Source organism: Paenibacillus vortex V453 (genome assembly GCF_000193415.1).
GTDB lineage: Bacteria > Bacillota > Bacilli > Paenibacillales > Paenibacillaceae > Paenibacillus_AQ > Paenibacillus_AQ glucanolyticus.
The window spans coordinates 1-230686 of sequence record NZ_ADHJ01000020.1 but is presented as its reverse complement, the minus strand read 5'-3'; the positions used below and the strand labels follow the sequence as shown (position 1 = coordinate 230686).

At 49.1% G+C, this 230686-nt stretch carries 228 protein-coding genes, 16 pseudogenes, 1 riboswitch and 1 other annotated feature (1 of these 246 cut by a window edge); of the genes and pseudogenes, 40 read left to right on the top strand and 204 right to left on the bottom strand.

All coding sequences use genetic code 11. From position 1 onward, the window contains the following. The 4 genes from PVOR_RS12945 to PVOR_RS12930 form a co-directional block, all read right to left on the bottom strand. Positions 1–20 carry the 5' portion of an HAD family hydrolase gene (locus PVOR_RS12945; protein ID WP_006209662.1) on the bottom strand. Its footprint begins 772 nt before the window's first position, so 20 of the gene's 792 nt are visible here — the first part of the coding sequence; its start codon is at positions 18–20; its stop codon lies off the left edge, out of view. A gap of 42 nt (positions 21–62) precedes the next feature. Continuing rightward, entirely contained in the window at positions 63–587 is a 525-nt protein-coding gene (locus PVOR_RS12940) for a hypothetical protein (protein WP_006209661.1), read from the bottom strand. A 160-nt stretch (positions 588–747) separates the two neighbouring features. Beyond that, positions 748–954, bottom strand: a complete 207-nt coding sequence (locus PVOR_RS12935) for a DUF896 domain-containing protein (protein ID WP_006209660.1) — start codon at positions 952–954, stop codon at positions 748–750. 199 nt (positions 955–1153) lie between these two features. Beyond that, on the bottom strand, positions 1154–1525 hold the full coding sequence (locus PVOR_RS12930; protein WP_006209659.1) for a LysM peptidoglycan-binding domain-containing protein: 372 nt from the start codon (positions 1523–1525) through the stop codon (positions 1154–1156). Positions 1526–1699: 174 nt separating this feature from the next. Between PVOR_RS12930 and lexA the strand changes: the two genes are divergently transcribed. Further along, positions 1700–2326 (top strand): transcriptional repressor LexA, encoded by a 627-nt coding sequence (lexA, locus tag PVOR_RS12925; RefSeq protein WP_006209658.1) that lies wholly within the window; start codon positions 1700–1702, stop codon positions 2324–2326. Between the two features lie 73 nt (positions 2327–2399). On the opposite strand, the gene PVOR_RS12920 is transcribed toward lexA, so the two are convergent. The 24 genes and pseudogenes from PVOR_RS12920 to PVOR_RS12810 all read right to left on the bottom strand — a co-directional run bounded on the left by PVOR_RS12920 (position 2400) and on the right by PVOR_RS12810 (position 28689). Next, positions 2400–3218, bottom strand: a complete 819-nt coding sequence (locus PVOR_RS12920) for a hypothetical protein (protein WP_006209657.1) — start codon at positions 3216–3218, stop codon at positions 2400–2402. Next, on the bottom strand, positions 3211–3750 hold the full coding sequence (locus PVOR_RS12915; protein WP_006209656.1) for an RNA polymerase sigma factor: 540 nt from the start codon (positions 3748–3750) through the stop codon (positions 3211–3213). Before PVOR_RS12915 ends, PVOR_RS12920 begins: the two co-directional genes overlap by 8 nt. A gap of 138 nt (positions 3751–3888) precedes the next feature. Then, positions 3889–4305 (bottom strand): hypothetical protein, encoded by a 417-nt coding sequence (locus PVOR_RS12910; protein ID WP_006209654.1) that lies wholly within the window; start codon positions 4303–4305, stop codon positions 3889–3891. Between the two features lie 146 nt (positions 4306–4451). After that, the gene (glnA, locus tag PVOR_RS12905) at positions 4452–5780 is read right to left on the bottom strand and encodes a type I glutamate--ammonia ligase (protein WP_006209653.1); all 1329 of its coding nucleotides are present in this window, start codon (positions 5778–5780) and stop codon (positions 4452–4454) included. 63 nt (positions 5781–5843) lie between these two features. After that, positions 5844–6254: a MerR family transcriptional regulator gene (locus PVOR_RS12900; RefSeq protein WP_006209652.1), complete on the bottom strand. Its 411-nt coding sequence runs from the start codon at positions 6252–6254 to the stop codon at positions 5844–5846. 82 nt (positions 6255–6336) lie between these two features. Further along, on the bottom strand, positions 6337–7590 hold the full coding sequence (locus PVOR_RS12895) for a methionine gamma-lyase family protein (protein WP_006209649.1): 1254 nt from the start codon (positions 7588–7590) through the stop codon (positions 6337–6339). An 80-nt stretch (positions 7591–7670) separates the two neighbouring features. Then, positions 7671–8960 (bottom strand): GTPase HflX, encoded by a 1290-nt coding sequence (gene hflX / locus PVOR_RS12890; RefSeq protein ID WP_006209648.1) that lies wholly within the window; start codon positions 8958–8960, stop codon positions 7671–7673. A 122-nt stretch (positions 8961–9082) separates the two neighbouring features. Further along, a complete protein-coding gene (locus PVOR_RS12885; RefSeq protein WP_006209647.1) occupies positions 9083–10066 on the bottom strand; it encodes an AAA family ATPase in 984 nt (327 codons plus the stop codon). A gap of 82 nt (positions 10067–10148) precedes the next feature. Next, on the bottom strand, positions 10149–10802 hold the full coding sequence (locus PVOR_RS12880) for a YdcF family protein (protein ID WP_006209646.1): 654 nt from the start codon (positions 10800–10802) through the stop codon (positions 10149–10151). Then, positions 10802–11359, bottom strand: coding sequence for a DUF402 domain-containing protein (locus PVOR_RS12875; protein ID WP_006209645.1), 558 nt, complete (start codon positions 11357–11359; stop codon positions 10802–10804). The genes PVOR_RS12880 and PVOR_RS12875 overlap by 1 nt, the downstream gene beginning before the upstream one ends. A 102-nt stretch (positions 11360–11461) precedes the next feature. Then, a complete protein-coding gene (locus PVOR_RS12870; protein WP_006209644.1) occupies positions 11462–14122 on the bottom strand; it encodes a PBP1A family penicillin-binding protein in 2661 nt (886 codons plus the stop codon). Positions 14123–14302: 180 nt separating this feature from the next. Next, positions 14303–14542: an RNA chaperone Hfq gene (gene hfq, locus PVOR_RS12865; RefSeq protein ID WP_006209643.1), complete on the bottom strand. Its 240-nt coding sequence runs from the start codon at positions 14540–14542 to the stop codon at positions 14303–14305. Positions 14543–14594: 52 nt separating this feature from the next. Continuing rightward, positions 14595–15542 carry a tRNA (adenosine(37)-N6)-dimethylallyltransferase MiaA gene (gene miaA, locus PVOR_RS12860; protein ID WP_006209642.1) on the bottom strand — a complete coding sequence of 316 codons (948 nt, stop codon included), beginning with the start codon at positions 15540–15542 and terminating at the stop codon, positions 14595–14597. Continuing rightward, positions 15532–16312: pseudogene (locus tag PVOR_RS12855) on the bottom strand (class I SAM-dependent methyltransferase). Before PVOR_RS12855 ends, miaA begins: the two are co-directional and overlap by 11 nt. Before the next feature lie 17 nt (positions 16313–16329). After that, positions 16330–18312, bottom strand: coding sequence for a DNA mismatch repair endonuclease MutL (mutL, locus tag PVOR_RS12850; protein WP_006209641.1), 1983 nt, complete (start codon positions 18310–18312; stop codon positions 16330–16332). Positions 18313–18350: 38 nt separating this feature from the next. After that, a complete protein-coding gene (gene mutS, locus PVOR_RS12845) occupies positions 18351–21125 on the bottom strand; it encodes a DNA mismatch repair protein MutS (protein ID WP_006209639.1) in 2775 nt (924 codons plus the stop codon). Between the two features lie 61 nt (positions 21126–21186). Further along, on the bottom strand, positions 21187–21861 hold the full coding sequence (locus tag PVOR_RS31695; RefSeq protein ID WP_268741790.1) for a putative amidoligase domain-containing protein: 675 nt from the start codon (positions 21859–21861) through the stop codon (positions 21187–21189). Then, positions 21788–22444 carry a putative amidoligase domain-containing protein gene (locus PVOR_RS32520; RefSeq protein WP_006209637.1) on the bottom strand — a complete coding sequence of 219 codons (657 nt, stop codon included), beginning with the start codon at positions 22442–22444 and terminating at the stop codon, positions 21788–21790. Before PVOR_RS32520 ends, PVOR_RS31695 begins: the two co-directional genes overlap by 74 nt. A gap of 107 nt (positions 22445–22551) precedes the next feature. Continuing rightward, on the bottom strand, positions 22552–23118 hold the full coding sequence (locus tag PVOR_RS12835) for an outer spore coat protein CotE (RefSeq protein ID WP_006209636.1): 567 nt from the start codon (positions 23116–23118) through the stop codon (positions 22552–22554). A gap of 129 nt (positions 23119–23247) precedes the next feature. Further along, a complete protein-coding gene (locus PVOR_RS12830; RefSeq protein WP_006209635.1) occupies positions 23248–24228 on the bottom strand; it encodes an aromatic acid exporter family protein in 981 nt (326 codons plus the stop codon). 101 nt (positions 24229–24329) lie between these two features. Beyond that, a complete protein-coding gene (locus PVOR_RS12825) occupies positions 24330–25163 on the bottom strand; it encodes an ABC transporter permease (RefSeq protein ID WP_006209634.1) in 834 nt (277 codons plus the stop codon). Between the two features lie 5 nt (positions 25164–25168). Beyond that, positions 25169–25943, bottom strand: a pseudogene (locus PVOR_RS12820) (ABC transporter ATP-binding protein). 40 nt (positions 25944–25983) lie between these two features. Beyond that, complete coding sequence (locus tag PVOR_RS12815; protein WP_006209632.1) at positions 25984–26988, bottom strand: ABC transporter substrate-binding protein; 1005 nt, start codon at positions 26986–26988, stop codon at positions 25984–25986. Between the two features lie 183 nt (positions 26989–27171). Further along, positions 27172–28689, bottom strand: a complete 1518-nt coding sequence (locus PVOR_RS12810) for a carboxypeptidase M32 (protein ID WP_006209631.1) — start codon at positions 28687–28689, stop codon at positions 27172–27174. Positions 28690–28817: 128 nt separating this feature from the next. Here PVOR_RS12810 and PVOR_RS31690 point away from each other — a divergent pair, with 128 nt between their 5' ends. The 6 genes from PVOR_RS31690 (at position 28818) to PVOR_RS12785 (ending at position 31328) form a co-directional block, all read left to right on the top strand. Next, entirely contained in the window at positions 28818–28961 is a 144-nt protein-coding gene (locus PVOR_RS31690; protein ID WP_234972849.1) for an iron-sulfur cluster biosynthesis family protein, read from the top strand. Further along, complete coding sequence (locus PVOR_RS12805) at positions 28921–29157, top strand: iron-sulfur cluster biosynthesis family protein (protein ID WP_006209630.1); 237 nt, start codon at positions 28921–28923, stop codon at positions 29155–29157. Before PVOR_RS31690 ends, PVOR_RS12805 begins: the two co-directional genes overlap by 41 nt. A gap of 30 nt (positions 29158–29187) precedes the next feature. After that, positions 29188–29757, top strand: a complete 570-nt coding sequence (locus PVOR_RS12800) for a beta-class carbonic anhydrase (RefSeq protein ID WP_006209629.1) — start codon at positions 29188–29190, stop codon at positions 29755–29757. Between the two features lie 204 nt (positions 29758–29961). Continuing rightward, positions 29962–30540: a PadR family transcriptional regulator gene (locus PVOR_RS12795; RefSeq protein WP_036637524.1), complete on the top strand. Its 579-nt coding sequence runs from the start codon at positions 29962–29964 to the stop codon at positions 30538–30540. 56 nt (positions 30541–30596) lie between these two features. After that, positions 30597–31046 carry a hypothetical protein gene (locus PVOR_RS12790; protein WP_006209627.1) on the top strand — a complete coding sequence of 150 codons (450 nt, stop codon included), beginning with the start codon at positions 30597–30599 and terminating at the stop codon, positions 31044–31046. 3 nt (positions 31047–31049) lie between these two features. Next, complete coding sequence (locus PVOR_RS12785) at positions 31050–31328, top strand: YxcD family protein (protein WP_006209626.1); 279 nt, start codon at positions 31050–31052, stop codon at positions 31326–31328. 102 nt (positions 31329–31430) lie between these two features. On the opposite strand, the gene PVOR_RS12780 is transcribed toward PVOR_RS12785, so the two are convergent. The 4 genes and pseudogenes from PVOR_RS12780 to PVOR_RS31685 form a co-directional block, all read right to left on the bottom strand. Next, a complete protein-coding gene (locus PVOR_RS12780; protein ID WP_006209625.1) occupies positions 31431–32078 on the bottom strand; it encodes a GNAT family N-acetyltransferase in 648 nt (215 codons plus the stop codon). 87 nt (positions 32079–32165) lie between these two features. Continuing rightward, a complete protein-coding gene (locus PVOR_RS12775) occupies positions 32166–32498 on the bottom strand; it encodes a helix-turn-helix transcriptional regulator (RefSeq protein ID WP_160163986.1) in 333 nt (110 codons plus the stop codon). Beyond that, the gene (locus PVOR_RS30625; RefSeq protein WP_006209623.1) at positions 32446–32625 is read right to left on the bottom strand and encodes a hypothetical protein; all 180 of its coding nucleotides are present in this window, start codon (positions 32623–32625) and stop codon (positions 32446–32448) included. Before PVOR_RS30625 ends, PVOR_RS12775 begins: the two co-directional genes overlap by 53 nt. A gap of 7 nt (positions 32626–32632) precedes the next feature. Further along, a pseudogene (locus PVOR_RS31685) lies at positions 32633–32901 on the bottom strand (DUF6809 family protein). A 245-nt stretch (positions 32902–33146) separates the two neighbouring features. Here PVOR_RS31685 and PVOR_RS12765 point away from each other — a divergent pair. Further along, complete coding sequence (locus PVOR_RS12765) at positions 33147–34538, top strand: TraB/GumN family protein (RefSeq protein WP_006209622.1); 1392 nt, start codon at positions 33147–33149, stop codon at positions 34536–34538. Positions 34539–34710: 172 nt separating this feature from the next. Beyond that, positions 34711–36549 (top strand): UbiD family decarboxylase, encoded by a 1839-nt coding sequence (locus PVOR_RS12760; protein ID WP_006209621.1) that lies wholly within the window; start codon positions 34711–34713, stop codon positions 36547–36549. 98 nt (positions 36550–36647) lie between these two features. Here the strand turns inward: PVOR_RS12760 and PVOR_RS12755 are convergent, their stop codons facing one another. The 3 genes from PVOR_RS12755 to PVOR_RS12750 all read right to left on the bottom strand — a co-directional run bounded on the left by PVOR_RS12755 (position 36648) and on the right by PVOR_RS12750 (position 39304). Then, on the bottom strand, positions 36648–37760 hold the full coding sequence (locus PVOR_RS12755) for a helix-turn-helix domain-containing protein (RefSeq protein ID WP_234972851.1): 1113 nt from the start codon (positions 37758–37760) through the stop codon (positions 36648–36650). A gap of 217 nt (positions 37761–37977) precedes the next feature. Beyond that, on the bottom strand, positions 37978–38274 hold the full coding sequence (locus PVOR_RS29590; RefSeq protein WP_006209619.1) for an AraC family ligand binding domain-containing protein: 297 nt from the start codon (positions 38272–38274) through the stop codon (positions 37978–37980). A gap of 112 nt (positions 38275–38386) precedes the next feature. After that, positions 38387–39304 (bottom strand): ABC transporter substrate-binding protein, encoded by a 918-nt coding sequence (locus tag PVOR_RS12750; RefSeq protein ID WP_234972848.1) that lies wholly within the window; start codon positions 39302–39304, stop codon positions 38387–38389. Positions 39305–39624: 320 nt separating this feature from the next. Here PVOR_RS12750 and PVOR_RS12745 point away from each other — a divergent pair, with 320 nt between their 5' ends. After that, positions 39625–40152, top strand: a complete 528-nt coding sequence (locus tag PVOR_RS12745; RefSeq protein ID WP_006209616.1) for a GNAT family N-acetyltransferase — start codon at positions 39625–39627, stop codon at positions 40150–40152. A gap of 47 nt (positions 40153–40199) precedes the next feature. Here PVOR_RS12745 and PVOR_RS12740 read toward each other — a convergent pair whose 3' ends face one another. Next, entirely contained in the window at positions 40200–40991 is a 792-nt protein-coding gene (locus tag PVOR_RS12740; RefSeq protein ID WP_006209615.1) for a formate/nitrite transporter family protein, read from the bottom strand. A gap of 337 nt (positions 40992–41328) precedes the next feature. On the opposite strand from PVOR_RS12740, the gene PVOR_RS12735 reads away from it, so the two are divergent. Next, on the top strand, positions 41329–41925 hold the full coding sequence (locus PVOR_RS12735) for a YjgB family protein (RefSeq protein WP_006209614.1): 597 nt from the start codon (positions 41329–41331) through the stop codon (positions 41923–41925). A gap of 114 nt (positions 41926–42039) precedes the next feature. On the opposite strand, the gene PVOR_RS12730 is transcribed toward PVOR_RS12735, so the two are convergent. From PVOR_RS12730 to PVOR_RS12715, 5 genes and pseudogenes are all read right to left on the bottom strand, one after another. After that, entirely contained in the window at positions 42040–43047 is a 1008-nt protein-coding gene (locus PVOR_RS12730) for a phosphotransferase (RefSeq protein ID WP_006209612.1), read from the bottom strand. Between the two features lie 209 nt (positions 43048–43256). Continuing rightward, a complete protein-coding gene (locus tag PVOR_RS12725; RefSeq protein WP_040680549.1) occupies positions 43257–44042 on the bottom strand; it encodes a DeoR/GlpR family DNA-binding transcription regulator in 786 nt (261 codons plus the stop codon). Positions 44043–44367: 325 nt separating this feature from the next. Further along, positions 44368–45181: pseudogene (locus PVOR_RS12720) on the bottom strand (formylglycine-generating enzyme family protein). Positions 45182–45309: 128 nt separating this feature from the next. Then, positions 45310–45462, bottom strand: a complete 153-nt coding sequence (locus PVOR_RS30620; protein WP_006209609.1) for a hypothetical protein — start codon at positions 45460–45462, stop codon at positions 45310–45312. A gap of 73 nt (positions 45463–45535) precedes the next feature. Next, positions 45536–47008, bottom strand: coding sequence for a sulfatase family protein (locus PVOR_RS12715; protein WP_006209608.1), 1473 nt, complete (start codon positions 47006–47008; stop codon positions 45536–45538). A gap of 266 nt (positions 47009–47274) precedes the next feature. Between PVOR_RS12715 and PVOR_RS12710 the strand changes: the two genes are divergently transcribed. After that, positions 47275–48066 (top strand): helix-turn-helix domain-containing protein, encoded by a 792-nt coding sequence (locus PVOR_RS12710; protein ID WP_234972847.1) that lies wholly within the window; start codon positions 47275–47277, stop codon positions 48064–48066. A gap of 23 nt (positions 48067–48089) precedes the next feature. On the opposite strand, the gene PVOR_RS12705 is transcribed toward PVOR_RS12710, so the two are convergent. The 10 genes from PVOR_RS12705 to PVOR_RS12660 form a co-directional block, all read right to left on the bottom strand. Then, positions 48090–48692: a class I SAM-dependent methyltransferase gene (locus tag PVOR_RS12705; RefSeq protein ID WP_006209606.1), complete on the bottom strand. Its 603-nt coding sequence runs from the start codon at positions 48690–48692 to the stop codon at positions 48090–48092. An 85-nt stretch (positions 48693–48777) separates the two neighbouring features. After that, positions 48778–50703: a terpene cyclase/mutase family protein gene (locus PVOR_RS12700; protein WP_006209605.1), complete on the bottom strand. Its 1926-nt coding sequence runs from the start codon at positions 50701–50703 to the stop codon at positions 48778–48780. A 124-nt stretch (positions 50704–50827) separates the two neighbouring features. Beyond that, entirely contained in the window at positions 50828–51610 is a 783-nt protein-coding gene (locus tag PVOR_RS12695; protein WP_006209604.1) for a sulfite exporter TauE/SafE family protein, read from the bottom strand. A 160-nt stretch (positions 51611–51770) separates the two neighbouring features. After that, on the bottom strand, positions 51771–52898 hold the full coding sequence (locus tag PVOR_RS12690) for an MBL fold metallo-hydrolase (protein WP_006209603.1): 1128 nt from the start codon (positions 52896–52898) through the stop codon (positions 51771–51773). Between the two features lie 112 nt (positions 52899–53010). Then, positions 53011–53586, bottom strand: coding sequence for a sulfurtransferase TusA family protein (locus tag PVOR_RS12685; protein ID WP_006209602.1), 576 nt, complete (start codon positions 53584–53586; stop codon positions 53011–53013). Between the two features lie 104 nt (positions 53587–53690). Then, on the bottom strand, positions 53691–53987 hold the full coding sequence (locus PVOR_RS12680; protein ID WP_006209601.1) for a rhodanese-like domain-containing protein: 297 nt from the start codon (positions 53985–53987) through the stop codon (positions 53691–53693). Positions 53988–54018: 31 nt separating this feature from the next. Then, positions 54019–54378, bottom strand: a complete 360-nt coding sequence (locus PVOR_RS12675) for a rhodanese-like domain-containing protein (RefSeq protein ID WP_006209600.1) — start codon at positions 54376–54378, stop codon at positions 54019–54021. A gap of 44 nt (positions 54379–54422) precedes the next feature. After that, positions 54423–54908, bottom strand: coding sequence for a DsrE/DsrF/DrsH-like family protein (locus PVOR_RS12670; RefSeq protein WP_006209599.1), 486 nt, complete (start codon positions 54906–54908; stop codon positions 54423–54425). Positions 54909–54995: 87 nt separating this feature from the next. Further along, positions 54996–55223 (bottom strand): sulfurtransferase TusA family protein, encoded by a 228-nt coding sequence (locus tag PVOR_RS12665; RefSeq protein WP_006209597.1) that lies wholly within the window; start codon positions 55221–55223, stop codon positions 54996–54998. Positions 55224–55353: 130 nt separating this feature from the next. Next, positions 55354–55614: a metal-sensitive transcriptional regulator gene (locus tag PVOR_RS12660; RefSeq protein ID WP_006209596.1), complete on the bottom strand. Its 261-nt coding sequence runs from the start codon at positions 55612–55614 to the stop codon at positions 55354–55356. Between the two features lie 261 nt (positions 55615–55875). Here PVOR_RS12660 and PVOR_RS12655 point away from each other — a divergent pair. Beyond that, positions 55876–57530, top strand: a pseudogene (locus tag PVOR_RS12655) (FAD-dependent oxidoreductase). An 85-nt stretch (positions 57531–57615) separates the two neighbouring features. Here the strand turns inward: PVOR_RS12655 and PVOR_RS12650 are convergent. Then, a complete protein-coding gene (locus tag PVOR_RS12650) occupies positions 57616–59001 on the bottom strand; it encodes an MATE family efflux transporter (protein WP_006209595.1) in 1386 nt (461 codons plus the stop codon). 716 nt (positions 59002–59717) lie between these two features. Here PVOR_RS12650 and PVOR_RS12645 point away from each other — a divergent pair. From PVOR_RS12645 to PVOR_RS31680, 3 genes are all read left to right on the top strand, one after another. Beyond that, entirely contained in the window at positions 59718–60329 is a 612-nt protein-coding gene (locus tag PVOR_RS12645; RefSeq protein ID WP_006209593.1) for a DUF1796 family putative cysteine peptidase, read from the top strand. A gap of 203 nt (positions 60330–60532) precedes the next feature. After that, complete coding sequence (locus PVOR_RS12640) at positions 60533–61177, top strand: hypothetical protein (protein ID WP_006209592.1); 645 nt, start codon at positions 60533–60535, stop codon at positions 61175–61177. A 19-nt stretch (positions 61178–61196) separates the two neighbouring features. After that, positions 61197–61346 (top strand): hypothetical protein, encoded by a 150-nt coding sequence (locus PVOR_RS31680; protein ID WP_006209591.1) that lies wholly within the window; start codon positions 61197–61199, stop codon positions 61344–61346. 69 nt (positions 61347–61415) lie between these two features. Here PVOR_RS31680 and PVOR_RS12635 read toward each other — a convergent pair whose 3' ends face one another. Together PVOR_RS12635 and PVOR_RS12630 are read right to left on the bottom strand one after the other, a co-directional pair. Beyond that, complete coding sequence (locus PVOR_RS12635; RefSeq protein ID WP_006209590.1) at positions 61416–62006, bottom strand: hypothetical protein; 591 nt, start codon at positions 62004–62006, stop codon at positions 61416–61418. Positions 62007–62178: 172 nt separating this feature from the next. Then, positions 62179–63018: an AraC family transcriptional regulator gene (locus PVOR_RS12630; RefSeq protein ID WP_006209589.1), complete on the bottom strand. Its 840-nt coding sequence runs from the start codon at positions 63016–63018 to the stop codon at positions 62179–62181. A gap of 122 nt (positions 63019–63140) precedes the next feature. On the opposite strand from PVOR_RS12630, the pseudogene PVOR_RS12625 reads away from it, so the two are divergent. Beyond that, positions 63141–64143: pseudogene (locus PVOR_RS12625) on the top strand (Gfo/Idh/MocA family protein). A 36-nt stretch (positions 64144–64179) separates the two neighbouring features. Next, on the top strand, positions 64180–65121 hold the full coding sequence (locus PVOR_RS12620; RefSeq protein WP_006209587.1) for an aldo/keto reductase: 942 nt from the start codon (positions 64180–64182) through the stop codon (positions 65119–65121). A gap of 1072 nt (positions 65122–66193) precedes the next feature. Here PVOR_RS12620 and PVOR_RS12615 read toward each other — a convergent pair. From PVOR_RS12615 to PVOR_RS12605, 3 genes are all read right to left on the bottom strand, one after another. Next, positions 66194–66790 carry a TetR/AcrR family transcriptional regulator gene (locus PVOR_RS12615; protein ID WP_006209586.1) on the bottom strand — a complete coding sequence of 199 codons (597 nt, stop codon included), beginning with the start codon at positions 66788–66790 and terminating at the stop codon, positions 66194–66196. Positions 66791–66935: 145 nt separating this feature from the next. Then, a complete protein-coding gene (locus PVOR_RS12610) occupies positions 66936–67391 on the bottom strand; it encodes a VOC family protein (protein WP_006209585.1) in 456 nt (151 codons plus the stop codon). 131 nt (positions 67392–67522) lie between these two features. Further along, complete coding sequence (locus PVOR_RS12605; protein WP_006209584.1) at positions 67523–67834, bottom strand: hypothetical protein; 312 nt, start codon at positions 67832–67834, stop codon at positions 67523–67525. Between the two features lie 136 nt (positions 67835–67970). On the opposite strand from PVOR_RS12605, the gene PVOR_RS12600 reads away from it, so the two are divergent. Both PVOR_RS12600 and PVOR_RS12595 read left to right on the top strand, forming a co-directional pair. After that, a complete protein-coding gene (locus PVOR_RS12600) occupies positions 67971–68252 on the top strand; it encodes a GNAT family N-acetyltransferase (protein ID WP_006209583.1) in 282 nt (93 codons plus the stop codon). A 233-nt stretch (positions 68253–68485) separates the two neighbouring features. Next, the gene (locus PVOR_RS12595) at positions 68486–71491 is read left to right on the top strand and encodes a PAS domain-containing protein (protein ID WP_006209582.1); all 3006 of its coding nucleotides are present in this window, start codon (positions 68486–68488) and stop codon (positions 71489–71491) included. A 98-nt stretch (positions 71492–71589) separates the two neighbouring features. Here the strand turns inward: PVOR_RS12595 and pepF are convergent, their stop codons facing one another. Next, positions 71590–73389: an oligoendopeptidase F gene (gene pepF / locus PVOR_RS12590; protein ID WP_006209580.1), complete on the bottom strand. Its 1800-nt coding sequence runs from the start codon at positions 73387–73389 to the stop codon at positions 71590–71592. A 554-nt stretch (positions 73390–73943) separates the two neighbouring features. Between pepF and PVOR_RS12585 the strand changes: the two genes are divergently transcribed. The 4 genes from PVOR_RS12585 (at position 73944) to PVOR_RS12570 (ending at position 78307) form a co-directional block, all read left to right on the top strand. Beyond that, entirely contained in the window at positions 73944–75902 is a 1959-nt protein-coding gene (locus tag PVOR_RS12585; RefSeq protein WP_006209579.1) for an endonuclease MutS2, read from the top strand. Between the two features lie 159 nt (positions 75903–76061). Beyond that, positions 76062–76580, top strand: coding sequence for a GNAT family N-acetyltransferase (locus PVOR_RS12580; RefSeq protein ID WP_006209578.1), 519 nt, complete (start codon positions 76062–76064; stop codon positions 76578–76580). A 124-nt stretch (positions 76581–76704) separates the two neighbouring features. Then, positions 76705–77568, top strand: coding sequence for a class I SAM-dependent methyltransferase (locus tag PVOR_RS12575; protein WP_006209576.1), 864 nt, complete (start codon positions 76705–76707; stop codon positions 77566–77568). A gap of 4 nt (positions 77569–77572) precedes the next feature. Next, positions 77573–78307 (top strand): RluA family pseudouridine synthase, encoded by a 735-nt coding sequence (locus PVOR_RS12570; protein ID WP_006209575.1) that lies wholly within the window; start codon positions 77573–77575, stop codon positions 78305–78307. Positions 78308–78552: 245 nt separating this feature from the next. On the opposite strand, the gene PVOR_RS12565 is transcribed toward PVOR_RS12570, so the two are convergent. From PVOR_RS12565 to leuC, 22 genes and pseudogenes are all read right to left on the bottom strand, one after another. After that, on the bottom strand, positions 78553–78984 hold the full coding sequence (locus PVOR_RS12565) for a MarR family winged helix-turn-helix transcriptional regulator (protein ID WP_006209574.1): 432 nt from the start codon (positions 78982–78984) through the stop codon (positions 78553–78555). A 388-nt stretch (positions 78985–79372) separates the two neighbouring features. Then, positions 79373–81832 (bottom strand): DNA gyrase subunit A, encoded by a 2460-nt coding sequence (gyrA, locus tag PVOR_RS12560; RefSeq protein ID WP_006209573.1) that lies wholly within the window; start codon positions 81830–81832, stop codon positions 79373–79375. 11 nt (positions 81833–81843) lie between these two features. Continuing rightward, positions 81844–83823 carry a DNA topoisomerase IV subunit B gene (parE, locus tag PVOR_RS12555; protein ID WP_006209572.1) on the bottom strand — a complete coding sequence of 660 codons (1980 nt, stop codon included), beginning with the start codon at positions 83821–83823 and terminating at the stop codon, positions 81844–81846. A 109-nt stretch (positions 83824–83932) separates the two neighbouring features. After that, a complete protein-coding gene (locus PVOR_RS12550) occupies positions 83933–84922 on the bottom strand; it encodes an ABC transporter permease (RefSeq protein ID WP_006209571.1) in 990 nt (329 codons plus the stop codon). Beyond that, complete coding sequence (locus PVOR_RS12545; protein WP_006209570.1) at positions 84915–85883, bottom strand: ABC transporter ATP-binding protein; 969 nt, start codon at positions 85881–85883, stop codon at positions 84915–84917. The genes PVOR_RS12550 and PVOR_RS12545 overlap by 8 nt, the downstream gene beginning before the upstream one ends. A gap of 34 nt (positions 85884–85917) precedes the next feature. After that, entirely contained in the window at positions 85918–86769 is an 852-nt protein-coding gene (locus PVOR_RS12540; protein WP_006209569.1) for a GDSL-type esterase/lipase family protein, read from the bottom strand. A 147-nt stretch (positions 86770–86916) separates the two neighbouring features. Continuing rightward, positions 86917–87628: pseudogene (locus tag PVOR_RS12535) on the bottom strand (CAP domain-containing protein). Positions 87629–88060: 432 nt separating this feature from the next. Continuing rightward, positions 88061–88522 (bottom strand): GNAT family N-acetyltransferase, encoded by a 462-nt coding sequence (locus PVOR_RS12530; RefSeq protein ID WP_006209567.1) that lies wholly within the window; start codon positions 88520–88522, stop codon positions 88061–88063. A gap of 141 nt (positions 88523–88663) precedes the next feature. Then, a pseudogene (locus PVOR_RS12525) lies at positions 88664–90530 on the bottom strand (ABC transporter ATP-binding protein). Then, a pseudogene (locus PVOR_RS12520) lies at positions 90527–92306 on the bottom strand (ABC transporter ATP-binding protein). Before PVOR_RS12520 ends, PVOR_RS12525 begins: the two co-directional pseudogenes overlap by 4 nt. Positions 92307–92831: 525 nt before the next feature. After that, positions 92832–93968: a hypothetical protein gene (locus PVOR_RS31675; RefSeq protein WP_234972846.1), complete on the bottom strand. Its 1137-nt coding sequence runs from the start codon at positions 93966–93968 to the stop codon at positions 92832–92834. Positions 93969–93975: 7 nt separating this feature from the next. Beyond that, the gene (locus PVOR_RS31670; RefSeq protein ID WP_234972845.1) at positions 93976–95991 is read right to left on the bottom strand and encodes a dynamin family protein; all 2016 of its coding nucleotides are present in this window, start codon (positions 95989–95991) and stop codon (positions 93976–93978) included. Between the two features lie 32 nt (positions 95992–96023). Further along, positions 96024–96518: a dynamin family protein gene (locus PVOR_RS31665; RefSeq protein WP_234972844.1), complete on the bottom strand. Its 495-nt coding sequence runs from the start codon at positions 96516–96518 to the stop codon at positions 96024–96026. Positions 96519–96805: 287 nt separating this feature from the next. After that, positions 96806–97087: a hypothetical protein gene (locus PVOR_RS12510; RefSeq protein ID WP_006209564.1), complete on the bottom strand. Its 282-nt coding sequence runs from the start codon at positions 97085–97087 to the stop codon at positions 96806–96808. Positions 97088–97321: 234 nt separating this feature from the next. Next, the gene (gene nth / locus PVOR_RS12505) at positions 97322–98008 is read right to left on the bottom strand and encodes an endonuclease III (RefSeq protein ID WP_006209563.1); all 687 of its coding nucleotides are present in this window, start codon (positions 98006–98008) and stop codon (positions 97322–97324) included. Between the two features lie 85 nt (positions 98009–98093). Next, positions 98094–100823, bottom strand: a complete 2730-nt coding sequence (locus PVOR_RS12500; RefSeq protein ID WP_006209562.1) for an S-layer homology domain-containing protein — start codon at positions 100821–100823, stop codon at positions 98094–98096. Positions 100824–100901: 78 nt separating this feature from the next. Beyond that, positions 100902–101486 carry a GerMN domain-containing protein gene (locus PVOR_RS12495; protein ID WP_006209561.1) on the bottom strand — a complete coding sequence of 195 codons (585 nt, stop codon included), beginning with the start codon at positions 101484–101486 and terminating at the stop codon, positions 100902–100904. Positions 101487–101526: 40 nt separating this feature from the next. Further along, the gene (locus tag PVOR_RS12490; protein WP_006209560.1) at positions 101527–102912 is read right to left on the bottom strand and encodes an N-acetylmuramoyl-L-alanine amidase family protein; all 1386 of its coding nucleotides are present in this window, start codon (positions 102910–102912) and stop codon (positions 101527–101529) included. 201 nt (positions 102913–103113) lie between these two features. Continuing rightward, the gene (locus tag PVOR_RS12485) at positions 103114–103797 is read right to left on the bottom strand and encodes a GerMN domain-containing protein (protein WP_006209559.1); all 684 of its coding nucleotides are present in this window, start codon (positions 103795–103797) and stop codon (positions 103114–103116) included. 40 nt (positions 103798–103837) lie between these two features. Beyond that, complete coding sequence (locus PVOR_RS12480; protein ID WP_040680543.1) at positions 103838–105277, bottom strand: N-acetylmuramoyl-L-alanine amidase family protein; 1440 nt, start codon at positions 105275–105277, stop codon at positions 103838–103840. Positions 105278–105519: 242 nt separating this feature from the next. Then, positions 105520–106123 (bottom strand): annotated as a pseudogene (gene leuD / locus PVOR_RS12475) (3-isopropylmalate dehydratase small subunit). A 20-nt stretch (positions 106124–106143) separates the two neighbouring features. After that, positions 106144–107568: a 3-isopropylmalate dehydratase large subunit gene (gene leuC / locus PVOR_RS12470; RefSeq protein WP_040680541.1), complete on the bottom strand. Its 1425-nt coding sequence runs from the start codon at positions 107566–107568 to the stop codon at positions 106144–106146. A 182-nt stretch (positions 107569–107750) separates the two neighbouring features. Between leuC and PVOR_RS12465 the strand changes: the two genes are divergently transcribed. After that, positions 107751–108683, top strand: coding sequence for a LysR family transcriptional regulator (locus PVOR_RS12465; protein WP_006209552.1), 933 nt, complete (start codon positions 107751–107753; stop codon positions 108681–108683). A 119-nt stretch (positions 108684–108802) separates the two neighbouring features. Here the strand turns inward: PVOR_RS12465 and PVOR_RS12460 are convergent, their stop codons facing one another. After that, positions 108803–108988 (bottom strand): hypothetical protein, encoded by a 186-nt coding sequence (locus PVOR_RS12460; RefSeq protein WP_006209551.1) that lies wholly within the window; start codon positions 108986–108988, stop codon positions 108803–108805. 93 nt (positions 108989–109081) lie between these two features. Continuing rightward, positions 109082–109894 (bottom strand): carbon-nitrogen family hydrolase, encoded by an 813-nt coding sequence (locus tag PVOR_RS12455; RefSeq protein ID WP_006209550.1) that lies wholly within the window; start codon positions 109892–109894, stop codon positions 109082–109084. A 257-nt stretch (positions 109895–110151) separates the two neighbouring features. Between PVOR_RS12455 and PVOR_RS12450 the strand changes: the two genes are divergently transcribed. Then, positions 110152–111345, top strand: coding sequence for a pyridoxal phosphate-dependent aminotransferase (locus PVOR_RS12450; RefSeq protein ID WP_006209549.1), 1194 nt, complete (start codon positions 110152–110154; stop codon positions 111343–111345). 161 nt (positions 111346–111506) lie between these two features. Here PVOR_RS12450 and PVOR_RS33170 read toward each other — a convergent pair whose 3' ends face one another. After that, on the bottom strand, positions 111507–111653 hold the full coding sequence (locus PVOR_RS33170) for a hypothetical protein (protein ID WP_427504131.1): 147 nt from the start codon (positions 111651–111653) through the stop codon (positions 111507–111509). Between the two features lie 53 nt (positions 111654–111706). On the opposite strand from PVOR_RS33170, the gene proB reads away from it, so the two are divergent. The 7 genes from proB to PVOR_RS12415 all read left to right on the top strand — a co-directional run bounded on the left by proB (position 111707) and on the right by PVOR_RS12415 (position 117949). Next, a complete protein-coding gene (proB, locus tag PVOR_RS12445) occupies positions 111707–112810 on the top strand; it encodes a glutamate 5-kinase (RefSeq protein WP_006209548.1) in 1104 nt (367 codons plus the stop codon). Positions 112811–112852: 42 nt separating this feature from the next. Then, positions 112853–114100 carry a glutamate-5-semialdehyde dehydrogenase gene (locus PVOR_RS12440; RefSeq protein WP_006209547.1) on the top strand — a complete coding sequence of 416 codons (1248 nt, stop codon included), beginning with the start codon at positions 112853–112855 and terminating at the stop codon, positions 114098–114100. Between the two features lie 34 nt (positions 114101–114134). Continuing rightward, on the top strand, positions 114135–115004 hold the full coding sequence (gene proC / locus PVOR_RS12435) for a pyrroline-5-carboxylate reductase (RefSeq protein WP_006209546.1): 870 nt from the start codon (positions 114135–114137) through the stop codon (positions 115002–115004). Continuing rightward, positions 115001–116215: a 2,3-diketo-5-methylthiopentyl-1-phosphate enolase gene (locus tag PVOR_RS12430; RefSeq protein ID WP_006209545.1), complete on the top strand. Its 1215-nt coding sequence runs from the start codon at positions 115001–115003 to the stop codon at positions 116213–116215. Before proC ends, PVOR_RS12430 begins: the two co-directional genes overlap by 4 nt. Continuing rightward, on the top strand, positions 116212–116892 hold the full coding sequence (locus PVOR_RS12425) for a 2-hydroxy-3-keto-5-methylthiopentenyl-1-phosphate phosphatase (RefSeq protein ID WP_006209544.1): 681 nt from the start codon (positions 116212–116214) through the stop codon (positions 116890–116892). Before PVOR_RS12430 ends, PVOR_RS12425 begins: the two co-directional genes overlap by 4 nt. Continuing rightward, entirely contained in the window at positions 116893–117549 is a 657-nt protein-coding gene (locus tag PVOR_RS12420; RefSeq protein WP_006209543.1) for a methylthioribulose 1-phosphate dehydratase, read from the top strand. Positions 117550–117610: 61 nt separating this feature from the next. Next, positions 117611–117949: an SdpI family protein gene (locus tag PVOR_RS12415; protein ID WP_234972843.1), complete on the top strand. Its 339-nt coding sequence runs from the start codon at positions 117611–117613 to the stop codon at positions 117947–117949. 69 nt (positions 117950–118018) lie between these two features. Here the strand turns inward: PVOR_RS12415 and PVOR_RS31015 are convergent, their stop codons facing one another. The 31 genes and pseudogenes from PVOR_RS31015 to PVOR_RS12260 form a co-directional block, all read right to left on the bottom strand. Continuing rightward, on the bottom strand, positions 118019–118159 hold the full coding sequence (locus PVOR_RS31015; protein WP_164481448.1) for a hypothetical protein: 141 nt from the start codon (positions 118157–118159) through the stop codon (positions 118019–118021). A gap of 92 nt (positions 118160–118251) precedes the next feature. Further along, complete coding sequence (locus PVOR_RS12405; protein ID WP_006209540.1) at positions 118252–118953, bottom strand: hypothetical protein; 702 nt, start codon at positions 118951–118953, stop codon at positions 118252–118254. Further along, positions 118934–120036 (bottom strand): annotated as a pseudogene (locus PVOR_RS12400) (hypothetical protein). Before PVOR_RS12400 ends, PVOR_RS12405 begins: the two are co-directional and overlap by 20 nt. A gap of 24 nt (positions 120037–120060) precedes the next feature. Further along, positions 120061–120519, bottom strand: coding sequence for a hypothetical protein (locus tag PVOR_RS12395; protein ID WP_006209538.1), 459 nt, complete (start codon positions 120517–120519; stop codon positions 120061–120063). Further along, positions 120516–121127 carry an RNA polymerase sigma factor gene (locus PVOR_RS12390; protein WP_006209537.1) on the bottom strand — a complete coding sequence of 204 codons (612 nt, stop codon included), beginning with the start codon at positions 121125–121127 and terminating at the stop codon, positions 120516–120518. The genes PVOR_RS12395 and PVOR_RS12390 overlap by 4 nt, the downstream gene beginning before the upstream one ends. 325 nt (positions 121128–121452) lie before the next feature. Next, positions 121453–122463 (bottom strand): phosphotransferase enzyme family protein, encoded by a 1011-nt coding sequence (locus PVOR_RS12385; protein WP_006209536.1) that lies wholly within the window; start codon positions 122461–122463, stop codon positions 121453–121455. A gap of 146 nt (positions 122464–122609) precedes the next feature. After that, on the bottom strand, positions 122610–122879 hold the full coding sequence (locus PVOR_RS12380; RefSeq protein WP_006209534.1) for a CD3324 family protein: 270 nt from the start codon (positions 122877–122879) through the stop codon (positions 122610–122612). A 288-nt stretch (positions 122880–123167) separates the two neighbouring features. Next, positions 123168–123386 (bottom strand): HAD hydrolase-like protein, encoded by a 219-nt coding sequence (locus PVOR_RS29585; protein ID WP_076152917.1) that lies wholly within the window; start codon positions 123384–123386, stop codon positions 123168–123170. Between the two features lie 34 nt (positions 123387–123420). Next, entirely contained in the window at positions 123421–124110 is a 690-nt protein-coding gene (locus PVOR_RS12370; RefSeq protein WP_006209531.1) for an HAD family hydrolase, read from the bottom strand. 121 nt (positions 124111–124231) lie between these two features. Beyond that, on the bottom strand, positions 124232–125038 hold the full coding sequence (locus tag PVOR_RS12365; protein ID WP_006209530.1) for a DnaD domain-containing protein: 807 nt from the start codon (positions 125036–125038) through the stop codon (positions 124232–124234). Between the two features lie 18 nt (positions 125039–125056). Further along, positions 125057–126352: an asparagine--tRNA ligase gene (gene asnS, locus PVOR_RS12360; RefSeq protein ID WP_006209529.1), complete on the bottom strand. Its 1296-nt coding sequence runs from the start codon at positions 126350–126352 to the stop codon at positions 125057–125059. Positions 126353–126382: 30 nt separating this feature from the next. Continuing rightward, positions 126383–127591 (bottom strand): acetate/propionate family kinase, encoded by a 1209-nt coding sequence (locus tag PVOR_RS12355; protein ID WP_006209528.1) that lies wholly within the window; start codon positions 127589–127591, stop codon positions 126383–126385. Next, positions 127588–128460 carry a 3-hydroxyacyl-CoA dehydrogenase family protein gene (locus PVOR_RS12350; protein ID WP_006209527.1) on the bottom strand — a complete coding sequence of 291 codons (873 nt, stop codon included), beginning with the start codon at positions 128458–128460 and terminating at the stop codon, positions 127588–127590. The genes PVOR_RS12355 and PVOR_RS12350 overlap by 4 nt, the downstream gene beginning before the upstream one ends. 133 nt (positions 128461–128593) lie before the next feature. Then, positions 128594–130096 carry an AAA family ATPase gene (locus PVOR_RS12345; protein ID WP_006209525.1) on the bottom strand — a complete coding sequence of 501 codons (1503 nt, stop codon included), beginning with the start codon at positions 130094–130096 and terminating at the stop codon, positions 128594–128596. Further along, a complete protein-coding gene (locus PVOR_RS12340; protein ID WP_006209523.1) occupies positions 130089–130622 on the bottom strand; it encodes a hypothetical protein in 534 nt (177 codons plus the stop codon). The genes PVOR_RS12345 and PVOR_RS12340 overlap by 8 nt, the downstream gene beginning before the upstream one ends. Positions 130623–130888: 266 nt before the next feature. Further along, entirely contained in the window at positions 130889–131407 is a 519-nt protein-coding gene (locus PVOR_RS12335; protein ID WP_006209522.1) for a cell wall elongation regulator TseB-like domain-containing protein, read from the bottom strand. 30 nt (positions 131408–131437) lie between these two features. Beyond that, on the bottom strand, positions 131438–132739 hold the full coding sequence (locus PVOR_RS12330) for an amidohydrolase (RefSeq protein WP_006209521.1): 1302 nt from the start codon (positions 132737–132739) through the stop codon (positions 131438–131440). Beyond that, positions 132714–133379: a redox-sensing transcriptional repressor Rex gene (locus tag PVOR_RS12325; RefSeq protein ID WP_006209520.1), complete on the bottom strand. Its 666-nt coding sequence runs from the start codon at positions 133377–133379 to the stop codon at positions 132714–132716. Before PVOR_RS12325 ends, PVOR_RS12330 begins: the two co-directional genes overlap by 26 nt. A gap of 63 nt (positions 133380–133442) precedes the next feature. After that, complete coding sequence (gene dinG / locus PVOR_RS12320; protein WP_006209519.1) at positions 133443–136328, bottom strand: ATP-dependent DNA helicase DinG; 2886 nt, start codon at positions 136326–136328, stop codon at positions 133443–133445. A 173-nt stretch (positions 136329–136501) separates the two neighbouring features. After that, positions 136502–137107 (bottom strand): hypothetical protein, encoded by a 606-nt coding sequence (locus PVOR_RS12315; RefSeq protein ID WP_231888042.1) that lies wholly within the window; start codon positions 137105–137107, stop codon positions 136502–136504. Between the two features lie 133 nt (positions 137108–137240). After that, positions 137241–137624 carry an aspartate 1-decarboxylase gene (panD, locus tag PVOR_RS12310; protein ID WP_006209517.1) on the bottom strand — a complete coding sequence of 128 codons (384 nt, stop codon included), beginning with the start codon at positions 137622–137624 and terminating at the stop codon, positions 137241–137243. After that, positions 137617–138507 (bottom strand): pantoate--beta-alanine ligase, encoded by an 891-nt coding sequence (panC, locus tag PVOR_RS12305; protein WP_006209515.1) that lies wholly within the window; start codon positions 138505–138507, stop codon positions 137617–137619. Before panC ends, panD begins: the two co-directional genes overlap by 8 nt. After that, positions 138504–139385, bottom strand: a complete 882-nt coding sequence (panB, locus tag PVOR_RS12300; protein WP_006209513.1) for a 3-methyl-2-oxobutanoate hydroxymethyltransferase — start codon at positions 139383–139385, stop codon at positions 138504–138506. Before panB ends, panC begins: the two co-directional genes overlap by 4 nt. Before the next feature lie 280 nt (positions 139386–139665). After that, positions 139666–140656, bottom strand: a pseudogene (locus tag PVOR_RS12295) (biotin--[acetyl-CoA-carboxylase] ligase). Beyond that, positions 140643–141947 (bottom strand): CCA tRNA nucleotidyltransferase, encoded by a 1305-nt coding sequence (locus tag PVOR_RS12290; RefSeq protein WP_006209511.1) that lies wholly within the window; start codon positions 141945–141947, stop codon positions 140643–140645. The pseudogene PVOR_RS12295 and the gene PVOR_RS12290 overlap by 14 nt, the downstream one beginning before the upstream one ends. A 43-nt stretch (positions 141948–141990) precedes the next feature. After that, complete coding sequence (gene bshA / locus PVOR_RS12285) at positions 141991–143154, bottom strand: N-acetyl-alpha-D-glucosaminyl L-malate synthase BshA (RefSeq protein ID WP_006209510.1); 1164 nt, start codon at positions 143152–143154, stop codon at positions 141991–141993. Between the two features lie 31 nt (positions 143155–143185). Beyond that, positions 143186–143893 carry a bacillithiol biosynthesis deacetylase BshB1 gene (bshB1, locus tag PVOR_RS12280; RefSeq protein WP_006209509.1) on the bottom strand — a complete coding sequence of 236 codons (708 nt, stop codon included), beginning with the start codon at positions 143891–143893 and terminating at the stop codon, positions 143186–143188. Beyond that, positions 143893–144312: a methylglyoxal synthase gene (gene mgsA, locus PVOR_RS12275; RefSeq protein ID WP_006209508.1), complete on the bottom strand. Its 420-nt coding sequence runs from the start codon at positions 144310–144312 to the stop codon at positions 143893–143895. Before mgsA ends, bshB1 begins: the two co-directional genes overlap by 1 nt. Before the next feature lie 18 nt (positions 144313–144330). Next, positions 144331–145134, bottom strand: a complete 804-nt coding sequence (gene dapB, locus PVOR_RS12270) for a 4-hydroxy-tetrahydrodipicolinate reductase (protein WP_006209507.1) — start codon at positions 145132–145134, stop codon at positions 144331–144333. 16 nt (positions 145135–145150) lie between these two features. Further along, the gene (locus PVOR_RS12265; RefSeq protein WP_006209506.1) at positions 145151–145690 is read right to left on the bottom strand and encodes a tetratricopeptide repeat protein; all 540 of its coding nucleotides are present in this window, start codon (positions 145688–145690) and stop codon (positions 145151–145153) included. Positions 145691–145739: 49 nt separating this feature from the next. Then, positions 145740–146069, bottom strand: a complete 330-nt coding sequence (locus PVOR_RS12260; protein WP_036637038.1) for a nucleotide pyrophosphohydrolase — start codon at positions 146067–146069, stop codon at positions 145740–145742. A 222-nt stretch (positions 146070–146291) separates the two neighbouring features. On the opposite strand from PVOR_RS12260, the pseudogene PVOR_RS12255 reads away from it, so the two are divergent. Then, positions 146292–147162, top strand: a pseudogene (locus PVOR_RS12255) (YitT family protein). A 43-nt stretch (positions 147163–147205) separates the two neighbouring features. Here the strand turns inward: PVOR_RS12255 and PVOR_RS12250 are convergent. The 8 genes from PVOR_RS12250 to PVOR_RS12215 form a co-directional block, all read right to left on the bottom strand. After that, entirely contained in the window at positions 147206–148063 is an 858-nt protein-coding gene (locus tag PVOR_RS12250) for a sporulation protein YpjB (protein ID WP_006209503.1), read from the bottom strand. 66 nt (positions 148064–148129) lie between these two features. Then, positions 148130–148762: a DUF1405 domain-containing protein gene (locus PVOR_RS12245; protein WP_006209502.1), complete on the bottom strand. Its 633-nt coding sequence runs from the start codon at positions 148760–148762 to the stop codon at positions 148130–148132. A gap of 143 nt (positions 148763–148905) precedes the next feature. Further along, on the bottom strand, positions 148906–149793 hold the full coding sequence (locus tag PVOR_RS12240) for a menaquinol-cytochrome c reductase cytochrome b/c subunit (protein ID WP_006209501.1): 888 nt from the start codon (positions 149791–149793) through the stop codon (positions 148906–148908). A 21-nt stretch (positions 149794–149814) separates the two neighbouring features. Beyond that, entirely contained in the window at positions 149815–150486 is a 672-nt protein-coding gene (gene qcrB, locus PVOR_RS12235) for a menaquinol-cytochrome c reductase cytochrome b subunit (protein WP_006209500.1), read from the bottom strand. 15 nt (positions 150487–150501) lie between these two features. After that, the gene (locus PVOR_RS12230) at positions 150502–151047 is read right to left on the bottom strand and encodes a ubiquinol-cytochrome c reductase iron-sulfur subunit (protein ID WP_006209499.1); all 546 of its coding nucleotides are present in this window, start codon (positions 151045–151047) and stop codon (positions 150502–150504) included. Positions 151048–151216: 169 nt separating this feature from the next. Beyond that, positions 151217–151654, bottom strand: coding sequence for a DUF2487 family protein (locus PVOR_RS12225; protein ID WP_006209498.1), 438 nt, complete (start codon positions 151652–151654; stop codon positions 151217–151219). 102 nt (positions 151655–151756) lie between these two features. Further along, on the bottom strand, positions 151757–151936 hold the full coding sequence (locus tag PVOR_RS12220) for an IDEAL domain-containing protein (protein ID WP_006209497.1): 180 nt from the start codon (positions 151934–151936) through the stop codon (positions 151757–151759). A 103-nt stretch (positions 151937–152039) separates the two neighbouring features. Then, positions 152040–153188 (bottom strand): hypothetical protein, encoded by a 1149-nt coding sequence (locus PVOR_RS12215; protein ID WP_006209496.1) that lies wholly within the window; start codon positions 153186–153188, stop codon positions 152040–152042. Between the two features lie 351 nt (positions 153189–153539). Here PVOR_RS12215 and PVOR_RS12210 point away from each other — a divergent pair, with 351 nt between their 5' ends. Next, complete coding sequence (locus tag PVOR_RS12210; RefSeq protein WP_006209495.1) at positions 153540–154298, top strand: class I SAM-dependent methyltransferase; 759 nt, start codon at positions 153540–153542, stop codon at positions 154296–154298. 68 nt (positions 154299–154366) lie between these two features. On the opposite strand, the gene PVOR_RS12205 is transcribed toward PVOR_RS12210, so the two are convergent. The 45 genes and pseudogenes from PVOR_RS12205 to PVOR_RS11990 form a co-directional block, all read right to left on the bottom strand. Further along, complete coding sequence (locus PVOR_RS12205) at positions 154367–154954, bottom strand: histidine phosphatase family protein (protein WP_006209494.1); 588 nt, start codon at positions 154952–154954, stop codon at positions 154367–154369. Between the two features lie 27 nt (positions 154955–154981). Then, the gene (locus PVOR_RS12200; RefSeq protein WP_006209493.1) at positions 154982–155584 is read right to left on the bottom strand and encodes an anti-sigma factor family protein; all 603 of its coding nucleotides are present in this window, start codon (positions 155582–155584) and stop codon (positions 154982–154984) included. Further along, positions 155581–156174 (bottom strand): RNA polymerase sigma factor, encoded by a 594-nt coding sequence (locus PVOR_RS12195; RefSeq protein ID WP_006209491.1) that lies wholly within the window; start codon positions 156172–156174, stop codon positions 155581–155583. Before PVOR_RS12195 ends, PVOR_RS12200 begins: the two co-directional genes overlap by 4 nt. Positions 156175–156581: 407 nt before the next feature. Continuing rightward, positions 156582–157670, bottom strand: a complete 1089-nt coding sequence (locus PVOR_RS12190) for a prephenate dehydrogenase (RefSeq protein ID WP_006209490.1) — start codon at positions 157668–157670, stop codon at positions 156582–156584. 54 nt (positions 157671–157724) lie between these two features. After that, the gene (hisC, locus tag PVOR_RS12185; RefSeq protein ID WP_006209489.1) at positions 157725–158822 is read right to left on the bottom strand and encodes a histidinol-phosphate transaminase; all 1098 of its coding nucleotides are present in this window, start codon (positions 158820–158822) and stop codon (positions 157725–157727) included. A 40-nt stretch (positions 158823–158862) separates the two neighbouring features. Next, on the bottom strand, positions 158863–159669 hold the full coding sequence (gene trpA, locus PVOR_RS12180; protein ID WP_006209488.1) for a tryptophan synthase subunit alpha: 807 nt from the start codon (positions 159667–159669) through the stop codon (positions 158863–158865). Beyond that, on the bottom strand, positions 159666–160862 hold the full coding sequence (trpB, locus tag PVOR_RS12175; protein ID WP_006209487.1) for a tryptophan synthase subunit beta: 1197 nt from the start codon (positions 160860–160862) through the stop codon (positions 159666–159668). The genes trpA and trpB overlap by 4 nt, the downstream gene beginning before the upstream one ends. Beyond that, positions 160859–161530, bottom strand: coding sequence for a phosphoribosylanthranilate isomerase (locus PVOR_RS12170; RefSeq protein ID WP_376166470.1), 672 nt, complete (start codon positions 161528–161530; stop codon positions 160859–160861). Before PVOR_RS12170 ends, trpB begins: the two co-directional genes overlap by 4 nt. 16 nt (positions 161531–161546) lie before the next feature. Continuing rightward, positions 161547–162356 carry an indole-3-glycerol phosphate synthase TrpC gene (gene trpC, locus PVOR_RS12165; protein ID WP_006209484.1) on the bottom strand — a complete coding sequence of 270 codons (810 nt, stop codon included), beginning with the start codon at positions 162354–162356 and terminating at the stop codon, positions 161547–161549. Then, positions 162346–163386, bottom strand: a complete 1041-nt coding sequence (gene trpD / locus PVOR_RS12160) for an anthranilate phosphoribosyltransferase (protein WP_006209482.1) — start codon at positions 163384–163386, stop codon at positions 162346–162348. Before trpD ends, trpC begins: the two co-directional genes overlap by 11 nt. Positions 163387–163405: 19 nt before the next feature. Beyond that, positions 163406–164959, bottom strand: coding sequence for an anthranilate synthase component I (trpE, locus tag PVOR_RS12155; RefSeq protein ID WP_006209481.1), 1554 nt, complete (start codon positions 164957–164959; stop codon positions 163406–163408). Positions 164960–165318: 359 nt separating this feature from the next. Then, positions 165319–165693 carry a chorismate mutase gene (gene aroH / locus PVOR_RS12150; RefSeq protein ID WP_006209479.1) on the bottom strand — a complete coding sequence of 125 codons (375 nt, stop codon included), beginning with the start codon at positions 165691–165693 and terminating at the stop codon, positions 165319–165321. Between the two features lie 3 nt (positions 165694–165696). Further along, on the bottom strand, positions 165697–166791 hold the full coding sequence (gene aroB, locus PVOR_RS12145) for a 3-dehydroquinate synthase (RefSeq protein ID WP_006209478.1): 1095 nt from the start codon (positions 166789–166791) through the stop codon (positions 165697–165699). 1 nt (position 166792) lies between these two features. Further along, positions 166793–167963, bottom strand: a pseudogene (aroC, locus tag PVOR_RS12140) (chorismate synthase). Positions 167964–168132: 169 nt separating this feature from the next. Then, entirely contained in the window at positions 168133–168936 is an 804-nt protein-coding gene (locus tag PVOR_RS12135) for a CheR family methyltransferase (protein ID WP_006209475.1), read from the bottom strand. Positions 168937–168987: 51 nt separating this feature from the next. Continuing rightward, entirely contained in the window at positions 168988–169431 is a 444-nt protein-coding gene (gene ndk / locus PVOR_RS12130; protein ID WP_006209474.1) for a nucleoside-diphosphate kinase, read from the bottom strand. 111 nt (positions 169432–169542) lie between these two features. Further along, positions 169543–170517: a polyprenyl synthetase family protein gene (locus PVOR_RS12125; protein WP_006209473.1), complete on the bottom strand. Its 975-nt coding sequence runs from the start codon at positions 170515–170517 to the stop codon at positions 169543–169545. Further along, positions 170514–171377, bottom strand: coding sequence for a menaquinone biosynthesis protein (locus tag PVOR_RS12120; RefSeq protein ID WP_006209472.1), 864 nt, complete (start codon positions 171375–171377; stop codon positions 170514–170516). The genes PVOR_RS12125 and PVOR_RS12120 overlap by 4 nt, the downstream gene beginning before the upstream one ends. Before the next feature lies 1 nt (position 171378). Further along, positions 171379–171981, bottom strand: a complete 603-nt coding sequence (locus PVOR_RS12115; protein ID WP_006209471.1) for a UbiX family flavin prenyltransferase — start codon at positions 171979–171981, stop codon at positions 171379–171381. Beyond that, positions 171981–172853 (bottom strand): UbiA-like polyprenyltransferase, encoded by an 873-nt coding sequence (locus tag PVOR_RS12110; RefSeq protein WP_006209470.1) that lies wholly within the window; start codon positions 172851–172853, stop codon positions 171981–171983. The genes PVOR_RS12115 and PVOR_RS12110 overlap by 1 nt, the downstream gene beginning before the upstream one ends. After that, positions 172846–173577 (bottom strand): demethylmenaquinone methyltransferase, encoded by a 732-nt coding sequence (locus PVOR_RS12105; RefSeq protein WP_036637031.1) that lies wholly within the window; start codon positions 173575–173577, stop codon positions 172846–172848. Before PVOR_RS12105 ends, PVOR_RS12110 begins: the two co-directional genes overlap by 8 nt. Before the next feature lie 43 nt (positions 173578–173620). Next, entirely contained in the window at positions 173621–174475 is an 855-nt protein-coding gene (locus PVOR_RS12100; protein ID WP_006209468.1) for a heptaprenyl diphosphate synthase component 1, read from the bottom strand. Positions 174476–174587: 112 nt separating this feature from the next. After that, positions 174588–175130, bottom strand: a complete 543-nt coding sequence (locus PVOR_RS12095; RefSeq protein ID WP_006209467.1) for a hypothetical protein — start codon at positions 175128–175130, stop codon at positions 174588–174590. Between the two features lie 114 nt (positions 175131–175244). Beyond that, entirely contained in the window at positions 175245–176207 is a 963-nt protein-coding gene (locus PVOR_RS12090) for a 1,4-dihydroxy-2-naphthoate polyprenyltransferase (protein ID WP_006209466.1), read from the bottom strand. A gap of 358 nt (positions 176208–176565) precedes the next feature. Then, a pseudogene (gene mtrB / locus PVOR_RS12085) lies at positions 176566–176791 on the bottom strand (trp RNA-binding attenuation protein MtrB). An 84-nt stretch (positions 176792–176875) separates the two neighbouring features. Beyond that, on the bottom strand, positions 176876–177148 hold the full coding sequence (locus tag PVOR_RS12080; RefSeq protein WP_006209463.1) for an HU family DNA-binding protein: 273 nt from the start codon (positions 177146–177148) through the stop codon (positions 176876–176878). 260 nt (positions 177149–177408) lie between these two features. Continuing rightward, on the bottom strand, positions 177409–178887 hold the full coding sequence (gene spoIVA / locus PVOR_RS12075) for a stage IV sporulation protein A (protein WP_006209462.1): 1479 nt from the start codon (positions 178885–178887) through the stop codon (positions 177409–177411). Between the two features lie 556 nt (positions 178888–179443). Further along, positions 179444–180184, bottom strand: a complete 741-nt coding sequence (locus PVOR_RS12070) for a DUF3939 domain-containing protein (protein WP_040680535.1) — start codon at positions 180182–180184, stop codon at positions 179444–179446. Between the two features lie 36 nt (positions 180185–180220). After that, positions 180221–180580: a 2Fe-2S iron-sulfur cluster-binding protein gene (locus PVOR_RS12065; protein WP_006209460.1), complete on the bottom strand. Its 360-nt coding sequence runs from the start codon at positions 180578–180580 to the stop codon at positions 180221–180223. A 67-nt stretch (positions 180581–180647) separates the two neighbouring features. After that, entirely contained in the window at positions 180648–181238 is a 591-nt protein-coding gene (locus PVOR_RS12060; protein WP_006209458.1) for a hypothetical protein, read from the bottom strand. Positions 181239–181280: 42 nt separating this feature from the next. Next, positions 181281–181460, bottom strand: coding sequence for a DUF2768 family protein (locus PVOR_RS12055; protein ID WP_006209457.1), 180 nt, complete (start codon positions 181458–181460; stop codon positions 181281–181283). A 142-nt stretch (positions 181461–181602) separates the two neighbouring features. Beyond that, on the bottom strand, positions 181603–181878 hold the full coding sequence (locus PVOR_RS12050; RefSeq protein ID WP_006209456.1) for a stage VI sporulation protein F: 276 nt from the start codon (positions 181876–181878) through the stop codon (positions 181603–181605). Positions 181879–181941: 63 nt separating this feature from the next. Then, on the bottom strand, positions 181942–182982 hold the full coding sequence (locus PVOR_RS12045) for an NAD(P)H-dependent glycerol-3-phosphate dehydrogenase (RefSeq protein WP_006209455.1): 1041 nt from the start codon (positions 182980–182982) through the stop codon (positions 181942–181944). Next, on the bottom strand, positions 182975–183601 hold the full coding sequence (gene plsY, locus PVOR_RS12040; protein ID WP_006209454.1) for a glycerol-3-phosphate 1-O-acyltransferase PlsY: 627 nt from the start codon (positions 183599–183601) through the stop codon (positions 182975–182977). Before plsY ends, PVOR_RS12045 begins: the two co-directional genes overlap by 8 nt. Positions 183602–183612: 11 nt before the next feature. Next, complete coding sequence (der, locus tag PVOR_RS12035) at positions 183613–184935, bottom strand: ribosome biogenesis GTPase Der (protein ID WP_006209453.1); 1323 nt, start codon at positions 184933–184935, stop codon at positions 183613–183615. A 210-nt stretch (positions 184936–185145) separates the two neighbouring features. Beyond that, on the bottom strand, positions 185146–186363 hold the full coding sequence (gene rpsA, locus PVOR_RS12030; protein ID WP_006209452.1) for a 30S ribosomal protein S1: 1218 nt from the start codon (positions 186361–186363) through the stop codon (positions 185146–185148). A 120-nt stretch (positions 186364–186483) separates the two neighbouring features. Continuing rightward, positions 186484–187074, bottom strand: a complete 591-nt coding sequence (locus PVOR_RS12025) for a lysophospholipid acyltransferase family protein (protein WP_006209451.1) — start codon at positions 187072–187074, stop codon at positions 186484–186486. 21 nt (positions 187075–187095) lie between these two features. Then, positions 187096–187776 carry a (d)CMP kinase gene (gene cmk / locus PVOR_RS12020; RefSeq protein ID WP_006209450.1) on the bottom strand — a complete coding sequence of 227 codons (681 nt, stop codon included), beginning with the start codon at positions 187774–187776 and terminating at the stop codon, positions 187096–187098. A 175-nt stretch (positions 187777–187951) separates the two neighbouring features. Further along, positions 187952–188239 carry a DUF5359 family protein gene (locus PVOR_RS12015; protein ID WP_006209449.1) on the bottom strand — a complete coding sequence of 96 codons (288 nt, stop codon included), beginning with the start codon at positions 188237–188239 and terminating at the stop codon, positions 187952–187954. 62 nt (positions 188240–188301) lie between these two features. Next, entirely contained in the window at positions 188302–188955 is a 654-nt protein-coding gene (locus PVOR_RS12010; RefSeq protein ID WP_006209448.1) for a flagellar brake protein, read from the bottom strand. A 223-nt stretch (positions 188956–189178) separates the two neighbouring features. Then, the gene (gene ypeB, locus PVOR_RS12005) at positions 189179–190528 is read right to left on the bottom strand and encodes a germination protein YpeB (RefSeq protein WP_006209447.1); all 1350 of its coding nucleotides are present in this window, start codon (positions 190526–190528) and stop codon (positions 189179–189181) included. Positions 190529–190617: 89 nt separating this feature from the next. Further along, positions 190618–190764 carry a hypothetical protein gene (locus PVOR_RS31010; protein ID WP_006209446.1) on the bottom strand — a complete coding sequence of 49 codons (147 nt, stop codon included), beginning with the start codon at positions 190762–190764 and terminating at the stop codon, positions 190618–190620. A gap of 73 nt (positions 190765–190837) precedes the next feature. Continuing rightward, positions 190838–191533 carry a glutamic-type intramembrane protease PrsW gene (gene prsW / locus PVOR_RS12000; RefSeq protein WP_006209445.1) on the bottom strand — a complete coding sequence of 232 codons (696 nt, stop codon included), beginning with the start codon at positions 191531–191533 and terminating at the stop codon, positions 190838–190840. A gap of 59 nt (positions 191534–191592) precedes the next feature. Continuing rightward, positions 191593–192204: a genetic competence negative regulator gene (locus PVOR_RS11995; RefSeq protein ID WP_006209444.1), complete on the bottom strand. Its 612-nt coding sequence runs from the start codon at positions 192202–192204 to the stop codon at positions 191593–191595. Between the two features lie 200 nt (positions 192205–192404). After that, complete coding sequence (locus PVOR_RS11990) at positions 192405–192773, bottom strand: hypothetical protein (RefSeq protein WP_006209443.1); 369 nt, start codon at positions 192771–192773, stop codon at positions 192405–192407. Between the two features lie 93 nt (positions 192774–192866). On the opposite strand from PVOR_RS11990, the gene PVOR_RS11985 reads away from it, so the two are divergent. After that, on the top strand, positions 192867–193778 hold the full coding sequence (locus PVOR_RS11985; protein ID WP_006209442.1) for a polysaccharide deacetylase family protein: 912 nt from the start codon (positions 192867–192869) through the stop codon (positions 193776–193778). Positions 193779–193831: 53 nt separating this feature from the next. On the opposite strand, the gene PVOR_RS11980 is transcribed toward PVOR_RS11985, so the two are convergent. The 3 genes from PVOR_RS11980 to PVOR_RS11970 are packed head-to-tail and all read right to left on the bottom strand — an operon-like array spanning position 193832 to position 195643. Continuing rightward, positions 193832–194650 carry a metallophosphoesterase gene (locus PVOR_RS11980; RefSeq protein ID WP_006209441.1) on the bottom strand — a complete coding sequence of 273 codons (819 nt, stop codon included), beginning with the start codon at positions 194648–194650 and terminating at the stop codon, positions 193832–193834. Further along, a complete protein-coding gene (locus PVOR_RS11975) occupies positions 194647–195057 on the bottom strand; it encodes a hypothetical protein (RefSeq protein WP_006209440.1) in 411 nt (136 codons plus the stop codon). The genes PVOR_RS11980 and PVOR_RS11975 overlap by 4 nt, the downstream gene beginning before the upstream one ends. Further along, positions 195044–195643 (bottom strand): CPBP family intramembrane glutamic endopeptidase, encoded by a 600-nt coding sequence (locus tag PVOR_RS11970; RefSeq protein WP_006209439.1) that lies wholly within the window; start codon positions 195641–195643, stop codon positions 195044–195046. The genes PVOR_RS11975 and PVOR_RS11970 overlap by 14 nt, the downstream gene beginning before the upstream one ends. Before the next feature lie 216 nt (positions 195644–195859). Then, positions 195860–196090, top strand: a binding site (T-box leader). 196 nt (positions 196091–196286) lie between these two features. Here PVOR_RS11970 and serA point away from each other — a divergent pair. Continuing rightward, a complete protein-coding gene (gene serA / locus PVOR_RS11965) occupies positions 196287–197879 on the top strand; it encodes a phosphoglycerate dehydrogenase (RefSeq protein ID WP_006209438.1) in 1593 nt (530 codons plus the stop codon). Positions 197880–197999: 120 nt separating this feature from the next. Here serA and PVOR_RS11960 read toward each other — a convergent pair whose 3' ends face one another. The 18 genes from PVOR_RS11960 to ribD all read right to left on the bottom strand — a co-directional run bounded on the left by PVOR_RS11960 (position 198000) and on the right by ribD (position 214250). Next, the gene (locus PVOR_RS11960; RefSeq protein ID WP_006209437.1) at positions 198000–199433 is read right to left on the bottom strand and encodes an ATP-binding protein; all 1434 of its coding nucleotides are present in this window, start codon (positions 199431–199433) and stop codon (positions 198000–198002) included. Position 199434: 1 nt separating this feature from the next. Beyond that, positions 199435–200151: a response regulator transcription factor gene (locus tag PVOR_RS11955; protein WP_006209436.1), complete on the bottom strand. Its 717-nt coding sequence runs from the start codon at positions 200149–200151 to the stop codon at positions 199435–199437. A gap of 100 nt (positions 200152–200251) precedes the next feature. After that, positions 200252–201505 (bottom strand): cytochrome c biogenesis protein CcsA, encoded by a 1254-nt coding sequence (gene ccsA, locus PVOR_RS11950; RefSeq protein ID WP_006209435.1) that lies wholly within the window; start codon positions 201503–201505, stop codon positions 200252–200254. After that, positions 201492–203195 (bottom strand): cytochrome c biogenesis protein ResB, encoded by a 1704-nt coding sequence (gene resB, locus PVOR_RS11945; RefSeq protein WP_006209434.1) that lies wholly within the window; start codon positions 203193–203195, stop codon positions 201492–201494. Before resB ends, ccsA begins: the two co-directional genes overlap by 14 nt. Further along, a complete protein-coding gene (locus PVOR_RS11940) occupies positions 203192–203650 on the bottom strand; it encodes a redoxin domain-containing protein (protein WP_419144507.1) in 459 nt (152 codons plus the stop codon). The genes resB and PVOR_RS11940 overlap by 4 nt, the downstream gene beginning before the upstream one ends. A gap of 195 nt (positions 203651–203845) precedes the next feature. Continuing rightward, positions 203846–204601, bottom strand: a complete 756-nt coding sequence (locus tag PVOR_RS11935; RefSeq protein WP_006209431.1) for a pseudouridine synthase — start codon at positions 204599–204601, stop codon at positions 203846–203848. 21 nt (positions 204602–204622) lie between these two features. Next, positions 204623–204961, bottom strand: coding sequence for a hypothetical protein (locus PVOR_RS11930; RefSeq protein ID WP_006209430.1), 339 nt, complete (start codon positions 204959–204961; stop codon positions 204623–204625). 146 nt (positions 204962–205107) lie between these two features. Further along, positions 205108–205641 carry a spore maturation protein gene (locus PVOR_RS11925; RefSeq protein ID WP_006209429.1) on the bottom strand — a complete coding sequence of 178 codons (534 nt, stop codon included), beginning with the start codon at positions 205639–205641 and terminating at the stop codon, positions 205108–205110. 6 nt (positions 205642–205647) lie between these two features. Beyond that, positions 205648–206280 (bottom strand): nucleoside recognition domain-containing protein, encoded by a 633-nt coding sequence (locus PVOR_RS11920; RefSeq protein ID WP_006209428.1) that lies wholly within the window; start codon positions 206278–206280, stop codon positions 205648–205650. Between the two features lie 60 nt (positions 206281–206340). Then, entirely contained in the window at positions 206341–207528 is a 1188-nt protein-coding gene (locus tag PVOR_RS11915; RefSeq protein WP_036636808.1) for a D-alanyl-D-alanine carboxypeptidase family protein, read from the bottom strand. 198 nt (positions 207529–207726) lie between these two features. Next, positions 207727–208170 carry a GerW family sporulation protein gene (gene ytfJ / locus PVOR_RS11910; protein ID WP_006209426.1) on the bottom strand — a complete coding sequence of 148 codons (444 nt, stop codon included), beginning with the start codon at positions 208168–208170 and terminating at the stop codon, positions 207727–207729. Further along, entirely contained in the window at positions 208143–208823 is a 681-nt protein-coding gene (locus PVOR_RS11905) for a DUF2953 domain-containing protein (RefSeq protein ID WP_006209425.1), read from the bottom strand. The genes ytfJ and PVOR_RS11905 overlap by 28 nt, the downstream gene beginning before the upstream one ends. A gap of 192 nt (positions 208824–209015) precedes the next feature. After that, positions 209016–209621, bottom strand: coding sequence for an SMC-Scp complex subunit ScpB (gene scpB, locus PVOR_RS11900; RefSeq protein WP_006209424.1), 606 nt, complete (start codon positions 209619–209621; stop codon positions 209016–209018). Next, on the bottom strand, positions 209590–210381 hold the full coding sequence (locus PVOR_RS11895; RefSeq protein WP_006209423.1) for a segregation and condensation protein A: 792 nt from the start codon (positions 210379–210381) through the stop codon (positions 209590–209592). Before PVOR_RS11895 ends, scpB begins: the two co-directional genes overlap by 32 nt. Before the next feature lie 65 nt (positions 210382–210446). Then, positions 210447–210914, bottom strand: a complete 468-nt coding sequence (gene ribH, locus PVOR_RS11890) for a 6,7-dimethyl-8-ribityllumazine synthase (protein WP_006209422.1) — start codon at positions 210912–210914, stop codon at positions 210447–210449. Between the two features lie 255 nt (positions 210915–211169). After that, positions 211170–212408 carry a bifunctional 3,4-dihydroxy-2-butanone-4-phosphate synthase/GTP cyclohydrolase II gene (locus PVOR_RS11885; RefSeq protein WP_006209421.1) on the bottom strand — a complete coding sequence of 413 codons (1239 nt, stop codon included), beginning with the start codon at positions 212406–212408 and terminating at the stop codon, positions 211170–211172. Positions 212409–212453: 45 nt separating this feature from the next. Then, positions 212454–213122, bottom strand: a complete 669-nt coding sequence (gene ribE / locus PVOR_RS11880; RefSeq protein WP_006209420.1) for a riboflavin synthase — start codon at positions 213120–213122, stop codon at positions 212454–212456. Positions 213123–213149: 27 nt separating this feature from the next. After that, positions 213150–214250 (bottom strand): bifunctional diaminohydroxyphosphoribosylaminopyrimidine deaminase/5-amino-6-(5-phosphoribosylamino)uracil reductase RibD, encoded by a 1101-nt coding sequence (ribD, locus tag PVOR_RS11875; protein ID WP_006209419.1) that lies wholly within the window; start codon positions 214248–214250, stop codon positions 213150–213152. A gap of 385 nt (positions 214251–214635) precedes the next feature. Then, positions 214636–214818, bottom strand: a riboswitch (FMN riboswitch). 226 nt (positions 214819–215044) lie between these two features. On the opposite strand from ribD, the gene PVOR_RS11870 reads away from it, so the two are divergent. Further along, positions 215045–215440 carry an acyl-CoA thioesterase gene (locus PVOR_RS11870; protein WP_040680533.1) on the top strand — a complete coding sequence of 132 codons (396 nt, stop codon included), beginning with the start codon at positions 215045–215047 and terminating at the stop codon, positions 215438–215440. Positions 215441–215523: 83 nt separating this feature from the next. Here the strand turns inward: PVOR_RS11870 and PVOR_RS11865 are convergent, their stop codons facing one another. The 16 genes and pseudogenes from PVOR_RS11865 to PVOR_RS11790 form a co-directional block, all read right to left on the bottom strand. Next, on the bottom strand, positions 215524–215955 hold the full coding sequence (locus tag PVOR_RS11865) for a peptidylprolyl isomerase (protein WP_006209417.1): 432 nt from the start codon (positions 215953–215955) through the stop codon (positions 215524–215526). Positions 215956–216174: 219 nt separating this feature from the next. Beyond that, a complete protein-coding gene (lysA, locus tag PVOR_RS11860; RefSeq protein WP_006209416.1) occupies positions 216175–217506 on the bottom strand; it encodes a diaminopimelate decarboxylase in 1332 nt (443 codons plus the stop codon). A 117-nt stretch (positions 217507–217623) separates the two neighbouring features. After that, the gene (locus PVOR_RS11855) at positions 217624–219267 is read right to left on the bottom strand and encodes a spore germination protein (RefSeq protein ID WP_006209415.1); all 1644 of its coding nucleotides are present in this window, start codon (positions 219265–219267) and stop codon (positions 217624–217626) included. Positions 219268–219291: 24 nt separating this feature from the next. Beyond that, positions 219292–219720, bottom strand: coding sequence for a stage V sporulation protein AB (locus PVOR_RS11850; protein ID WP_006209414.1), 429 nt, complete (start codon positions 219718–219720; stop codon positions 219292–219294). Next, positions 219717–220361, bottom strand: coding sequence for a stage V sporulation protein AA (locus tag PVOR_RS11845; RefSeq protein ID WP_006209413.1), 645 nt, complete (start codon positions 220359–220361; stop codon positions 219717–219719). The genes PVOR_RS11850 and PVOR_RS11845 overlap by 4 nt, the downstream gene beginning before the upstream one ends. A 177-nt stretch (positions 220362–220538) precedes the next feature. After that, positions 220539–221294, bottom strand: a complete 756-nt coding sequence (gene sigF, locus PVOR_RS11840; protein ID WP_006209412.1) for an RNA polymerase sporulation sigma factor SigF — start codon at positions 221292–221294, stop codon at positions 220539–220541. Positions 221295–221305: 11 nt separating this feature from the next. Continuing rightward, a complete protein-coding gene (gene spoIIAB / locus PVOR_RS11835) occupies positions 221306–221764 on the bottom strand; it encodes an anti-sigma F factor (protein ID WP_006209411.1) in 459 nt (152 codons plus the stop codon). Then, positions 221761–222114, bottom strand: coding sequence for an anti-sigma F factor antagonist (spoIIAA, locus tag PVOR_RS11830; RefSeq protein WP_006209410.1), 354 nt, complete (start codon positions 222112–222114; stop codon positions 221761–221763). Before spoIIAA ends, spoIIAB begins: the two co-directional genes overlap by 4 nt. Positions 222115–222205: 91 nt before the next feature. Further along, positions 222206–223396: a D-alanyl-D-alanine carboxypeptidase family protein gene (locus PVOR_RS11825; RefSeq protein WP_006209409.1), complete on the bottom strand. Its 1191-nt coding sequence runs from the start codon at positions 223394–223396 to the stop codon at positions 222206–222208. Positions 223397–223589: 193 nt separating this feature from the next. Beyond that, a complete protein-coding gene (locus tag PVOR_RS11820; protein ID WP_006209408.1) occupies positions 223590–224414 on the bottom strand; it encodes a purine-nucleoside phosphorylase in 825 nt (274 codons plus the stop codon). Between the two features lie 56 nt (positions 224415–224470). Next, positions 224471–225355: a tyrosine recombinase gene (locus tag PVOR_RS11815; protein WP_006209407.1), complete on the bottom strand. Its 885-nt coding sequence runs from the start codon at positions 225353–225355 to the stop codon at positions 224471–224473. 41 nt (positions 225356–225396) lie between these two features. Further along, positions 225397–225687 carry a YqzK family protein gene (locus tag PVOR_RS11810; RefSeq protein WP_006209406.1) on the bottom strand — a complete coding sequence of 97 codons (291 nt, stop codon included), beginning with the start codon at positions 225685–225687 and terminating at the stop codon, positions 225397–225399. A gap of 275 nt (positions 225688–225962) precedes the next feature. Next, positions 225963–226427, bottom strand: coding sequence for a ferric iron uptake transcriptional regulator (fur, locus tag PVOR_RS11805; protein WP_006209405.1), 465 nt, complete (start codon positions 226425–226427; stop codon positions 225963–225965). Between the two features lie 109 nt (positions 226428–226536). Then, entirely contained in the window at positions 226537–227160 is a 624-nt protein-coding gene (gene spoIIM, locus PVOR_RS11800; protein WP_006209404.1) for a stage II sporulation protein M, read from the bottom strand. Positions 227161–227252: 92 nt separating this feature from the next. Then, positions 227253–228467: an endonuclease Q family protein gene (locus tag PVOR_RS11795; RefSeq protein WP_006209403.1), complete on the bottom strand. Its 1215-nt coding sequence runs from the start codon at positions 228465–228467 to the stop codon at positions 227253–227255. A gap of 1 nt (position 228468) precedes the next feature. Then, positions 228469–229052: pseudogene (locus PVOR_RS11790) on the bottom strand (NUDIX domain-containing protein). A gap of 93 nt (positions 229053–229145) precedes the next feature. Here PVOR_RS11790 and mciZ point away from each other — a divergent pair. Both mciZ and PVOR_RS11785 read left to right on the top strand, forming a co-directional pair. Beyond that, positions 229146–229310, top strand: a complete 165-nt coding sequence (mciZ, locus tag PVOR_RS29580; protein ID WP_006209401.1) for a Z-ring formation inhibitor MciZ — start codon at positions 229146–229148, stop codon at positions 229308–229310. A gap of 98 nt (positions 229311–229408) precedes the next feature. Further along, on the top strand, positions 229409–230623 hold the full coding sequence (locus PVOR_RS11785; protein WP_006209400.1) for a tetratricopeptide repeat protein: 1215 nt from the start codon (positions 229409–229411) through the stop codon (positions 230621–230623). Positions 230624–230686 lie beyond the last annotated feature (63 nt).

Genomic DNA, 230686 nt, shown 5'->3' with positions numbered 1-230686 from the left:
AACACTGCAGCTATCGGCATTTCTCTCCCACTCCCCATATTGACTGTTATCTGCTCTGTCGATTAGTCATGCTCCACTGGAATTTGATGAGTTTTGGCAAACTCCTCCAGCCTCTCGCCCATCGCTTTGGTATCATAAAGATTCATCATGCGTGAGAACACCCAATTGCCCGCTTTCCCTTTGCCCTGGATAACCACGGAACCCGAAGCAATTTTGATTTTCTCGATGTCAGATACAGCCAAACGGCGTTCCCGGTTGAATTTCATCGTGGATACAGAGGCACGCTCTATCTTCAAATAAGGCTTACGCAAGAAAATCATAAGCGCCAATAGAATATACAAACTGACACCCACCCAGTTCAACACATCATTGCTTCCTCCTGTTGCCCCAGACGTTGCAGTGCCCAGAAGGGCGTACAGCCCGGCAAGCGCAACGAGCACTAACGGCAGAACGTATTTACGTCCTTTAAACACATCACTCTTATCGGAGATGGTGGAACCTTGGTACGAGGACAGCCCTTGCTTCTTACGCTGCTTGTTGAGTTGTGACATATTCTTGTTGACTTTTCTTTCCCATGATCGTGACATATGGTTCCCCCTGGACTCAATTTCAATATGATTTAAACCATATAAATTTGGGAAACCGTGTTCAATTCTCTACAAATGAACCGGCATCCCAAATGTTATAATTCTATCCTTCTATCTGCCCATTAATCCTCTGATCAGATCATGAGACAGTTTTCATAGACTACTGCTTTAATCGCGGGCCGCCTTTTTCTTCATTTTCATCTACCCATTCAATCGATTCAAGCTGTTGTCTAAAGTTACTACGAATATTGTTAAGGTATATTTCCCGAAGCTCAGCCCGTTCCTTCTGCTCTTCTTCGGTCAACCCTTCACTCTTCTGTTTTCTTGCTAATACATTAATGCGTTCCACCAAAGTATCAATATCCATGCCTTCTCCTCCAATTCCAATATCATTTATAACTTAAACATGTGAAAAAGAGCTTGTCAAGGAAACCGCACCCTTGCAAACTCTCATTAAGAATAAATATGAATGTATGATCAGTATGAATGGGTTCTCCCCATCATTAACAATAGAGTATTAGTAATTAGAAATACACAATATGCGTTAGAATGGATTTCTCATTACATTACCACACCGGTAATGATAACACCTCTCCTGCCTGTATGTCAGGACCTTTCAAACCGTTCGTTCTTCTAATACTATCAATATATACGCGCGTATCCATATCAGCTGGTTTATGAAGGGAAGCGATACGCCATAAACTATCGCCGGATTGAACAATGACCAACTTCTCACCTGTCGGCTTCTCCATTCCCCCGGCAAAAACGGAATAGGCCCCCGTCCAAAAGGATGCAACAATCAGCAGAATGAATAGAAGTTTAATTAAGGGGATGGAAGTCATTCTGGTTTTTAATTGATAGACCCAAGTCACCGAAGACTTCTCCGTTCGCACAGGAACGTTCTCATAAATACTACGGTATGTACTGTATTTCAACATGGAATCATCATCTCCCAAACAAGTGTTCTCTTATGAATTCATAATAACACGAACATTTGTTTGATACAATACCTAAAAGAACATTTGTTCTATCTTTTTTAGAACTTATGTTTGTACGAACGGAAGTTCTATGTTATAATTTTCCCAAACGTTACTAAATGGGGTTGATACGGCATGTCGAAAATATCCAGCCGCCAGCTGGCGATCTTAGAGTTTATCCGCAACGAAGTTCGTAGCAAGGGTTACCCGCCTTCTGTCCGGGAAATCGGCGAGGCTGTAGGACTAGCTTCCAGTTCAACGGTCCATGGGCATCTAGACCGATTGGAGAAGAAAGGCCTGATCCGCCGTGACCCTACGAAGCCAAGAGCGATCGAACTGCTTGGCCAAGAAGAATCCGATAGCGCTAATCTGTTTACCCACACCATTGCCAGAGTGCCTGTTGTCGGTAAAGTCACTGCAGGCGTACCTATTACCGCCATGGAGAACATCGAGGATTACTTCCCTCTCCCTCAGCATTATGTAGGCGACGATAAGGTATTCATGTTATCTGTTGTTGGTGACAGCATGATTGAAGCTGGCATACATAGCGGTGACTATGTCATTGTTCGCCAGCAGCAAACTGCAGACAATGGGGACATTGTAGTAGCGATGACAGAGGAAGACGAAGCAACCGTAAAGACCTTCTACAAAGAGAAGGACCACGTTCGCTTGCAGCCGGAGAATCCTACTTACGAGCCCCTGCGCCTGAATCATGTAACCATTCTCGGTAAAGTCATCGGTCTCTTTAGGGATGTACACTAACTTCATATATCAATGAACAAGAGGTTACCTTCCTTAGTTGGATGGTAACCTCTTGTGCTACGTTATTTAATCCTTAAGATTTCCGGTCCTTGCGCAAGACCATCACCATGGCATTTTGCCTAAGATCTAATTGATACATTCTCTCAGCCATATTATATTCAGGCGAGCCTTCCCCGCCTGGACCCTCCGTGGACTTCAGAACAAGCTTATTATCTTTCACCGTAGGTGTAGTGCCCGGTCTGTAATAGGACGTGCTGGCTCTAGAAAACTCCTCCTCAAATTGCAGCTGCACCGCCTTACCACTCCCATGCTCCACCGCAAATGCATAGATTTGTATTCCGTGACAGTCCTTATATTGCGGGGCGAGTATGAACACATCCGCTTCCTGAAAAGGCAATCGAATCATCTGAAGAGAAGCGGAAGTTGGTTGTATGAAGGTGAGATCCTCAAGGACAACCACATCCTCCGAAGTCCCCTCTGCCGTGTACTTCACTTTGTAATCCCCTTTAAACGACAGATCCGTTTCGAGTCCGAAACAGCTGGGAGCTCCTAATTCCGTTATCTCTTCCTTATCGACGGCAACTACCTGTAACGTTCCTTCATCCGTTGTACCTTCTGCGCGAATCGTCTCCGTCACAGATGGGGATGGTCCCCCCCCTGCCGTATGCTGTTGTACCGTACGTTCCCCCCAAGGAAACTGAATCAATAGCAGTAGAATGACAAACAATAGCACGCCAGTCATACCAACACGTAAATATGGACGACGCTTTGATCTATGGCTACCTTGGGTCAATGACACCTGTACCTTATTTTTCATCTCGGCGGTAAATGGTTCATTTTGAAAAGGACCTTGTTGCGCTCGCTCGTACCAATCAGGCTTTTCCTCATTCATAACCAGAATTCTCCTTTAACATGTTCTGCACTTTTTTTCTCGCCCGATACAGCCTGGATTTAACCGTACCAGTGGCTACGTTTAGAAGCTCCGCTATCTGAGTGATCGGCATTTCGTAGTAAAGATCTAGAACCAGCACCTCCCTGAACTTTCTTGGCAGACTCATAATCATCCTCCATATCTCATCCGTATACTGACTTTCCATATATTCCGCTTCAGCTGACCGGCTCTGCGCATCCAGACGCGGCTTGTCCTGCAAGGTCACTTTCCGCAAGAAAAAAGCCTGTTTATGCCGGAACGCCGTATGTCTTGTAATCGTAAGCAGCCATGTCTTTAACGCCGACTGCCCACGAAACGTATGTATTCCATAATAGGCCTTAATAAAAACCTCTTGGGCAATGTCATCAGCAAGAGCATGTTGCTTGGTCAAAAAATAGGCGTAATTCCATATATCATTTCCATACTGGTTCATCATTTCATTCAAGGTTTGTGTATCCATCTTCGACATTTGTGTTACGTATTCAAGCTCCAACCGATTCACCTCATCTAATTAGAGTCATTGAAGCGAGTAAAAGTTCCCTAATTTTGATAAATAAAAAAGGCATCTTCCCCCACATGGAGTAGATCCCCTTCATTCCCGGTTAATGTTATCTGGTTTCTAAAGATTATGTTACTCAGTCGTTAAAGGAGCCTGGTCCCAATCCAATTTAAATTCAGAACCAAATCTTCTTACGGATTCTATATCAGCAGTAAGATTAAAATCCTGCTCAGATCCGTAAAAACCCAATTGATAACTTCCTGCCGTATCTGTTTCTTTCCAATCCAATTGATATAAATGTTTTTCAAAAGACATAAATAAACCATTAAGACTAAATGAATTAAGCCTATCAAGAGGAAATTCTGTCGTAACTCTAATATAATTTCGAATCGTCAGGTTGGTCCAACCAAAATTCAAATCATAAATTAAATGATCCGCTTTAAAAAACTTGAAATGGATCTGGCATCCTTCATTCTCACCAGGTATTCGTGATATAAAACGGAATTCAACCCGAGTTCCCTCTTCATGGAGGTCCCTAAGTACGGCCATTTATAATCTCCTCTACGGTTATTCCTTTGATTTCGGGTAATGTTATTGTAATCAAGCGTAGTTGGAATGACAAGTCGGCGCTGCCACACCTACACCGACTTAAACAAAAAAATCCCCACTGCCATATAGCAGCGGGGATTCCTCTATTAATACATCGTAATGTACTGATCGCGTTCCCATTGGTGAACTTGTGTTCTATACATGTCCCATTCGATTTCCTTCAGCTCATAGAAATGCGCCAGCGCATGATCGCCGAGTGCGTCGGAAATAACTTCGCTGCGAATCAATTCGTTGAGCGCTTCCTTCAGGTTTGCCGGCAAGCTTGGGATACCTTCCTCGATGCGCTCTTCTTCCGTCATCACATAGATGTTACGGTCAATTGGAGCCGGGAGGGACAATTCGCGTTTAACGCCATCCAAACCTGCTTTTAGCATTACAGCAAGAGCGAGGTATGGGTTAGCTGCTGGATCCGGGTTACGCACTTCGATACGTGTGCTGAGGCCACGGGATGCAGGAATGCGGATCATCGGGCTGCGGTTGCTTGCAGACCACGCTACGTAGCAGGGTGCTTCGTAACCAGGCACGAGACGCTTGTACGAGTTAACCGTAGGGTTCGTAATCGCAGCAAATGCGCGTGCATGCTTAAGAATACCCGCCATGTAGTTACGAGCGGTTACGCTCAAGCCAAGCTCATCACTCTCATCAACAAACGCGTTCTCGTTGCCTTTGAAGAGCGATTGGTTGCAGTGCATACCAGAGCCGTTCACGCCAAAGAGTGGTTTCGGCATAAAGGTAGCAATCAGACCATGCTGACGAGCAATCGTCTTAACTACCAATTTGAAGGTTTGGATCTGATCGGCTGCTTTGATAGCACTCGCATATTTAAAGTCAATTTCGTGTTGGCCAGGAGCCACCTCATGGTGAGATGCTTCGATCTCAAAACCCATCTCTTCCAGAGTCAACACGATATCGCGGCGGCAATTCTCGCCAAGGTCCGTTGGTGCCAGGTCAAAGTATCCGCCTTGGTCATTGAGCTCCATGGTTGGGTTGCCTTTTTCATCAGTCTTGAACAGGAAGAATTCCGGTTCTGGACCTACATTCATGGAAGTGAAACCCATCTCTTCGGCTTCTTCCAAAGCTCTCTTCAGAATACCGCGCGGATCTCCGGCAAATGGAGTGCCGTCAGGCATATAGATATCGCAGATCAAACGCGCAACACGATCCTCGGATACCCATGGGAAAATCATAAAAGTATCGAGGTCCGGATACAGATACATATCGGATTCTTCAATACGTACATAACCTTCGATGGAAGAACCATCAAACATCATTTTATTATCAAGTGCTTTTGGCAGCTGGCTTACAGGAATTTCAACGTTTTTGATCGTTCCAAGCAAATCTGTAAATTGCAAGCGGATAAATCGAACATTTTCTTCTTGTGCAATGCGTAGAATGTCCTCTCTGGTATAACTCACTTTATCCTCTCCTTTTTAAATAAAAACTAGTAATGTGAATGAAGAATTACAGCATGGCAATCCTTATTTATTAAAAAACCGGGATAATTCCCCTTGAATCAATGAAACCTGACCCGGTCTTTTAGCGGTAATCAATTCCTGCTTCAGCAAACGACGCAGCTGCGACTCTGACATCTCACGGCGTCTGTTCTCCGTATCAGGAGTAATGACGGTAGCCTCTTCAGACTCTTTTGTGACAGGGTTCATAACTTGCTTAATGCCAGCGATGTTAACACCTTTCTCAATCAAAGCCTTAATCTCTAGCAGTCGCTCCACATCATTGAAGGAAAACAGGCGTTGGTTGCCCGATGTGCGGGCAGGGACAATTAAATTATGCTGCTCATAATAGCGTATCTGTCTGGCAGACAGATCCGTAAGCTTCATAACGATGCCTATCGGAAATAACGCCATATTCCTCCGAATCTCATCACCCATATCTCATCAACCTTCCAAGTGGTCTATTCTGATCCTATTGTACATTTCCTGATCAGCTACGTCAACCGCATGTAAGGATAACTCACAATAGTTTACGATCTTTCATACTTTGAAGGGCCATAAGTACCCCATATTTAACATGAGAGTACGTCAGACCCCCTTGCATATAACCAATGTATGGAGATCGGATGGGAGCATCTGCCGATAATTCAAGGCTTCCTCCCTGAATGAACGTGCCTGCAGCCATGATTACCGGGTGCTCATATCCAGGCATATCCCAAGGCTCAGGCACCACATGACTGTCTACTGCCGCTGCCCGCTGAATCCCTTGAACAAAAGCGATCAAGTGATCCGGTCCGGTAAAAGAAACGGCCTGGATCAAATCCGTCCGTTCGTCCTGCCAGCCCGGCTTGGTTGTAAATCCTACGGCCTCAAACATCGCAGCAGCATATACACTGCCCTTGACCGCTTGTCCCACCGTAGAAGGCGCGAGGAATAACCCCTGGTAAATCCCCCTCGTCGTGCCTAGCATAGCTCCCACCTCACGCCCGATTCCCGGAGCGGTAAGCCGATAGGCTGCCATATCCACATAGGCTTCCTTGCCACAGATGTAACCACCGGTTTCGGCAATGCCGCCGCCCGGGTTTTTGATGAGAGAACCTGCCATCAGGTCAACACCAACTTCGGTAGGCTCCAATTGCTCCGTAAACTCGCCATAGCAGTTATCTACGAAAATAATCAAATCCTCGCGAATGGAACGGATACGGGCAACCATTTCACCGATCTGAGAGACCGTAAAGGAAGAGCGCCAATCATATCCGCGGGAACGCTGGATACCGATGACTTTCGTTGTTGGCGTGATCATCATCTCCACCTGATTCCAATCAATCTCACCTTGTTCTGTTAGCGCAATCTCATGATAACCGATGCCAAAATCCCGAAGGGAACCCGTGCCGTCTCCAGGCTCGCCGATGACTTTATGAAGAGTGTCATACGGACGTCCGGAAATGTACAGCAGCTCATCTCCTGGTCTTAAAACGCCAAACAGCGCCGTCGAAATCGTATGCGTCCCGGAAGCAAAATGAGGACGCACCAGGGCCGATTCGGCCCCGAATACGTCTGCATATACTTCATCCAGCACTTCCCGCCCGCGATCATTGTATGCATAGCCGGTGGAAGCCGCGAAGTGAAAATCACTTACGTGATGCTTCTGGAAGGCATCGATCACCTTCCACTGATTGAAGTCCACGATCGCGTCAATCTCGCGCAAGCGCTGTCCTATTTTTGCTTCCATCTCATTGCTTAATCCAAGTATATCCTGCGAAAATCTTGCCATGACAAACCGCTCTCTCCTCTATTACACATGATGTCTCACATCTTAACACTTCATCTTTAATTCACGCTGTTGTATCTCCATTACTGCTGCTGAACGTAATCATGAAGCACATAACCCATCTTCTCGTAATCAGCTTTATTAATTCGAACCTCGTAGAGGATATCATTCTCATCAAGAGACTGCTCCAGCACGTCGCCGATACGGTATACAGCCGAGTTCAGATCGCCCCGGTCAGCGGGAATACGAAACGTCACATTCCCACCCGACAGCTGGTTCTGGATCGCTTCACGGACCGTGTCCAGGTCCTGATCATTATAAGCACTGATCTTTAATTGCCCCTCCCCGGTCGGCAGCATCTCCAACTGCTCCGGCTCACACGCATCCTTCTTGTTAAAAAGAACGATCTGCGGTTTATCCGCTGCTCCCAGGTCCTGCAGAATAGAATGAACCACAGCCATCTGCTCATCTCGCATGGGTGAGGAGGAATCCACAACATGAAGGATCAGATCCGCTTCATTGGCTTCTTCCAGCGTCGCACGGAATGCCGCAACGAGATCATGTGGAAGATTCTGAATGAATCCTACGGTATCCGTAAGGACCACTTCTTTGCCGCTTGGCAGTTCGAGTGCACGCGAGGTCGGATCCAGCGTAGCAAACAGCTGATCTTCGATATACACGTCTGCGGCCGTTAAACGATTCAGCAGTGTCGATTTGCCGGCATTCGTATAGCCGACCAAGGCTACCTGTACGGCGCCACTCTTCTTGCGGCGCTCCCGGTGCAGACTCCGGTGCCTTGTCATCTCATCCAGCTGCCGCTTCAGGTCGCTGATTCTGTCGCGAATATGCCTGCGGTCCGTTTCGAGTTTGCTCTCGCCCGGTCCGCGTGTCCCGATCCCCGCTCCGAGCCTTGACAGATTCTTGCCATGTCCCGACAACCGCGGGAGCAGATACGTAAGCTGAGCCAGCTCCACCTGAACAATCCCCTCACGCGTCTTGGCGCGCTGGGCGAAAATATCCAGAATCAATTGAGTCCGATCGATAATCTTCACATCGAGGGATTCTTCCAAATTCCGTACTTGCGCACCGGATAACTCTTGATCGAATATCGCGGTGGTTGCGCCCAATCCATCAATCGCCATGCGAAGTTCTTCAACTTTTCCCTTACCGATAAACCATTTGGAGTCCGGGACTTCGCGATTCTGGGTGATCACATCCAGCACCTCAACTCCAGCCGTTTCAGCGAGCTGAACCAGCTCCTGCAAAGAATATTCGGGATTGATTCCCGAACGTTTAACCTTATCCGTCACCAAGCTGACCAGTATAGCCCTATCTTCGATCTCTGTCCGGGTATCATGCGTTGTATTAGTCATATATCCAACTCCTTCTAACGATTACGTCTCTTATGTTAACTAACCACGGCTGCCTGCAATAAACATGATGATGATCAGGAAGCGGTGTTACCCCTTCATTATGTTCGAAGACAGGTTTAAAATCATTGTAATTTTCCGTTTAACTTAAAGTCCTCCGGCCTTAGTGTCATAAGCTCCAGCTTGCCGGGATTCCCGGTCACATATTGGTTCAGCAGCCGAACCGATTGATTGCGAATGGATTTCTCGATCACATTCCTCACATAACGGGCATTACTGAAGGCATGGAGTCCATGATCCTTCTCAGATTGCAGATGATCCTTCAGCTTGCTGAGCGACTGCGGCATCAAAATATAATCCCGCTCCTTTGCCATCAGCTCTGAAATCTGAATCAACTGATCCATGTTGTAATCCGGAAAGTCCATCTGTATCGGAAACCGGGAATGCAGTCCAGGATTCGTATCCATAAAAAAATCGATCTCATCACTGTATCCTGCCAATATCAGAATAAATTGATTCTTGTGATCCTCCATTGACTTGACAAGGGTATCGATCGCTTCCTTGCCAAAATCCTTCTCGCCGCCTCGTGCCAAGCTGTATGCCTCGTCAATAAACAGGATTCCTCCCAGTGCTTTCTTGACCAGTTCTCTGGTCTTTTGAGCAGTATGGCCGATATATTCGCCGACAAGATCCGCTCTTTCTACTTCAACCAGATGTCCTTTGCTCAGCACGCCCATCTTCTGGAACAGCTTCGCAACGATGCGCGCGACAGTCGTTTTGCCGGTACCGGGATTTCCTTTAAAAATCATATGGTATACATGACCGCCACTTAATAAGCCTGCTTCTGAACGCATCTGAGACACTTGAAGCAAAGCGTAAATTTCGAACACCAGGTCTTTGATTTGATCCAGACCTACTAGCTGATCCAGCTCTTTCTGTATTTCCTGGAATAGACTGTGCTGGGAAACAGGGTTTGGCGAAGGGGCCGGTTCGCGTTCCGGAACCACGCTGCTGACAAGCGGAGGTTCCGCGCTGCGGAGCACGACATTAATCTGCCTGGATGGCCGTCCTTCAGATCGGCCGTTAGCGGCCGTTACACGCCCGTTCATTGCTCCTCACCTCTTTATCCAAAGGGCTGACTATCTATTCCAATGTATTCTATTTACAGCCTGCTTATTAGAAGTTTCGTCCTCATAGGACACCAACTGCGATCAGCAGCCGATCAGCCGTCCATTTCGTGTAAGCAAGCACTTCTCTCGACTTGTGTTTGACCATGGGGAGAACGGTAGATTCCGTCAGCGACATAGAAGGATGATCATAACCAAGAGTGGTTGCTACCTCCATCGACCTCGTGCCATGATAATCATGCGTAATTATTATGGCCGTCTTCCACCCGTTGTTCTCCATGATATCTTGACTGTAGAGCAAATTCTCATAGGTGCTCGTGGCTTCGTTTTCTAAGTAGATGCGCTCTTCAGGTACGCCGGCCTCCACCAGGAAGTTTCTCATCCCTTCGGCTTCGGTATACGTATACCCTGGCTTGTCGAGACCGCCTGACACGATAAAAGTATCAAATCGTCCTGCGTTGTATTCAACCAATGCTTGCTCCAGCCGTTCCCGCAGTCCCGGGCTTGGCTGATCGCCCCACATGGATGCACCCAGAATGATGCCGACGTCCGCTTTCTCTGCCGGGCTGCTCTCTGCGCTTTCAATTTTCCAATACGCATAACCCGACCACAATACCCCAAGAACAACGAGAGAGAGCAGGGCATACATCCCTCTTCTAAACCATGCTCTCTTCTTCGTGCCCGCTCTCGGCAAATTCTTATGTATTTCCTGACGCATTATTTCTTCCTCCTAAATTCTCCGTTATGAAATAACTGGTCACGATGCTTCAGAGACATCATAAAGTAAGGAAATTCATGTGCGTCGATGGCCCGAAGAAGGTTCCTTGCAGTCACCTTGGCAAGCCTGTAATCATCCCGGGTAATATCATTCCGGCGCAGGGCATCCTCAAGCTCATCTTCATCCAGCAAAAACACTTCACCGTTCTTGACGACCACAACGTCCAGATACAGATCGTCAAACCAAGGGACACCCTGATCGGTTACTCCTTGCTTCTTGCAAATATCAATGTACCATTGCACGATCTTTCGCTTGTCATCAAACATGGCGGTAACGATGAAATGGCTGTCCTTCGGATAATACTGCAGCCAAGAATAACCTTTGTCCGCGATTCGGTAGGTATGACGGCCATACGTCTTCCACAACGGTTCTTTCAGGCCGTATATGGTATATAGCGTGAGATACCCTGTAAATTGCTCACATTCCACATACCGGGAAGTGAAGTGTCGGCGGGTGATACGGCGCCAATTCGCCCGATCTCCGAATTTACGTTTCATGGAACTTTTCCTCCCCATATCGTATTCCCAGCTTACCACATTTGGGTTTCACACTCAAAACAAAGAAGCCCCCGCAATTCAAGCGGAGGCTTTCCTGTTTGGTTATGGGCTTTCTTGCGGTGCATCCTGTGTATTCGCAGGATCCGATGGATCAACAATGGTCCCCGGTACCGTAGAAACATTGCCCGTATCCGAGTTGTTTCCCCCTGTGCCGCTGCCTCCATTGTTGGAGCCATCCCCTGAACCATCAGAACCATTGCCTGGGTTCTGGCCGTCTTGACCCGTTCCGGTCCCATTGTCAGGAGGTGGATTCGTTCCATTGCCGTTTCCGCTGCCAGGTCCTTCACCAGTGCCATTTCCATTGCCTGTATCTCCAGGACCAGTGCCATTACCGTTTTCGTTACCCGGAGGCACTTCGTTCCCTGCTCCATTGTCACCATCCTCAACCGGAGGCGGTTCTTCGGTATCTACCGGAGGTGGTTCCACTTCCTCAGGCGGCAGCTCCTCCGAAACAGCGACGACCTGCAGAACGTTCGAAGGTTCCGACTCCTTGCCAGTCGAAGTATCAAAAGCAGTCACGTAGTAATCGTAGGTCAATCCTTCCATGGCGCTCACATCTTCAATGGAGGTTCCGCCCAAGGAATCGAGAATACGGGTGTATTCCGCCTCGGATGTTTCCTTACGATACAAGTGATACTGAATATTGCTGCCTTGAACCGCATTCCAGCTCAGGGATACGGTCTGAGTCTCGCCATTATACGAACCGGTCAGTCCGCTGACGGCGGTTAATGTCGTTTCTTCTACTGGAGGCGGTGGCGGTTCGGTGCTCGGGAAGTTCTTCGCTTCATAACCCTGAACCGCCTTCTCCATCACTTTGCCCCATAATGAAGCCGAGATCGAGCTGCTTCGTTTCAGCAAATGCTGTCGATCAGGCGTATCGTATCCCATCCACACAGCAGCGGTTAACTCCGGTGTGTATCCGACAAACCAAACATCACGGTTCGAGCTAACACCCTTGTATCCACTTTGCGTGGTTCCGGTCTTACCGGCTACCGGGCGACTGATTCGGGCGTTCTTGCCCGTTCCTTCATCAACGACGCGACGCATCATGTCTGTCATTTGCGAAGCTGTAGAAGCTTCCATTACACGCTTCCCTTTGCTTCCTTTGTTCTCATGCACAACCTTACCTTTGTTATCTTTAATCTGTTTGATCGCAAAGGCCTCTTTAAACTCACCGCCATTTGCGAAGGCACTGAACGCTTGTGCCATTTCAAAAGTATTTGTACCGGTATCCATTCCGCCCAGTGCAAGGGACAGATTCGCGTCACCCTCGGACATTTTGATGCCCAAACTCTGCGCAAAATCAAAACCGGTCTTAACTCCAATCTGATTCAACAGCCAGACGGCCGGAATATTCTCGGAGCGCTGAATCGCTTCAGGCATACTGATTGTCTCCGAGTAACCATGCAGGTTATTCGGACAGTAATTGCCGCCGAAGCACTGCTTTTTATTGCTCAGCCTGGAATCTTTCGTGAAATTCCCGGATTCCAGCGCAGGTGCGTACGACACAATTGGCTTCAACGCGGAGCCCGGTTGGCGACGGCTGTCGGTTGCCCGGCTGAACCCGCCTCTCGTATACTCACGCCCACCGGCCATGGCAACGATACCGCCGGTCTCTTGGTTAATAATAACCATAGAGCCTTCAACAGGTACATCATCCGGGCTTTCTTCGAAGTTAGCCGGGTTGCTGAACTCCTCCTCCACAGCCTGCTGAGCATTGATATCCATGGTGGTATAAATCTGGTAACCTCCGATGTTGACATCATCCTCGGTAAGGCCCCACTTCTCTTCGGCCTCTTCCATGACGTAATCAATAAACGCCGTATACTTCTGCTGTCTTTCAGGCGGTGTATAATCATAATCCACCTTTTTCGCTTCCTCAGCCTCACCGGCCGTAATGTACCCTTGCTGCTCCATCAGAGTCAGCACCACAGCACGACGCTCTTTGGAGAGCTCGGGGTTCTTCAGCGGATTGTAACGGGAGGGCCCCTTCGGCATTGCCGCCAGTGTTGCCATTTCCCACAATTCCAGATTGTTCAAGTCGGATTCCCCAAAATACCGCTCGGAAGCCGCTTTAATGCCGTAATAAGGTCCACCGAAGTTAATTCGGTTCAAATACATCTCAATGATCTCTTCCTTGCTGTGCTGACGCTCAAGCGCGAGCGCGATCGACATTTCCGTCGCTTTGCGGAAAAATGTTTTATCGCGTGTCAGGAAGATATTTTTTGCAAGCTGCTGTGTGATCGTACTTCCGCCCTCTACCATGGATCGAGCCATGATATCCTTGACCGCAGCACGGCCGATCGACCACATATCCACGCCGTTATGCTCCATAAATCGTTTATCTTCTGTTGCAATGAATGCCTGTACTAATAAATCAGGAATATCTTTGTACTCGACCGGGTCACTCTTCTGGATAGATAGTTCACCCATCAGGGTGCCGTTACGGTCATACACTTTGGAGGTACCGTAAGCGGTCAGTTTATCCTGGTTCTGCTCCAGCAGCTTCTCGCCGCTGATCAGGATGAACAAGTAACCTGCAAGCGCGCAGAAGATCGCAATGACGGCTGTAAAAAACAACGCCCATGCAATTCGTTTGCCTTTGCCTTTTTTCTTCTTCGATTTAGGTTTGGTGGTTTTGGATGTCTTCGAGTTGTCTTTGTTTTTGTTCAACCTTGACATCTGATTATCTTTTCCAGCCATTTGTCCCCCTCCTTACTCCCTTGCGGGATCAAGCCTCTGACTCTCGTCAAGTCTCGGAAAGAAAAGAACAACCTTCTCAGGTTGCTCTCTGCACTCCTTATAACTAAACGAATTATAAACAAAAAAGTTTCAAAATAATCAGGATGGTATGATTATGCTCTCTATGAATCAATCTAAAATCTATTGATCGTTGTTGTTATCCTGCATCAGGGACACATTGCGCTGCGGCATGAACGTGGAGATGGCATGCTTGTACACCATTTGCTGACGGCCGTCGCTGTCAATCACGATGGTAAAATTGTCAAAAGCTTTGATCGTTCCACGGATCTGAAAGCCGTTTGTCAGGTATACCGTGGCCGGAATGTTCTCTTTACGCAGTTGGTTCAAGAACGTGTCTTGGATGTTAATGGACTTGTTCATTAGCCGTACCCCCAATGGTTCAATTAGATTGTTTTGAAATATATTCAAGATTTCAGTGAAACTTTCCTGCTATTATAGCACGGATTTTTTGATAGTTTGCAGAAAAATTTCCCGAGTCGGTGACGTCTACCCACTCGATGTCTTTCATATGACGAAACCATGACAGCTGCCGCTTAGCGAACCGGCGTGTATCACGCTTGAGCAGAACCACCGCTTCCTCGTAGCTAAACTCCCCGTTAAGATGCGATACAATCTCCTTGTAACCAAGCCCTTGCATGGATACAAGCCCTGGAGCATACCCTTTGTCCATGAGCGCCGCCACCTCATCAACAAGTCCCTGATTCAGCATAAGATCAATTCGCTCTTCAATACGGTTATATAGCATTTGCCTGTCCATTGTCAAACCGACCAAGCATAAGTCATAGGGAGACTGCTTGGTTTGAGGGGCCAGCTGGGCTGAAAGCGGGATACCTGTCATGTGGAATACCTCCAGTGCACGAACGACCCGACGTAGGTCATTAGGGTGAAGCCGATCGGCTGTTTCAGGGTCTACATCGGCAAGTTTCCGGTGAAGGGCTTCCGCACCATTTTCGTTTGCATAACGGAACTGCTCATCCCGAAAAGCCTCGTCCGCCCCGGTCTCGCTGAACTGATAGCCATAGCATACCGATTCCACATAAAGCCCTGTTCCACCAACGAGGAACGGAAGCTTGTCCCGGCCAGCAATCTCGGTTATCAATCTTCGGCTCTGCTCCTGAAATTCAGCCACTGAATAGGGATGATCCGGCTCGTGGATGTCAATGAGATGATGGGGAATGCCTTCCATCTCATCCGCAGAGATTTTGGCAGTGCCGATATCCATGCCCCGATATACCTGCATCGAATCGCCGGATATAATCTCACATCCAAATTCCTTGGCAAGTTCAATGCTCATTTTGGTTTTGCCTACAGCTGTCGGTCCGATAAGAACGAGCAGTTTCGGTTTTGATTCATCTGTCAATGGAAATCACTCCGTACGTTATTTTCGATTTTCCCCGCTCAGGCAAAGAAAAGCCCAGCCTCTCAAACTCTCCGCTGTACCGTGCTTCCTTCAGAACAACGGTCTTTCGTGCAACCCTGACCGCTTCTCTCACACTTTCCTCATCCAGCGGTTCCCCATTCGCATAATGCCTAAGCGGATTGATGGATGCCGAATCTGTGATCGGCTCGCGGAACATCGGATCGAAATAGACAATATCCACGCTCCGATCCGGCAGCGAATTTCAAGTAGTCTAAGTGATGGCTGTGCCGTACCTCGATTCTCCTCATGGCCTGATCACTGGCCTCCAGATGACTTTCATAGGTCCGAAGGCCCTCTTTGAGCAGCGCATACAAGGGCAGCGAGCTCTCCAATGCGGTGACCCGGCTGTTCTCCCCGCCTTTGCCCGAGAACACCAAGGAGTCAGCGCCGAGCCCTGCCGTACAATCGAGAACAGAGTCTCCTTCGGCCATACCGGCAGCATCCAGCATAGGATCCGGATTGCCGTGCAGCACGCGTTTCAATCTGACAAATCCCATGCTCGGATGAAATTCCATGACAGAGCCGCCCGGTCCGCTGAGACGCACATGTCCGTTCAATACGACCAGAATGTCGTCGTCTCCGAATCTGCGGGCTAATTTTCGTAATGAATGACCGCCGCGCTGAACATATCGGCACCCGGTCTCCTGGGATAAGCTTATCGCACGTTTAACAATGTCCGGCGCTTCCGCTTCTCCAGTTGTAATGATCATGAAAGTCCTCCTTGCTGTTACATGACGCGTTTAAACATTTTCTCCAAATCATAAGCTGAGAATGAAACCACGATCGGTCGTCCATGCGGACAGGTGTATGGCTGGCGACAGTCGCCCAGACGCTGAATCAATGTCATGGCCTCCTGCTCGGTCAGCTTCTGATTGGCTTTGATAGAGGCCTTGCAGGAGCACATGATCGATGAGGTCTCTCTCAGCTTCGCAACATCAATATTTCGTTCGCTCAGCACCCACTCAGCCATCTCTTCAATGATGGCTTTCTCGTCACCCTTGGGGAACCAGAACGGGTGGGAACGCACCAGAAAGGTTTGGCCGCCGAAAAACTCCATATATACGCCGACCTTCTCAAACCAGTGCAGCCGCTGCTTCACCTTCTCCGATTCCGATGGTGTGAATTCAAGTGTAATCGGCAGCAGCAGCTCCTGTGAGGCGTCAGCCGGCTTACCGAACTGCTCGTAATAGTACTCGTAGTTAATCCGCTCATGGGCGGCATGCTGATCAATCAAATATAGCCCGGAATCATTCTGAGCAATCAGATAAGTTCCGTGGTGCTGACCGATCAATGTAAGTTCTGGAAATGGCGGGATTTCCGGGGCAGGCCCTGATGCAGCCTGAAGCCATTCCTTGGTTACAGACGGAATATGGGCATTCCCCTTGTTCTCATAACGGTACTCGCTGCGATAGGAAGAGGCTGCAGCCGTTTCCCGCATGGAAGCCGTTGCTGGCGTTCCGCCTGACCCATCCCCGTAAGAGCGCTTGATACCGGATTCGGGCTGTAAATGATCCCGCTTCTCGGGCCACGCTGATCCATGTGGCGGGAAGGACGTCATACCTTGATCGGATTGATCACCGCTTCGTGCCGCCGGGGCCTCTCCGTCTTCCCTGCTTCTTACCGACGCATCCCGACCCTGCGCATTGGGAAAATGCAGCTGCTCCTGAATGAAGGCATGCTCGCTTTTGCCAATAGCTTGTTTGGCAGGGCGGGGAATGAGTATTTCCTGCTGCAGCACCTTGCGGATCTCCTCCTCCACAAATGCAAACAGCTCCTGTTCTTTGCTGAACCGCACTTCCAGCTTGGATGGATGCACGTTCACATCAATCAATGAGGGATGCATGGTCAGCTGAATGACAACGAGCGGAAACCGGTTAATCGGCAGCAGCGTGTGATACCCTCTTAAGATGGCCTGCATCAGGCCATAGTTGCGGACATATCTTCCATTGATGATCAGCGACATGCCGTTCCGGTTCGCCCGGGTGTAATCCGGACGGCTGATGTATCCGCTGAGTGTGTAATCCATATTCTCCGCTTCAAACGCGAGCATGGCTTTAGCGGATTGGGTGCCATAGATAGCCGCAATCACTTGCAAAGCATCACCATTACCCAGCGTTTGAAGCAGAGAGTTTCCATTATGCCGAAGCGTAAAAGCAATATCCGGCCGCGAAAGAGCCAACCGATACATGTAATCGGAAATATGCCCAAGCTCCGTCTGGATCGTTTTCATATATTTCAGCCTTGCCGGCGTGTTAAAAAACAATTCTTTCACCAGGAAATCCGTTCCCCTGGGTGCAGCAGTCTCTTCGTTCACACGAAGATGCCCGCCTTCGATTTCGATCTTCCGGCCGCGGCCGTCCTGAACATTGGACGTCACCAGCCGTACCTTGGATACCGCGGCAATGGACGGCAAGGCTTCGCCTCGGAATCCAAGGCTCGTGATCTGAAACAGATCCCGGCCTTCCGTAATTTTGCTTGTCGCATGGCGGTAAAAAGCCGTCTCGCAATCTTCCGGGTCAATGCCTGCCCCGTTATCCGTGACACGAATGCTGTCGAGTCCGCCTTCTTCGACCGTAACGTCGATCTTGGTGCTCCCGGCATCGATGGCATTCTCCACAAGCTCCTTCACAACGGAGGCAGGCCGCTCCACCACCTCGCCGGCAGCAATCTGGTTTGCGATGTGCTCGTCCAAAATACGAATAATCCCCATTGTTCCTACCTCCGTTTCACTTCAATCCCATGCAAAAATTATATATCCTTCGCCTGGATCTTCAGATTATTCAAGAACTGCATGGCCTGAAGAGGTGTCATATTCATCACGTCGGCACCCTTCACCGCATCGATAATACCTCTGATCGCAGGAGTTTGTACAGCTTCCGGCGCCATGGCATGTCCATCCTTGCCAACCTTCGCCGTTCTCGGATCAGGCACTTCGTCTTCTCCAAAAATAGAGAGCTGTACCACGCCCCCCTTCCGTTCTCCATGGCTCAAGTCGCGGGGGGTATACGGGAACGCATCTTCACGCTGCTCCCTTGCCATTACTGCTCCATCGGTACCCTCGGCAGCCAAAGAGGCTGAAGCGGTCTCTTCCCGCTGCAATGCCGCCCCATGCTCCGAAGCCACAGCAGCCAGCGAAGCCTGCTCCAAGCCCTGCAGCAGGCCATAAGCACGGTCAATGATGCTGCCGGGCAGACCTGCCAATCTGGCGCAATAAATACCATAGCTGCTGTCTGCTGCCCCCGGGATCAGCTTGCGGAGAAAATGGACCTTATCTCCGCTCTCCTGAACGGCCATGGAATAGTTCTTAAGGCCGCCAAGACTTTCCTGAAGATGAGCCAGCTCATGGAAATGCGTGGATACAAGCGCCTTGCATCCGATATGATCATGCACATATTCAATGACGGCTTGTGCAATGGCCATGCCTTCGCTTGTTGACGTTCCGCGTCCCAGTTCATCAATGATAATCAGACTGCGAGGCGTTGCTTTTTCCGTCATGACCTGAATATCTGCCATTTCGACCATAAAGGTGCTCTGGCCTCCAATTAAGTCGTCCGCTGCTCCGATGCGGGTAAAGATCCGGTCTACCAGCGGGATAACCGCGCGCTCTGCCGGAACAAAGCAGCCGAGCTGGGCCAGGATTGACAATAAGGCAACCTGGCGCATATATGTGCTTTTTCCAGCCATATTCGGACCGGTAATAAGCAGGATAGAGGAGCCGTCCTTACGCAAATCCGTGCCATTCGCAATAAATGCAGAATCCTTCATGACCGATTCAACAACAGGATGGCGTCCGCCTTCAACGATGTAATCATACCCGTCGCTCAGCTCAGGCTTCACGAACCGGTACTCTGCACTGACCGCAGCCAGCGATTGGTAAACGTCGATTTCCGCGATTCGCTCGGCAAGCTTCTGCAATCGGCTCACTTGTGTATTCAGCTTGTCCCTAAGCTCGGTAAAGAGGGCATATTCAAGGTCCACCATCTTCTCCTGGGCCTCCAGGATCAAACCTTCCTTCTCCTTCAGCTCCGGTGTAACATATCGTTCCGCATTGGCGAGCGTCTGCTTCCGCTCATACCGGCCTTCCGGCAGGGAAGACAGATTGGACTTGGTTACCTCGATGAAGTAGCCAAACACCTTGTTGTAGCCGATCTTCAGGGATTTGATTCCTGTAGCCGCGCGTTCCTTGGCTTCCAGCTCTGCGATCCAGCGTTTGCCGCTGGTGCTTGCCTCACGGAATTCGTCCAGGCGCTCGTGATATCCCGGCTTGATAATCCCTCCATCACGTACGGACACCGGCGGCTCATCCACAATGGCGTCCTCGATCAGCTCGCACAGATCGTCGCAAATATCCGTATCCGCGGCTACACGCCGGAGGGTTTCGGAAGGAGATTGAGCACACAGCTCTTTCAGGGAAGGAATTTGTCTCAGCGACAGCTTGAGCGCATTCAAATCCCGACCATTCGCACTGCCAAACGCAATCCGGCCTACCAGCCGTTCCAGATCGTAAATCTCTTTAAGCGCCATCCGCAAATCTTCTCGCAGTATGTACTGGTTATAGAGATGTTCCACAGCCTCCAGCCGCTCTTCGATCCGGCTTCGGGACAACAGCGGTTTATCGATTCTCCGCCGCAGGAGCCTTGCCCCCATCGAGGTCTCCGTTCGGTCCAGAAGCCACAGGAGCGAACCCTTCTTCGAACGCTCACGCACCGTCTCGACCAGCTCCAGATTGCGTCTTGTGAATGGATCCAGGACCATGTACTGTCCCGGTTCATAGGAAGCAATCTGCGTCAGCTGCCCTAGTGACCGCTTCTGCGTCTCGCTTAAATACGAGATCAGCAGAGATACGCAGGCTCTGCGTTCCTCTTCCAGACGAGCCCAGGCGGGCTCCCCGAATTGGGTTCGAACCAACGCATCCTCTCTTCGATCCCACGCCGTATATACGATATTCCGGCTGCCGGGAAGCGACTGTGAAGAGATGATCTCAAGCAGCGCTGCGTCACCGATAATCTCGGAAGGCTCATAGAGGCCAATCTCGTCCCGGAGCCACTCCTCCGACCATGGAACCGAGGTCACATAGAGCTCGCCGGTCGACAAGTCGCATGCGGATAAAGACATCAATCCGCCCGCTTCTGTGACACACACCATATAGTTGTTCGATTTGTCGTGAACAACCTTGCCGTCCATGATCGTTCCCGGCGTTACGACCCGGACGATTTCCCGGCGCACCATGCCTTTGGTGACGGAGGCATCCTCCATCTGCTCACAGATGGCGACTTTGTACCCTTTTTCAATCAACCGCTGGATATACCCTTCGGCTGAATGATACGGCACTCCGCACATCGGTATTTTCTCGGTGCCACCGCCTTCGCGGCCGGTTAGTGTAATCTCCAGTTCCTTCGACGCGAGGATCGCATCATCAAAAAACATTTCATAAAAATCGCCTAAGCGGAAAAAAAGAAACGCATCCTTCGCTTGTTCCTTTACATTTAAATATTGTTCAATCATCGGCGTATATTTAGCCATGACGTACCTCCATGCCTTTTCTAGCTTGGCCTCTATTATAACAGAAATTGACCTCAAGGCATCAAGGCTTAACGGGAATATTCCACAGCGGTCTGATATCCCTGCTCTCATCCCAGGTTCGCCCCGCCTCGATATGCACAAGAGCAAGCTCAATTTCACGGGCATAGTCCTTATACTCCGGCAGTGCGGACAGATCCCGGTGCCACCCCGCTATACACTCTTTGAGCACGGTCTTATCCCCGTCGTAATAGGCCCGGTGGTATCGTTCGGTATTCAGGGGCCTTGCGAGCAGCCGGTCGCTGTATCGGGCGATCAGATAGGCGAGATACAGCGATACCTTCGCCACGAGGGGGGAGACGAGAAAGCTGGGAAGCGTTCGGTACTCAAAACCGCCATACGGCTGCCTCCGGAAATCTCCCAGGAAACCGTATCGGGGTCTGCGATGGCGCCCTTTGGGATCTTCCAGCAGCGCCAGCGGCAGTGCCAGATAATTATCCAGCGTCTGAAGCAGTGACAATGACAGCGGAACACCGCTGAAATGAATATGCCCACCAAGCGGGAAGTCCCCGCAAGGCAGAGCACCTGCTCTCCATGTCAGCGAACGATCCAGAATCATCGTTTGGGCAGTGCGCAGCGCTTTTTGCATTTCGTGAAGCAATTCCTTAGGGTCTGCTTTGGGTGACGGCCTTAATTCGGCAATGGGGTAAATGACCTCCCCCCGAAAAACGCACGGCATCACTGCCGACTTCCCCGCCACGTGCCATGAACTCGGAAGCAAACACGATTTGCCCGTTGTCCTGCATCAGCACAAACTCCGGATCCATTCCGATCAGCAGCGATGGAGTGATTGGAGCGTCTCCGGTCTCGTTAAGCGTATTGCCCCCTTCCGTCGGGCCGCCCTTGGCACTCATAACCGCTTGATTCCGTCCCCCCTTCATTCGAACACTCTCAACCACGTATCTCCGCCCGGGCCGGGCCGTAATGATGACCTCTCCTTCATCCACACCCAGCGTATACAGCGAACGCAGTGCCGCTTTCTCCAGTCTCCGGTGCAGACCGTCTTCGTATCTCCCATTCTCGGGATCAGGCTCATACAACACCTCGCTGCCTCCCAGCTGATGGTGGCGGATCGAGGCTGCAGCCAGCTTCCGAACATGAACCGAGTATTTGGCTGTGTAGCGGTGCTCCTCCCCGGAAGCCATGCCCAACTGGCAAGGAATGCCGGACCTGATCATACGTGCCTGTGCCAGGATTGCATTAGCCCCATTGATTGGAACATAACCTTTTGCAGCAGTTGGTTTTACCATGGATTTAGTCATCCCCTAGCCCCCCTCGCGAAAAAAATAAAAAAGAGGGCATCCGCCCTCCGCAAAGCTGCCCTCACTGCATATGCTAAGATTATAATCATTCCTACAGGAGGGGTAACTTACAGTTCATCCTCCAGACCTTCGTAATCAAGGTCTTCGTAATCATCGACATCGTCTCCCAGGGCGTAGTCGAACTCTTTGTCTTCGTAGTCACCATGGTGGTTGGTGCATACTTTTACAACGACCTTGGTTTCGGCCACCAGTTCCACCGCATACTCTCTCTCTACCCGCAGGATGACACTCGTGCCATTCGAGGATACGCTGGCTTCGACGCAGCTCGGCTCCTGTGTCGCTTCTGCCGACACCTCCACCGTTGCTGCGCGATGCTTCGGATCCAGATAGGAAAGAGGCACGCGTTCTACATACGACACCGTTTCTTTCGCCACGTCGGTCTGCGAATTTTTGTCATAGGAATACCAGATGTTAACATCGTAAGTACCAATAACTTCAATTCCGTCTCCGGCGGCAACCGCCTCGTATTGATGGTTTATAATCCAGGCCCCCAAAATACTGGTCGGATTATTAGGCGGAGTCACGGTATGTGTTACGGTAGAGAACTTACGACCCTTGCCGCAGATCGCCTTCGTGATGATTTCTCTACATTGGTGTTTATGACTCAATGACATCTTCGAACCTCCTCCATACAATCATTCCATACATGTGTATGCACGAGATGGGCGAATGTTGAATGAAGTGGTCCAAATAAATTCATATGATGCTAAAAATATCAGATTTTTTTTTTGAAAAACCCTGAGCTACGGGGCCGAATCCGCACGCTTCTGCGGTTTTTTTGCCGTGGGTGCCTTATACTTCTTCGATATATTCAAATAGTATTCCAGCTCATGGCAGAGCTGCAGAATCGCGGATCTGACCTCGAATTCCTCGCGGGTGGTCGGGAGATCCATTTCCTTGAACCGGTCTTCCAGCTCAATCAGCAGACCTTCGGACTTGCCCGTATATCCTTCAGCAACAACATCCTTGCTTAATTGATCGAAAATTTCAGCGGTCAGCACCCCGTGAGGAAGACGCTCGTACACCTGCGATATCTGATGCATCATGCTCTGGATGTTCTCCATCTGTTCCTTCCGCATATAGAAATATATGTTCCAAGAGCCGTCCGGATGAATCATCTGATTCTCCGATGCCCGCTTCGCTTCTTCTATTCCCCGCTCGATCTGCCGATTGGCCTCAATCAGTTCTTTACCGTCCCATATATGTTCAGGGTCTCTCAGCGTGAGCGAGAAATGATTGAAAATGACAGAGAAGAGCCCGTCCACCCTGCGGCGGATCTCCATCATCGCTCCCTCACTGTTTGGCATGTACACCAAGTTCACCAGCATCGCTGACCCAAGGCCGATAATTAGTAACTCAACCTGAGTAAGGAGAATGTCGAAGCCAATCTCTTCGCCCTGAAACACTCGAAACACCACGACGGAGCTGGTAACGATTCCTTCCTTGAAATTCGCTTTTGAAATCGCAGGGAATGCGAGAAGTATGTAGAGTGCCAGAACCCAGTAATGAAAGCCGAGAAAATAAAAAAGAATGCACGCCAGCAGCAGTCCCAGCAGCGAAGCAAAGAACCTGGATGATATGGAGCGCACACTCCGTTTGCGCGTGACGTCCACGCCGAGTATAGCAAGAAGACCGGCGGACGTAGCCCCCGGTATATTTAAGGCATCTGTAATTAAAATGGCAAGCAGGCTTGCCGCGGCCGTTTTGATGACACGAAATCCCATGTGATGAAGAGCCTCCAGGCGATTGTGATGGTTTTACTTCATCCTAGCCTATTTTCATGCCATAGACAACCATACAGGGAACCTGCCCAAGACAAGGCGCTTTAACGATGAGTTAACAATTTTCTTTCTATATATACAACGATTTGATACATGGCCGTGGCCACGACAGCGATAATGAGAAGGCTTGATAGGACGAGCGTAAAGTTGAATACCTGAAAGCCGTACATGATCAGATAACCAAGACCCGATTTCGCAACCAGGAATTCACCGACTATGACACCGACCCATGCCATGCCCACATTGACCTTCAGTGTAGACACAATGGCCGGATAGGATGCCGGCAGAATGACACGCTGAAAGACCTGACGCTTGGTGCCGCCGAAAGTACGGACAACCTTGATCAGATTGGAATCCACCTCATTAAAGCTGTTGTATACCACAAGGGTGGTCACAATGACCGTAATGGATAATGTAGTGATCACGATAGCGGTAAAGCCGGCGCCGAACATGACAATAAAGATAGGACCCAGCGCCACTTTCGGCATGCTGTTGAACACAACCATGTAAGGGTCCAGAACCTTATTAAGAAACGGTGACCACCAGATCAAGACAGCCAGCAGCGTGCCGACAAGCGTGCCCAGCAGGAACCCGACAACCGTCTCTCCAACCGTGATCCCCAGATGCCCCCACAACTCGCCGCTAACCATGTTGCCCCATATATTAGAGAAGATTTTGGACGGGTAGCTGAATAAAAGCACGTCAATCCACTTCCATCTTCCAGCCGCTTCCCACCAGATAAAAAACAGCAGCAGCAAGCTAAGCTGGACCGCCAGTACCCGATTCCGGATGCTTTTCTTCTTCTTTGTGTGCTTAACATAGATATCCTGGAGCCAGCCCTTCGAAGAAGAAGCAGAAGGCTCATGCCTTGTTGTCATAGGCTTCACTCCTTCCCGATGGTTTGCATTTCGCCCCAAATCTCATGAAACAATTCATTAAAGCCCGGCTCCTTGCGGGCAAAAAAAAGGCTGCGCCCGTCGGATGTTCTCCGGAATATCAAATAACCGGTGAATCCGCCCGGGATTGCGGTTTAAGAGAATGACCCGATCGCTCATCGCAATGGCCTCCGACAGGTCATGGGTCACCAGAATGGCGGTCTTTCCCCGCTCTTTCAAAGTCTCCACAATCAAATCCTCGAGCTGCAGCTTCGTCTGATAATCCAATGCGGAGAATGGCTCATCGAGCAGAAGCAGACCGGGATCCGTTGCCAAGGTCCTAACGAGTGCGACCCGCTGTCTCATCCCGCCTGACAGTTGTGACGGATACAGATTGCCGCTGTCGCCAAGCCCCATTTCCCTGAGCAGATTCTGCACGGCGCTGCGGCTCTCCGGATTCAATCGTTCCGTCAATTCCAAACCAATCAAGGCGTTATCCATAATGGTCCGCCACGGAAATAAATAGTCCTGCTGCAGCATGTATCCCACCTCCGGTGACGGCCCGTATATCGGATCGCCATTCACGTAAGCGGCTCCTTTGGACGGCTGCAGCAGGCCGGCAATGACAGACAATATGGTCGTCTTGCCACAACCGCTAGGTCCAACCAGGCTGACAAATTCGCCGGGCTCCACCTTCAAGTGAATTCCTTCCACAGCCAGAGAGGCTTCCCGATCGGTGACATATACGTGAGCGATATCATTCAATTCAACTACCGGTACCATGGTGCTCTCTCCTTTCGTTCTATGGATCAGGAGTACGTCATTATTTCGCTAACTTCGCTTTCTCGGCAAACGTGTTGTTAACGATCTTCTCAGGAGCTACCCGCTCTTTCAGTTCGCCGGCTTGATCCATCACGTCCAGCAGATTGTTCCATTCTGCATCATCCACGATCGGATCGGTTGCGTAGCTCCCCTGCTCTTTGTACCGTTTAACAGAAGAAACGACGATATCCCGGTCGCTATCCTTGAAATAAGGCATGATGGCATCAGCAATATCCTCAGGAGTGTTGGCATCCACCCATTGCTGTGCCTTGTAGAGGGCATTGGTAAACTTCTGAACCGTTGCGTCATGTTTGTCGATATAACTCTGCTTGGTCATGAACACCGTATAAGGCAGATGTCCGCTTTCCACGCCGAAGGAAGCTACCACCTTACCCCGGCCTTCTTTTTCGAAGATGGAGGCTTGCGGCTCAAAGAGCTGCACAAACTCACCCGTACCGGAAGCATAGGCTGATGCGATATTGGCAAAATCAATGTTCTGAATCAGCTCGAGATCACCGTGCGGGTCAATCCCTTTTTTGTTCAGTGTGAACTCGCCTGCCATCTGCGGCATTCCGCCCTTGCGCTGGCCCAGGAATACCTTACCCTTCACGTTGTTCCAATCAAACGCGCCTGATCCGTCCCGGGCCATCAGGAATGTGCCATCCGTCTGTGTCAGCTGACCGAAGTTAATGACAGGATCCTCAGAGCCCTGCTGATAGACGTAAATCGAGGTTTCGGAGCCGACTAGCGCCACATCGATAGCTCCTGACAGCAATGCCGTCATAGTTTTGTCACCGCCCGGGGTCGTCTGCAGCTCCACATCAAGCCCCTCTTCCTTGAAAAATCCTTTCTCCAACGCGACATACTGCGGCGCATAGAAGATCGAACGTGTCACTTCGCCAATCTTGACTTTTGTAGCCGATCCACCGCCACCGCACCCGGCAAGCGCTACTCCGCAAACAAGCAGCATCGATAACGCCAGCCCCCACCATTTTTGACGCTTCATGGTAACCCTCCATTCCCTTGAACAAACTTTTCTTTTCAACATATGCATGCGTCTGCCCAAAGGTTAAACGCCTGGCAGTGTCACTCATGCCGCTGTACCCTATGTGCGGAGAAGATAAAATACCAAATGAGCTTTTCCTATGTAAAAGAAAAAAACGCAGCCACAAGGGCTGCGTCTCATCCATTAAAGCTTATAAATCTCTTTATATTTCTCTTCCAGATAATCCGCCAGATAGTCCGGGTTCAGCTCTTCTCCTGTGATTCTCACAATAATCTCGGAAGGTTTCTCGCTCTTGCCGTACTTGTAAACCTTGTCTGTCAGCCATTCTTTGATTGGAGCCAAATTCCCCTCTTCAATCAACTGGTCAAGGTTCGGCAGCTCTTTACGCATCGTGTGAAGCATTTGGGCAGCATACATGTTACCCAGCGAATAGGATGCAAAATATCCGAAATCACCGCCGGACCAGTGAACATCCTGCAGTACGCCCATTCCATCGTTTGTCGGCATAATGCCGAGGTATTCCTTATACTTCGCGTTCCAGGTTTCCGGAAGATCCTTCACAGCCAATCCTTCGTTAAAGAGCATTTTCTCGATCTCGTAGCGAATGATGATGTGCAGGTTATATGTCAGTTCGTCTGCCTCAATACGAATCAAAGAGTTCTCTACCTTGTTCGCAGCCAGATAGAATTGCTCAACGTCCACTTCCTTTAATTGCTCAGGGAAGTACTGCTGGAGGTCCGCAAAATAACGACGCCAGAACGGGCGGCTCCGGCCAATCATATTCTCCCAAAGACGGGATTGGGACTCATGAATGCCCATGGAGGTGCCGCCGGAGAGCGGCGTGCCTGCCAGTGTCTTGTCGATATTTTGCTCATATAGTGCATGCCCGCCCTCGTGCAAGGAGCTGAATACCGCACTGAGCACGTCATCCGGAAGATACATGGTCGTAATGCGCACATCGCCAGGATTGAGACCCGTCGCAAATGGATGCACACTCTCATCCAGGCGTCCTGCTTCAAAGTCATAACCCATTTGCTCCAGCAGAAACAAGCTGAATTTCTCCTGCTGTTCCTTTGGGAACAGCTGTTTCAAGAAAGCTGTTTCCGGTTTGAAGGAAGACTCCTGGATTGCATGGACCAGCGGCACCAGACGCGCTTTCAGACGTTCGAAGATGGCATCCACCTTCTCCACCGTCAGATCCGGCTCGTACATATCAAGCAGTGTATCGTATCGGGTATCCTTCACGCCCCAATATTCGATAAACTCCTGCTTGAACGCTACGATTTTGGTTAAGTATGGCTCGAAACCTTCGAAATCACTATTCTTCTTCGCTTCCTCCCACTTCGTTTCCGATTGGGCGGCAAGAATCGAATATTCCTGGAAGCGTTCAGGTGGAATGGATTTGCTCTGGTCGTACATTTTACGCACTTCCGCGATCATGCGGCGTTTGCGATCATCCAACTGCTCTGCCTGTTCCGGCTCGGCAAAAAAAGACAGAAGCTGTCCCATCTCCTCCGAGATTTGCAGTTTAAATGCTTCTGTAGATAGAACCCCGATCGTTTCGGAACGAATTTCGGTTCCTTTGCGGGGAGCACCTGTCCGTAAATCCCAATGAAGTAGGCCTATAGCTTCGTAGTAGCTCATAATTTTGCGAACCAATCGATCAAATTGTTCCCATTGCTGTGAATGTTGTACTGCCATACGGGCTCACCTTCTTTTTTAGTGATAGGAATCTTTTATACTCTATTGATGATACTTTTTACAAGGTATATAATCAACTTCCAGAAAGAATAAATAACATTCTACATATAAAGGAGTGTCAGGATGCCTTGATTATTCAACTCACCCCCCAAGCCGAGCAGAAGCTGAAGGATAAACTTGGGGACAAGCCAGGCACCATCAGGCTGATCTATGACACGGAGGGATGCGGATGTGCCGTCAACGGCGTTCCAAGCCTGCGTAATTGTAGATGAGCCTACAGTGGATGATATCACTGTAGATACGGGAAGCCCTGTGCCTTTTATTGTAAACCGTCGACAGGAAATTTTCTTCGAGGACAAGATGAAGCTTGACGCCGATCCCGGCGTGTGCTCCTTCCGCCTTGACAGCAGCGGACAACATTACGGCACCAATATTCAGATTATAGATACCCGAGTGCAACAACTATAAACGACGATCGAAACGAAGGAGAGAATATCCATGGAACAACACCTAAACAGCATTTTGGAACACAACCGCAGCTTTGTAGAGAACAAAGAATACGAATCCTATCTGACCGGTCGTTTTCCTGAGAAAAAACTCGTCATCATCACCTGCATGGATACACGGCTCGTCGAACTGCTTCCAAAAGCAATGAATTTCAAGAATGGCGATGTCAAAATCATTAAAAACGCCGGCGCTATCATCTCCCAGCCTTTCGGCAGTGTGATGCGGAGCGTTATGGTTGCACTGTACGAGCTTCATGCGGAAGAAGTAATCGTAGTAGGCCACTATGAATGCGGCATGGCTTCCCTGAACGCCGAGGATATGATCCAGCATATGAGAGACCGCGGGATCTCGGATGAAGTTCTCTCCACGCTTGAAAATTCCGGCATCCGCTTGTCCAAATGGCTTCGCGGTTTCGATAACATTACAGACGGCGTAAAAAACACCGTTGACCTGATCAAAAAACACCCGCTGCTTCCGCCAAACGTACCCGTTCACGGCATGGTTATCGACCCTAACACAGGCGCGCTTGATCTGGTAGTCGAAGGTTACGAGAACAAATAAATCATTCAAAGTCAAATTGGAGCACAAGCGCTGAGGCGTTTGTGCTTTTTTAGTCACAATTTTACCAAAAGCAGAGAGAAAGAACCCTCCCCCAGTTGTCAAACCATACAGTTTCAGTGTACACTTTTTATCAACCGGACCGATAGGCGGATTTCCATCCCAACCTTAGTGTCCACGATATGCGTTTCAAAGGGAGTTATGTCCATGAATACGTTGTCATACGGCTTGTTAGGACTACTAGCAAGAAGAGAATCATCAGGATACGATTTGATGCTTCGCATACAGCCATTTTGGCAAGCCAAACACAGTCAAATTTATCCCCTGCTGTCCAGCATGGAGGAGAAGCAATTGTTGTCCTCTCACTGGGTCCAGCAAAGTGATAAACCGGACAAGAAAATCTATGCGATTACCGAAAAGGGCATGCAGAAGCTGCGCGAATGGATGTACCAACCCATTGCTCCCGCAGTCACCAAAGATGAACTTTCTCTTCGAACCTTCTGCCTGTGGTTAGCGGAGATCGGCATCGCCGTTGATATTTTCGAGGACCGCAGAATTGGCTATCTGGAGAAAAAGCGTTATTACGAGCAGATTTTAGAGGGGATTCCGGAGGAAACCCGAGAGCTTGGAAGCAAAGCATTCAGCAATTATGTACTCGCTACCAAAGGATTGATGATGGCTGAGACCGAGCTGAAATGGTGTGATTGGGTACTGGATTTATTAAAACAGCAGCAGCGCTCAACCGCCTCAAAACATGGTCGCACAAATTTTGAAACCTTATCGTGACTCGTCCGTAGTACTCTTTATTACTCTAAATTCACTGGGAGGTTCGACAGAACACGATGAAAAAAGTATTGACTATTCTTGTAGCGATTACACTGTTCTTTGTAGCGCTGACACCAGATTCCGCAGATGCCAGAAGAGGCGGCGGCGGTTTCAAATCCGGTAATAAGACATACAACAGCACTCCGAAAAAGAATGATACCAATAATGTGCAACAATCCAACAACCGTTCCAATAACACAGGAGCAGCCAACACAACCAAACGCGGATTCTTTAGCGGCGGCGGCTTGATGAAAGGTCTCATGATCGGTGGTCTTGCCGGTTTGCTCTTCGGCGGAATGTTCGCTGGCATGGGCTTCATGGGCGAAATTATGGGATTGTTGATTAACCTCATTGCAATCTGGGCTTTGATTATGGTCGTTATGGCTGTTGTACGCGCCGTGAAGAATCGTCGTCAACAAAACGAGCGTCGCGACAACAACAACAATAACAATAATAATCGGTACTAATCCATGGTTCTAAGCATGGACGAAATCATCAATGCGGTCTGTCTTCACCAGGCGGAACGCAGAGGCGTCAAACCGACAGATGTATCGCTTGAGCTTAGCTGGGATGAGGATACCGGTTATACGGCGGAAGTATGGGTAAGCGGAAGAACCCAGTATTTGATTGAGGCTAACCTCATTGAAGCGATTCTTCGCTACCTGCACTCCGAGTACAACATTCGCGCATACAGCGAACAGGTAAGACTTGAGCTTGAAGACGAAATTATCGCAATTGTTCAACAATAAGCAAGAAATCATAAAAACTGCCGCCTTGCGTAACGCGAGGCGGCAGTTTTTTTATAATAAACCCTCTTCTCTTCCCAACTTATCTGCAAACGTTCCTGCTGGCTATTCATGCTGCTGAAGACCATCCGGCGTGTACACCATGCAATACTGCCGGAGTGAACTGTTGGGTAACGGAATGATTTTGACCATGCGATAATCATAATGCTCATAAATGGGTACGTTGCTTGGGGTCTGTGTCTCCAACGTACATAAGATATTCTTCGTATGACATTCTGCAAGCAGTGGCTTTATGATCCTCGAAACGTATCCTTGTCCGTGGCAGCCTTCCTGCACAGCAATCATATCCAAGTGCATATACTGCCGGTCGCCCAGCATCGATAGCCAAACTGAACTCATGCTGCGCAAAATGGTTAGTCCTCGAACAAATCCTCGTATCCCAATGATTCGGCAAATCGGCAAGGATTTGATTATGGCGAGCCCGATCTGTTTCGCATACTTAACGTTAGAGAGCAGTGTTCCTGCCTGTCGCTCCGAATGGAATACCAACGCCACGGCCTCGAAGTCCTTAGACGTCGTTAATACATCCGAATAAGGATACAACATTTCAATATAGCACTGAAAAAAAATATTCAGTGCGTCGAGCCTCGTTGTCTCATCAGGCAAAATAAGTTGATATAAAGGGTCATCCTTTGCAAAAGCTTGCGCCAGCACACTGGCTGCCTTTGGAATGTCAGATCGATCTACTCTCAATAATGTGCTACAAATAATTCCACCTCAAATTGAATTGTCTTTCGAATCAGCAGGTCCATACTTGCTCACCACTATACGCTATTTTATCTAGGAAGAATCCACGCGAAACACCTGATACTGCTTCCGGTATTCCCCGGGGATGTACGACGATTGACGTTTGAATAACCGTGTAAAGTAGTTATTATCCTGGAAGCCGCGTTGCTCTCCGATTTTGATCAGGGACAGCTCCGAATGTGCCAGCAGCCGTTTAGCTCGCTCAATCTGCAGATGATGTCTGTATTGCAGCGGACTCATCCCCGAGTATTGCTTCAAGCAGCGCGCCAAATAATCAAAATGATAATGCAGCTCGCGCTCCATCTCTCCCGAATCAAAGGGCTGCTCCAGGTCGATTCGCCAAGTAGGAAGCCACCTTTTCGCCAAGAATATAGGATCGGGCATGCGGACTGCTCTTTCTCATGCCGTTCTGCAATTGCAGGAGAAGCTGACCGAACAAATTATGCAGCTCAAACGATCGGTATGGTGTAAGCGCACTGTACAGTACAAGCATATAACATCTATTCCTCATTAAATACTTCGATCATCAACAGGGCACCTTTTCTAAATCCATGCACGAACGCTGCCGCCGTATGCATTGCACTTGATTGACCTGCCAAATCAAACAACTCTTCAATTTGCTCAAATTCAGTTTCCGATAAATTTTTTTGAAGGACTCCATGCAGCTAGAAATTTTTCTATTAATTGACTTATAATTTGGATCAATAGATTTTATTGATTCATCAGGACGCCAATTTCCATAGTATATTTCCTCTAGAATATTAATCATTTCCCTTCCTTTCCTTTAAACACGTCTGATTTATTAGATAAGCTTACACCAAAAAAATAAATCGATTGATATTTATGCAAATTCCGCATAGGTTTTTCTGTCGCAGTGAGCTCTCCCCCTGATGAGGACTCTTCTATTCAATGGAACTAGGCCTCTATATTCCAGAGCTATCCTATCTTATGGTATAATCTACTATTGTGGTGGTTATCTTCCATACAGAACCGATTTGAGAGGAGAACAATTTCATGCAAGAACACAAACGCTGGAGTAGAGTCAAGCGCTGGGCCGGTGCCGGGGCATTAAGCTTAACCATTCTGTTAGGCAATGTCTTCCCGATTCATGCCGACACACCGACTGCTCCCGTACCCGACATCAGCCCTTGGTCGATAGCTACACTGAACGAAGGTGAGAAATACGGCATATATCCGATGGAATGGTATTATGACGGAACCTTCAGACAATCCATTACGGAAGATAAGTTTCAATCTTTAATGGCTACTACGGCGAAGAAGCTGGATCAGCTGGGTCTTAAGAAAAAAGAAGCTTCCTTGTCCTATGTAACAGCCGATGTAATCACAAGAGAAATGGTCATCACCTCTTTATTCAAGCTCCTGTCCAATTACGAGCTGCCGGAAGCTTTCGGGAACACGGCGGTCAAACCGATGGATTACATGCAGCAAAAAGGCATCGTAAAAGGCACCAAAGCAGGTCTGCAGCTGGATCAGCCTTCAAGCGTCGAACAAGCGGTTGTGATGGCCAGCCGATTGATTGAGTATACATATGATACGGCCGATGGCGGAGCCGAAGGCCTGATGTGGAAAGTGACTAACGATAACAACACACTGTATTTGCTCGGATCGGTTCATTTGGGATTGACCGACATGTATCCGATGCATCCGAGCATTCGCGATGCGTTTGCGGCATCGGACGATCTTTGGGTCGAGGTTGATATTGTCAACGGGGATATGTCTTATTTCCAAGAGAAGATGATGTACAGTGACGGTACGAAGCTGCAGGATCATATATCCGCAACTTCCTACGAGAAGCTGCAGAAGACGCTGAAAAAGCTGGCACTGCCAGCAAACACGTTTGATAGCTTCAAGCCCTTTGGCGTATCCAACACCCTCTCCACGTTCGGTTATTTCGAGAATCCGGCCGACAGTGCGTTGGCCATGGCAACCGGTATCGACAGCTATTTCCTTACTAGTGCCATGCTGACAGGCAAGCCAATTCATGAGCTGGAGAGCATTAAGCTGCAAGCTGACCTGTTCGCTGACGTGCCTGCCGAAACGCAGGAGAAAGAATTGAATGAGCTGCTGGATGTCCTCTTGTCAGAAAAAGGATCGCAGGAAATTGCCAACAACCTGAAGCAAATGCAGCTGGATTGGATTGAAGGCGACGTGGAAGGCCTGAAGAAAACCCTGACCGCTGACGGACAGCTTACCCAAGGGGAAACCAATCAGCGTCTGATCGGCGAACGAGACAAGAACATGGCCATTAAACTGTCCGAGCTGCTGGAAAAAGAAGGAGAGCATACTTCCTTTGTCGTGGTAGGCGCGGCACATTATGTCATGGATGGCATGGTTGTCGATTTATTAAAAGAAAAGGGTTATGATGTACAGCTTGTACAGAAATAAACAAGGTATCCTGCTGTATTGATATTGTATCGCCCTGTCCGTATTCATGTGGACAGGGCGATTTTTTATATATAGAGATGCTCCGCATGTATCATGTGTCATTGACCTGCGCTCACAGATTACCGATAATGGTAGAATGAGTTCACTATCTTCAAAGGATTGGAGCTATATCATGAAATATCACAATTTGGAAGAGTGCATCATTGATCTGGAAAAAAACGGGCATTTAGTTCGTATACATGAAGAGGTTGACCCTCATCTTGAAATGGCAGCCATACATATGAAGGTTTACGAGGCAGGCGGCCCGGCACTGTTGTTTGAGAACGTAAAAGGTTCGAACTTCCGTGCGGTATCCAACCTGTTTGGAACGATGGAGCGCAGCAAATTCATTTTTCGGGACACGTTCGAGTCTACGCAAGATGTCATTGCATTGCGCAATGAACCCATGAAAGCGCTCAAGAATCCTTTTAAATATGTCGGGACGGGATTAGCGGCTAAAACCGCATTGCCTCTCAAAAAAACAACCGCCCTCCCGCAAGGGTTTCAGGAAATCCAAATCGCCGATCTGCCGCTGATCAAACATTGGAAGGACGACGGCGGCGCTTTTGTCACCTTACCACAAGTGTATTCCGAAGATCCGGAAAAACCGGGCATTATGAATTCCAATCTGGGGATGTACCGCGTCCAGCTTACAGGCAACGAATATGAAATGAACAAAGAAGTCGGCATCCATTACCAGATCCACCGTGGCATCGGCATCCATCAGGCAAAAGCAAACAAGCTGGGCCAGCCTCTTAAAGTAAGTATTTTTATAGGGGGTCCACCTGCCCACACGATATCGGCCGTGATGCCGTTGCCTGAGGGCATGAGCGAGCTTACCTTCGCGGGTTTGCTGTCAGGGCGCCATTTCCGGTACAGCTATGTCGATGGTTATTGTATAAGCCACGATGCGGATTTTGTAATTACAGGGGAGATTCATCCCGGCGAGACCAAACCGGAAGGACCATTCGGTGATCATCTGGGCTATTACAGCCTTGTTCATCCTTTTCCTGTCATGAGAGTGCACAAGGTATATGCCAAACAGCGGGCCATTTATCCGTTTACGGTTGTCGGCAGACCGCCGCAGGAAGATACGTCCTTTGGAGAGCTGATTCATGAGCTGACCGGCGGGGCGATTCGCCAAGAGATCCCGGGTGTCAAAGAAGTGCATGCGGTTGATGCTGCCGGGGTTCACCCCCTGCTGTTTGCCATTGGCAGCGAACGCTACACCCCCTACCAACAAGTAAAACAGCCGGCAGAGCTGCTCACGATTGCCAATCGGATTCTAGGCACCGGCCAATTGAGTCTGGCCAAATATCTGTTCATTGCCGCTGAAGAGAAACAAGCGTTAAGCACGCACCATATCGAGGGGTTCTTGACGTATATCTTGGAGCGCATCAATCTGCACCGGGACATCCATTTTCAGACCAATACTACAATCGATACCCTCGATTATTCCGGAACCGGACTCAATACTGGCAGCAAGGTTGTCTTTGCAGCGGTTGGGGATAAAAAAAGAGAGCTCTGCCATGAAGTGCCTGAAACCTTGAAGGATCTGCCAGGATTCTCCCCTGCCCGATTGATCATGCCAGGCATTGTGGCTATACAGGGTTCCCCATTTACGAGTTATTCCGATGTGCAGCTGGAAATGGACGGACTAAGCGAGGCTATTCGAGCGAGAGGCCCTCTCCCCTCTTGCCCGATGATCATTCTATGTGATGACAGTGAATTCATGAGTGCGGCCATCAGCAATTTTCTCTGGGCGACCTTTACGCGAAGCAACCCTTCCCATGACATTCACGGTGTGAACGGCTACTATGAGCACAAGCATTGGGGCTGCGACAATATCATTATCGATGCCCGTTCGAAACCGCATCAAGCACCGCCCCTCATTCCGGATGCCGCAGTCGAACAACATATCAAGCGCTTGTTTACAGACGGCGGCAGTTTAAGCCGCATTCAAATACGCTAGCAGCCGTAAACGTGCTTTGAATCTTATTTCCTTCAAATGAAAGCAAACCTAAAATGGGCTGGTCCTTAGTCATTACTGACTTTGGATCAGTCCATTTATTATGCCAGCACCCTCAGCACATCTTCAATCTTCTTCCCATGCGAGATCACCCCATAATTCATCCAGGTCAGAAAATCGACCTCGTACACGCAGCCGCCCTGTACAGCAGGTAGTGATTGCCATTCTGACCAGTCCAGCATACTCCGTTCCTCCCCTTCCCAGGAAGAATGACGCTTATCAAACGTAATGAACAGATGATCGGCATCCAGCAACTTCAACCATTCCTTGGTAAGGCTGGCTATCCTGGCCCCCCAGGACAACTGCAGAACGAGTGGATGCGGGGTCAGACCAAGGTCCTTGTACAGTATAGGTCCCGTATATCCGTGATCAGGACCCGCATAGAGACTGATTCCGAGGGCTGATATTCGAAGACAAGCAACGGTCTGTGTACGGACCGATTGCCTAAGAAGCCTCTTGGCTTCGCTGGCCTTATGCTCATACTGTGAAATGATATCCAACACGCGGTCCTTCCTGCCCAACAGTTCCGCCGATTTACGCAGGGTCAGACGCCAATCCTCACCCGGGTGCGGGAACTGATACGTTGGAGCCAACCGTCCCAAACCATCGTCCGACATCCAGCGTTCAAACCCGATATTTATGATAATGCAGTCAGGCTTATGACAAGACAGTACAGCAATATCCTCGTTCTCAATATCAATAACCGGGACGTGCAGCAAACCGAGGTAATCCTGCTTACCCCATCTGGAGTGTGAGCACTGCACGACCGGGGTTATTCCGAGGGCCACCAGAAAATCTTCAAGGAAAGGTGCAAACACTCGCATATTCTCCTGTCGGTAGTGGTTACGGCGATATTGTCCAGGAGAAACACCAACGGTTTGTTTGAAACGACGGTTAAAATAATATTCGCTGTTAAAACCGACAAACTGTGCAATGTCCAGCAGTCGGTCATCGCTTGCCAGCAGCATATGTTTTGCCCGATCTATTCGAATCCCGTTCAGATAATCGAGGGGATACTGGGTCGTAATCTCTTTGAATATACGTGTATAATGCCAGCGTGCAACATTCGCTAATTCAGCCAGTTGTTCCACGGTCCATGGGTTTGCATAATGCTCTTTCAGATGTTCAATCGATAACTCTACAGCATGACGCATATTCAACGTGTAAGAATCGTTCTGATTCTGACGATATAGGAATAGCATGAACGCTTGAAAACAGACGGCTAATTCGAAGGATTCAAGTTCGTTACATGTATGCCGGTGCCGATAAAGGCTTTCCAGATAGTCGATGCATTGGGAGAACGGGCGGCACAACAGTTCCCCCTGCCGCAGAGAAGATTGAGAGCTCCGTACAGGCGCAGTTTGTCCAGGGTCATCTACCCTCACTCCGCCAGAGTTCATAAGTTAAATGATAGAAACACATGCCTTCTGTTTCAGAACGGAGACGTGCTGTCGAACCGGGAGCTATCAGATAACTCTGCCCTCCACGCATAGTGAGCTCTGTTTTATCCAAGACCCATTTCCCGCTTCCGGCCGTCACGATCAGCAGCGTAAACTCGTTGCCCTGCACGAAATCTTCCCGCCAATCGATGTACTCTGAACGAAGCTGAATATCCTTCAACACATAGAACCAAGTGGAGCGGTTTATCCTGCCGTTCTCATTCTTCATCTCATCTTCCCCTGACCAAGAAACTTTTTTCGAATATAGTGCAAAGAAACAGAAAGCTCATCCAGCGCAGCCGGCAGCTTTCTGTTTATATTCTAGTTTACGGACGATCTGCTTATTGGACAAACCATTTCAAGAGATCATCAACCTTCATCATATTAGCGGTAATTGCGCCGGATTGCCAGTGCGTCCGATTGCCTTTATAGACATGTCCATTTTTGACTGCCGGTACCGACTTCCATAGCGGGCTATCAAATACTTGCATCGCTTCTTGGTTCTCCTCCGAGTCCCATCCGCCGTTCGATGGGAATACGATGATATGATCTGCATCCAGCTCAGGAATTTTCTCTTGCGACAAAATGGCCTGATAATCGGTCATGTTTCTCACAAACGGATGAGGGATCAATCCCATCTCTTTATAGATGTTGCCGGTAAAACGGTTTTCGATACCAAACAGAGCAAGCGTCTTATCCCCGATATTCAGCCTGAGGACGGCAACGGTCTCTTCGCCAACGGCCTGTTTCAGCTTCGCTTTGGCGTCAGCGATCTTCTCATTGTACTCGTTAAGCGCACGTTCAGCTTCTTCAGGAATACCGAGCACATCCCCTATCGTTTTCAGGATTTCCGTTGGTTTCTGCAGAATGGACTCCGGCAGCCGATAGGTGGGGGCTATTTTGGAATACAGTTCATATTTTGCTGCATCCACCGCACCGTCAACGATGATCAAATCCGGGCTTGCCTCCAGCAGCCCTTCCATGCTCCCTGTTATATCAAAGGTTGGCACATCCAGATCCAAGTAATCCTGTTTCCCCCAGCTCGGATGATACCACTGAACAACTGGCGTAACGCCGAGAGCCAAGAGATAGTCCTCCACATAAATACCCGCTACCCGTTTCGGATTTACCGGAATTTCGACGTCGCCGAATTCATCCTTCATCACTTTGGTATCAGCCTCTGTCTGATCCATCTTATTTTGAGCCGCCTGCTTGTCCGCCGTGTCCTGCTGATTGCCGCATCCAGCCAGAACCATCATCAGTACAAGTAAAGCTATTATCCATCTGGCGCTCTTGTGATGTGTCCTTATCCCTAACATAAAAACCATTTCTCCCCTTGCCTGTTGTTAAAAGGTACGAAACGAGATCCTATTGCATTTATTGATTATGATAATCATTCTCATTTCGTTCAGATACATTGTATCCCACTCAATATCACCAAACAATGCACTTTCTCAAAATAATTCTTATACAAACTCAAAAGAAAGGCCTCCTGCTAGGAGCCCCTCTTCTCTTATCCTATGAATATTAATATAATGAATAGTATTCAGACTGTTAATTTCTACCTGGGAGGGAAAGCATGTTTCCACGATTAGAGACAGAACGATTGTTACTGCGAGAAATTCACCAACAGGATGCTGGGGCTCTTTATGATTGCTTCTCGAATGACGATGTTGTCCGCTACTACGGACAAGACAAGCTGACTTCCCTCGACCAAGCGCTCCAGCTGGTTGATTTTTTCGCCAAAAACCATGCCGAGAAACGCGGCCTTCGATGGGGAATCGAGCTCCAAGGGACGAGCGGTTTGATCGGAACGATCGGATTTAATCTATGGTCTCCAAGGCACAAGAGGGCCGAAATCGGCTATGAACTTCATCCTGAGTTCTGGGGTCAGGGTTATGCAAGCGAAGCTGCTTCGGCCATCATTGCCTATGGGTTTCACACGCTGGATCTGTCTCGTATCGGCGCCGTTGTTTTTATCGAGAACCAGGCATCCCGGACGCTCCTAACCAAGCTCGGTTTTGAAGCGGAGGGAATTCTTCGCCGATATATTTATCAAGACGGTGTTCCGCATGACACCCAGATGTACTCCCTATTAAGAGAGTAACCGGACGGGCATGATAGGGCTCCCCTATTGCCATTACGTGTTATTCATCAAGCGATTACCGAAGCATCCAGGAAAGGTTTATTTACAAAATAATACATAAAGCCCATAAGCAGCACGCCTCCAACTAAATTGCCGAGCGTCACCGGAATCAAATTGTGCAGCACACCATCAAATGAAATCGTGCCCGGATGGTTCAGAACCAACGCAATGGCAAACGTACACATATTCGCAATGCTGTGCTCATAGCCGGAGATGAAGAAGCAGAATACAAACAGCATCATCGCGAACATTTTGGCGCCATCGCCCTTCAGTGACATGGGGATAAAAAATGCAAGGCATACGAGCCAGTTGCACAAAATCGCCCGGAAGAACAGCTGCACCATCGGGGTTGTCATTTTTTGCTCAACCACATGCAGCAGGAACCCGTTCACGGACGAATCCATAAAGAGTCCCGTCAAGAAAATCAACAACGCAAACGCGCATGCGCCCAAAATGTTCCCGATGTAACTGAAGATCCACAGTTTGACAACCTCAATCCACTTGAGCTTCTTGCGCAGAGCGGCGTACGTGTAGTAGAAGGTATTCCCGGTAAACAAATCTCCTCCCCCATACGCAATCAGAATGATGGCGGCGCCAAACGTAAGGGCAGCCATCGGGTACGTCAAGGGGGAATGCTCCAGATAAAAAAAGTTACCTGTCTTAAACGCGACAATGACGCCAAAGCCAATGAACATGCTGGCAAGCATGGACCGTGCTAAATATCGAAGCTGGCTTTGCTTAAATATTTTGTGTTTTTTCAGAGCAAGCTGCTCCACTTTGAATAGCGATTTGGTTTCCATAACTCCTCCTGAAGAAAGACGGTTCTATATAGATTACACGATTTTACATATAATTCATATCATCTTGAGCATTATCATATGGGAAATGCCCCGCTTATAATGAATCTTCGATCGGCCTCATCATCTCTTTCCGCAGCCGGTGTACCCGTTAGACGTGTGGTAATCACAGCCTTCTGCAAACCAGCTTCGCTTTTGAGTATCAATTCTGAGATTTCATCTTCATATAATCGTAACCTAATATTTCTTCGCTTCCACTATCATGGGAGGATAAGTCCGGAATTCTTGTTTGATAAACGGAGCATGTGGTAAATACATGTTACAAAGGAGAGGATACAACATGGACATGAAACAGCCAGCTAAAAAAGCAATCGTCACCTTTACCATGGCAGGGGTTGTCGGCCTGAGTGCTTTGGGAGTGAATTATACCGTTTTCCCTATTCACCAAGCAGAAGCGGCCACAACGGCAAGCACCGGCAATTACGCTTCCGAACAGGCTCTTCAGAGACTCAACAGTTTCTATAAACCCGCACTAAAGGGCCAGTTTCCTGGTTCAGTCAGCGGTTTAACAATCGGTAAAAGCACAAAGCAGGATGTTTACAAGACGATTGGCGAGCCTTCTTTACCAGGTAAGGATGCAGACGCCTTTGACTTGTACGGTGCCAACATGGGGAACCCGGGCTATGCCTTCTCCTATAAACTGAACAAAATCCGTGAGATGCGTTATTTTGGAACCAATGTGGAACGACAGACTAATATCGGCGGCATTACGATGAAGATGTTAAAGCAAAACTGGTTTGCTCCGGATGCCACATCCACTTTCAAAAACGGCAAGACCACTCAAACCAAACTCACCTACAATCGGGGTGATTACAAATTAGAGTTTATTTTCAACAGCAATACGGAACTTGACCATATGAATCTGCTGAAAAAATAATGCAAAAAACCATGATTTCTTAGAAATCATGGTCAGAGCGTCGAGCCCGGTCTCTAAGAGAGTCCGGGTTTTTTCTTGGTTGCGTTGCGTTTCATCGATTAGCCTTCCTTCTGCTTACATCAAATATTGATTCAACATGTCGTCCATCCACTCATGACTGTGTTCCAGACGTTTGCATCCTGCAGCCAGCGAACCCACCTGCTCCCTTAACACGTTGACATCATCCGTTCCTTCTATATAACGACTCATAAAGTGCAAAAACACATCGACCATGCGCAAGCGCATGAGAAACGGAATCGCCGTAATTTCTTCCGAACTTAACCGTACACGGCACGCAAACCCTTCACAGAACCTCTTAATGAGTTCTCGCTCAAACTCAGAACCCAGAAAACCTGAAATCACAACCGCAGGCTCCATTGCTCTCACGTCCCGCGTGCAAAACTCAAAATCAAGCAATGCGACAACTTTGCTTGATTCCTCTGCGTCTACCAGCAGGTTAGAACAATTCAGATCGCCATGAACCAGCTGCTGCGGAAGCTTTTTCAGGGAGTCCAGCCTGCCGCATATATCAACATAGGCCTCTTCTAATATAACAAGCGCGTCGCGGAGATCGCTTAACGGCTGTGGCGGGCGCTGGCAAAAACCAAGAACAAAGGCCTCACTGCATAAAGGATACGATTGAAGCAGCTCGTAATACGGCGGATACACCGGGTCCATACCAACTGAACAAACCGCAAGTGCGTTTACAAGCTCCCCCGTCTTCTCCCCGAAAGATAACACGGATTGAATCGAGTCTGCTTCCGGGCGCACTCCTTCAATGTAAGCAAATAGGCATGCGTATCGGTCGCTGCCATCCGATAATTGCACCACATGATCGCCCGATGTGGAGATGATTGGCACAGGAATCTTAAAACTTAGCGGCATCTGCTGCAGCGAGTTCAGTACAGCAAGTTCAAACTGGATCTTGCCCTTATCCCGATGTGTATTGTACATACGCATGACAGAACGGCGGTTCTCACGAACACGATGGATAAAACAGGTGGTATTGTTCCAGCCCGTAGGACCATCCACCGTGCTGCCGTTCCAGTCAGGCCAGTACGCTTCCATCAATCGTTGAATCATGCTTATTACCTCTCCAACTCTTTGTAATCGATTCTTATGGCAGAAATCGGGGCTGGTTCACTTCCGAACCGTATTATACAACTTCAGTGCCGTCCTAAAAATAGGTTGTGTTGAAATAGGAGCCGGTTCCATGATTTCATTATCATGGGCGAGTCGGCTTTGTGGAGGACCGTTTTTTTAAGCGCCGTTTAGTTACTCAGATTCCATGCTCAACATAATGATGAGCTCTCTTCCGTTTTAGCTACCACTACCTTTACACCGGTCTCCTGAATGCGTTTCACCACTTCCTGGTCTGCCTTCTCATCGGTAATCAACACATCCAGATCTTCGACAGCACCAGCTTTAGCAAAACCATCCTGACCGATAACATGATGTGTCGCCATTCCAATTCTGCGGCGGGAGACGGCAGAAGCCGCACGTCCAAAAGCGGCTACTTCAGGTGTCGCAACGAAGATTCCCTCATCGGAAATGCCGCCGCCGGTCATAAAACCGATATCAAATTTGAATTGGCGAATAGACTCGCTCGCAAGCACATCCGTCATATTGCCGGATGGTTTAACCCGTCCCCCAATTAGATACGTATCTATCCATTCGCGTTCGCGTAAAGCTTCGGCAACCTTCATGGAGTTCGTCACAATCGTCAGCGGCATCTGCTCGGGAAGATGCTTCAGCAGCAAGTAGGTCAGTGAACTGCTGCCGATAAACAACGTATCTTTCTCGCGTATATAGGAGACGGCAAGTTTGGCAATGGCGTTCCCTTCCTGCGTGCCTTCGCCATACCGTAGTTCCGGGGGTTGGGGCGGCTGCCTGACTTTCATGGAAGGAATCGCTCCTCCGTGTGTTTTCTGAAGTAAGCCCTGCTCCTCCATAATCGTCAGGTCCCGGCGAATCGAATCAATTGAAATTTCAAATCGTTCGGCCAATTCCTTGGCAATCACCCGTTTCTCTAGATGCAGCAAAGCAAGAATTTTCTGACGACGTTCCTCGGCAAACATTCCTGATTGATCTTGCATCATGCATTAACCCTCCATATTGTTCATTATTTTTCCATCTTCACCTCGATTATATTCATTTTTATTCTGTTTTGCAATCCGTTTTTATCAGTTTTATGCGTTTATATTCGTTTTTCATGAAATGAATTGCCTGGGAAAGTGGATAAATGCGGTAGCGTAGAAGCAGGATTACGGCTGCAAGTCCTTAACAGGGTCTTGCAGAGCTGAGTGCGGCGCGTTCTGCGGCTGCATTCCTGAGGAAAAATACGGCAGGACACTTTTTCATAATGAAATTGTGGAAAACATGCCTGGATAACTGCCTTCCACATTATCCTCTCACAACGCGGAAACCGCAGTTCCCCGTTGAGCTGTCGGGCGTATTACCGCTTCTCGCAGCTACTCTATATCGGTTGCAATAGGATTTATGACACAGATACGAACCGCCTCGCATCGATCTGCTGCCGCTTGGCTTCGCATAGAATGGGTTGGCTGCAGAGGTCTGTTGATGATAGGCAGGACTGAACCAATCCGCACACCATTCCCACACGTTGCCGGACATGTTATACAGTCCGTAACCATTGGGTTTGTAGGCATCTACCGCCGCTGTACCGATGTATCCGTCGCTGGCGTTATTTTTGTACCGGGAATTTGCCCTGCCATATGTTGCATTGATGTTCGCCGTCCTGCTTCAACAGATCGCCCCATGGATAAGTCCTGCCCTCCAAACCGCCACGTGCCGCATACTCCCATTCGGCTTCTGTCGGAAGCCGCACGCCCGCCCATTGGCAATAAACATCCGCGTCATTCCAGGAAACGTGCACAACCGGATGATCCATCCGACCTTCAATACTCGAATCTTTACCCTCCGGCGCTGCCCAGTAGGCTCCTTCAACGACCAGCCACCATGGCACTCCCTGCGGGACCTGGACGACGCTTGCCTTTGTTTCTTCCGATGCCAGCAGCTCAAACACATAGGACCATCCATATTTCTCCGCATCCGTCACATAACCCGTTGTTTCTACAAAACGTTGAAATTCCGCATTCGTAACGGTAAATGGCGATATCTCAAAACCAGATACACTTACTCCCCGAGCAGGACCTTCTCCGTCTCGTGGGAACCCTTCCTTCGTATCGGTCCCCATCATAAACTTCCCCTCTGGGATGTGAACCATGTTGGCATGGGGTGCAGCATATGGATCATGCATCTTGGCTCTGCTCGGAGTTCCATCACAATCATTGGCTACGCTCAGATTTCCATCCTGCTCCTTAACTACGCTCCCAGCACGAATCCTTGGCCACGTTCGATTTTCCATCCCGCCTCCATGGCTGCACCCAGGTTACCATCAAGTCGATCCTTCCCATTGCTTTCCACAAGCTGTACCTTTTCCCTGGAACCTGCACAGCAAGCATGATGTTCTTGCATACCTCTGCCTCCTCTTCATGCAAACAACGGGACCTCCACTCTGTCGTGGCTGCCCCGCTGTTCTAACCTTTCTCTAATCCCCTAAGACCAACTCCTCGCGGACTGGCGGCGTATACAGCTCCGGCACCGCTTCTCCGCGGCCCGTGTTTCTCAAACGCTCGATGTATCGAGGGAGATGACCTTTGGTATGGTAAGGGCCACCCTCCTTCATCACCGTCCACAGCGGGTCCACGTCAAAAGGCATCGTTGCCATCATAAGATCATGCCATTCATTGAGCAGGTATACAGCCTCCCTGCAAAGGTCCGGCCTTTCAGACGCCAGATTGTGCTGTTCATGCACATCCTCGTGGATATGGAACAGCATCTCTTTGTCAAACAGATGATAGCCGTCATGATACGTTCGGATGTACAGCCAATCCCCGAATCGCACACTGCGCTGACAGACATGGGCACACTGAGATACCACCAGATAGTCACGGCCGCTCCCTTTCCCGCTTCGCAAACTCTCTGCATAACTGATGCCATCCCAGCTTTGCACGGGTGAAACGTTCATATATTCCGCCATCGTAGGCAGCAGATCCAGATGATAGTGCAGCTCGTTATCCGTTACCCCCTTCATCATGCCAGGCCCCCGGATAATCATCGGAATGCGGCAGGTTCCCTGATCTGCTGTCCCATGCTCGCCATAAATTCCAAGCTCACCCATATTCTCGCCATGATCCGCGGTAATGATGATGATCAGATCATCCCACACGCCTTTGTGGATTAACAATTCAAAAATAGCGCCGATATGCTCGTCCATATGCCGAATGCCGCAATCATAACCATCCACCATCGTACGTAAATCCTCCATCGACCTGATCTCACCAGGATGGCGCGGATAATCGGGGGATACCTCGCTATTGTACATGTTAATTTCGTTCACACCGTGCGGGCCCACCTTCTTCTGATGCTCCTGCAGCACATCTGCGGTAATCCAGTCAGGGAGAGGTTCGTGCTCGAAGGGATTTCCCAGCGACTCGGGTGCCCGATACGGTGTATGCGGATCCCAAAAATTCACGTACAGCATCCAGTTCTCCTCATCCGCATTCCGTTCCAGCCAATCCAGCACAACGGGGGAAACTTCTTCCGCCGATTCCAAACCGCCCTTGCCGGTGTTATACATTTCATTAAAGCCCGCATAGAAGGTCCAGGCCGAATGCCGTTCCCCGAACGGACTGATCAACGCCGTCTTCATGCCCGCACGTCGGAAAATAGCCGGGAAACTCTCGGATGCCAGCTTGTCGCGGAAATCCCGGGTAATGCCTTCATGCCTTACGTCAGCAGCCGTTCCTCCATGACCGACCACACCGTTATGAATACCGAACCTCCCTGTCATTAATGCCGTTCTTGAAGGGAAACAAGGCGCATCCGAGGTATAATAATTGTCGAAGCGAACACCTTCTGCCGCTATCCGGTCAATGTTCGGCGATGTATTCCGATGATACCCGTAGCAGCCCAGATGGTCCGGTCTGGTAGAATCCAAATCCAGCAATAATACTCTCATATCCGCATCGTTTCCTTCCTCATCTAAATTCGCATATACTCTCTTCAGATCATGTCAGCGTTTACAAATATTCTTGCAGTTGACTGAAATTATAGGCCACGATTCCATGCAGCGTCGATGTACATTTCATTCATTACTTGTACATTTCTATTTCTTTTTTCAACAATCGTCCGATTAAAGCAATGATTTCACTACTCTTGGGGAGCCTGGCTATGCTAGGCTATAGGTATAAAATCACTGTGAGGTGCTGACCATTGATCAAGTTGATGAGTGTGAATTTTGATGACTGCATTCCGAACTGGCGGACACAGCTTGAGACGATTGAATATAACGTTCTTGTAGTTGTGAGAGAAGGCAAAGTAAGGTACGAACTGAATGGGGAAGAGATGATTGCAGAGAAAGACGACGTACTCTTTATCCCGCAATCGACAAGACGCAGCGGAACGAACTGGAACGGCATACCTCATCAGAAACATACCATCCTCTTTACAATGGATCGTCATGAACCTACGGGCATCCCATTCCTGGATGAAGGGAAATGCCTAAAATTCAACCTGTCCCATATTCAATATGCGTATCATCGCTGCGAGCGTTTGTACGAAGAAATGCGGGGAGATAAAAGCTACCGTACCATGATCTGCCTGGGCATTATGCAGGAGCTGATCGGCATGCTGGCCCGTGAACTCGAGAAGACGGAGCTGGCACCAAGCAAACGCAAATACGCGGATACCATCAAATCTTATCTGCTGGAGCATTATCGCGACCCTATCGAAATCGAGTCGTTGGCAAAGTTAATCCATCGCTCTCCCAACTATGCTACTGCCCTCTTCAAGGAGGTGCACGGTCATTCTCCCATTCGGTATATGCATCAGCTGCGCGTGCTGGAAGCCTGCAGCCTCCTGCTTCATTCGGACATGACAATCGCTCACATCGCGCAGTATCTGGGTTATTATGATACGTCCTACTTTTACCGCATTTTCAAAAAATACACCGGCCTTTCGCCCTCCGACTATGTACTGCAAGGTGAACGGCCCGATATTTCCAAGCTATTCACCTGATTCTAGAAATCCCTGGCTTTCATTCACTTAAGCGGCTTCTGTCCCGCGAACTGAATGACATGGGACAGACCTTGATGTCCCTGCCCTTCCTGGCGAACGACCTCTCCCATAAAAAAATGCACGATCCGCCAGTCTGCAAAGGGCTCGAGAATATCCGCTGGCGTGTATAAAAACTGTTGATCTTGCGGTCCCCCGCTTCGATAAGGAATTTGATGAACAGAATAAACCTCGGTGAGGAAGTAGCCTCCCGGCTTCACTGCTTCCCTCACACCGGCCAGAGTCTTCGTTCTCAGTTCCTTCGGAAAATGCCCGAACACACAAATGATTTCATCCCACAGATCCTTCGTCCATTGTGCTTCCTGCAGATCCACGAGCTCAGTGTGAATGCTCACGCCGTTTGCCGCGGCCAACCGTTTGGCTTTATCCAGGCCCGATTCCGCGTAATCCCATACGGTTACCTTCATGCCTTCACGAGCCAAATAAACCGCATTTCGCCCTTCTCCCTCGGCAATAGCGAGTGCATCACCTGAGAGTGCTAGTTTCTTATGCATGTCGGCAATGAATACATTCGCTTCTGTTCCAAATATGTAATCTTCCCCCTGAAACCGTTCATTCCATGGATTCATCGTTTCACACCTCTTTTTTGTAAGTTCACTTTATCCTCGAGCCTGAATCTGTACCAGCCCTGTACCAATCGAGTCTAATACCATATTACCATGGCTGAGGCAGGGTTGCAGCGAGCCCCCTCATGACCCCGTATTTCTTCTTGTAATGGCTTAAAGTCAAGAGCGGCCATATGTACCGATAGCTGTGATAGTGAGTATAGAAGCTGCCCGGAAGCCCGGCACCCATCGGATAGGAGGCCGTCCAGTCGTCTTCATGAAGCAATTCGATGAGTCTGTTTATCCCTCTGTTAACGCCAGTGGACGGCTCTGACTGAACCGCTATGAGTGCATCGAGTGCCCACGCGGTTTGGGATGCCGTGCTTTGGCCTAGAGGCATGTATTGCATCACCTGGTCGCTGGTGCAGGATTCACCCCAGCCCCCGTCCGGATTTTGAATCTCAAGGAGCCATGCGGCTCCTCTTTGAATCACCGAATGGTCCGCCGGCAGACCGGCAGCCTCTAAACCTGTCAATGCTGCCCAGGTGCCGTAAATGTAACAGATCCCCCATCTTCCATACCATGAGCCGTTTTTTTCCTGATGAGTGATAAGCCATTCGGTTCCTCGTTTGATAAAATCATGCTTCATGCCGAATCCGAAAAAGTTTCCGAGATATTCAAGCGTGCGTCCGGTAAGGTCGGCCCCGGAGGGGTCAATGGCGGCGGATTTCGCACCGTCTATCGCCAGCCACGTCAGCATTTCCTTATCGGTGTTTTTTTCGAAGGCGGGCCATCCGCCATCTTTATTTTGCATCGATAACACCCAGTTCAGTCCCCGATTGGTTGAATGCTGATAAATGGGCGTGGTATGCGACAACGAGTGGATAGCTCTTAAAGCCGCAGTCGTGTCATCCACATCAGGATTCAAGGTATTGGTCTCGGAGAAGCCCCATCCGCCGGGAACCGTATCCCGGTTATGAATGCTCCAATCCGCCGTTTTATCCTGTTGTCTGGATAAGAGATAGGCTGCTGCCCGCTGTGTCGTCTGTTGATCCCCGTCGACGCCGGACTCCTGCAGCGCATACGAAATCAAAGCCGTGTCCCAAATCGTCGAGGGCGAATTCTGAATCGTGACCTTGCCGTCCACGCGGTACTGCAGCGCGGTCAGCCCTTGAACCGCATTCATGAGTATGGGATGCCGTTTATCATAGCCCAGTGCAAGCAGGGCAAATACCATAAGAATGGTGCTGCTCGCATAACTATAGAGGGTGCCGTCCGATTCGATCCGATCCAGCATGAACTTCTCGCCCTTGGTTGAGGCGGCTTCATGGATGAAACGAGGAGTTCCGAGAAGTCTGCTGAGGCCCATACGTATGCTTTCCCCAATCTCCCGATTTTCCTGGGGTAACGAATCATCGTCATCATCGCGGGAATCGTTCAGATCGGACAAATCGGGAGCCGTCTCCGTAGATATGGAGAAATTCCGATCCGCCATAATGAGCATGGGAATGAGATGAATGCGGGAGTACCCTGAGAATTCATATAGATTGATGGGCAGATAGGCAGGAAACAGAATGATCTCCAGCGGTATGAGCGATATGGACGCCGGCCACTTTCGCTGGCCCGTTGCAGCCAGGATCGCTTTTGTCAAAACGCTCTTGGATTTACCCAGCCCGCCTTGCGATTGAATGTATCGTCTGGTATGTTCCATGTGTTCGTCGGACCATTTGCTGAATCCGGAGTAGAGCAGCCCATAATAGGCATCAATAGTAGCCGATAAGCTGCCTCCTTCTTCGTCGTGATACCAGCGCCAACAGCCTTCCGGCTGCTGCTCTGCAAGGATGCGATCATGCAATTCTCTGATAAGCTCTTCATTCTGAATCTCCAATATTCGAAAGAGGATTATGACATAGGCATCCAGCGTAATCCCGTTCTCAAAGCAAAAATGCCAGGACCCGTCTTGATGCTGCCGCTGTATGAAAAAATCAATCAGCTTGCTTATTTCCTCTTCTACCGCGCTCTGTACATCATTCATGTTCTCGTACCTCCATCGTAGCCTCATGATGAACATTATATGAGTGCAGGAATAAGGAAATGATGTGCCGCTTAAGGAACGTCAGAAACGATCATGAATCTCCATAGAGACCAGGGTCTGCCTATCATAAAATGTCCAGCCAAATTTTGATGGCCGTCGCCAGGATTAACACGGCTAGAATGATCTGCAGTACCTTGGTATTCATCTTCTTGCCTGCCGAAGCGCCCAAAGGAGAAGCAATCAGGCTGGCAATCACCATGATGAGTGCAGGAACATAATCCACCTGTCCTGTTGTCAACTTGCCTATTGCCGAGCCGATCGAAGAGATGAATGTGATTGCGAGAGAAGTGGCGATGGTCATCCGGGTTGGAATTTTCAGCACAACCAGCATAATCGGTACGAGAAGGAAAGCTCCGGCTGCTCCGACGATCCCGGCTCCAATTCCGACGATAAGCGCGAGCACAGCGGCGAGCCACTTGTTGAACGTAACCTGATCAAGCGATATATCGTCCACTCCTTTGTTCGGAATGAACATCATCACGGCGGCAATGAGTGCCAGGATTCCATAGATGAGATTGATGCCGTCTTCACTCATCATGTTGGAGCCGAAACCGCCGAGGAAGCTGCCCAGCAATATGGCTGAGCCCATATAGATAATGAGCGTTTTGTTTAAATAACCGCCTTTGCGGTATGCCCACACCCCGCCGATGGTTGCAAAAAACACCTGTACAGCACTGATTCCGGACACTTCATGCGCCGTAAATGCCGCTAGCCCGAACAACGGCGGAATGTACAGCAGCATCGGATATTTGATAATCGAGCCGCCGATACCGACCATGCCTGAAATAAACGAGCCAATGAATCCAATGAAAAATATGGTCGTGATGAAGATTGCGCTCAGTTCCATCATGATGCCCCCTTATATCTTAGGAAAAGGGAACCTGTGCCGGTTCCCTTTCCCCATCAATCTGTGTTCATTCATCAAGTTTACTTGATCGAGTCATGAAGTAATCATCCCTCATCACTCTGAATATGGAGTCGTTCAAAAGAATGGCGATCCATCCAGATCAGCGTACCGCACAGCGGTTAGGCCCGATCTCCATCTCACGCTGCTTGTCGGTGTCCGGCAGCATTTTCCCCATGTTTGTTTGACGAATTTCTTGATAGCTGTTCGGCTGCGGAGGCAAATTCTTCGTTACCATTGTTCGAAATTCTGCTTCATCGGACATATTCAGGCCGTGGTTATCCCGGTACAAATCGCCCAGTTTCTTCGCAACCGTCCCATCCTCGTTCAGCTCGTCCATGATCATAAAGTGGGATGGCAGCACGGTCAGATCATCCGATAATTCGGCGTAACGGGCATAAAGGGTTTCTCGCAAATCGCCAACCCAGTCCTCTGCCAAGCCGGCCAAGTCCGGGCGACCAATGGAATCGATAAACAGAATATCGCCTGTCAGCAGGTACTGATCATCGATGACAAACGAAGTGGAACCGATGGTGTGACCCGGAGAATAGAGCGCTTCGATGCTGATGGTGGTGCTGCCCATTCTTACCTTTTCTCCATCCTGCAGCGGTTTGTACTCAAACACGACCTCAGCAGCGTCTTTCGGAGGAAGCCAGTATGCTGCACCCGTTTGCTCTGCCATCATTCGTCCCCCGGAAATATGGTCGGCATGCAGATGAGTATCCAGCACATGCCTGATTTCAGCATTGATGCTTCGAGCGAATTCAAGATAAACCTCGGTCATACGGGTCGGATCAAACAAAGCAGCCTCACCGTTCGATACCGCCATATAAGACAAACACCCTTTTCCTATCCGAACAAACTGATAGAGCTCACCGCCGTCTGCGAGGTTTCCAACCTTCAGCGGAACCAGATGTTCACTCCACGCTTTCATGCCGCCTTTCAGGTAAGCCACATTCCGGCCATGCTCGGCCAGCATCTCAGCCACCATTACCGAGGAGCCTTCCTTGGCGCATACCACGAGCACCTCTTGATCTGACGGAATCTGATCCAGAATATCCTCTACCCCGTCGATCAGATCAAAGTAGGGTATATTCAGATGCTTCAATTGTTCACCTTCAATCTTCCACTCTTCAAAATCCGAAGGATTGCGAACATCCAGAATGAACTGACTTTCTTTATGAATTGCCTTCATGGCAAGTTCTTGTGCTTGCATTTCTCGTACTGTCATGTTGAAATTCCTCCCGTAGATTTATAATGCCTCGCGCCATCAACCTGCATATCCTACGCCCTATCAAACCGTCAGTCTTGCATAGGCACCCAGCACCCTGTGATCCATCAGCTTATTCGTCCAAGCCCTTCGTTGCTCCGCTCCAGCCGCTCATTCCCGGCACTACGTTTAGTACACTTGTAAATCCGCTTGCGGCAAGCTTTTGTGCCGCCATATCACTGCGGGTTCCCGTGCGGCAGATAACGTAAATGAAGTCCTGCCGATTCAGTTCATTCAATCGCTGATCCAGCTCGCCAAGCGGAATGGACACTGCATTCGGAATATGCTTGAAGGCAAATTCCGCCGTTTCCCTCACATCGAGAATCACGACCGATGCGCCGGATTGCAGCTTCTCTTCCAATTGCGCATTAGTAGCCACATGCGGGTAGGATCGTTCCGCCGACTCCTCCCCTGAAGACTTGCGCAGGTAATGCTTCAGCACGTCACCCTCTTCAATCGTTCCAAGATAATGGTGTCCCGAGCTTTCCGCCCACGCTTTCAGGTCGGCCTTGGACCCTTTGTCAGTCGCCTCAACCTCCAGCACTTGGCCACCTTCAAGTTCCTTCATCACTTTTTTCGTACGAACGATGGGCATCGGGCAAGCCAGCCCCTTCGCGTCAAGCTTTACATTGGAATCAATTCCGGCCATATCGTTTCGAGCCTCCATTCTATTTTTTATACCACCCAGGGTATATTTCATTCCAAAAAAAAGGTGCGTCAAACACACCTGTTACGGTTATACCGAAAACCAGCCTACTCGGTCTTGCCTTCCCATGCGAGCATGCCGCCCGTCATATTGATGACTTGATAGCCCTGACCCTCCAAGTATTCCGTCGCCCTGCCACTGCGACCGCCGGATCGGCATACCACAATGTACTCCTTCGACTGATCCAAATCCTGCTTACGAAATTCAACCAAACCAAGTGGAATGTTGACTGCGCCTAGAATTTTTCCTTCTGCGACTTCTTCCGTCTCTCGCACATCGATAATATGCAGGATTGTTCCCTCTTCCAGCTTCTTCTCTACTTCTTTAGGAGAAATCTCTCTCATACCTGTATACACTCCCTCTTCATATTAATATTCAGGACCACGTACTCATACCGCCTTTGACATTCGTTACCTTCTCAAAACCCGATTTCTTCAACAATGTACCCGCCTTACTGCTTCTCATGCCGCTCTGACAGATCAATACCACTTCCTGATCCTTCAAAAGTGAGTCACTGTTTAACCGAAGCTGATCCAGCGGAATATTGCGAAAGCCTCGAATATGATTTGCCTTGAATTCACGCGGTGAACGGACGTCGATGAATTGTTTGTTCCGATCCGCCAGTTCATCCTTGAGCTGGGCAGCCGTAATCTGCCTGACTCCCTTCGTGGGAAGAATTCTCCATAGGATAAATAAAATAATAAGTGCAATGAACACGATATTTAACATATTCATCATGAATTCCCCCTTGATATTGAGGTACAATCGCCCATCGCTCATTAAATGAACAAGTTTACGTTGCCATCCTGGGCATCACCCAGATAACCGGCTACACCCGCATATTCAATATCCTCAAACAGCTCCTCTTTTTGCAAACCAAGAAGATCCATCGTCATCGTGCATGCAACCAGCTTCACGTCTTGCTCCTTAGCCAGTTCAATCAACTGCGGCAGCGGAACAGCATTGTGCTTCTTGATAACGTCTTTAATCATTTTCGGACCCATCCCCGCAAAATTCATTCTGGAGAGTCCCATGTTATCTGCCCCGCGCGGCATCATTTTTCCGAACATTTTCTCCATAAATCTCTTTTTCTTGGGCAGTAAAACCTCCTCATCCTTGCGAAGAGCGTTCAACCCCCAGAAGGTGTGAAATATCGTGACCTCATGATCGTAGGCGGCGGCACCATTCGCAATAATGTAAGCAGCCATCGCCTTGTCGTAATCACCGCTGAATAGAACAATCGTTGTCTTTTTGGCTTCTGTCACCTCGTGATCTCCCCTTGTAATTCATAATGTTAGATTCCACTGCATTTCCCCATACCCCTATGGGTATATACAAAACTACAAAAAAAATTATCCCTTCTTAATCCAAAATTTCAACACATCGCCGTCCTCTTGAAGTTCCAGCAATTCGTTGCCAGTCGACTTGGCCCATGCCGTCAAATCGCTCTTTGCGCCTGGATCCGTTGTATGAATCTCCAGCACCTGGCCTGCTTCCATTCCCTTCATCTCCTGCTTCGTTTTCACGATCGGCATGGGACATGCCAAACCTGTGGCATCCAATACTTTATCCACGTTCATCATGATTCCTCCTTACACGTAATGAAAAAGATCTATTTAAATACCCATAGGGGTATATTACACGGTTATGGACGGTGTGTCAACCCTGCGATCGGGTCCAACCTGCTGCTCCAACAAAAAACAACGGCGGTTATCTGCTTCGTACGAGCAGGTTCACCGCTTCAACCACAAGCTTTTCTGTATCTTGTCCGCTTTCTTCGGCTTTCTGTACACATTCCACAAGGTTTGAGCTGACTACGACGCCAATCGTACGATCAATCGCCGTCCGCGCTGCCGATAGCTGGGTAATCACATCCTTGCAGTCCTTGTCCTCCTCCATCATCTTCAGAATGCCCCGCAGCTGACCCTCAATGCGCTTCATCCGATTTTTCATCTGATCATTGTAATTCATCTCAAATCCTCCTGTCTGTATACGAATTTAATTACCCTATAATTCTTATCGTTTTACATGACATCAAATATATACCCATAAGGGTATAGTGTCAAGTGTAGGGATATCTCCATCTTCATGATGAAGTTTCATTTGGAATCCATTGAACTTATCCCCTTTTTGATTTTTGTCACACATTTCATGTCTGCTCTATGTTATGATACCCCGTAGGGTATATAAAAAACCATTCATAATATCCACCAATATAGGGAGGAATATACTATGGGCAACAAAATCATCATTGTCGGCGGTGTAGCCGGAGGAGCTTCGGCAGCTGCCAGGCTGCGGAGACTGGACGAGAGTTCGAGTATTATTTTAGTGGAACGGGGAGAATATATTTCGTTTGCCAACTGTGGGCTGCCATATTATATAGGAGAAACGATTCAGGAACGCAGTAAGCTGTTGGTTCAAACCGTACCTGGTCTCAGCAGCCGGTATCAATTGGATATACGGAATTTAAGCGAGGTTACGTCCATTCAGCGGCAAGAGAAGCAGGTTACCATTAAGAACCTTAGAACCGGGGATATCTATACCGAAAGTTACGATTATCTGATTCTCTCGCCTGGGGCGAAGCCCATCGTGCCGGATATCCCCGGCCTGTCGGAATCCCGCAACGTATTCACACTGCGCAATATCCCGGATACCGACCGGATCAAACAATATATAGAGAAAGAAAAGCCGAAGGAGGCCGTTGTCGTTGGGGGGGGATTTATAGGCCTTGAGATGGCTGAGAACCTGGCCGAACATGGTATTCAGGTAACACTCATTGAAATGGCTAACCAGGTCATGGCTCCTCTAGACTACGAGATGGCCTCCATCGTACATTCACATCTGATGGAACAAGGGGTCCGTTTAATTCTGGAAGATGGTGTTCGAGCCTTTCACGATGGAGGGAGCCGGATCGAGCTTTCCAGCGGCCTGCTTGTGTCCACCGATATGACACTCCTGTCTATTGGCGTTCGTCCCGAGAATGTGCTGGCTGTTGAAGCAGGTCTGCAAGTCAATGAACGCGGCGGCATTCGTGTGAATGCCCATATGCAAACGTCCGATCCCCATATCTATGCCATCGGTGATGCCATTGAGGTGAATGATTACATTCACCAAAGCCCTGCCATCATTCCTCTCGCAGGACCTGCCAACAAGCAGGGACGCCTTGTCGCAGACCGTATCTATGGGAAAAGCAGCAGTTAGTAAGGGCACCCTTGGCTCCTCGATTGCCAAAGTCTTTGAACTGACGGTAGCGGCTACGGGTTCCAATGAGAAACGAACTCAAGCAGATGAATATCCCTTATCAGGCCATCCACATTCATCCTTTGTCTCATGCCGGATATTACCCCGGGGCGTATCCAATCTCGTTGAAGCTGCTGTTCCATTCGGAAAGCGGACAAATCTACGGCGCACAGGCGGTTGGGACAGATGGGGTGGATAAACGAATCGATGTGATTGCTACAGCGATCAAGGGCACCCTCAACGTGTGGGATCTGACGGAGGTGGAGCTTGCGTACGCTCCCCCCTATTCTTCTGCCAAGGACCCCATCAATTACGCCGGATATGTTGCATCCAACATACTGGATGGGTTGGTTGAAACCGTACAATGGTTTGAAATGAACGACTTGGTCTCAAGCGGCGCCACCTTAATTGACTTGCGTGAACCCAGCGAGCGGGAAGCAGGTTATATTGAAGGCTCCATCAACATCCCGCTGAACGACCTGCGCAGCCGTTTGAAAGATCTGCCGCAGAACGAAACCTTGTATGTAACCTGCCAGGTAGGGCTGCGCGGCTATTTGGCAGCACGCATACTGACTGAGCATGGCTTCCGTGTAAAAAACCTGGACGGCGGCTGGAAAACGTACGCTTCGGTTTATAAGTCATCCTAACCGGGCCCGCCTTGGTCCGGCTATGAAAGAATATGTAAAAAGCCCCGGTTTTGGGGCTTTTTCCTTAACAAGCATATAGAATCACCTAAATTAACTTATGCGCATACCATTTCTTTCCACGGAATCGCCATAGGAAAATAGCTCCCCGCACACCCCATTCGCAGTTCATCGCGAGCCACACACCGAGAATGCCATAGCCTAGGACAATCCCCATAATATATCCGAGAATGACCCGGAACAACCACATGGTCAGCATCGACGTAATCGAAGTGAATTTGGAGTCGCCCGCTGCCCGAAGCGCCGATGGCAGTATAAAACTAACCGACCATAACGGCACCTGTACCAGCGTATTAATCAGCAGAACGACAAACAGATCGTTCACAATCTCCGGAGGCGGGTTGAACAATCCCACCAGCGGCCTGTACAGGGGCATGAGAATCAGTCCCATAAGGGCGAGCGAAAATGCGCCCAGCCATAAAAAGGATCTGATGAATTTGCGGGCATCCGCAATATTTCCACGACCGATGCACTGACCTACCACGGTTACGATCGTTAAGGACAATGCACTCGCTGGAATTTGGAATACCGCAGCAAGCGAAGAACCGATGGCGTTCGTTGCGATTGCGTAAGTACCCAGGCTAACGATAAATACTTGGGTTAACAATTTCCCCCCGTTAAAAAACATCTGCTCCGCAGCGAACGGGAGCCCGATAAACATAATCTTGCGCAGCATGGATATTGGAAAATGAAACAGGTCGCGCAGGCGGATATGGAGCGTTGCGTCTACTCTGAACAGGTAGTACAGTGCGCAGGCTGCACCGGCAAAGCGGGCGATGTTCACGGCCAGCGTCATCCCCATAACGCCCATATTCAGGAGCGTGATGAATACGATGTTAAGCAGAACGTAGAGCAGGTTCATGATTAACGACAACGCAAGCGACGCCCGGGTCTTGCCGATCCCCCGCAGTGCACCGCAAACCGCCTGCACCACTGCAATCCCGATGAAGGAGGTGCTGCTTCCGATCAGATAAATTCGCGCACTCTCAAGCACTTCAGGTGAGGCTGAGCCAAATAGCAGATTCAGAACAGGCTGGTGAAGCCCAATAATCAACAGAGCAATCCCTAACGCAATCATCGCAACCGAAGTTACCGTAGCCGCGGAAGCCCTTGATACCATCAGGGCATTGCCGCTTCCCTTATACTGCGCCACCACGACGGTTCCCCCGGTGGCCACCGCCACAAACACATTGATCAGGAATATATTCAGGGAATCCACCATGTTCACGGCGCTGACAGCCGCTACCCCCGATGAGCTGATCATGGCCGTATTGACCAAATTCAAGCCAATAATAAACGCCTGATCGATCAGAATCGGGAAGAACAGAGCCAAGATCTGTCGGTAATCCATCGACTCCCCGGATAAATTTCTTTGAAGCAAGCCGTTCATTTGGGTTCGTAATCGAACCAGCATCTGTCATCACATTCTTTTCGCTGTAATATAAAGAAAAAACTCTTCATACGAAGAGCTTCAGGCTAACGGTATATAGAAAATGCCGCCGCAACTGTTCCTCATGGGAGAGCTCACTCCCTCGCCAAGGGGACAGATACGGATGAATTCATTTGATCCCGGATAAACCCCGTCTTTGATTGGAGGATATCACCAGACCCGAGTCCTGTCAACGGATGTGCGCCACAGCAAAAGACCGTAAACCGCTGATATACGGAGCTTCCCAAGAGCCTGCGGGTTGAAATCCTATATAACGCAGCAGAAGAGGGTGCACCCTCCGTTAGTGCGTAGAGGAGGTGGTATCTTTGGTGCGGTATTTGCGGAAGCGAAGTTAATAACCGGAGAGAAATAATATGGCAGCAGGTTCATTCAAGAATTAGCTTGAATCTACATTAAGCAGATTCTTATTTCTTCAACAGTCGTTGTCATTCTCGGAAAAATATGAATTATATGAAAAACGAGCTGTGCGCCACTGAACTGAACCTTCAACTGTTAGAGTGTGTCTAACAATTGGGGAGCAGTTCACATTCGCGGCTTGTTTTTCAGGTAAATTTTCCTCAATGTACAGTTTTTTAGACATAATATTTGTAGTTGTTGCTGTACTCCACGTCTTCCCGTGGTCGTTGCCCCTTACCATCTCTATCAAAATACATATGATAGATTTAAGGAGGTCTGGTAGCATGACAACCCATCTTTCGTTTGATGCCATTTTCAGTCTCGGATACAACTGTCAAGTCGCTGTTCAGCTTAGAAGAAACAAGCTGCGCAAGATGACAGGGCCCTGGGATTGGTTCAACTTCGCCTCGACCAGTGAATTTTGCAAAGTCATTAGAAATCAATTCAGCGAATTCATGCTGCGGGATAATCTGGACATCTACGGCAAATCCGTGAATTGTTACTATGTACGGGACAAACACTCTTCCTGCTTGTCCTTTCATGATTTCAAGAACGATCCGGAGGAGCGCCCGCTGTTTGATTACCCTGCCTTTCGCGAACGCCTGGACAGAAGGATCGAACGGTTTAACAGCTGTTTGAATTCTACTCAAAACACACTCCTCGTGCGGATCATCCCGCATAAAAAAGATGCTGAAACGATTGATCAAGCTATTCGTGAAACATACTCAAACCCAAACGTAACCCTGTTATTTGTCATGCTTGTCAATGCTCCGCACATCGTGCAGCTCCCATCGTTCTCTGACCAGGTTCTCATTATTCAAATACCGAAAGGGGCCACTTGGGAGGGGGATTTTGATGCCTGGAAGGCTGTACTTGGAAGGTTTTCACTTAAGTAGGGGAATAAACGTTTGACAAATTCATATTTTTCCCGTATATTTACAAAAAAAAGAATTGGAATCTCTTACGAAGGAAGCACCCGTAAGTCTGGCGTCTAACCGCGCCTTTCTTATGGGTGCTTTTTTTTTGTCGCGGATCCTGCTATCTCTGCGTCATTTACTTGCTGCGCTGGAGATCATCTTTGAATTAAGGAGCGATGTTTATGTTTAGAAGAATGCTGTTTTCATGCCTTGTTATGATTCTGTTGTTTGCTGCTGCCCCCATTCATTTCGCAGATGCGTCAACGATTGAGTTCACCGATTCGGTAAACGCTCAATTTAAAGCCACAGCTGAACGTGCTCCGGGAACCATCGGTTCCAGACTCATCAAGCAGTACGATGATTTTAAATCAGAACGCAAGCAGACGATGGATTGGGACGATCGAATCTCCGCTCTTCGATATGCTAATGAAGCCAGAACTTCGGAAACACGCAAGCAAATCAATGATATCGACAAGGACCATATCCATAAACTGGAGGAACAGCTCCAGGCAGCCAAGACTAAATACCAACCATTGTTTAATGGATATACCGCCCTGAACAAGCAAATCGCCGCAGCCAGGAAACTTAAAGATAAATCGCTGTCCAAGCTGCTGCAATCACAAGCCGACGGAATGAAAATTCTGGTTGGCCTGGGACGTCAGGATATTCGAAACAAACAAGTTGCGCTTACCGCCGCCAAGAAAGAGAGAACGTCCAAAGCCGCTAAGATCCGCTCGATCCTATCCGAGATGGATCCGTACAAAAGCAAAATCAAAGGAGACAAGAGTGCTATATCCACTCCAAACAAACTGATGGAAACCGAGTAGGAAAAACTTCAAAGCAGCTGTGAAGGCCAAAGAATCTGCCAGAACCAGCGACACCCTGTCCCGTTTATTAACCCTCTCCGGTCAGATTCTGACGAAGAAGAAAAGCATCTACCAATATGAACAGAAAATCGAGACCATCATCACACGCGCTAATGCACAATTAAAATGAGCCCGAGATACAAAAAAACCTCTGCAGCAGGCAGAAGTTTCACTGGATTGTATGGGTGCCTTGATATAGTTAACGTGCTGTGGCCTGCAATGGGTAATGGACCCCGGCCAGTCTCGACTGATCGAGCAGCGGATAATCATATAACATCCCTTCATATACGATTTCGAACGCCGGATGCTGGAAAAAATCATGCGGCGTTACCGCTGAAGAAGGACGGTCCCACAAGTGGATTCTGCTCTGCTTCATCGCCTCGGCTACAAACTGCGAACAGAAGTAGGAGCGTTCCCGTGTGATATCGAGTCTCATCAGAACACCGATCATTCCGATGAGATTGTAGCCGTAAGCATCCTCTTCATCCTTGTAATGCTGAATCACGCTTCTTGCTGCCTCATATTGCTGACTAGCCACCTGGAGACGAAGGAGAGCACAGCGCGTGCCGGGGAAGTGTCGGAATGTTCCTTCATAGACATCCTCCTCCACAAATCCACCGCTCCAGGGATTGTTGGCACATTTCCGGCCAAAACTGAATACTTCATTCAGATTCTCATCCAATGCCAGCGAAGCATGGTTATATGGTGCGGCAGTAATTCGTTTAATCAATTTGGTAAACATCGTACCTGTATCAGTCAGCAGAACGTATATATTTTTGCTATCGGTCATTTGGCTTTCCCCCACATACATTTACATATTTCACTTGGATCCGGATTTCGTCAAATCCTTCGTTAACTTCATTGTAGTAGAGGCAAGCCATTTTCATAACCGACCATAGGTGTGATTAGGACCTGGACCTAAGTCGAGTTCTATCCCTGACCCGACAACGTAATATAGATAACTATACCCCATATAAGCGACGATAGGAAGATGGTGTCATGCCTTCATGCTCCATAAATCGCTTGTTAAAATAGCTGACACTCGGATAACCCGCTTCCACTGCAATTTGTCCGATCGTTTTTTCCTTGTGATCGAGCAGCCACTGCTTTGCCATCTGAAGGCGGCATCGTGTTACAAAATCCATCGGGGTCATCTCCATCACGTTGCGAAACAATTTGCAAAAATAGTAGGTCGTTACGCCAAGCCTGGCCGCCCACTCTTCCAGAATAAACGGCTGCGCAGCCTCCTGCTGCATGATCGGCAGGAGCTCCAGAATTCGGTTCGCCGAGCTGTTTGATTTATTGTCGTCCGATAACGCGGAAGCCTGCTCTACGAATACGGCGAGCAGGGAATAAGTCAACGTGGACAATTGTGCAGGTTTGAGCATACGATGGGTCTCTGCCTCGGTTAATAGAGCTTCATGTGCTTCCTCAAACGCAGACGGCTGACGAATGCTCCATAATTGATTCTTATGAAATCCACGCTCGATAAAATAATTCTGCAAACCGCTTCCATAAAAATGGAACCACCGCACATCCCAAGGGTCGTCCTCGCTGCTGTAATAACGCTGAGCCTGCATAGGAAAATACAGCACGGCTTCTCCGGGACCCAACGTATGAACCACATTATCGATTTCAATACATCCTTTGCCGGAAGCAACATAATGGATGTTAAAATTGTTTAAAGACCCGGCGGCCCGGATTACGGTATGATCCGGTTCATCCCGGTATATTCCAACCGATTCCGGCAGGCAGAAGAACGGCATAAACGGGAGGGTCAGCAGGTGGCTTTGTCGTTTCATCGCAACGCTCCTTGAATGACAATATTGTTATATCGCACTACAAAATAATATTATATCAATTTTAATTCCTGTCTTTTATAATCGCAATATAATCTTAATAAGTCGTATAGGAGCTGATGAACATGAGCCAGAAACTTCGTTGGGGAATACTGGGATGTGCCAGCATTGCCAAACGTTCGGTCATTCCCGGATTACAGCAATCCCGTCTGAATGAAGTCGCTGCCATTGCTAGCCGAGATCAGGATAAAGCCACACAGGCGGCAGAGGAATTAAATATCCCGACTGCATACGGCAGTTATGAATCCTTGCTAGCGGATTCTTCCATAGATGCAATCTATATACCGCTCCCGAATCATCTGCATAAAGAATGGAGCATCCGCGCAGCGGAAGCCGGCAAACACATTCTATGCGAGAAACCGCTCGCCTTGACTGAAGCTGAGGCAGCAGAAATGGCCGAGGCGGCGGCTAAAGCAGGCGTGCTTCTAGCTGAAGCCTTTATGTACCGTTACCACCCGAGGTATGACATGATCAAAGAGCTTATCACTTCAGGAGCCATCGGAGAGGTTCGGGGTATCCGCAGTGCGTTCACGTTTAACAGTTCAGCCAATCATGGGAACGTCCGGTTTCGCAAGGACTGGGGCGGCGGTTCCATCTATGATGTCGGTTGTTATCCGATCAACGCCGCGCGTATTCTACTGGATAGTGAACCCGAAAGCCGTCACCGGTCCAAGCCTTTTTTCTCGCCGGAACATGATCAGTGTTGATACTGATTGGCTTACCGGATTAATTGAATTCGAAGGTGATGTTTCTCTTACGTTTGACTGTGGGATGTGGGCAGCATATCGGAACCCGCTTGAAGTCGTGGGCACGGAAGGCCTGATTGAAGTCCCCTTCGCCTACAGCCTGCCCGAGAACGGTGCTAACTTCTTCTTAACGACCGGAGACGGTCGCAAAGAAATCGAGGTTCCTCATGCAAACGCATACAGTGAGCAGGGTGACCATATGGCCGAAGCCATATTAAACAACAAGCCCCTCCGTTTCCCGACGGAAGATGCCATCCACAACATGAAAGTCATCGACGCTTGCCTGCAATCCGCCCATGAGCGAAAGAGAATAGTGCTGTAATTGTGCTGTAATTACACCCCCAAGGAGGATATGAATATGAAATATATATCAATCAAGGGATTAGACAAACCGGTCTCTGCACTGATGAAAGGAACGGACTACTTCTATCATGATTCGTATGAGAAAGCCGCTGCTAATCTGGACGCCTATCTCGCTATAGGCGGCAATTCCGTTGACACCGCGCATATCTATTGCGGAGGTCAAAGCGAAGAAGTCATCGGCCGTTATATGCAGGAAAGAGGAAATCGTGATCAGCTTGTCATTTTGACCAAGGGCGCCCATCACGATCAGAACGGACCGCGTGTCAGCAAAAAAGATATTAAACACGATATCACCATAAGCTTTGAGAGACTCCAAACGGATTACATCGATCTGTACGCGCTGCACCGTGATGACCCCTCTGTTCCAGCAGGCGAAGTGATTGAAGCGTTGAATGAATACATTGCGAATGGCAGTGTGGGGGCCATCGGGGTATCCAACTGGACATGGGAGCGTATCCGTGATGCAAATGACTATGCCGCCGCAAATGGACTGGTCGGATTCTCCTTCAGCAGTCCCAATCTAAGTCTGGCCAAGCCGAATGAACCGTTCTGGAAAGGCTGTGTCTCGGCGGACGCCGAAACCTGCGCTTGGCATGAGTCCGAGCAATTCCCACTCCTCTCCTGGTCTTCTCAAGCCAGAGGATTCTTCACCGGCCGATTCACGCCGGAGATTCGAGACAATGCTGACCTTGTGCGGGTATTCTACAGCGATGAGAACTGGAAGCGGTTAGAGCGGGCCAAACAACTGGCAGCATCCAAAAATGTGACAGCCATACAGATCGCTTTGGCATACGTGTTGAACCAGCCATTCCCAACCTGTGCGCTAATCGGTGCGCAGTCAGCAGATGAATTAAAATCCTGTGATGAAGGATCTCTTATTCAGCTGACAAAAGAAGAATTGGACTGGTTGGATCTTACAACGGATCAGATGTCCTGATCACACACAATGTTGGGTCCAAATTTACCGTCCAAATACTAACAACGTTACCCTTGCAGTTGAAGATCATGAAGAGTAATTCCATATATCCAAACCAAAACTCCAACCCCTATCCAAAGGTTGGAGTTTTTCTGCATCCGGATCATTTCACCTATAACCACTCACTTAAATCGATACCACTGCTTAAGCGTTATAATGCCCACAGTCATTTGTCCAACGTATGCTTCGAACCAGAACCAAAATTTCTAACGGACTAAGCAGACGTTATTCGAAAATATCCGCCCCTTTTATAAAACTAACGGACACCAGAGTCCTAATAAACAGTAAAAATGGGGATTCAAGGCGGATTATGGTTGTATAGCGTATCTCTGGTCCGTTAGATTTGGAATAGAGCACGATATTAGCATATAACGGCCATGAGGTCCGTAAGATATTCTACTGCCTACTCTGTTGCGTTACTGCTCCCCCGTTGCTCTACGGCTTACCTTGTACTCTACTGCCTATACTGTTACTCTACCTGCTCTCCTTGTTGCCCTACTGCTCCCCCGTTGCTCTACGGTTTACCTTGTACTCTACTGCCTACTCTGTTGCTCTACTGTTCATCTAGTTGCCCTACTGCTCACCCTGTTGCTCGTCAGCCCATCTTGTTACTCTACTGCTCACCCTGTTACTCTACTGCTCTCCCGTTGCTCTACGGCTTACCTTGTACTCTACTGCTTACACTGTTACCTTACGGCTCCCCCGTTGCTCTCCGGCTTACCTTGTACTCTACCTGCTCTCCTTGTTGCCCTACTGCTCCCCCGTTGCTCTAAGGCTTACCTTGTACTCTACTGCCTCTAATGCTCACCCTGTTACCCTACTGCCCATTCTTTAGCTCTACTTACCTTGTGTCTATTGCTCACCTATTCCTTGTCGCCCTACTGCTTACACTGTTACTCTACGGCTCACCTGGTCTCTGCAAAAGCCCCTTCACTCCTCACGCCCCATAATAATCATTACGAGATCCACAAGGCCAAAAAACCGACCCTGGTTCAGGATCGGTTTCTCTTAATTCTCTTCGCTTACATGGCTTTCAGGCCAAGGACTTCATCCTGAATCCCTCGAGCATTCCTGTTATCACATCCATCGTTTCCTGAAGGCCTCCAGCCGTTTCCGGCATCTGTGCGATCCATAGCGAGCATTCATTTAACGCCCCTGACAAGGCATGGGTTAATGCATCCACAGGAACCGGCTTCAGAATTCCCTGTTCCTGCATCAAGACCAACTGCTCTCTCAGATGAGTCATCGAATTCTGCTCGTCCATCTCGCGCCAAGCCTCCCAGCCCACAACACTGGGACCGTCAATAAGCATGATTCGCTTGTTTTGCGGTTCTACCACGGCAGTGATAAAGGCACGACAGCCAAGCAGCAGCTGATTCCAAGGATCCTCTGAGCTAGTCGCTTCCTGTTCTACCCGATCTGCAATTTCCGTTTGCACTAACTCAAGCACGGCAAGGAATAAACCTTGTTTATTCTTAAAATGATGATACAGCGCGCCGCGAGTAACCTTGGCTTCGTCAGCAACCTCCTCCAGTGCTGTATTCGCATAACCCTTATCCGTAAAGTGGGCTCTGGCTACCTTCAGCAGCAGTTGAATGGTCCCATGGGTCTCGCTTTTGCTTCTTCTCATAGTATGCAGGTTCTCTCCTATACAAAAATACTGATATTAAATTCGACGATACCAGCCCTAAGACTCAGACGCAAGCGGCTTTATTTCATCCGATAGAAGATATGCCAGCTCCGTTAACAAAACAATCATGCAGGGATGGACACACTCATTTTCCAGCTCCGCTCTCGTCGGATGACCATACATCCTCGTTGTACTGCTCCAGAAAGGCCTGTGAAGGCGGGATGATCTTGATAACATCGATAAGCACCCCATTCGGGTCGCTGGTAATGAAATGCCGTTGGCCAAACTCCTCGTCCCGAATATCCAGATGAAGCGGCAGCTTCTCATTTATTATAAGCCTTTCGTACTCCGCATCAACATCCGCCACCTCAAAATTTAGAAGCAGTCCTTGTACATTCGCCTGATAAGCGGAAGGAACCGTAGGGTGATCTTTAGACAAAAAGGCGAGTTCATAGGAGTTCTTCCCTTGTTCTCCCCATTTCAGGCTTACATACCAATCGGCTTCAAAAACAATCTCAAATCCAAATAGCCGCGTGTAAAACTCTGCGCTTTCGGCTATTTGCTTTGTCATAATAACGGGATAAAATCCTTGAAGCTTCATATGGGAAACATCTCCTTATATTTGGGATGAATCCAATTTAACATACATACTGTATGTATGTAAACAATAATTTTCAATACCTTCGCATAAAAAAAAGAACCTGCAGCGTTAACTGCAGATTCTTCTGCTTGCTACCACAGCAAGCTGACAGCCAATAAATTGAACAATGCAAGCGGTAATATTACATTAGGATTGGGCCCAAAGGGAGGATAACCGGGATAGAATCCTCTGTTTCCTTGTTCTACAAGAATGTACACATTCTTTGCATCTACATTAATGACTGTACCTTCAAAAGCTTCATCATCCATCGTATGGACTCTTACCTTGCGATTCATGACATTTTTCATGGCTGCATGAGCGTTTTCTCTATGCTTCTTCATGGAATGCACCAACTGATGGTCACATTGAAACAGCATTTGCTGTTGATTGGTATAATTGTTCATGATGCTCCTCCTTCATTATCTTCTAATCGCATTGTATGCAAACGGCCCGCCAAGGGTGTTCGCCTACCTGCTATTCCCGTTTAATCCATGCCAAATACGGGTATAGTACAACCAAATATAAGGAGGGCAGAACATCATGGATAAACAAAGTATACAGGCTAGAACCGGAGGTTTTTTTCTTGAAGATAACGGAAAAACAGTAGCGGAAATCTCCTACTCCCCTCAAGGAGAAGGTGTGATCAGCATCGACCATACCTATATTTCACCAGGTCTTCGGGGACAAGGGCTTGCAGACGAGCTTGTCCGCAAGGTCATAGATTATGCGCGCGAGGAAGAGCTGAAAATCATCCCCGCCTGCTCCTATGCCGGGCATTATTTTGACAAAAACCTGGACGATCGCGTATTGCTCTACAAATAGCATCCGGATCGGAACAGCATCCTATCCTATTATATTTCATTGAGAACGGATCTACCTTTTAGCTCGACCTTAGGACCTTAGCCAGCCATAAGATTGCTTCTCTTATCGGTTGGCTTTCATATGTCCATTATTTCCAAGTTCATATTGAAATTTGGGAATATCTATTGCGATAGAGTGATCCTATCCACTATGATCAGATGGTATAAGCTTAGCTCAGGGAGGCAACTGATATCATGACGCACGCAGCGGAAGATTGGGTCTGGGAACAGATGTTTAACAAGCTGCCCCTCGGGGCAATCCTGATTTCTGCGGTTGACGAGCAGGTAGTTAAGGTCAACGACCGGTTCTGCGAACTTATCGAATCGGAGCGTTCTGCACTGCTGCAGCGCAAACCTTCCGAAATCCAAGTGCTATCCGACCTATCCATCAACCAAACACTACTATCTTTAACTAATGACAGAACATCCCGTCTAAAAAAAGATTCTTTTTTCATTCGTCAGGATGGCAGCAGATTTTCGGTATCCGTGGATATATCGCTGCTTGAGCACCCTTCACCTGGAGAGGCTCCGTGGATATTATGCTGTCTTGGACAAGAAACGGTCCAGAAAGTAACTTCTCTGCCGGTCATCAAGAATGATGAATTGCTTGCACTCATCTTCAAGAGCGGACAAGATCTAATTTCCATTAGCAGCGAAGACGGAATCATTGAATACATCTCACCCTCTGCAACAGACATACTTGGCTATACCCAGGAGGAAATGACTGGGAAGCATCGAGCAGCCTTCTATCATGAAGTTGATTCTGAACAAATGAAGGAACCCGGAAAGCTATTTTCGGATGACCATAGTTTCATACGCCGTATCCGCCATAAGAATGGCCATTATTTATGGTTTGAAACGTCCTTCCAGCTGATACGGGGAACGAAAGGCGAGATTTCGAAAGTCCTTGCCATCGCGCGCAACATAACCAAGCGTAAAATCGATGAGGACACATTAGCCCAGGCGCAGCGAATCGCCAAGATCGGCTCCTGGCGTTGGGACTTGATCACGCATACGTTAACCTACAGCGAGGAAATGAGGCGAATCTATGGATACCAGATCAGCACCATCGAATCAAATCATGACTCACTGCTGGCAATGGTCATACCGGAAGACCGCGAACGCGTAGAGTCCATCGTAAGAAAAGCTCTTGTCGGTACAGCCGATGAAGTCATCTATCGGATCAAGCTTCATGACGGACATATTCGGACGATCCGAGCGCAGTGGGAGGTCTCCGTTACGAACGATGGCAGGCCCATTGAGATGGTGGGTATGGCCCAGGATATTACCGAGCAGGTATTGATTGAACAGCAGTCGCTGGACAATGAGAACAAGTACAAGCTCATCACCGAAAACTCGCTTGATTTTATATCGAGAAGCACCATCGAATGTTCAACATTTTTATACTGCTCCCCCTCCTGTTATTCTCTCCTCGGGTATCGTCCGGAAGAGATGGTGGGTACGAGTGCTTTTGATTACGTGTACGCCGAGGATATTCCCTCGCTTCAGGAGTATTTTAGCAGCTGCCTGGTCGGGAAATTGCTCACACCGATCACCTTCCGCTATATACATAAGGATGGCAGGCACATCTGGTTTGAAGTCAATTGCAAGTACATTAGCACGCAGGACAATCAGAGGAACGAGATTATCTCGATTGCCCGCGACATATCCGAACGCAAAATGATGGAATTTAAACTAAAGGAGAATGAACAGCGCTACCGCTCTCTTTTTGAATACAATCCATCTGCCGTTTACTCCATGAATCTGGACGGCGATTATTTAACGGCCAACCACAACCTGCAGGAGCTGACGGGTTATACATTGGACGAATTAGTCGGCATGTATTTCGGACCGATTGTAGCGGAAAAAGATATGGCTCGCACGCTGTACCATTTTAACCTGGCGAAGGAAGGCAGACCACAAAGCTATGATCTGACCATTATTCATAAGGACGGCCATCCCATCGAGATCAATACCATTAACATTCCGATTTTTGTAGATGATGAAGTGGTTGGCGTCTATGGCATTACAAGGGATATTACCGAACGTATACGCACCATGGAAGAGATCAAGAAACTCAGCCGGGAGTTATCCCTGCTGCTTAACACGGTATCCGAGGGGATTATTGGACTGGATATTCACGGTCAGGTCGCATTCATCAATCCGGCTGGTGCAGCCATGCTTGATTACGAGCCCCTTACCACCATCGGGAGACCCTGTGATCAGATTGTAAAAGAGATTCGCCATGACGGCACCTTCTATCGGGGCGAGGATTCCCCGCTTGTACAGGCTGTCAGGCAGGGAACTCCGCTTTCAAGAGCCGAGATCGTACTCTGGCGCGGAGATGGCACCAGCTTTCTTGCAGATTACCAGGTCAATCCGATCTGGGATCAGGGTGAACGCAAGGGCGCTGTCATGGTGTTCCGCGATATCACCGACGAAAAAGAAATCATCCGGGCTAAGGAGAATGCTGAACGAGCCGATCAAGCAAAAACGGAGTTTTTGACCATGATGAGCCATGAGCTGCGAACACCGATGAACGGAATTATCGGCATGATTGAACTGTTGAAGACAACCGAGCTCGATGAGGATCAGCGTAATTACACGGACATTCTCATGGAAAGCAGCGGCTCCCTGCTGCACATTCTGAACGAGATCCTGGATTTCAGCAAAATCGAAACCGGCAATATGACCCTCAATTCTGAGCCGATCGATGTACAAGCTTTGCTTGAGAGCATTGTCGATTTATTCTCGGCCAAGGCCAAGGAAAAAGGTTTGTTGCTATCGTGCAGCATAAACACCACGGTTCCCGATGTGATCATCGGCGATGGCTTGCGATTGCGGCAAGTGCTTGTTAATCTGATCAGCAATGCAATCAAATTTACGAATGAGGGCAGCATCTCGATGAGTGTCGAGGGATTGCACAGAACGGGAACTCAGGAGTTCACCCTTGCTTTCCAAGTGAAGGACACCGGAATCGGCATACCGGCCGAGCAGCAGCATCAGCTGTTCATGTCATTCTCTCAGCTTCATCCCTCCCTGAATCGTAAATATGGCGGGACTGGACTAGGGCTCGCGATAAGCAAAAAGCTGGTCGAGCTAATGGGTGGTGTCATCGGCGTTGAGAGCCGGGAGCAGCTTGGTTCCTCCTTCTACTTTACCATTCCGACACGTACACTAAATGAAGATGGATCAGGATAAGTAATATGAGGACTTATTGTCTCCATCCGCACAAAAAGGGTGATCTACAGCCAATGCAGGCTGTGGACCACCCTTTTGTTCAATGAGCGAATATCGCTCTACTCGTATAAGGATTCCAGCTCGTCTACCAGAGTTCCTACATAAGCTACCGCTTTGGAAATCGGCTCGGACGTGGACATGTCCACACCTGCCATCGCCATCAATTCCAGCGGGCTCTTGCTGCCTCCGGCTTTGAGAACCTGAAGCCAGCGGTCTACGGCCGGCTGCCCTTCCTCACGAATCAGCTGCGCTGCCGCTGTTGAAGCAGTTAATCCCGCTGCATACGTATACGGATAAAGCCCCATGTAATAATGAGGTTGTCGCATCCAGGTAAGTTTTGCGCCTTCATCCAGCTCCACTGCGTCTCCCCAGAAGTCCGTGAGCACCGCACCCTTAAGCTCAGACAGCTTATCTGCCGTAATCGGCTCATCCGCCATCGCATGACGGTATACCCTTCTCTGCATCTCCGCTTCGAGAAGATGTGTCACATAATTATGATAGTACGTGCTCAGCAGTTGAAGAATGATCCACCGGCGCATCCGCTTATCCTCGGATTGACTGAGCAAGTGATCCGCCAGCAGCAGCTCGTTCATCGTTGAAGGTGCTTCGATGAAATACATCGAAGGACGGGCATTCGTTATGCTCTGATTATGGGCAGCCAGCATCAAATGACCTGCATGCCCAACCTCATGCGCCAGCGTAAAGGCATTTCGCATATTGTCCGCCCATGCCATCAGAATATAGGAATGCACACCGTAAACGGAGGAACAGAAGGCACCCGTGGATTTACCGATATTGTCGGCGTAATCCACCCAGCGCTTGGTGAACGTTGACTCAACGATCTCACCGTATTCCGGCCCAAGAACCGACAGCGCTTGAGAGATGGTCGAGCAAGCCTCTTCATAGGTTACGCTTGGATTAAAATCCGGATCCATCGGTGCTTTCAGATCGCAGAACAGCATTTGATCCAGTCCCAGCACACGCTTCTTCAGCTTCATGAGCTTCCGCATATGAGGAGCAAGCTCCGTCAGGATGGTATCATGAATATTGTTGTACATTTCCATTGTCACTTGCTGCGGCTTCAACAGCATATCTGTTACGGAATCGTATCCGCGAAGGCGAGAAAGCACTACTTGTTTCTTCACTTCCGTGGCGTAGGCTTCAGCAAATGTATGACGAGAGCCGTGCAATGATTTCGAGAATGAAGCAAAGGCTTCACGGCGAAGCTGTGCATCCTCGGACATCTCATAAGAATTCTCGTATAAACGGAACGAGACCGGCTTCGTATCTTCGTTCACTTGGATATCATCAAAAGTCATATCCGACAGCTTGCTGCGCAGGTATATGCGGTAAGGCGAACCGAGCACCTCTCCGAGTGATGCGAGCACGCTTTCCGTCTCAGGGCTCAGGCGGTGCGGCTTGGATTCCAGCAGCAGATTCAAGCTTCGGGCGTAAGGAGCGAGCCCATGGTTGTTTGTTATGTACTGATCGATAATCCCTTCTTCAAGATCCAGCAGCTCCGATTCAATGAATGTCAGGGAGGACTGGATGCGGGATAACACATCACCGGTTTTCGCCGAATTTGCCAAATTAAGCGGGTTGGTTCCATCTTCGGATTGTCGAAGTCTGGCATATGCCCCGACTTTGCTGATGCTCTCCATCAAAACTTCCTGTTCGTTCAGGCATTCCAGAAGAACAGAGGCACCTTCACCCAGCTTGCCTTTAAATCTTGTCAATTCAGCGGCCTGCGATTCAAGCGCTTTTAAACCCGCTTCAAATTCGTCTTGCGAGACAAATAAATCATCCAGATTCCAGGTAGCTTCAATCGGAACCTCACTACGTGTCAGCATTTTTCCCATGGAAACAGCTCCTCATGTCTTATAATCTCATGACCACATATTCCTCACTAAATATTAGTAAAAGAATAACAATTCCATCATATCACAGTTTATTTCTGGAGCGTATCCGATTTTCTATCTTGACTTCTGGACCTGTTTATGGATATAGTTATCCCATACTCTGATCTAAAGGAGAGATTTTGATGTCGGTGGTCGTTCTTAACTAACCAAATTTCATATGGGTCGAAATGGAAAATTATGGACATTCCCTGCTTAGGGCTATGTTTATTTTTTGATGGTTATTCATTTCGTCCGTTGAATTAGTTAAGAACTGCGGATATCAATTGAAGCCCCTTTGGGTTTATTCCGATATGATATGGTGATCCGTGCTGAGTTCAGCGCGGATTTTTTGGGTCTCCCCTCTGCTACATCAGGGGTTATTTGGAGCTATCCCATCACACCATACCCATCAGAATAACGGCCTATGGGCGGAAAGTGAACCTTAGTAGTTCACTTTCCGCCCTTTTTTGCGTTGCATGACACCCCATTTCCAGAATAAAGGAGAACCGAAAACCATGAATCCATTTGCATTAAACAAATTAGAGTATGAGAAGATTCGCACCGATCTCGAACGCTTTGCCGTTTCATACCTGGGTATCGAGTATATACGGAAGATGGCGCCGCTCACCCAAATGAAAGCCATCCGCCATAAATTGAATGAAACCGAGGAAGCAAGAATTCTGCTTCATACCGGAGCGAGCGTACCCATTCCATCACTGGAAGGAGTCGAGATGATTTTAGAACTGCTCGGCACAGGATATGTGCTGTCTGAACGAGATTTCGGGAATATGGTCCAGTATCTGAGAAGCTGCCGGCAGCTCATTCAATATATGAATGCCAAGAGCGGCATCGCACCGACGATAAGCTCCTACGCCTCCGCCATGCATGAGCTGCGGCCGCTGCTGTCCGAAATTGAACGCAGCATTCACGGTGGCCGCGTCGTGGACCAGGCCAGCAAAGATCTGGCTAAAATCCGCAAAAAAATAATCGTAACCGAGGAACGGATCAAGCGGAAGCTCGACAGCCTTATGAGCCGTTATAAAGCGATCATGCAGGAGAGTGTCATCAGCAAGCGAGGAGGACGTTATGTGCTGCCTATCAAGAAGGAGCATCGCAAACTCGTGAACGGATCGATTCTGGACGAATCGGCAAGCGGGCAGACGGTATTCATTGAACCATCTGACCTGCAGGGACTCCAAGTGGAGTTGAACCTTCTTCATTCGGACGAGGCACGGGAAGAAACCAAGGTTCTGAGTGATTTGACCGCACTCACCGAGCAGTATCAATTCGAACTGAGAACCAACGCGGATACGGTCGGGATCTATGACTACATTATCGCAAGGGGCAAATATGCCATTTCCATAGGCGGACGCAATGTCCATTTGAACCAGGAAGGGTTTATCCACCTGAAATCGGCCGTTCACCCGCTGATCGGCTCTTCCATGGTGCCGCTGGACTTCACCATTGGGAACCGTTACAAAACACTGATCATCACAGGTCCTAATACGGGCGGTAAAACCTCGGCGATCAAGACGGTTGGACTCATTACGGTGATGGTTCAATCCGGTCTGCTGGTACCTGTAGCGGAAGACAGCCACTGTGCCGTCTTTGACGAGGTTTCCGTGGATATCGGAGATGGGCAGAGCCTGGAGCATGCCCTCAGCACCTTCTCTGCACACATTCGCAACATCCGCGACATTTTGCAGACGGCTGGCCGCTCAACGCTCGTGCTGCTGGATGAAATGGCGTCCGGGACGGACCCGGGAGAAGGTGTAGGCTTATCCATTGCCATCCTGGAGGAACTGCATAAACGTCAGGCTACCGTTGTGGTTACCACCCATTTTACCGAAATCAAAAATTTTGCGGAACGTACGCCAGGCTTTGAGAACGCACGAATGGAATTCGATGCCGAGACGCTGGAGCCGCTCTATCGCCTCCGGATCGGGGAAGCCGGCCACAGCTATGCCTTTGTCATCGCAGCCAAGCTGGGCATTCCTGAAGCCATTATCGCCAGATCACGCGAAATCACGGAAGCGGGAATTTCCAGCGGCAATACAGCCGTTGTACATCGAGAAAGCAGGGATCCCGTAGGCTTGGAGGAATCGAGCTCACCGGAACTCCCTGTCCTTCCCCCAGCCAAGCCGAACGAGTTAACGGACGTCAAGGCGAGTGAGGACGAAGCCTCCTCTTCCTCTCCCTTTCATCTCGGAGATCGAGTCTATGTACCTTATTTGAAACGAAGCGGTACCGTGTATGAAACTATAGATGCAAGGGGTAATGTAGGCGTCTTGATACAGAAGGACAGAATGAGGATTAACCATAAACGCCTGAAGCCTTACATTGCAGCAGAGGATCTGTATCCGGACGATTATGATCTTGACATCGTATTTGAGAGTAAAGAGAATCGGAAGAAACGCAGCATAATGAAACGCAAACACATTGAAGGACTTGAGATTGAAAAGAAGCCCGAGTGACTCGCACTTTGTTATGGCCAACCAGCCATCAGAAGCATACCCCGAACCACGCATCGTGCGCACAGGGAGCCGTGCGCACGATGTTCAAAATTTTAGAGTCGGTGTCGCATCGGATCATCGGAAACGATAACCCATTTTATGTTTTAAGGAGAGATATCTATGAACATTCGGACTGAAACTGGAGCAGATTACGAGAAGGTACACACCCTTCTCACCCGTGCTTTTCCGGGACAGGAAGAAGCCATTCTGGTACAACGGCTGCGTGCCGATAATTCCTTTCAGCAGGAGCTGTCCATCGTTGCGGAAGAAAACGGGAAGATTACGGGGCACATTATGTTTAGCCAGGCCGCGCTTTGGGAGGGAGGTCATGCCCATTCTGTCGCCGCACTGGCGCCGCTGGCTGTGCTTCCGGAATTTCAACGTCAAGGAATTGGCGGCAAACTCATCGAAGAAGGTAAACGGCGGTGTCGGTCGCTTGGCTATCCCCTTGTCTTTCTGTTCGGCCATCCGTCGTACTATCCTAGGTACGGTTTTGTACAGGCCAGGAACTACGGGATGGAGATGACCCAGTTTACCGTTTCGGACGAAGTTTTCATGGTTGCTGAGCTTCAGGAAGGGGCACTCCACAGCCTGCATGGAGAGTTCCGGTTCCATCCAGCATTTGAAGAACTGGGCTAAGCTCTACTCCAAAGACCACATCATGCGAATCGGTTAGAGCGATCCGCCTAATCCTTGGTGGCATTCATCTTCAAATATGTTGTACAATATAGTCTAAATGACTATTTGAAGGATGGTTTTCAACATGTATGTAGCTCAGGATTGGCAAGATTACGAGGTTATCGATACCGGTGGCGGGGAAAAGCTCGAGCGCTGGGGAGATGTCATTCTCAGACGCCCGGACCCGCAGATTATATGGCCGATTGAGCAAGAAGACGGACAATGGCGCAGTGTTCACGGACACTATCACCGCAGTTCGTCCGGCGGCGGTCAGTGGGATATGAAAAAGCAGCTGCCGGATCGGTGGACCATCTCGTACGACCAATTGAAATTTCATATTCGACCCACCAATTTTAAACATACTGGTCTGTTCCCGGAGCAGGCTGCCAACTGGCGCTGGATGATGGACAAGATCGCAGCGGCAGGTCGGCCGATAAGCGTACTGAACCTGTTCGCTTACACCGGAGGTGCTACGGTTGCTGCAGCGTCTGCAGGCGCACAGGTGGTTCATGTCGATGCTGCAAAAGGCATGGTCCAATGGGCTAAGGAGAATGCTGCATTATCCGGCCTTGCCGATCGCCCTATCCGTTATATTACGGATGATGTGTTTAAATTCGTACAGCGGGAAGAGCGTCGGGGGAATAAATACGATGCGATTATTATGGACCCTCCTTCCTATGGCCGCGGACCTAGCGGGGAAACGTGGAAGCTTGAACAGAGTTTGTACCCGTTCCTGGAAAGCTGCATGAACATCGTATCCGATAATCCGCTGTTTATGCTGATTAACTCCTATACGACCGGCATTTCCCCTACGGTACTGAACAACATGCTGACCATGACCATGAAACCGAAGTACGGCGGTACGATCAGTGCAGGCGAGATCGGATTACCGATCACTCGAACCGGCATGAACCTGCCTTGCGGCATCCTGGGTCGATGGGAGTCCTAAATCGATGAGCAGACGGGAATCCGCAGTGTACCCGGTCGTACCGATTCTGTTCGAGGATAATCATGTGTTAGGCGTGGCTAAACCGGTGAATGTCCCTTCTCAGGAGGATGCTACCGGAGATCCCGACATGCTGACCATACTAAAACAGGACATCAAGGAGCGCTTTAATAAACCCGGCAACGTATTTTTGGGTCTGGTGCATCGACTTGACCGTCCCGTCGGAGGGGCAATGGTATTTGCCAAGACCTCCAAAGCCGCTTCCCGATTATCCGAAGCAGTTCGGAGCCGCAGCTTCCGCAAGCAATATGTAGCGGTCGTTCACGGCATTCCTTCGAAGCCTTCCGGCCGACTCGTGGATATGCTGTATAAGGATGCAAAGACCAATACCGTCCATGTGACTTCAGAAGGCACTGACGGGGCGAAGGAAGCCATTCTGGACTATACGGTGCTCCAAACCTCGGAAGGCTTCAGTCTTGTCCTGATCGAGCTACACACGGGCAGACCACATCAGATCCGTGTCCAGCTTAACCATGCGGGGCATCCATTGTTCGGGGATCAGAAATATGGCAGCAAGGTGAATAAAGCGGGTCAGCAAATTGCGTTATGGTCTGTGCTGGTTGGATTTCCTCACCCCGTTACCAAAGAGGACATTTCCATACACTCGATGCCGCCTCCCGTGTATCCCTGGACCTCATTCTCCCTGGATAAACTGGAGCTGGCATTACAAGCTTACCGATAAAATCACAAAAAAACGAAATCCTTCCTAATGGATTTCGTTTTTTTGTCTTACTTAACGATTATGGAAATGAAAGTAATATGTTATTCCTTTACATTGCTTACAGCATGCCGAAGAATAGGGCAACGTCTCTCCTTGCAAGCAAATACCGCATGAAATTTCCGGCACCAGGATGGTTTGCTAGGGCTAAACTTGGCTGGCCCCACGCGTGAGCTGCAAGGTGTAGTCTCGCTCAGGGGCTTTTCACTCTATGCTTCTACCAAAACTTCCTGTGGTGCTGTGTTGATTTTTCCTAACAGATAGACAAGCAGTTGTTGATTATGGGATGATATGCGGTTCAGAATTTGGGAAAGATACTCTTCCCTTACCTGCAGCCCCCGCGTATATTCCTCGCGACCTTTATAGGATATCGTAACCCACACGATCCGTCTGTCATGCACGTCCCGCTCTCGTTTGATCAATCCGTTCTTCTCCATCCGGTCCAGCAGCATCGTCACAGCAGCCGGACTTGTTGCCAAGTATGGAATGAAATCGGATGGTTTCATCCGCTTCTGCTCTGCAAGCACCTCCAGCACCATCAGTTGTGGCTCCGTCAATGTAGGTGCTAATCCGGCTTCCATATGGAGTTTATAATCCTTGGCCAGCTTGGACCACACTTTGGCAAATTCGGCAGTATGCATATTATCCCGTCCTTTCCGTTATGTCTGTCAAGATCGATCATCACAAGCGTGTTGTGGTCAAACTCGAAACGATAGAATTCCACCGAAGTCATGCTTTTCATATTAGTTTATAGGATTAACTTTTCGCGGGAGACCTCGCAATATCCTTCTTTTTTCGTTAAAAAATATAATTTCCAATCAAGCGACAAAACCTGATATCCCTTATATGACGGCGTATTTCAAGGTTCACTCAACTTCGACAATGCCAGACATATGTCAAATAGTATAAATGTAAAATGTCCCCTTTCGCAAACGCAGAATATAACAAAAGCACCTCGACAAAATATCATCGAAGGTGCTTATTGTCCATCTTACACTCTCAGGATTATGCTGATTAGATAATCTATGTTCAACTTTCTTTGCCTGTCTCCGTAATGGGCAGATTGACCAAATCCACAATCTGTCCTTTTTTGCCAACATCGGCAAGAAGCTTGCCAATCGATTTACGTTCTGCGATCGGAACCTGCTCCGTATGAATCGGATAGGCTTGTCCATCTTCGCTGTAAGCCATAATCTGCAGAGGTTCCCGGCAGTAGAATGCCCCGGCAATGGCACTGCCGTTAGGCTTCACCCGCTTGCCTTCCTTGAACTCAAACGTAGCCATCCCTTTGCCGCCACGGCTTTGAGCCTGGTAATCCAGCAGCAGACTGCGCTTGCCATAACCCAGATCGGTGATCGTCAGAATCTCACCCTCGTCGTTCTCCACCCATAAAGCTGCAACAACCTCGTCTCCGTCACGGAGCTGGATACCCCGAACCCCACCGGACACGCGTCCCATCGCATTGACTTCCTGTTCATTGAATCGGATGCTCATTCCTTCTTTGGAGATCAGCACAATATCTTTATGGCCATCACTCATGACAACCTGGATAATGCTGTCATCCGCTGCAACCTTGGCAGCAGCGACCGCACCAGCCCGCTTCGTGGCATAATCCTTGAGCTCGGTGCGCTTCACTTGGCCTTTGCGGCTTACAAATACCAGCGATTTGCCTGGATCTTCAAAGTTTGATACCGGTATGACGGATACGATGTTATCCTCTTTTGGCACTTGGATCACATTGACTATGGCGGTGCCGGCATCTTTCCATTTGTACTCCGGAATCTGGTGGACCGGCAGTAAGAAGTATTGCCCCCGGCTTGTAAAGATGAGCAAGTTCTCCAGTGTGTTGACTTCAAACAGACGGGTGATGTAATCGCCATCCTTCACGCCGGAGCTTCCCAGCTCACCGCCGCTGCGCGTAAAAGATAACATGCTGGTGCGCTTGATGTAACCTTCGTTCGACAACGTTACGAGCACATCTTCGGCATTAACCAGCACCTCAAGATTAACCTTGATCTCTTCCACTTCTTCCTGAATGACCGAACGCCGTTCGATGCCGTACTTCTCACGGATTTCGAGCAGTTCCTTGCGAATGACAGCAATCAGCTTTTTGTCGCTGTCCAGAATCGCACGCAAACCCTCGATTTTTTTCGTCAGCTCGTCCAGTTCTTTTTGCAGGGAATGAATTTCAAGGTTGGTAAGGCGGTATAATTGCAAAGTCAGAATGGAATCGGCCTGACGCTCCGTGAAACCGAACATCCATTGCAGGTTGTTCTGTGCATCCTGACGGTTTTTGGAGGCTTTAATCGCCGCAATAACCTCGTCCAGAATGTTGAGGGCCTTAACCAGACCTTCCAATACGTGCGCCCGGTCCTCCGCTTTCTCCAGCTCGAACTGCGTGCGATTGGTGACAACTTCACGCTGGTGCTCGATATAAGCAGTAAGCATCGCTTTGAGCCCCAACTGCTGAGGGGTTTTATTCACGATGGCAACCATATTGAAATTGTATGTGATCTGCAGATCGGTTTTCTTCAACAAATAAGCAAGAATTCCGTTTGCGTCAGCATCCTTCTTCAGCTCAACGACGATGCGCAGCCCTTCGCGGCCGCTCTCATCCCGCACCTCGGCAATGCCCTCGACTTTTTTCTCAAGCCGAATGTTCTCCATGGCGGTGACAAGCCTCGATTTAACGACCTGATAAGGAATTTCCGTGATCACAATCTGCTGCTTGCCGCCGCGAAGCGATTCAATGTCCGTCTTCGACCGCAGATAGACGCGACCTTTACCTGTGCGATAAGCATCCAGAATGCCTTCGCCGCCCATAATGATGCCGCTGGTCGGGAAATCCGGACCTTTGATAAAGGTCATAATTTCAGCCAGCTCAATCTCTGGCTTTTGCATGACGGCAATACAAGCATCAATCACTTCCCGCAAATTGTGAGGCGGAATTTCAGTGGCAAAGCCTGCGGAAATCCCGCTTGCCCCGTTAACGAGCAGGTTCGGATACCGTGAAGGCAGCACAACCGGCTCCTTGGCCGTATTATCAAAATTGTCCTTGAACAGCACGGTCCGCTTCTCGATATCCCGCAGCAGCTCCATCGCAATGGATGACAGCCTTGCTTCGGTATAACGCATCGCTGCAGCCGGATCATCATCCTGGGAACCCCAGTTTCCGTGACCGTCCACCAGCACATGCCCCATCTTCCAAGGCTGGGCCATACGGACCATGCCTTCATAGATCGATGAATCCCCGTGAGGGTGATAATTACCCATCACATCTCCGACCGTTTTCGCCGATTTACGATATGGTTTATCCGGTGTGTTACCCGAATCGTACATGGCGTACAGAATTCGCCGCTGAACGGGTTTCAGGCCGTCACGAACGTCCGGGATTGCCCGATCCTGAATAATATACTTGGAATACCTGCCGAATCGATCACCTACAACCTCTTCCAGATAAGCCGGTAAAAATTGCTCCGATAAACTCATTCATTCACCTTCTATTCCTCAAACTCCGCGAAGTTTACATTTTCTACAATCCAGCGCTTGCGAGGGTCCACCTTATCGCCCATCAGCGTTGACACGCGACGCTCCGCCTTGGCAGCGTCATCGATCTGCACCTGCAGCAAGGTCCGTGATTCCGGGTTCATCGTTGTTTCCCACAGTTGTTCCGGGTTCATCTCACCCAGCCCTTTATAACGCTGCAGCTCATAATTCTTGAATTCCTTAAGGTAATTAGCCAGCTGCCCTTCTGTCCAGGCATAACGAATCGTTTCCAGTTTCCCGGATTTGCTGGCGATTTTATATAATGGAGGCTGCGCAAGATAGACACGGCCTTCATCAATCAGCGGTTTCATGTACCTGTAGAAGAACGTGAGCAGCAGCACTTGAATGTGAGCGCCGTCCGTATCCGCATCGGTCATGATAATAATCTTCGAATAATTGCTGTCCCCAGCCGTAAATTCCGTGCCGATCCCCGCACCAATCGCAGAGACAATCGCACGATATTCATCATTCTTCAAGATATCGGCAAGCTTCGACTTCTCCGGATTCATCGGTTTCCCTTTAAGAGGCAGAATGGCCTGGATTTTCGAATCCCGTCCTTGCTTGGCAGAGCCTCCTGCGGAGTCCCCTTCCACAATAAACAATTCGGTTCTTGAAAAATCCTTCGATTGCGCCGGAGTCAGCTTGCCGCCAAGGTTCGAGCTTTCACTGCGTTTCTTGCCGCTGCGCATTTCATCGCGTGCTTTACGAGCCGCTTCCCGGGCTTTAGACGCCTGAATGGCTTTCTTCAGCAGCGTCTGGGCAACCTGAGGATTCTCTTCAAGGAAAATCTGCATCTTCTCGGTGACGATGCTGTCCACGGTGCTGCGGGCAGAGGCGCTTCCCAGCTGATCCTTCGTCTGACCGACGAATTCAACCTCAGCCATCTTGACGCTGATGACCGTCATCATGCCTTCGCGCAGATCGTTTCCTTCAAGATTCTTATCCTTCTCCTTCAGGAGATTGTTCTTGCGGGCATAATCATTCATCACGCGCGTATAAGCCGTCTTAAAACCCGTCTCATGTGTACCGCCGCCGCGGGTCGGGATAGAGTTTACGAATGAGGCCAGCGTCTCCGTATAACCGGCATTATATTGAAGGGCGATTTCGACCTCGATGTCATCCTTCTCCGCGTAGAAATGAATCACATCGTGCAGTACATCCTTGCCTTCATTCAAAAACTGTACGAACTGGCTTGCGCCGCCTTCATAGAAAAATTCTTCCCCATTTCCGCTTCGCTCATCTTTTAATACAATGCGAAGTCCTGAATTCAGGAAGGCGATTTCCTGCAAGCGCTCTGCAAGCGTGTCGTAATTCAAATGCGTGCCTGTAGTAAATACACGCGCATCCGGTTTAAACGTAATCTTCGTTCCCGTTTTGTTGGTGTTGCCGTGCACTTCAAGCCCGGTTACCGGTTCACCGACATGCTCTTTCCCTTTAGCATCCTGCCAGTATTCGAAGCGCTGGCGATGAACTTTACCTTCGCGGTAAATTTCGACTTCCAGCCATTCGGACAACGCATTCGTAACCGATGCGCCAACTCCGTGAAGACCGCCGGACTTCTTGTACCCAGAGCCTCCGAACTTACCCCCGGCATGCAAAATGGTAAATACAACTTGCGGGGTTGGTATGCCTGTCTTGTGCATTCCTGTTGGAATTCCGCGCCCATTATCGTATACCGTCGCGGAACCGTCCTTATGCAATGTAATTTCAATTCTCGAGCAGTACTTGGCCAAATGCTCGTCTACGGCGTTGTCCACGATTTCCCAAACCAGATGATGCAAGCCTGACGAGCTTGTGCTCCCTATGTACATGCCTGGCCGTTTGCGTACCGCAACAAGGCCTTCGAGCACTTGAATGTCGTCAGCATCGTATCCTGAACGGCTGTTACCGCCATTCTTTGATGACTCTGCAAACATATCGATCTGTTCGACCATTCATGCTCCTCCTTCAATTTCACGTATCGAGTGTATTTCTTCGTTCAATATTTTAGAAGAACGCTGTTCTCTAAAAAAATGCAAACAAATGTTTCATGCTTTGTCCATTTTAATTCAAGATATCCCTTCTCGTAAAGACACTGAATGAAACAATAACCGCACAAGCCGCCCAGAGGGCCAATACGATAAGAGAAAAATTCAATGTCATCCCTTCAATCGGCGGCAAATTACCTGCCAAATAATTTGTCAAATTCAGGTTCACCATGAACAAATATTTCGCACTGCTCCAGGCCGAGGCCATATTGGTCAATATATTGCCCGCAATCAGAGCCGCCATCATAATCACGATGCTGGCCGCCGTACTGCGCACCAGCACCGACACCATAAAAGCAAGCATACCTATACAGATGCCAACGAACCACACCAAACCGCCCTGCATCAGCAGGTACTTCCACTGGGGCACGGCATGAACTCCTGACATATCCACCTCAGAGCCAACGATCTGGAAGCCAGTGAATACCGGTATATCAAATCCCTTGTACCCGAAGGCAAGACCGGATATCAGATAAGCAATAATATAAGTGGACAATACAATCAGAGATGTAAACATGATCAGGGCGATCAGTTTGCTCAGCAGCACCTTCCAGCGCTTGACTGGCCTTGTAAGCAGCATCTTGATGGTTCCTGTCGTCCGTTCGCCGGATACAATATCCGATGCAATGGCCATAATGAGCAGCGGGATAAACAGGGATATCGCATTGTTCAGGAACTCCCGCGTGAATGTAACCCCGTTTGGTTGATTAGGATTCACATCATGCTGCAAATAATACTGCATTTGCTGAATAAAAATCAGACGATATCTTTTCCACTCATCCGGCACCCTGTCACTGCTGAGTGAGTTCTCATTATCCGTTATCCGCTGCTGAAGCTCAAGCCGCCAGTCACTGTTGAACTTCTCCTGGCTCCGCTCCGCCGATTTCATCTGGGCATAGGTAAACATGGGAACAAGAGCAAGCAGAACAAGCAGGACAACATAGAAGCGCTTCCGTTTTATGATCTTAATGCACTCATTCTTGATCAGAGGCAAAAGACTACTCAATGCTCTCACCTTCCGTCATTTGCAGGAACAGCTGCTCCAGCGTAGGATTGATCCGGTGAACTTCCCGGACCTGTACACCCCCGGACACCAAGCGTTCCACTGCCCTTGACGTATTATCCGAGCTGATTCGGGTCACAACAGCTTCCGGCGACATGCCTGCCAGCAGATTATCGTCAAGCACTTCCTCCGGATGATTAACGATCTCACAATAATCCAGTTTTTGCAAAATCCTCTTCCCTTGCACTGCCGGATTAAGATCCCAGATCACATGATCACTATTGCCTGCAATCAATTCGTCAACCTCACCGACCGCCAGCACTCTTCCACTGCTGATGATCGCCACACGGCTGCACAGAAGCTGAATCTCGCTCAGTAGATGACTCGATACAAACACCGCCAGCCCTTCCGCGGCTAATTGGTGGATGAACTGCCGCATCTCTTTGATCCCCTTCGGATCAAGACCGTTGGTAGGCTCATCAAGAATAAGCAGTTTGGGCCTGCCAAGCAGTGCCTGTGCAATCCCCAGGCGCTGCCTCATCCCCAGGGAATACGTGCTCACCTTGTCGTGAATCCTTCGGTCCAGCCTCACGGTGTTTACAACTTCCTCAATCCGGTGCTGATCGATGCCGGGCTGCATCCGTGCAAAATGCTCGAGATTTTCCCATCCCGTCATGTAGGAATACATTTCAGGATTCTCTACAATGGAACCAATATAACGCAGAGCCTGTTCCTGCTGACGGTTGACGTCATACCCGCATACCCTGATCATACCAGATGACGGCTTAATCAAATCCACCAGCATGCGGATTGTGGTTGTCTTTCCAGCCCCGTTAGGACCGAGGAATCCAAAAATTTCTCCTGCACGGACGTCAAAGGAGACATCATGTATAATCCATTTTCGACCGATTTTCTTTTTTACATGCTGGACGGATAGTACGATTTCTTGCGCTTGTTCATTCATCGATTCCAACTCCCCATATGACATGTCTCTGTGACTAGAGCATTCCCTGCACAATTCGATCCGCTATAGCCTGATATCCTGCACCATTCGGATGAAAGTGATCCGACGACAGATATTCGCCTAGCTTGTGCTGGAACAGATCAAATGTCGGGACCAACGTCATATTGGGATCCCTGTTCACGATTTCCATGGCCGCTTGATTCCATGCAGAAACAACGATATTGCCGGGTATCAGCAATTCTTCCAAATCGGAAAAGGGATGATACAAACCGACATAGACAATTCTTGCCTCCGGGTTGATCAAACGTATCTTTTCCAAAATCGCCTGCAAACGTTCGGAAGCCATTGGCAATGCCCCCATTAACTTCGCAGGATCAAGCTCCAGCTCATCGGGGCTGGTCGCCTCCTCCATTAAATCGCTCCCCTGAAAAATATCATTGCCGCCGATGGAGAGCATGATGACGTTTGCTTGCTTCAACGCGTACTGTATTCCTTTATCGTCCAGCTTCGGCAGGAGCCCCTCGGTTGTCATTCCGTTGATAGCCAGATTAGCCAGAAGTTTGGCTGTTCGCCCGTCACCGTTCATCTGATCGACGCTTCGACGTACAAAGCCGCTTCCGGAGTTGTCACCTGTTCCTTTGGCAAGCGAATCTCCGATGGCTGTTACCTTCAGATCTTTCGGCAGTGCAGGAAGGGATGGCGCTTGATCTGGTTTCGCCGGTGCTGCCTCTTCGTCGGATATCTCTGGTTCGCCGCCGGATAACAAAGGCTCGCCTTGCGGATTATTAATATCCTTGAAAGCATACACAAAACCCAGAATGAGTACAATCGTTACAATAACCGACACGGAGGCAGTAATACGCCATATCCATGCAGATGATTTCATGACATTCCCCCTACAAAATTCCTCATTACATTACCTTAAGACTTCTATAAAAAATTTGCAAATCGCAACACGCAAATAAGACTGCCCCGGACGCAGTCTGACGACGTGCTCGGGGCAGTCCTGATTCATATAAATGATATTAATTGCTTATTGGCTAATGAATTCTTGAACCCAGTATCCGTTGTAGTATCCTACACCGATCATGGTGAAATTCGGAGAAAGGATGTTCTCACGGTGTCCTTGGCTGTTCATCCAGGAGTTCATCACTTCTTGTGGTGTGCGCTGTCCCTTGGCAATATTCTCTCCAGCATAGCCGAAGGAAATACCGTAAGCTTTCATCATATCAAATGGCGAGCCATGCGTCGGGGACGTGTGGCTGAAGTAATTGTTGTCACTCATGTCTTTTGCTTTATCAACGGCTACCGTAGTCAGTTTTGCATGTACGGTCAGCGGCTTCAGACCTGCATTTGCACGTTCTTTATTCACCAACGTCACAACCTCGGAAGCAAAATTGGATTGCTCCGTGGTACCTGTCGACTCGGAAGGCTTGGACGGTGTAGTAGATGGATTGCTTGTTTCCGGTTTGCTAGCCTCTGGTGTGCTCGTTTCCGGTTTGCTTGTCTCTGGTTTACTTGCTTCTGGTTTGCTTGCTTCTGGCTTGCTTGTCTCTGGTTTGCTTGCTTCTGGAGTTTCAGCAGCTGGCTTGTCTGTCTGTAGGTTTTTCCGTTTGCGGCTTCTGAACTACGCATTTGAATTGTGATTCATAACCTTGGCTCTCTAGAAATTTTTGAATCTTTTGCTGCCAGTTCAAATAATTATTGCTCTCAGCAGGTGCGGCAGACGCCGTAGTTGGAAGCATAATGCCAACAGCCAGTACAGCAGCAATACTTCCACCCGCGATTTTCTTTAGTCCACTGGTTAGTTACAATGTAATACTCATACTCCCTATGCTCGTAGTTGTAGAGTTTGCCTGATCGTCCATTCTTTGGTGTGAACTTCTTAGGTGTAGGACGATCAAACAATAGTTACATTTTTGTAATCAGGTACGAACACATTGTAACACATTTGATACCTTCAGCAATCCTACAATTGTTGGAAAAGAATCCTTTGATTCCTACTTCCTATTAATCCGCTTTTGTCACACTCAAGTCCTGGTTCCTGATTTGAATCCTGTGTCTTATGAACGAAACTATTAATATGATCTTATATCGGATACATGCCGCAAGAGTTTAAGTCACCAATCAAGAAAAAACCCATCCCGGGGAGGGATGGGTTTAATGAAAAGACGAGGTTACAGTTTTTTGCTAAACTGGTATCCAGCCTTTTCAAATCCAATATGTTCATAAAATGCATGTGCGGGAGCAAGTTCTTCCCGGTTGCCGCTTGTGAGAAACAAGAGGTGGCTACCATGCTGTCTTCCCCATGTCTCTGCACCGCGTATTAGTCGTTTGCCAATTCCTTGGCCGCGGCAGCTTGAGGTTACAATAACCGAAGTGATTTGAGTGACCGGTTCGGTCATAGTGAAGGATTTGACTTGACGAAGCATGATCATACCAACAACAACGCCATTAACCTCTGCAATCAGATTGCCGTATAACGGATTGTCGTTCATCGCTTCCATCCGTTCGCGCATAACATTAAGCGTGGTCGGATAATTAAGTTCTCGCATCAAGGATGTGACAGCTTCCAAATCATTCTTCTCAAAGTTTCGAATCAGCAGTGCAGGCGCAGATAATACGCTTTCGATGCTCATTATACCCTCATGCTTCCCTTCTTCTATGAATTCTGAGTAAACTCTATATCTATTTTGTAAGTTTATGAAGAAGATTGCAAGTATCAAGCGACATTTTTTTTACATTTGTGTCGGTTTTGTTAAACCTTTGTTAAGCCGTTTTTACAAAAATCGGTATTGAGCTTCAATCAATCCATGGTAAGTCCCCTGCTTCTGCATAAGCTGGCTGTGATTTCCTTCTTCAATGATCTCGCCATGGTCAAGCACAACGATATGATCGGCATGCCGAATTGTTGATAAACGATGCGCCACAATGAAGGAGGTTCTGCCCTGAAGCAGCACTTTCAAGGCTCCCTGTAATTTTCAGTTCCGTCTCGGTATCGATACTGGCTGTTGCTTCATCGAGAATCAGGATCCGCGGATCGGCAAGCAGTGCTCTGGCAAAGGACAGCAGCTGCCGCTGACCCATGGACAGCATGTTTCCGCGTTCTTCAACCTCGGTTTCATATCCGCCAGGCATCTGGACGATAAATTCATGAGCGCCGACAGCCTTGGCGACTTCCTCAATCTCTTCGTTCGTGGCATCCAGACGACCAAAGCGGATATTCTCCCGAATGGTTCCCGAGAATATAAACGTATCCTGCAGCACGATACCAATCTGGTTTCGAAGGCTTTCAACCGTCACCGACTGAATATCATACCCGTCAATCGTCAGCTTACCATCCGTTATATCATAGAAACGGCTAAGCAGATTGATAATGGTGCTCTTGCCCGATCCCGTATGGCCGACCAGTGCTATCGACTGACCTGCCTTCACATCGAGGTCGATGCCTTTAAGGGCCTGGCGTCCTTTTTCATACTCAAACACCACGTTCTCCAGCTTGATATCCCCTTTAATCGTGGGCAGTTTCTTTGCCCCGGGCTGATCATCAATGCTGGGCTTCTCGTCAATAAATTCAAAGATACGCTCAGAGGAAGCCATCGCCACAAGCAGCTGGTTGTACATTTGCCCAAGCCGATTGATCGGCTCCCAGAAGTTTCCTACATATTGAGTAAAGGCAATTAACAAACCAATGGTCAGCTCGCCTTGTTGAATCAAGGTCGCACCGAGCCAGAACAGGATCAGTGAGCCGAAGCCACCGGTAATTTCGATGAGCGGCCCAAAGCCCTGGTTCATAGCAGATGCTCTATCCCAAGACTTCTTGCTGTCCATGTTCATGTTATCAAAAAACTTCATATTCTCTTCTTCCTGCGTGTAGGCCTGGGTCACGCGGATACCCTGAATCGATTCATTCAAATGGGAGTTAATCCGCGAGTTCCGAATCCGTACATCCTGCCATGCACGCCGAATGCGTACGCGGAGTTTGGTCGAGATGAAGAACATGATCGGTACGGTAACAATAACAGCTAGACCAAGCTTCCAGTTTATTAACAGAAGAATGACCACAATACCTACCAGCTGCACGCAGTCGATGATCAGATTGACAACCCCGTTAGTAAACAAATCCTGCAAGGAGTTAACATCATTCGTAACCCGGACCAGAACCGAACCAGCTGGGCGCTTGTCGAAGAAATTAAAGGACAGACGCTGAATGTGCCGGAACAGATCTGCTCGCAGGTCATAGATCACTCGCTGACCGATGATATTCGTAAACTTGATCCGGAATATCCCTGCAACCCATTGAATGATATACATCACCAGAACGGCTATCGTAATCTGATACAGCAGGGTTAGACTCGGGTTCCCGTTCTTGGGTTCGATAGCCCGGTCAATGGCCAAACTGGTTAAGAACGGAATGGCAAGCTTCGTTATGGTGCCGATGACCATCATCAGTCCGATCAACGGGAGAATCTGTTTGGCATAAGGTTTCATATACGAGATCAGCCGAGTCAGCTGTGTCCAGTTAAACGGTTTTTCAATCGCATCATCGTCCTTGTATACAAAACGCTCATTGGTTTCTTCCGAGTTTTTCTTCATCCTGGGAATCTTTTGCTTCTGATGCGGTTCAGTATTTACATTGGCGTTCATGCTTGCACCTGCCCTTGCGTACCGCCTGATTGAGCTTGCTTGGCGATAAGGTCCGCATATTGTATTTTATATACATCCTGATAAGGTCCTGGCACTGCAATCAAATCGTTATGCTTGCCGCGCTGCACAACACTTCCCTCATCCAGAACGAGTATTTCATCCGCATGGCGTAAAGAGGAAATCCGGTGAGCGATAATAAACGTCGTTCTGCCGTTCATGACTTCCTGGAAGCCGGATTGAATTTCGTGCTCGGTTTCCATATCCACTGCGCTGGTCGCATCATCCAGGATCAGAATTTTCGGATCCTTCAGCAGAGCCCGGGCTATTGCGATCCTCTGCTTCTGTCCACCGGAGAGTCCCATTCCCCGTTCGCCAACAATCGTATCGTAGCCGTCCTTCATCTCCATGATGAACTCATGAGCTTTGGCCAGCTTGGCTACCCGGATGATCTCTTCCATACTGACGTTTTTCATCCCGTAAGAAATATTGTTTCGAATACTGGACGAGAACAGGAATGTCTCCTGGAATACCGTGGCGATCTGACCCCGTAAACTTCGCACCTTGATATCATTAATGTTGACTCCGTCCAGTTTAATGCTGCCTTGATTTACATTGTAGGCATGCATCAAGAGCTGAATGATTGTCGATTTACCAGAGCCCGTTCCGCCAAGCAAACCAATAACGGAGCCGGGACGCGCAACCAGATTAATATCTTTTACGGCAGCCATCTTATTGCCATAAGCGAAGGTGACGTTATCAAATACGACGTGTCCCTTCACTTCGCTTGGCACCAGGTCTACCGCACGCTCGCGGTCTTCCACATCAATCGGCTGATTCAGCAGCTCCAGCACACGTTCTCCGGAAGCCTTGGACTGCGTATAGTTGTTAATGTGGAAGCCAATTCCCCATAAAGGGCCGATTATGTACCAGATCAAGGTGAAGAATGCTGCCAGCTCCCCCACGGTCATGGAGCCTTTGATAACCATGCCACCGCCGACTGCAAGCAGAATGACGACACTGATATTCGCAAACAGCTCCATCATCGGGAAGTAGCGTGCCCATAGCGAAGAGGCAAATATCTGGTTGGTTTTGTAGCGCTCATTCCGTTCGGAGAACTTCTCCACTTCGTGAGGTTCGCGTGCAAAGGATTTAACGGTTCGAACGCCCGTAATATTCTCCTGAACCGCGGTTGTCAGCGAGCTCAGCGCAAGACGCATTTCCTGGAACGCCGGATGGATCCTGGATTCGAACTTCGAGGGCTGCCACAACCAGGAATGGCATCGCTACCAAAGTAACCAGCGTTAATTGCCAGCTGATGGTAAACATCATGATGGAACCAAAGGTCACCATCAATACTAAGTTAAGAAGCTGGGCAAAGCCGAACCCGATAAACATCCGGATTGCTTCCAGATCCCCCGTAAGCCGCGACATCAAATCCCCGGTCCGAGCCGTGTCATAATAGCGAAATGATAGAAATTGCAGTTTTTCATAGCAGGCGTTTCGCAGCGAGTATGCCAGGTAATTACCCAGCCTCCCTCCAAAGAATCCATGCAAAAACTGCATGAAGGCTTTAAGGATGACCACACCCAGCACTGTAAGTGCGAGCTGCGGTACGATCCCGTAATTCTCCAGCTTGATTGCATCGTCGATCAGCACTTTCAACAGCTGCGGATAGACGAGTCCCAATGCGGTTGCAATCGCCAGACACAGCATGGAAAGAAAAAGATAACTTCGTTTTTCCCAAAAGAAGCCCTGCAGTTGCCTGAGAACATTCATGTTTATCCTCCTTTGGATTATTTTCGTTCAGGTTATGTAGCATTTATGAAGTTTATCATCGACCCGAACCCGCGGCAAAGAGGGAAAACCGTCATAAATGAGCCAAAAGGACCTAAAGGCGGCAAATAGTATAACTTATCTTTGTTTCATGATTAAATCATCGGGAATTCTCATAAATACTAGGGGATATAATCACATTGTCAGTCCCTACAACCATCAGGCTTCATCCACTCTTTTCGACTTTTTTGAACATGCTTACAAAAGGGTAAAATCCTAACCTGCTTTCATCCTAGTGACGAACGCTGGAACGGATAAAAAGACGCGATCCCATCCCTTGACATGCCTCTGCTAATCTTGGAAATCTAATTTAATTAGGACAAAAGACGCCCCGCCAAGATGGCACACGGGACGTCTTTTTAGAGAAAACATGTAAATTTGAGGTTCGCAACAGACAGAGATCCGCGAAAGAGCACAACAGCTATTCTTGTGGGACTTTTATTGAACCGGAAGATATGACACTCTTAGTCAGACGATTAACCTGATCAGGTCCGCTACATGCTGCACAGTCGCGGACAATGCATCCAATTCGTCAGCCAGTTTTCTCCACATCATCGGGGATTGACCATCCTGCAGGGAACTGATGATGGCAGCCATGGATTCATTAAGCTGCTCCTCCAATACCGATACCTGATGCTTCAATGAAAGGGCGCCCATCTGTACATAGTGATCCGTTAACTGTTCTTCACGCATGGCGACTACATCCGCTATCGCTTCCTTTACCTTCGGTTCGGCTGCTTCACGAAGTTTGGAGCTGCCGCTGCCTTCAAAGAAATGCTTCGGGTTTTTAAACAGCGACCAGTAGGATAACCAATCTCCTTGAATTTGGAGCTCCGTTTCTCCAAGTGCCGGCGCTTCCCAGTCCGATTCCCGCCGAATCCCAAGCGACAAGCCCTCGGCCATGCCATTCATATCGGCTGCTGCCTTGGCAGCCGCACCTTCGGTTAATGTGCGGCCGGCCTGCTCCAGACGAAGCGTTGTCGCCCACAATTCCTGATCCAGCTCAATGGACAGTGTCCGCATCAGATCACGGCCGCAGGCCGCAAATGCCGCTTTCAGATGGCCTGCGTCTTCCCGAAGTACGGAAGGGTTAAAGGATTCCTGAAAAAAACGATTCAGCGCGTAGTCCAGCCGCTGCCGTACATGAAAGAGCAGCTCGCTGCTTTCTTGCGATATTTCCCGGGTTATGTTGTGCTCAGCCAACGCGGCCAGGGTAGATAAAGCTTGCACATGAGCCTCTTTGAGCTCAGTGATTTTACGCTCGCGCGTGGTTTCATCCTGGGCAGCCATATCCGCCCAAGCGCTGATGCGATTCCGCACCGAGGTTATCTCGTCATAACCCGCACGTTGTGACAGCCTTGGCAGGTCTTCCACAGCGAATCGGCTGATCGCTTGTTCAAAGACAGGGAAACCTGACTCCGCTAAGGTGTCTTCATCCTCATCCTGCTTGCTGCTCAGTGCAGCCAAACTGGACACGGGGAATATATGCGGGCTGCCCACTCCGCTTGCGGTGAGGTTGCTGCGAACATGTTTCACAACCTCCTCCAGCTCCTCTTCGGATTGTGCAAGATCAGCCGCATTGACGATAAAAAACATCTTATCCAAGGCAAAACTAGTCTTTCACCCGACCAAGCTGGGACAGAAATTGTCTGTCCGCTTTCGAGAAGGCATGGTTGTAATAGGTGACATAGACAATGGCATCCGCATTCTTTATATAATTGAACGTTACACCGGTATGACGGGCATGCAGGGAATCGGCTCCGGGCGTATCCACCAGTACGATCCCTTGCTCCGTCAGCGGGCAGCTGTAATACAAGTCAATCCCGTCGACAAAACAGGACTTGGTTTCATCTGCTACATAGCCGCGGTATTCGGCCAGTTCTACTGTTTCCGTGGTACCCAGTTTCGTCTCCATCTCATTCCAGCCGGAGGCGGCTGCCTTCAGGAATCCGTAATGCGGCAGTCCTGCCGGATGAATGCCGCCTGGGGTTAATCCCTCCGCTACGCTCCGCCAATTCCCCGGATTCGGCTCTTCCAATCCCAATACGCTGAACGAATACAACAGATCGTCCCACCACATGTCGCGGCTCTTCATCCGCACGGCTGCAGTACCATGGGCATTCCCATCAGCCGGTGCGACAATCCGGTTCACCGCCGCCGTTGTCGGATGCGGTGACACCGGCAGGACCGACTCGCCAAGCAGGGCGTTGGCGAAGGAGGACTTCCCGGCGCTGAACGCTCCGAACAGCGCCAGGGTGAACGAGCCGCCCGCAAGCGCATCCGCGCGGGCGGTTAAATCCCGCGCGGCCGATGCCAGCGCGGGATGCGGCGCCAGCAGCGCGGCGGCAGCGCGCAGCTCTGCTGCCGCGGCCTCCAGCCGCTGGCGCCGCTGCGGGGCCGCCGCCTGCGCAGCGGCGCGGCGGGGCGCTGTGCGCCCGTGCCCCGGCTGCGCCGCTGGGGCACCAGCCCGGGCAGCCGCTTGTGCGGGCTGCCCTTCCGGCTCCCTCACCTCCGGCAGGAGGCCGGGGGTGAGGAAGGTCCGCGGCGGGAGCAGCTGCGCCAGCTCGGCCGCACGGGCGGCTTCCGCCTGCTGCAGGGCCGCGTAGCCGGCGGAAGCCGCGGACTGCGCCAGGAGCTCCGCGCCCTGGCGCTCCAGCTCCAGCAGACGGACGGCTGAAGCGTCCGTCAACACCGCCATGAGCCGGTCGGCAAGCGCCAGTACGGCTCGGCGATAGCTGCCCTTGATTTCCTCGGCCAGCTCCCGGTTGTAGTTCAGCACATATTCACCGGACACCGTTGCCTCCGGGTTCACCGTGCGTGTAATCATATCTTCCTGAACCGTCGGGAGTTCAGCATCCATCAAACTCTCCCAATTCGCGCTCCATTCGGTATGCTGCTCCACGCTTTTACGGAACAAGGTCCGCAAATGCCAGTCAATCTGAGCAGTTGTCTGTTCCTTCAACCGATGATGGAAAGCCTCCAGACGGCGGCGGCGCTCCTCCTCCGTCTTCCCTCCTGAAAACAGAAAACCAACCTTGAAGCCGCTCTTGCGGCTTTCCAAAAAGGACAAACTTAAATCGCGGACATCCGCCGGCGTCAGATTAGCATTCGCCAGAAGAGTATCCGCTTCTTTGCGGAGTTCGCTGCGAACGACTTCCGGAAGGAGCTCCTCGGCAAGCTTTTGATCCTCCAGCTCCTGTAAGCGCGCCTTCAGCGCGGCAGCCGCTTTTTCGCCGCCCATCTCCTCAAGCAGCCGCTCCTTCTCCTCCTGATGACTGCGCGTATAGGCCTCCACATGCTGATCGGCAGCATGCCGAATAGAGCAGGATACACTATATTGTAACAAGGGCTCCCTATGGGATATCAGTTCACCGATTAAAGACTTCAGCGTTTCCCATTGATTGTAGGGATGATCCTGGACTTTAAGAGATGTGCACAATAACCCCTTATATGTGATTTTCCACTGAGCGAAGGCTTTTTTTACGTCATTCAGATAAGAAGCCAGTGTAAGCTCATCATCACGATGCTTATCGATCTGATTCACGATCAGGTAAAGCGGCTTCCCCCAATCCGACAAACTCTTCGCAAACATCAGATTACTCTCAGACTGCACATGATTGTAATCCATTCCACATTAGAAGACGATATCCGACCATACTGTCAGGGCTGAATGCGTGGCAAGCCGATGTCCGTCATCCGTTGAGTCCGAACTCCCGGGGTATCCATCAACACGCCAGCTTCGCCAAGCAGCGGCACATTATCCCATACTTCAATCGCGGAATACTCCCTGCCTTCCTTGCAATATTCAGCCAGTTCGTCAATCGTGACTGTTAGAGGTTCACCCGAATCCGCAGCAGATCGATGGATCAACGCCCGCGGTTCACCGCTGCGGATCGTGACCACGTTCGCACTTGTCGGTACCGGACCCGACGGCAGTACCTTCTTGCCGCATAGTGCATTAATCATGCTTGACTTCCCTGCAGAAAAATGTCCGCAAAAAGCAAGCGTAAGCTCACCGCCTGTACCCTTGCGTATTAAATCCTCAGCCAAGGTGAAGGAGGATTCATCATTCCACTCCAGGAATCGGTCACGAACCTGGGCCAGTTCCGAAACGTTATATCCAATCTCATGTTCAGCAATCAACTTCAATGTCATTTCTCGCTCCTGTCCCTCTCAATCTCTGACACAAATGATTCACATCATTTTATTTTATCACCGCTTGCTTCGTAAAGGAATCATTGCATTTTGATCCGGAGCCCATTCTTGCAAAATCACACTTCCAAGTATATGCAAAATGGCAGGCCAAGGAAGATATCTCTTCCTTGCCTGCCATTTGTCCAAAGACCATTACGACTGACGCAAACAGGAAACATGAAGTTGCATTCTTGTTCCATGCTAGTGCCAGGATATCCAATATTTTAAAACATTAAAATGGGAAGCTCTTAAGATACAACGGTATTTTCTTCGGCCGGAATCAAAATTTCAAATACATTCCCGTGCTGAAGAATAGTCAAACCGCGTGATTTATCGCGCATAACAACCACTTCCGGCTTTTGCGACATACGCTCCAAATAATGCTCCGGAGCATCCCCGGAGTGGCTGAACGTAACACCTTCAACTTCTTGTTCTTCGTTTTCGCTCAGTTGGCTTTGGCTCTCCACCACATGTTCAAAAATATCCGAGAACAATTCAAAATTGTCGGTGTAAACAGAGATGCATTTCATGTGTAATCCCATCCTCTTTTAAATTTGGCTCATGCTGATTCAGGTTGCCGTCCTCTCCCGATTTGCGAAGAAGTCAATCCCGTTCACTGTTATTTCCAGATTTCCATTCGCTTTTGGGGCTGAGATAGAAATCCGGAGACAAAGGCGAGCGATATTCTAACTTAAAGATCTCGTCTGCTTCGCTGGCAGTTCGAAGGCGTTCATCACACCGAATCGGCTGAACTTCTTTTTTGTCTATTTCTTGCTGATTTTCGTTTGTTCCTTATTCTTCCTGACTGCTGAGGTTTTCATACGCTTCTTTCCTTCGCGGCAAACATCCAGCAGAGGGCACACCTGACATTGCGGATTTTGGGCTTTACAGTGATACCTTCCGAAAAAAATAATGCGATGATGTGTCAGCGTCCATTCCTCACGCGGCACCCGCTTCATCAGCTTTTTCTCCACTTCCAGCACGGAATCTTTCCAGCCGGCCAGTCCCAGACGCTTGGATACCCTTTCCACATGCGTATCAACCGCAATAGCAGGTACACCAAAAGCATTGGAGACCACGACGTTGGCTGTTTTACGTCCTACGCCCGGTAATTTGACCAGCTCATCATGAGCTTCCGGTACCTCACCGCCATACTGCTCGATCAGAATACTGCACAGATTCTGAATATGTTTGGCCTTGTTGCGATACAAGCCGATCCGTCTAATATCCTGTTCAAGTTCCTCAATCGGGACAGATACATAATCCAAAGGTGTTTTGTATTTCTGAAACAGATCCTTGGTCACTTTATTCACCGTTTCATCCGTGCACTGCGCGGATAGCAGCACGGCGATGGTCAGCTCAAACGCATTGCTGTGAACCAGCTCGCAATGTGCATCTGGGAACATGCTCTCCATCGTATCCAGAATATGCCGCACCGTTGCCGCATTCATATGAATTCCCTCCCGCAAAAAAAAATCTTGATGCGGAAATCCCCGCATCAAGACGGTGTTTCTCGAGCAATCCCAAGTAGATAATCTACTGTTTTACGATCTCTACAACGACACCGTTGTTTAAGTACAGTACAATATTATCATTTTCCTTGAGGGATTGCACGGACAAAGTAGTGTCACCTTGATGAACAAATACTTTATCAGATAATGCATACCGGAAATTATCGTTAATCGATTTACGCTTCACTTGAATTTCCGAGTTGTTCGCCAGCCAGAATGCACGTTCAAGTTTCTCCATGACGTTCACGATGGTGACGCCTTGAATGTCCTTGCGGATCTCTACGCGATCGCCGGAGACCAACGTGCTCAAATTCGTTGCCGTAGAACCATTCTTAACAACTTTTACACCGCCGCTTACACCCAGTGTCTGAGTGTTGCCGGAATGATCCTTCACTGTCAGCATATTACCGGAAGTATCTATACCCGTAACTTCACCAAGGGTCAATTTGACTTCGGCAACGGCAACGGCCGTTGTACCTTGAAGTGTGATATTAACAAGTGTTCCGGGACGCAGATCTGCAAGCAGGATCGCTTGTCCACTGTCTCCCGTCAAGGTAGCCTTGTCGGTATAAATATCGCTTGTAGTGCCCCCCGATTTTACACGAATTCGGTTCTTCGAAGGCTCCGTAAAGACAACCTCAAATTGAGCCGAAGTTTTGAGCTTTAAGCTCTGCAAGTAGTCCTGGTTGGTTGACAACTGGGCCGACACTTCGTCACCCACACGTACATCGGCCAGGGACGCATTCGATTTTCCGAAGATATCCACAATCAGAGCACTGTTATATGGTATCTCTTCCACTTTGCCATTCGCAGACAGAATGGAAATGATTTTCTTGGACGTGTTGATACTGCTGATTTTGCCTTCAACTTTGTAAACCACTTCTAATGACAGCGCGCGGGTTCCAATCAAGGTCACACTCACTTTGCGCCCTGCGCCAAGCAGCGGCTCCACTTTGTCAAGCGTCGTTCCGTTGCTAGATTCCAGCTTTGTCTTGTCATCCAGGATAATGACTCTAGGCTGGTTGTTGGCATCCTTGACCGTCAGCCAATGCGTCTTCGAATCATAGTTTACAATGGTGACCGCGTCCAGTTGCTCCATCTGACGCCCGGTCACTTCGATCTTGGTGATTCTCTCCTCACCATTGATGGTAAGTGTCACTTGATCGCCGGATACCGAATCAGCCAACAAATCGGACAACACCGGCTTTACTACGCCGCTCATAATGATCTCAGGCTTCTCCGCCAAGAACTTCGTTTCGAGCTGTGTGCTTCCGCTGCGCTTGTAGGTGATGGTCTTTCCGTTATCTTCAACGGAATACAATGTCGCTTGCACGGTTCGATCGACGCTTTGCGTAACCTCGAGCGATTGCAAGATGCTGTTTTTCACGGTGAAGTTCACGGTGAAACCCGTTTTCAGCTCAGCCGGCGTCAGGATTTGATTCTGGTAACGAATCACCGTTGCATCATCCCACGTGTACGAATCCTCATAACCGGTGCTATCCTTGAGCGTTACTTTTTTGTTTGCCGTGTCAACGTTCTGAACTACGCCAGCTCCAGTCTTGTTAACCAGGCCGCTCTTCACGCGAATAGCCACGATTTTCTTCTGCGGACTGTAGGTTTCACGCTCAATGGTAAGCAGGCTGCCTGCTGCCAATGTTTTCGGATCAATTTTGTTGCCGTTCTGATCCAGGAATACGGTGGTTGTTTCGTAGCTTAGCTCCTCAAAGGTACTGCCTGTATCCAGCCAAATCACGTTGTTGGGCGACAACCTTGCATAGGTGCGGTCGAACCGCTCCACCTGTTGGGTTGCGTCCGTAATTTCTACATAGGCAGCCGTACCGTTATTAACAACCACCACGGCTTGTGTATACGGATTGATATCTGAGAATTGCAATCTCTTCTCGGAATCGGATGCAAAGTATGCCGTGGAAGCATCCAGCTTGAACGAATTCAGCTTGCCATCCGCATACAGCTCCAATTTACCGTTCTCAAGAGAAGCAATGGAGCCTTTGTATTGATTCTCATAATTGGTCGTAATGTAGGCTTGTGCCCGGCTGAAGAACGTTGCAAGCTGGGCACGAGTCACAGCCCCCTGCGGATCGAACTTGTTGCCGGCGAGCCCTTTGGCAAGCCCCAACTCAACCGCTACATTAACATAGCCCAGACGGTCGGGGGTTATTTTGGCGTTATCCGCAAAGCCTGTCGCTTTATTTTTGGCTGCATTGGCCTCCGTGGTACGTCCAATGGAACGGACAAGCACTTCGGTTATCCATTCGCGGGATGCTTTCTGCGCGCCCCAAATGACTTTCTGATCCGTATAACCGGATTCCTTTTGCTTGTCGAGCAGGTTTTGCTGAAAAGCCAGTTCAACATACTTCGTAAAATAGTCATTCACTTTAATATTTGTCGGTAATGTCGCAGCACCGCTGCTTAATTGATTCTGCATGTTTAAAAACCGGATCGCCATCGTTACAGCTTCCTGCTGTGTTACGGGATCATTCGGACGGAATTTTCCGTTATTCCCGGTTACGATCCCTTGTGCCGCCAATTGATAAATGTACTTCTCTCCCCAGTAACCGGAACTAACATCACTGAATACATTAATGGCCGATTGGGCTGCATTTGCTGTTGGTGCGTTTGCCGTTTCTTCATCTGCCGAGACGATCGAAGCCCCGCCTCCGAATGCTATAAGTCCGGCCATGACGGCGGAGACCACTTTTTTGGAATGAACATGTTTGCTGTGTCTAAGTACCATTTTCTTTCCCCTCTCAATAACTACTGCTTCATCATATACTAATATTCGACAGCAGAACGTGATCTCCTTCAACCATCATTACCGAGTCATAGGATTTTCCAAATCGACATGCCCCATCAACGATTCGGCCTGCTGACCATCTACCAGGAGCTGAAGTGATTTGACTTCGTCGAATTGGAAAAAGGTTTTCTTGATCGCATCGACAGCAAATGACTCTCCTCCTGCTCCCAAGTTGGCTTCATCAGGAACCGTAACGTCGATCGTCAAAGCCCCGTTTTCGAACTTCACCGAATTCAGCTCGATTTTCTCCCACAAGGGAATCATTTCGGCGTTATCACTTTTTTGGAGAGCCTTGTATGCCGCTTCGTATTTTTCATTGGCTTCTTTATATGAAATATCCGCGGTGCCTTCAACCAACTCCATCAATTCAGGGTCGGTATAGTAGGCTTTGATGCTCTCTGTTTTCGCATCCGGTGTGGTCGTTTCATTACCGCCACTCGATCCATTGGAAACTCCGCCGTTCCCTTGTCCTGTTTGATCATCAGGTGCAGGCGTAACTTGCCCCGGTGTATCGTCCGGTGCTGCGCCCGGTTTCTCTCCACAGCCTGCTCCAACCAGCATGACGGCTGCCAATAATCCAACTGACCATATTTTTTTATTCAAAAGTAGCCACCTCCTGCAAATCACGATAACTATCGTATCGTTAATCAACCTTCAAATAATTTTTAATGCCTCTGACAATAGCCGCAGCTACGCGATCCTGCGTCGCGGGATCAAACAGCTTGCTCTCATCGGTTTTGTTGCTCAGGAATCCTACCTCCAACAGAGCACCCGGCATTTTCGTTTCACGAATGACATGGAAATTGCCATATTTCACGCCACGGTCTTTTAAGCCCATGGCTTGAACGATCTCTTTGTGGAGCGCATTCGCCAGCGCTTTGTCAGATTCATTGTAATAATACGTTTCGGTTCCGCTTGCAGTGGAAGGGCCACTATTAGCATGTATCGATATGAAAACATCTGCCTTCAGATCGTTCGCAATCTTCGCGCGATCCTTCAGCTCGAGGAAAGTATCGTTACTGCGAGTCATGACAACTTGGATATTTTTTTCTTTGGCCAACAACTTCTCAACTTTTAACGCCACCGCAAGATTGAAATCTTTTTCCTTCTTCTTGGTTACACCGATTGCACCCGGATCGTGGTCTCCATGACCCGCATCGATAACCACGAGTTTCTTGCCGCCCGTACCCGGATCCGGTGTAGGGTTCGTAGTTGTGTTCAGATCGACAATGAACAGGCCTGATCCGTTCTCTGGGCCTGATACGGTGTAATTTTTGGCGGAGTTCAGATCAATAACGATGCGCACAGTCATCGGATTGCTGTTATACAAGGAGTAGCGGACCATTTTCACATCCGGGTATCCCGAAACCGTCAATTGACCGCTCTTTGTTGCATCATTAAAACTGGCGTTGCTGCTGAATGTATCCGAGAAATTCGTATTCTCCATATCAATGACGATACGATCCGGATTGCTCAATTTAGACACATTCGGCTTGGCATTCCCTGTAACGGCAACCATCAGCCTGTTCTCACTAAAGCTGAGGCCATCCACCGTCGACGTGTTCCCTCCAGGTTGTTCACCAGGATTACTCCCGCCGTTGGATGAAGTAAGGTAGACCGCCTTCTGGGCATTGTCCCATCTAACCTCAAGTCCCATCTGCTCACTTATGAAACGGATCGGAACCAGTGTTGTTCCACCGCGCAGAACGGGTGCTTTGGCCATTTGTACACGCTGGCCGTTAATGTCAGCATACTGGCTCCCAATTACCATCGTTACTTTCTGTGAGCCGTCTTGGACAGTTACCGTCTGACTTGCCTTGTTCCAATTCACGTTATATCCGAGATTTTCGGAAATGACACGGATCGGAACCATGACTGTGCCGTTGTTGTTCTCCACCTTCACGCCAGATGACAGATTGATTTGTTGACCATCCAGGTAAATTTTTGCGCTGTACGAACTCGCATCCGCCATTTTAGGAAACGCAATCATGATGACAACCAGAAACATTAAAAAACCGAACTTCTTCATCCTTCACCCCTACCATCCTATTATTTTGCCATAGATTGGCGTTTCTGCACTCGGCCTGTCCGACATTACCTGACAACCTATAGACGCCGAGTCTGAATGAAAGTTGCGAAATTGTTCCCTTTTTACCATAAAAACACCTATTTCAAAAATCGAAATAGGTGTTTGGACCTTCATATGAAACTTATCGTTAGTTCTTTGTAACTAGTTTCGAGTCATCGGATGTTCAAGCTCTACATGCCCCATCAAACTTTCCGTCTGATTGCCATCAACCAGAAGTTCAAGGGATTTCACTTCATCGAACTGAAAGAAGGTTTTCCGTAAGGCATCAAGCGCAAACATTTCTCCCCCCGCTCCGAGGTTAGCCTCGGCCGGCTTGGTAATGTCCAGCGTCAACGCCCCCTTGTCAAACTTGAGTGAATTCAGAGTGATCTGCTCTGACCACAACGGATTCAGTTCCGCATCGCTGCTCTTTTGAAGTCCTTCAAAGGCTTTTGTATACTTATCCTCTTCATTCGAATACGTAATCTCTTTACTGGCTTCTTTCAAATCGATGATTTCCGGATCCGTATAATAGAGTTTAATATTGGCCTTCTTGGCTTGAGTCTCCGTCGCATTCACGTCCTTCGTATCGGCTGGGGTGCCAGTACCTTCACCAGCCGTATTCTGCGGCGAATTAGTTGTCCCCTCGCTTGCGTTTACGGTTTGCGCTGCTTCGTTAAGATCACCAGTTGCCGCATGATCAGGATCCTCCTGAGGCGTTTGCGCTTGTCCTGATGAAGACTCCGGACTCGTGTCGGCGGGGGCTGCAGCCGGCTTCTGTCCACATCCGGCGCTAAACGCAAGCAGAAGCGCCAGCAATCCTGTCATCCAATATTTTTTGTTCATCGTTTTTGTCCCCCTCTAAGTTCATCAAATCCTGTACAAGTTATTGTACTTTAAGATATTCTTTAATACCCGCTACAATGCCTTGTGCAACACGATTTTGAAAATCGTCATTAAACAACTGGGCTTCGTCACCCTTGTTGCTTAAGAATCCAACCTCAAGCAGGACAGCCGGCATTGTTGTTTCTCTTGTAACATGAAGACTGCTGTATTTAACTCCTCGATCTTTAAGACCCGTCGCTTTTGCCAGATGTTTATGGATCACATTCGCCAAAGATTTGCTTGAATCTCTCGTATAATACGTCTCAGTACCATTTGGACTGCTGGACGGGTTGCTGTTTCCGTGAATGGATACAAATATATCAGCTTTCAAATTATTAGCAATTTTAACGCGATCACTAAGCTCAAGGTGTGAGTCATCGCTGCGAGTCATCACCACATGGATATTTTTCTCCTTTTTCAGCAATGCTTCGACCTTGAGGGAAACGTCCAGATTAAATGCTTTTTCCGTCCTTCCTGAAGGGCTGATCGATCCAGGCTTGATTCCACCATGGCCGGCATCAATAACAACAATCTTCTTGCCGTTACTGTTGACAGGAGGCACAGGCGGTACCAGGATATCCCCCTCAGCGTTCAGATCAACCATGATGATGCCCGATTCATTGGTTACAGCATAGTTTTTAGGTCCTGTCAGATCCAGAACGATGCGCACGGTTGAAGGATTATCGCTGAAGAGTGCATATCGTATGTTGGTCACGTCAGGGGAGTCTGTGACGGCCATATTGCCGCCGCTTTGGACGTTCACGGCATGTCCAGCCAAAAATGAAGCGGAGAATACCGTGTTCGGAAGATCGATAACAATCCGATCTGGTCCGGTTACACTGAACACATTCGGTGCTATGGCACCACCCTCTGTAGCAATCATTAATCGGTTGTCGCTAAAGCTAAGCCCCGTCATCGCTGGCTGGTTACTCGATTCAACAGGTGGTGGCGTCTCGTTTCCTGTATTGTTCTCGTAGCCAGGATCAATCTCCACTTCGGAGACCGGCGGAATGGAACTAGACAGGAATACCGCTTTGGTCTGGTTGTCCCATTTCACATCAAGACCCATCTGCTCACTTACAAACCGAAGCGGCACAAGTGTAGTCTGCCCATTCAGTACGGGTGCCAAATTCAAATCTACCGATGCGCCGTTCAGCTCTGCTTGCGGGCTGCCTACCACCATACGAACCGTCTTCTGGCTATTCTCAACTGTTACGGTTTGACTGGCTTTCTCCCATCCCACCTTGAAGCCGAGATTCTCTGACACTACGCGTATCGGAATCATCACATTGCCCTTCATATTGGCTACTTGGACGCCCGAAGACAAATTCAATTGTTGCCCGTCAAGAAAAATAGTTGCGCTTGAAGAACTGGCTTCACCAGTCCTTGGAAACGCCAGCAAGAAGACTATTAACACCATTACAAACCCTAACTTCTTCATGAATCCACCTCGATCATCCCATGATTGAATTTGAAAAGCAAATGAAGCAAAAAAGAGAAATGCTAAAAGTATGTAAATCAGCATTCCGGCCCAGGTCCAGCCGGACAAATACTGACATAAAACGTTGGTTCCCATCATAACCGCTGCATATTAATTCCATAATACCAAAAAAAACTTCCATTTCCTACACAGGAAATGGAAGTTTAATAATCTTGTAACCTTTTGTAGAGTCATTAGCTAGATTAAGCGAACAGACGGTCCCCATGCTTCTTCTCATAGGCTTCAATTGCACTCTCATGCTGCAGCGTCAAACCGATGTCATCCAAGCCCTGAAGCAGGAATTGGCGGCGATCGCTCGTCAAGATCAAAGTCAATATGAAGTCCTTGTTCATCGGTAATCGTTTTGCTCTCCAGATCTACGTTCAGTTTATAGCCTTCCGTGGCATCTGTACGCTGAAACAATTCCTCGACTTGCTCCTCCGACAGTTTGATCGGCAGGATCCCGTTCTTAAAGCAGTTATTGTAGAAAATATCCGCAAACGATGGAGCGATGACAACACGGAAACCGTAGTCCAGGATGGCCCAAGGTGCATGTTCGCGGGAAGATCCGCAGCCAAAGTTGGCGCGGGAGATTAGAACGGTGGATCCCTGATAACGGGGCTGATTCAGCGAGAAGCTGTCGATATTGCCCCCCGCCTCGTCAAAACGCCATTCGTAAAACAAATACTGGCCAAACCCTGTTCGTTCGATCCGTTTCAAAAACTGCTTAGGAATAATGGCGTCTGTATCTACATTCACCCGGTCCACGGGTGCGACAATACCGTTTAGTTTCGTAAATGCTTGCATATATTTCTCCTCCGTCCTTCTTAGCTCACAACTTCTTCTGCTGCAAAGTTCCAGTCACGTACATCCACGAAGCGTCCTTTAACTGCAGCCGCTGCTGCCATTGCCGGCGATACGAGATGCGTTCTGCCGCCACGACCTTGACGTCCTTCGAAGTTACGGTTGGACGTGGAGGCGCAGCGTTGTCCAGGCTTAAGAACATCCGGGTTCATCGCAAGACACATGCTGCAGCCTGCTTCACGCCATTCAAATCCGGCTTCAACAAAAATCTTATCGAGGCCTTCTTTTTCCGCCTGAATCTTCACTCGGCCCGATCCTGGTACAACGATAGCTGTCACATTGCTGGAGACTTTATGGCCTTTTGCAACAGATGCGGCAGCACGCAAGTCCTCAATGCGTCCGTTCGTGCAAGAACCGATAAAGACGTAATCAATCGGAATCTCTGAGATGGGCGTCCCCGGAACAAGGTCCATGTACTCAAGAGCCTTCTCGGCAGCCTTGCGCTCATTCTCGGTCTTGAAATCCGCCGGGTTTGGAACCGCCGAAGAAATGTCAGTACCCATTCCGGGGCTCGTTCCCCAGGTTACTTGAGGGATCAGCGTTTCAACATCGAATTCAACAACCACATCAAACTCGGCGCCTTCATCTGTCACAAGTTCCTTCCATGTCGCTACCGCAGCTTCATAAGCTTCGCCTTGAGGTACATATTGACGTCCGCGCAAGTATTCGAATGTCGTCTCGTCCGGAGCGATCATGCCCGCTCTTGCTCCGCCCTCGATGGACATGTTGCACACTGTCATGCGCTCTTCCATCGACAACTCGCGAATAGCTTCCCCTGTATATTCAATAACATAGCCTGTTGCAAAGTCCGTTCCGTACTTCGCGATAACGCCGAGGATCATGTCCTTCGCCGTTACGCCCGGATTGCGATGACCGACAAAACGCACTTCCATCGTCTTTGCTTTTGCCTGCTGCAAGCATTGGGTTGCCATGACATGCTCAACCTCGCTCGTACCGATACCGAACGCAAGCGCACCAAACGCACCGTGCGTAGAGGTATGGCTGTCACCGCATACAATGGTTTTACCTGGATGAGTCAGTCCCAGCTCTGGGCCCATAACGTGCACAACGCCTTGATCAATCGTATCCAGATCGTACAAGGTAACGCCGAAATCCTGACAGTTCTTGGTCAGGGTATCGATTTGCTGCTTCGAGATCGGATCCGTAATGTTGAAGCGATCCTTAGTTGGAACGTTGTGGTCCATCGTCGCAAACGTCAATTCAGGACGTCGAACCTTGCGGCCGCTAAGACGCAGACCTTCAAATGCTTGCGGGGAAGTCACCTCATGCACCAAATGCAGGTCGATGTACAAAATACCCGGCTTGCCTTCTTCCTGATGAATAACGTGGTTATCCCAAATCTTTTCGAACATTGTCTTTTTACTCATCATTATCACCCCATTGTTCATTACGTTCATATGGAAGATCAATACTTGCATTCTTCTTAAAAAGGAAGACCTGCAACGCATCATCTTTACGTTGATAGTAATATAACATTTCCTTCTTCATTGATCCAAGATATAATATCTATAGATGTAATAGGATTCAGCTATAACGGAGTGATATATTTATGGAACTTAGACAACTGCAATATACGCTGCAAATCGCAGCCGATAAAAACTTCTCGCGCGCAGCCGAGAAACTTCATATCGCGCAGCCTTCCCTTAGCCAGCAGCTCTCCAAGCTGGAGAAGGAGCTCGGCGTTCTGCTGTTCCAGCGCAATACGAGCAACGTTGAGCTTACCCATGCCGGTGCCAGCTTCGTTGAGCATGCCCAGAAGATTATGGATGCCGTCGAGCAGCTGAAACAGGAAATGTCGGACATTTCCCAGCTCCGCAAAGGCAAAGTCGTCGTTGGCAGCATGCCGATTACAGGTTCTCATCTGCTGCCAAGGGTCCTGCCTGCATTTAAACAGGGCTACCCCGATATTGAAATCACCCTCCTGGAGGATTCCTCCATGAATCTGGAGAAGCTTACCGCCAGCGGCAAGGCCGACCTCAGCCTGCTTGCGCTTCCGCTCTCCGAACCGTCGCTGTCCTGGGTTCCCATCGGTGAGGAAATGATCGATTTGGCCGTGCCTCCGCAGCACCCGCTTGCCCAGCGGGCAGCCTCTGATCCTGTCAGGCCGATCACAATGGATGAAATCCGCGACGAAGCCTTCGTCGTGCTCAAGAAAGGCCAGGGCTTCCGAAAGCTTACCCTGGATCTATGCCGGGAAGCCGGTTTTGAGCCGAATATCGTGTTTGAGAGCAGCAACATCGAGACTCTCCAATCTCTTGTTGCTACCGGAATGGGAGTAACGCTGGTGCCTCGATTTATCGCCCGGGCAAAACGAAGCGAGTTTATTCCGGTATACCTGCCGCTCGCCGAGCCGGTTCCGAGCCGCACACTGGTTGTGGCCTATCGCCACGGCCGCTATTTGTCCAAAGCGGCGGATGCGTTTATCGACACCTTCAAGCAGGTCATGGACAACCTTGTGGTTACAAGCGTTCAGGATAAATGATGCCGTAACAAAAAAGAGGCTCTGTACGTGGTCAATGGGGACGGGACTGACCCCATGACCAGGCAGAGCCTCTTTTTTACAATCAATGAAAGACCGGAAGTCCCATCATGTGTAATCGTCTATTTGCGCAGGTTATGCTTGTCAATCATTCGATTCTGTTCATCTGCGGTGCGAGACTGATCCTGAATCGATTCGTTTTTTCCATTGCTTCCACTGGCTACGTTTTCAACAAAGCTGCGGAACTGCTCTTTCTGTTCTTCTTCCTGCTCATTGTTTCGGCTGTCGAATGGGTTGTTCTCTGCCATGATTCCAAGCCTCCTCTCAGACGGATTACCCATAGTATACCCGCCTCTGCACAGATGAAACTTACATTTTTAGAGGAGAGATCATAGAGCAGGCTATTGAAAGTACAAATTCGGACGACGATCCTCAAACACCGGTATCCGCCCTCTCACTTCATCCGGGAGATTACGATCAAGCGTACCAGTCAGAATGCTTTCCTGCTCATCCCCTTCCGCAATGACCTCGCCCCAAGGATCGATTATCATGGAGTGTCCAAAGAAGTCCGTATCGCCGCTGGTTCCTACACGATTGCAGGCAACCACGTACATTTGATTCTCGATCGCTCTTGCCATAAGCAAGGTTCTCCAGTGATGCAGGCGCGGATGAGGCCACTCCGCAGGCACAAACAGCACTTGAGCGCCGCCTAGGGCAAGAGTGCGTGATAATTCCGGAAACCGGATATCGTAACATATAGACGCGCCTGCCTTGATTCCATCCAGATCAAAGGCTACGGTATACTGGCCTGCTTGCAAATGCTTCTCTTCGTCCATCAGGCGAAACAGATGGATTTTGGAATATTTAGCGACCTGCTCCCCGTTCCGATTGAACACATACATGCTGTTATAGATTTCATTGTCCACTCTTTCAGCTACAGATCCGCCAACCACTTGAATCCGGTGCCTCCGCGCGAAATCGCTCAGCATGGATGAAGTTTCTTGTCCCATGGGATCGGCCAGCTCTTGAATCCGGTCGAGCGCGTACCCTGTGTTCCACATCTCCGGCAGCACGATCACATCCGGCTTCGTATTGGCGGACGCGGCCTTCTCCATCAATTCCAGCATGTTATTCATATTGGCATTTACGTTACCTATCTCAATATTCGCTTGTATAAGCGCAATATGTAACTGAGCCTTGGCTGTTTCCGTCATCTTGCAACCTCCTGTTAGTCGGAATGAATCACGTCGGGGAAGCAGGATCTTGTTTTTCAACAAGGATCTTGCTTCGTTTTTTTTTGATTCATCCGATGCTATATGTCCTCATCATAGCCTCCTCAGCCCAGCAACTGCAACACCCGAGCCCCATTTCCCTCTATACACCCCTGATAAATCGTGTTAAATTAATCCTAATTGTTTTCAAGACCCCAATCGATTCGAGCGTAAATAGATAACGGAGTGATGAACCTGCGATGAACAGAAAATTAAAAGATTTCCATATAGAGCCGGCTGAGATCATGTCCCAGCTGCCTACGCAATTTTTCGCCACCTTGGTCTCCAAGGTAAACCGCCAGGTTGCGTTAGGACACGATGTGATTAATCTCGGCCAAGGGAATCCCGATCAACCCACACCGCCACATATCGTATCCAGTCTTAAGGAAGCGTCGGACAATCCGCAGTTCCACAAATATTCGCCTTTTACCGGCTTCTCCTTCCTGAAGGAAGCCATTGCGCACCGGTACAAGGAGGACTATAACGTGGACCTGGATCCGGAAACCGAGGTAGCGATTCTGTTTGGAGGAAAAACCGGGCTCGTGCAGCTGCCGCAAATCCTGCTTAATCCGGGCGATGTTTGCCTTGTCCCGGACCCCGGTTACCCGGATTACTGGTCGGGCGTAGCACTGGCCAGGGCGCAGATGACATTCATGCCGTTAACCGAAGACCATCAGTTTCTGCCTGATTATGATGCAATAACACCTGCAGACAGGGAAAAGGCGAAACTCATGTTTTTGAATTATCCCAATAATCCAACATCCGCGGTCGCACCATTATCGTTCTACGAGGATACGGTGGCTTTTGCCGCAGAACACGGCATTGCGGTTGCCAGTGATTTTGCCTATGGTGCCATTGGATTTGATGGCAAGCGTCCGGTCAGCTTTTTGCAGGCAGAAGGCGCCAAAGAAGTTGGCGTAGAATTCTACACGCTCTCCAAGACCTACAACATGGCCGGATGGCGAGTCGGCTTTGCCCTGGGGAACAAGAAGATTATTTCACTGATCAACCAGATGCAGGATCATATCTATGTCAGCCTGTTTGGCGGCATCCAGGCAGCAGCGGCTACAGCCCTTACCTCATCGCAAAGCTGCGTCGAGCAGCTTGTAGCCCGTTACGAATCAAGACGGGACGCCTTCTATGGCGCCCTTGCGGAAATCGGCTGGGCAGCCCAGAAACCGCCGGGTTCCTTCTTCAGCTGGCTGCCCGTTCCGAAAGGCTATACGTCGGTAGCCTTTGCCGACTTGCTGCTGGAGGAAGCCAAGGTAGCGGTTGCGCCTGGCGTCGGCTTTGGAGACCATGGTGAGGGGTATGTCCGCGTTGGCCTGTTGAGCAGCGAAGACAGAATGCGGGAAGCCGCTTACCGCATTGGCAAGCTTAACCTGTTCGGCTAGCCTATTTCCTTTTGAAAAAACAAAAACGATGTGCTATTCTTGCAGTAACAATCGAATGCAGTTTCAAACGCGAAGACGGGACCAGTACGAAAGCATACGGTACGATAAAGAGAGCAAATTCCATGGGCTGAAAGAATTTGCCGTGACCTCCTTTCCGAATCCTACCCCCGAGCGGCCTGGCTTGCCAGGACAGTGCCTTCTGTTACAGGGCTAAAGCCGGATGAGCTGCGCTCATCAACAAAGGTGGTACCGCGGAAGTTAAACTTTCGTCCTTTTTCATACAGGACGGAAGTTTTTTTATTATCCATTTTTGGATTCAAGCAGCTGCAGCCACTATCATAAATACAAGGAAGTGATCACGATGCTCTCTCGCATCGTCGTAAAAATCGGAAGCAGTTCCCTTACAACAGATGAAGGTGGATTGAACCTGGACTCCATTGCTTTTTTTGCAGGCGAACTCTCTGCGCTGCGAAGTGCTGGTCATGAAGTTCTGCTCGTTACATCTGGAGCCGTAGCCGCCGGGTTCCGGGATATCGGTTATGAAACGAGGCCGCGGCAATTGCACGAGAAGCAAGCGGCAGCCGCTCTGGGTCAGGCACTGCTGATGCGGGCTTATCAGAATGCGCTGGCCGATCATCAGCTGAAAGCTGCGCAAATTCTGTTGACCAGAACGGACTTCGCGAACCGCAAACGCATGAATAATGCCAACATGACCATCACCGAGCTTTTGAAGCAGGGAGTCATTCCGATCATCAACGAGAACGACACCGTATCGATTGACGAGCTGAAGTTTGGTGATAACGATACGTTATCCGCACTTGTAGCCAATCTTGTCCGGGCGCAGCAGCTTATCATTCTGACCGATACGGACGGATTATACACGGCAGATCCCCGTAAATCGCCGGATGCAACCAAATACGAGGAAATTCATGAAATTACCGAGGAGATTTACAGCATGGCTGGTGGAGCGGGCTCCAGCGTAGGCACAGGCGGCATGCGTTCCAAAATCGATGCGGCCAAAATCGCAACCCGCGGCGGCGTTCCCGTCTTCATCGGCAAAGCCAACGAAACCGGCGATCTGTTGAAGGCATTGGAGCATACAGGCAAGGGAACCTATTTTGCCACACATCTCTCATCTCTTCCCATGAAAAAACAGTGGCTCGGCTTTATGTCCTCGCCGCTAGGCCGGATTGTAGTCGATCCGGGTGCGGAGAAAGCGCTGATTCACGGGGGCAACAGCCTTCTTCCGGTTGGCGTGAAACGTATCGAGGGCAGTTTCCATGCCGGGGATGTTGTGGAGGTTGTGAACATTGGCAACGAGAGGCTCGGCAGGGGAATCGTGAATTATGATGAGGACCAGCTCCAGGCCGTGCTCGGTTTACCGAGCAGTCAAGTGATCGGAATCATCGGCGAAGTCCATCGCCTGGAGGTCATTCACCGCGACGAATGGATCACGCTAAAATAGTCAGCTCACCATCACTATATATGTCAATAAGGAGGAATCATCATGAGTGAGGTACAAAACAAGGCCCAGTTAGCCAAAAATGCCGCGCTCCGTATCGGCAGGCTGAACACGGAGGAGAAAAACCAGGCTCTGCTTATCATGGCAGACGCTTTGATCCGGCGTACGGCCGATATTATCGAAGCAAATGCGGAGGATCTTCGCCGCGGCAAGGAGCTCGGCACCTCTGCCTCCCTGCTGGACCGCTTGGCTCTGAATGAATCCCGCATTGAGGGGATTGCCGAAGGATTGCGCCAGATCGTCGAGCTGCCGGACCCGATCGGCGACACCTTGGAAAGCATTGACCGCCCGAACGGGCTGAGTATCGTGAAGAAACGTGTTCCGATCGGGGTCATAGGCATTATATATGAAGCACGTCCGAACGTGACGGTGGATGCAGCCGGGCTATGCTTGAAGACAGGCAATGCAGTCGTGCTGCGCGGCGGCTCGTCTGCGCTTTCCTCCAACCGCAAAATGATCGAAGTGCTTCATGAAGCCATGGAGGGCACGGCACTGCCTAAGGAAGCTCTTCAGCTTATCGAAGATCCGAACCGCTCCTCCGTGGATGAAATGCTGAAGCTGAACGGACTGCTGGATGTCATTATCCCGCGCGGCGGCAGCTCCCTGATCCAGAACGTTGTCATGAACGCCACGGTGCCGGTCATCGAAACCGGCGCCGGAATCTGCCATACCTACCTGGATGCCACAGCACAGCCGGACATGGCTGCTGCGATTAGTATCAATGCCAAGGTGCAGCGTCCTTCGGTCTGCAATTCCATGGAAACCTTGCTTGTCCATGCCGATTACGCCAAGCTGCACCTGACCGCCCTTGCGGAGGAGTTTCGGGAACGGAATGTCGAACTGCGTGGATGCCAGCGTACACTATCCTTTGCGCCTTGGGCAGCCTTGGCTTCGTCCGAGGACTATGCAACGGAGTATAACGACTATATTTTGAACATCAAAATTGTGGACCATCTGAATGAGGCCATCGAGCACATCTCAAATTATGGTACGAAGCATTCGGAATGCATCGTTACGGAGAATGAAGATCATGCCAGTCGTTTCTTGCAGGAAATCGACGCAGCGGCTGTTTATCATAACGCATCGACCCGCTTCACCGATGGCTTTGAATTTGGCTTTGGCGCCGAGATCGGCATCAGCACCCAGAAGCTGCATGCCCGTGGACCTATGGGACTGCCCGCGCTTACTTCCTCCAAATATGTTATTATCGGTAGTGGTCAAATACGCGAATAAATCATTCAATTTATCCATGAAGGAGGAAACAACGATGTGCCAATCCCCACAGAACCGCCCTTTAATAGATAAAGCAATTACCTTTTACGGCGCAGGCTCGATGGCAGAAGCGATTGTACGAGGCTTAGTGAGCCGTTCCGTCGTGCTTCCCGAGAATATTACGATGTTGAATCGAAGCAACGCCCATCGTCTTCAGGAACTGAGCGAGCGTTACGGTGTCCAGATCAACAATGACGATGCCGCCAAAATCGAAATTCTCAAGACGTCCCCGGTAATCGTGCTGGCGATGAAACCGAAGGATGCAGCTAAAGCACTGAAAGAGCTTGGTCCGAAGCTCTCCAGTGATCAATTGATCATCTCCGTGATTGCCGGGCTGTCCATCTACACCACGCAAACATTGCTAGGAAACCAACAGCCCATTGCAAGAACAATGCCGAATACTTCCGCCTCCATCGGACTCGGTTCCACAGGAATTGCGTTCTCGAAGGAAATCAGCGAAGAACAACGACAGCTCGTGCTTACCCTGTTCGAGGCTGTAGGGAATGTGACCGTTATTGAAGAAGAGAAGATGGATATCCTGACCGGTATTTCCGGTAGTGGTCCGGCTTATTTCTATTATATGATGGAAGCCATGACGGCAGCCGGCATTCGAGGCGGCCTGTCACCGGAGCAGAGCCGTGAATTGACACTGCAAACGATCCTGGGCGCCGCCCGGATGGTCCAACAGACCGGAGAGCAGCCGTCATCGCTGCGTGCGAAGATTACGTCACCGAACGGTTCCACGCAAGCCGCCTTGGAGACACTCGATCAAGGAGACTTTTTTGAAACCGTCATTGCCGCTGTAAACCGCTGCGCCGAGCGTTCCAAAGAAATGGGCGCCATGCTGAAGGAGCAAATCTCATGAGCCAATGCATCGCAACTTACCGTATCTACGACGATCAGGCGGATTTTCGTAAAAAAGCGACTTCCATTGCCGTTGGCATGACGGTTGGCAGCTGGACCGAACTGCCGCAGGCCAAGCGCGAAGCGATGCAGAAGCATCTGGGAGAAGTCGTCGATATTCAGGTTAACGAAGGCTGGGAGCCAGGCAGCCGCTATGCGGATGTTAGCATTGCGTATCCCGACATTAATTTTAGCCGCGATATTCCTGCCCTGCTCGTGACCGTGTTTGGCAAAATTTCCATGGACGGGCGCATCAAGCTGACCGCTCTGGACTTGTCTCCCGACTTCCTTAGCGCATTTCCGGGACCGAAGTTCGGCATCGACGGAATCCGCGATATTCTCGGTGTTCACGACCGTCCGCTGCTGATGAGCATTTTCAAATCGGTTATCGGGCTGAATGCGGACGAGCTTAGAGCCCAATTCATCCGTCAGGCACTCGGGGGCGTAGATCTGATCAAGGATGATGAAATCCTGTTTGAGAACGATCTGACCCCGATCGAACAACGCGTACGCATGTGCATTCAGGCCGCTGCTGATATCGAACAGCAGACAGGTAAAAAACTGCTGTACGCAGCCAATTTGACAGGCCGAACCTCGAAGCTGCGGGAGCAAGCACTACGCGCCATCGATGCCGGCGCAAATGCCCTGCTCTTCAATGTGCTGTCGTACGGATATGATGTTCTGCACGAGCTAAGCAGCGATCCGGATATCACGGTCCCCATCGCGGCGCATCCTGCCCTTGCCGGTGCGATTTACCCGTCTCCTTACTACGGGATAGCGGCTCCGGTACTGCTGGGTCAGCTGATGCGGATAGCGGGAGCAGATCTGGTGCTCTTCCCTTCTCCTTACGGATCCGTAACGATGCCAAGAGAAGAGAATCTGGCCATCCGCGACGAACTGCATAGTGCCAAACTCCGTGTGAAGCGCAGCATGCCCGTACCGTCTGCCGGAATTCATCCGGGACTTGTTCCGCGCATCATCCGGGACTTCGGCACCGATGTGGTTGTCAACGCTGGCGGCGGGATCCACGGCCATCCGATGGGAACCGAAGCGGGCGGCAAAGCCTTTGTACAAGCCATTGAGGCAACGATGAAATCCGTGCCGCTCGCCCACTATGCCGAAGAACACGAGGAACTGAAAGCCGCACTGGACATCTGGGGAGGAGAAGTATGACATCAGGAGAGAAACAGCCGATTATTTTTTGCGACTTTGACGGAACCATTACAAATAACGACAACATTGTAGCCATTATGAAGCATTTCAAGCCGGAAGGTTATGAAGCTGTCATGCAGGATACGCTTGACCGTTCCATCTCCATTCGGGAAGGCGTGGGCCGCATGTTCGCCCTTTTCCCTTCCTCCATGAGAGACGAAATCACGGATTTCGTCCTCCAGCATGCAGGCATTCGCGAAGGATTCGGAGCATTCCTTGACTATTTGGAAGCCGAACAAATTGAGTTTTTTGTTACCAGCGGGGGGATCGATTTCTTTGTGGATCCGCTGCTGAAGCCTTTTGGCATCCCTGCCGACCATATATTCTGCAACGGTTCGAATTTCGAAGGGGATCGCATTGAAATTACCTGGCCCCATCCTTGCAAGGGATTATGCCGCAACGACTGCGGCATGTGCAAGGTAACCGTAATGGAACGATTCCCTGCTGATCAGTATTACCGGATCCTGATCGGTGACAGCCTTACCGATTTCGAAGGCGCGAAGCAGGCCGATCTTGTCTATTCCCGTTCCACGCTCACCGAGCAGTGCAGGAAGCTGGGTGTGCATCATGTGCCGTTTGAGACATTTACCGATATCCAGGATGACATGAGAAACAAGTTTAAACAGGAGGTGCTGTAAATGGCATTTTCAGATATCCCGCTTGAACAGAAACAGGCGGCGCTGCATGATCTTAAAGAAATCAAGGCGCTGTTTGCTGCAAGAAACTGGTTCCCCGGCACCAGCGGTAATCTTTCGGTACGCGTTGGCGAGTTTTCGCCAGAACAATTTTATTTTGCAGTAACCGCCAGCGGAAAGGACAAGTCCGTACATACGCCAGAGGATTATTTATTCGTGGATCAGGACGGTGCGCCAAGTGAGGCAACGGGTTTAAAACCTAGCGCGGAGACCTTGATCCACTGCGAGATTTATCGCAAGACCGGCTGCGGTGCCATTTTCCATGTGCACACCATCGATAACAATCTAATCAGTGACTGGTATGGTGAACAAGGTTATGTACCTGCTCAAGGAATCGAGCTGATCAAAGCCTTTAACATCTGGGATGAAGATGCAGCGATTCGCATTCCTGTCCTTCCGAACTATGCCGACATCCCGCGGATTGCCGAATTGGTTCCAGATGCGCTTGACCCTGCGGTACCCGGCATTTTGCTGCGCAACCACGGCATTTATGCTTGGGGAAAAAATGCCTTCGAGGCGAAAAAACATCTGGAGGCGTTCGAGTTTATATTCGAATACTCGTATCGGCGTCTTCTTCTCAATGCTGCCAGTACTAAATAAATCAACCAAGTAACACCATTAGAACTTCAACAAGCCGGGATCAGCCGCTTTGACATGTGGCTTGCACCCTGTCTCGACCTGTTTGCAGGGTGCATCCGGCGTTATTTTTTCCGAGGAGCGTGTAGAGGTGCTTGAAAGCTTATCCATTGGCATTGTGTTTATTCTGTACGGGTTGGTCCTCTTTCTTCTTCCACCTAAAAGTTCCAAGAGTTTTTACGCTTATAAAACCACATCATCGCTTAAAAATGAACGGAACTTCAAAGCAGCCAATGCCTACGTCAGCCTGCTGCTGATGGTGTTCGGTGTCATCCTTCTGCTGATCGCCAGGCTTACAGGCCATTTCTTAACCACCGGTATCGCAACTTTCATCGTCTTTATACTTGATCTATATTCTGGTTGAACGAAAACTAAAAAACATCTAAAACGATCCAGATCGTTTTAGATGTTTTACTTTATGTCCTTATATGGATTATAGCCGATTCTGATCATGCTCCGTTAAAGAGAGGGCAGGTATAGGTACCTGCTCAGGCGTTGAATACGTATTCGCGATAAACAAACAGGTTACAACAAACAAAGCAATATACAACAGATAATACAAATTCTTAGCCACGATATCTCCCTCCACGCCTTTTTCAATTATATTAGATCTGCTATCCAGCATCATATTGACTTGTATGCACCATCTATGTAATGTGCTTTGCCCTAGCTGCTTCGGTCCCTCACGACCACTTTGACCGAAGCCGGCACGGACACCGTCACATCGAACCACGAAGACGATCCCCTGAATGCATAACGGGGTGGATCGTTCAGCTGAACATACAGAATATTACCCGATTGTTTGATTTGAATGAGTGCAGGCAGCTCGGCTTGGCTCCAAATTTCAGAATCTTCCGTCCGCAGACTGCCAAAGATGAGCATCTCATCCGCACTGGAAACATCCTGCCTGATGTTGTGATTGTAACTGCCCTGAACAATGACTTTCTTAACCCCGTCCGGTATGGCCACCTTCTGGTCCGGTATCGGAATCGTTTGCTGTATAGCCATCGTTTCACGCCGAATCTGCTCCATCAACCCAGTTGCACTCAAAGCTGCCATACCAATGCAGCAGAAGGTTAGAAAACCAATAAGGAGAATGCTGAACATATCGTATCTAACCGTATCCTGCTTACGAAAGATTAACGTATACACGACGATTTCCGTGCCTAACAGGACAAATACGATGGGCCACCATCTAACAGCGGAACTGTACACCTCTACACCCTTCCAGGCTGATGACAAGACAAGCAAGCCGAGTATAAGCAGGGAAAGTCCCATGGAGAGTGTGCCGACTCTCCACTGCCGGGCAAACTTCGATGGAGGGGCAGCCAAATCGTGAATAGATATATTATTCGTTGTCGGATTCATAATAGGAACGCTCTCCTCTCACAGGTCCTTTTTTCGAACCTGTCATCAGCTTGATTCCGCCCCCTATCAGGAGAACCGCTACGATTACCGTCTTCATCAAGTCGCGGAAGCGGGAATCCACATACGTCGCAAGATACGGCATAACAAAGCTGTTAAACACAAAATAAATCCCCAGAATCAGCAGTCCAAGCCCGAGCCAGCGCTGTTGATGTCCAAGCCCCGAGATGATCGGCCGATCCCGCAGCGGTTCCCTGCCATACCGGCTTACTTGCTGCAGGCCGTCAAAGAACGCATAGAACCAAATCAGCGGAATCAGAAACAGGAACACGGACAGCTTCAGCACATCCAATACATAAATGCTGCCCAGAAACAGAACCATGAGCTGAAGCCCGCGTTTTTGCAGACCCAGATACATTTGCCCGGCTCCAGGGAGCGCGGATAACAGGGTGGCAAACACCTTGCTGCGGCGCCCGCTCTCCCGGCCGCTCTCCAGTTCGTCAAATAGCGTACGGTCCTCCAGCAGCTCCCCGGCCTGTTTGCGGTGAACGAGCTGTACAACATCAAACATGCAGTAGAGCCATATAATGGGCAGCATCCCCAAAAACAGCAGGAATACGGATTCATGGGTCAGTCCTGTCAGAAACAGGAGGATCGTCCCAAGACCGAAAAATGCGATTAAAAACGACAGTCCGCGCTGCATCAAGCCCAGTTGAAAATGTCCCAGGCCCGGAATGAAGGATAATAAAATCGTGTAGAAGCGTTCCGACTCGTCGCTCTTATCCTGACGAATTTCCATGGGTCTGCCGTACTCGTCATGGATAATCGTGACGGGTGTGTACCTGATTAAGGCGACCAGCAGATCAAGCATGCTGACTCCCCCAGATCATTAACGCCCCGAGAACTCCCCAGGATCAATACCGAATCGGAGTGCGACATGATGCCGAGCAGAAATCCTCCAAACAAACTTCCGAAGAATAATAGTGGATACAGCAGGGCGCGTCCCTTCCTCCCCCAATAATAGTGACCGAGGCCCGGAAGGATATTTAATATGAAGGCGAACCCTTTATTTCGTTGCGGTTGCACTAGGCATCTTCCTTTCGTATTTTCTTATCTGGACAATAGCTGGTCCAGCCAGCCCGTTGTTTTATTCATCAATTGCTCGCTGTAAGAAGGAGTGTTCGATAAGGGAACTTCACCGCTGATCTCGCCGGGAAGAAGACGGTCGAATGCTCCGGTAAAGAGGAACAGCATGGTAATGGACGCGGCGAAGGTATAGTGAACGATGGCGCGTTCGTACCAGCGCTTGGGACGTTCCTGAATCTGCGACGGTTCTTTGCGAATGCATGGCTTAACGTGTTCATGAGCTACCACCTGATCCGCAAACCCTTCAGGATCTGCCAGATTGGGGAGTTCCGAATCAAGCTCTGCCAGCAATTGCATATATAACTCCAGCACACTGTCATCCGTTAACATGAGCTCTTCATAATACGTTCGTTCTTCAAGTGAACCTTCCCCTCGAATATAGCGTTCAGTTAGCTGTTTAAGCCCGTTGTCCTTAACGTTCATTTCCATTCCTCCTCCTTCCAGGATTTCCGAATCCATTGTCTGGCCCGGTACAGCTTCGACTCCACGGTCTTCACCGTAACGTTCAGCTCGGTCGCAATCTGTTCATAATTTTTCTCATCCAAATAAAAGGCCGTTATAATTTCTCGGTGATTGTCCGGCAGTTGTTCGATCTTCTCTCGAAGCTCTTCTCTTCGCTCCTTATGTATGAGCAGAGAGACCACATCTTCGTCCCGGGAAGGGAGTTTATCCAGCACTTCATCATGTTCACCGGGCAGCTGCTCCGGTGGTTTACGGGAAAGCTTCCTCTTCATATCAATCGCTTTATTTAGCGTGATGCGCGTAATCCAGGTTTTAAACCCTTCAGATCGGTACTGGGGGAGAGCTTTATATACTTGAATAAACACTTCCTGCGACGCATCCTCCGCTTCCTTGGCATCCCGCAAAACCGAGTACGCCGTATGGAACACGTGCTGACTGTAATGGTTCACCAGTTCCCGAAAGGCTTCTTGCTCACCCTGCAGGATGCGCGTGATTAACGTTTCCGCATCAATAGCTCTCCCCTCCTTCCCAAATACAATAGACGTCAGCTTTGGCGGCTGCCCCTGCACTTTTTCAAAAAAATATTTATATCATCAAAAAACGAAGTCCAAATGGCTAAAGCTGGTCCGCTTAGTCTTCCCAAATTCTCCAAACAAAAAAGAACGCCCATCGACGCCCTTTTTTAGAATTGATGATATAGACCGCAACCAGAATGTACAACTTCAAGTTACAGGATCATGCCGCTAAGCACAAAATAAAACGTTCATAACAACGTGCATGACCGTTACGGGGATCGTTCCCTGTGAACGGGTAAACACGCCACCCATCATAAAGGCCACGCTATGATTTTATCATACGCCTCTATCATGATGGGATCAACTGGACATTGATTGATTAGTCCACCGGCTGAACCACATTCAGCAAAAATGAACTCCCGTTCAAAAAAGCATGAATATAGGCTAAAGCATAGATCTGCTCACCCTTCAAGCCATCCGTCTCCCTTGGATTGGAGGCGTGATGGCTATAATTCTCCATCATAATCATAATGAAAAAACATTCCAAAGTCCGAATGAAATCTGACTCCAGCTTCCGCACGCTCCTATAACCTTCAATCACCTTATATCGCTGCTTCGGAACTAGTGACAGCATAACCGCCGCCAGATCATAAAGAAAATAACCGAAGCCACATCTGCCAAAATCAATCGGTTGTGGACACTGTCCTGCAAACACGATATTCCCCAAATGTAAATCGGCATGAATGAGACCATAACTTCCATCATGAGCGGTCATAGCGTTAAGCTCTGATAAAACCTTCTCAGCGGCACGCTGATACAGTGCCCAAGAAACTTCTGACATAAAGGTTTCTGCGTATCGCTCCAGCTTGGCAACAGCTGTTCTATAGCTGTCTATCCCCCATGTGGGGCTAGTAAAAGCAGAAGGCCAATCAAAACCGATGGCTGCTTCGTGTAGTCCCGCAATCATAGCCCCAACCTGAAAAGCTTGAACCTCTGTAAGTTTATCGATGACATGCTCGCCATCCATCCACCTCATGATAGTGACATAGGGAGATCGGAATCCTCGGTCCGTGTCGATCTTCATCACTCTTAACCCATTGGAAGCGACTACACCTGTCGGTACTGTGATTCCTGTTGCAATAAGGACATCCAGAAATTGAAGTTCCGATTCGATTTCATTCCTGCTCCATCGGTCTGAATGAATCCGCAACAAATATGTTTCTTCCAAGTTAGTCCGGATTTGATATGTAATGGTATCCGATAGGCCGATAAATTTAATGCCAACCCATTGCAAGTTATAGGACTGAAGTGCAGACATGGCAACCTTCTCAGCTCTTGCAAGCAGTCTACCCCGCTGTTCTTCGTTTTCAAATTGAAAAAAATCATCCACGGTCTCACCTCTCCTTAATTCGTTACAACGTTCCTGACTTATTATACTGGCGCAGTCCTGCCTAGCCTATATAACAAATGGATTGAAAAGATTTTTATTGGCATAGCAAAAAGCCACATCAGAATCGAGTCCAATGTGACTTGTCATTACTTGTTTTTGGTATATACGATTTTTTTGATCGAATCGCAGGATAGACAAAATTGAGAAGAAAGCTCATCGATCGTGGTACCCGAAGCAAACTTTTGCCGGATTTCCAGGTTTCTCGTTTTCAGATATACTCGGCTGCCGGAATTTTCTCCCCATTTCTTGCGCAATCCTTCAGGTTTCGGGATGTACACCATCCCGCCCTGTACATATTTCTGAACTTCCTTTAGCAATTCTTCTGGAAGTATAATATCCGCGTTTATATATTTCATGGTAAGCTCTGCTCCTTAAAATTAAAATAAAGGTTTTAAGGATGCAAAGTCCATTAGATAAACGGCCTCTCTACACGAGGTAATCAGGCGGCAACTTTCTTATCGCTCCATGCAAACAACCGCCGTTGTTCATCAAATAGACTTTGCATAGAGCTCATCTGCAATCTTCCCTTCATAATCATGCCCCTCCCTTCAAAATAATGACATTCCGACTGGTTATGACCATTATAACCGATCATACGCCGAAATCGAAATGAAGTTGTTCATGTTCCCGGTTTCCGCCCTTCTTCAAACCACTATACGTGTAAAAGATTGCATCAGCTCTTTCACCGTTTTGACATAATGGGTTGGCTGACATGCCGTCAGCTTGTCCTCTGATCCATATCCATAACCAACAGCCATACTGTGTACCCCGCAGTTAAAGGCACCAATCAGATCATGCTTCCGGTCTCCAATCATCACGGCGTCCGAGGTTTGGATATGGCATGTATCCAGAACGTACTGGATAACCTCGGTTCTGTCGGATCGGGTTCCGTCAAGCTCAAGTCAAATCCTTGATCTGCAGAAGATCACTGATGATATAAGTAGGACGATGATGATCATGCAAAACCTTGCCTCGACGATTATAATAGCAAAAATCAATGCCGGCACGCGCAGCTCCTTCATAATCATCCGTGAGTGAATCCCCTATGTACAATACCTCACTCGGACTTAATGCCAATTCCCTCAAGGCCATCTCAAAAATCAACGGATCCGGCTTCCAGCACTTCACCTCGTCCGAGATGATAAAGGAGTCAAAATAATGAAACAAGCCCCCTGTCGTAAGACGCTGGCGCTGTGCTTCACCTATGCCATTGGAAATCACTCCAAGCGCAAATTTTCCATGCAGATGCTCCAGAATCAAATCGGCGTTAGGCTCCTTATGATCAGAACCGCAAAAGAATCCCCAGTATGTTTCCGAGATCTCCCTGAACTGATTGAAATCCCGCTTCAAACCCAGAAAGGTGTCCGTGAACGAATGCTCCAGCACCTGTCTGATATCGTGATTATTCCGGGTGCGGTTCATCCAGTATTGGAAGTTAATCGGACCAAAGACACTCCAGAACTCATCCCAAGTCAGATCCTCATGCAGTCGGTAATGTTCAAGCGCTTGCTGCATACACGTCTGCTCGCTCTGATTGTAATCCAGCAGCGTGTTATCCAGATCAAAAATAATGGCTTTATATTTCATGTCTCTCTCTCCTCACATCCGGTTGCAGTAAATAGATGAATTCGCTGATGCAGGAATATTCTCCTGCTTCTGATAGCTCCTGTCTGCACATCCCATTTTCAACTATATAAAAAAACAGCCATCAATCCAATTCAAATAGCGGATAACAAAAAAAGCACGTCCGATATGGACGTGCTTCATCTATCTTCCGATTATTCCTGAATTTCTGCGTATAAGCTTTGGCATCCTGCGCTGTGCGTACACGATTGCGGCTCCATTCGAGCAAGATACGGTCGATATAGCGGAAATGAAGCTTGCCCGCAAATACCGCTTCCTTCAGAGCTAACAATATCAACTCGTCCGGATATCGGTCCGCATCGACCCAACCGGAGATGGTCTCCAGCTCCATGGGCGATAAGGGACGGCCGAACTCTTTTTCGAATATCGAGAACAAATTTCGTTCTTCCTTCTCAGGCGTTGACTTCTCCGAGTCCGTTCCTTTGCCGGAAACCGGACGGGCATTTAATAGCGGGGACGCAAACGTGGTTCCATCAGCGCTCATCTCCTTGCCCTCTTCAGCCAGGCAAGAAGCGAGCCTCTCATACAATCCATTCAGATTGTAGCGCTCATAATGAATCCCCTGTGTCTCGTCCACATACTCATCAATGCCGAGCAGCCCTTCCTTCATCAAGCGCTGCAGGCTTGTGGCGATGAAAGAAGCCGGAGCTCCCGTTACGTCCGAAAGCTCCTCCAGCGAAGGAAACGTCTTGAACTCCACCTGCTGATATCCGATCAGATGTATGAGCAGCATTGCTTCACGGTCGCTTAAACCGATGGAACGATAATACCGAAGCAACGCGTAAGGGATAAGGGTCATCCCTTGGCTCATGCCGGCAGCTGCGCCCGCTGCCCACCCTTTCACGCCTGTGCCAGCGTTGCCGTGGTCCATAGACTCACCTCTCACAGCTTACGGATACAACCGGTACAAGGTCCGTGGGAACGGAATTGTCTCACGTACATGATCCAAACCGCAAATCCAGGCAACGGTGCGCTCCAGACCTAAGCCAAAACCGGAATGAGGGACTGTACCGTATTTACGCAGATCCATGTACCATTGATACGTTTCCATCGACAGCTCATGCTCCTTGAAGCGCTCTTCAAGCAGCTGCGGATCGTCTATCCGCTGCGAGCCGCCGATAATCTCGCCATAGCCTTCCGGTGCGATCATATCCGCACACAGCACCACTTCAGGACGATTCGGATCCGGCTTCATGTAGAATGCTTTGATCCCTGCCGGATAGTGTGTTATAAAGACCGGCTTATCATATTTCTCCGCGATAGCCGTTTCGTGTGGTGCTCCGAAGTCCTCACCCCAAGGAATATCGAAACCTTGCGTATGCAGGAATTCAATTGCCTCGTCGTACGTAATTCGAGGGAATGGTGCCTGTATCGCCTCAAGCTTGGAAATGTCGCGACCGATCGCCTCAAGCTCCTGACGGCAGTTCTTGACTACGGATTGCACCACATAACTAATGAACTGCTCTTGTACCTGAAGGCTCTCCTCATGGTCTGTGAAGGCCATCTCAGGCTCAATCATCCAGAACTCGATCAGGTGACGACGGGTTTTGGATTTCTCGGCACGGAACGTAGGACCGAAGGAGTATACCTTACCGAGTGCCATAGCAGCGGCCTCCATGTACAGCTGTCCGCTTTGCGTCAAATAAGCATCCTCTTCAAAATACTTCGTATGGAACAGGTTTGTTGTCCCCTCCGCCGAAGTTGGTGTCAAAATCGGAGGATCCACAAGGGTAAATCCGTTCGTGTCAAAATATGCTTGAACCGCACGGATGATTTCGGCGCGGATCACCATAATTGCCCGTTGTTTCTGTGTGCGAAGCCACAGATGACGATGGTCCATCAAATAATCGACACCATGCTCTTTAGGGGTAATCGGATAGTTTTCCGTAAGATGAATAATTTCAATGCCGGTAACCGTCATCTCGTAACCCGACTGACTGCGCGGCTCTTCACGTATCACACCCGTCACATACAAAGAGCTCTCTTGTGTCAGGCTTTTCGCGTCATCCCATACCTGCTCGGATACTTCGCTCTTCACAACAACACCCTGGATATATCCCGATCCATCGCGAAGCTGCAGGAACTGAATCTTCCCGCTGGAACGCTTGTTGTTAATCCAGGCGCCGATCGTGACGGTCTCACCGACATGCTGGTTGACGTTACGAATCACACTTTTGGTGGCCATGCTTAAATCTCTCCCTTATATCACTACTATTTAACGGTTAGAAGCTTGTACGATACGATGCGTATCCCGAGCAATAACCAATTCCTCGTTGGTAGGAACCACGAGAACCTCTACCTTGGAATTCGCCGTTGAAATACGACGCGGCTCGCCGGAAAGAATGCTGTTCAGCTCCTCATCCAATTCTACTCCGAGATAGGTAAGCTGCTCAAGCACTCTTTGACGAAGAACGATCGAATTCTCGCCAACCCCCGCGGTAAACACGATAACGTCCACACCGTTCATTGCCGCAGCATAAGAGCCGATGTATTTACGAACACGATATTCATACATATCAAAAGCCAATGTCGAATTCGGATCGCCCTTCTCCATGCCTTCCGTGATCTCGCGCATATCGCTGCTGATTCCGGAAATCGCCAGCAGTCCGCTGTGCTTGTTCAGCATCGAGTTTACTTCATTGACCGTCAATTCTTCCTTGTTCATGACAAACGGAACGATTGCAGGGTCCAAATCACCGCTGCGGGTACCCATCATCAGACCTTCCAGCGGGGTCATGCCCATGGAGGTATCGATAGATTTTCCGCCTTGAACAGCTGTCAGGGAAGCGCCGTTGCCGATATGACAGGTAATGATCTTCAAATCCTCGAGCGGGCGGTTCAGGAACTCTGCTGCTGCCTGGCTGACATAAGCATGGGATGTTCCGTGCGCACCGTAACGACGTACTTTGTATTTATTATAAAGAACTCTCGGAATAGCGTATAGATACGATTTTTCCGGCATGGTTTGGTGGAATGCCGTATCAAATACAACCACCTGCGGCACGCCCGGCATATTCGTTTCTGCAGCCTTAATTCCCATCATGGACGCCGGATTATGAAGCGGAGCCAAGTCAAACAAACGGCGAATCTCGGCTTTTGCATCGCTATCTACAAGCGCGGACGCTTTGAAAGATTCACCGCCATGGACCACGCGGTGACCGACAGCCTGAATGTTCTCGATGGAGTCAATAACACCATGTTCTTCATTCGTCAGCATGCCAAGCACCTTGCGGATGGCCGTTGTATGCTCCAGAATTTCGCTAACCTCGGTTACGTCCTGTTTTCCGGTCGGCTTATGGGTCAAAATGGAGGAATCCATACCGATCCGCTCAACCAGCCCTTTGGCCAGTACGGATTCATCTGTCATGTTGTACAATTGATACTTCAGTGAAGAGCTGCCTGCGTTGATTACGAGAATATTCATACCCGGTCACCATCCTTGTCGTACTTGAAAAAGCCTTCTCCGGTTTTGACGCCCAGTTGTCCTGCGCGAACCATTTTCTTCAAGACAATCGATGGACGGTATTTCAGCTCGCCATACTCGCGGAACATCCGCTCCAGCGCCGCAAGAATGGAATCGAGACCAAAGCGGTCTGCCATCTCCAGCGGCCCGTGCTGGAAGTTATAACCGATTCTCATCGCATCGTCGATATCTTCTGCCGAAGCCACACCTTCTTGAAGCAGATGCATCGCTTCATTGATGAGGAGCGTGATCATGCGTGTTGTAACGAAGCCTGGGGATTCATAAACCATGATGCCTTTTTTATCGGACACTTCCTCGACAAAGCGTTTCGTTTCCGTGAACGTATGATCGGAAGTTTTCAGACCGCGGATAATTTCAACCAGATCTACCTTGGAAACAGGATGTATGAAGTGCATGCCAATAACACGCTCAGGATATTTGGTAGAGCTGGCGAGCTCCGTCAAACTAAGCGTGGATGTATTACTTGCTAATATCACATGGCTGGGACATACTTGATCCAGCTGTGTAAACACTTCTTTTTTCGCTTCCAAGTCCTCTATAATGGTCTCAATCACCATATCGCAGGTGCTAAGCTCGGCAAAATGAGTTACTTTTTGAATCCGGTTCAGTATCAGTTTCTTCTCTGCTTGGGTAATTCCCCACTTCTCCAGCTGTTTATCTAGACTGGTCTCAATCATTCGGTATGAATAGTCCAGTTTCTCTGGAGTTTTCTCTACGAGCAGTACGTCAAGACCCTTTGCAGCCAGCATCTCCGCAATGCCCTGCCCCATAGTCCCGCCGCCTACAACGCCGATTTTTTTGAAGTACATGGTTTCTACTCCACCCTTTCCTTATCTCTATACTTTATTGTACCCCATTTGTCGAAAAATACAGTTTAGAGCACAAAGTATAATAATATCTTAGCACGACAAAAAAGTAAAAAAAAATAACCAGCATAACAATTTATGCTGGTAAAAGCGCGTTTTCACGAAATTGACAACGAAATTGTTCTCCCGAGAGGATTTCTTCCTTCAACAGGATGTCAAGAGAATTGTCGAATATTGGCCGATTCTGTTCCAAGAGGCTTTTCGTTCGGTTCATTAACTCTTCCAGAATCATATTATTCTCTTTCATTAACTCTTCCGTAGTTACCATATTCATATTGATGATGCCGAGCGCCGTCAGTCCTGACTTCATCATCGTCTCTACGATGTTAAGCGATTGCTCAAAGTCATTGCTGGAGCCCGTGCTTCGGCCCCCGTAATAAATCTCCTCGGCGGCGGCACCGCCAAGCGCTATCATAATCTGCTCTTCCAGGAACGCCTTGGTATACAGGTATTGTTCCTGTTGCGGATTATGCCTAACATAACCAAGTGCTTTACCACGCGGACTCAATGCTACTTGCTTGACACTGCCGGGACGCACAAGCTCTGCCATAATAGCATGTCCCAATTCATGGATGGCAACGCGCTTCTTCTCTTCGAAATTCGATTCTCGGTCCGAGCGTTCACCCATCATCACTTTGTCAATCGCCATGGATAAATGGCGCTGATGGATAAACTGCTCATTCTCACGCATCGTATAGATTGCAGCTTCATTCATGACACTCTCCAGCTGTGCGCCGGAAAAGCCATAGGCTTCCTCCGCGATTTTGTCCAAGTCGACATCCTCATGCAGCGGCTTGTTACCCGCATGGAGATTCAAGATATGTGTACGCCCCTTCTTATCGGGCAGATCCACCTGAATATGGCGGTCAAATCGTCCTGGACGCAGCAGTGCACTATCCAGCATTTCTTTGCGGTTCGTAGCAGCTATAACCAGTATACGCGGAGTATCCTGAGAATAAATGCCGTCCATTTCAGTTAACAGTTGATTCAGTGTCTGGTCATATTCACGCTGCTGGCCGCCTTCACGCTTGCCGCCAATCACATCAATCTCATCTATGAAAATGATCGCATTTTGTTTGTTTTCTTTTGCAGCGCGGCTTCTGGCATCCTTAAACAGATCCCGGACACGACCGGCACCAACCCCGACATACATTTCAACAAACTCACTGCCGGATGCAGCAACAAAGATAGAATCCGTATAATGGGCAGCGGCTTTGGCCATCAGGGTCTTCCCTGTTCCCGGAGGCCCGGTAAGAAGAATGCCCTTCAACGGACGAATGCCAAATTTCTTAATATCTTCATGACGAATGAGAAAATCCAGAGCCTCGCGGAGTTCTTGCTTGGCATTATCCTGCCCGCCGATTTCTTCGAATGTCAGTTTGGCCGGTCCGCTCTTCTTTCGCTTGCGTTCATTACCAGCCCCCACCGCGATGCCGCCCTTCATCTTTGCAATAAACAGTAGCGTACCTACGAGGGCCGCAGCAATAAACAGAGGCACGACGTTGACGCCTACAAACACGAGGAATACCAACAAAACCGGGATAAAACCCAGCATGATCTCTTTAGCCAGTTTAGGCATGGTTCCAAACCCCCATTTTACCCGGTTGACGCGGCAAGATAATAAATTTACCAGACTTCCCATCCGACAAGCTGACATAAACATTGGTGTCATCAATGGTTGCTTTCGCTTTTAAGTTCGTGGACTCGCCAGCCAATTGCTCAAGCGAAGATTGGATATCGGTGTACTGCTTGTTGTCCATCGCTTCTGCAACGGATAACATCGCCTGCTCCCACCATTGGTCCAGCGCTTCCGAGGAATGCTCCTCCACCTGGATTTTCAGCTCACGCTGCCCAATTACAGATTTGCCTTCTTGCTTTATATGCTGCACAAGCCCCTGCAAATTCGTTTCCGGAGCCAGATCAAGTTTCAAAGTAACCGTATCCTGTTTAATATCTATATGAGAACTCTTCACACCATCATACTGCGAAACAACATTTGCTAGCGGGTTATGCTGTGCCATCTGCCGATACAGAAACCATCCACCAAAGAGGACCGATGCTGAGATCACGACAGTCAGCACGATAGGTACAATGCGTAGTTTCATGAAGTTCCTCCTTAAAATCTTATATAGTTTTTGTCTATCATTTTCTTTGTATATAATGACATGTAACAACGATATAATACGATGCATGTAGTTTGTATGCTTAATTTGTACAAATATGAGTATATCACATTTTATATACTTTTTCATGCGTATCTGTGAAAATATTTAGAACAGTTTTTCCATTTTATTTATTGTAAACGTTGTCAATTGTTGTGAAAAAAAGAGGCATCCCGAAATTGATAGGGATGTCTCTCTTTATTTTTCTACTATTGATTTGGAAGAATAATGTCATTGCCGATCGGATTTCCATCTTGGAAACGATAGAATCGATAGCCCCGCTGACCATTGCTTTCGTACTGGAGCTGCCATACAAACTCATTTTCATACATACCCGGCAGCAATCTCTTAATGGTTGCTCCTGGCAAATCATTGTGAATCTGATCCAGTATTTGTGCTTCTGACATTCCGGAACTCAATAAGACAGACTGCACCGCATCGGCACCGTCAACCGGTACATTATCATCGGTGAATTTCACCCAGACCATTCGGTCCTGATTGTCTTTATCCTTGCCGCTGACAACCCAGTAATTGTTGTCCTCGCCCCACACCGATTTATAGGTCTTTCCTGTCGAAACCAAACCGCCATGCTGTTTGGAAGCGTTGATTGCCATTCTCTCTTCATTCCAAGTGTCCTTCATGACATGCGAATAGTAGAGCTGCAGACCTAGCAGCAAGAGCAGCACTCCGGATACACTTAGCAATATCCACTTCGTTTTTTTCTTCAATCCGTCTTCCTCGCTCCCCTTGATTATTCCCTAGAGGGTTGTAAGACGCTCAAATGCAGACTGGGCTTCCCGGCGAATACGTTCCTCGTCGAGGGTAAGGCTGGCGCCATTTTTCACTACCTGCTTGCCGTCAACCCATACATGCTCTACATCCTTTGCACTGGCTGAATAGATCGCATGGGACACATAATCGGTTCGAGGAAGGAAGTGCGCCTGATCTGTATTCAACGCGATCATATCCGCCTTCATGCCGACGGCAAGTGTGCCTATATCTTCAATGAAAGCCGATTTGGCTCCATACTCCGTACCCATCCGCAGTGCTTCGGCTGCTGGAATGGCCGTAGGATCACCGCTTACCCCTTTATGGATCAATGCAGCCAGACGCATCTCTTCAAACATATCCAGATTGTTATTGCTCGCTGGTCCGTCGGTACCCAGGGACACGGTAACGCCGGCTTTCAGCAGTGCAGGCACGCGCGCTATACCACTGGCAAGCTTCAGATTACTGCCTGGATTATGAGAGACCGCGACTTGATATTTAGCCAAAATCTCGATCTCTTCATCAGTCAAATGGACGGCGTGCGCCAGAAGTGTAGGACGAGAGAACATGCCCAGCTTCTCCAGATGCGCAACGGGACGGAGTCCGTAGTCATTCACATTCTGGGCCACTTCCGTGTCCGTTTCCGACATATGTGTATGCAGCGGCAGATTCAAATCATGGGATGCTTGGACGAATTTTTCAATTAGATCCGGTGGACACGTATACGGTGCATGCGGCGAGAGCATCGTTGTGATTCTGCCATCGGCTTTGCCGTGCCAGTCCTTCGCAAATGCAACCGCCTCATCCAGTTTTTGCTGCTGAACCTCAGGCGGACATAATCCGATAACGCCACGGGTCAGGACACCGCGCATTCCTGAATCCTCTACCACCTTCGCAACCTGGTCCATCTGATCATACATATCCACAAAAGTTGTGGTTCCGCCCTTGATCATCTCCAGCACGGAAAGAGAGGCTCCCCAGTAAACATCATCGGCCGTGAATTTGGCTTCCATCGGCCACATTTTTTCCTGCAGCCATACTTGCAGCGCCAAATCGTCTCCATAACCGCGGAGCAGTGACATGGCAGCATGTCCATGGGTATTTACCAAACCAGGCAGGAACAACAGATGTGTGCCGTCGATAATCTCGGTTCCTTCCTCTACCGGCGGCTGTTCCTCACCAAGATAGGTAATGCGGTCATTCTCAACAACCATGTATCCACGAAGAACGGATCTTCCATCCTCAAGCACAGCAAAAGTACCGTTCTTAACCATCCACTTCGTTGTCGTCATGTGAAGCTTCCTCCTTACCGTTGTCCAAATAATAAGCCAAGCTCTGCAAATCGGTTGTAAAATCGGCCGTATGAATACGGATATGAGGTGGAGCTTTCAGGATGGTTGGCGCAAAATTCAGAATCGCTTCGATGCCTGCTGCAATAAGCTGATTAGCTACGTTTTGCGCCTCAAAATCCGGAACGGTAATAATCCCGATACGAATGCCGTATTCATGTACGGTTTTCTCAAGCTCTTCCATCGGCTGAACCGTCAAGTTGTTGATTTTCATACCAACTTTGGGGGAATATGAATCGAAAATAGCCACAATCTTCATATTATCCTTCAGGAATGCATTGTAATTGGATAATGCATGTCCAAGATTACCGGCTCCAACCAATGCTACATTAATCTTCTGGTCCAGCTTCAGAATCTGGCGAATCTTCTCAATCAAATAGGAAACATCATATCCGATCCCTTTCCGTCCAAAATCACCGAAATACGCCAGGTCCTTACGAATTTGAGCAGGATTCAGATCCAGTTTCTGCCCCAGCTCCTGGGATGAAACAGTTGAGACCTCCCGCTTCTGAAGCTCATTCAAATAGCGCAAATATACAGGTAATCTGCGGACCACGGCTTCCGAAATTTTTTCCGATTTCATGCATGCTCCCCCTAGTAAAGGTTAATAACTACATCTCTTGCATTTTCATTCTTCGTTTAGCTATCATTCATCGGATTGGTTATCTGCCCCAACCTCGACCTCTTCCTGAAGCCATTCCGAGATGCGTGGAACAATTCCCTCTGTCGGCATATGCTCCATCTTAGGTCCTGGCAAGGAATATAAGAAATATTTCCCGTAATAGGATTCAATCACCCGGGTATCGTATACAATCACGATCCCTTTATCCTGTGCCGTCCGGACCAGGCGGCCAAACCCTTGCTTGAACCGAATAACCGCTTGCGGAACGGAAAGCTTCATGAAGGGGTTCTTTTTCTGCTGCTGCAGCAGTTCACTCTTGGCTTCCACCAGCGGATGATTCGGCGGCTGGAAAGGCAGCCGTACAATAGCAAGACAGGTCAACGCCTCGCCCGGAATGTCGACCCCTTCCCAGAAGGAGCTGGTGCCAAGGAGCACCGATGCGCTGCTCTCCTGGAAGCGTCGAATCATCTTGGTTCGACTGGTCCCGTCCATTCCTTGCCCCAGCACCGCAATGTCGCTTAATGCCAATGCTTCCTTCAGTGGCTCATGCACCTGACGCAGCATCCGGTAAGAGGTGAACAGAACGAGCATCCTTCCATGGGTAGCGATCGCCGTTTCGGCCAGTGACTGCACAAGTGTGTTCACAAAGAGGGCATCCCCGACCGATCCCTTCACGCTCGGAAAATCACGCGGAACGACAAGCAGCGCTTGTTCTCTGTAATTAAACGGAGACGGCAGCTGAACCGTGTTCAGATTACCGGCGTCAGCCGCTTCCTGAAGACCCAGATTCTCGATCATGAACTGGAACGATTTATCCACCGACAAGGTAGCCGATGTCAGAATGACGCTTTGTTTTTTATCAAAAAACAATTCCTTTAAATGAGTGCTTACATCAACAGGCACTGCATAGAGCTGCAGCGATTTACTGCGGAAATTGCCATTAGCCTCCATCCAGTATACCGTACCCTCATCATTAAGAGCCATGAAGGAGCGCAAGTCCTCACGGTGAGCGGCCAGGTCTTTAAACAGTCCGGACAGATCCGTAAGCAAGCTGTCTGCACTGTAATCATCCAGATCTTCCTTCATTTCAGCAATCAGCTTGTCACCCTTGCGCACAACGTCACCCAGGGTCACATGAATCTGATGCTCCAGCTCCGCCAGCGATTGCCAATCCTTCGGTTTCTTGAGAGGCGATAACCGAAGTGAGAATTGGCCCGCTTCTCCTGGAGATGCATCCCCGCGTTCCGGCAGCAGTGCAAACAGCTGATCGCTAAGACGATCCCAATTTTCTTTGGCCGTGATGAGATCTGGATACATACGGTCAATGACAGAAGACCATTCTACGGCCTTCTCATGCGGTGAAGCCTGAAGCAGCTGGCGAAGCGCGGGAAGCTGTCCGCTGCGGCTGTCCTTGTACATCCGGGTCAACGTATGCACAACCGTAAAATATTTCATTTGCAAGCCAAGGTGCTTGCCCGCAACGTCCTCAAGATGATGTGCTTCGTCAATGACGAGGCGTTCATAACTCGGCAGCAGCTGATGATTGGCTTTAACGTCAGTGAACAGCTTCGAATGGTTCGTAATGACCACGTCGGCAACGCTCGCTTCATGTTTGGCCCTGTGATAGTAGCATTTGCGGAACCATGGGCAGGCACGTCCAAGACAGGAATCCGAATCGCTGGAGATCGTCTCCCAGAAATCTCCGCCACGGCCGCCGAGGTTCAGCTCTTCATCGTCGCCGTTTTCTGTCTGTGTCAGCCAGACCAGCATCTGTGCTGCAATGATCACATCTTCCTTCGGCGAATGAAAATCTCTTCTATTTATTTTATGTTCAAATTTTCTCAAACACAAATAATGTCCTCTCCCCTTAAAAATAGCTGCTTTAAAGGGAAAAGGAACAACCTGAGTGAGCAGCGGTATATCCCGGTCACGCAGCTGTTCTTGAAGATTGATTGTATGCGTGCTGACCATGACCTTCTGTTCCTGCTTCACACTTTGATAGATCGAAGGCAGCAAATAGCCGAGGGACTTCCCTGTTCCCGTGCCTGCTTCAATCAACAGATGTTTATTATCATCCAGTGCCTGCATCACTTCTTGGAACATCATATCCTGAGCGTCTCTGCTCTCGTAATGAGGCAGCGTTTCCTTCAGACGGTCCCGGACATCGCTCATGTACTGTTCGAAGCTCACATCAGCCAGTGGGTTCGGCTCCGATTCGTCCCTTGCGGGTGCAATATCGTTCCAATCATCAACAGCCAGCGCAAACTGGCGATAATACGTATGGGTATCTCCGCCCTGTACAGCTTGGAATTCCCGTTCCGCCCGGATTCCGTCAAAGAACCAGGCCAAATCGCTATCCTCATCAGCAAAAAGATCACTTAACCGTTGAATGGTCAAGAGCGGAAGCTCATCGATCTCCTCCAGACATTTCAGCAGCGCATAGGCCGTTGCAAGTGCATCGCTGTCCGCTTGATGCGGACGGTCATGCTCCAGGCCGAAATGGGAAGACACCATTCCAAGCTGATATGAAGAAAGCGAAGGGAAGCATATTTTCAAGAAGTGCATCGTATCTAGAATCCGACCGCTGAACGGTAAATAGCCACAGCGATCGAGTGCATTTTGCAAAAAATTAAAATCAAAAGCTACGTTATGCCCAACCAATACCACATCGTCGAGCATGGGCACAAGTTCCATCATCATTTCCTCTAGGGATGGAGCGTCCGCTACATCGCTGTCAGAAATACCGGTCAAACCGGTGATAAACGGAGGGATTGGAATCCCGGGATTGACATAAGTGCCGTACACGCGGGATATACTTCGATCCTCTTCGATGATGGCCAGTCCGACCTGAATAATCTCATCTGCAGACTGGTTGCCCGTGGTTTCAAAATCCAATACGGCAAATTTCATTCGACTAAATCCCTTTCCTCCAGACTAATTAACAGCATACCAGAAGTTGCGGGTTTTGAACATTCCGGGTAAAAAATCCCCTCACCCTCCCCTTCCTGCTTCACACGGCAAAAAGCGATGCCAAAGTCTCTTTAGAATGAGCTCTGGCATCGCTTCTTGTTAGGCTTTTTCTTCTACAGCAAAGAGATCAGTTGGCTGCCGTACTGAAGTTCACCGCGGTTCTTCTTGCAGACCTCCAGATTAATAATGGGATCGGGCAGAGTCGGATCGCTGTGAATTGCCAGTGCGAAATTTTCTTCGGCCTTCCCTTGTTGTCCATTCAATACCTCGATGCATCCAAGTGCATTGTAGATCATCGCCCGGAGCTTCTTGTTATCTGCCAGCGGCAGAATGGACATCAATACATCAGATGCCTGAGCTGTCTGCCCCATATAAAGATGGGACATCGCAATGTACAGCTTGATCAGAAGGCTCTCCGGAAATACCACAGCGGCAGCCCCAAACTGCTGTATTGCCGGCTGGAACATCAACAACTTGTAATAACCTTGGCCACGGATAAAAGCATCAAGCTGCAATTCAGGCGCTTCGGTCGGCGGAAAAACCGGGGGTGATACGGCATTTTCGCGGAAAATGGCCATCTTCTCTTCAAATTGGAGCCACTCCTCGATAATTGCTTCACTCATGCTTTTGAGCATGTTCCAGTTTTGTACCAGCGCCTGTTTTTGGGGACCTTGTGCAGAAGGGTAATGCTTCACAATTTCATCTAACATGTTGTTCATTTCAGCGAATACATGTTGAAACATAGCTGCATCCCACCCTTAGCGGAAAAATGAGATCAGTGCATCGACCTGAACTCATTTTCTGTAGAAGTCGGTCTTTTCATCCCTTTGGGCTTCCGTCACATTTTGGCTCTTAGAGAACCGCCGCGTGGACTTCGCGATACTCCGTCGTAACCGGCTTATTCATTTCGTCGACAATCACAACCGTAGGCGTATGATGGTCGTATTCCTCTTTGGACATCATGGCATAAGAAATGATAATTACATTGTCTCCAGGTTGAACAAGCCTTGCTGCGGCGCCGTTCAGGCATATAACCCCGCTACCGCGTTCGCCTTTGATAACGTACGTTTCCAAACGGGCGCCATTGTTATTGTTCACGATTTGAACTTTTTCATTCTCCAGCAAGTCTGCAGCCTCCATTAAATTTTCATCAATGGTAATGCTGCCCACATAATTCAGATTGGCTTCCGTCACCGTAGCCCGGTGGATTTTGGATTTCATCATCGTTCTAAACATGGGATCCCCCTACTTTTGGTTGGATTAGCGCATTGTCAATGAGACGAGTTCTGCCGAAGCGCACAGCCAGCGCCATAATTACCGGGCTGTCTCCATCAACCATACGATAAGAATCTTCCACTGGAACAAGTTCCGGGAATGTGAGTAATTCTGCATATTCAATATCGGCCAGTGGGGAACGGGATATATATTCTCGAAGATGTGCACGGATCTCTCCTGCCGTTGCCGCCTGCCCTTGCTGGATTGCCTCCTGAGCCGTCCGCAGTGAACCTGACAGCACAAGAGCCTGTTCCCGCTCTTCCGGCTTCAAATACACGTTCCGCGAGCTCAGGGCCAGACCGTCGGCTTCACGGATGATGGGACAGGGCACGATGGTGACATCCATGTTCAAATCCCGTACCATTTGTTCAATGACAGCCACCTGCTGCGCGTCCTTCATCCCGAAAAAGGCGTAATCCGGTTTTATGATATTGAACAGTTTACTGACAACGGTGGTTACGCCATCAAAATGCCCGGGGCGGGATGCTCCGCACAATAAAGACGTTATTTCCGCTACGGAAATCTTGGTTTTTGTTGGCTGCGGATACATTTCCTGTACAGCTGGAATGAACACCACGTCTACGCCTTGCGATTCCGCCAATGCCACATCACGTGCTTCATCTCGCGGGTAGGTTTCGAAATCTTCACCGGGACCGAACTGTATCGGATTGACGAAGATGCTGATGACCACCGTTCCTGACATTTCACGTGCTTTACGCATCAGACTAGCGTGTCCTTCATGCAAATAGCCCATCGTCGGCACAAGACCTACCGGTCCGTAACCGGATTGCTGGCGATCCTGAATTTCGGATCTCAATTCCGCAATTGTGCGAATCACTTTCATGAAGTCGTGCCCACCTTTTCCTTGGTACCGCCATATAATGTCGTTTCTACCACTGCTTTAGTCTCTGTTTTGAACACATGCTCTTCGGCCGGGAATGAGCGGTCCTTCACTTCCCTAACATACTGTGAAATGCCATCGCGGATGATGGTCCCGACATCAGCGTAGGTTTTAACGAAGCGTTTGTCCCGATAAGGGGACGCATATTTCAATATATCATGGTATACCAGTACTTGACCGTCACAATAACGACCGGCACCAATGCCAATGGTTGGTATGCTCAGCACTTTGGAAATTTCGGCTGCTGTTTCTTCCGTCACCAGCTCCAATACAACTGCAAATGCACCTGCGGCTTCAAGTGCCTTCGCGTCATTCATGAGCCGCTCGGCATCAAGAGCATCCTTGCCTTGTATGCGATAGCCGCCAATCTGATTCACGGATTGAGGCGTCAGCCCGATGTGCCCAAGTACCGGAACACCGGATTGTACAATACGTTTGACGGTATCGGCGATTTCTTCGCCACCCTCCATTTTCACGGCATGCGCATGGCCTTCCTGCATCAACCTCCGAACGCCTCGCAAGCTTTCATCAATGCCCCCATGATAGGTCATAAACGGCATGTCGGCTACGATAAAGGTCTCTTCCGCCCCCCGAGCAACCGCGCGAGTATGGTATACCATATCATCCAGCGTTACAGGAATCGTTGAATTGTAGCCCAGCACTACGTTGCCAAGCGAATCGCCTACCAATATCATATCGATATCTGCTTCCTCCGCCAGCTTGGCAGAAGGATAATCGTACGCGGTCAGCATCGTAATCGGTACGCCCTTCTTCTTCATGTTTTTCATTTTTACAATGTTTAGTGCTTGTTTGCCTGCCATTGTGACACAGCCTCCCTGTGTAATTTAGTTAAACACAATAAAAAAACCTTTTAGCACGACCGCTAAAAAGTCCGAAAGGCAAAAAAGAGTCACTCGCGATCGTCCCTTCTGTCTCGGTCCTTTCGGCTCAGAGCAGAATCCAACGTAACCGGCATAACAGTTATGAAGGTGTTCTATAACATGTTTCTTGCAAAACTTGCGCAGAGTGCAATTCGCTGTTCACGATACCGCCTCTGGCTATAGTATAACAAAATACCGCTGCAATTTCACCATGTTTGATTTACCTGGTATTAAAAAGAATATCTCCAGAATAAACAGGTATCGTCTCATTCTCGTTATTCCGCACCAGCAATGACGCCGTCCTTATTGAGGCCTGTAGCGATTCCAATGAAACTGTCTCGCATCGTCTGGACACGCACCTCCCGACCGATTGAGCCTGACAATGCTTCCCAGAGCGATGAAATCGGTTCGAATCCCTGCTCGTTGTACAGTTCATACAGAACTTCCATCTCCGCCATGATGGTTTGAATCAATTCGGTTCGATTGATGGTTTTACCGCCAGCCATTCGAATCGAGGTTGCAACGTCACGCAGCTCTTCCGGAAAATCCGTCTCCTTCAGATTGGCGCTAATTCCGATTCCTGCCACGCAGTAACGGACTCTTTCATCTTCCGTAGCAGACTCCAGCAGAATCCCGCAAACCTTCTTACCCTGAAACAAAATATCGTTAGGCCACTTGATATCCGTCTTTATTCCAGCGGATTTCATGATGGCTCGGCAAACCGCCACGCCCGTCAGCAAGGTCAGCTGCTGGGTTAAATGCAGCGGCTGTTTCGGCCGTAGTACGAGGCTCATCCATATTCCCTTGCCCCGCGGGGAATGAAATCTCCGCCCCATTCGGCCGCGCCCGCCCGTTTGTTCTTCCGAGATGACTAAAGTGCCTTCCGGTGCTCCCTCTTCAGCCAACTGCCGGGCGTCCTCTTGAGTAGAGGTCGTTCTGTCCAATAACTTCACTTGCTTGCCTAGGACTTTACTGGTCATCCCCGCTTCCAGTTGATCCACACTCAGCTTGTCCGGCGATTCCATCATGCGATAGCCGAGTCTCGGGAGAGCTTCAAAATCATAACCCAAACTTCGCAGTTTATTAATCTGCTTCCATACAGCCGTCCGACTTATGGACAGCTTGCGGCTTATTTCTTCTCCTGACAAAAACTGACCGGAATTCTCCTGAAACATTCTCAGCAGCGAATTGTCTTGATCATGATCCTTCATTATTAATTACCACCCGCTTTGCTTCATTAATCAACGATTCCTTATCGTTGTTAATTAGACCTGCCGCCGCCTTCTCCAGCAGTTCCCCGAGAAGTTCGCCAAGCCAGGCTCCACCGCGCTTGTCCAGCGCCAGCAGCAGCTCGCTTCCCGTAATATTCAGATCCTTCAGATTTCGAATCTGAAGCTCCTGCAGCCAGCCCTCAAGCTGCTCCATCACGGCCGGCGATACGGTCGCCGCTCCGGTCCATTCCATAGCCGTCTGCATCTGCAGCCAGCTATGAGCCGCTTCCGCCCCGTGAGCAAGAACAAGCTTGATCCACGTCAGCCTACCGCTCTGTTTTTCTTTTTCTTTTTCTTCATTGACCTGTGCATATGATTCGTGAAGCGCCAGCAATTTCACAATCGCTTCCCGCTGTTTATTGGAAAATGTCCATGATCTCAGCAGTCTCTCAGCTTCCTGGGCCGAAATGCCGCAGGCAAGCAGCAGCAGCGACCAACGGATGGACGAATGCTCCGGGGCCGTCCGATGGATGGCTTCCATGATAGGAACATCATGCCCCGTGTACGGAAAAGGGGCTTTCATTCGTGAGTAAAGTCCGCTGCGGAGAAACATTTCCAATCCCCGTAATGGGGTTGGTCCGGTCATGATTTTCTCAAATTCACTGCGAATTCGCTCCATGGCAATCCAGCTTAGGGTATCTCTCTCCGATAGAATTCCCTTCCAGGTATGCAGGGCAATGGAGAAACCAAACACCGAAGCGAAGCGAATACAGCGAACCATACGCAGCGCATCTTCACGAAAGCGAAGACGGGCATCGCCGACACAGCGAATCACTTGTTTATCAATATCCTCTCGTCCGCCAAACGGATCCACCCAGGAACCGTCGATGCCTCTGGCCATGGCATTCATCGTAAAATCGCGCCGCGTCAAATCTTCCTTCACATCTCGGACAAAAGCGACCTCGGTCGGATGCCGATGATCCTCATACCCGCTCTCCACCCGATAAGTGGTCACTTCGAAAGCCTGACCTTCCATCAGCACTGTAACGGTTCCGTGCTTGATGCCTGTAGGAACCACTTTCGGAAAGACAGAGCAGGTCACTTCCGGCAAGGCCGAGGTCGTAATATCCATATCGCTGACCCTGCGCCCCATGTATTCGTCACGGACACAGCCTCCGACCCAGTATGCTTCATATCCATGCTGAAGCAGAGTGCGGATCACGTCCGCACTCCGCTCAGCCATATTTGGGTCTGCGTTGCGCCATTGTACTGAATTAAACATCTCTGCCATAGTATTCCCGTTCCTTCACCCGAAAAACAACGAGAGGGTAAGCTTAGCCACAGACCGGCTTCAGCTTGCCTACCTCCCGTCCCAACACTCGGTAATATATTTCTTCATATTTGCCGCGGATTAACTCATTACAGAACATTTTGCTGGATCGCTGCAAACATGCTTTCCGCAGACGTTCGCTCAGTGCTTCATCCTTAAATATCTCAAGCACATGCTGAGCCATTGAATGCGTATCTCCGATCGGAGCCAAATATCCTGTCTCGCCATGCGTAACCAATTCAGGGATTCCGCCTGCTGTGGAACCCACGGTGGGTACCCCACAAGCCATCGCTTCCAGAGCAACCAGACCGAAACTTTCCTTTTCCGAAGGAAGCAGCAGTACGTCGGCCATGGATATTACGTGGGCAATCTCATCTTGCTTGCCAAGAAAATGGACCTTGCTGCTGAGTCCCAGCTCATTAATCCGGCATTGGATCTTCGGCAGCTCAGGCCCTTCACCGACAAGCAGCAGCTTGCTTGGGACCTGTTCCTGTACCTGTGCGAATATCTCCAACACGTCGCCTACTCGCTTCACTGGCCGGAAATTAGAGATATGCATCACAATCTTTTCATCCGGATCGGCATAGTCTCTGCGTAGAGACTCCGAATCCCGAGGATAGTACACCCTAGGATCAACGAAGTTGTAGGTCAGGTCAACATCTCGGCTTATATCAAGCAGTTCCCGAGTCTCTCGGATCAGATCCTGAGAAACAGCCGTAACCGCATCACTCTCATTAATCGCGAGCCGGATTAGATCCTTCAGCGATTCATCCTGTGCCAGCACGGTAATATCCGTCCCATGCAAGGTGGTCACGACTTTAAGCTGATCCCCGACCATCTGCTTCGCCAAGAAAGCACATACCGCATGCGGCACCGCATAGTGGACATGAAGGACGTCAAGTTGCTGCATTTTTGCCACCTGCGCCATTTTCGTTGCTAGCGATAGATCATATGGCGGGTACCTAAACACATAATAATCGTTCACTTCAACTTCATGATAAAAAATATTTTTATGAAAAGTCCCTAACCGGAACGGGATGCTATGTGCTATAAAATGAACCTGGTGACCTTGCTCGGCCAGAAGCTTTCCAAGCTCCGTCGCCACCACCCCGGACCCGCCCAATGAAGGATAACAGGTAATTCCGATTTTTAATGGTTGTTGATTCATGTCAGGCCTCCTTTACCTACGCCTCTATATATTATGCCTGCTTGGAGCCGAATAGATGAACAACATATGGACTTTTACAAGCAAAACCTTCTGCATAAGGAATAAGCCTGCGCGCTCCAAGCAACGAATCCCTGGCCCGCACACGCTCTATGTATCCCTCTGTCAAAGGGGTAGAGACTGCATCCTCTTCAGCCTTCTGGAATTGGGAACGGTAACAAGACAAGGCTTGCTCTTTAACTCCGTAATAATCCGTAACGTCAACGACCAAATCCGCTCTTCCTATGTCATTGATGAAATAAAAATAAAGCTCGTCCACTTTGACCGGTGAGTGCTCCGGCATATAGCGTCGAAGTTTTGCATTGAACACCGCTTCTTCTACCAAACGACTGCAGGCCACATGATCGGGATGACGATCTTCCCAATAGGGTGCAAACACAACCGAAGGAGCAAACCTGCGGATTTCTGCTGTCACCAGCTCAATATGCTCAGGTGTGACGAATAAACCTCGATCCGGCAATCCCAGATTCGTACGGACCTTGAGATCCAGCACACTGGCAGCATGATCTGCCTCTGATTTGCGAATGGAGACCGTTCCATTGGATGACATCTCTGCCTGCGTCAGGTCACAAATCCCGATAGACAGTCCTGCCGCCGCATGCTTCGCAATCGTTCCTGCCATTCCAATCTCGGCATCGTCTGCGTGTGCCCCGAAGATTAAAATATCCAGCTTGCTGTTCATTAGCTGTCCACGCCCGGTTTGTATTTGTGCACAAGCTCTCTCCATGCAAAATCCCCGCGGTCCAGCGCTTTGACGAGAATTTCTGCAGTGGCTACATTGGTTGCAAGCGGAATTCCCTGCACGTCGCATAAACGAAGCAGCGCGTTAATGTCCGGCTCATGAGGCTGTGCCATCAAGGGATCGCGAAGAAATATAATTAAATCCATTTCGTTATCCGCTACGAGCGCTCCAATCTGCTGGTCGCCGCCAAGCGGGCCCGAAGCAAAGCGATGTATGCTGAGCTGGGTTTGTTCCATAATACGGGTACCTGTCGTGCCTGTGGAGTACAGTTTATGATCTTCAAATACACTTTCATATGCAATAACGAAATTGACCATTTCCTCTTTTTTACGGTCATGAGCGATAAATGCAATATTCATAGTCATTTCTCCCCTATGTTAGTCAATAAAATGATCAAATCCATAGACCAAGCCGGTATAACTCATTACCTTCTCCATTGCCATCTTTACACCTGGCATATAAGCTGCACGCTCATAGGAATCATGACGGATCTTCAGACTTTGACCGTATCCTCCAAAAATAACTTCCTGCTGCGCGAATACACCCGGCAAACGGACGCTGTGTATGCGGAAGCCGTTATAATAACCGCCTCTGGCACCTTCAATTACTTCCTCTTCCTTCGGATTGCCTTGGCGAATTTCCTCACGGTTCTGTGCAATCATTTCTGCTGTTTTTATCGAGGTGCCGGACGGAGCATCCAGCTTCTGGTCGCCATGGGTTTCAATAATCTCAACATGTGGCAAATATTTTGCCGCTTGGGCAGCAAACTTCATCATGAGGATGGCTCCAATGGAGAAGTTCGGGGCAATTAAACCGCCGATATTCTGCTCCGCACACTGCTTGTCCAACTCTTCGATTTGCTCCGGAGTGAAACCGGTTGTGCCTATAATCGGACGCACACCATGCTTAATAGCCAGCGCCGTGTTGCTGTAAGCAAATTGTGGAGTTGTAAAATCAACCATAACATCCGGTCTGGATTCAACCAGCGCCATTTCCAAATCGGATGTTACGCGGATGCCGCAGGCTGGCAGACCAACAAGTGTCCCTGCGTCTGCGCCTGCATCAGATTTTCCTACGGCTGCTACCAGTTCCAGTTCCTCATCACCTAGCACCAGCTTCACAACTTCTTTACCCATACGGCCGCCGGCACCGACGACCGCTACTTTCATTTTGTTTGCCATCTACATTTCCTCACTTTCAATCCGATGCTGAATCCTGCAAATATGATCTCAAGCGCTGTTTAAGCTCCTCCATAATATACTGAAGACCACTTTCCTGAGGATACAGCGCAATGACTTCTTTAAGCGTGGATATGGCAAGCGCGTGCTCGTCGAGTTCACTATAGACAAGGGCCAGCCATACATACGCCTGAGCATATAAAGGGTCCATCGCTACGGCTGATTTCAGATGCGATATGGCCTGATACAGCTCCGTCTTGGTGACATCCTTGCGGTTCTCCACCATTTTCCGGGCTCGCTGCACCAGTTCTGCAGCCTTAATATGCTGTAAATGAACACCATACTCCGGTTTGTCAGGCTGCAATCTTACGGCTTCTTCCGCGTGAATGATCGCCATACCCAGCTTGTTGCTTCTGCCATAGGTGATGGAGCATCGGTAGTGGACTTCAGCATCTCCGGGATTAGCGGCAATCGCTTGCTCAAACCAACGCAACGCCTCGTCGAAATCATTTTGAAGGATGCATCGATATGCTTTTTGTATATAGCTTTCAGGTTTCACTGGCTGTCCCTCCCCACAGCGGGTTTGGTACAGCATATGTAGCAGCAGCCTAATCGGTGTTTATTTTCGTCCAACGATCGGCATCACGCGTCGAAAATTTATGCATGACTTTATTATGGGCCTCCGCCAGATCAATGCCAAGCGAATTGGCAAAACAGATGGTGATAAACAGGATATCTCCAAGTTCCATTTCAATGGAATTATCCGCTTCATCCGCTTTCTTCGGCTTCTCGCCAAACTGATGATTAACCTCTCTGGCAAGCTCGCCGACCTCTTCCGACATCCGGGCCATCATGGATAAAGGACTGAAATAACCTTCCTTGAACTGTGATATATATCGATCGACTTCCTGCTGCATTTCAGCCATTGATTTTTCCAAGATTCCGATAACTCCCTTCACTGCGCAGTAAGCTTCCAACATGAAGTCTTCAGCAGCTTTCACTTGTCGTCAGGGCGACAGGTTTTAAACCTATGTTATCGTAAAGCCCATTTGAAAACAAATAATTTTTTATTGCTGCAACATTATCGGCACATACTAGTTAGGGATACGAGTTAACCAGACATACGGATACAGTCCACTACAGGAAATTCAGGAGGTCTTATGAGAACATCCATGTTGATGCATCAGCTTCGAACGATGATTCCAATCATCATCGGTTCTGCCATATACGCATTCGGTCTGCTCTATTTCATCATTCCGAATGAACTCATGGAAGGTGGAGTCACCGGCATTACCGTCCTTCTCAATTACGCCTTCAACATTTCCCCGTCCATCTCGACCATGGTATTAAATATTCCGCTATTTTTGGTTGGTATGAAAATCCTCGGAAAGCGCCAGTCCATCTATACGGGTCTCGGTATCGCCTCATTAACCCTGTTCCTCTGGTTATTCGAGATGCTGATCAATCGGGGATATATTGTGCCGTTTCGGACAGAGCATGATTATATTCTCGCGTCTCTCTATGCAGGCGTAACGCTTGGGGCTGGGCTCGGCATTGTGTTTCGATTACGGCGGAACCACCGGCGGCTCCGATATTATCGCCAGAATCATTAATCGCAAGTTCGGCTTCAGTATGGGTCAGATCATACTGTCACTTGATATTTTGATTATCGGGCTTTCGTTATTCTTTATCCCGCTCGAACGGATTTTATATACCCTGGTTGCCGTGTTCATTGCTTCGAAGGTCATCGATTTTATACAGGAGGGTGCCTATGCTGCCAGAGCTTTTACCATCATTAGTGATCATGCCCCCGAGATCGCCGAACGCATCACCATCGATATGGAACGCGGGGTTACGCTTATTCCCGCCATCGGTGTCTACTCCAAACAAGCCAAACATATGGTTTACTGCGTAGTGTCCAGACAGGAGATCCGCCGACTGACCGAAATAGCCAAATCCATTGATCCTCGTGCGTTCATGATCATTAACGATGTCAATGATGTCCATGGGGAAGGATTTAAAGAGGAATAGCCCGGTTTGCACCGGGCTGCTTCGAACTCATATCATATGTTGCTTACAATTTACGCGGAAACATCGGTTTAGAGCTATACTGCTGACCGCGATATTTGCGATAGCCTACAAACGTTAAAGCTGCCAGGATGAAGGCACCGATGACCAGCTGCCATGTCCAAGGCTCCCTAACCTCTGCCAGAGGAGCAAGGGCCGGCTCATCCTTCTTCTTGCCAAACAGCATATTCATCATTTCCTCGCCCTGCGGCAGCACTCTTTGTACTTCGGATGTTTCTCCAGAGGTCACCAGACCACCCGCATAGGAAATCCAGGATTCAATCATGTTCACATCCTCAGGCTTTCGCTGAATAACGATGGACGGGCGTATGAGCTCATAATGTTCTTCCAGGCTGTCGTAAGCCCTTTTCATGCCGGGTTTATCCTGCTGCGCGGCATACTGCCCCATTACTCTAAGATCTTCACGAATCACCTTGAAGTACTGGAGCCATAATGCATCCCTCGAATGAATCAAGCTGTCTGATGCCATGCGGAGTTTACCTGCAGACCTCATCCAGTGCTGAGGTTCCTGCACGGCTCTTGCAGTAGCTTCTTTCATCTCCAAAATGCTCTCGGCCAGTGCATGAATACCTTCAACTCCGGTCAATCCCTGAAATGAGGAAGCTTCAAAAAGGCTGGATACCCGGCGGGTATCCTCAAGCACGGCTTGTACATTGCCTTCCTCCACATGACGGTACAGCTGCTCTACTTCCTTATTCAGCGCTTTGGCCTGAATGGAAGCAGCGGGCGAGGTTTCCGTATCTCCACTCGCGGGATCAGCCCATATAGGATCACTGATGCTGATGGCATGCAGCAGCAATAGTGCAGACAGGACCAGCAGGAACTTGCGAAAGGTTCGAAACATGGGACATCCCTCCTACCGTATATGTATGGCAGAAGGGATGTGCATAGAACTGTATTGCCGAATTGGCTATAGTCGTTTGGAATTACCGTATCTCATGAATATCCAGGCAGCAAAGCCGCTAGAAAGAGTCAGGAGGTAGGTAAAGAGCTCTACAGCGGAAAGATCATCATATAACTCCCCCGGCAGCCAAGGAAACACTCCATAAGTATAATCCACTGTATCATTCAATAGAGTCCATGCGATGGCCCCGGTAAGCGCTGTCCAGCGGTAATGAAACAACCGGACAAACAGCAGCGCCTCCACCGCCATCGCCGTATGCGAGGCAACCAGCATCCAATCCTGCCATGCCAGCACATCCCCTTGGGCTTGTCCTGCAAATATGATGGCAACTGCCCATACCCCGTACTTCACTGAGGTAACAACGGCCAATGCCTCAATGAACTGCTGAAACAAGGCACTGCCCAATCGCTTAGGCGGGTATAGAAGCAGCAGTAGTGCCAAACAGAAGAACAAACTCGCCGTCGGACTGTCCGGTACAAATATGACCTGCCATATGTAGCCGTGGTTCACCGTGTCAACCATTTGACCACCGTACCATATGTAGCCATAAATCGTTCCAAGTGCATTGCATATGAACAATAACCACAGAATCGATCGCTTACTTAAAAATTCCCGGCTCCACAGATGTGATATTGACAAACTCCGTCCTCCTTGTCTCATATGACTGTATTCTAATTACATAGCTACAGCCGATTATACCTAAACGCCCGATACATTTCATCTAAACCCTTCCTATTTAAAAAAACCTGACCGCATCAGCGGTCAGGTTCCTCTGTGTATCATTACTCTCCAGCAGCTTCTGCTTTCTGGCTTGCAAGCCATTCAGCCAACTGATCAAGCTCTGCTTCGGTTACACCAGCACTTAAAGCCTGGTCTTTCATTGGAGGCATAGTACCTTGGCCATTTTCAATGATAGCCATGATCTCTTCCTTGGTGTGGGTATCTCCAACACCGCGAAGCGATGGACCGGATGCCCCTTTCAAATCTGCAGCATGACAGGAGATGCATGTAGCTGTCTTAAAGGTTTCCATTGCCGGATTATCCTTATCCACAATCGCTACAATACTATCTTCCGACTGCTTGCCGCTGGTCGTCGGGAGTCCCGCTGCATGTTTCTCTTCTGCTTCTTCTTCCCGCTGAATATGCTCAGGCTTCTGTCCCGTAGCTTCCAACTCATGCACATAGTGCGTCCATGCTGCATTCGTCAGATAAATGACGGCAAACAACGACAGAATCATAAGTGCCGAAGTAATCGGCCTTTTGTAGAAGCGCCGTTCTTTCCCTGTATCAAGGAAAGGAACCAGCAGCAATGCACCGAAGGCGACCCCTGAAACCCCAATTGTACCTAGAACGACATAATCACCGGAAGCGTAAGGAAGCTTCAAGTATTCATACAAGAACAGGAAGTACCAGTCCGGCATCGGGATTACAGAAGCCCCCGGATCTGCCGGATAACCAAGCGGAGCCGGTTCCGAGATGGTCAGCACAAGAAATCCGACCAACACAACGACCCCAACCATCCATTCCTTCAGCAAGAAGTTAGGAATGAACGCTTCTGATTTACCGGGATAAGCGGTGTAATCCGGCGGAGTAACCCATCCGCTGCCTTTTTTCACACGCGAATCGCCGACAAAAACTACTTTCTCATCAGATTTATGACCATGTGCCATAAATATGCGCCTCCCTTCTTCTTATAGTGGACCGGAAATACCTTGTCGGCGGATCATAATAAAGTGTCCTACCAATAGGGCAAGAAGGACAGCCGGAAGGAAGAATACGTGAATAGCGAAGAAACGTGTTAGCGTTTCGGCACCAACAATCGTACCGCCCTGCAGCAATTCTTTAATGATTGGTCCAAGCCAAGGTACGGAGTTCGCAATCTCCAATGTAACTTTTGTAGCGAAGTAAGCTTTGTTATCCCATGGCAGCAGGTAACCTGTCAGACCAAGACCGAGCATAACAAAGAAAATGAGCATGCCGACTACCCAGTTCATTTCACGCGGCGCTTTGTAAGAGCCTGTGAAGAACACGCGCATCGTATGCAGGAACATCATTACGATTACCAAGCTTGCGCCCCAGTGATGCATACCGCGGACAATCTGTCCAAAAGCAACCTGTGTTTGCAGGTACTCGACACTGTTGTAAGCGTTTATGATATCGGGCACATAATACATCGTCAGGAACATCCCCGACAGAATCTGGATGACTGTGATAAAAAACGTCAAGCCGCCGAAACAGTACACAAACGCGGAGAAATGATGCGCCGGGTTTACGTGTTCCGGTACCTCGTGGTCTGCAACGTCTCTCCAAATCGGCGTGATATCGAGACGTTCATCAATCCAGTTGTAGACATTCTTCAACATCTGAATCTACGCCTCCTATTTAACTACGGTATTTGGCACGATGGCGCCGAGGTAAATCCAGCCGTTATCAATTTTCGTCTCGTACTGGTCAAGCGGCTTCGGCGCAACTGCAAGATTCTTACCGTCCGGTGTATAACGTGCACCGTGGCAAGGGCAGTGGTACTCATCCGGGAAATTCTTGTTGTTATTCCATCCAACAAGGCATCCCAAATGCTTACAAATTGGTGAAAGCGCTACAATCTCACCTTGATCGTTCTTACGAATCCACGCCGTCAAAGTGGCTGTACTGTTGTACCAGCCGTCCTGCTGTTTGAGTTCAAAATGGAATTCTTGTGGATCGTTGGTAATTTTGCTCTCTTCCGCTACCTTTACAAAAGATCCTTCTTCTTTATTCTGAAGAATCGGATCAACGGCAAAGCGAAGCATTGGCAAAACTACCCCAGCAGCCATATAAGCTGTGGCACCGCCCAACGTGTATGTAAGAAATTGTCTGCGGGACATCTCTTTCAGACGGGGTGGATTGTGCGATTCTTCATGCTCGTCATTGTGGTTGCTGCTCATTCTGTGTTCAACCCCCTTTGTCAACCGTTCTTAAGTGTCATCAATGATCAAAATCACACGACTTACTAGGACATACTAATAATATATTAGGCACCCAAGACCGTCAAGAATTTGAACCCCAAATTTGGGTTCGCTTCCAATAGCCCTTTCATAAATTGTTGGTTTTTTGTCACATTTCGATACGGCTTTCCTGCTGCCACATTTCACTGATTTGTTCGGCAACAACGGCCGCCAAGGGGGTATCTCCATTGCCTTCAAACCTGCGCCGGGACAGCACCAGCGAACTTTCAGGCACATCCTCTTCAGAAAGCTCACGATCGGCTGTCATGACAACAACGTATTTGAACCCGATGGATTTGACATTGTGACAAACTTCATTTAGAAGCTTTATATCTTCAGTCTTTCCATATTGTATGGCTGGATATGTAACCAATCTGCCCTTAAACGGAATTTCTGCCAAATCCATAAAATCCCGAAGCCGCTCCAGTGCAGCAGTCACTTCCCACGGCGACTCCAAACCTGATAATCCGGTATACGGAATGAGGCAGGTATCATAGAAAGGCTTCAGTTCCTCCCAAGTTTGCTCGTCCACTTCACTAAATTTCATGCAGGGTACATCCTTTCTGCTCACTCATTATGATTTTTCTTCATTATAAGAGTGAATCTGCAGTAAGGACAAAAAAAAGAAGAAATGCGATAAAGCATTTCTTCAATTCAAAGTCCTCAGTTCATCCGTCAGGTTTCGGAAAGCCACTTCGTCGCCGGAAGCCAGCGCTTCGTCAATTTCTTTATACAGCTCTTCACTCCGATGCTTGCGCAATGCTTCGTCCCACACCATCTCGGCCGCCAGACCTAACATAACCTCGTAAGTAACCTTCATCTTATCCATTAGGATGCACCTCCAAACTAAATTTGCATATAGCTTATATTCTTTCCCATTAATTGCTTTACTCTCATAAAATCATTTTGGCTGTTTCGACTACCTAACCATGCTAGAGGATCAAATCGTTCGAATCGCTGATATGTATACTGGCTTCCGCAGCCTTTAAGCCAAGCGCGGTCATTTTGTACGAAGTTCCCATCGTTTGGCTCTCCCCTATACGGACCATCCCTAAATGCATCAGCATACGGATAATCCGATGCTCGAGCATATTTTGCGGGCTATCATAATAGAAAGGACGGATTAGCCAACCCAGCGATTCATAAAGAGATGCAGCTGTAACCCAATCTCTTGCACATTGACTGATCCAGTACACAAGAGAAGTGATATTGGGAATTGCGCCCTTATACAGTCTTAACCAAAAGCGGAATATCTGTATCACGCTAACTTGATTTCCTTCCTCAATAAACGAAGTTCCGCTTTCCGTCAAGATTAACCGTGCATTGCTTTCGGTGATCCATTTTCTTGCGTAAGCATAATCGTACAGCAGTGCAAATCGATCGGGATATTCAATGCAGGATCGGCCGTACCCAAAGCGCCATGCACCTTTCGTGATCAGCGGCTCCGTAATATGCAGCGTGCTCATCAGCTGCTGCTGGTTCCGCCTGTACATAAACCCTTCCTGATTCAATTCAATATCATGTCCACCGACATACTTAAGAATCAGCATCAAATCTTCCGCGGCCAGTCCCTGCTCGTCCCGATATACTTCCGGATCATCCGTCAATCGCTGCAGGTTTTCATGGAGACGTTCACGAAGCACGTCCCGAAAGCGCTCCTTCAAATCCGAAGGTACTTGAAACAAATATTTGGTGGAGTGGGTAAAACCGTTAAACAGCCACCCGCTTCGGCGATAGCGTGCAACAGCCTCACGCGGACTTTCCGTTTTCTCGGAAGCCTTCTTTTTCACAGGGGCCTTTGCACCCTTCTCTTCCACATCCGCCGTAAGGCGTATCGCAGCAGTCAATTCTTCCAGGCTGTAGCCTGTTCGAGTGTCAAAGACCAGGTTGTTCAGGAAACGCAAATCGCTTGGTGTCAAGCTGCTAACCTGCTCCTCGAAGAACTCTCTTCTTCCGAGCTTGGACAGGATGCTCTGAATCAACTCATGCTTCGAATTTCTCTTGGCGTCACAATCGTAATGATTCGCTATATTGCTAAGCTGTCCAATATCGGCATATGTGAGCATATCCGCTAGATTCATCTTCCATCGCCTCGCCGTTTTACAACCATTATGGGAAGGTTTTGAACATTTGATACCTGTTTGCTTCAGTTTACGAAATTATTTTTTTGTATATAAAAATGACTATGCTCTCTTATATAATGATAGAATGCCTATAGAGTCAAAATATAACATTTATGAAGCGCTCATCTAATAAAATGAAATGCACGTTGATATGAAAGTGATTTTCAAAATTCAGGAAGGGGAATTATTGTGAGAACACCAGAGCATGAAATATAACTTGGCGCCCATAGAATTCGAGGGCCTCCATATCCAAAGCAATTTCAGATGCAGTTACAACTCATTATAAATTGTTATGGAGGTTGTCAAACCATGATTAAAGACAGACAGTTTATGGCCTATATCCAAGAAGTGGATCAGCATTTTTCTGGATGGGACTTTTCACATATCACGGCTTCAGGACGCATGCAGTCGCAGCTTCTTCCCTGGTCCTTGGGCAGTTTGGTCATTCCCTTGTTGCGGAATGCCAATACGCTGCTGGACATGGGTACGGGCGGTGGGGAGTTCTTATCCTCTCTTCAGCCCTTGCCACAGTCCGTCTACGCAACTGAAGGATATAAGCCTAATGTACCGGTGGCGAAGAAGCAGCTCGAGCCGCTGGGGGTAAAGGTTGTGTATTTCGAAGACGATGCTTCCCTTCCTTTAAAAGATCATTATTTTGATCTGATCATCAATCAGCATGAATCCTATTCCGTCACGGAGCTGCGGAGAATTTTGAACGATCGCGGTATATTCATAACCCAGCAATCCGGGGGAACGGATTGCGCAGGAATCAACGAAATGTTTGGAGTCCCGCTGAATGAAGAGTTCGCTCATTGGAATCTGGAAACGGCGATGAAAGAGCTGCTCGATCATCGTTTTAACATCACTCTCAGCCGGGAAGACTTCCCGCTGCAGCGATTTTATGACATCGGTGCGCTGGTGTATTACCTGAAAGCCATTCCGTGGCAGATCCCTGATTTCACCGTGGAACGCTACCTGGAGCCGTTGCATCGAATCCATCTTGTCATCCAGTCCAAGGGCTACTTCGAGGTTCAGCAGCATCGATTCATCGTGAAAGCAGAAGTTTAAACGACAGTCCTTATAATAAAGAGGAGCCTCCCCCGGGGAAGGCTCCTCTTTATTATAATTCAATGTACTTACGACTGCTTTGTCAGCAAATGCTTGGTACAGTTAAAGAGAAGGGGCGACCAATCATCGTCTTTTCTCTCCAGGACGGTGAACGACAAATTGCCAATGCGTTCACTCAGAACACCACGACATACCAGTTTGTACAATTGCGCCAAAAAACCGCCATGACTGACAACCAGAATGTTTGCATCCGGATGCTTATGCCACATATCGTCAAGGAAAACAAGCCCCCTCGACTGCAGCTCAATGTCTGATTCCTGCCCTAAATCCTGCAGATGCCAGTCGGCACCGAACCTGGATTCACGTTCTTCCGCTGTTAAACCCTCCACCTGTCCGTATCTGCGCTCACGCAAACGGTTATCCGGTGGTGCCAATGGAATATTCAGCATGGATGAGATGATCTTCGCCGTCTCTTCGGCACGGGAGAGACCGCTGCTAATCGCAAAATCCCATCGACAGGACTCCTGCAGGAGTCTTTCCCCTAGCAAACGCGCTTGATTACGACCTTCCTCGTTAAGTGGAATATCCGTTTGGCCTTGTATTTTGCCTACAGCATTCCAATCTGTTAAACCGTGACGAACCAAGCCGATCTGCATGCCACATCTCCTCCATCCTCATGTATTTTATCTTCTCACCCGATTTAATCTCTTCAGGAAAAACAAGGCGAAGCCGATTCCCAGCAGGGACAGGATCATCCAGTATTCTGGCTGAGTTGGGCTCATATCAACCACAAAAGGATCAATAATTCCGCTGTTGGTTTTCGGAATGTTGTAATCGTCCTGAGCAGCCAGGCCTTGGGCTGTGTCAGCCACTCCCGTAGGCATTATTCCTGTAGTTACCGCTTCCGGTACGGGCTCCGGCTGATTGCCCATCATTGCAAAATAGACAAAGCTGCAAACAAACAATGCCAGAAACCCTGCAATCATTAGAGTCAACCGTTTACGAGAAACCCGGCTTACCGCGCGGCTCTTGGATGTTTCCTCCACCAGCCACGGGAAATCACGATAGATCCGGTCCATTACATTGCGGTTGATTTGGTCAGCGTCCATATCCGGAATTTCATGCTCCAACGCATGGACCAGATCTTGACTCTCCACCCACATTTCGTACTCCTCTGCACATGAACTGCAGGTTTGAACATGTGCTTTCAGCCGTTGTCGCCGCAGATCATTGTCAGGCAAATCCCAGACACTTTCCATCAGCTCTTGGGCTTCATCGCAAGTCATCTGCTCTTCATCCCTCTCAGATCCTCAAAAACCGGCTCATGAAAATAAGGTTCGAGCTGAATTTTGACACTGCCACGGGCTCTGAACAACAACGATTTGACCGAGCTGACACTCTGACCCAAAATATCCGCGATTTCTTGATAATCCAGTTGATCGTACTCCCGAAGAATCAGTGCCGATCTTTGTTTCTCCGGCAAATTATTAATGGCTTCTCTTACCATATGTACTCGTTCGCTTCGCAGAATCGCCTGTTCCGGAGCAACCTCCAGCGGAGCCACCGGAACGACTCCACTCTCCTCAAGCGGCAATGTGCCGCTGCGATGCTTGCGGAGCTCGCTGAGCACGGTGTTCCGTGCAATGGTGTAGAGCCATGTTGAGAAGGATGCATCTACTTCTCGGAATGAATGCAAGCTTCGGAAAGCCTTGTAAAATGTTTCCGAGCATAAATCCTCAGCCATAAGCTCCATGTGCGAGCTTTTTAACATATGATAGACAAATGCTAATATTTTCCTCTGATAACGTCGCATTAATTCGGAATAAAGTTCGGTATTGCCTTGCTTGATTTCCTGGATCAATTGGGAATCCGTCATATGATTTTTCGTTCCTCCTTCACCCACCGGTGCCTCTTCCTTGTCCTGTACTTGTTCAAGGATGCAAAATCAAGGATTTGCAAAAGTACCGTCAAACCATATATAGTTACGCCTCATGTTGTCTGACTATTCTATGTATTTGGCAATTTCCCCAAATCTTCTACACTAGTACTCTAGCATTATAGCACAATTTGGAGAAAAGTTCAGGTTTGTGCCAGGAGGTTTACCACGGTTAGGAAAATAGACAAAAAAAATCCGCCTTCAAATTTGAAGGCGGTTGCACAAAGTGCAATATTTTGGATAGGAGTGGAGAGAAACCATACTGTACTTTTATTATATGTATACGTTTACATTTTGTCAACACATTAAACACATTTATTTCCGGTTGTTTTAAACAACCGGAAATATCACTGGTAAACCGAATGTCCTTGCGATATCAGCAGCTCTTTAGCACGCTCCTGTTCCATTTCATTGCGGAAGGAAAGTCTCATAACACCCGGAACATCTTCCCGGCTCTCGATAATCTGCATGTTGCTGAGGTTAATGCGGTTTGTTCCCAAATCAGTTGCGATTCGACCGATGATCCCTGGATGGTCAGGTACGTCAAGATACAAATCGTACCGGGATACAATCATACCCTTACGTCTCTCAGGAAGCACACTGCGGAACTCCCCCGCTCTGCGGAAAGCCTCTTCGATAGCAGGTCCGTCTTGATTCTCCAGCATATCCATAAACCGCTGAATTCCTTCATTCCAGTCCCGAAGTAAAGGAAGCATTACATTGCGATTGTTTAATAAAATGTCCCGCCAAACCACGGGATCACTGGATGCAATTCGGGTAATATCCCGGAAGCCACCTGCAGCAAGTGTGCGGTACAGCGGATTCTCCTCATTATAGGAGCTGATTTGGTTCACCAAAGCCACTGCGATCACATGGGGCAGGTGACTGATCGCCCCTACAATCTCATCATGCAGTCTCGGCTCTACCTTCACAATATGCGCCCGTGTATGAGCAAGAAGCTCCACAAGAGTATCCAGCTTCTCCTGAGGCACTTGATCTGGAGGGGTGAGGACATAATAAGCATTCTCGAACAAAACCGTCGAAGCAGCACCTACACCTGATCGCTCCGACCCAGCCATTGGGTGTCCTCCGATAAAGCAAGCTTCCTTAAGTGTTAGCTGTGCTGCACATTCCGCAATGCTGGCTTTTGTGCTGCCTACATCTGTGATAATGCACCCGGGTTTAAGCGGCAATTCGCTTAAACGCTTTATATATGTCTCCAGGCTGCCTACAGGAACGCACAGGAATATCACATCCGCATCCTGGGCTGCTTCTTCTACCGATAGGGTAACCTTGTCAACAACGGACTTGGCCGTAACCTGATCGGCATATTCCTGGGTGTGGGCATAACCCGTAACGGTTATGCCTGGTTTTCCTTTGAAGCATAATGCTAACGAACCGCCGATCAAGCCGACGCCAAAAATAGAAATGTGCATTGTCATGTTCTCTCTCACTCGTTTCAAGCTGCGATTATTTGTGGTGTCATTCGATCAGGCTGGAGAATTCACTTCGTGGAGCACTTGCTCCAAAGCGCCGATAAAAGCCTTGTTCTGTTCCTCGGAACCTACGGTTACGCGAATGTAGCTCGGGTAGACCTCAAATCCCGGTCGCACGATAATGCCTTTGCTAAGCAGTAATTTGAACACTTCGGTACCCGGATTCTGTACATCCACCATGATGAAATTACCGTTCGCAGGGAAGTAGGACAGCCCGAGGCGATCGAATTGCTGCTGAATATACGTAATGCCTTCGGCATTCCGCTGGCGGCATTTGGCAACAAACTCCTGATCCTTCAGAGCAGCTTTCGCGGCTACTTGGGCAAGGCGACCTGTGTTAAATGGCTCGCGTACCCGGTTAATCAGGGAGATAACTTCCTGTTGACCGATGCCGTAACCGATGCGAAGCGCTGCCAATCCGTATATTTTGGAGAAGGTACGCAGAATAACCAGATTAGGATAGCGTTCCATCAGCTTGATGCTGGCTGGATAAGAAGCGTCCGTAACATATTCATAATAAGCTTCATCCAGTACAACCATTACGTGGGCAGGAACCTCATCCAGGAAGGATACCAGTTCACTCTCGGATACGATGGTTCCCGTAGGGTTATTCGGGTTGCACACCCATATTATTTTCGTTTTGTCCGTAATGACATTGACCATGCCCGGAAGATCATGCTTCCCGTTGATCAGCGGTACCTCAATGCTCACGGCACCTTCAATGTCTGCATTGGTTTTATACACGGAGAAGGTCTGATCCGCCATAATGGTCTCATCCCCCGGCTCCAGGAACGCTCGAATAATGAGAGCAATAATCTCGTCGGATCCGCATCCGAAAATAATTTGACTGCGTTCAATTGCCAGCTGGTCAGCAAGCTCTGCTGTTAAATCAGCCGCGCTTCCGTCCGGATACAAGCTGAGTGTTCCCAGTTCAGCGGTAATCGCTTCGGTTGCCCGCGGCGAGCAGCCATAAGGGTTCTCATTGGAGGCCAATTTAATGACAACATCAAGTCCTAATTCTTTTTTCACCTCTTCAATCGGCTTGCCCGGTTGATATACAGGAAGATTTACAATTTGCGCTTTTGGTTTCATTCGATATTCGCCTCACCTTTCATAACTGCTGTACACAACGCTAACCTTTTAATTGTGCCACAAACTCTCTAATTTGCAAAAGTCCCTGCTGACGAGTCTCTTCTTTTTCCAAGAGAGGTATATTGGATTCAATCTGGCGTACAATCGCGCTTCCGACAACCACACCGTCACAGATTTTCGAGAATCTGGCCACTTGCTCGCCGGACGATATGCCAAAACCAATCGCTATCGGAACATGGCTGTATTGCTTCACCGTTTCAAGGAAGGACTCAATTCCCGAATAAAAATCGGAGCGCTCTCCCGTCACACCAAGCGAGGATACGCAATAGACAAAGCCGGTCGCCTCTGAAGCAATGCTCGCAATCCGTTCATGCGAGGTTGGTGCCACCAGCGGAATCAGGTGGACGCCTGCAGCATGTGCCCGGCTCCTGATCTCTTCGGATTCCTCCACCGGAAGATCCGGAATGATCAACCCGCTGATATCATTCTTCAGCACTTCCTCAAAAAATGTATCCAGCCCGGTTTGCAGAACCGGATTGTAATAGGTAAAGAGAATGAACGGCAGCTTGCTTCCGCGGTCTCTAGCCAGACGCGCAGTTTCCATGCAAGTTCGGATCGTTACCTTGCTCTTCAGTGCACGCTCGGAAGCGCGCTGGATGACCGGGCCGTCGGCAAGAGGATCCGAATAAGGAACGCCGAGTTCAATAATATCGGCTCCTGCAAGTTCAAGCTCGTGAATGATATCCAGCGTCGACTTCACATCGGGATCGCCGACAGTAAGATAAGGAATCAGGGCGGTTTTGTGTTGCTGTTTCAACGATGCAAAGGTCTCATCAATACGGTTCATTCTGTTATCCCTCCCGTGTAAGCCATGATGGACTCCACGTCCTTGTCACCGCGACCAGATAAATTAATCACCACGATATCGTCCTCAGACCATGTTGACGCCATCTTCACCGCTTGTGCCACGGCGTGGGCGGATTCCAGAGCCGGAATGATGCCTTCCGTGCGGCATAACAGCTGCAGGGCATCCAGTGCCTCTTGGTCCGTTATCGGCACGTACTGCACACGCTCAATATCTTTCAGGTATGAATGCTCCGGGCCAACACCCGGATAATCGAGGCCGGCAGAAATGGAATGCGCCTCCTGAACCTGACCGTATTCATCCTGGAGCAAATAACTCATCGATCCCTGGAACACACCATGTGTTCCTTTGGACATGGTAGCCGCATGAAAATTGGTATCCACACCTTTACCTGCCGCTTCAACGCCGATCAGGCCCACTTCCTTATCTTCGAGGAACGGGTAGAACATCCCGATGGCATTGCTCCCTCCCCCGATCGGAGCGAGAATCACGTTCGGAAGGCGTCCTTCCGTCTCCAAAATCTGCTTGCGGGTCTCATCCCCGATAATTCGCTGGAAGTTCCGCACCATCATCGGATAAGGATGCGGACCTACGGCAGATCCCAGAACGTAGAAGGTATCCTCCACGTTGCTGACCCAGTAGCGAAGCGCTTCGTTGCCCGCATCTTTCAGGGTACGGCTTCCCGAAGTCACCGGAATCACTTCTGCCCCGAGCATTTTCATACGGAACACATTCAACTGCTGCCGCTTGGTATCTTCCTCGCCCATGAACACTTTGCATTCAAGACCCAGGAGAGCAGCTACCGTTGCAGTTGCGACGCCATGCTGTCCGGCACCCGTCTCGGCAATCACCTTGCCCTTGCCCATGCGCTTGGCTAATACGCCCTGAGCGATGGCGTTGTTGATTTTGTGGGCGCCTGTATGATTCAAATCCTCGCGCTTGAGATAGATTTTGGCCTTGCCCAGATGCTGGCTTAACCGTTCTGCATAATACAGAGGCGTTTCCCGCCCGGAGTACTGCTTAAGCAAATAAGCGATTTCTTCCTTGAATTCAGGATCCTCCGAAAAGCGATTATATTCCTGTTCAAGCTCTATTAAAGCGTTCATGAGTGTTTCCGGCACAAACCGGCCTCCAAACACCCCGAAACGTCCATTACGGTCCGGAAGCTGTGTCATTTCCCCTTCACCCTTTCTACGAATGCAGTCACTTTGTTTATATCCTTCACGCCAGGTTCACTCTCTACACCGCTGGATACATCCACGCCGTATGGAGCATATTGGCCGATTAAATGCGATACATTATCCGAATCGAGCCCGCCTGCTATAAACAAGGGAATTCCTTGCTGTGAGGCCCACCGCTGGTAAGGTGGAATCAGGTCCCAGGCAAATGTCTTGCCAGATCCACCGCCGTACACCGGATCGTAGGTGTCCAGCAGCAATCCGTCGATGCAGCCAGCGTACGCATCCAGTGAGGACAGACGATCCGCTTCCGAACGGTCACTCTCGATAGATACAGCCTTAAAAACGGAAACCGGGAAGCGCTCCTTCACTTCCCGGCAAAATTGCGGCGATTCCTGACCGTGCAGCTGCACGACATCGAGCGCCGCTTCTTGAAGGAGCTCTTCCAGCTCATTCAGATCAGGGTTAACCAAGACGCCGACGGCGGCAGGAGTCTTGCCCGTATCCCATTGCCGCAATACTTGAATCAGCTGTGCAGCTTGCTTGGGCGATACGTTTCGCCGACTCTTCGCAAATACAAATCCGATATAATCCACAGGTAAGTTTATCATAGATTTTAGCACTTCAACGCTTTGAAGTCCACATATTTTTAGAACCGTACTCATCAGCGAATGCTCCCCTTTATTCTGTGTCTGCAGCAATCGGCAAGGGTCCCATCAGATCATTAACCGCCCGGAATACATCCTGCTGACGCATGAAATGCTCTCCTACCAGAACACCATGTGCCCCGACATAATGCAGGTAAGATATATCTGCGGGTCCTGAGATTCCACTCTCGCTGATCAAGGTGATTCCGTGAGGAACTTGCGCTGCGATATCAGCCGTTGTCTGAAGCGAAGTTTCGAACGTACGGAGGTTTCGATTGTTAATCCCGATAAGCTGAGCGGTGCCCAGCTCAAGAACCGTCTCCATCTCCTTCTGATCGTGGACCTCGATCAAACAATCCAGACCGATGGAGCCCGCGGTCTCAATGAACTCCGCGATTTGCTGCGGCTCCAGGATGCTTGCAATCAACAGAACCGCATCCGCCCCCAGGAGGCGTGCTTCGTAAATCTGGGCCTCATCAATCAAGAAGTCCTTGCGCAGCAAGGGAATATGAACAGCTGCTCTAACCGCTTTTAAATATTCACCGCTACCTTGAAAATAGTCTCTGTCTGTCAGCACGGAGAGGCAATCCGCATCGGCCGCCTCATACGCTTTAGCGATCATAACCGGATCAAAATCCGGCCGGATCAAACCTTTGGAAGGAGATGCCTTCTTCACTTCGGCAATGAGTCCCATGCTGCGTTTTCGTCCTGTGGACAATGCCTTCTCGAATCCCAATGTGGGCGGTAATTCCGCGATCTGTCTCAGCGCCTCCGAGACGCTGAATGTTTCGCGCAGCTGAGAAACCTCTTTGCGTTTCGTTTCTACAATTCGATCAAGATACATAACTCATTTCCCCCGTTCTTGAGATCAACTGCTCCAGCTTGGACTGAGCCAATCCCGTGTCGATTGCTCCCGCTGCCCGCTGTACGCCTTCTTTCAAACTGTCCGCCAGCCCCGATACGTAGATGCATGCTCCGGCATTGGCAAGCACAATATCCCGGTAAGCGCTCCGTTCACCGCGCAGCACTGAACCGATAATTGCTGCATTTTCCTTTGCGTCTCCGCCCAGGATGTCGCTCATCGGATGAACCGACAGTCCCAAATCATGAGGGTGAATATCGTAAGTATGGACTTCCCCGCCGCGAAGCTCAGATACACGTGTAGGCGCCGATATGCTGATCTCGTCCAAACCATCATGGCTGGTTACCACCATTGCGCGTTTTAGGCCGAGTTCTTTCAGCACTTGAGCAATAGTTTCCGTTTTATTCATATCGTAAATGCCGAGCATCTGCCGATCGGCGCCGGCAGGGTTCGTCAAAGGTCCAAGCATATTAAATACGGTCCGGATACCCAGCTCTTTTCGCGGTGCAGCGGCATATTTCATGGACGGGTGATAGATTTGTGCAAACAAGAAGCAAATACCGATATCATCCAGACATGCAGTTGCCTGCTCGGCGGTAAGGTGAATATTGACACCCAATGCCTCCAGCACGTCTGCGCTTCCCGCCCGGCCTGAAGCCGAACGGTTGCCGTGTTTTGCCACTCTGACCGATACCGAGGAGGAGATGATCGCGGATACGGTAGAAATGTTGAACTTGTGAATGCCGGATCCTCCGGTACCGCACGTATCCAGCAGTTGATTCCGCTCGGTAACAACGCGCCCACCCGCTCCTCTCATCGCTTCGGCAAAACCCGTTATCTCCTCTACCGTCTCCCCCTTCATTCTCAAGGCAGTGAGCAGTGCGCCAATCTGCGAATGTGTTGCTTGGCCTTCCATGATGGACTGCATCACCCCACGGGCTTCATCCCGATTCAGGTCTTGACCCGCAATCAACTTCGTAAGACTGAATTGTACCGGTTCCATAACGTTCATAACGTTCTCCTCCTTCAGGTTAGGGTGTGTATTGATACAGATAATCCTGATTGATCAAATCGTTAGCGCCTGTGCTGGTCGGAAACATCGCCTCCGCTACGCGGATCGCCTTGAGCATGCCCTTGGCTTTATTGACGGTCTCCTCGTACTCCTTCTCCGGAACCGAGTCCCATACGATACCGGCACCTGCCTGCACATAAGCCTTGCCCTGACGAAAAATAATCGTGCGGATCGTAATGCAGGAGTCCATATTGCCGCCAAATCCCAGATAGCCGATGGCTCCGGCATAAGCCCCCCGGGCTTCCCGCTCCAGCTCGGCAATGATTTCCATAGCTCGGAGTTTCGGAGCCCCTGATACCGTTCCCGCCGGAAGACAGGATAGGAAAGCGTCAAAGAAATCTTTGTCCTCGCTCAGCTGACCGGATACGCTGGATACCATGTGCATTACGTGAGAGTATTTTTCAATCTCCATAAACGTGTCGCATTTCACCGATCCAAATTCCGATACACGCCCCAAGTCGTTCCGGCCCAGATCCACAAGCATCAAATGCTCCGCCCGTTCCTTCTCATCGCTCAGAAGCTCTTCCGCCAATGCCTTATCCTCGGCCTCGTCGACGCCTCTTGGCCTTGTACCCGCAATCGGCCTTGTCTCGAGCCTCCGTCCATCCACCTTCACCAAGGCTTCAGGAGAGGTTCCAACAATAATGTCATCATCCATTTTGAGATAATACATATACGGCGAAGGGTTCAGCGTTCTCAGCACACGATAGACGTGGAGCGGCGATACTTCCGTCTCAATATGGAAGCGCTGGGACAATACGACCTGAAATATGTCTCCTGCTCGGATATACTCCTGGGCTTGCTTCACATTGGCCATGTACTTCTCCTTGGTCATGTTGGATTTGATATCCCCCATGTCAACGTCTGCCGGAATGCCTCTGGAATTTACATTCTCACGCGGTCCCTGTTCTTGCAGCTGCTCAGCTGCCGCTTCCAGTTCACGGCATACGTCGATATAGCTTTGACGGATGGTTTCATCCGTATCTCCGGGCTTGACGTGTACATTGCCAATCAGCATGATCTGCTGCTTCACATGATCGAACACGATGACCTGGTCACAGAACATAAAGCGAATATCATCCATTCCCAGATCATCCATGGCATGCGCCGGGAGCTTTTCATAATATTGAAGCAGGTCATATCCAAAAAAACCGATAGCCCCTCCGGTAAAAGGAGGCATATCCTTCAGCTGCGGGCTGCGGTACGTTCGAAGCAGCGCCTTCAGCTCCTCAATCGGCTTGCCTTCGAGCAAAGTTCGTTCCCCGTTCACTTCGATTTCGATCTTTCCTTTCTTACCCGTTATCATTAAGAAGGGGTCTGTTCCGATAAACGAATACCGTGCCCACTGTACACCGCCCTCAACGCTCTCAAGTAAAAATGCCCGCTTCCGCTCCGCATACCGCTGAAAAATGCGAATCGGGGTCTCCATATCGGCTAACAGTCTGATCGCTACCGGAATCAGGTTGTATTCACCTGCCATTGCCACCACTTGCTCCATTGATGGATTCGCCATGTCAATCCCTCCTTAATGAGTGTAAACAACAAAAAAACCTCTACCGAAGTAGAGGTTAACGTTCAGAAAAAGTACTATAGAAAAAAGAGCGTGGTCAAGAGAAAGTCAAATCAGTCACAATGACAAACTACAGCGGCTGCGTTCCATTGCCAGGTTCACAAATCCTACTTATAACCCAACGTACGAACAAGCTGTACTATTCGTCATGAATACTAATCATTCTCTAACCCGATTGTGTTGTTACCTAAATGCCTCAGCTCTTCTCAACTCAACTCATCTGTAAAACCTAACTCTACTCAGCTATTCTGATTTCACTATACAGGATAATACCCTTATTCTGCAACCCAAAATTTTAGTCATCAGGCGTTCGAGCCCGATAAATCCGGGCGCAGCCGCTTGGCTTCGTTCAAATACACATGCTTAATCTCGCTTTGGCTTTTGTCCGTGTTGACCTGCACCATAAACCGAATGCAGCGCGGAAGACTGCCCTGAACCGGTATTTCAACCGAACACATCAAAGGGACGAGATCCCAACCCTCCAGCTGGCGTATCGCTTTGGCAGGGAACGCCGCGTCGAGATCCTGAGTCATTGTAATCCATATATTGCTAATATATTCCGGTTGAAGCTCATTACGTCGTACCATCTCTTCAAGCAGTCGCAATGTCTCCTGCACTATTTCCTGTTCATCATTCCGAGTGACGGTTGTCGCCCCCCGGATTCCCCGATTCATCATGAACTATCCCTCTCCCTTCAACTGTTCAACCACGGATCGAACAGCTTCTACCGGCACATCCTTGACAATGGCTACAGAACCGACAGCTTCCGGTACAATAAAGACCATTTGCCCTTCGGTGAACTTTTTATCGTGCTGCATGGCTTCCATAATTCGTTCAACCGAGACATCCTCCGGCAAGGTTACAGGCAGGTTCACTGCCTTCAACATGCTCACGGTCTCGTGATGGAGATCGGCACTTCTGCCCAGCAGCTCTGCGAGGCGAGCCGATCCGGCCATGCCGATCGCTATGGCCTCACCGTGCAAAAAGCGTCCGTACCCTCCGACGGCTTCAATCGCATGTCCAATGGTGTGTCCCAGATTTAGAATGGCACGCAGGCCGCCTTCCCGCTCATCCTGGGATACAACATTTGCCTTAATGGCGCAGCCGCGCTCGAGTCCATAGATCAAGGTCTCCGGATCCAAGCTCAGCAGCTTCTCCCCATTGTCCCGGCACCAATAGGCAAAATCACGATCCAGAATCAGGCCATGCTTCACCATTTCGGCCAGACCCGAAGACACTTCGCGCGGAGGCAGTGACGCCAGCGTATTCACATCGTAAACCACCATCACCGGTTGATGGAAGGCGCCGATCATATTTTTGGCTAACGGATGGTTGACCGCTACCTTGCCGCCAACACTGCTATCATGCGCCAGTATGGTGGTTGGAATTTGAACAAATGTCACCCCGCGCATGTAAGTAGCCGCTACAAACCCCGCCAAGTCACCAACAACGCCCCCGCCTAGCGCAAATACAGCAGAGCTCCGGTCCAGTTTGCCGTTGATGGCTGTGGTCATAACCTCTTCATAAACTTGAAGCGATTTGGAGGATTCACCAGAAGGTACGATATGAGAAATGACCGTGTACCCTTCTGATTTTAACTGCTCCTCAACTTGAGACAGATAATGAGGCGCAACTTTATCATCCGTTACGATCAGATGCGGACTCTTCCGGCTAATCCCATGCTTTGCACTAAGCGTACCGATGGAATCCAGAATTCCTGCTCCGATATAGATCGGATACGAACGCTCTCCCAGTTCCACCTGCAGTGTTCTCATATTAGTAGTTCTCCAGCTGCTTCAGGTAGTTTTGGTAGTTCGCATGGATTTCTTCCATTGAGTCACCGCCGAACTTCTCAAGAAACGCTTTGGCTACCTCCCAAGTGACAACATGCTCCATCACAACGCTGGCCGCTGGAACCGCACAAGCATCCGAACGTTCAACCTGTGCCGTAAAAGCTTCCTTCGTATCGATATCTACACTCTGAAGCGGCTTGTATAACGTCGGAATCGGCTTCATGACACCGCGAACGACGATCGGCATGCCATTGGTCATTCCGCCTTCAAATCCGCCCAGGCGGTTAGTTGCACGGTAGTACCCCCGTTCCTCGCTGTACATGATCTCATCATGCACTTGGGAACCGCGCAGCTCGCCTGCTTCAAACCCGATGCCTACCTCGACGCCCTTGAACGCATTGATCGACATTACGCCTTGTGCGATGCGGCCATCCAGCTTGCGATCATATTGGACGTGGCTGCCAAGACCAACCGGCAAACCTTCGATGATGCATTCAACAATACCGCCTATGGAGTCGCCTTCTTTTTTGATCAGGTCTATGTAGGCTTCCATCTTCTTCTCCGTCTCTTCATCCACAACCCGGACCGAAGACGCTTCCGTACGCTCAATCAGCTCATCAATCGAAAGGTTATGCGGAGGAGCTTCAATCTCACCGATCCGGATCACCTGGCCTGCCACCTTGACACCGAACTGTGCCAGGAATTGTCTGGCAATTGCGCCAACCGCTACGCGGACCGTCGTCTCACGTGCGCTGGAGCGCTCCAGCACGTTGCGCAGATCCTTTAGGTTGTATTTCAAGCCGCCGTTCAGATCGGCATGTCCCGGTCGTGGACGGTGCATCCGTCTCTTCGCCTCGTCATTGCCTTCAATCGGCTCCACATTCATAATGTTCTGCCAATGCTTCCAGTCGTTATTCTGAACGACCAATGCAACCGGGGCTCCCGTGGTATATCCGTGCCGAACACCGCCAAGAATTTGAGCCGTATCCTTCTCGATTTGCATGCGGCGTCCCCGGCCATATCCCTTTTGTCTGCGATGCTAGTTGAAAGTTAAGTGCTTCAAAATCAAGCTCCAAATTGCTCGGTAGCCCTTCGATTATAGTTGTCAGCTGAGGACCATGTGTTTCCCCAGCAGTTAAAAAACGTAAACTCATGATGCTTTTCCCCCTTTAAACTTTTAAGCGTTAAACCGCTAAACTCCGTAAACATCTTCTGCTCATTATAGTATAGGTCCAACGCTTTGACAAGAATGTTGCCGGACAAGCAAAAGCGCCTCTCATCCTCAGGATAGAAAAGCGCTTTATGCGTTAATTATTGCCATCTCTATTGAACTTTGCGGTAGAAAAAGGTTTCATTGCTCTCCAGGCCGTATTGCCCCGGATTAAATATCTGCTCGGTGCTGCCCACAAACAGAAAGCCGCCCGGTTTCAGGCTATTGGCAAATTTCGTATACAGCTTATGCTTAGCCCCTTCCGTGAAATAAATCATCACGTTCCGGCAGACAATCAGATCATAACCGCCTTCAAACCGGTCGGTCAGCAGGTTCTGTTTATGAAAGGCAACTTCCTTCTTCAAGTTCTCATTGAAACGATACAGAGAACCTTCTTCCTTGAAGTAGCGAAGGACGATATCCGGAGGCACATCCTTCAATGACCTCTCGACATACAAGCCTTCCGCCGCTTTATGTAATGCGCCATCATCGATATCTGTGGCCACGATGCGTGCACGGTTCAGCATCTTCTGCTCAGCCAGAATCATGGCAAGTGTATAGGGCTCTTCGCCTGTGGAACAGGCAGCACTCCAGATCTTCAGCACACCCGGATTCTGATGCGACAATTCAGGCAAAATCTTATCCCGGAAAACTTCCCAGCGGTTCGGATTACGCCAAAACTCTGAGACGTTAATTGTCATCCGGTCCAAAAATTCATGGAAAAGCGGCTTGTCCTTCATCATCGCGTCATAAAAGTCCGAGAATGTTCCGAAGCCCTTCTTCATGCGCAGCGTTGTCAATCTTCGCTTCATTTGCGTTTCTTTATAATCTGCCAGATTGATCCCTGTGCTTCGTTCGATGCTTCGAACAAAGCTGATATAATCCGGATCATCCAGCACGGGTTCTTGTTCCGTCATCCGTATCATCCTGTTAATCAGATTATTCGCTCCCGCGCTTACTCAATACGTCTACAGCCAAGGGGATAGCGTCTTGTTATACTCCACCAACTCATTCTCTTCAAAAAAATTGGAAATCTCACGTTGTGCACTCTCCGGGGAATCTGATCCATGGATCAAATTATGCGGCGTATGCGCTGCAAAATCACCACGAATTGTTCCAGGCAATGCTTCCTTCACGTTTGTTTTGCCGATGACTTGGCGAGACAAGGCGATAATGTCGTCCCCTTCCCAAACCATGGCAAATACCGGTCCGGATGTTATAAATCCTACGAGGCTGGCAAAAAAGTCTTTCCCTTCATGCTCAGCATAATGGCGCCTCGCCTGCTCGTCCGAAATCTGCACAAACTTGCCTGCAACCAGCTTAAATCCTTTATCCTCCAAACGGCCGACGATTCGGCCGATCAGTCCACGCTGTACACCATCCGGTTTAATCATTAAAAAAGTACGTTCCATAGGCCTCATCACTCTTCCCCTCACTCTAGGATATTGAACAATCATTCCATGCTCATGTGATGTTACATGTTTGTACCCGTATTTTAACAGAAAGCTTCCTAATGGTTAAGGCTAATATGACCGTTTCGTAATAAAATTTGCAATATCTCTAAGCTGTTTCTTGCTCCTGATGTCAGGCAGCGTATCCAATGCAGCCAGTGCTTTACCGATGTAGCGATCGGCAAGGGCTTCAGCTCTTGCGATCCCTTCACTCGAGGTTACAAGCTTCACGGCATCCGACACGTCGCATTGGCCGTTCAGCGCATGAATTCGATCCAGCTCCGCAAGCAGTGCTTCCCTCCGCTCGCTATCCTTCAAGGCAAATATAACAGGCAGGGTAATGTTCCCCTGACGCATATCGCTGCCCGGCGGCTTGCCGATCTGTTTCTCCGTTCCGCACAGATCCAGAAGATCGTCCTGGATCTGAAACGCCATCCCCACGTTGTATCCGAACCGATACAGGCTGTTGGCCACCTGGCGATCCGCATCCGCGGCAAGCGCTCCGAGCTGGCAGCTGACCGCAATCAAAAGCGATGTCTTGCGGCGAATGCGGAGAAGGTATCTTCTTACATCCTGCTCCGTATTAAAGAAATCACGAATCTGTTCCATTTCGCCAATGGACATTTCAACCATCGCTTTGGCCAGAATCTGATGAATTTCGGGCTGCTTCAGGTGAGTCGTCAGTTCGAGCGCTTTGCCGTATATGTAGTCACCGGTATACATGGCGATCCGATTGTCCCATTTTGCCTTAACAGTTGGCTTCCCCCGTCTTGTATCGGCATCGTCAATCACGTCGTCATGAACAAGGGATGCGCTGTGAATCAGCTCAAGCGGCACTGCCACATGCTTCAGCTTATCGATATCATAGTCGCCGAACTTGCCGCCCATCAGCACAAAGACCGGCCGGAGACGCTTGCCGCCTGCTCTCAGCAGATGCAAGGATGTTTCCGTCAGCTCAGGGCTGTCGCCCTCCACACTGAGATAAAGCTCCTTCTCAATGACATCCATATCTTTTTTTAATGTTCCGAATATATCAAATCGTTTCATTTGTTCACCCGTATGCTTAGTTTCTCGTTCCATAACTCCGGCACCACTTCACGCTCCAGCAGGCCAAGTTCATATGCGAACTTGAAATATAAGCGTAACCCTTCCTGTTGTCGTTCGTCAAAATGGTAGCACAGGTTCGAAAAGTATTTCATCCAGAAGCCGCCAGTACCTCCAATTCGCCGAACCGCTTCATCGACAATAGGGGAGAGGTCGCTCACACTCCGCTGCTTGCTCTCGAGGAACATGGCGGCAATCTCAGCCATGCCTTCGGGATTCTGCTTCACAGCATGCCTGTTCACCGCCCAGACGGCAAACGTCATGCTGCAGCCGGTCCATTCTTTCCACCATTGGCCGAGATCCGTCTTATAATAATCCGAATGGCTCCATGAAGCCCGAATCGCATGGTCCCCAATCAGAAGTGCGGCATCCGCTTCAGCCATCATCTCGCTTAACACCGGTTCACAAGTGCGATAGGAATAAGTGCCCCCCAGTGATTTTTCCAGAAGAATCTTCAGCAAGTTGACGGAGGTTGCCGACGTATTGGTTAGCGCAATGGTTGCGTTCTTCAAGGCATCCAGCGGCTTTTTCGAAAACAGGAAGATGGAGTTAACCGCCCCATCTGCGCTAACGGATAAATCCGGCAGCAGCAGGAGCCGGTCCGACATTTCAGCATAGGCAAACGAAGAAAGCGCCCCGATATGGATTTCACCACTGTGCATCCCGCGGTTCAACGCGGCCGGGACTGCCGTTATCATCTCTGCAGGAGTATCCAGTGTTGACGGATTTACGTAATGAAATACCGGCCAAGCGTTGGTGTAACTGATTTTGCCGATGATAGTCTTGCTGTCTGCTCCCGGCATGTCAGTCACCCCATCTTTTGTACAATTGATGTTCAATACGCAGGCTATCCAGCACCTTGCCTACCAGAAAATTCACGATATCATCGATGGTTTTCGGACCATAGTAGAACGCCGGCATCGCAGGAATGATTTTGACGCCAAGCCTGGCCAGCTTCAGCATATTCTCTAAGTGGATCGCATGCAGGGGCGTTTCCCTCGGAACGAGCACCAGCGCGCGGCCTTCCTTCATCATCACATCGGCTGCCCGCCCCATCAGATTATCGGAGGACCCGTGTGCCACCGAGGATAATGTACCCATGGAACAAGGCATAATGATCATGCCTTCAACGAGATAGGATCCACTCGCAATCGTAGCTCCGATATCAGCGATCGGGTGATAAATCACCTTCCCCTCATATCCACCGAATTTTTCGGACAGCATCTCCTCGCGGTTGCCTGCCTGAAAATCCATTTCCTCCTTCAGGACACGCCAGCCTGCATTCGAAATGATCAGGTGCACATCATAGCCCAGCGAGAGCAGGCTTTCGGTAAGGCGTACACCGTATATGCTGCCGCTGGCCCCCGTAATCCCGACAACCCAGCTTTTTCTGCGCGTGGCTTCCATCAGATATACCGCACCACCAAATCAATCAAAGTAAACACAAACAAGATGATGCTGAGCGTACTGTTCATGGTAAAGAAAGCTGTTTGCAGCCGGCTCATGTCGTTTGGCGATAAAATGTAATGCTGATAGAACAAGATTCCGCAGGCAATGAGCATGCCAATCAGGTACCACCAGCCGAGCGGGGTGACAAAGAATAGAATAATAAAGCCAGCCGCGGTCACTACATGGAATCCCCGGGCAAACCATAACGCTTTATGCAATCCGAATCGGGAAGGAATCGAGTACAGCTTCTCCTTCGCATCAAACTTCTCGTCTTGGCAAGCGTAGACAATATCAAATCCCGCTGTCCAGAACGCCAGCGCAATATAAAACACGATTGCTTTCCAGTCGATCTGACCGGTTACCGCAACCCATCCGCCAAGCGGAGCCAATGCGGTTGTAAGTCCGAGAACCAAATGGCACAGCCATGTAAAGCGTTTCGTAAAGGAATAAATAATAAGCATAAAAATTGCAATAGGCAGCAATCGAAAAGCAAACGGGTCCAGCATAAACGTCGCCCAGAAAAATACTGCAAAAGACAAAATAATAAATAAAATCACTTCAAGCGGCTTGAGCAGTCCTGCCGGAATGGCCCGGTTTGCGGTGCGAGGGTTCTTGGCGTCAATGTGTTGATCTGTCAGCCGATTCAGTCCGAACGCGGCGCTGCGTGCCCCGAACATGGCCAGAAAGATCCAGCCGATATCTCCCCAGGAAGGCAGCCCGTCAAACACAACAGCCGATCCCACTAAAGCCCCCATAAAAGCGAAAGGCAGAGCAAACAGTGTATGCTCCACTTTGATCATTTCAAGATACGTTCCTATTTTCTTAAACATCCAGATTCTCCTTGATCCCAATATGTAAGGCTGCGATGCCACCAGTCAAGGGATAGGCCTGAACCTGTTTAAGTCCGGTCTGACGGAAAGCTTCGGCAAGCTCCTCTCTTCCGGGGAATAATGCCAACGATTCCGGCAGCCACTTATACTGCTCATATCGCTTGGCTACCAGTTTCCCCATCCGAGGCAGCACTTGTTGAAAGTAGAAATAATAAATGCCTTTGAACGGCTGCCAGGTGGGCTTGGACAGTTCCAGGCATACAACCATCCCTCCAGGCTTAACCACGCGTTTCATCTCTTGCAATACCTGCATATAATCCGGTACGTTGCGAAGACCGAAACCAATCGTTGCGTAGTCGAATTGACCATCTTCGAACGGAAGGCTCATCGCGTTGCCTTGAACCAGATTGATCTGCTGTTCCAAACCCTCTTTGGCCACCTTCTGCCGGCCGACGTTCAGCATCCCCTCGCTGAAATCAAGTCCGACTATGTGTCCGGATTCACTTGCCTGGGCCATACTGATCGTCCAGTCGCAAGTTCCGCAGCATAGGTCGATAGCCGTATCGCCTTGACGCATATTCATTTTCCTCATCGTATACTTGCGCCAGGCTTTATGTCTTCGAAAGCTGAGAATGTCATTCATCAAATCATATTTCCCTGAGATGCTTTCGAAGACGGAATGAACATACTGCTCTTTCGGATTTTTGCCGTCATGCTTATTCATGTCCAGCTTGTTCGTTTGATTATCCACTGCATCCCCCTACCCTTCACTTACGACGGACCGGAACGTGCTGAGCCGTTTCAGGAAAGGGTCCAATATGCCGGCGTAAGGGCTCTCTTCTACGCGGCTTGCCAGCTGCTGCTGAATGGCACTTACCGATTACCCGGAGCTTATCCAGCAGCTTCTCTGATGCCTTGTGCTTCAGAATCAGCTTCTTCCAATCCTTCATATCCGTCCTCTTACCGACCAGCATTTTCCGTTCCTCATCGCTTCCCGCCTCGATCAGATGCCAATAGGCGTAACCCCATCTGCCGAATTCAGGCGTTGCACAGCGTTCCATCTCCTGCACAAGTGTTTCACATTCCGTGATTTCCCTGAGCAGCTTCTCCCAAGTCTCTTGCACGGATTCCTCAAGCAGCGGAGTAAAAGAAAGAAACAGCTGCATGTTCAGCTGTACCGTTAGACTTAAATAATCTTCCGAAGGCAGCAGTGCTTCTTTCATTTTGCCGTACAAATTCATCTTCATCACGTTAACATCGCTCACAGCCTTGCTAAGAAGTGAGATAACAGCGATTTCGCCCTTCAGGGCAAGAAGTTGGTAAAATCGGCTGCTGAAGTAATCCCCTGCGAGAACTTTTAACTGCCGGGATCTCATCAGCGCCTCTCCTTGATTGCCCTCCGTAACATCGATGCTCTCATGCGTATCGAGTCCCACTTGAACCAGTGAGGTAACCAGCGCGTACAATTCTTCGTGTCCGGAAATATTTCGTCCCGAATCCTTTAAAAATATGTATAGCAAATGAACACGGGCATCCGGGAATTCCGGAAGATCCGTGTGGTTCTTAATCATATCATAATTCATATATTTCTCTGCCAGTTCTGGTACGCGATACGATTTCATTCTCAGCCTCCGTGCACTTGATGTTCTTTTGTCCAATTGAGCCCACAATCCAATCTATTATAACACATGTTCAAGGCACGTACATGCCCTGTCATCTACTAATTTACCCGTTTCAAGGGCTGCTGAATTGCTTCAGCCAAAGATTCGTAAATGTTATGTTGAGGGAGCTTGTTAAGGCCGGCGGCATATCGCCGTTCTCAAGTTGGGTGAGTGCTTCTGCATACCGAGGATCCCATGTTTCTCTGCTCATGTTCGATGCCAACAGCATGTAACGCTTCCCGCCCCAGCGATCAATGGCTATCACTCTCAAATACAACTGCTGTACATTATCGGTACCCTCAAACGAGAAGGACATAACACTTGCAACATCCTCATAGACGTCGGTTACGGTATCTGATTGATCGTTTAATTTGATATCCAGAGTCAGAGCGCCGTCATCATAATCCGCACGGCTAATCCTAAGATGGAGAGGAAGCTCCATCAGCGCATCCACTAATCCGGCATCGTTTAACTCCCGGGAATGATATGGGATTGCAGCGGTCACAGCTCCGACCTTATAACGCGTTTGTGACTGCACGCTAATAAGCAGCGCAAGTATCATGCAGGCGATAGCCGCCGGCACAAGAACAGCTCGTACGGATGGCCAATGCTTCATATTATCTACCTCCTCTGTCCTTAGTTTCCTCCGCTCCCATTAAGTCCATACCTCATTGTATAAAGAAAAAAAGCAGGCTATGCCTGCTTTAAGATATAACGATTAGTTTTCGGACTAGAGGATCGATAGAGCTGTTAGCGTCACTGCCACCCCGAGGGCAGCAATTCGGGCCATATTCATCAGAACAAAATTTTGTACCGCGATCACGAATGTCTTCTCTTTAGAAGGACGAGCCGTAAATTGCACCCCTTTTTTATAAACCGGAATAATCGTTACAAATACCAGAAGAACAAGCACGGGGTGCACCTTCAACATAAGAAGGGCCAGCAGATCAAGGTATGCGAGAACGTAGAAAATACGGAACAGCGATAAGGAATGCTTGAACCCGATGTATACCGGCAGCGTGTACCGCTTGTTCTCCATATCCTCATCCATATCACAGATGTTGTTTGCCAGCATGATGTTAGCAATTCCGAGAATGGCCGGAAGGGACACGACAAGCAGCAGCAGAACTTCGGGAAGATTCACCTGAAGCGAGAGCATCCCTCCATGTATATCAAGAACCGCCAGTCTGTCCTTATCCACGTGGATCCAAACCGAGATAAAAATGATGACAAATCCCATAAACAATCCCGAGAACAGCTCTCCAAGCGGCATTCTTGAGATCGGAATCGGACCGAACGAATATAAGATCCCTACCGCAAAGGACAATCCTCCAAGCAGCAGGATCAGCCAGCCCGTGGAGAGAAAGAGCGCGATGCCGGAGCCGACTGCCGTCAGCAAAAGCACCACAATCACACACAGGACTGCCGTCTCCTTTAGTTTATAACGCACAATCGCATTATGCTGCTCATAACCGAAACCATTCGTCTTGATCGCTTTTTTGTAATCATAGTAGTTATTGATCGCTGTCGTTGCCATATCAAACGACAATAATGAAGCCAGCATAAGGACAAAATGATACCCTTCAAACTGCTGAAAGCGAAATAGCGCGTACAAGGTTCCTAACAGGAACGGGATCATGCTGGCTACCTTTGTCTGAATTTCCACCAGTTTAAAAAAAGATCGGACTCCCATCTTCATCACCCTTTATCATAAAAGTATCTAACTCCAGATTAAAGGATGTGAAAACAGGAGGCTGTTCGAATTGTACTTGACAAAACAGCTTCAAAAGTGACGAATGTTACTTTCTAGAGGCAAACACCAACCTAGTCGGATGTATCCTTGTCTATTCTTCTACGGCTCCACGGTGTTCCCAGCAGCGGCAGTGCCCAGCGGTCCAGGCCATACCAGCCCGTTAGTATATCCATCGTAAGTTAACTCGACCATAGGACTTTTAACAATGTGTTTACGCACTTCCACGTCAAAAAAACGTTCCATACAAAAAAAGCCGCCACCGATCATGGTGGGGCTTCTCAATAATGCCAAGTGAAAATTAACTGCCAGATTCGATTTTCCCGTGTTTCGTCATGACTTCCGCTTTACCGCGTATTTTCACTGCCGATGTATGATCCGTGAACTGTGCGATGATGACTTCGCCTTTATCCAGCTTCTCGGTATGATGAAACCGGGTGTCCTGTCCGCGGGTAAGACCGATGACTTGAACCCCGTAGGTCAAGTGCTTTGACAACAAAATAATCTCCGTTCTGAACGTTCTCCATTTCCAGACCTCCTGACCGTAAGTCTAAAAGAAAAGGCCGTGAACGAATTCACGACCTGTGCTCTTAGGTAATATGTAGAAATCTTTATTTGATTCCGTCTTTGAGCGCTTTACCAGGTTTAAATGCAGGAATTTTGCTCGCAGGGATTTCGATTTCTTCACCTGTCTGCGGGTTGCGGCCTTTCCGTGCGGAACGCTCGCGAACCTCGAAGTTGCCAAAGCCAACCAGTTGAACCTTGTCTCCACTTTGCAGTGCTTCAGAGATCGCATCGAAAACGGCATCAACCGCTTTAGTTGCATCTTTCTTCGACAGCTCAGTAGATTCAGCTACTTGTGTGATCAGATCCGATTTATTCATTCTTTCACCTCCCTAACAAGGATGTGCTCCACTTGCTATTCACTGTTTCCGTTTTACCGCAAATTATACGTGCAATCGGGTATTTTACCCCTATCTCGCGTTTAGAATGCATGACGCGGAACAAATTTATAGTAATACAGCCATCTCATAATTTCAAGCGTTTTGCTTTATTGGACCAAAGAAAACACGAAAAACAGCCGCTAATCGGGACTTTTGACCCGCTAGCGACTGCTTTTTTCCGCTTCCTATCAACGCCTGGATTAGAGAATAATGGCAATCAAACCGCCGGAACCCTCGTTAATAATGCGACCCAACGTTTCCTGTAATTTGTATCTTGCATTGTCTGGCATCATGGCAATTTTGCCCTGAATTCCTTCGCGGACGATCGAGTGCAGCGAGCGTCCGAATATATCGGATTCCCAAATTTTGATCGGATCGTTCTCGAAATCCTGCATCAGATAGCGGACAAGCTCCTCACTCTGCTTCTCTGTTCCGATAATCGGCGAGAACTCGGATTCCACATCGACTCGAATCATATGGATGGAAGGCGCCGTCGCTTTCAATCTTACCCCAAAGCGGGTGCCCTGGCGGATAAGCTCAGGCTCATCGAGAGCCATCTCAGCCAGCGAAGGAGCTGCAATACCGTAACCTGTTGTTTTGACCATTTCAAGAGCTTCAGCGAAGCGGTCATACTCCCGTTTGGCATGGGAGAACTCCTGCATCAGCTGCAGCAGATGATCTTTGCCACGAATCTCAACACCAACGACCTCCATCAAGATCCGATCATACAATTCGTCAGGAGCGAAGAGATCGATCTCTGCGACGCCCTGCCCCATATTCATACCGCTAAGACCAGCGTGGTTAATAAAGTCATACTCCATGAACTGGCTGACAACACGATCCACATCGCGCAGGCGACGGATATCTTTCACGGTGTCTCTAACCGAGTTCTCGTAGTTGCTGCGCAGCCAGTGGTTCTCGTTGAGCACCATAACCCAGCTAGGCAGGTTGACATTCACCTCATGTACAGGGAACTCATACAATACTTCGCGAAGAACGCCGGTTACATCATCTTCGGTCATTGTAGCCGCGCTCAGTGTCATTACCGGAATGTCGTACTTCTCTGCCAGCTCATTACGCAGTTGAAGGGTTTCTTCACTGCGTGGACGCGTGGAGTTAATCACAACCACGAATGGCTTGCCAACTTCCTTCAGTTCCTCAATGACCCGCTCTTCCGCTTCAACGTAAGAACTGCGCGGGATCTCAGCGATGCTGCCGTCTGTCGTTACAACAACACCAAGTGTTGAGTGCTCCTGAATGACTTTGCGTGTTCCGATTTCAGCCGCTTCCTGGAACGGAATCGGTTCTTCGAACCATGGTGTCGAGATCATTCTAGGGCCGTTCTCGTCCTCGTATCCCTTGGCGCCTTCAACAGCGTAGCCTACGCAATCCACCAGTCGTACGTTGACCTCAAGACCATCCGTAACCTTAATCTGCACCGCATTGTTTGGCACAAATTTCGGCTCGGTTGTCATGATCGTTTTCCCTGCAGCACTTTGAGGCAGCTCATCGACAGCTCTTACTCGATCCGCCTCGTTCGTAATGTTCGGGAGAACAATCGTCTCCATAAACCGCTTAATGAAGGTTGATTTTCCCGTACGGACGGCACCGACAACACCTAAGTAAATGTCCCCTCCGGTCCGTTCGGCAATGTCCTTAAAAATGTCCACTTTTTCCAAAAGAGATCCCCTCCTCAAATTACTCCGAAGGAAAAATGCTTTAAGAGCATCCGCTTCGTGTTCCACTCATAGCCAAAGCCATTGCAACAGATGAGCAGCCTTTACAATGTCGCCAGCATCCCGCCGCCGGTATTCCATGAGTTTTGATGGAAACGGCAAAGCGGCGTAACTCGTACATGCATTTGGACTAGTAACATCATATGTACCGGGTTCAAAAATATGACGGTTGCCCCTTAAAGTCCGTCCAGTTTTTTTTAAGATATCGAAGATGTCTAAACAAACTAGACACGAAAAATCAAATATCCCAAGAAAAAACCACCGCATGGAGCGGTCTGTTCTCATGATGCGTCCCCGGACGTTGCCCTGAACCTCATGATGTGGGCAACCGACTCTTGCCCGCACTACTCTTTCAGATTATGAATATGCGCGCACTTTAATAGATATTCCAAATAGATTCATTCAATTTCAAAAAATCATCAAAAGGAGTGCATGGCCGATCCTTTGCTGCTAAAACAAAAAAATACCCGCCGGGCTCGACGGGTATTACAGATAGGAGTCAGGATTGCGGCTGGGCCACGGGCTGCCCGTCCTTCCACGTGTAAGCGACTGATTTTACGGGGACATAGTAGGATTCTTCCTCCAAAAACACCCGTAAATCTTGTCCTTCTTGGGGATCGGCCCCATTTTTCTGGATGGCCTGCATAATATCGAAGGCGTAATCCGCATAAACGGTACCCTCTTCATCCATGATGAAGGTCATCTCCTGACCCGAATACACACTCATCAGTTTCAGGGACTTGGCATCGGTCTTGGACAAGTCCACCGCCGTATAACCCGGATAGAGGGCTTCGCCTGCCGGCAGGGCGTTGTCATGGGACATTTTATACAGATTCACTGCTCTTTGAACGTCATTCACCTTCTGGGTCGTGGTCAAGTCCATGACCTTCACGGTTGGCTTCGTTTCTTCATTAATAATAAGAAAGTAACCGCTGCCACCCTGCTCGAAAGCCGTGTTCGGAATCTCATCGAGGTATCCTCTGCCCTTGAGTTGATCCAGATCGACCCGGTACTTCTCATACCGCGGAATCTCCTGGCCAGCCGTTATAATCGGCAGTATTCCCTGCTCCTTGTAAAAATCGTCCACTGCCGATTGTATTCTCTTGATACTCTCCCTGTATGAAACCTGGTTCTCCTGTAATTTCTCATCAGGGTACAGGCAGCCGGTCAGCAGCATCGGAAAAAGTACCAGGATCAAGATGGCAGACATCCGCTTTGAACGGCCCCCTGCTTGGGTCATCCCATTGACAATACTCAACTAACATCATCCTTCACTTTAAATAAAATCATCCAAATCTCGGCTCCTCGCAGCCTCCAACTGCTTGCGTACCGCAGCTTTGAGCGGATCCTCCGGAATCATGACCGTTACATGGTCTGTTATTCTTGTTTGACAGGATAACCGGTAGCCTTGCTCGATAAGGGTTGAACCCAGCTTTCGAATTTCCTTGGATTCAGGGGGCAAGCAGTGCCCACGCTCCTCCTTCGGTATGATAACCTTGCACATCAAACAGCCGGCTTTTCCTCCACAACGGGTCGGAATACGTACACCAGCCCGACGAGAGGCATCCAGAACATTCGTATGTTGACGAACCTTGGCTTTTTTCTGATCTGGCAAAAACAATACCTCGTAGTCCACCGGTAAACGCACCCCCTTTTCTTCCTTATGTACACAAACCTTCGTGATTGCATCTACATATGCTGTGCTAAAGCTGCAGTCCCATTAAACGATTCAATATCTCAAGATGCTCCACGCTCAGACGATTACGGCTTATTAACTGCTGGAGAAGCGGAATGTGATTGTCCTTGTCCTTCAGGATAGCCTCCCCAATAGCTTCATAACGATCCTGCCTGTCCCGCAGCACGTTGAACACCAGTTCATGGGATAACGGCATCAGCCGTACCGCAGCGTCCCGTATACGGCTCTCAGGCGCTGCTTGGTACAAGAGTGACTCAATCTCTACCCTATAGGAGGATCCTGAAGAATTGATCTGAAAGCTGCCCACCAGCTCGATAGGGACTTCGTTAATGACATAGTGGCTCAGAATCGAGGAATACATTCCTTCCTGATCAAGGCGGGGAGCATCAACTGCCGCTGAAGCCAGCGTCTCATGCAATGGGTGAACACCCTCCGCATCGGTATATAAATCGATATCCCTCGGCGGTTTATCCAGCTTCACGTCCTGTAGAAGCAAGCTGCAGCTCCCGCCAAGCAGCCATGCGGTATAAGCCCGATTCAGTCTGTGAATGGCGGCAGCTAGTACCTTCTCCAATTCCGGCAGATCATTCAGCGTCATGCTGCACCCCTTTTACCTTATCATCCCTGACGGCTTCCTTTGTTATATGATGGAGGCCAGTCCAATAATAAAACCAAAAATCATCATCATAAAGGCCACAAACGACAAAGTGCCGCGCAGGAAACCCTTCGTCTTGCTTCGCGCAAGTGTAACCACGATGACAGACAGCGCCATAATCAATAATGCGACAAGGGACAGCCACATCTTTTGCATTGGATCCATGTCACGAAACTCTCCAATCTCTCATCAAATTATTCAACCTATTATATCACGAAAACGGTACCGCCTCACCCCAGGTTTGTCGAAAAAAAGAACAAAAGCCGCCGCCCAGCTGGACGTGGCTTTTGTTCATCATTGCTGCAACTTATTTGTTCATCATCATTTTCATCAAGGCTTCCATATTGCTTGGATTCATGCCGCTCTTCTTCACGGCTCCGACAATCTCCTGGATTGTATCCTCACTAACCGGTATGTTCGCCATGGAAGACACCTGTTTGATCAGTTGACGGAGCTGGGCTTCATTTTGCATTGTAGACGGCTTAACCGTGCTAGCCAGCTTATTGACAGCCCCTGAAGAAATTTTCTTGCCGCTTTTCTTGTTAATCGCATTCAGTACATCCTTGTGAAAGCTTTTGCTCATTTCCACCCCTCCTCCGACATCCTCACAACAATATATGAGAGAGCTATCGGAATGGTGAATAAGCTAGGTGTGCCACTGTTCCCAAGTTTCAAGCGGCATCAATTCCATCTCGGTCTTGGGATCCCGGCCCATTAAAGCTTCCACAGCAGTACGGGGATTGCGATCCTGGAAGAGCACATGATACAGCTGATCGGCAATCGGCATCTGCACGCCATATTTCTCAGAAATGGCATGTGCCGCTTTGGTCGTCCGAATTCCTTCCACAACCATCCCCATGGAGCCCAGAACTTCGTCCAGCTTCTTGCCTTGGCCCAGCATAGAGCCTGCTCGCCAGTTCCGGCTGTGTTGACTCGTAGCGGTAACCACAAGGTCCCCGATGCCGGCAAGCCCGGCAAACGTAAGCGGATTTGCTCCCATCTCCATACCGATTCGCAATATTTCCGCCAACCCTCTGGTGATGAGCGCTGCCTTGGCGTTGTCACCAAAGCCCAAGCCATCTGACATCCCGGCACCTAGTGCAATGATATTCTTCAAAGCCCCGGCGAGTTCCACACCGATCATATCCCGGTTCGTATATACTCTGAAATACGTGTTCATAAACAAATCCTGGGTAGCTGTGGCGGCCGCAGCATCCGATGATGCTACAACAACGGTAGTAGGACAGCGTCTAACTACTTCTTCCGCGTGGCTTGGTCCGGATAATACCACCACACGTCCTTCCTCACAGCCAAGCTCCTCGGAAATGACGGTAGACATCCGCTTCAAGGATTCAGTCTCGAACCCCTTCGTCGCATGGATGACCAGCATATCCTCAGTCCAATATGGCTTCAATTGGCCCGTGACCTCCCGCATAGCGGATGAAGGTGCAACAATGACCACAGCAACAGCCGAAGAAACCGCTTCTTCCATATGGGTTGTAGCGCGGATATTCGATGATAACTCCACACCGGGCAAATAACGGTTATTGGTATGAGACTCGTTAATTTCACGAGTCTGTTCCTCCGTTCTTGTCCAGACTACAACATTCAGATGATTCGAAGCGAGAACACTTGCCAAAGCGGTTCCCCAACTACCTGCCACCAGAACAGCGACTTTGTCAGACAACACGCTTCCCTCCTTTGTCTTTTCCTTTTCCCGAACCCAACTTATTCTCACGACCCTGTACAAGCTTCACAATATTCGTACGATGCCGCCAGAAGGCGAACACACATATAATCAAGCTTGTCCAAAAAATCGGCCAAGAATATCCTGCAATTAAAAGAAAAACAGGGGTGAGAAGTACAAAAATAAGGGAACCCAAAGATACATAACGGGTAAAAACAATCGATAGAATTGCGATAATGCCTGCTATAAACGCCGGTAAAAAGCAAAGTGTGGCCAGCACACCAATGGCGGTTGCAATCCCTTTGCCGCCTCGAAAACGGAAATAGAGCGGCCAATTATGACCGATTATGGCCGCAATCCCGCATAAACCAGGCAGCCACTCATTGTCTCCCCCGAGCCATCGTCCGATCCAAACCGCAGCGATGCCCTTCATTACATCCAATGCCAACACAAGTATGGCAGGCCCTTTCCCCAAGACGCGGAGGGTATTGGTTGCCCCGGCGTTGCCGCTGCCATGCTGGCGAATGTCGATCCCTTTGAGGATTTTGGCAAATAGTACGCTAAAGCTCACCGAACCAAGTAAATAACACACTACAATCGCTACGATCTCCAGAATCAAGCTATTCTCCCCTAACTCTCATCAGACTTTCTTCGTGTAAATATCCTGATGGGTGTACCTTCAAAATCAAACGCTGCCCGAATCTTGTTCTCGAGATAACGCTCATACGAGAAGTGCATCAATTCAGGATCGTTGACAAATACAACCATGGTTGGCGGTTTAACCGCAACCTGTGTTGAGTAGTTAATGCGCAATCTTCTTCCTTTATCCGTTGGAGGCGGATTGATGGCAATCGCATCCGATATCACATCGTTAAGCAGATGTGTCTGGACGCGAAGTGAATGCTGATCGGCCACATGTTTAACCACGGGGAGCAGCTTCTGCAATCTCTGCTTTGTTTTGGCGGACAGGAATACGATCGGTGCGTAGGTCATGAACAAGAAATGATCCCGGATCTTCTTCTCGAACTGCTGCATCGTCTTATCTTCCTTCTCAACCATATCCCATTTGTTGACAACGAACAAAGAAGCTTTACCAGCCTCGTATGCATACCCTGCAATATGCTTGTCCTGCTCGATGATGCCTTCCTCGCCATTAATGAGCACGAGCACCACATCTGCACGCTCGATGGCACGCATCGCACGCATGACACTGTATTTCTCTGTCGTCTCGTAGACCTTGCCCCGCTTACGCATACCTGCGGTATCGATGAGCACATAACGTTGCCCGTCTTTCTCGAACGGCGTATCAATTGCATCACGCGTAGTCCCGGCAACGTCGCTGACAATAACACGTTCTTCTCCCAATATCGCATTAACGAGGGAAGACTTGCCGACATTCGGTCTGCCAATCAAAGCGACGCGAATAACATCCTCGTCATATCCGTCATCCTCAAGCTCCGGCAAGTTCTCCACGACAACGTCAAGCAGATCCCCGATTCCGGTCCCGTGGCTTCCCGATATGCCCACAGGATCGCCAAATCCTAAGGAATAGAATTCGTAGATATCATCAACACGCTTCAAATTATCCACTTTGTTTACGCTTAGAATAACCGGCTTGCCGGATCGGAACAGAATTTGTGCAACTTCCTCGTCCGATTGGGTAACCCCCGCTTTAGCATCGCACATAAATACGATGACATCCGCTTCTTCAATCGCAAGCTCTGCCTGCATGCGTATGGATTTCAATATCATGTCGTCACCGTCGATTTCGATACCCCCGGTATCGATGACGCTGAACGCTTTGCCGTTCCATTCGGCACTTCCGTAAATCCGGTCACGGGTAATGCCCGGTTTATCTTCAACGATGGCTAATCTGTCGCCAATCAGTCGGTTAAATATGGTGGATTTACCGACGTTAGGTCGTCCAACGATAGCCACTACGGGTCTTGCCATAGTCACTCCTCCTGTCAATTCTTACGATTATCATCATAGCAAAAAACGTTACAATTGGCTAACCTTTCATCTTATTTCTATTATGCTCTACCCCATGTTACAACATCCGTTCACGTTAGTCCCCTAAAAAAACAAATGGCGAACCCAGGTTTCTGGGTTCGCCGACTTCGTTATGATAGGTCAATAGACCGAACAAAACTGTTCCCGGGCTTACTTGAATTTGCTCAGCTTATCGCCAAAACGCTCTCCAAGCGTAACACTCATGCCTTGATTGTTCAAAGAAACGTTAGGGTTGTCTTTCAGATCGATTTTAGGACCTTTGGACGGTTTTTCAGCTCGTGGAGCTTGAGCTGGTGCCTCTTCAGTTTCTTTGATGCTCAGGCTTACACGCTGCTCGGAAGTGTTGATATCAAGCACTTTAACCTGAACTTCCTGGCCTTCTTTCAATACTTCTTGCGGAGTACCGATATGCTTGTGGGAGATTTGGGAGATATGAACCAAACCTTCAACACCTGGAGCCAGCTCAACGAATGCGCCAAAGGTAACCAGACGTTTTACAACGCCTGTCACGATGTCGCCAGTGTTGAATTGCTCTCCAGCTGTTTCCCATGGACCAGGAGCTGCTGCTTTGATACTGAGGCTGATTTTGCCTTTTTCAGGATCAACTTTCAGCACTTTCACGCGAACTTGGTCGCCTTCGGACAATACATCGGCAGGCTTCTCAACATGGCTCCAAGCAATCTCGGATACATGAACCAAACCGTCAACGCCGCCCACGTCAACAAATGCGCCGAATTGGGTAAGACGTTGTACTGTACCTTCCAGCACTTGACCGTCTTGAAGCTCGGACATTACTTTTTGTTTGTTGGATTCGAACTCTTCTTCCAGAACATCCTTCTGGGAAAGAATCACTTTGTTGTTCTCGCGGTCCAGTTCTTTCACTTTTACGCGAAGTGTGCGGCCTTTGTAGTCGCTGAAATCTTCAACAAAATGACGTTCTACCATAGACGCAGGAATAAAGCCGCGTGCACCAACATCGGCTACAAGTCCGCCTTTCACCACGTCAGCCACCGTTACTTCGAATACGTCTTGATCTGCAAAATGCTTCTCAAGCTCTTCCCATGAATTCTCGGTGTCGATCGCGCGCTTGGAAAGAACCAGGCTTTCCTTGTCATCGTTAATGCTAACGACTTTGCACTCTACCTCTTGGCCAACCTGAACCGCATCAGATGCATTATCAAGTTGTACAGAAGACAGTTCGCGAACAGGAATTACGCCGTCATATTTATATCCAATGCTTACGTAAGCTTGGTTGTCCTCCAGTTTGACGATCGTCCCTTTCACGGTGTCCCCTTTTTTCAAGGATACGATTTGGTCCAGCTGCTCTTGGTTTTCAGCAGCCTCTTGATTTCTTGTTTCTTCCGACATGTCAAATAACCTCCTCAATTCAAACCCCATTTATTTAAACTCGCATTCGCGAAGTTCAAAACATAATTGCTGTAGTATCTTTCCAACTTTCCCATGCTTTTTATGCATGGAGCGAATAAATCAGTTCACGGTTGGTTTGCCGCTTGCACGCATTTCATGAATCTTCGCCATGATCATTCCAGTTGCCGCATCCAGTGCCTCTGGTGATTTATCCCCCTCAAACTGGGACAGATCCACAGGTGCGCCGTAGATGATCTTCACTTTTCTAAAAAGCTTGTAATCACCGATAATCGCAGCTGGTATGACCGTTGCCCCGCTGCGGAGAGCAAAGCTTGCTGCACCCCGTTTCGCTGCGGTAGCATCCGAGTTGCGTGTCCCTTCGGGAAAGATGCCCATGATCTCGCCGGAACGCAAGATGGTAAGGGCCATCTTGATGGAATCTTTGCTCACTCCACCGCGCTTCACCGGAAAAGCTCCAAGCTGGCGGACCAGCCATCCGAACACCGGAATTTTGAACAGTTCCGCCTTCGCCATGAATTTCACCTGGCGTTTGACGTGGATCCCGACAGATATTGGATCTCTTATGCTAATATGATTGCTGCAGATTAGCACGCCGCCTTCTGAAGGTATGTTATGTACGCCGACAGATTCAAATCTGTAGAGAATAGCGAACAAACCGCGGACCACCGCTCTGCAAAAAAGATAAATCATTGCTTTTTCTCCCCATCCCACTTAAGTTTCGCAATATGAAAGAATCGCTTCAACAACCTGGTTGATATCCATATGTGTCGTATCCAGAATGATGGCATCCTCTGCGCATCGGAGCGGCGACACTTCACGTTCCTGGTCAAGCCTGTCACGTTCTGCGATATCTTTTTCCAGTTGTTCCAGCGTGATGCCTTCATCACTCAACTCATTGAAGCGGCGGAGAGCACGTTCCTTGACACTGGCCGTCATGAAAATCTTCACCTCAGCATCCGGCAAAACCGTCGTGCCAATGTCACGCCCATCCATGACAACGCCTTTCTCCAGCGCCATTTGCTGCTGCAAACGGACAAGCTTTATCCGTACGCCCTCGATTCGTGCATATTTGGATACCACTGCACTAACCTGGTGTGAACGAATATAGGGTGTGACATCTTCCCCGTTCAGCAAAACCATTTGACCATTTTCATGCGGTTTTAATTCAATCACCATGTTTTGTGCATATTGAAGCACTTTTTCGGGATCTTCCGGAGAAATCCCTTGGTTCAGCATGAACCAGGTGACTGCCCTGTACATGGCTCCGGTATCCACATAGATGTACTGCAGCCTGCTGGCCACCATACGTGCTACTGTGCTTTTACCCGCGCCTGCCGGACCGTCAATGGCAATATTGATTCTGTCGCGATAACCTGTCCCCTGCATAACCAACGGGGCATTCCTCCTCAAACATATACCTCGAAATCGAAAGGGCTTACCATCCAGATAGGACGGAATCACACTTCCTGAGAAAAAATATACAAGAAAGCGCGAGATGAATTCTGCACCATTCTTATATTTCAAGAAAAAAGCAGGCGCCCGCCTGCGACGTGAAAATTATACCACACTACCTAGAGTGATGCAAAAGAGAAGGGGTGTTTTCCCCCATCCAATCGTTTACATTTGGCTCGTTAACGGGAACGCCCTCCATTTGCTGAACCGGCGAAATATAGGGCCTGCTGGGCTCATAATGCAGCAAAAGCTGGGCAATGACCAAAGCGACTACAAGCCCGATCAGCAGCTTAAACAGCGCTTTTCCGTAACGGTCATGAAGGGCTTGTCCATTCTCATGGAGCGCAGCATTAAGTTCTGTTTCTTCATTCAACGGGTCTTGATGAGGCTTTGCTTCTGTCATGGCAAACGGTCCCTCCGGTACAAATTTCGGATAGTGTACCACCGTTATACCATTTTTATGCATCATCGATTGCGAAAATCGAACTGTCTTTCGAAACAATACCGGATCAGCTTTTGACGTTCCATATCTACGATATGATTGAATTTCAGCATAACGATGCTTCGATTCGTGGGCAGCTGCTTAACCCGCACCACCTCGCCTTCAAAAGGGACGTGCTCCACCGCACCATTCTTGTACGGTATCAGAACCCAGCAAGTCAGCAAGCTTCCTTCCGAAATGGATTGGCCCGGTTTTAGATGAAAGGATACCCCGCCGCCGCCGACATCATCGGTTTTGGTTAAGAACTGTGTGCCGTCTTTAGCAATAACAGCAACTTCGAGCTCCGCCTGCACCCTCAGGAAACTTCTTCTCTGAACCTTCGTTATCTGATCGGGATCCGGCTTCTTAATTCGAACCAGCCGTATAATGTCTTCGTGATGGCTCAAGACGTAGGAATTAAAGTAGTTCTTCACGCCGCCTTCACTTAGGAAATACGCTGACAGCTCGTCCCCAATGAAGAGCTTCTTCAGCCTCCCGGTGCCTTCCTGCAGCGGAACCTCCATATACATGGATTCATCATCCATGTCGGAAATGCGGGATTTATATACAATCTTGGCTTCCTTTTCATCCCCCGTATCCAACTGGATATAGAGGACATCATTGATCTTTGGATACAATGCGCTCACCCACTAATTCATGATAATCAATATTTACCATTATATCATGCGAACCCTGGGTCCATGGGATAAAATCTTCGATTGAAAATGTAAACATGTCTCCCCTTCGCAAACAACGGTTTGTCTGAGGCACTATTCAAGCGCTGATTCCACTGCATCTGCACATTAAAAAAACCGGTCAAGGAGTCTCCTTAACCGGTTCATACCACCATGTTTAGCGCCGTTATTTAATGCCTGCCTGTGCATCCTTCACGACTTCAACCGTTTCCTCAAGGCCGGTATCCGAATTAATATAGATCCGGTATTGCGAGCCGTTGATACGTCCGCCAAACTCGTAGCACAGCACATCCTCCGAACGGTCATTCTTAATTAATGCTTTGCGGTGATAAAGCACCTTGAATTCAGGGTTCAGCACTTTCTCCGCTTCTGCAAGACTCATCTTCGGCTGTGGAATTTGCCGCTTCATCTGGTGCTCATATACAAAGTCGCTGGCCTGAAAACCAATGACATCCCCGTTGTCCATCGCCGAACGAACGGTGATTTTCTCCGGATAGATCAGGACGCCGTCCTCTTCACGGACAAAAGAGAAGTTGGCGAGGTTGTCGTATTGGTCAGCTGAAACCACGGTCATGTCGGAGTAACCCTTTTTCGTCAGGAATTGCTGAGCTTTGTCGATGGCATCCTGGACCGATACTTTCTTCGCACCGACCTTGCGCTCATCCGTATAGGAGATCAATTGCCCTCCTTTTTCGGTAAAATCCAGGCTGAGCATATGACCGTTCGGGTGTTTTACCTTAGCTGTATAAGATACCCATTCCGTGCCGCTGCCGTTCTTCGTGACTTGGACCTTGGCCTGGTTGCCAGCATCCGAGACCTTCAGCGCTTTCCGCTTCACATCCTCTTCCGAAATCGGCATGCCTGCCAACTGTTTGACAGAGCGTCTGTCATAAATGCTGCTGACCGACGGACCCCAGTCCAGCTCAGGGTAAGACTCGACTTTTTTGTCTACCGTTTTGAAACCATCGATAATGGAGTTGTCTCCTACCTTGTTCGTGGCAAGTGCTGTTTCTACATCCATCCAGCGCAAGCTGTTGGTGATGACTTTGTTCTGCACATGCTGCAAATCCTTCGTAATTTCGCCGGAGTTGGCATATAGGGATTTCAGCGTTTTAACCTCATTGTCACTTAGCGGTTCCTTGGTGAAATCTCGGACACCTGTTTTATAGGCAAAATTCGATATCCGGGATAAGAATTCTTCGGTCTTGTTGAATGGCAGCAGCGTAAGCGGCAGCTGGCTGATCTCATTCTGTGCCTCGCTGGTCAGACGCCATACATTCATCAAGCCCTTCCGGTGCATCCCCTGGGAAGTAGAACTGACCGCAAGTGTGTTGCCGAGCTCGGCATGGATCCTGTCCATATTGTAGGACAAGTCGTGGAATGCCCGTTGGTATTGGTTCTCGGCGTTAATCAATATTGCGTTTTTCTCTTTATTCTCTTGATATCCCCATACCAGAGCCCCGATCAATAAAATTGTGGCCACAGGAAACAGAATAGCACTTAATCGTTTGTACATGATGCGATAGTCTCCTTTCTTCTACTCACTGAGGTTAGTTTGACTAGAAGGAAGAAGTCTTATGCATATCTGTATAATTACTTCATCATTTAGAAATCTTCCTCAATATCGAAGTGATCCCGGTTGTTGCACAGGCACTGCTTAAACCCGGTTTCGATCCGGCCATCTTCCTTCTTCCCGCGCAGAATAAAGCGCTCACCACAATCTTTGCAAAGGATTTTCACTTTTATACGCAAAAAAAGACACCTCCCACTCTATATTTCCTTGGCTGACAGCCAAGGCCTATAGAATGAAGTGTGCCCTTATTTATTACGTGTTAACCTCTTCCTCCCGTTTTATGAAACGAAAAGGAGAACGGTTGTTAGCCCTTGAGATTTTACCCATGCCGCCATACCATAACAGCACCATCAGCGGCACGATGAACCATATCCATGAATGGGCCAGCAGATTCAGAATCAGGTCGTACAGACCGTGCCACATCCAAGGCAGGAGGAGGGACAAAGCTAGGAAAAATCTTCTCCGCTTTCCTTCCGTGAATCTCGCATGCCCCATGTAGTAACCCATGATGACACCGAACATAGCGTGCCCCGAAACGGGTAGCAGTGCCCGCAAGAACATGGGACCAAAAGCAGCCTGACTGTACCACGCGTAAAGCAAGTTCTCTACAGTAGCGAAACCCAGCGATATAGCCGCTGCATAAAGGATACCATCATAAGGCTCGTCAAATTCCTTGTGTTTGAAAATAATATGGTACATCATAAACCATTTCAGAAACTCCTCAACGCCCGCTGAAACGAACAGTGAGTTGACTACCGGATGATCGCCAAGCCATAGTATCATTCCCCGCTGCAAAATCATAATCGGGAAAACGATCAGAACCCCAAGCATAAACACCTTGATCACCATATGCAGGGGTTCTTGATCATACCTATCTTTCAGGTAAAAATACGTGAGCAATGCGAGTCCCGGCGCCAAAGCTGACGCAATTACCGAGAACACCAGCACTAAAAAATTCCCCTTCCGTTAGTTGCGGGCCTGAAGTCCGGCACGCACGCCCACATTGATTAACGCTGACGCTGGAAGTGTGTACAGATTACCTCAACTGCTTGCTGAGGCATCACTTTCTTCCCGTATTCCTCCAGCACAGCTTCCGTTACTGAGGAGGATTCGCCGAATTCAGCCAGCATGGCAATGACCGCCGGCAGCTTCTCGCTGTTCAGTTCCTCAGGATCGAAATACAAAAACCATTTATCCATATAGTGATAGAGCTTACCTGCTCCGTCTACAAGTTCCTTCAACATATGCGATGCTTCAATGAGCACTTCAAAATCTTGAAAAACATAGACGATGGTATCACTTTGATCCAGCGTTACTTCCATTTCATAAATCTCGTCCGGCATATCTTCTTCGGACAAGCTGCTAAAATGGTGATCGTATTTCCCTCTCGTCACAATAACCACCATGCCCTGGGCAGGCAGTGCAAACACCTCAACGGCAAGAGGTCCGGTGGCATCAAACCCGAGTTCACTGTAGGCCTGATCCATCATCTCCGTAAACAGGTCATAAACTTTCGGTATTTCCTGCCACATCTCTTCCTTCTGGATCCCACGCTCACTCAGATCGTCAAACGTGAGGAAAATCCGTATCTTATCTTGACTCAAACGCTCTATTTTCATGACAGGATCCTCCTTACGTAAACAAAAGTTTATAACAAATTATGATGTCTGGATTATGACGTGATAAAAATGGTTTTATATAATTGATTTTATCATTTAATACCCACAAATGCACGTAAATATGTAGCTGAAGAAAAAAGAATCATTCACAGGGATGTGAAGTCCACTCCCCGAGAATGATTCAAAAAGGTGCGTGTCGTTTACAAACCCGGTATGACGGTGTGAGTCTCTTTGAGAATCTGTTCGACTTCGTTCTTCACGTCTGGATTGTTGCGGATAAAGTCCTTTACTTGCTTCAGGTTGGCAGCTTTCGAATGGGTCGATGTCTGTCCACCAGAAGTTCTGTCGGAATGAGTGGAGCCGTTACGGCCTGAACTGGGAGACACGCTTTCATGGCTTGAGCCGTAGTTATGGCTTTTTGTGCCTTGAATTTTACTCATCGCGGTATCCGCAAAGCGGCCCAGGTTCACATCTTTCATCATGGAAGAGAAACCCATGTTTTTACGGGAAATCATCCGGCATGCAACGGCACCGATAATGACACCATATAGAAATGACGAAGTCTTCACAAATGATACCTCCTTCTATGTTAAACTCGAGATTATTGTTCTCGCACCGCCAGGAACTCATGCTACATAAATACAGGAAAGTGAGATGGAATCATGGTTAGAACACGAACAGTCCTTCTGCTGGCCTGCTGTCTTATGCTCAGTGCGTGCGGCAACAACGGCGCTGCTCAGAAGCAAGACGCGGCTGCGGAAGGCGGTAATGTGCCGACAACACAGCAAAATGAAACCGGGCAGGTGCCCCCTCCAAGCGGGAGTACGGACGCTGTAAACGAAACGGACAAGCCTGATCCGGAATTGAGTGCGAATGGATCTCAAGAACCGCCGACGGATGAACCGGATAAAAAGCCGGATGCAGTGGCTTCCGCCAAACCGCAGTATCACATGAATAAAGTGTACCGGATTGTACCCAATGACGATTCCGTGCCAGACAAGGTGGTGCTGCTCACGTTTGACGACGGCCCCAAGGATAAGGACATGATCAACCAATTAATTGACACACTCGACAAACATGAAGCCAAGGCCATCTTCTTCGTTAACGGATATCGAGTGAAAGAAAATCCCGAATTGCTGAAACTTATCCACGACCGCGGTCAAGTGATTGGGAATCATTCCTGGGATCATATCGATCTGAAAAAAGAGAGCAAACAGAACGTAGAGGAACAAATTGGGAATGTGCAGAAAATCGTAAAGGAAACGATTGGTACGGAACCGAAGTTCTTCCGACCTCCTTTCGGCTCTGGCGGGGATACCGTCAAGGCCATTGCCAAGGATCATGATTTGTTATTCATGACTTGGTCCAACGGCTCGCTGGATTGGGAAAGCAAAAACAAAAACAAACCCGATGCTGTGGTTAACAATGTACTGGAGCAGCTTCATCCCGGCAGCAACATCTTGATGCATGAGCTTCCCTGGACCGTCGAAGCACTTGACAGCCTGCTCACCAAGCTCGAGTCTAAAGGTTATGGATTTGTGGATCCTGGATTGATCGAACCGAAAATAAGATAACCCTCAATACAAAAAAGCCTTAATTCCGCCGTCATCACTTTGACGAGTTGGAATTAAGGTTTTTTGCGCAATGTAATGACATGATATTCGGCCGGACACTTCAAGCGCAGCGGGATGTGCGAGGTGCCAAATCCGCGGCTGATCAACATTCGGGAAGTGTGAAGGCTGTCGCCAACTTTTCTCGGCAGTGAATACCAACCTGATTTAAACTTCTTATAGAAGCGCTCCAGCCGTACGGCACCGGCAAAAGGAAGCACGATCTGTCCCCCATGCGTATGTCCTGCCAGCAGGAGATCACCGTTCGTTTCCTCCCTGTCCTTCACCCAGATCGGATCATGGACAAGGATGATGTGGTATGAATCTTCTTTTGGATTGCCGCGAAATTGCGTATACGGATGCTTTTTGCTTGCTGGCTGCCGAATTCCGCTCAGCGTTATACTCTCTTCATTCTTCTTCAGTGTAATTGTCTTATCACTCAACAAGGCGACCCCTGTCTCGCGCAGAACCTGACGAACCGCATCCTTGCCTGCATATAGATCATGATTACCCAGGACCGCATATACGGGGGCTATACGGAGCAGGACCGACATGTTATGCCTCATCCGCTGAAAGGATACCCCTTTTTCCGTAATATCTCCTCCAAGAAAAACGCAATCCACTGGCAAGAGATTGGAGGTCAGCTTCTGTTCTGACAAAACTCTGCGATGTATATCGGTTATGAACAATATTCGATACCCGTCAAAAGACTGAGGAATACGGTCGGATACAACTTCCTCTTCACGTATGCGATATCCTCCGGCTTCGGACCTCATCCAGCCGATTGTGCCTGCACCAACAGCCGCAGCACCGGCTAACCACATCAACACACTCATAATAACTCCTTTAATAATTCGCTTAATGGAGGCGCGCCGATCAGTCCCCACCACAACAGTCCTACCATTAATAATATGAATATGACAATCAATGAGTTCACAAACCATTTGCTCATTCTGACACGATAGGAGGAATACGTATTCGTTCGTTTAGGCGCCGATACCTCTTCCCCGGATTGACCTGAGCGTGACCTTGTCGATCTGGACCGGCTCAGTCCTTCAGTCGGACTGTCGTCCTGAAGTTTCTGCTCCACCGGTTCTTTATGTACCGATGATTTAGAGCGATTTAATGTATCTTCTGCACGTTGTGACTTTGATGCAGTTCCTTGTTCCGAAGCAGCGGGTGTCTTGTTCTTCCGGCCTTTATTGCGGCTCCGATGTCGTTCCATTCTGCTAAGCTCGTTCATTTTCCTCTTTCCTCCGAAATCGAATCAGCATCCCTGAGATGAAATCAATCAGAAAATGGCACAGTATAGGCGCCCACAGAGTACCTGTATGAATATAGACGTACCCCAGGCCATAACTGCTCAAGAAAACCCATCCTGTAGGAAGCCAATGCTTTAGATATCTGACATGTATAAGCGCGAACAAAATGCTGGTCCAGTAGGGTCCAAATGCATGCTGTACCGCTCCACGAAACAGAAGTTCCTCACATACAGATACAATCAGGGCAATCACCAAAATATGCCATACCGGCCTGTTCCGAAACAACATTTCATTGATTCCGCCGTCATCCATACTATCTTCAGATACAAAACGGGACAATACAAAATCCACAATCAGCATAGCTGCAGCAAGACCAAGGCCCCAATATACAAACTCGACTTCTTTCGGAATGACAAACAGCTCAAACGGATTCCTCTTTTGAAACAAGATCCAGATCAAACCCACAATTAGGGTTAAGGCTTGGGTAAGATACAGATTGATAAGCAGCAGTCGGTCATTCAGTTGATGGGCTTCGATTCTTTTTACGCGTATTTTAAATTTTTTCATAGAAGATGGGCCTGTCTTTCATCTTGATATTTTAGGATAATCTTCGTGTACAACCTCAGTGATATAAGATTGATTCCATCATAGGCGGGCATAAGCATCATAGCAAATTACCGGCATGGTATTCAAGGCTATCCCCTGTTTCTTCGCTCTAAGGACGGAATAAACACCTATTGACACAATGTTAGAGCCATGATACATTATGAAAAAATTAATCTGTGAAAACCGATGATGGAAAAAAGAAGCTGCAACGTCCTCAGAGAGCCGATGGTTGGTGGAAATCGGTGGCGGTAAAGTATTCTTGAGCGTTCCTGAGATATTTCGCTGAACATTGAAGTAGGCGTAAATCGGATGATATCCGTTACCAATCATGGTCTGAACAGACCGCTTGAGGCTGCAGCAAGACAGCAGCGAATAAGGGTGGCACCACGAATAACTCTCGTCCCTTACTACGGAAGTAGTATGCGGATTGAGAGTTTTTTATGTTCCTGATTCTTTGTCACGACACCGCGTCAAACCTGTATAGAATTCTTCTGGCTTTACTAGGCAATCTTTGAACGTGTATAACGGAATGCGCGCCAAGCGTAATCCTTATTCAATATTTCAGTACCGCATTTATAGAGAATCTTAAGGAGGAAGAGAAACCATGTTTAAAGTATTGGTATCGGATCCGATCAGTGATTTGGGGATTCAGCAGTTGATGGATGCTGCCGATGTGCAGGTAGACAAAAAAACCGGGCTCAGTGAAGATGAGCTCACTGCCATTATCGGAGAATACGACGGACTCCTCGTACGGAGTCAGACACGTGTAACAGAACGCATTATGAATGCAGGAACAAACCTCAAGGTGGTTGGCCGGGCTGGTGTCGGTGTGGACAATATTGACCTGGAAGCTGCTACGAAGCGCGGTATCGTTGTCATTAACGCTCCGGATGGCAATACGATTACAACGGCCGAGCATACCTTTGCTATGATGATTGCCCTTGCCCGCCATATCCCGCAAGCCTATGCAAAAACTATAGGCGGATCCTGGGATCGCAAATCCTTCCTCGGCGTCGAGCTGCGCAATAAAACGCTTGGCGTTATGGGAATGGGACGAATCGGCAGCGAGGTTGCCAAACGCGCCAAGGCATTCGGCATGAACATACTTGCCTTTGATCCGTTCTTAACGGAGGAGCGTGCAGACAAACTCGGCGTGAGTCTCTCCTCGGTGGATAACATTATCCGCAATGCGGATTTCATTACGGTCCATACTCCGCTTACTCCTGAGACCCGCCACATGATCGCAAGACCGCAGTTTGAAGTGATGAAACGCGGCATGCGTATCGTGAACTGTGCACGCGGCGGTATTATCGACGAGCGCGCACTGGTCGAAGCCATTGATGAAGGCATTGTAGCTGGAGCTGCTTTTGACGTATTCGAGCATGAACCGCCGGAAAGCGACCATCCGTTCCTGACCCATCCAAAGGTGATCGTGACTCCGCATTTGGGTGCATCTACGATTGAGGCTCAAGAGAACGTAGCCATCGATGTATCGGAGCAGGTGCTGCATATTTTGCGCAATGAGCCGTTTAAGAATGCCGTCAACTTCCCGCTTGTAGCAGCAAGCGTCATGAACAAACTCCAGCCATACTTCTCCCTCGGTGAGAAACTCGGCAGTGTGGCCGCGCAAATTACCGCGCACGCTGTGAAGGAGATTCATGTCGACTATGCGGGCGAGCTGGCTGAAGTGGATACCCAAGCGTTGACACGCTACATCGTAAAAGGCGTGCTTGAGCGTCATCTCGGAAACGAAGTGAACATTGTAAACTCCATGCACCTGGCCAAAAGCCGTGATCTGCATGTCGTTGTATCTCAAACACCAAAAACGAAAGACTTTACCAATCTGGTTACCGTTACGCTTAAAACCCAAAACGGTCTGGAGCGGATTGTAGCCGGTACACTCCTTCTCGGTTATGGGGAACGGATTGTCCGCCTTGACAAATTCCCGGTCGATATCTCGCCGGAAGGTCATCTGATTCTGATCTCGCATAACGATAAACCGGGCATTATCGGTCGTGTCGGGACGCTGCTCGGCGAGAACGATGTCAACATCGCCTCCATGCAGGTGGGCCGTAAAGTCATCGGCGGCGAGGCTATCATGCTTCTGACCGTAGATAAGGACGTGCCTAAAGATGTTCTGATCAAACTCACAGGGCTGGCAGAACTGAACACCGCGCAACAAATTGCACTGGGCTAAACAACTGATTCAGATAAACGCGGGTTAGTCGATGTTCCACGTAGAACAAGATTAACCCCTTTATTTCAACAAAAAAACACGCTCCATGTGAGCGTGTTTTTTCTTTTGTGCGGGCATTCCCTATGATTCTACCGCTTTTATGGGAATGATCATCGTAAATATGGTGCCTTTGCCAACCTCACTCGTTGCGTTAATCGTTCCGTGATGCGCAGTCACGATGTTTTTCACAATGGCGAGACCAATACCGGTACCCACCGTTTCACCTCTTACACGCGCTTTGTCCGCCTTATAGAACCGTTCGAAAACAAAGGGCAGATCTTCGGGTGGAATGCCGACACCCTGGTCGCAGATTTTCACCTGAAGTGCTTCATCGTCCAAAAGGGTGATCCGGTCTGCGGTGATCTGGATTTGTTTGCCTGAAGGGGTGTGACGGAAAGCATTATCCAGCAGATTCGTAAGCACCTGCTCCAGCTTATCTTCGTCTGCTGCTTCAAGCATCAGATTCGGATGAAGTTTATTCAACTGAAGATCAATTTCCCGCTCCTTGGCACGCACGGCGAATTTCCGGTATACCCGCTCGCACAATTCACCGGCATCCATTTTCCTCAGTGACAACTCCGCGTGTCCCGCTTCCATGCGTGTCAAATCAAGCAGATCCTTCACCAAGCGTCCCATCCGTAGAGATTCCTCATGGATGACCTGGATAAGCTCCCTGCTCTCTTCCGGCGAAGCCGCCATGCCGTCAAGCAATGCTTCGCTGTAACCCTGCATCATCGACAGCGGTGTCCGGATTTCATGTGACACATTCGCAATGAAATCCGTACGCATCTTCTCCAGGGTCACCTGCTCGGTAATATCCCTGAGCACGACAACAGCGCCCCGGATCATATCGTCCGCGTACAGCGGGGCCATATGGGCCGACCATATCCCCTGCTTGACATGCAGGTCTGCACTCTGGTCCCTGCCTTCGTTCACGGTGCTGTAATAGAGCTCGCTCAGCGGCTTCGGCATTACATCAGCGGCCCAGCCGCCCCCTTGCAGCTCATCATCCCACTGCAGTCCCTTCCAGGTCTTCATGATTTCCTGTCCGGGCGGGTTCACCAGTATAACTTGACCATGATGGTCAAAGGTAATGACCGCGTCACTCATACTTCTCAGCACGCTGGACAGATGCTCCTTCTCATGGTTCAAATTACGAATATTTGTCTCCAGTTCGGCTGCCATATGGTTAAACGTATTGGCCAATTCACCGATCTCATCACTGGTTACCAGATTCAATCGTGTTCCGTATTTCCCTTTCCGAATATCATTGGCAGCCTCAATCAATTGCTGCATGGGCTGCGTGATCTTGGTTAACAGAAACAGTCCAAAAAAGGTGGTCATCGAGAATCCGATGATCGCCACATAAGTAAATAAACGTTTGATGGCATCCGAATTCGCAAACGTGGTGTCGATATACGGCAGCAAAAATAATCCGAGCGTCAGCAGTACGCACGCAACCAAACAGGTTATCGTAATCCACAGCTTGCCGACAAGTGATCTCCAGAAACTCACGTTACTTCGGTACCTCCAGCTTGTAGCCTACTCCCCATACGGTTGTAATCATCGCTGCGGAATCGGAGGATACCTTATTCAACTTCTCGCGCAATCGCTTCACATGGGTATCCACTGTGCGAAGATCACCGAAGAACTCATAATTCCATACATCCTTAAGCAGTTCTTCACGAGAAAACACTTTATCTGGCGAGGATGCCAAATAGTGAAGAAGTTCGTATTCTTTCGGCGTCAGGCTGATTTCGTGTCCTCCTGCCGTCACGCGGTGAGCGTCGTGCTCTATGACGAGATGCGGGAATACGATGCTGTTGCTTGGATTCGTTTCCTTGCTCAGGTAGGCAGTCGCTGAAGACCGGCGTAAAATAGCTTTTACACGATAGATAACCTCGCGCGGACTGAACGGCTTCACGACATAATCGTCGGCCCCCACTTCAAAGCCCTGTACGCGATTGATCTCCTCGCCCTTGGCAGTCAGCATCAGGATCGGCGTAGACTTCACCTGACGAAGACGCGTGCACACCTCGACGCCATCCATGCCGGGCAGCATGACATCCAGAATAACAAGTCCATAATCTTCTGAGCTGGCTTTGCGAAGCGCGGTCTCCCCATCCTCCGCCTCTTCGATTTCATAACCTTCCTTCTCCAGATACATCTTCAACAATCGACGAATCCGTTCTTCATCATCTACAACAAGGATACGATTTCCGTGCTCTGACATTGGCAGCAGCTCCTTCATGTTTATAGGGAAAATCAGAAGTGGCCCTCTTGAATAGGAAAGGGCCCTTCTGATTGTTAATTCATTGCTATTAAGTTAACCATTAATCGGTTCCGGCATAAGAGTGCAGGCCCGCAATAATCAAGTTAACGCCCACCAGCGTGAACATGACAACGATAAAGCCAATAACGGACAGCCAGGAGGAATGTTTGCCCTGCCAGCCCCGTGACAGCCGCAGATGGAGATATACGCTGTAGAAGAGCCAGGTGATAAGCGCCCATACTTCCTTTGGATCCCAGCCCCAGAATCGGCCCCAGGCAATTTCCGCCCAGATCATGGCGAATATGAGTCCGCCGAGCGTAAATACCGGGAAACCAATCGCAATGGCGCGATAACTGATCTCATCCAGATCATCCGGATCCAGTCTGCCGAGCGCAGGCTGGATGAACTTCGCCAGCGGCTTGCGCAGAATGAGACGGAGCAGACCGTACAGGATCAAACCGCTGAGCAGCGACCATATTACTGTATTCAGCTTCCGTCCTGCATTCACCCCGTGCATCCATGACGGAGCTTCCATGAGCGGAGATTTCATGCCCAGGAAGGATTGCATACTCTCCGTCTCACTCTTATACGGTGCAACAAGTGGAGGCATGTTATATTCCACTTTTACTATTGTACTATTTTCTGTCTTCGGGTCAACCAATGTCTGATTAAACTCGGCCTGATATCCGCCCGCACGGAAGCTGTATACCGACAAAATAAATCCGATCAGTACCACGATGGCAAACATACAGAGCTCAAGCCAGCGCTGTTCCCTGCGCGAGCCCTTGTCAGTTCCGCTAAAGTTAACGGTACGAAGCAGGTGCATCAATCCGGCTATAAAACCGACGGCAAAAAACGCATCACCCAGCGCCGCCAATGTCACGTGAATCCCCAGCCAGTAGGATTGAAGCGAAGGAATGAGCGGCTGTACCTGCTGCGGAAATACGGCTGCATAAGCCATGATCAGTATAGCCAGCGGCAATGCAAACAATCCGAGCAGCGATTTTTTGTAGATAAAATAAAGGACAAGAAAAGCAATCATGATGGCCATCGACAAGAAGGACATAAACTCATACATGTTGCTGACAGGCACATGCCCCGAGCCTGCCCATCTTGTAAAGAAGTACAGCAAGTGGCCGATTAAACCGATCGTTGCTGTAACAAATGCAATCTTGCCCCACTTAGCCAAATGAGCTTCCGGATCCCGTTTACGGAACCGGCGTCCCATAACGGCAAGTGCATACATGATGAATGCCGCGCAGTATAAGGTAAAGGCTACAATAAAGGCGTCGCCGCTAAACTCAATTAGATTCATCCTTACTCCCCCTGTTATTCTCCAATGACTTTTCATCGACTTCGATATTCATTTGCTTGAGGATCGCGGAGATTTCCTTGCGAAGCCCAAACCAGTTTTTGTTCGTATGTGCGCCGAGAGTCAGTGTTTCGTTATCAATACGCAGCCAGATCCGGCGATGGGTGAAATAAAAGCCCATAATCAATCCAATCATGCCGATAAAACAACCCACCCATATGAATGGCATCGCTTTATCCACACGAATATTCAAATACGTCGTAGATTCCGAAAAGTCCACATCATCCATGCTGAGCACGTCCAGCGATACGAGCGACTCCCCACCCGCCAGCTGTGCATTGATTGCTTCCTGATTGAACCGTTCCTTATCGAGCTGCTTGGGAAAGTAGAAGTATTGAATGCCTTCCTTCGGCAGATCAGGCCCCTTAATCAGAAATAAGAATGCAGGCGCATTCGGGTTGGGTGACAGGTTGACCGGATTACCGTTATCGCCAAGTCCAAAATCAGTAAAGGATTGTGTAAGCGTTAACGTATATTCCCCTGCCTGATACTCCCTCTGGGGATCATTGATCGACAATGTAATCTTGCCAAATTCTTTACCGCTCTTACTATCAACCAGCACCGGCGAAACCGTACGAAGAATCGGGGTCAGGTCATAATCGAATTGGTAAGCTTTAAACCCTTTGTAATTGAGCGGATGATTAACCTCAATGTTATGGCGTGTCAATTCCACGAGTTGAGGCTCTTTATCCAGTCCATCGCAATTGGCCTCACACATATACAGAACAGCCTGGGTTTGGAATTCTTTTGGCAGCACTTTGTTCTTGCCTTTGAATTCTTCAGGCATATCCTCTTCCGTGTAGAATTCAACCTTAAATCCATTATTCAACAAATAATAACTGGTGTTCTTGATGTGCACAGGTTCCCCCTCGGGAAATGCCATGTGCTCGTCCATGTGCAGTCCGGGCAAATTCCGTCCGAGAACTGCAAGCAGGAATATAATGAGACCGATATGAAGCACATAAGGACCCCAGCGACTGAACCGCTGCTTCTCTGCCAGAAGCGTCCCGCCGTCCGTGCGAACCCGGTAGCCCTTCTTCTTGATTATCGGCTTCACCCGTTCGACCCACTCTGCTCCATCCTCCCCGACCTGCCCTTGATAGACAACTTTCTGACGGGTAAGAAATGACATATGCTTCGGGATACGCTGTCTGCTGAGTGCCTTGTAGAGTGGCAGCACACGATCAAGACTGCAGATGACAAGCGATGCGCCGATCATGACGAGCAGCAGCACGAACCACCATGATGTGTATGTATGTGACAGCCCGAGCAAGTAGTATATATGCCCCAGCTGCCCGTACTCCTCTTTGTAATAAACCGAGGGGTCAATATTGAGGAATGTGCTCTCTTGCGGAAAAATGGTCCCCAAAGAGGAGCCAATCAGGGTCAGCAAGATCAAATAAATGGCTACCTTTACCGAAGAAAAGAAATTCCATACCCGATCAATAATACCGGGATTTGCTTTTTGTGATCGACGGGCCACCCCGTCATAACGCATTTCCAGAACCGGCTGGGCCTCTGCTTCTTCGGTCAACGGCTTGCCGCATGCCTCGCAAAGGACCGTCCCCGTCGGATTCTGGTGTCCGCAATCACACTTTGTGTTTTGGATCAAAGGCTTGGAACCTTGACTCATTTCGCATTCACCAACTGTTCAATTTGTTTGTCAAGGGTGTTCAAATCCAGTTCGCCTATACGAATATGGTCTATCTTGCCGGAGGCGGAAACAAAGAAGGTTGTTGGCATGGGTCCGACGCCAAAGCTGGCAACTGCATCCCGCTTAGGGTCCATCAAGATGGGGAACTGAACTCCCGTCTGAGCCACAAAATTCTCAACGGTCATCTTGTTCTCTCCCACATTTATGCCAATGATCTCAACGCCCTGACTGCTCCATTTCTCCCACTGAGCTTGAAGAGCCGGCATTTCCCGCACGCATGGCGGACAGTAGGTGCCCCAGAAATTAATAACCCTGGCTTTACCTTCATATTCACTCATGGTATGTACTTTGCCATCCATGCCTAGAAGTTCAAAATCCGCTGCCTTCTGTCCCACTTTGGGAACCTCGTCAGAGCCGAATACAACCGTTGACAACGGCGTACACTCCGACCAGGATGATGGCAAGCAGAATAACAATCTGTACGCTTTTCTTCGATTTGCCCATAAAGCAGCAGCTTCCTTTCTATGACATTCATCATATCGTATACTACGGGTGTGAACATCCTATGAACAATTATAACGAAATTTGTCATAAACGCCGCTCGCCATTTTGAATATTATGTGTCGGGTTTAACGTTTTTTCTTCGGATTCCCGCCTGGCTTCGCGGCTTTGGCCATCTGCATGAGCTGGTTGATTTCATCCGCTGTTAGATGGCGGTACAAGCCACGTTTTAAATTTTGTAGGAGCAGATCCCCGTAAGAGATTCGTTTCAAGCGCAATACCGGATGGGAAATGGCCTCAAACATCCTTCTCACTTGACGGTTACGGCCTTCGTGAATGGTGATGGATATAACGGATTGCTTATTATCAGGATCAACATCCTTGTATTCCACTTCGGCTGGCGATGTCATGCCGTCCTCCAGCATAATCCCCTGGCGCAGCTTGTCCAGCTCAGTGCCATGAGGCACCCCTTTCACAGTAGCCAAATAGGTTTTTGGCACATGATATTTGGGGTGGCTGAGCAGATTGGCAAATTCGCCGTCATTGGTCAGCAGCAGAAGTCCTTCTGTATCGTAATCCAATCGTCCAATCGGATAGACGCGCTCTTTTATGCCCTTCAGATAATCCGATACAATTTTTCGACCTTCGGGATCAGAAGCACTCGTAATGACTCCCTTCGGTTTATTCAGCATGACATATACCTTTTTCTCATGCTTGATCGGTTTGCCAGAAACCGTGATCATATCCTGGGCTGGATCGGCCTTCGTGCCGAGTTCGGTAACGGTCTCTCCGTTCACCTGCACCTTGCCTTCAAGAATCAATTCCTCGCACTTGCGGCGGGAAGCGACTCCGGCCTGTGCCATAATTTTCTGTAATCTCTCCATGTTCGTTAGGTCACCTCATCCCTAATGATAACCATCGACAGGATAAATCACAAGCGCGTTCCATGGAAAATGTGCTCCAGGGCAGGAGTCGGAGTGTGGAAATAAGTATAGCGGAGAAATATCATGAAGCCTGGATAGCTCCAAAATGATTTTGCTGGCGGTAAAAAGCTGGGTTTTCTGATCCAAATTCATGGACTCGTAACCGAGATTGAAGTCTCCTTCCAGGCAGATGTGTATGTGACCCCGCCGCATCAGCACAGACGAGGAAGAAACCGACCCATCCGGGTGGATCTTGAAATCCCAATTCGGCGGCTCCTGCTCGCATACGGTATGATGAATAACAAAACCCTCGAATTCCACTTGCGCCACCCCCACTACAATTCGTAATTGCAGCAGTATATGACACCGTGAAACCAAGGGTATAGGCATACGTCCTGTTACATCGAAAAACGTCCCGTCTTGTTGCATACCTTATCATACCATCGCACACTCCATAGGATATAGGGCTAACCAAAAACCAGCAAACAAACGGCGATTGCGGCAATAAACCCAACCAAATCGGAGAACAGCCCCACCTTCAGCGCATAACGTCCGTTGCGAATACCAACTGCGCCAAAATAAACGGTCAGCACATACAAGGTTGTATCCGTGCTCCCCTGTATAGTCGAAGCGATCCGGCCAATCATGGAATCCGGGCCGTATGCCCTGATCAGTTCCGTGGTGTAGGCAAGTGAACCGGTGCCTGTCAGGGGACGGAGTATGCCTAGCGGCAGTATCTCGCTTGGCACTCCCAATGAATGAAGAAAAGGGCCCGTCCAGCCCACAAAAAACTCCAGCGCGCCGGAAGATCGGAAAACACTGATTGCCACCATCATGCCGACCAAATGCGGAATGATCCCAATCGCCGTGGAGAAACCGTCTTTGGCTCCATCCACAAACGATTCATATACGGGAACTTTGCGTGTATAAGCGTACAGAGGAATGAAGGCGATAATGACGGGAATGGACCATGCGGATACGAGGTTAATCCAAGACAGCAAAGTTCATCACCCCTTTACGTCCGGGCCCAGGCTTGTACCGATTCCCGGCGCCTTCTGGCGACGAATCGTGCGTCTGCGGTACCACCTGTCAGCCATAATTGCTGCCGCAGTAGCAACGGCTGTAGCCAATAACGTGGTGCCTACAATCTCTGAAGGATTGGCCGATTCATAATTCAGCCTGATCGCGATCAGCGTGGTGGGAATTAGCGTAATGCTGGCTGTATTTAATGCAAGCAGCGTACACATTGCTGGAGAAGCCGTCTCCTTGTCCGGATTCAGCTTCTGAAGCTCCTGCATCGCTTTAATTCCCATCGGCGTTGCCGCATTGCCCAGACCGAACAAATTAGCGCTCATATTTGACAGTATATAACCCATCGCGGGATGATTCTTGGGCACATCCGGGAACAGAAAGCGAACAACTGGCCCCAGCAGCTTGGCAACCTTTTTCAGCAGGCCCGAATCTTCTGCCAGCCGCATCATGCCAAGCCAGAACACCAGTATGCTGATCAGACCGAAGGAGACTGTCACCCCTGTTTGAGCTCCGTCAAATGCGGCTTTTGTGACGCTGTCAATGTTCCCGTTAATAGCCGCAAAACCAAACCCGACCAGTATCATCCCCATCCAAATCAAATTAATCATCTCTTCGCCCCCAGTTCGATGCCTCGCTGCATGAGAGTGTAAACAACTCTTCAGCGAAGACTAGTTATGATTGGCCCTGAACAGATGCCTGATCACTTCTCCGGCCGACTGCCATAATGACAACGAACCCAGCGGTCCGGATGTGCTTCTGGACTTCTGCATGACGTCCGGGGTTTCAGGAAGCCTGCTTCCTTCTTCGTAAACAGGAACTTTACCGATGCTGACGTTATCCAGCAGCAGTTCAATATGGCCGCGAAGTCCGAACGAAACATCCGGCGCAGTCGCTTTATGCAGAACGAGTCTCTTCACCAGGCGACTCTCCTCATCATGCGCAAACGCATAGGTGAAGGAACTTCCCGTGACAAGGGTGTATCCCTGGATTTTCTGCCCCTTTTCGGTAACCTTCTTTAGAGGAAAATGGGCAAATCCGTAATCCAGCATGTTGGAATGATCGTTCCAGTCATTACCATCGTTCAGCGTTACCGCTGCAATCTGCTGGCCATTCCGGGTGGCGGAGCTCACCAGGCAGCGGAATGCTTTTTTGGTGTAGCCAGTTTTAACACCATCGGCCCCTTCATAGAAACGAAGCATTTTGTTCTTATTGTCCCACTTGTAGTCCCATGACTCGTTTGGATTAGGCGCTTTTTTGGTTGGTGTTTTGACAATTTCGCTAAAAACAGGGTTCTTGAGTGCGTAAGCCGTCAGTTTGGCCATATCATTAGCCGAAGAGTAATGCTCGTCATGATCCAGTCCATGCGGGTTCATGAAATGCGAGTTCGTCATGCCAAGCTGGGCTGCCTTTTCGTTCATCAGCATCACAAAGCCTTCCTCTGTACCGCCGACATGCTCGGCAATGGCTGTAGCGGCATCGTTACCCGAACGAAGCATGAGGCCGAACAGTAAATTCTCAAGGGTCATCTCCTCGCCTAGCTTCAAAAAGATAGAGGAGCCTTCCTTGGCAAAAGCATTTTTGGAGATCTTGACACGGTCGTCCAGCTTGCCATGCTCAATCGCCACAATGGCTGTCATAATCTTTGTCAGGCTGGCGATTCTTAAGCGCTCATCTCCGTTCTTGCTGTAAAGCATCCTCCCGGAAGTCACATCGATCAGCGCTGCGGCCTGAGCATGGTTCGCTGGCCCTTTCTCATGATCTGCATACACCACGGGCGCAATCGTAACCAGCAAGCAGCATACAGCGATTAACATGGATAACAAGGACTTGCCTTTTTTCCATTTCATTTTCATCATCTTATCCTCCGGTGTTCAGAAATCTTGTACAAGTATATGTCGCCTTCGCTTAAGGTATGTCCAATTCATCAGAGAAACGTCTATCGACGGATTTATACAGTTGCCATGGGGCTTTATTTAGAGGAGGTTTTCCTGCACGCATCATCTTAACGGCAAAAATCCCTTCCGTTAGGAACGGAAGGGATATGCTTGCTCCAATCAGTACGCAGGCGGTGGTGTTGTGCCAGTGCTGTTGCCTGTTTGAAACATCGACTGAATTTGCTCAAGCAAATACGGGGTTGAATCAATGATCCGTTCGAACAGATGGGTCTGGTTATCCAGCGGCACGATGTGCACGCCTTCTTTTCCTACGACTAGAAAAGCAATCGGTCTGATGGATACGCCACCGCCGCTGCCTCCGCCAAAAGGATGGGAAATATGGTCGCTATGCGTCCCGTCTGTGGAATGATGGTGTGTGCCACCGGCTTCAACATTGTAGTCGCTGCCGCCAGCTGCAAAACCAAAGGCCACTTTACTGATGGGCAAGATTACGCTGCCGTCAGGTGTATTAACGGGGTCGCCAACGATCGTATTTACGTCCACCATTCCCTTGATGTTCTCCATTGCCGTTTGCATCAAGCCTTGAATAGGGTGTTCTGCCATGATCTAACTCCTCCTTTCACCTTTAACACGCGAACTATAAGTACCAGTCCAGCATACATAGCTTTTCCGCAGGAGATTTTCGCTATACAGTATAGTTCAGTGGAAATTTGCGGCGGGCCATTAAATATCGGCACTACATCGATTTGAGGCATGTCCTTCATGTTTAAACGGTGGGACATCCATCCAAGAAGCGTATGCTTCACCCCATGCAGCATCCCGGTTGCAACGGCCGTATCTGCCGCATGTTCCAAGGCAATCCGCGTCGACCATCGGACATCCATGAGATGAACCGCCGCCATCGTCTGCTTAACCCATTTTTTAAGACCTTTCGTCGATAATAATGCCCGCACATAATCCCTGTATCGAATGGTTCTGCTTGAAGAAATCTTCTCCTTGTTAGAACCTAACGGGATCCCCTGTTCTCCGGGAACGGTCTCCTTCTTATATTCAATGCCACCGTTGGCCAGATGAAAGGGGACTTCATATTTGCGCGTAATCAAACCGAAAATCATCTTAAGTTCCGCTAACGCTTTATATTCATCTTTTCTTAGAACCACATCCAGCTTAATCGTTATCTTGGAACTCAGCACAACGATCAGCAATACGATGAGGAGGACAACCAGACCGACCGCCAGAAAAATCCAAACCCTCACAAAGTAACCCCCAAAACGAACTTAGTAAAATGTAATCCGCTTGGCTTAGTATGGCAAAATCTCCTCAAAATGATGCGAAAACTATCCCAGGTTCCCGATTTCATGTACTTTCAATACAAAAAAAATCCCGGACGGTGAATTCACCACGCCCAGGATCAGCTCTTACTTAAGGCTTATAATATTGAATAATGGCTAGCTTTCCTCCACATCATCAAATGTAAGCTGACGACCATCAAGCTTATCAAACAGCAGCTGCGTTTCCTCTTCCAGATTATCGGTATCCTCAAACTGCGACGGCTCCGGCAAATCCTTGATATTGGCAAGTCCGAAATATTCGAGGAACGATTTGGTTGTACCATACAGAATGGGTCTGCCAATCGCCTCCGCTCGCCCGACTTCCTCGATCAAACCTTTACTGACAAGGGTGTGAATTGCCCGCTCGGACTTAACGCCGCGAATATCTTCAATCTCTACGCGCGTAATCGGCTGCCGATAGGCAACGATGGAGAGTGTTTCCAGCGCTGCTTGAGACAGTGAAGACCGTGAAGGCGAATAGGCCAGGCGTTCAAAATACGGCGCATGCTCAGACAATGTAGCCATTTTGTAGCTTCCCGCGATTTGAACAATCTGAATTCCGCGCTCCTGACGCTCCCACTCCTCCTTCATATCCTCAAGCGCTTCGCCAACCAGGCCATCCGACTGCTCGGTGATCTCAGCAATTTGCCTTACCGACAAGCCCTCTTCCCCCGATAGGAACAGAAGCCCCTCAATAATCGATTTCAGCTTCGGATAATCCATCAACACGTTCTTCCCCTCTCCACTCCATGACAATATCTTCAAACAACTTCTCTTGATAGCACAATATCTGTTTCATTTTCATCAATTCCAAAATGGCCAGGAAAGTCACTACGATTTCATGCCGTTCCATCTCTTCGTGAAGCAGCTTGGAGAACAGCACACGTCCTCCCGGTCCCACTTGCTCCAGGGCATCCATGACTTGACGAATCCGATCCTTTACCGATATTTCATCCCGCTGAATACGGGCATACGATGTACGTTTGACTGCTTTGTTTAACGCTTTTTGAAAAGCACTGATCAAATCTGAAATGTGCAGCCCCAGCACCGGGTTCTCTTCCACCTCAGGCATAAAAGGAGTGAGGTCTTCCGCTTCCTTGGAGTAGATCAGACTCCGCTCCCATTCCTTCTCATGAAGATGGCGGGCAATGCCTTTGTATTTGCGATATTCGATCAGCTTCTGTATAAGCTCCGCTCTCGGATCCATGTCGTCCTCATCATAAAAATCGAACTCGTCCATTTCGATAACCGGGGGCTTCGGAAGCAGCAGCTTGCTCTTTATAGACAGCAGCGTTGCAGCCATTACCAGAAATTCGCTTGTAATTTCGAGCTCCAGCTCCTGCATATTGTGCAAATAGGCCATGTATTGTTCGGTAATCTCGCTGACGGGGATATCCTGGATGTCGATTTCCGCTTTATCAATCAAATGCAGCAGCAGATCGAGCGGTCCTTCAAACGTTTCCAGCTTGTATAATACGGTCACGGTGAATCCTCCCGCCAAAAAATAAAATGCAGTGCTCTGAAAAAGAGCACTACATTAAATAAGCACTATTTTAGGCTTTTCGTCAAGTTTGCCATTTCGATGGCCGCCATGGCTGAATCCCAGCCTTTGTTACCGGCTTTCGTTCCCGCACGCTCCACGGCTTGTTCGATATTCTCGGTTGTTACCACACCGAAAATGGTAGGTACGCCGGTCTTCAGGTTAATGGCCGATACGCCCTTAGCCACTTCGTTGCACACATAATCATAATGGGTAGTGGAGCCGCGGATGACGGTTCCCAGGGTGATAATGGCATCATATTTGCCGCTTTCTGCCATCTTCTGGGCAATGAGCGGGATTTCAAACGCTCCCGGCACCCAGGCCACATCGACTTCATTCTCCTGGGCTCCGTGACGCTTCAATGCGTCGAGTGCGCCGCTCAGCAGCTTGCTGGTAATAAATTCATTGAAACGACCCACGACAATACCGTATTTCAGACCTTCGGATACTAATTTACCTTCAAATATTGTTGCCATAATGGGATGACTTCCTTTCGGATTGGAGTTTATATAAGGTCTCACTGGTGTTTACAATTGCTCCTTGAAGCCCGCTGCGCTGACGGCTGCTGCTTCCGATCGCTGTTAACTCCTGATTTCAGGATTTATTTTCCAAGGTGGAAATCAGGAGTTAAAGGCGACCGCTAACGCTTCTCCAGCAGCATTCCGTCCTCTTCGCTCGGTCTATCTAAGAAGCAACCAAAAAACCAGATTGACCTATTATTTTGTTGGTGATTAGTTGGTGCTCTCGTTCTGCTCGATATCATCGAATTTCAGCATATGACCGAGCTTCGCTTGCTTCGTATGAAGATAGCCGGTGTTATCCTCGTTCTCCGGCATCTGGATCGGCACGCGTTCCACGACCTCCAAGCCATAGCCCTCCAAGCCTTTGATTTTGCGCGGATTGTTTGTCAGCAGGCGGATCTGCCTTACGCCCAGATCCTTCAGAATCTGAGCTCCGATGCCGTAATCCCGCAAATCGGCGGCAAAGCCAAGCTTTAGGTTCGCGTCAACCGTGTCCAGACCTTCTTCCTGCAGCTTATAAGCTTTCAGCTTATTGATCAGGCCAATGCCGCGCCCTTCTTGACGCATGTAGAGAAGAACGCCTCTTCCCGCCTCATCGATTTGACGGAGTGCCGCCTCGAATTGAGGACCGCAGTCACAGCGATGGGAGTGAAACACATCACCTGTCAGGCACTCGGAATGCACACGCACCAGGACAGGCTCGCTGCCGTCAATCTCCCCTTTCACCAAGGCAATATGCTCTTTATTGTCCACATCGTTGGTATAGGCAACAGCCTGGAACACGCCGAAATCGGTAGGCATCCGTACAGATACCTCTCGCTGGACAAGCTTTTCCTTCTCATTGCGGTAATGAATCAGATCCTTGATGCTGATCAGCTTCAAGTCATGTTTCTTGGCAATCTCCACCAGATCCGGAAGTCGTGCCATTGTACCGTCCTCCTTGATCACCTCACAGATGACCCCGGCAGGATAGGACCCGCTTAATCTGGCAAGATCTACAGCAGCCTCTGTATGGCCGGCCCGGCGAAGGACTCCGCCGTCTTTGGCTATAAGGGGAAACATATGCCCCGGTCTGCGAAAATCAGCCGCGGTTGCGCTTGAATCCATGATGCCCCGAACGGTCACGGACCGTTCATAAGCGGAGATGCCTGTCGTGGTATGCTTATGATCAATAGAAACCGTAAAGGCCGTTCCATGATAGTCCGTGTTCTGGGTAACCATCGGTTTAAGATCAAGCTCCTGTGCCCGGGACTGCGTCATCGGCAGACATACCAGCCCCCGGCCTTCTGTAATCATGAAATTAATGACTTCCGGAGTTGCCTTGTCGGCAAGTGCGATGAAGTCCCCTTCATTCTCACGGTCTTCATCGTCTACTACAATGACAACCTTGCCTTCCTTCAAATCTGATAACGCCTCTTCGATGGTATGAAATGAAAAGCGCTCTTCCATTGCTACTCCTCCTTCTTCTCATGGAGATACCTGTATGAATATCAGCTAGGCAAATCCATGCTCGGCAAGGTAATCCCTGCTGATTCCCGGGTTCGGCCCACGTCTGCTGCCCGCACCCTCCGAGCCGTAATGCAGCAAGTGGTCCACATATTTACCAAGAATGTCGCATTCGATATTAATCGTATCGCCCGCTTTTTTATAGGCCAGCACAGTCTCGGCCAGCGTGTGGGGGATGATGGAAACCGTAAAGGAGGAATCCGTTGTTTTCACAACGGTCAAGCTGATTCCATCCAGTGTAACCGAGCCTTTGGGGATGATGTATTTAAACAAGTCATCTTGCGAAGGTGCAATCTCATAGACCACCGCATTCTGATCAGCCTGCACGCTGCGAATCACGCCGACTCCATCCACATGTCCCTGGACGATGTGGCCCCCGAATCTGCCTCCGGCCGCCATTGCCCGTTCAAGATTCACCTTTCCACCTGGTTGAAGCTCCTTAAGGTTGGTATTTCTATAGGTTTCCGGCATCACGTCAACCGTAAATATCCCTCGATCTATCGTCGTTGCAGTCAAGCATACGCCATTGACCGAAACGCTGTCACCCAGCTTCAAATCCTCCATGATCCGGCTGGCCGAAATGCTCAGCAGCATGGCTTCGCCTTTGCGGCCAATTCGCCTCATCTCACCTATTTCCTCAACCAATCCCGTAAACACAGGCTTCCCTCCTTCCTTCCCGATGTCTTACATCCAGACCGGAATGCCGGTGATGTAAATATTGTCGCCCAGTCTTTTACTTTCAAGCCCTGTCAGCACGATGGCTTGGTTCATTTGCTCATAACCGCTAAACATGAAATTCCCCGGAGCATCGTACCCTCCAATGATTTTTGGGGCAATAAACTGGATAAGCCGATCCACAAGCTTCTGTTCCAGCATGGCGCCGTTCAGTGTGCCGCCTCCTTCAAGCAGAATCGAGGAAATGCCCATCTGGCCGAGCTTCGCTATGGCCGCCTTCAGATCAACGCGCGGACCTTCCCCGCATGGGATCACTTGAATTCCCCGCTCCTCCAGCAATGTCCGCTTGCCTTCATCTGCCTGCTCCGTTGTCAAAATCCATGTGGGCGCCGTTCCGTCCGATACCACATGACTATCAAGCGGCATTCGCAGGCTGGAGTCCACAATGATCCTGACCGGATGCAGCCCTCCAACACTCAGTCTCGTTGTCAGGCTTGGATTGTCCGCAATAACCGTGGACACCCCGACCATAATGCCTTGATGACGATGACGAAGTGTGTGAACTAGCTCCCTGGATTCTTCGCTCGATATCCACTTGCTGTCACCGGTTTTCGATGCAATCTTGCCATCCAACGTGCTTGCTGTCTTCAACGTGACGAACGGCTGACCCGTCGTAATGAATTTAATGAAGGCTTCGTTTAAGCGAAGCGCACGTTCTCTCAAGATCCCTGTCACGACCTCGATTCCGGCTGCCCGCAGCATCTGGATGCCTTTGCCCGCAACGAGCGGATTCGGGTCCTCACACGCCACGACCACCCGCTTGACCCCTTCGGCGATCAACCTTTCGCTGCAAGGAGGTGTCGCTCCGTAGTGGCTGCAAGGCTCCAGCGTCACATACACCGTGCTGCCAGCCGCTTTGGTTCCGGCCATGTTCAAAGCATGAATCTCGGCGTGCGGGGTTCCACGCTCCAGATGGGTTCCCACTCCTGCAAGCGCACCATTCTTCACAATGACACAGCCGACAACCGGGTTGATACCCGTCTGTCCTTGAGCACGTTCGGCCAGGTCCAGTGCAAGTGACATATAGAATTCATCGTTGACGATATCCATGGTACACATGGGCCCCCTCTCACAACCTCCATAAAAAATAAAGTGATCGATGTACATTCCACATTGTTAGACTGCAGTTAGCAGTAATTGGTCTTTCGATATCATAAAAGCCCCTGTTTCAAAGGGGGCATACTCTCTGATATCTAAAAAAGCCCTGCTTCAGATTCAGAAGAATCCGGAACAGGGCTTGATAGAAGTTAAAGGATGACAAGGTAAATAACCGTCATGAACGCAGGTTTTGCCTACAACAAACAACTCAAAGCCATACACAGCGACAACAAATAATCGCCAAAGCCTGCTTTGATTCGCATGTGAAAACCTGCACATAACGCATGTCACGATCTGTGCATAGACACGACTGCACTTGCTGCCGCCAATGTGTCTTTCACTCCTTCTCCCATCCAGACTATACTGTCGGTCCCGGATTTGCACCAGGTCCACCGCATACGGTGTCATTCACACACGTATCCGGGTCACGGACTAAGATGCAGTCATTGGCTAACATTACGTTAAGCCCACTGCATTCATCACCGCCGGTAGGGAATTTCACCCTGCCCCGAAGGATTAAACTTATGAAGTTGTTTTATCTTATGATGAATCTTATCACCACCTTTTAAAAATTGCAAGGAAAAACCACTAACTTTTTTTAAGTCACATAACTTTAATATCCATTTCCCATGACCTGCTGTTTTCTTAAATGATGCGCTGGGAGCAGGAGTATCCTGTCGTAAGAGAGAACATAATTGATGGATAAACATGAGGTATTGATCTCTGTTAAAAAGGAGCAAACAACGATGAAAACATCCCTGGACATCATCGTCCGACCTACGGAAATTGACGTCAATGGACATGTAAACAATGCTAAATACCTGGAGTATCTCGAATGGGGCCGAGAAGAATGGTACGAGGCTGGGGACCTCCGGTATGACGTGCTAAAACAACTCGGTGTCCAAACCGTAACCGTCAACATTAATATCAATTATCGCAAGGAGTGCAGTCAAGGCGATCGGTTGACCATCTCGACCGAGCCGAAATCTGTCGGACGGACGAGTTATGTCATGCTGCAGCAGATCCACAACAAGGAAGGTGAACTGTGTGCAGATGCAGAGGTAACCAGTGTAGCCATGGATCCCCATACTCGCAAAAGCAGATCAGTTCCGGAGGAGCTTCGCAGATTATTTCCTTCGTAATCCGCATCCCCGATTTTCTAATTACCATCATCATAAAAACAGGCACACCCTAAGGTGCGCCTGTCCAATCCGGAAGCTAACAATTACGCTTCGTATACTTCTACTTTTTCCATTTTGTCGCGGCCCTTGAATGCATCCACGTACTCCATGCCTTCCACAACTTTACCAAACACAGTATGCTGACCGTCCAGATGCGGCTGCGGCTCGTAGCATACATAGAACTGGCTGCCGCCTGTGTTACGGCCTGCATGCGCCATAGCCAAGCTTCCACGCTCATGTTTGTTAGGGTTAATCTCACAGTTGATGGTATAACCCGGACCGCCGGCACCTGTTCCTTGCGGACAGCCGCCTTGAGCGACAAAGCCAGGGATTACGCGATGAAATACAAGGCCGTTATAAAAACCGGAGTTAGCCAATTTCTCAAAGTTGGCTACCGTGTTCGGCGCCTCGTTCTCAAACAGATCAAGCAATACCTCTTTACCGTTTTCCAGTGTGATCTTCGCTTTTTTTGCCATATAGGTGTATCTCCTTCCGTTATTAGACCGCTTCAGTAGTTTTGTTACATAATGCATTTTATAGTTTACTATGAATTGAGCCTCGAAGCAAAATGAACTTGTCCTCGCGCACCCGCCCTGTCGAGCTGAACAGGCACACCAAAGAGCCCTGACCGCAGCCCTGAGGCATTGGCGGGCCCTCTGATGGAATGGCTTTTCATATCTAACTGAGGTGATTATTTAGCTCGTTACGGTTTCTTTTGCCACATTCGCAGGCACGATGTCGTTACTGATGATGTCTGCAAGCGACTCGCGGCGTACGACCAGATTGCTCTGGCCATCCTTCACAAATACGACTGCCGGCTTGCGGATACGGTTGTAGTTGCTTGCCATAGAGTAGTTGTAGGCACCTGTACAGGATACAGCCAGCAAATCACCTGTCTCTACCTTCGGAAGATCCAGATCCCAGATGAGCATATCCCCGCTCTCACAGCATTTGCCAGCGATGGACACGGTTTCTTCAACCTTATCGTTAGCACGGTTGGCAAGCACTGCTTCATATTTCGATTCATACAACGCCGGACGAGGATTGTCCGTCATCCCGCCATCTACGGCAACATATTTGCGTACGCCTGGAATATCCTTGCTTGTGCCCACCGTGTACAGCGTGGTGCCTGCATCGCCAACGATGCTCCGGCCCGGCTCCACCCAAATTTCAGGAAGCTCGGAACCCAGACCAGCAAAGTGAGTTTTCACCGCATCCGTAATCGCTTTTACATACTGGGATACTTGAAGCGGAGTGTCTCCATCCACATAACGGATACCAAACCCGCCGCCAAGATTTACAACCTTGAACACAACGCCCAAGCCTTCTTTTACAGAAGAAGCAAACTCGGCAACACGCTGAACGGCCATCTGGAAGCCTTCCACCTCAAAAATCTGGGAGCCGATGTGGGAATGAATGCCCATCAAGTTAATGTTCCCTTGTGCTTCTGCAAGCTTTACCGCTTCATATGCGGAGCCGTTACCGATATCAAAACCAAACTTGGAGTCGGTTTGACCTGTGGAGATATACTCATGCGTATGAGCCTCAACACCCGGTGTCACGCGAAGCAGAATGTTAACGGTGCGGTTCTTCTCGGCTGCAATGGCCTGCAGCATGTGCAGTTCAATCACGTTATCCACTACAAAACAGCCGATATGTGCATCAAGCGCCATTTCAATCTCTTCCGGCGTCTTATTGTTCCCGTGGAAATGAATCCGTTCCGCAGGAAATCCTGCTTGCAGCGCTGTGTACAGCTCGCCATCGGAAACCACGTCAAGCGACATGCCTTCCTCATCCGCCAAGCGGCACATAGCCATGACGCAAAACGCCTTGCTTGCATACGCGACTTGGAATTTCAACCCGGAAGCATTGAATGCCTCGATATATTCCCGACAGCGGTTGCGCACCGACTGCTCGTCTACAATATATAGTGGTGTTCCATATTGAGCTTTCAAATCGGATGTGTCGCACCCGCCGATTTCCAAATGCCCCTGATCGTTGATCTTACTTGTACCGTGTAAAAACATGCTTACAATTCCTCCGATCCATTGTTTCAAAATAGGATAACCGAATAATTGTTCACAGTATAGCAGACAACGTAAGCGAAGCAAAATGGATTTTTCAACACAACATTTGTGTTATTGTTAATGCTCTCCTCGCGGATTCATGTCAGAGCCCATTTTTGTGTTGTCACGGGTTTTATTGATAGCCGGCCTTCTTCTGGACATCAGCAGCGGTTTCCGGAATAAAATTTCGCCCATTGCTTTTGCACTAAATGGTATGAATGGCCACAGGTAAGAGGAGTTGTAGGAGCGGTGGGTGGTCAGAATCAAGATCAGAAGTGTGGTCCCTATGACAAAGCCCTTTGCTCCAAACAAGGCCGTGGCAATCAGCAGAATCAGTCTGACCATCCGGTTGGCAAGCCCCAGCTCGTAACTCGGGGTCGCATACATCCCGATGGTCGCAACCGCCATATACAGAACGACCTCGTTGACAAACAATCCGGTTTTAACCGCGATATCGCCAACCAAAATGGCAGCGATCAACCCCATCGCCGAGGCCAGCGGCGTCGGCGTATGAACGGCAGCGAGCCGCAGCAGGTCCACACCGAACTCAACGATCAGAAACTGCATAATAATCGGAATTTCCGTATTCTTCTGCGGACCGAGGATGTCCAGTCCGGGTGGCTTCATTTCCGGATGGATCACCAAGAGCATCCACAACGGCAGCAGGAACATGGATGCAAATATACCAATAAAGCGTATCCAGCGGAGATACGTTCCCATAAACGGGGTCTGTCGGTTCTCCTCGGCATGCTGACAGAGATCGAGGAACGTGGTCGGCATAATCATCACACTCGGAGAAGTATCCACCATGACCACGATCCGGCCTTCGAGGAGATGCGAGGACACTACGTCAGGCCGTTCAGAATACCTGACAAGCGGATAGGGGTGCCATCCCTTGTTCACAATCGCTTCCTCCAGCTGCTTATCGCCTAGGGGCAATCCTTCCAAATCCACTTCCTCGATTTTATTGCGAATAGCCTCAACTTGGGTGCGGTCGACTATGTCATCGATGAAGACCAGACTGACGTCCGTTCTCGTCCGCCTTCCCACTTTGATGATCTCCACGTGCAGTCCGGGATCACGAACCCGTCTCCTGACCAGATTCACGTTGGTCACAAGCGTCTCCGTAAACCCGTCCCGGGCGCCTCGAACGACACGTTCGACCGCAGGCTCTTCAAGTCCCCGAACCGGATATTTCCGGGTGTCCAGGATGATGGCGGAATGGGCATCCTCGATGAACAGGGCGCATAGGCCCGAGAGAACCTCGTCAATTACCTTGCTGAGCCTCGTATCCCGTTCCACCTGGACATGAGGAATATATCGGTTCATCATTTCGTTCAGCGCCTGGTTGTTTACGTCCTCAGGCTTCAGGTACGTCAATCGGGTTAATATTTCCGTCACCACCATATCGTTGGTGAACCCGTTCAAGAAGAGAAGCCCTGCATTTCTGCCAGCAAAATTCATTTCGCGGAATATCACATCAAACGAGACTCCGAGGCCGATCACTTCCTTAAGCGTTTCTTTCAGATCGCTCAGCTTCGCGGGAACATCGTCCGTCTGCTGCCAATAGATGACCGATTCCTTGGTGCTGTCAGAGGTTTCGGCTTCCCTCTTCTCCTTCAGCGCCTCTTCATTCAACTTTTTAATCTCCGATGGGGGAACAATCGGAATATCTTTAACCAGATCAACGTTGCCGTCATTATGTGCTGTTTTATCGTCCATAACCTACCTCCTAGCCATAAACTATCATTTGCTGAATACGAACCAGTCGAACAGGGAGCCCGCCACCTTGCCTGCCACCATGGCCATCAGAAGTCCGAACAGATACCCCTTTAACCGGAGCCGCTTGGCCAGGATTGGCAGCACATTCAGAACTTCCGTCAGCGCGGCTGCCAGCATGCCGATAAAAATGCCGCACATCAACCCGATTACGGTACTCACGATCGGACCCAGCGGAACGGACCATCGCCAGAAATCTGCCACCGTTCCAATGAAAGACCCTGCAATCAGCGCACCTTCATACCAATGCACCCGGTTATAGGTTCCGGTCAGCTGAGACAGTCTGGGAATGATGTCCAGCACAATGATGAGCGCGATCACTCCGCCGCCGACTGCAATGCCTCCCGCTACGCCGAGAACACAGGTGAATATAGCCTGGAGAATGGACAAGATCATGGTTTTTCACCCGGTGGTTTAGCCGCGGTGTTCATTTTCCGGTATTCCTCGGCAACCACGAATTGGTCCAAATTTTCCTGGTAAAGATACATCTCCACCTCAAGCGGGGTCGGCTCCTCATTCCATTTTTTCTTGAACAAATGATTGAAGAACACCGTCATCCCGAAACCGAGACCCAGGGAATACGCAATTTGAAACAAGTATGGATGCTCGTCTCTTTTCCCTGTCACCATTTCGACGATTCGAATTTGTACCTCGAGCATATTGACGTCCGCATGAAAGTTCATGATGGTTAGTGCGGACCCGAAAAACAACAGCAGCCAGATTAGCGGAAACCAGAGTTTCGATCGTTTGCTGTCAGGTCCTACGAGCTCCACGAGGGTATGATGATTTCCCATCGTTTCAATATGGGCGCCCGGAATCACCTTCTGAATCTTCGGTATGATTTGAATCAGATCCATGACGAGCCGGTTGCCATCGATATCCTTCGGCTGCGTTAGCGGCAGGTCTCTAAGCCTTCTCTCCCATTCGGGTTCACAGACTATGAAGGCAACATCACCTAATTTGACGGTCTGATCTCTCGGTAACCGGATGCGGCTCCGGAGCTGCAGAAACACCGTCGGAGTGGGATTAACCTTCATCCGAAACACTCCTTTACTGCTAAATTACCGTTAGTATGGGAAATCCTCCTCGTTTCTACTCGGATTTACCATACTTTCTTTTTTCGGTCCACTTGAAAAACAGCTTCGGAAACGCAAAAAAGCGCCACCCTAAGGGCGGCGCCGAATGGAGCAGGCTTATATAGAAAAAAGGAAGCGCTACTGCGCAATCTCGTTTCGAATGCTCTGCAATATTTTTTTCTCAAGCCGCGATACCTGTACCTGGGATATCCCCAGCCGGCTGGCAACTTCCGACTGTGTCTGATCCCGGTAATACCTCAAATACACAATGAGCCGCTCCCGCTCGGTCAAGCCGCCTATCGCTTCGTTCAAGGCCAGCTTGTCGAACCAGCGTTCCTGCGATTCATCGGCTATCTGATCCATCAGCGTAATGGGATCTCCGTCATTCTCAAATACGGTTTCATGAATCGAGGTCGGCGGTTTATTCGCCTCCTGGGCAAACACCACTTCCTCTGGTGTTACCCCTAACTCTTCGGCAACCTCTTTCACCGTAGGCAGACGATCCAGCTGCTTGGACAGCTCGTCCCGCTTCTTCCTGACTTTGTTCGCCATTTCCTTGAGCGACCGGCTGACCTTCAGGGTCCCGTCGTCTCTCAAGAAACGCTGAATTTCTCCGATAATCATCGGTACGGCATAGGTAGAGAACTTTACGTCATAACTGAGATCGAACTTGTCCACTGACTTCAGGAGACCGATACAGCCGATTTGAAATAGATCATCAGGCTCATACCCCCGGTTCATGAACCGCTGAACGACAGACCAGACAAGACGAATATTACAGTTGACGAGCGTATCCCGGGCGACATTATCCCCGCTTTGGCTAAGTGCAATGAGTCGTTTGACCTCCGCGTCGTCCAAATAAGTCTGCGAAGTTTTCTTCACATCGGCATCCATTTGTCCAACCCCTAATTATATAAAGCTTTCTTAGATTCGATCCTCTTTTTCATTTTGATCGACGTACCGCTGCCTGGTTCGCTGACCACTTCAAATTCGTCCATGAAATTCTCCATGATCGTGAATCCCATGCCGGATCGCTCCAGCTCCGGCTTGGATGTATAAAGCGGCTGCTTGGCCATTTCCAAATCTTCAATGCCTCGACCCGAATCCTCAACGCGCAGCGTGATCATATCCCCGTCAATCGAAGCCTCAATCTTGACAACGCCCACCGGATCGCTGTCATAGCCATGGATGATGCTGTTCGTGACCGCTTCGGAAACCACCGTTTTCAGGTCACTGAGCTCATCCATGTTAGGATCCAACTGGGAGATGAACGCAGCTACGGCGACACGGGCAAAGGATTCGTTTTCCGACTTTGCGGCAAACTGCAGAGTCATAAAATTATGCTGTGCTCTTCCTTCACTCATGACACTACCTCCAAACCCGAGAGTGCCGTACCCTCGTTCTCATATATCGGCATGATTTTGAACAGCCCCGACATTTCAAGCAAGCGGTAAACTTGCGGCTTCACATCGCATACCGCCATCTTTCCACCCTTTTGCTTGATGAATTTATAGCGTCCCAGGATGACCCCGAGACCTGAGCTGTCCATAAAGTCCAATTCCTTTAAGCTCAGCACCAAGTGCTCTGTTTGACGTCTCTGAATGGCTTCTTCCAGCTGCATCCGGACATGATCGGCCGTGTGATGATCCAGTTCCCCGGATAGACGGACGATCAGAATATGCCTGTGATGCTCCATCTCAACCTGCAGATTCATGTTTGCTCACTCTCCTCCCTGACATGAACAAAGATTTCTACATTTGAAAAAGACATTCCTGCATCACGACAAAACTAGAAGAAAACTCCCATTAATCTACATGAAACAACTTGCCGGTTGTCCGTTTGAACAGCTTCCAGAAGCCTGCCTTCTTCACCTCAACCGGAGATGTCAGCTCAAACTCCTTCACCAGTCGGTCCCCCTGATAGACCAAGAGCTTGCCGATGACTTGTCCGGCGGAAACAGGAGCCTTCACATTCTGATCCATCTGAATTTCATGACGGATATCCGGGTCCTTTACGCCCTTCTTCACAAGCACGCTGTAGTCTCTGTCCGCTTGAATGGACAGTTCCGGCACATTTCCTTTCTGAACCTTCACGATGCCCAATACTTCGCCTGGCTTATAGATAGAATGCATCGTGTATTGAGCGAACGCATAGTCAAACATACGGGATACTTCATTATTCCGCGTCTTGGTGTCAGGAGCTCCCATGACAACGGCTACTGCGCGCAGTCCATCCCGTTTGGCCGTTGCGGACAAACAGAATTTAGCCTCTGACGTATATCCGGTTTTCAGGCCGTCTGCACCTGTGTAGAAACGAACCAGCTTATTGGTGTTCACCAGCCAGAACGGCTTTTGCGAATCCTTTCGCAAATAATCCTGGTACGAGCCTGTATATTTGGTGATCTGCTCATATTTCAGCAATTCCCTGCTCATGACCGCGATGTCATGAGCTGAAGTATAGTGATTCTCTGCCGGAAGTCCGTTGCAATTCACAAAATGCGTATCTTTCATTCCCAGCTCAGCCGCTTTGTCATTCATCATCTTGACAAAACCTTGTTCGGAACCGGCAAGCTTCTCCGCCATCGCAACAGAAGCGTCATTGCCTGATGCCATGGCAATGCCTTTCAGCATTTCATCAACGGTCATTTCTTCCCCAGGCTCAAGAAAAATCTGCGATCCACCCATGGAGGCAGCATATTCACTGGTACGTACCTTATCCGTCCACTGCAATCGTCCCGCATCAATGGCCTCCATCGTAAGCAGCATCGTCATAATCTTGGTGATGCTGGCCGGAGGCAGCTTATCATGGCTGTTTTTTTCATAAATAATGGTTCCGGTATCCGCATCCAGCAATATGGCGGAACGAGCACTAGGCGCCAGTTCCTCTTGAGATGACCCTTCGCCGGTTTTACTATTTTCTTCTGCATAACTTGGAACAGCCGTACTGGACAACCCAACAAATAGAACAAGGAATCCAGCGATCAACGCTTTTTTCAATTCCGTCCCCTCCTGACATTCGTAATGGCATCCCGCAAGTATACGGGTCTGCTATTCATTGTCGTCAGGATGAAAACAAATTATTCCAGTATTTTACGGAAAAGTTAGGACTCTATACTTTCGGGAGCATAGCAAAAAGGCCGTACTCCGGTAGATTCGCATCTACTAGAGTACAGCCTTGTACTTGGAAATATTACATTTTCGGGATAATGGCCAACACAAGCGCAAGGAATTTCTCGCGAACCTTCTCTGCTGTCTCCATAACCTCATCATGGGAAAGCGGCTGATCCAGAATACCTGCTGCCATGTTGCTGATGCAGGAGATGCCCAGCACCTCAAGCCCCGCATGTCTGGCCACAATCACCTCAGATACCGTTGACATGCCTACCGCATCCGCGCCCAGTGTGCGCAGCATGACAATTTCAGCCGGCGTTTCATAGGTTGGCCCAAGCAAGCCGGCATAAACCCCTTCTCTAAGAACAACGCTCTGACTCACGGCTACTTCTTTTGCCAACTGACGGAGCTTCCGGCTGTAGGCCTGCGACATATCCGGGAACCGTACGCCAAGCTCAGGATCGTTAGGTCCGATTAACGGACTGGTTCCCGTCATGTTCAAATGATCGGAGATCAGCATAAGGTCGCCCGGCTCGAAGGAGGTATTGATACCGCCTGCCGCATTGGTAACGAGCAAACTCTTCACGCCCAGCTCTTTCATGACCCGTACCGGGAACGCCGTCACTTCCGGACCATAACCTTCATACATGTGGAAACGGCCCTTCATCATGACCACAGGTCGGTTGTGAATCGTGCCCAGGAGCAGCTCCCCTTCATGACCTTCTACCGTCGATACCGGAAAATGCGGAATGTCGGTGTATGGGATCGAAACCGGGTCCTGAATCAATTCGGCCAGGACACCGAGTCCCGAACCCAGAATCAGGCCAACCTCGGGCTGAACGCCATTCTGTTCGCGTATGTAAGCTGCTGCTTCCTTAATGCTCTGTTGATTAACTGAACTCATGTTAATACCTCTCCTAACTGAAAATAAGTTGTAGATCAGTGGACATGTTGCGGTCCTTAAGATCTCGGGTGGTAATGATCATAAACTTCCTTCATGCTCTTCTTGGTGGATTGATACATGCCCGTGGTGGATAATGCCGAGTGACCCAGCATTTCCTGAACGGAGCGTAAATCGGCACCATTCTGCAGCAAATGTATGGCAAAGGAATGGCGAAGGGTATGCGGCGTTATTTCCTCATCGATTTCGGCCAGCTTGCCGTACTTTTTAATAATTTTCCAAAATCCCTGCCGTGTCAAGCGGGTACCCAGTGAATTCAGGAATAATGCCTCTTCCTCGGCATCTCTTATAAGCTGGCTCCGCATATCACGCATATAATAAGCCACACTCTGGGCTGCAATCTGGCTGATCGGAAGAATACGCTCCTTCCCCCCGGGTACGGCACAGCGCAAAAATCGCATCTCCATATTCAGGTCATGAATGCTGAGTGAGACCAGCTCCGAAACCTTGATGCCTGAGGCATAGAGCAGTTCCAGCATCGCCCTGTCCCTTGCCCCCTGCGGCGTGTCGGAATCCGGGGCGGACAGAAGCTTGTCCACCTGCTCAATGGTTACAGCCTGTGGAGGCTTCCGTTCCGGCTTGGGACGATCCAGCAGCTGGGTTGGGTCTTGTCCGATAACTGATTGACGCACCAGATATTGAAAAAAGGACCTCAGGGAAGCCGTGCAGCGAAGCTGGCTCGATGCCGCCTTGCCCTGCTGCCTCAGTCTTCCCAAATACAATCCCAACACCGTCCGGTTCACATCCTGTGGATGGGTCACTTCCCTGTCCGCTGCATATTCAATAAATCCGTTAAGGTCTGCCCGGTAGGATTCAATCGTGCTCCGGGACAGTCTCTTCACTTCTTCCAAATAGGTTACATATTCGTCCAGATATTGCTTCATGATCACTTTATCTCCTATTCCGTGCACCTAAAAAAACACAGTCATTCCCCGTACCAATAATACAATCGCAGGCGTTCCGCCGGCGAATACCGGGAATCCATGGTGCTTTCAGGCTGAAATGCCTTTACAGCTTGGCCCGAAGGTGCACTGTAAGGATCCATCGGGGTCAGCCAGTCGCTTACCCAGCCCAGCACAAAATAAAAAAACATCGCCAGAACGGCAAACATCGAAATAAAACGGATCAGTGAGCCTATTTTCCGAATCGATATAATCACATGCAGCGCCTCTCTTTCATCATCGCGATATGAAAGCTGGTATTCCAGGTATCGCATCACGTAAAGCCTATGATACAAGCTGCAGGATTATGACGACATGACCCTTATTTTCCTATACGGAATAAGGTAAAGGCATCTGATATTTTGAAGAATAAAAAAAACGTCTGACGACGTACTTGTAAATGGTACAGATGGAATGCTCTTATGTGAACGAAACAGATGCGTGCATGTTTATGATTATAGGATTGCTATCTAAAAAACCCTCCCGGCTTACCGCCGTAGAGGGCTTGCCGTGATCGTCATCACTGCTGTTTGGTTAATTGATATAAAATTTATGATTTGTCCTGGTCATTCTTGCCCTTCTCTTTGCAACGGTAGCATATGCCATGGAAATCAAGCCGATGGTCATGAACGGTAAAGTTGAACTCTCGCTCCAACCGCTCTTCCAAAGGGCCGAGCCAATCCTCGCGTATCTCATCCATGCTTCCACATTGAGTACATATCAAATGGTGATGGTGATGCTTCGAAGTATCCGTCCGCAAGTCATAACGGGCGACACCATCGCCAAAATTTATCTTCTCTACAACATGAAGCTCACTGAGCAGCTCTAGGGTACGGTACACGGTTGCCAGACCGATCTCCGGAGCCTTCTCTTTCACGAGCATAAATACATCCTCTGCGCTAAGGTGGTCGTCTTCATTTTCCAACAATACGCTTACCGTGGCTTCCCGTTGGGGCGTTAATTTGTATCCTTGGGATTGTAGCTGCTGCTTAATTTTGTCGATCCGCGCTTCCATCGTTTCCCTCCCCCTTGGAAATCACTGCACGTTATTGTTCACTTCCTTCATTATAGGGGGATTTGACAAACAAAGTCAAACGGTTTTGCTATATGGAAAAATTCGCGGATTAAAGCAACATTGGAGTGACCCAGCGCATCATAACAGGGGTAACCCAGGTTTCAAAGGATGCAACTCCGAGTGTCAGCAGGACCATGCAGAACGTCAACAAAGCATAAGATGCAAATGGCTTCATCATGCTGCCGCCGCGATTCATAATAAAACGGTCTCTGATGATATATAGAGAGAAGGTGATTGCTGCTACACTGCACATCATGAGCACCGGAATAATCAGCAAATTTTGCGGCGCAATCGACACCAGGGCAAACAGCAGTCCTTTCCACGAATATTGCCCGACCAAATAACCGACCGTGAACCCGATAAGAACTCCCTTTAAGAAATCCAATATCAATATTCCAGGAAGTCCGATGACGGACAATCCCAGAATCCATATCAAGCCGATCCATTTCAGATGAAGGGCTGCGATGCTCCAGTAAGAAGATTGACTCATGGCTTCTCCACCGTCCTGCACGTTAACAAAAAAGTGATTCAAATATCGGGCCATTTCCTGCTGCTGCTCCAGTGAAAGTGCATTGACCATCAACGCTCCAAACAGTACGCCGACTAAGAACAGGACGGCAACAAACACATAGAGCGTAGTCTGATCCTTAAAGGCTTGGCGGAATGATGACATAGAATAGAGTCTCCTTTCTGCGTCTCTACTCTACTCTATGACACTCGTCCTTCTTCTATGACTTTCGGTGAATGAAAGAGAGTCCCGTGGATTTATCGAAGCACTTTCCCGTAAGTGCCTCCCCCGCCTGCCGACAGGGACAGCGTCCCGTTTCGGGCCATGACAATGCTTGCCGCCAGCTGATCGCCGGCAACTGCCGCAAGCTCTGCCTCCGTCGCCTGATGAAGGATATTCATTTCCGTTCCAAAGGCTTGCAGCAGCTTCGACATGGCGGATTTGCCAAGCCCGGGAATGAATTCTAGCGGAACCTGATAGTGATACTCCGGTCGGCTGAGGGGAATCACGGGTTCTTCACGATCCGAGACATGAAGAATCCGATCAAATACCCCCTGTACCAACTTGGTGCTGCCGCAGTATGGACAGCGCTTCATTTCTTTTATATCACTGCCCTCATCCAGAATGCTATCGCATCCGCTGCAATAGGTCCGATGGTATTTTCCCAGTCGGGGATTAAGCCCGTAGTTTGCGCTGATTCTTCTCCCGTCCTTGGCCCCGAGTGCCATTCGGAATTCTGCAAAAGAAGGCTCAGCCATGTCAATTCGGTTATACTCCCTGCCGATCTTACCAAGCGAATGGGCATCGGAGTTGGTCAGAAAGGAATAACCGTCCAGCTCGCTTATCCGCCCTGCCATCGAGGAGTCCGCACTGAGCCCAAGCTCGATTCCGGCGATCCCGTTCAGGTCGAATACCTCGCTCATACGATCCGCCATGCTGCCATACAGCCCCTTATGAGGCGTAAACACATGTGCAGGCACCAGCAAACCGCCGCGGTCAACAATCTCCTGCTGCAATTCACGCGGAGTAACGTAGATGCGCTGAGAGCTCAGCTGCACATTTTTCATAGATCTCGCCATCCAGACGGTGAAATCCTGCATCGTACCCAGATCTGGAAAATAGGCCAGCACATGGGCTGCACCACGGCCGCTTTCACGAATTTCGATCTCGCTGCCAAGCAGGATGACCGTATCCCGGTACGCTATCCCTCCGCCATCAATCTCTTGCATGGCTCCACTGTCGAGACACTGGATAATATCCTCCTGCACCGAAGGAGAGTGGCAATCGATGATGCCAATCATCTGGATACCTTTTCGCTCCGATGCCTCGATGGCAATATTCTCAAAGGTCAGATTGTTGCTTGCGCTTATTTTCACAGCTTGCCCGCTGCTCGTGCGCCCGATGTGAATATGCATATCACCATAAAAAGAATGAAGCTGCCGGTCCGTTGTCTGTTCTAAAGATGACAGCATATCAGATTTTCCCTGTCAGTTTGTACATATTCCAGGCATACACGGAGCCAGGATGGTCTTCGCATCGCTGATTCTCTCTTCTTGAATGAGGGAATAAGCTTCTTCCAGCGTAATTTCCATCATTTCTATAAATTCATCCTCATCCGGATTCATGTCGCCGCTAACGAGATCTTCCGCCAAATACAAATGAATGATTTCATCCGCAAAGCCCGGTGACGTGTAAAAGGAATGAAGCTTCCGAATGGAACCGCAGGTATACCCCGTCTCTTCCTGAAGTTCGCGCTTGGCAGCCTCCAGAGGATCCTCCCCACGCTCCAGCTTGCCCGCAGGTATTTCAACCTCGCAGCGGCCCAGCGGCTGCCTGTACTGATTCACAGCCAGCATTGTGTCGCCTTTTAATGCCAGCACGGCGACCGCACCCGGATGCCGGACAACTTCACGGCTAGCGGTCTGTCCATCCGGAAGTTTCACCGTGTCCACCTGCAGCGAGATAATTTTCCCTTCAAAAATCGATTGAGAAGACAACGTGGTTTCTTCCAGCAATTTATCCGAAGCTTCCCGGTTCTTACTGCCGATATCGCTCATAAAATGACCTCCTTTGTTTAAAAACGGCATGTCTGACCATGCTATTGCATAAGGTGTATTATATCAAAATTCCGCAGAAAGAAGGTAGCACCCATGAAAAGCTATAAAGGAGACCATTCGATTCATTTGGTAGGACAGGCCTGGCAGATTCGGATTATGCTGAAGCAGTGGCAGCAGCAATGGGGCTCAGAGACGAGAGTTATGGATATTATTTCAAAAAATACAATAAATAAACGCGAAAGCGGGACACAGAATTAGGTTCTAAGACCTATTTTTCGACTTTTTTCTGTTTTTTTCGTAATATAGACCATGACCTTTTCACCTAAACGGGTGTTATACCATTGGGAGGCTTCGACATGCGACAATTACCTATTATTGAATCCGAACCAATTACAAATCCACCATCAACTGATTATGAACGCGGAAAATGGTACAAAAGACGCGGGTATCTCGATAAGGCTCTGGAAAGTTTCAAGGAAGCTGCGAAGTCCGATCCAACTGACAATACCCGTTCCGGATGGAAAGAGATTGACCTAAGCTGGCTTGAGTACGGGTTATTAAGCATGCGTATGCGCGCCTTCCACAAATCTGAGGAGGCCTTTAAGACCGTCCTGCATCACGCGGGTACATATGCTCAGGAGGCGCTCAATCACTGGGCAGCCCTTCTGCTTCTGCAAGGGACGACCGATGAGGTTATATATGAGCAGCTATTGGCTGAAACGAACCGCTTTCCCGCATCCCATGCAATGGTTGGCAGGTCGTTGTATTACATCGGAGCTTACCCTTTCGCTTCCCTCTGTTTTGCCAATCAGGAGAACTTGAATCCCGATACCTGCATCCCATACGTGTCCTGTCTCATTATGACCGATCAGCTGCCTGAGGCCATAGAGCTTATTGACAGTTATCTGCATGGCTCCAAGAACAGCCAAGGAGAGCAGGCCTGCCCGAGAGCAGCCGAAAGGAATCACTTGGCTAGAATCAGACAGCTCTGTGAGTGGAAATGGGAAGGTAGAGCTCCGGACAGGTTCATCATCATGTCCGAATTGCTTGAGTTAGCCCGTACCGCCATATCACTTGGCATGGTATCAGTAGCCGAGGAGCTGCTTGCGGATTGCAGCGATCACACTGATTATGCACTGATCTGTTTTCTTTATTATGAAGGTTACAGGGGACTCGCTGTATCCAAAATAAATCAATTGGAAGCGCTCCCTCTCCAAGAACATGGCAGCTATAGTATGAACGTATGTTTTATAGCGGCAGAGAGTCTGTATGACCAAGGAAAATACGATGAAGCCGCATCCTTGCTGGAGCAGCTAAGACGGTCTTATCCTGAACACACCGAGACGCGATTCGGCGAAGCTGCCTGTTATTTACAGTCTGCCTTGATATCCCTCTCCTCACGACTGGAGGAGCAGTATCCATCAGAACCTGCGCGGAAGGAAATCGAGCAATACATGGACAGCATCCATGCCGCGCTGCATGTTGTAGAAAGCACGAACTGGCATACTACCTGGTCGCCTGCACAGAGACGAATAGAAGGCAATTCGTTGACGATGTCATTCTTGAACTGATAGATAAATTCACAATAAAAGCCCGAAGCGGACGGGACTGCCCCCTGTTTGTGAGACGGGGAT

What these genes read in the sequence shown, in the direction of transcription:
- PVOR_RS31695 (WP_268741790.1), bottom strand. Translation starts at nt 21,861, where the DNA reads ATGCCGTGCGTTTTTCGGGGGGAGGTCATTTACCCCATTGCCGAATTA.
- PVOR_RS12930 (WP_006209659.1), bottom strand. Translation starts at nt 1,525, where the DNA reads ATGTTGAAATACAGTACATACCGTAGTATTTATGAGAACGTTCCTGTG.
- ribH (WP_006209422.1), bottom strand. Translation starts at nt 210,914, where the DNA reads ATGGCAACAATATTTGAAGGTAAATTAGTATCCGAAGGTCTGAAATAC.
- PVOR_RS12695 (WP_006209604.1), bottom strand. Translation starts at nt 51,610, where the DNA reads ATGGAACTGAGCGCAATCTTCATCACGACCATATTTTTCATTGGATTC.
- PVOR_RS11935 (WP_006209431.1), bottom strand. Translation starts at nt 204,601, where the DNA reads ATGGAGAGATTACAGAAAATTATGGCACAGGCCGGAGTCGCTTCCCGC.
- PVOR_RS12315 (WP_231888042.1), bottom strand. Translation starts at nt 137,107, where the DNA reads ATGAACAACATGTTAGATGAAATTGTGAAGCATTACCCTTCTGCACAA.
- fur (WP_006209405.1), bottom strand. Translation starts at nt 226,427, where the DNA reads ATGGAAGCGCGGATCGACAAAATTAAGCAGCAGCTACAATCCCAAGGA.
- spoIIAB (WP_006209411.1), bottom strand. Translation starts at nt 221,764, where the DNA reads ATGAGTGAAGGAAGAGCACAGCATAATTTTATGACTCTGCAGTTTGCC.
- PVOR_RS12440 (WP_006209547.1), top strand. Translation starts at nt 112,853, where the DNA reads ATGAGTGAGGTACAAAACAAGGCCCAGTTAGCCAAAAATGCCGCGCTC.
- PVOR_RS12325 (WP_006209520.1), bottom strand. Translation starts at nt 133,379, where the DNA reads ATGAAATCGGAAAAAATTTCGGAAGCCGTGGTCCGCAGATTACCTGTA.
- pepF (WP_006209580.1), bottom strand. Translation starts at nt 73,389, where the DNA reads ATGGGAAAAATGCTGACACGTAGTGAGGTTCCGATTGAAGCTACCTGG.
- PVOR_RS12110 (WP_006209470.1), bottom strand. Translation starts at nt 172,853, where the DNA reads ATGTTTAAGAAAATAGGAACGTATCTTGAAATGATCAAAGTGGAGCAT.
- PVOR_RS12940 (WP_006209661.1), bottom strand. Translation starts at nt 587, where the DNA reads ATGTCACGATCATGGGAAAGAAAAGTCAACAAGAATATGTCACAACTC.
- PVOR_RS12210 (WP_006209495.1), top strand. Translation starts at nt 153,540, where the DNA reads ATGATTAAAGACAGACAGTTTATGGCCTATATCCAAGAAGTGGATCAG.
- PVOR_RS12745 (WP_006209616.1), top strand. Translation starts at nt 39,625, where the DNA reads ATGTTTCCACGATTAGAGACAGAACGATTGTTACTGCGAGAAATTCAC.
- PVOR_RS12455 (WP_006209550.1), bottom strand. Translation starts at nt 109,894, where the DNA reads ATGACGGAAACAGCCAAGGCTCAGTTACATATTGCGCTTATACAAGCG.
- PVOR_RS12430 (WP_006209545.1), top strand. Translation starts at nt 115,001, where the DNA reads ATGAGCCAATGCATCGCAACTTACCGTATCTACGACGATCAGGCGGAT.
- bshA (WP_006209510.1), bottom strand. Translation starts at nt 143,154, where the DNA reads ATGAATCAACAACCATTAAAAATCGGAATTACCTGTTATCCTTCATTG.
- PVOR_RS12755 (WP_234972851.1), bottom strand. Translation starts at nt 37,760, where the DNA reads ATGCGTCATGCTGTAGAGTTATCGATTGAACATCTGAAAGAGCATTAT.
- der (WP_006209453.1), bottom strand. Translation starts at nt 184,935, where the DNA reads ATGGCAAGACCCGTAGTGGCTATCGTTGGACGACCTAACGTCGGTAAA.
- PVOR_RS12685 (WP_006209602.1), bottom strand. Translation starts at nt 53,586, where the DNA reads ATGGCCGGAATTGATTCCAATGTAAAGCTTGACGCGAAGGGGCTGGCT.
- PVOR_RS12480 (WP_040680543.1), bottom strand. Translation starts at nt 105,277, where the DNA reads ATGAAGAAGTTAGGGTTTGTAATGGTGTTAATAGTCTTCTTGCTGGCG.
- hisC (WP_006209489.1), bottom strand. Translation starts at nt 158,822, where the DNA reads ATGAAACCAAAAGCGCAAATTGTAAATCTTCCTGTATATCAACCGGGC.
- bshB1 (WP_006209509.1), bottom strand. Translation starts at nt 143,893, where the DNA reads ATGAACAGCAAGCTGGATATTTTAATCTTCGGGGCACACGCAGACGAT.
- PVOR_RS12830 (WP_006209635.1), bottom strand. Translation starts at nt 24,228, where the DNA reads ATGGGATTTCGTGTCATCAAAACGGCCGCGGCAAGCCTGCTTGCCATT.
- PVOR_RS12660 (WP_006209596.1), bottom strand. Translation starts at nt 55,614, where the DNA reads ATGAATTACAATGATCAGATGAAAAATCGGATGAAGCGCATTGAGGGT.
- nth (WP_006209563.1), bottom strand. Translation starts at nt 98,008, where the DNA reads ATGAATGCGGCAACGGTGCGGCATATTCTGGATACGATGGAGAGCATG.
- PVOR_RS12615 (WP_006209586.1), bottom strand. Translation starts at nt 66,790, where the DNA reads ATGAGAAGAAGCAAAAGCGAGACCCATGGGACCATTCAACTGCTGCTG.
- spoIIAA (WP_006209410.1), bottom strand. Translation starts at nt 222,114, where the DNA reads ATGAATCTGCAGGTTGAGATGGAGCATCACAGGCATATTCTGATCGTC.
- PVOR_RS29590 (WP_006209619.1), bottom strand. Translation starts at nt 38,274, where the DNA reads ATGAAGAATGAGAACGGCAGGATAAACCGCTCCACTTGGTTCTATGTG.
- PVOR_RS12370 (WP_006209531.1), bottom strand. Translation starts at nt 124,110, where the DNA reads ATGAAATATAAAGCCATTATTTTTGATCTGGATAACACGCTGCTGGAT.
- PVOR_RS12530 (WP_006209567.1), bottom strand. Translation starts at nt 88,522, where the DNA reads ATGAGCATCGAAAGCGTATTATCTGCGCCTGCACTGCTGATTCGAAAC.
- PVOR_RS31665 (WP_234972844.1), bottom strand. Translation starts at nt 96,518, where the DNA reads ATGACATTGAAGTTGATTGCTGAACATGAGATTGGATATAACGTTTCG.
- lysA (WP_006209416.1), bottom strand. Translation starts at nt 217,506, where the DNA reads ATGTTTTTACACGGTACAAGTAAGATCAACGATCAGGGGCATTTGGAA.
- serA (WP_006209438.1), top strand. Translation starts at nt 196,287, where the DNA reads ATGTTTAAAGTATTGGTATCGGATCCGATCAGTGATTTGGGGATTCAG.
- PVOR_RS12095 (WP_006209467.1), bottom strand. Translation starts at nt 175,130, where the DNA reads ATGAAGCATTGGCCATCCGTACGAGCTGTTCTTGTGCCGGCGGCTATC.
- PVOR_RS12100 (WP_006209468.1), bottom strand. Translation starts at nt 174,475, where the DNA reads ATGAAATCGTATCGCGTACCAGAACTGGCAGAGAAATATATGAATTAT.
- rpsA (WP_006209452.1), bottom strand. Translation starts at nt 186,363, where the DNA reads ATGTCGGAAGAAACAAGAAATCAAGAGGCTGCTGAAAACCAAGAGCAG.
- PVOR_RS12195 (WP_006209491.1), bottom strand. Translation starts at nt 156,174, where the DNA reads ATGACGGATTCCCAATTGATCCAGGAAATCAAGCAAGGCAATACCGAA.
- PVOR_RS12345 (WP_006209525.1), bottom strand. Translation starts at nt 130,096, where the DNA reads ATGCCTAAACTGGCTAAAGAGATCATGCTGGGTTTTATCCCGGTTTTG.
- PVOR_RS11785 (WP_006209400.1), top strand. Translation starts at nt 229,409, where the DNA reads ATGCGACAATTACCTATTATTGAATCCGAACCAATTACAAATCCACCA.
- PVOR_RS30620 (WP_006209609.1), bottom strand. Translation starts at nt 45,462, where the DNA reads ATGCAAGAACATCATGCTTGCTGTGCAGGTTCCAGGGAAAAGGTACAG.
- PVOR_RS12170 (WP_376166470.1), bottom strand. Translation starts at nt 161,530, where the DNA reads ATGAGTACGGTTCTAAAAATATGTGGACTTCAAAGCGTTGAAGTGCTA.
- resB (WP_006209434.1), bottom strand. Translation starts at nt 203,195, where the DNA reads ATGAGTCAAGGTTCCAAGCCTTTGATCCAAAACACAAAGTGTGATTGC.
- panD (WP_006209517.1), bottom strand. Translation starts at nt 137,624, where the DNA reads ATGTTTAGAACGATGATGAAATCCAAAATCCACCGGGCTACGGTGACG.
- ytfJ (WP_006209426.1), bottom strand. Translation starts at nt 208,170, where the DNA reads ATGGCAGAACACCCTATTCAAGGCTTGATGCAAACGGCAATGGAGAAC.
- PVOR_RS11865 (WP_006209417.1), bottom strand. Translation starts at nt 215,955, where the DNA reads ATGGCAAAAAAAGCGAAGATCACACTGGAAAACGGTAAAGAGGTATTG.
- asnS (WP_006209529.1), bottom strand. Translation starts at nt 126,352, where the DNA reads ATGGCCACCAAAAGTGTGATTCGTAACGTCAACCAGCATGTCGGTGAG.
- PVOR_RS11815 (WP_006209407.1), bottom strand. Translation starts at nt 225,355, where the DNA reads ATGAAGCAATATCTGGACGAATATGTAACCTATTTGGAAGAAGTGAAG.
- PVOR_RS12785 (WP_006209626.1), top strand. Translation starts at nt 31,050, where the DNA reads ATGGTTCTAAGCATGGACGAAATCATCAATGCGGTCTGTCTTCACCAG.
- PVOR_RS12765 (WP_006209622.1), top strand. Translation starts at nt 33,147, where the DNA reads ATGCAAGAACACAAACGCTGGAGTAGAGTCAAGCGCTGGGCCGGTGCC.
- PVOR_RS12365 (WP_006209530.1), bottom strand. Translation starts at nt 125,038, where the DNA reads ATGGACCACGGCAACGCTGGCACAGGCGTGAAAGGGTGGGCAGCGGGC.
- PVOR_RS12500 (WP_006209562.1), bottom strand. Translation starts at nt 100,823, where the DNA reads ATGGTACTTAGACACAGCAAACATGTTCATTCCAAAAAAGTGGTCTCC.
- PVOR_RS12055 (WP_006209457.1), bottom strand. Translation starts at nt 181,460, where the DNA reads ATGGATCCAATGCAAAAGATGTGGCTGTCCCTTGTCGCATTATTGATT.
- PVOR_RS12240 (WP_006209501.1), bottom strand. Translation starts at nt 149,793, where the DNA reads ATGGCACATGGTCATAAATCTGATGAGAAAGTAGTTTTTGTCGGCGAT.
- PVOR_RS12895 (WP_006209649.1), bottom strand. Translation starts at nt 7,590, where the DNA reads ATGGCAAGATTTTCGCAGGATATACTTGGATTAAGCAATGAGATGGAA.
- PVOR_RS12880 (WP_006209646.1), bottom strand. Translation starts at nt 10,802, where the DNA reads ATGCGTCAGGAAATACATAAGAATTTGCCGAGAGCGGGCACGAAGAAG.
- panC (WP_006209515.1), bottom strand. Translation starts at nt 138,507, where the DNA reads ATGAAAGTGATTCGCACAATTGCGGAATTGAGATCCGAAATTCAGGAT.
- leuC (WP_040680541.1), bottom strand. Translation starts at nt 107,568, where the DNA reads ATGAGTAAAAAGACAATGTTCGAAAAGATTTGGGATAACCACGTTATT.
- PVOR_RS12025 (WP_006209451.1), bottom strand. Translation starts at nt 187,074, where the DNA reads ATGATTTATCTTTTTTGCAGAGCGGTGGTCCGCGGTTTGTTCGCTATT.
- PVOR_RS11995 (WP_006209444.1), bottom strand. Translation starts at nt 192,204, where the DNA reads ATGAAAATAGAGCGTTTGAGTCAAGATAAGATACGGATTTTCCTCACG.
- PVOR_RS11920 (WP_006209428.1), bottom strand. Translation starts at nt 206,280, where the DNA reads ATGATTAATTTGATTTGGATGGGGATGATACTGGTCGGGTTTGGTTTT.
- PVOR_RS12870 (WP_006209644.1), bottom strand. Translation starts at nt 14,122, where the DNA reads ATGGCTGGAAAAGATAATCAGATGTCAAGGTTGAACAAAAACAAAGAC.
- PVOR_RS11795 (WP_006209403.1), bottom strand. Translation starts at nt 228,467, where the DNA reads ATGCTGTCATCTTTAGAACAGACAACGGACCGGCAGCTTCATTCTTTT.
- PVOR_RS12710 (WP_234972847.1), top strand. Translation starts at nt 47,275, where the DNA reads ATGAGTGTGAATTTTGATGACTGCATTCCGAACTGGCGGACACAGCTT.
- PVOR_RS11970 (WP_006209439.1), bottom strand. Translation starts at nt 195,643, where the DNA reads ATGAAAAAATTTAAAATACGCGTAAAAAGAATCGAAGCCCATCAACTG.
- PVOR_RS12330 (WP_006209521.1), bottom strand. Translation starts at nt 132,739, where the DNA reads ATGACGACAACGAAGTGGATGGTTAAGAACGGTACTTTTGCTGTGCTT.
- PVOR_RS12450 (WP_006209549.1), top strand. Translation starts at nt 110,152, where the DNA reads ATGAACAGAAAATTAAAAGATTTCCATATAGAGCCGGCTGAGATCATG.
- PVOR_RS12650 (WP_006209595.1), bottom strand. Translation starts at nt 59,001, where the DNA reads ATGCTGGTTCGATTACGAACCCAAATGAACGGCTTGCTTCAAAGAAAT.
- dinG (WP_006209519.1), bottom strand. Translation starts at nt 136,328, where the DNA reads ATGAAATTTGCCGTATTGGATTTTGAAACCACGGGCAACCAGTCTGCA.
- ribD (WP_006209419.1), bottom strand. Translation starts at nt 214,250, where the DNA reads ATGGATATCGTCAACGATGAATTCTATATGTCACTTGCACTGGACCTG.
- PVOR_RS12200 (WP_006209493.1), bottom strand. Translation starts at nt 155,584, where the DNA reads ATGACTTGCGATGAAGCCCAAGAGCTGATGGAAAGTGTCTGGGATTTG.
- PVOR_RS12910 (WP_006209654.1), bottom strand. Translation starts at nt 4,305, where the DNA reads ATGGCCGTACTTAGGGACCTCCATGAAGAGGGAACTCGGGTTGAATTC.
- PVOR_RS12105 (WP_036637031.1), bottom strand. Translation starts at nt 173,577, where the DNA reads ATGAATAAGCATGACGGCAAAAATCCGAAAGAGCAGTATGTTCATTCC.
- PVOR_RS12835 (WP_006209636.1), bottom strand. Translation starts at nt 23,118, where the DNA reads ATGTCATTGAGTCATAAACACCAATGTAGAGAAATCATCACGAAGGCG.
- trpA (WP_006209488.1), bottom strand. Translation starts at nt 159,669, where the DNA reads ATGAACCGTATTGATGAGACCTTTGCATCGTTGAAACAGCAACACAAA.
- PVOR_RS12900 (WP_006209652.1), bottom strand. Translation starts at nt 6,254, where the DNA reads ATGGGTGATGAGATTCGGAGGAATATGGCGTTATTTCCGATAGGCATC.
- PVOR_RS12120 (WP_006209472.1), bottom strand. Translation starts at nt 171,377, where the DNA reads ATGCCGGGAGCAGACAGCAAGACTATCATCGGCAAAATCAGTTACACC.
- PVOR_RS12730 (WP_006209612.1), bottom strand. Translation starts at nt 43,047, where the DNA reads ATGATTCAACGATTGATGGAAGCGTACTGGCCTGACTGGAACGGCAGC.
- panB (WP_006209513.1), bottom strand. Translation starts at nt 139,385, where the DNA reads ATGGCAGGCAAACAAGCACTAAACATTGTAAAAATGAAAAACATGAAG.
- PVOR_RS12675 (WP_006209600.1), bottom strand. Translation starts at nt 54,378, where the DNA reads ATGAATATGTTAAATATCGTGTTCATTGCACTTATTATTTTATTTATC.
- PVOR_RS12380 (WP_006209534.1), bottom strand. Translation starts at nt 122,879, where the DNA reads ATGAAATATATAAACGCGGATATTATACTTCCAGAAGAATTGCTAAAG.
- gyrA (WP_006209573.1), bottom strand. Translation starts at nt 81,832, where the DNA reads ATGAGTTTATCGGAGCAATTTTTACCGGCTTATCTGGAAGAGGTTGTA.
- PVOR_RS11820 (WP_006209408.1), bottom strand. Translation starts at nt 224,414, where the DNA reads ATGAGTTCAGTTAATCAACAGAGCATTAAGGAAGCAGCAGCTTACATA.
- sigF (WP_006209412.1), bottom strand. Translation starts at nt 221,294, where the DNA reads ATGGATGCCGATGTGAAGAAAACTTCGCAGACTTATTTGGACGACGCG.
- PVOR_RS12465 (WP_006209552.1), top strand. Translation starts at nt 107,751, where the DNA reads ATGGAACTTAGACAACTGCAATATACGCTGCAAATCGCAGCCGATAAA.
- PVOR_RS12800 (WP_006209629.1), top strand. Translation starts at nt 29,188, where the DNA reads ATGGAACAACACCTAAACAGCATTTTGGAACACAACCGCAGCTTTGTA.
- trpB (WP_006209487.1), bottom strand. Translation starts at nt 160,862, where the DNA reads ATGACACAGCTTCCGGACCGTAATGGACGTTTCGGGGTGTTTGGAGGC.
- PVOR_RS12575 (WP_006209576.1), top strand. Translation starts at nt 76,705, where the DNA reads ATGTATGTAGCTCAGGATTGGCAAGATTACGAGGTTATCGATACCGGT.
- PVOR_RS12460 (WP_006209551.1), bottom strand. Translation starts at nt 108,988, where the DNA reads ATGGCAGAGAACAACCCATTCGACAGCCGAAACAATGAGCAGGAAGAA.
- PVOR_RS12795 (WP_036637524.1), top strand. Translation starts at nt 29,962, where the DNA reads ATGAATACGTTGTCATACGGCTTGTTAGGACTACTAGCAAGAAGAGAA.
- dapB (WP_006209507.1), bottom strand. Translation starts at nt 145,134, where the DNA reads ATGGCAAACAAAATGAAAGTAGCGGTCGTCGGTGCCGGCGGCCGTATG.
- PVOR_RS12885 (WP_006209647.1), bottom strand. Translation starts at nt 10,066, where the DNA reads ATGAACGGGCGTGTAACGGCCGCTAACGGCCGATCTGAAGGACGGCCA.
- PVOR_RS12705 (WP_006209606.1), bottom strand. Translation starts at nt 48,692, where the DNA reads ATGAATCCATGGAATGAACGGTTTCAGGGGGAAGATTACATATTTGGA.
- PVOR_RS12605 (WP_006209584.1), bottom strand. Translation starts at nt 67,834, where the DNA reads ATGAACAATTATACCAATCAACAGCAAATGCTGTTTCAATGTGACCAT.
- mutS (WP_006209639.1), bottom strand. Translation starts at nt 21,125, where the DNA reads ATGGCTAAATATACGCCGATGATTGAACAATATTTAAATGTAAAGGAA.
- PVOR_RS12540 (WP_006209569.1), bottom strand. Translation starts at nt 86,769, where the DNA reads ATGAAATCATCTGCATGGATATGGCGTATTACTGCCTCCGTGTCGGTT.
- ypeB (WP_006209447.1), bottom strand. Translation starts at nt 190,528, where the DNA reads ATGTACAAACGATTAAGTGCTATTCTGTTTCCTGTGGCCACAATTTTA.
- PVOR_RS12715 (WP_006209608.1), bottom strand. Translation starts at nt 47,008, where the DNA reads ATGAGAGTATTATTGCTGGATTTGGATTCTACCAGACCGGACCATCTG.
- PVOR_RS12190 (WP_006209490.1), bottom strand. Translation starts at nt 157,670, where the DNA reads ATGCACATTTCTATTTTTGGCGTCGGCTTGATCGGCGGTTCGTTAGCA.
- trpD (WP_006209482.1), bottom strand. Translation starts at nt 163,386, where the DNA reads ATGAACGTTATGGAACCGGTACAATTCAGTCTTACGAAGTTGATTGCG.
- ccsA (WP_006209435.1), bottom strand. Translation starts at nt 201,505, where the DNA reads ATGAATCTAATTGAGTTTAGCGGCGACGCCTTTATTGTAGCCTTTACC.
- hflX (WP_006209648.1), bottom strand. Translation starts at nt 8,960, where the DNA reads ATGACTAATACAACGCATGATACCCGGACAGAGATCGAAGATAGGGCT.
- PVOR_RS12825 (WP_006209634.1), bottom strand. Translation starts at nt 25,163, where the DNA reads ATGACAACAAGGCATGAGCCTTCTGCTTCTTCTTCGAAGGGCTGGCTC.
- PVOR_RS12635 (WP_006209590.1), bottom strand. Translation starts at nt 62,006, where the DNA reads ATGACCGATAGCAAAAATATATACGTTCTGCTGACTGATACAGGTACG.
- PVOR_RS12630 (WP_006209589.1), bottom strand. Translation starts at nt 63,018, where the DNA reads ATGAAACGACAAAGCCACCTGCTGACCCTCCCGTTTATGCCGTTCTTC.
- PVOR_RS12070 (WP_040680535.1), bottom strand. Translation starts at nt 180,184, where the DNA reads ATGACCCAAGCAGGGGGCCGTTCAAAGCGGATGTCTGCCATCTTGATC.
- PVOR_RS12355 (WP_006209528.1), bottom strand. Translation starts at nt 127,591, where the DNA reads ATGAATATTCTCGTAATCAACGCAGGCAGCTCTTCACTGAAGTATCAA.
- PVOR_RS11870 (WP_040680533.1), top strand. Translation starts at nt 215,045, where the DNA reads ATGAAAACATCCCTGGACATCATCGTCCGACCTACGGAAATTGACGTC.
- qcrB (WP_006209500.1), bottom strand. Translation starts at nt 150,486, where the DNA reads ATGTTGAAGAATGTCTACAACTGGATTGATGAACGTCTCGATATCACG.
- PVOR_RS12015 (WP_006209449.1), bottom strand. Translation starts at nt 188,239, where the DNA reads ATGACAGAAGCAAAGCCTCATCAAGACCCGTTGAATGAAGAAACAGAA.
- PVOR_RS12420 (WP_006209543.1), top strand. Translation starts at nt 116,893, where the DNA reads ATGGCATTTTCAGATATCCCGCTTGAACAGAAACAGGCGGCGCTGCAT.
- PVOR_RS12215 (WP_006209496.1), bottom strand. Translation starts at nt 153,188, where the DNA reads ATGAATCTAGCGGATATGCTCACATATGCCGATATTGGACAGCTTAGC.
- PVOR_RS12665 (WP_006209597.1), bottom strand. Translation starts at nt 55,223, where the DNA reads ATGAACGTGGATAAAGTATTGGATGCCACAGGTTTGGCATGTCCCATG.
- mgsA (WP_006209508.1), bottom strand. Translation starts at nt 144,312, where the DNA reads ATGAATATTGCATTTATCGCTCATGACCGTAAAAAAGAGGAAATGGTC.
- PVOR_RS32520 (WP_006209637.1), bottom strand. Translation starts at nt 22,444, where the DNA reads ATGACTAAATCCATGGTAAAACCAACTGCTGCAAAAGGTTATGTTCCA.
- PVOR_RS12350 (WP_006209527.1), bottom strand. Translation starts at nt 128,460, where the DNA reads ATGTACTTCAAAAAAATCGGCGTTGTAGGCGGCGGGACTATGGGGCAG.
- PVOR_RS12425 (WP_006209544.1), top strand. Translation starts at nt 116,212, where the DNA reads ATGACATCAGGAGAGAAACAGCCGATTATTTTTTGCGACTTTGACGGA.
- aroH (WP_006209479.1), bottom strand. Translation starts at nt 165,693, where the DNA reads ATGATGAATCGGGGAATCCGGGGGGCGACAACCGTCACTCGGAATGAT.
- PVOR_RS31670 (WP_234972845.1), bottom strand. Translation starts at nt 95,991, where the DNA reads ATGGATTACAATCATGTGCAGTCTGAGAGTAATCTGATGTTTGCGAAG.
- PVOR_RS11810 (WP_006209406.1), bottom strand. Translation starts at nt 225,687, where the DNA reads ATGCGATACCTGGAATACCAGCTTTCATATCGCGATGATGAAAGAGAG.
- trpC (WP_006209484.1), bottom strand. Translation starts at nt 162,356, where the DNA reads ATGTATCTTGATCGAATTGTAGAAACGAAACGCAAAGAGGTTTCTCAG.
- PVOR_RS12815 (WP_006209632.1), bottom strand. Translation starts at nt 26,988, where the DNA reads ATGAAGCGTCAAAAATGGTGGGGGCTGGCGTTATCGATGCTGCTTGTT.
- parE (WP_006209572.1), bottom strand. Translation starts at nt 83,823, where the DNA reads ATGGTCGAACAGATCGATATGTTTGCAGAGTCATCAAAGAATGGCGGT.
- PVOR_RS12080 (WP_006209463.1), bottom strand. Translation starts at nt 177,148, where the DNA reads ATGAATAAATCGGATCTGATCACACAAGTAGCTGAATCTACTGAGCTG.
- PVOR_RS12875 (WP_006209645.1), bottom strand. Translation starts at nt 11,359, where the DNA reads ATGAAACGTAAATTCGGAGATCGGGCGAATTGGCGCCGTATCACCCGC.
- trpE (WP_006209481.1), bottom strand. Translation starts at nt 164,959, where the DNA reads ATGGCGAATCCATCAATGGAGCAAGTGGTGGCAATGGCAGGTGAATAC.
- PVOR_RS12290 (WP_006209511.1), bottom strand. Translation starts at nt 141,947, where the DNA reads ATGGCAGAGATGTTTAATTCAGTACAATGGCGCAACGCAGACCCAAAT.
- PVOR_RS11855 (WP_006209415.1), bottom strand. Translation starts at nt 219,267, where the DNA reads ATGGACGATAAAACAGCACATAATGACGGCAACGTTGATCTGGTTAAA.
- PVOR_RS33170 (WP_427504131.1), bottom strand. Translation starts at nt 111,653, where the DNA reads ATGGATAATAAAAAAACTTCCGTCCTGTATGAAAAAGGACGAAAGTTT.
- PVOR_RS12700 (WP_006209605.1), bottom strand. Translation starts at nt 50,703, where the DNA reads ATGAATGATGTACAGAGCGCGGTAGAAGAGGAAATAAGCAAGCTGATT.
- PVOR_RS12595 (WP_006209582.1), top strand. Translation starts at nt 68,486, where the DNA reads ATGACGCACGCAGCGGAAGATTGGGTCTGGGAACAGATGTTTAACAAG.
- PVOR_RS12790 (WP_006209627.1), top strand. Translation starts at nt 30,597, where the DNA reads ATGAAAAAAGTATTGACTATTCTTGTAGCGATTACACTGTTCTTTGTA.
- spoIIM (WP_006209404.1), bottom strand. Translation starts at nt 227,160, where the DNA reads ATGTCATCATTCCGCCAAGCCTTTAAGGATCAGACTACGCTCTATGTG.
- PVOR_RS12585 (WP_006209579.1), top strand. Translation starts at nt 73,944, where the DNA reads ATGAATCCATTTGCATTAAACAAATTAGAGTATGAGAAGATTCGCACC.
- ndk (WP_006209474.1), bottom strand. Translation starts at nt 169,431, where the DNA reads ATGGAACGTACTTTTTTAATGATTAAACCGGATGGTGTACAGCGTGGA.
- proB (WP_006209548.1), top strand. Translation starts at nt 111,707, where the DNA reads ATGCTCTCTCGCATCGTCGTAAAAATCGGAAGCAGTTCCCTTACAACA.
- PVOR_RS12115 (WP_006209471.1), bottom strand. Translation starts at nt 171,981, where the DNA reads ATGGAAGCCACGCGCAGAAAAAGCTGGGTTGTCGGGATTACGGGGGCC.
- PVOR_RS12405 (WP_006209540.1), bottom strand. Translation starts at nt 118,953, where the DNA reads ATGAATCCGACAACGAATAATATATCTATTCACGATTTGGCTGCCCCT.
- PVOR_RS12760 (WP_006209621.1), top strand. Translation starts at nt 34,711, where the DNA reads ATGAAATATCACAATTTGGAAGAGTGCATCATTGATCTGGAAAAAAAC.
- PVOR_RS12490 (WP_006209560.1), bottom strand. Translation starts at nt 102,912, where the DNA reads ATGAAGAAGTTCGGTTTTTTAATGTTTCTGGTTGTCATCATGATTGCG.
- PVOR_RS12205 (WP_006209494.1), bottom strand. Translation starts at nt 154,954, where the DNA reads ATGCAGATCGGCTTGGTTCGTCACGGTTTAACAGATTGGAATGCTGTA.
- PVOR_RS12690 (WP_006209603.1), bottom strand. Translation starts at nt 52,898, where the DNA reads ATGACAGTACGAGAAATGCAAGCACAAGAACTTGCCATGAAGGCAATT.
- PVOR_RS12510 (WP_006209564.1), bottom strand. Translation starts at nt 97,087, where the DNA reads ATGAAATGCATCTCTGTTTACACCGACAATTTTGAATTGTTCTCGGAT.
- PVOR_RS30625 (WP_006209623.1), bottom strand. Translation starts at nt 32,625, where the DNA reads ATGCTTGTACTGTACAGTGCGCTTACACCATACCGATCGTTTGAGCTG.
- PVOR_RS12920 (WP_006209657.1), bottom strand. Translation starts at nt 3,218, where the DNA reads ATGAATGAGGAAAAGCCTGATTGGTACGAGCGAGCGCAACAAGGTCCT.
- PVOR_RS12565 (WP_006209574.1), bottom strand. Translation starts at nt 78,984, where the DNA reads ATGCATACTGCCGAATTTGCCAAAGTGTGGTCCAAGCTGGCCAAGGAT.
- PVOR_RS12640 (WP_006209592.1), top strand. Translation starts at nt 60,533, where the DNA reads ATGTTTAGAAGAATGCTGTTTTCATGCCTTGTTATGATTCTGTTGTTT.
- proC (WP_006209546.1), top strand. Translation starts at nt 114,135, where the DNA reads ATGTGCCAATCCCCACAGAACCGCCCTTTAATAGATAAAGCAATTACC.
- PVOR_RS12050 (WP_006209456.1), bottom strand. Translation starts at nt 181,878, where the DNA reads ATGAGCAAAAGCTTTCACAAGGATGTACTGAATGCGATTAACAAGAAA.
- PVOR_RS12740 (WP_006209615.1), bottom strand. Translation starts at nt 40,991, where the DNA reads ATGGAAACCAAATCGCTATTCAAAGTGGAGCAGCTTGCTCTGAAAAAA.
- PVOR_RS12395 (WP_006209538.1), bottom strand. Translation starts at nt 120,519, where the DNA reads ATGAACGTTAAGGACAACGGGCTTAAACAGCTAACTGAACGCTATATT.
- PVOR_RS12225 (WP_006209498.1), bottom strand. Translation starts at nt 151,654, where the DNA reads ATGAAATTTAGTGAAGTGGACGAGCAAACTTGGGAGGAACTGAAGCCT.
- scpB (WP_006209424.1), bottom strand. Translation starts at nt 209,621, where the DNA reads ATGGATTATCCGAAGCTGAAATCGATTATTGAGGGGCTTCTGTTCCTA.
- PVOR_RS12810 (WP_006209631.1), bottom strand. Translation starts at nt 28,689, where the DNA reads ATGGCAGTACAACATTCACAGCAATGGGAACAATTTGATCGATTGGTT.
- PVOR_RS11885 (WP_006209421.1), bottom strand. Translation starts at nt 212,408, where the DNA reads ATGGAAGAGCGCTTTTCATTTCATACCATCGAAGAGGCGTTATCAGAT.
- aroB (WP_006209478.1), bottom strand. Translation starts at nt 166,791, where the DNA reads ATGAGAACACTGCAGGTGGAACTGGGAGAGCGTTCGTATCCGATCTAT.
- mciZ (WP_006209401.1), top strand. Translation starts at nt 229,146, where the DNA reads ATGAAAAGCTATAAAGGAGACCATTCGATTCATTTGGTAGGACAGGCC.
- mutL (WP_006209641.1), bottom strand. Translation starts at nt 18,312, where the DNA reads ATGGGGATTATTCGTATTTTGGACGAGCACATCGCAAACCAGATTGCT.
- PVOR_RS12340 (WP_006209523.1), bottom strand. Translation starts at nt 130,622, where the DNA reads ATGAAACTACGCATTGTACCTATCGTGCTGACTGTCGTGATCTCAGCA.
- PVOR_RS12570 (WP_006209575.1), top strand. Translation starts at nt 77,573, where the DNA reads ATGAGCAGACGGGAATCCGCAGTGTACCCGGTCGTACCGATTCTGTTC.
- PVOR_RS12725 (WP_040680549.1), bottom strand. Translation starts at nt 44,042, where the DNA reads ATGTTTGCCGAGGAACGTCGTCAGAAAATTCTTGCTTTGCTGCATCTA.
- PVOR_RS12090 (WP_006209466.1), bottom strand. Translation starts at nt 176,207, where the DNA reads ATGGGAGTCCGATCTTTTTTTAAACTGGTGGAAATTCAGACAAAGGTA.
- PVOR_RS11975 (WP_006209440.1), bottom strand. Translation starts at nt 195,057, where the DNA reads ATGAACGAGCTTAGCAGAATGGAACGACATCGGAGCCGCAATAAAGGC.
- PVOR_RS12220 (WP_006209497.1), bottom strand. Translation starts at nt 151,936, where the DNA reads ATGGATAAGATGAAGGTTACTTACGAGGTTATGTTAGGTCTGGCGGCC.
- PVOR_RS11850 (WP_006209414.1), bottom strand. Translation starts at nt 219,720, where the DNA reads ATGATCTTGTCCATTCTCCAGGCTATATTCACCTGTGTTCTCGGCGTA.
- PVOR_RS12645 (WP_006209593.1), top strand. Translation starts at nt 59,718, where the DNA reads ATGACAACCCATCTTTCGTTTGATGCCATTTTCAGTCTCGGATACAAC.
- PVOR_RS12600 (WP_006209583.1), top strand. Translation starts at nt 67,971, where the DNA reads ATGGATAAACAAAGTATACAGGCTAGAACCGGAGGTTTTTTTCTTGAA.
- PVOR_RS12680 (WP_006209601.1), bottom strand. Translation starts at nt 53,987, where the DNA reads ATGAGAGAGATTTCTCCTAAAGAAGTAGAGAAGAAGCTGGAAGAGGGA.
- PVOR_RS12580 (WP_006209578.1), top strand. Translation starts at nt 76,062, where the DNA reads ATGAACATTCGGACTGAAACTGGAGCAGATTACGAGAAGGTACACACC.
- PVOR_RS11955 (WP_006209436.1), bottom strand. Translation starts at nt 200,151, where the DNA reads ATGTCAGAGCACGGAAATCGTATCCTTGTTGTAGATGATGAAGAACGG.
- hfq (WP_006209643.1), bottom strand. Translation starts at nt 14,542, where the DNA reads ATGAACAAGTCCATTAACATCCAAGACACGTTCTTGAACCAACTGCGT.
- PVOR_RS12250 (WP_006209503.1), bottom strand. Translation starts at nt 148,063, where the DNA reads ATGTTTCGAACCTTTCGCAAGTTCCTGCTGGTCCTGTCTGCACTATTG.
- PVOR_RS12135 (WP_006209475.1), bottom strand. Translation starts at nt 168,936, where the DNA reads ATGACGGAACAAGAACCCGTGCTGGATGATCCGGATTATATCAGCTTT.
- PVOR_RS12935 (WP_006209660.1), bottom strand. Translation starts at nt 954, where the DNA reads ATGGATATTGATACTTTGGTGGAACGCATTAATGTATTAGCAAGAAAA.
- PVOR_RS12060 (WP_006209458.1), bottom strand. Translation starts at nt 181,238, where the DNA reads ATGACGCTGAATGATCTGCCGGAATTGGAGAAGGTACTAGCTGCCGCC.
- lexA (WP_006209658.1), top strand. Translation starts at nt 1,700, where the DNA reads ATGTCGAAAATATCCAGCCGCCAGCTGGCGATCTTAGAGTTTATCCGC.
- PVOR_RS12750 (WP_234972848.1), bottom strand. Translation starts at nt 39,304, where the DNA reads ATGATGGTTCTGGCTGGATGCGGCAATCAGCAGGACACGGCGGACAAG.
- PVOR_RS12485 (WP_006209559.1), bottom strand. Translation starts at nt 103,797, where the DNA reads ATGAACAAAAAATATTGGATGACAGGATTGCTGGCGCTTCTGCTTGCG.
- PVOR_RS12545 (WP_006209570.1), bottom strand. Translation starts at nt 85,883, where the DNA reads ATGAATGAACAAGCGCAAGAAATCGTACTATCCGTCCAGCATGTAAAA.
- PVOR_RS12125 (WP_006209473.1), bottom strand. Translation starts at nt 170,517, where the DNA reads ATGAAACGATTTGATATATTCGGAACATTAAAAAAAGATATGGATGTC.
- PVOR_RS11980 (WP_006209441.1), bottom strand. Translation starts at nt 194,650, where the DNA reads ATGAGTGTGTTGATGTGGTTAGCCGGTGCTGCGGCTGTTGGTGCAGGC.
- PVOR_RS11915 (WP_036636808.1), bottom strand. Translation starts at nt 207,528, where the DNA reads ATGATGAAAATGAAATGGAAAAAAGGCAAGTCCTTGTTATCCATGTTA.
- PVOR_RS12230 (WP_006209499.1), bottom strand. Translation starts at nt 151,047, where the DNA reads ATGAGCAGCAACCACAATGACGAGCATGAAGAATCGCACAATCCACCC.
- PVOR_RS12735 (WP_006209614.1), top strand. Translation starts at nt 41,329, where the DNA reads ATGGACATGAAACAGCCAGCTAAAAAAGCAATCGTCACCTTTACCATG.
- PVOR_RS12620 (WP_006209587.1), top strand. Translation starts at nt 64,180, where the DNA reads ATGAAATATATATCAATCAAGGGATTAGACAAACCGGTCTCTGCACTG.
- PVOR_RS11985 (WP_006209442.1), top strand. Translation starts at nt 192,867, where the DNA reads ATGGTTAGAACACGAACAGTCCTTCTGCTGGCCTGCTGTCTTATGCTC.
- PVOR_RS11845 (WP_006209413.1), bottom strand. Translation starts at nt 220,361, where the DNA reads ATGAAGGTTAATCCCACTCCGACGGTGTTTCTGCAGCTCCGGAGCCGC.
- PVOR_RS12610 (WP_006209585.1), bottom strand. Translation starts at nt 67,391, where the DNA reads ATGAAGCTTCAAGGATTTTATCCCGTTATTATGACAAAGCAAATAGCC.